Source organism: Corynebacterium sp. ED61, assembly GCF_015233855.1.
Lineage (GTDB): Bacteria > Actinomycetota > Actinomycetes > Mycobacteriales > Mycobacteriaceae > Corynebacterium > Corynebacterium dentalis.
This window is the reverse complement of sequence record NZ_JADGIT010000003.1, coordinates 115,344-346,029: the sequence shown is the minus strand read 5'-3', so window position 1 is coordinate 346,029 and position 230,686 is coordinate 115,344. Positions and strand designations below refer to the sequence as shown.

Here is a 230,686-nt window from a genome sequence, read left to right as displayed (position 1 = left end):
GACAGCGATGGCGGAACAAGCGGTGAACCTGAACGATCTATGGCGTGTCCCGGCGGAACTGTAAGGTCTAGATCGTGGCTTTATACCGGAAGTATCGTCCTGCCAGTTTCGCTGAAGTGGTGGGCCAGGAGCATGTGACGGAGCCGCTGTCGACGGCGTTGGATAGCGGCCAGATCAATCACGCGTACCTGTTTTCCGGCCCGCGCGGCTGTGGCAAGACGTCCTCCGCGCGCATCCTCGCCCGCTCCCTGAACTGTGTGGAAGGTCCCACATCCACGCCGTGTGGGAAGTGCGATTCGTGCATTGCCCTGGCGCCCGGCGGCTCCGGCACGCTGGACGTCACCGAGCTGGACGCTGCCACGCATAACGGCGTGGATGACATGCGTGAGCTGCGCGATCGCGCTTTCTACGCCCCGGCGGATTCCCGCTACCGCGTCTTCATCATCGATGAGGCGCACATGATCTCCAAGGAGGGCTTCAATGCTCTGCTGAAGATCGTGGAGGAGCCGCCGGAGCACCTGATCTTCATCTTCGCGACCACCGAGCCGGAAAAGATGCTGGCCACCATCCGCTCGCGTACGCACAATTATCCGTTCCGCCTGCTCACCCCACCGGCGATGCGCGGCCTGTTGGAGCGCGTTGTTGCTGGTGAGGGTAAGAATATCGAGGATGCTGTCTATCCTCTCGTGGTGCGCGCGGGCGGTGGTTCGCCGCGTGATTCGTTGTCCCTGATGGATCAGCTGCTGGCCGGTTCCGGACCCGAGGGCGTGACCTATCAGCGCGCGTTGGCGCTGCTGGGTGTGACGGACTCTGCCTTGATCGACAAGGCGGTGGATGCGCTGGCGAATCAGGATCAGGCGTCCTTGTTCGGTGTGGTTGATGATGTTGTCGACGCAGGCTACGAGCCGCGCCGCTTCGCCACCGATCTGTTGGATAGGTTCCGTGACCTGCTCATTCTCAAGGCTGTCCCCGATGCTTTCGAGCGCGGTCTGGTGGATGCTCCCGCGGGGGCGCAGGAGGTATTGATCGAAGAGGCACAGGCTCTCGGCCAGGCCACCATCACCCGCTGTGCAGCACTAGTCAATGAGGGGCTGTCCCAAATGCGTGGCGCGACTGCCCCACGCCTGCTTCTGGAGATCCTGTGTGCGCGCATGGCGCTGCCAGCCGCGGGCATGACGGTGGAGGCTTTGGCGCAGCGCGTGGAGGCCCTGGAGAAGGGCCGCGGCAATGCGCCTGCAGTGACGAACTCCGCGGAAGAGACGGCTCCGGTTCTTTCCTCTGGCCGCCGCTACGAGCGTCCTTCCAAGGCCAAGCGCGAAGAGCCTGCCCAGCCAGCCGTCGAGGAGGATCCGGTTATCACCGAGGCCCGCCGCGCTCGCGAGATCATGGACCGCAACCGAGCGCAGACTGAACCAGAGTCAGAACCAGTGCCAGTCGCAGTGCCCGAGCCCGAGCCGCAGCCCAACTCGCCGCGCAACGCGGCCGAGGAGTGGACGCAGATCCTGGCGCTGGTCAAGGAATCTAACCTCAGCGCTTGGATCGCCGCCCGTGATGCAGTGGCCGCCGACGAGCAGACTGAAGCCGACGAGCTCCTGGTTCGTCACCACACCGGAGCGCTCGCGAAATTCGTGAACTCCGAGGCCAACCGCAAGATCTACGCCGAAGCTGCAGAAAAAGCGCTCGGCTCACCTCTGACCGTCATCGCGGTGGTGGGAGATAGGCAGAAGGAGCCGTCGCAGCCGGGAAAAGCAGAGGCCGCTCCGAGCGGCATCATCCCGCAGGAAACTGGCCTTGACCCAGCTGAGCTGAAGAGCAACTCCAACAGCGCTCTCGAGCGCGCCCGAGCCATGGCGGAGGCCTATCAAAAGCCCGCGTCAACCCAGCCGCAGCCCTCCGCGAACACCTCCACCCCTGCCAGCACGGACAAGCCCGAGCCGCGCTGGAAAGCCCGCGCTCAGAAGTATCGCTCCGAGCACCAGCACAACGTGGACAACGGATTCAACGGAGTGCCTCTGCCTCCGGAACCCCCGGAAGAGGAATGGGACTCCGTTCCACCGGAGCCCGCCGACCCGTCCCCGCGGGCGCCGGTACCGGAAAAGCCAGAGTTGGCGTCGAAAAAAGAACAAGACGATGAGTTCCTCGACCAGATCGCCGAAGGACCTGGCGAGGCTGACCATCGGAAACCGCTGGATATTGCCGGTGAACTTGTGGAGAAACACCTAGGTGGGCAGCGATTACGCTAGTCGGACGGGTAGAGTGGCTCGCGTACCCAACGAAAGGAACCGCGTCATGACCCAGCCAGATATGAACCAGCTCATGCAGCAGGCCCAGCAGATGCAGGCGCAGTTGCAGGAAGCCCAGAAGGAAATCGTCGCTTCTGTGGTCACCGGTGAAGCAGGCAACGGCCTGGTCACCATGGAAATGGCTGGTTCCGGCGAGGTTAAGTCCCTCAGCATCGATCCAAAGATCGTGGATCCTGAGGACATCGAAACCCTGCAGGACCTGGTTCTCGGTGCGTTTACCGATGCGAACAACAAGCTGCAGAACCTGGCCCAGGAGAAGATGGGTCCACTGTCTCAGGGCATGAACGGAATGGGTTTCTAGAACTTGTTCGAAGGTCCATTACAGGACGTCATCGACGAGTTCTCCCGGCTCCCCGGCATTGGGCCGAAGAGCGCTCAGCGGATTGCGCTGCATCTCCTCGACGAAGATCCAGAGGATGTGCAGCGCTTTCAAACTGCTCTGGGAAGACTGCAGGATGGCGTGACGTTCTGCCGCATTTGTCACAACATCTCCCAAGAGGAGGTGTGCCGCGTGTGTGCTGATTCCTCGCGCGATAAGTCCTTGGTGTGCGTGGTCGAGGAGACCAAGGACATCCAGGTCATCGAGCGCACGGGTGAGTATCGCGGCCGCTACCACGTGCTTGGTGGTGCGCTGGATCCCCTCGGCGGGATCGGTCCCAAGGAGCTCAATATCACGGCGTTGGTGCAGCGTGTCGGTGGTGCGCTGCCGGATGTTCCGACCAATGAAGTCGACGCAAACAACGAGCCGATTCTGGAACCTGGCCCCGAGGTCAACGAGGTAATCATCGCCACGGATCCGAACACGGAAGGCGAGGCCACCGCGGCGTATCTGGCGCGTCTGCTGCGAGATTTTCCAGGTTTGTCCGTGAGCCGATTGGCCTCTGGAATTCCGATGGGTGGGGACTTGGAGTTCGTGGATGAGCTGACTTTGTCTCGCGCTTTTGCTGGGCGCACTAGGCTGTAGGCATGAAGAAGCAGAATGGTGACGCTATCCGACGGGCGATTTGGGCAGGAGTGTTCGGTTTTGCTGGGGTGATGCACTTTGCTCAGCCGAAGCCTTTCGACACCTTGGTTCCGCCTGAGTTGCCTGGTGGCAGGCGCGTGTGGACGTATGGTTCCGGCGCTGTGGAGTTGGCCTTGGGGGCTGCGATCGCTGGGTCTTTGACGGGCCGGATGTCGCGTTCCTATGAGGCCGCCGTGTCCACCACCGCGACCGCGTTCCTGGCGGGCGTGTGGCCGGGCAACATCAAGATGGCATGGGATTGGCGGAACAAGGGCTTGACCGAGCGTTCCATTGCTTTTGTGCGCGTGCCTTTGCAGCTGCCGATGATGTACTCCACGTGGAAGTTGGGGCACTAGGTTCTGGGTTTTTTTGGGGGGCTGGCTGCTTGTGGGATTGACTGCGGGGCGAGTTAACCGGAACAAAAATATTTCGAGAAAGTGTTCGATAAGTGTGGACGGGTGTCCCGTAGGCGTGTATTATTAGGGTATAACTTCAAACGTTTGTTCTACTACTTAAGGTGTTAGCGCTGGTGGGGATTGCCGGTGGACCTTGAGTTGATGGGGCAGGGGGAACCATGAACGTCACCGAACCACTCTTCGAATCGGACACAGATACACCTACGGATAGCGAGCCGCACCTACACGCGCCAGAGCCGTCGTGGCGCATTCTGGACGATGCGGATCCGTTGAGCCGAGCTGCAGTCCTAACTAACCAGCACCACCTCGCGATCGCCCGCATGTGTGTGCCTGACGTGCAGGAATGCGTTGCCGATGTCTCTTCGCGTCTGGGCGTGCGCCTCGGTGTGGCCGAGCACCGCGCTTTGAGTTACGTCTGCATCGGCTTCATGCTGCTCAACTTCCCGCGCCTGGCAGCCAACTTGGGCCAGGGGCATCTTTCCTTCGATCATGTTCGACGCCTAGCTGATTCCCTAGAGTGCCTCCCTCCAGAGTTTCACGAGGTGGTCGAATCAGATCTCCTACAGGCTTTGTCTCCGCGCAGGCCATTGCAGGCCACGCCGTCTGTGAAGCGAGTGGGCAAGCTGATTCGGGACATTATCTACCAGCATCATCCGCCCGCCCGGCCGAAAGATCCAGATGAGAAAGTACGCCAGGAGGACAAGGGAAAGCCGCACCAGCCGGAGCTGGGTTGGGATGAGCGGGGCGCCGAAGTCACTGATTTCTTCCTCACCATGAACAAGGGTGATTCGGAGGAGTTCATCCAGATGATCAAGAGTGTATGTCGGCAGGAAAAGTGCTCCCGAGGAGCTGCATTGATGCTTCTCCTGCGCGGGCAGTGCACCACCGAGGTCACATTGAACATCTACCGGCCTGCGACAGTCTCTGAATCCGAGGCCGAGCCTGGTCGCGTATGGATCGCAGGAGACTGGCTGGAACAGGAAGCGAGCGCGGAGTGGATGCAGCGGGTCACGCACGTCGCATCCCCTGGGTGGGCACGATGCGCGGGGTACCAGCCCACGCCGACAATTCGCGCCAGCGTGATCGGCAGAGACGGACACTGCCGCTTCCCGGGCTGCGATGTCATCGCCGAGCGCTGCGACCTAGACCACGTCAACCGTTGGGACCATAGCCAACCATTGGGCGGAAGCGCTGAAACTTCAACGTCGAATCTTCACTGCCTGTGCCGCAAGCACCACAAGCTGAAGACCGCAGGGCAGTGGGACGTATCCCTATTCCCCGATGGCACCGAGGTGTGGACCTCCCACGGGGACGGGCACACGGTAGTCACCGAGCCAGGTGGAGTACTGGGGCGGGAAACCTTTGAGCGACGAGCCAGCAGGCGCGCCCGAGTTCTCGCCGAGCACAACCGCATCCGCACCGAAGCAGATGATGACGAAGCAGCCGAGAATATCCCGTTCTAGCGGATCCCTAGCGCAGACGTTCCTTACGCAATTGCTGCACTTCCCCATTCAGCTGATCAGCGAACTGGCCCGTGACCTCGGGAAGCTCGCTCATGTCTACGCCCATCGCGCGGGCCAGGATCAGATCTGCCAATTGCGGATTACGGGCCAAGGCTGGGCCATGCATGTACGTGGCGATGACAGACCCCTGAACCGCGCCCTCGTAGGACACCTGCTCACCCTCATCAGTGTTGCCGGTGCCCTTCGTCAGCGTGCCCAGAGGAGAGGCATCGGAACCCAGAACGGTGGAACCCATGTGGTTGGCAAAACCCGTCAAGGTCTCGGTGAGCCCTTCCAGCTGAGGGGTCGAAGTGATCTCACCGATCATGCGCTTAGACAAGACATCCGTGGTGGCGTCGATAAGACCCAGCCCCTCAACCACAGAATCAGAAGCCGTGAAGGTGCGGCCGAGGACCTGCAACCCGGCACAGATCGACAGAATCGGGCGTCCAGCATTCGCCGCGCGGGTCAGACCACCATCGGCGAGGAGGTGCTCGGTGGCCAAGCGCTGCGCCACGTCCTCGCCGCCGCCGAGGGTGTACATGTCCAGCGTCTCGGGAATTGCGGCGCCCAGCGTGATGCGGTGAATCTCCGCGTCCAAGCCACGCATGCGGGCGCGCTGGCGCAGGACCAGAGCGTTTCCGTCATCGCCGTAGGTGCCCAGAACGTCGGGAAGGACCAGGCCAATAGTCAGTGTGCTCATCGCTGCTCCTCATTGTTGCGGTCCAAAACGCGCCTCAAATCACGGAACGCCGTGTAGTTCGCCAACACCTCAACGCGCCCCGGAGGGCACGAACGAATGGCCTCCACTGTGTCCTTGACCAGCGTGTGCTCCACGCCCGCGTAGCCCAAGCGCACGGCAAGATCCGTACCGCGTTCGCCTGCGGAGACCACCTTGAGATCCTCGAAGTTCTCAAAGCGCACATCCCATAGCCAAGACAGATCCTGCCCGTCGGCAACCTGGCCGTTGACTGAGATGACCAGAGAATCGGCGTCCCGATCCACCATGGACAGCGCCTCTTGCCAACCGGCGGGATTCTTGGCCAGCATCAGCCGCACGTCGCGCCCCTCGAAAGGCACCACGGAGTAGCGGCCGGCCACGTTGTCCACCTGCTCGGCGGCGGAGATCGCGGCGCTGATGTCCACGCCCAAAGTCTTAGCTGCGGCCACGGCCTGGGTAGCGTTGCCGCGGTTCGCATTGCCAGGAAGGCGCAGGTTGAGAGGGTGCAGGGAACCGGAGGCATCCACGATGCCCTCATCAGTGATGCGCCACTGCGGCTCCGGCCGACGGAACTCGGAGCCGTCGGGCAGCTTCTTCACCGCGAACCAGTCCATGATCCCGTCCGCGCGCTCCTGATGCACGATCGCGCCACCGGTGCGAGGACAGCTAGTGGAATCGCCCGCCCAGCCAAAGCCAGCGGACACCCACACCACGTTCGGGGAGTCCCACGCCACGGAGGTCACGCCCACGTCATCGCAGTTAGCGATCACCGTCATGTCCGGCCGCGCGTCCACACACGCGCGCAAGGTGCGCTCGATCTTGTTGATCTCACCCACGCGGTCCAGCTGGTCACGGCTCAGATTGAGCAGCACCAACACGGAGGCGTCCAGTTTCTCGGCGATGTTGGGCACGTGCAGCTCGTCGACTTCCAGCACTACGATCTCCGCGTCGCGCCCCGCCAGCAGGGCGGAGATCACGCCGGCGTCCATGTTGTCGCCGCCCTCGTTGGTGGCCACGGTTCCCGCGGACTGGAGGGCGCCCGCGAGCATGCGCGTGGTGGTGGATTTGCCGTTGGTGCCCGTCACCAGCGCAACCGGCCGGCCCTTAGCCAGCGAGTTCATCAGGTGCGGATCGATGGCACCCGCGATGAGGCCGCCGATCATGCCGCCGGAGCCACGGCCCGTCTTGCGGCTGGCCCACGTAGCGAGATCCGCCGCGCTGATGGCGGCAGCACTCCGGGCGCGTTGCAGGATGTTGCTTCTGCTGTCCTTAGAGTTCACTTGCCCCAGACTAGTCGAGTCCGCTTCCGGCTCCAGCTACCGACGCTTGCGGGAGCGCCGATTTCCGCCGCGCGTAGGAGGAATGCCCTGCGTGGCGGGTCGCACGCCCGCTTGCGGACTGGTGGGCGACGGCGCGCGCTTGCCCTTGTCCACATCGTCCAGCAGCTCCAGGAACGTCTCATCGCTGACGAGCGGAATGTTCTTCCGATCCGCGTGCATCGCCTTGCCGCGCAGCTCGTGGTTCGTGTTGCACACCACCAGTGAGCTGCGGCGATTCAGCTTCTCTGAGTACACCAGGCCCGCGGCCACGCCCTTGCCGATGATCTCGTCCGGATCGCTCATGACATCCGGGCTGACCACAAACTCCATGCCCTCGACCAGCTTCATACCCGGGGCCCATTGCCCGGGATTCTCGTGTGGACGGGGTGCATTGGCCGCATCGACGCGAATCTTCGAACGCTGGATTCCAAACTGATCCGCCACCAGGTCCGCTGGCTGTAGCTTCTCGATCAGCCCCGCGCCGGCACCAGCCGCGCGCAGCTGGGCGAGGTGGAGATGCATGGTCAGGTGAGCGTCCGCCTCCAGGAGGGCATCTGGGTCGATGTTTCCCCTTTCGGTCGACGCCACCGCCCCCACCTCAGGCATAGCTTCCTCTGGGGCATCCACGCCGTAAGGGCCCTGGTTATAACACTCCACGATGGCCCGCAGACGGAAGTCATAACACTCGGTGGACTGTCGCCGTGCGGTGCCGAGCGTGTCGATGATCTCCACGGGAGTAGGAACCGGAACCTTCCGCGCACCGCGCCCGCGGCCTCGGCCGCGACGACCGCGGTTCGCGGAACGCTTGGTGCGGCGGAACTCATTGGCCAGGAAACCCCAGGTGTAGCCCACCTGATGCATGACCAAGGTGCGGCCATCAAGGGCCTCGTGGATGAGTTCGGCGGAGCTGGCAAAGCCCAGAGCCTGCGCGAGATCCGCAGGCTGGTACCCGTGCAAATGCCACGGCCCTGCATCCTCACCAGGGTTCAAGTGCCTAGTCCACGCCTCGACTGGCTCCATAGCGGGGGAATAAAAAGCCACGGACAGTGCCACCAGACGAGACGTCGTGGGGTGAATTCCCGAAGTGACGATGCTGACGGCCGCGTACGGCGCCTGCTCAGGGGAGGGGAACGTGGCAGGACGTGGGGCGCGCTGGGGGGACTCGGGGTTGGCGTCGGAAATAGGAGAAGGCGGAGCCGCACGGCGATGAACGGTGCGACGGGGGCGCCTTCTGCTATCAGTCATGAAAGGAGATGTTACTAGAGAGGTCCACGAGCTAAGCGCCCTGTGGCACTCCCGCATCCTGAACGCGGTTGACGGCCGAGGTGATGGCCTTCAAGGAAGCGTAAGTGATGGAGGAAGCGATGCCCACGCCCCAGACCTTTGTGCCATTGACGGAGACCAGGGCGTACGCGGCGGCTTCGGCGTCGTCACCAGAGGTGCGCGCGTGCTGCGAGTACTCCTGAACTTCCACGTCCATGCCCAGGGAATCCAGAGCGTTGCAGTAGGCGGCGATCGGACCGTTGCCGTGACCCTTGATGGTCTGCGCCTCGCCACGGTACTCGATCTGAGCGGTGACCTTGGCTTCTTCGCCCTCAGCCTGGCCGCCATCGACAGTCACAGAGATAGCCTCGATGGGAGCCACGCGATCCAAGTACTCGCCAGCGAAGATATCCCACATGGCCTTCGGGTTGACCTCGCCACCCTCGGCATCCGTGACTGCCTGCACCACGGAAGAGAACTCCACCTGCATGGGGCGCGGCAGATCCAGGTTGTGATCCGTCTTCATGATGTAGGCCACGCCGCCCTTTCCGGACTGCGAATTCACGCGGATCACGGCCTCGTAGGTACGGCCGATGTCCTTCGGATCGATGGGCAGGTATGGAACCTCCCACGTGGCCTCGCGGATATCGCCCGTGCGGTCTTGCATGGCGTTCAGGCCCTTGTTGATGGCGTCCTGGTGGGAACCGGAGAACGCGGTGAAGACCAAGTCGCCGCCATAAGGGTGGCGCTCAGGCACGCGCAGCTGATTGCAGTACTCCACCGTGCGGCGGATCTGATCGATATCGGAGAAATCAATCTGCGGATCCACACCCTGGGTCAGCAAGTTCAGGCCCAAGGTGACCAGGCAGACGTTGCCGGTGCGCTCGCCGTTGCCGAACAGGCAGCCCTCGATGCGGTCTGCGCCGGCCATGTAGCCCAGCTCAGCTGCGGCAACGCCCTCGCCGCGGTCGTTGTGGGGGTGCAGGGACAGGATGATGGAATCGCGGTTGTTCAGGTTGCGGTGCATCCACTCGATGGAATCCGCGTAGACGTTCGGAGTGATCATCTCCACCGTCGACGGCAGGTTCAGAATCATCGGGTTTTCTGGAGTTGGTTCCATGATGGCAACCACTGCGTCGCAGACTTCCTTGGCGTAGTCCACCTCGGTGCCCGTGAAGGATTCGGGGGAGTACTCCCAGCGCCAGTTGGTGTCTGGGTAATCCACGGCGATGGTCTTGATCAGCTCAGCGGCATCCGTAGCCAGCTTCTTGATGGCCTCGCGATCCTTGCGGAAAACCACGCGGCGCTGCAGCTCGGAGGTGGAATTGTAGAAGTGCACGATGACGTTCTTCGCGCCCTCACACGCCTCGAACGTGCGGCGGATCAGGTGCTCGCGTGCCTGGACCAGAACCTGGATGGTCACGTCCTCGGGGATGCGGCCACCCTCGATGATCTCGCGGACGAAATCGAAATCCGTCTGGGACGCGGAGGGGAAGCCCACCTCGATTTCCTTGTAGCCCATCTGCACCAGCAGATCGAACATCCGGCGCTTGCGCTCAGGGCTCATGGGATCAATCAAGGCCTGGTTGCCATCGCGCAGATCCACGGCACACCACTGGGGAGCGCGGTCGATGACCTTATCTGGCCAGGTGCGATCAGGCAGGGTGATGTGATCGACTTCTTCGAAGAATGGCAGGTAGCGGGCATCGCGCATCTGCGAATTGTGCTGCTTGTTCCAAGCGGGCTGGCCATCGGGGATGTTGCCGTCTGGAGTGTTGATGGCAGCGGGGGCGGAGATGAATGTGTCGTTCATGAGAAAAGAGGCTCCTGGAAAGTCTGTGGTGTTTCAAGATTTCCGACCGGCAGCACTTACTCCGCGACGGGGTGCCGGTCGGAAAGAAGATTTAGACCTGAGCCCCGCCGCGGCGCAGAAGGAGAGCGCTGACGCGGAATGAGAACATGCAGATCACTATAGCGCGCATCACAGTGGCTGTGGCGAAAAGGGGGTATTTCCATGGGAGAGCGCGTCTCACTGAGTGAGATGGGGGAATTGCTGATGATTGTCTCCGCGGTGGTTACACTGGGCAAGACAACTTCATAACTCGCACATCTCCGCGGGAGCGTACACCTCAAGGCACTTAGCCGTGAACCAGTGCGCTGAGAGGGTCCTAGGACATAAGGGCCGACCGCTTGAACCTGACCGGGTAATGCCGGCGAAGGAAGGAAAACCCATCATGGGCACACGTCTGACTGCGAAATCTGCACCTCCAGAGGAAGGCCAGGTCACTACCGGCCCGATCTACCGCAGCCGCAAGGTCTACAACACCGTCACTCACACCAACACGGACGGCTCCACCACGGAACTGCGCATCCCCGCCCGCGCCATCGAGCTGACCACCGGCGAGGACTTCGAGGTCTACGACACCTCCGGCATCTACACCGAAGAAAACCCGCAGCTGGACCTCAAGACCGGCCTGGCCAAGACCCGCGACGAGTGGGAGAAGCCAGAAGCCGCACCCGCCAGCGACGAGCACCCCGAACTCAAGGTCAAGACCCAGCTGGCCTGGGCACGCGCCGGAATCATCACCCCGGAAATGACATTCATCGCTCACCGCGAGGGCTTCGAGCCGGAGTTCGTCCGCCGCGAAGTCGCCTCCGGCCGCGCGGTGATCACCGCCAACCACAAGCACCCAGAGATCGAGCCGATGATCATCGGTCGCAACTTCGCGGTGAAGATCAACGCCAACATGGGTAACTCCGCCGTGACCAGCTCCATCGCGGAAGAGGTGGAAAAGATGGTGTGGGCCGCGCGCTGGGGTGCGGACACGATCATGGACTTGTCCACCGGCAATGACATCCACGAGACCCGTGAGTGGATCCTGCGTAACTCCCCTGTTCCCGTGGGCACCGTGCCCATCTACCAAGCACTGGAGAAGGTCAACGGCGACCCAACGAAGCTGACGTGGGAGATCTACCGCGACACCGTCATCGAGCAGTGCGAGCAGGGCGTGGACTACATGACCATCCACGCTGGCGTGCTGCTGCGCTACGTTCCGCTAACCACCGAGCGCGTCACCGGCATCGTCTCCCGTGGCGGTTCCATCATGGCGGCGTGGTGCTTGGATGGTCACCGCGAGTCCTTCCTGTACACGCACTTCGAGGAACTGTGCGACATCTTGGCGAGCTATGATGTCACCTTCTCCCTCGGCGATGGCCTGCGTCCCGGTTCTATTGCCGACGCCAACGATGAGGCTCAATTGTCAGAGCTCAAGACCCTGGGTGAGCTGACCCGCATTGCGAAGTCGCGCGGCGCCCAGGTGATGATCGAAGGCCCCGGACACATTCCGATGCACAAGATCCCCATCAACGTGGAGTGGGAAGAAAACTGGTGTGACGGTGCGCCGTTCTACACGCTGGGCCCACTGGCCACGGACATCGCGCCGGGCTATGACCACATCACTTCCGCCATCGGTGCGGCGATCATCGGCCAGGCCGGCACGGCGATGCTCTGCTATGTCACGCCGAAGGAGCACCTGGGACTGCCGAACCGCGATGACGTGAAGGTGGGCGTGATCACCTACAAGATCGCCGCTCACGCTGCTGACCTGGGCAAGAGTCACCCACGCGCGCAGGAGCGCGACGATGCGCTGTCCAAGGCTCGTTTCGAGTTCCGCTGGCATGACCAGTTCGCGCTGGCGCTGGATCCAGATACCGCGCTGGAGTACCACGATGAAACCCTGCCCGCGGAGCCGGCCAAGACCGCGCACTTCTGCTCGATGTGTGGCCCGAAGTTCTGCTCCATGCGCATCTCCCAGGACATCCGCGATACCTACCCTGCACAGCTGGGCATGCCCGGCGGCCCGAACCGCGCGGTGGATGCGGATGTTCAGGCTGCGGTGGAAGAAGGTATGAAGGAGATGTCAGAGAAGTTCCGCGAGCACGGCGGACAGCTTTACCTCGACGAAGCCGAGGTGGAAGAAGAAATTCAGCAGGCAGAAGGAGAAAATGCCTCGATCAACTGAGCTTGACCTCCGCTGCTACTTCGTGACCGGCAGCGGGGAGCCACAGCAGATTGTGGACACCGCCCGCGCTGCCGCGATGGGCGGAGCGGGGATGATCCAGGTCCGCTCCAAGCCGATTTCCGCGCGCGGACTCTATGAGCTCACCGCTCGCGTGGCCGCGGAGGTGCACGCTGTGGCGCCGGAGACGAAGGTGCTGGTGGACGACCGTGTTGATGTAGCGGCTGCCTTAATCAACGAAGGCCACCACGTCCACGGCGTGCACATTGGGCAGGACGATCTGCCTGTCCCGTCCGCCCGAGCGCTGCTGGGACCGGATGCGGTGATCGGCCTAACCACCGGCACCTTGGAGTTGATCGAGGCGGCCAACGAGCACGCCGAGATCCTGGACTACGTGGGGTGCGGCCCGTTCCGCGCCACGCCGACCAAGGATTCCGGGCGCACGCCGTTGGGTCTGCAGGGTTTCGCGCCGATCGTTGCGGAATCTGCGGTTCCTGTAGTGGCAATTGGCGACGTCACCAGCGACGATGCCGCTGATCTCGCAGCCGTGGGAGTGGATGGCCTGGCGATTGTGCGAGGCATTATGCACGCTCAAGATCCCGAAGAATACGTGCGCGGTGTGATCGCGGGCTTCGAGGCGGGGCGAGCCCGATGAAGGTGACTGTCATTGGAGCGGGGACCATCGGCCTGTCCACGGCGGTGACGCTCGCGGCTGGCGGTCATGAGGTGACCGTGATTGACCCCGCTCCCGCTTCTGGCTCCACGTATCACGCCGGCGGCATGCTCGCGCCTGCCGCAGAGGTGGTCTACCAGCAGGATCCGCTGTTTCCGCTGATGCAGGCGGCGGGGCAGTGGTACCCAGAGCTGGTGGAACTGGTGGCGCAGCACACGGACGTCCCCACGGGGCATCAGGCTCACGGCACGCTCGTGGTGGCCGCTGATAGGGCCGATGCCCAGCACTTGGGCGAGCTGATGGACTACCAAGTGGCCCACGGGATGACCGTGGAGCGGATCACCACTCGGCAGGCGCGTACACAAGAGCCCGCACTGAGCCCACGGCTGGCCGGAGCGGTGAGTATTCCGGGGGATCACCAGGTGTTTCCGCGTCAGTTTGCGGCGGCGATGCAGGACGCGGCGGGGAACCTGGGAGTGCGTTTCATCACGGAGACGGCCGAAGAGATTGCGGGAGCCTCGGTGGTTTTAGGCTCCGGCGAGACCGTAGATGCCGAGCAGATCGTGCTGGCTAATGGGCTGGGCGCAGCGTCCGTGCGTGGCTGGTACGAAGATCGCATGCCGCTGCAGCTACGCCCGGTGTACGGCGATATCTTGCGGCTGAGCGTGCCGAAGCCACTGCAGCCGCTGGTGACCAAGGTCATCCGCGGGTTCGTGGAAGACCGGCCCATCTACGTGATCCCGCGCGAGGACGGGACCGTGGCCATCGGCGCAACCTCCCGTGAGGACGGGCGCGCCGAGCCCCGAGTGAGCGGAGTGCACGAATTGCTGCGGGATGCCATTCGCGTGGTGCCCGGGGTGGAAGAGTGCGACCTTGTGGAAGCTAGCGCCGGAGCCCGCCCGGGCACCCCAGACGACCTGCCTTACCTGGGAAGAGTCAACGAACACGTGGTGGTATCCACCGGTTACTTCCGCCACGGAATCCTGCTGACAGCGCTAGCTGCGAAGGTCACGCGGGAGATCATCGAAGGCGTTCAGCCTAGTGTGGATATTGCAGCGTGCTCGCCAGAACGCCACACGAGAGAAGGAATAAACCATGAACGTGATCGTTAACGAGGAAAAGACCGAACTTGCCGACGGAGCAACCGTCGCGGACCTCGTGGAGCACCTCACCGGCGAAGTAGCAGAAGCCGGAGTGGCCGTGGCCGTGGAAGGTCGCGTAGTTTTCCGTTCCGCATGGCAAGAAACCACCCTCGAGGACGGTGCCCGTGTGGACGTCCTCACCGCAGTCCAAGGGGGCTAACACAGTTGCTGAACATCGCGGACAAGCAGTTCGAATCTCACCTCATCATGGGCACGGGCGGAGCCACTTCGCAGTCCATGCTGGAGCAGGCATTGGTGGCTTCTGGAACGCAGCTGACCACCGTGGCCATGCGCCGGTTCCGCGCCGCTGCCAAGGGGGAGGGTGAAAGCGTTTTTGACCTGCTGAAACGCCTGAATATCGCCCCGCTGCCCAACACAGCGGGATGTCGCACTGCGCGAGATGCCGTGATCACCGCCCGGCTAGCCCAGGAGGCCTTAGGCACCAACTGGGTCAAAGTGGAAGTCATCCACGACGATCGCACTCTCTTGCCGGATGTGGTGGAGACCATCGACGCCACCGAGCAGCTGGTCAACGAAGGCTTCACCGTCATGGCCTACACCTCCGACGACCCGATCGCCGCCAAGCGACTTGAGGACGCGGGAGCATCGGCCGTGATGCCGCTGGGCTCGCCCATCGGCACGGGCCTGGGCATTCTGAACCCGCACAATATTGAGCTGATCTGCGCAAACACAGATATTCCCATCTTGATTGACGCGGGCGTGGGTACTGCATCAGACGCCGCGCTGGCCATGGAACTGGGCTGTTCCGGCGTACTGCTGGCCAGCGCCGTCAACCGCTGTCAGGATCCCGTGGCGATGGCTGAAGCAATGCGGCATGCCGTGGAAGCCGGGCGCCTTGCGCGCGGCGCTGGCCGGATCCCCACACGCACCCATGCGCAGGCATCGTCCACGTTTGAGGGCCTCGCGAACTGGGCCGACGAGGTTCTGTGATGAGCGCGGATACAGAACTGACGCGCGAGGAGCTGCGCCGCACAGCGCGGCATCTGAACCTGCCCGGGTTCGGGATCGAACAGCAGCGCAGGCTGCGCGCCGCGCACGTCCTGGTGGTGGGGGCCGGTGGGCTGGGCTGTCCGGCGTTGCAGCAACTGGCGGCGGTTGGCGTCGGAAAAATAACAATCATCGACGATGACACCGTTGACCTCACCAACATCCACCGCCAGATCCTGTTCACCGCAGACGACGTAGGCAAGCCCAAAGTGGAGGTGGCTGCCGCGCGGATCCGTGGCTTGCAACCGGGGATCGAGGTCTGCGAGCTGCGGCGACGTCTCGATTCCGCGAACGCCGTGGCGATCGTGGGCGGGGTGGACCTGGTGTTGGATGGTTCGGATTCGTTTGGGACCAAGTACCTTGTTGCCGACGCCGCGGAGATCACCTCCACGCCTCTCGTATGGGGAACGGTGCTGCAATACCGGGGCGACGTGGCGCTGTGGCACTCCGGGACCGAGACCGAGGACGGGCGCGGAGTAGGGCTGCGTGACATCTTCCCGGTCCAGCCCGGTGGCGATTTCGTGCCCGATTGCGCGACCGCGGGTGTGTTGGGCGTGACCACCTCAGTGGTGGCGGGCCTGATGGTGACCCAGGTAGTAGCGCATCTCGCGCAGCTGCCGGGTGCGGGCAATCCGGGGCGCCTGACTAGCTACGAGGCGCTCAGCGCACGCATGCGCACGCTGGAGGTGCAGGCAGATCCGGGGCGTGAGTTGGTTTCTGAGCTGGAGCAGAGCTACGACGTGGGCTGCGCGATGCCCGGCGAGGCCGCGGCAGAAGAAGCCGAGCGGCAGCGACTGCTGGGGCTGGTTCGTGACGGGCGGGCCGTTGCAGTGGACATCCGCGAGCCGCACGAAGTGCTCCTCAAGCCGTGGCCCGATGCCGAACCCGTGCTGCTGCCAGGAAGCGAGGTCAGCAGTATCGATGACCTGCCGGAGTTCGACAAAAACCTGGTGGTGGCCTGTGCGGCCGGTGTGCGCAGTGCACGCTTCGTGGAAAACTACGGCGAGCAACTATCCCGCCGAGGCATCCAGGCACAGAGTCTGCCCGGGGGCGTTAATTCACTTTCTCCGTCACGCTCATCCGGCTAAGCGCAACAGTCGCGCCAACCATGACAGTAAGAGCCACGCACATCGAGAACCAGCCGACGCTCGTGGTGACCTGGAAACGCTCGCCCAACACCGCATAGCCCAGCGAGAACGCCACCAGAGGCTCCACAATGGTCATCGCGGGCAGAGAGTTCTTCAACGCTCCCGCATTAAAGCTCAGCTGTTGCACGGCAGTTCCGATCCCAGCCAGCGCCAACAGAGCGTAGAGCTCCCATCCGGTGACCAGACCTTCCATGCCGCGCAGTCGGAAAGTATCCACCACGGCCTTGGACATCAGCGCCAAATAACCCATGATCGAGCCAGTCATCGCGCCATAAAGCAGCGCCTGCATCTCCTTGCCCCGATTCGCGGCGAACAGCAGAATCGCGCCAATCACCACCACCCCGATGCCCAAGACGAGCAGCCATATTTTCAGAGGCGGATGCGAATCTCCTGACGTCGGACGACCAAGAACTACCAGCACCGCCACCGCAACGGTCAACAGCAAAGCCCACGTGGTTTCCGACTTGGATATGCGGCGACCATCCATGCGTGCGCTGAGTGGCAACGTGAACATCAAACTCAGCACCAAAATCGGCTGCACGATCAGCAACGTGCCAAAATTCAGCGCCACAATCTGCAAGCCATAGCCCGCCATCGCGCCGAGCAAACCACCCCACCACCAGGGAGAACGCACTGCATTGAGCAGCGGGACGTCATTGTCCTCAGAGGTAGATGCAACCCGATGGCGGATCACCGTGCCCCACGCGATCGTCAGCGCGGAGAGCAGGGCAAAGAAGATCGCCAGCAGATTGTTTTCATTCATCGATCCCAAACTCTAGCCCACGACAATGCGCGAAACTGCACCGAGCGGTTCAACAGACCAGCACGCTGGGGTAGAATCTGGACGTTAAGACTCACGAACAAGCGCGTCTGATGAATCGGCGTGCACGAAAGGGTGAACGCCACGTGGCACTCATCGTCCAGAAATACGGCGGATCGTCGTTGGAAAGCGCCGAACGCATCCGGCGCGTGGCTGAGCGCATCGTGGAAACTAAGAAGCAGGGCAACGACGTTGTCGTGGTCTGCTCCGCCATGGGAGACACCACCGATGAGCTGCTCGACCTCGCCGAGCAAGTCAACCCAGTTCCCCCAGCCCGTGAGATGGACATGTTGCTCACCGCAGGCGAGCGCATCTCCAATGCCCTAGTGGCCATGGCCATCGAATCCCTCGGAGCCGAAGCACAGTCCTTCACAGGCTCCCAAGCCGGCGTGCTCACCACCGAGCGCCACGGCAACGCACGTATCGTGGGCGTGACCCCCGGTCGTGTGCAGGAAGCGCTGGACGGCGGCAAGATCTGCTTGGTCGCTGGCTTCCAGGGGGTCAACCGTGAAACCCGGGACGTCACCACGCTGGGTCGTGGTGGATCCGACGCCACCGCCGTAGCCCTCGCCGCTGCCCTGCAGGCCGACGTCTGCGAGATCTACTCGGACGTCGACGGCGTGTACACCGCTGACCCACGCATCGTGAAGAACGCACGCAAGCTTGACAAAATCAGCTTCGAAGAAATGCTGGAAATGGCGGCCGTGGGTGCCAAGGTGCTCATGCTCCGCAGCGTGGAATATGCCCGCGCATTCAACGTTCCCCTGCGCGTGCGCTCCTCGTACAGCAGCGATATTGGCACCCTAGTTTCCGGATCAATGGAGGATATTCCCGTGGAAGAGGCAGTACTCACCGGCGTGGCACACGACCGCTCCGAAGCAAAGATCACCGTCCTGGGCATCCCAGACACCCCAGGGGAGGCCGCGAAGGTGTTCCGCGCCATCGCAGATGCCGAGATCAACCTGGACATGGTTCTGCAGAACGTCTCCAAGCTGGACAACAACCGGACGGACATCACGTTCACCTGCCCGCGCGAAGACGGACGCCGCGCCGTGCAGATGCTGAAGTCCATGAAGGAAGCCGCCGAGTGGCAGGACGTCCTCTATGACGATCAGATCGGCAAGGTCTCCCTGGTGGGAGCCGGCATGAAGTCCCACCCCGGAGTGACCGCAGACTTCTGCGAGGCTCTGCGCGATGCAGGAGTCAATATCGAACTGATCTCCACCTCCGAGATCCGCATCTCCGTGCTGGTTCGCGAGTCTGAACTGGATAAGGCTGTCGTCGCACTGCACGATCGCTTCCAATTGGGCGGCGAAGAAGAGGTCACCGTGTACGCGGGGACTGGCCGCTAAACCTTTTTCAACTTTCCCCTCGAAAGGACACTGATTTCTCATGACCACCATCGCCGTCGTGGGCGCTACCGGCCAGGTTGGTCGCGTGATGCGCTCTATCCTGCAGGAACGCAACTTCCCAGCAGATACCGTCCGCTTCTTCGCCTCCTCCCGCTCCGCCGGAACTGAGCTGGAGTTTGGGGACAACAAGATCGTCGTGGAAGACGTGGCAGCCACCTCCACCGAGGACCTCCGCGGCATCGATATCGCGCTGTTCTCCGCTGGTGGCGGTACCTCCCGCGAGCACGCCCCACGCTTCGCCGAGGCAGGTGCCGTGGTGGTGGACAACTCTTCCGCATGGCGCAAGGATGAGAATGTTCCCCTCGTGGTTTCCGAGGTCAACCCCGGCGACGCCAAGAACACCACCAAGGGCATCATCGCCAACCCGAACTGCACCACCATGGCAGCTATGCCCGTGCTGGGTCCACTGCATGCGGAAGCCGGCTTGCAGCGCCTGCGCGTCAGTTCCTACCAGGCAGTATCTGGTTCCGGCCTGTCCGGCGTGTCCGCGCTAATCGATCAGACGCGTGCCAACGCTGACAACCTGGAGGAGTTGGTGCACGATGGTTCCGCGCTGAACGTGGACAGCACCGATCCTTACGTGGCTCCCATCGCGTTCAACGCACTGCCGATGGCCGGCAACCTCGTGGACGACGGCTCCGAGGAGACCGACGAAGAACAGAAGCTGCGCAACGAGTCCCGCAAGATCTTGGGTATCCCTAACTTGCTGGTGGCGGGCACCTGCGTGCGCGTGCCTGTGCTGACCGGCCACACCATGACGGTGCACGCACAGTTCGACAAGTCCATCACCCCGGAGCGGGCGCGCGAGATTCTCGCCGATGCTCCCGGTGTGGAGGTCGTGGACGTCCCCACGCCATTGGAGGCAGCAGGCAAGGACAACTCACTGGTGGGACGCATTCGCCAGGATCAGTCCGTCGACGGCGGCCGCGGACTGGTGCTGGTGGTCAGTGGCGACAACCTGCGCAAGGGTGCCGCGCTGAACACCATCCAGATCGCAGAACTGCTGGTCTAGCTCCTTTTAAGAGCCGCAGCAGCCAGGGGCGCAGAAGTTTCCGTTCTTGGTGTGGCCGAAGTTCGGCACCGTGCCGAACTTCTCCGCGATCTGCTTTGCGGCTTGCTGCTCCTCAGTCAACGGCTGGGGATCCTCGGCGATCATGTCCACCACCATCGCGGCGAAGGACTTGCTGAGCCCCGGAGTGGCGGAGCGCACGAAGGAAATGCCTGCCTCGTCTGCAGCATCCTTGGCCTCGGTGTCCAGATCCCACTTGACCTCAATGTGATCGGTGATGAAGCCGATGGGGCACAGCACGATGGGGCGCGTATTGCCATGCTCGGCGCGCGACTCGATGTGATCACAGACATCTGGCTCCAGCCACGGCGTGTGAGGAGAACCAGAGCGGGACTGCCACACGAGCTCAACGTCGTATTCCGTACCTACACCGAGATCCACGCCCACGGATTCACCCGTGTTGGCGGGTCCATCGCCGCGCCCACCCACTGGCTCGTGCTCTGCCAGGCGGCCCGTCCACGCATAGCTGGCCCCCGTTCCGGGTTGGCCGGCAAAGGAGCTGGCTTGCTGGACTAAGCGAGCCGAGTCCAAGACCTGCTGGGAGTAGAGATTGCCGCCGAAGCTGTGCGGTCCGGCCTGGTCGTCGGCAACATTCGGCACCGAGTGGGCGGTGAAGATGAGCTCGGCATTTTTCTGATCCTCGTCGGACAGCTGCGCGCGAGCTGCGTCCACGCCCGCAGCGAACTCCGCGATGAAGGCGGGGTTGTCGTGGAAGTGAGGGAGGCGTTCCATCGTCGGTGCCTTCACCCCGGCCTTTTCGCAGGCAGCGATGGCTCGCTGGATGTCCTCTTGGTACTGCGAGCAGCCTGAATAGCCACCCCAAGCGCTGGTGACGAACACATAAGCGTGGGTAATGCCGTCCTTGGCCATCTGGACGGTGGCCTCTTCCACGAACGGCTCCCAGTTACGGTTGCCGAAGTAGACGGGCAGATCGATGCCACGCTCGGTGAGCTCCGCCTCAATGTTCGCGATGACCTGGAGGTTTTGCTCGTTGATCGGGGACTTTCCGCCCAACGTGAAATAGTGCTCGCCAACCTGTTCCAAACGCTCGCGCGGGATGCCTCGCCCGCGGGTGACGTTCTCCAAAAAAGGAACGACATCCTCGGACTTATTCGGTCCGCCGAAGGATAGGAGCAGCAGTGCCTGTGGGGAGCTAGTCATAGTTTCAACCTTAGTAGTCAGTTGCCGGTTCACCCATTGACGGGCTGTTCTTTCCCAGCTCGTGGAGCAGCGCATCCCGCACATGTGGGTAGCGGAAGGGGTGCTCCAGCCGGTTTAGCGCGCCGGGCACCACGTTTTGGTCGGCCAATGCCAATTCCTCCGCGCCGCGTTCGCCCAGAAGTGCTTTGGGACCCAACTCCGGCACGGGAATCTTGAGCTTGGACAGTGGGGAACCGCCGACGTCCGCAAGAACCTCCGTGAACTCCGCATTCGTGACAATGTTCGGCGCCACGGCGTTGACCGGGCCCTGCATCAGAGGGTCGATCAGCGCGCGGTGATAGATGCTTACCAAGTCCTGCAGGCTGATCCATGCAAAGTGCTGCGAACCATCGCCTAGCGGGCCGCCGCCCACCCTCACCGAGGCAGTCAGCATGTCCAGCATCGGCGAGCCGCCCGCGAGCACCAGCCCGGTGCGCACGTTGGTGACACGAAGTCCGGCATCTCGGGCTGGTTGGGTGGCATCCTCCCATTGTTTTACGACGCCACCAATCACTCCCTCGCGCCCGTATTCTGCCTGCTCATCGACTGCTTCCGGGCGATCATGACCGTAGAATCCCACCGCAGAAGCACACACGAAGGTATGCACGCTTTCAGTGCGCGCAGCCAGTTCCGCGAGCTTCTTCGTAGGGCCTACGCGCGAATCGCGAACCTTTTCGATGTGCTCATCCGTAAAGCGCCCGGCGATGGGATGGCCTGCCAGGTGCACCACGGCATCCACCCCGTCCAAGAGGTTTTCCGGAGGATACTGCGGATCCCATTGCCGCTGGTCATCCTCAGTGGCGGAACGGGTAATACGAATAACCTTGTGCCCCGCCACCCGCAACAGTGCGCACAGCTGGGTGCCCACCAGCCCGGAGGCTCCCGTAACAGCCACAGTCATGGACTGGGTAGTGCTGCCCGCCCACAGACGAGCGTGAGCCAAGTGGTTGAGATCCTGTTTCAGCTGCTCCTGGCGGAATCCCCACACGCCGGACAACGCCTTGGCGGAGAAGATATGTGGGGCGTTCGTGGTGATTTCATCCCGCAGGACACTCTGGTTAGGCTCCGCGCCCTCTTCGAACTTGTGTATGTGGCGCCAGCCCATCGCTTTGCCTAGGCCGCGGGTGGTGCAGTAATCGGAGAACTGCGCCGAGCCCGCTGTGCCGAGGGGCACAAAGTAGTCAGGATCATGCTGCCCTTCCCAAACGATCCCGCCGGGAAACTTCATGCGGGTCTTGCCGCTCTTGAGATTATCCGCCTCTTGCAAGATAGAAATACGGCTAAAGCCCGGGGTCAGCCGAGTGACCGCGCCAGGTGAGGCGTGATAGTTCCAAAGGTCGCTTAAGGGGTGGGTGAGTGTCTGGGAAAATGCTGTGGTGCTCATGGTGCATACTGTAGCCATGCCCGAGACAGGATGAGTTTCTATCCGAAACGATGTGCCTGATCGGGGGAGGTTTGGCGTCGACCTTGCATGTCCACCAGATCCGCACGTGCACGGGCGACTCGCGAACGAATAGTTCCCACGCGCACACCCGCGATCCCGGCGGCCTCGGCGTAGGTATAACCGAGCATCTGCGTGAGGATCAACGCCTCGCGCCGCTCCGGCTCCAACCTGTCGATCAGAGCGCGAGTGTCCACCCACTCCGCCCAGGTCTGGCCGCCGGTGGTCTCCGTGGCGGGAGTGCCATTGGCTTGCTCGTCCCAATCGCCAGCTGTTTTGCGCGGGCGGGCCATATCGTGGCGGACGGAATCCACCCATACGCGACGAGCCAAGGACAAAATCCAGGTGCGAGCCGTAGACCTAGCCGCGAAACGAGGAAGCGCGCCCAGCACGCGCAGGTAGGTCTCCTGGGTGAGGTCATCGGCGCGATCGGCATCCGCCAAGTGCGCCAGCAGACGCCACACGTCATCGTGGGTCTCCGCGATGAACTTCGTCAAAGCCGCCCGATCCCCCCGGGCGGCGCGGAGAGCCAGATCCGTTACGGACGCGTCGCGAGCAGATACCGCGTTTTCGCTGTGCGTGCCTCGGTCAGGCGGGGATTTCATGAAGGTAGCTTAACACATCCCCCAAATGGGGTTAGTAAATACGGTGTGCGAAAAAATCTAAAAATCTTGCTGGCAAGCTCGAGAGGGAGACCACAAGGAGGTATCACCTATGTTTACTCAAGACCAGCAACACACTTCCAAGGACATCGCCGAGCGAGGCGTCTGCCCTTACTCCGGCCCATCCACCAACGTCAACGGTGCACCCGTTCACACCGAAGAGCACTCCGCAACCGTTGGCGAGCAGGGCCCCCTCCTACTCAGCGACGTTCACCTCACTGAGAAGCACGCGCATTTCAATCGCGAGCGCATCCCCGAGCGCAACGTCCACGCCAAGGGCTCCGGCGCCTTCGGTGAACTGACCGTCACCGAGGACGTATCCAAGTACACCAAGGCAGATCTGTTCCAGCCGGGTCGCGTGACCCCAATGCTAGCGCGTTTCTCTACCGTTGCCGGCGAGCAGGGCTTCCCTGATGCCGTGCGCGACGTTCGCGGATTCTCGCTGAAGTTCTACACCCAAGAGGGCAACTACGACATCGTCGGCAACAACACTCCAGTGTTCTTCCTGCGCGATGGTGTGAAGTTCCCAGACTTTATCCGCTCTCAGAAGCGTCTGGCTGATACCGGCTTGCACTCTGCAGATATGCAGTGGGATTTCTGGACCCGCTCCCCGGAGTCTGCTCACCAGGTGACTTACTTGATGGGAGACCGCGGCATCCCTAAGAGCTTCCGCAACATGGACGGATTCAGCTCCCACACCTACCAGTGGATCAACGAAAACAACGAGCGTTTTTGGGTCAAGTACCACTTCAAGACCCGCCAGGGCTGGGAAACTCTGACTGACGATGAAGCTGCACAGGTTGTGGCTTCTGGCGATTTCGATTCCAGCCGTCGCGACCTCTACGAAGCAATCGAGCGCGGCGACTACCCAACGTGGGACGTCAAGGTGCAGATCATGCCCATCGATGAAGCCGAGGGCTACAGATGGAACCCATTCGATCTGACCAAGACCTGGTCGCAGAAGGATTACCCACTCATCCCAGTGGGTCACTTCACTCTGAACCAGAACCCACAGAACTTCTTCGCACAGATCGAGACGGCAGCATTCGCGCCGTCCAACATCGTGCCTGGTGTGGGCTTTTCCCCAGACAAGATGCTGCTGGCCCGCGCGTTCGCGTACGCGGATACCCAGCGCTACCGCCTCGGAGTGAATCACCACCAGCTGCCTTCTAACCGTTCCGTGGTCAAGGACAAGAACTACTACACCGCCAAGGATGGCGCTGGTAACCAAGAGTTCCCACCAGCTGGCACTCCGGTCTACTCCCCGAACCGCTTCGAACGCGGCGAGGGCACGGACGATGTGTCTGACGGATCTGGCGCCGTGCAAAAGGGTGTGGAGCCAGGTCAGTCCCAGTACGGCTTCGGCCGCGGCCAAGAATCTGGCACGGGCATTGCCTACGATCTGGGTCTCTTCGATGACCTGCATGGTCGCGACCTGACCCGCGGAGCGTACATCCGCCACGAGGATGACGATGACTTCATGCAGGCAGGCATCCTCGTCCGCGAGGTGTTGGACGATGCAGCTCGCGAGCGCCTAGCAAACAACATCGCCGGCGCCATGGACGGTGTCTCTGACCAGGTTGCCGAACAGTGCTGGGTCTACTGGGGTAACGTGGACGAAAACCTGCGCGACCGCGTGAAGGAAATCTTCACCGAAGCACAGTCCAAGTAACGGCCATCACGCAACAGAGTTAAGGAGAACTAAGAGATGAGCGATGCTCTTTACACAGCAAAGTCCCTGTCCACCGGCGGAGGTCGCGATGGACACGTGGCCACCCACGATCGGACCCTGGATCTCGACGTTCGCCCACCCAAGGAACTGGGCGGCAGCGGCGAAGGCACCAACCCAGAGCAGCTGGTGGCTTCCGGTTGGGCAGCCTGCTTTAACGGCGCATTGCAGCTGATGATGAAGCAGGACGGCGTGAACTCTGATCAGACCCCTGAGGTTGAGGTCACCATGACTCTCAACAAGGGCGATGACGGCATGTTCCTGACCGCCACCATCAACGCCACCGTCTTTGATGTGGATCAAGACAAGGCCACCGAGCTGGTCAACAAGGCGCACGAATTCTGCCCTTACTCCAAGGCAATGCGCGGCAATGTGGACGCCAAGGTCACGGCTAACGCAGCCTAATTACGACCTTCCCCGAAGGGGCCAAGGCGCTGAAGATTACTTCGGCTCTTTGGCCCTTTCGCCGCCCGAAAGCGGAACAGTGTGGTCCCAGTGGGTAGCGTGCAACGCACGGCCCATGATGTAGGAGCCCACGGCCTGGATCACCAGCAGGGTGAAGATAGCCGCGATGGCGCGTAGGAATACGCCGAAGTCAAACCCGATTTCTCCCCAAGAATACACCAGGTTGGACAGAATCAGCAGTGGCAAACCCACGCCCGCAGCGGGGCCGATCATGTTGATCTGGGATATGGCATCTGGTGCTAAGTACATGGCGCGGGCGGAGACGAATACGTACACCGCACCCGCGAGTGCCAGAGCACCAGCGAGGATCGCGATGGGCCAGGTGGGCTCGTGGAATTCGATGAGCTCGCCGGCCCCGGCAGCAACAAAAGTGAGGTTCATGATGCTTAGCGCCTCCCTCGAGAAATGATCCGCGCGTACGCTGCCGTGCTGAGAGCGCCGAAGAACCCGGCGTAGACGGCCACTTCAAACGTCACGGCGGAACGATCGTAAATGCCGTAACACATGAACAGTGCCGCCATGCAGAGGAAGATGGCATCGGAAAGCACCGCGCGCCGCGCATCGTTGTGGGTGGTCACGGCACGCCACAGCACCATCAGTAGCGCCGCCACTACGATGACCGTGACGATGATCATGATGATGTTGAGAAATTCCTGCGGGGTCATCAGCGCTTCCTCCTGTTCTTCCGGTTGAGATTTTCCTTGGGGTATAGCGGATCGTACATAGTCTCTTCTGGTTTCGTCTCGCCAGTCTGATCTGGATCTTCTCGCTGCTGCATGTGGCCGGTCTTAGGCGACTGGTCATTCCGTGTGCGAGCGCGCTCTGCGTTTCGGCGAGCTACTTCATAGCGCTCCTGCCGGTTCATGTTGGGTAGGTCCTCGGGATTGCGCTCCTCGTCATCTTGGGCGAGGATCGCCGCCACGAACGCTGCGGCGTGCGGGGTGGAGTCCAGCTTCTCTGCGTCAAAGACCGTTTCGTTGTTCTGACGTCCACCGCGGCTGCCGCGGAATCCGCGAGGCCCCGGGCGTCCGCGCTCTACCAGCAGTTTGACGTCCACAGTGATCTCCTGGGACTTCACGCTCGGCACCAGCTTTTCTTCCATGTGCTCGAGTGATTCCAAAAGTTCCTGGGGGTCGGAGCCATACATTGCGTGAACCGCGAGGAAGCGTTGCACGTTGGAGAGACCGTGGGTCTTGAACTCGTTTTCCCCGACCGCGGACGTATCCTTCCGGCTCCATTTGCCGCTGGCGACGTCTCGGTCTACCTCCTTGGGCCCCGTTATTCCGAGTGCCAGAGTGCCCGGGGTCATCGTGATCGACGCAATGAACGCCGCGATGTCCCGCTCCTTGGTGACGCGCAGCGGGTAGTACAGCACCACAGGGGCGATCTTGCGGCCCGTGCCCAGGGTGTCTACCGCCATGACCGTGGATTCTTTAATGATCTGCCCGGTCAGCCACACGCCGTAGCCCAGGGAATGAAAGAACATGCGAAGGTATTTCATCAGTGCTTCTCCTCTGGTGCTGGTTGAGGATCTTCGTGTGAGCGCAGCGCATCCTCATTGCGAGCTTCTTCCTGGATGGAATTCAATGCGCCGTCCGGAACATGTTCCAGGCCGGACGGTCCAGCATCCAGAACTCGACCGATCGTGTTGTTCGAGTCACCCAGCACGCTATCGACGTACGCAGTAGTATCCGTCAGGTTTTTCGCAGCAGACTCTGTGATGGCAAACATCGGCCCGGCCAGCAGGAACATAGCGACGGACAGGCCAATCATGGTGGCGGATGGAAGTACGAAGCGCGGACGGATCCGCAGCTTCGGATCGCACTCGTTGTCATTCATATCGCGGCCCAAGAACACCTCACGCCACACATAAAGCATGGTCAGCAAGGTGCCGTAGGCGGCCACGATGACCGCGCCAATAGCCACCCAGGACAGCCAAGAGCCATCGGTGGCCATGCCCATGACCAGCCCCAGCTTGCCCATCACGCCAGAAAATGGAGGGAAGCCGATGATCGCCAGTGAACCCATGGCAAAGACAATCGCCACAAACGGATCGCGTCGCAGCAGGCCGGACAGCGGGCGGATGCGCCCGGTGCGGTAGGTCTCTTCAATTGCTCCGGAGGCCATGATCAGCGAAGAAACTACGACCATATGGTGCAGCATGTAGTACAGCGCTGCGGAGAGCATGAGTATGGCGTCGTCCTGCAAAAAAGCGAGTGCGATCAAGAAGAACGGAATACCATTGACCATCTGGTAGGCCAACGCGCCACGCACAGTGGGCTCGGAGAGTCCGGTGTAGGCACCGATCACCATGCCCGCGACCATGAATCCGACCACTCCCCAGGCATATGCAGGGTCGCCCTCGAAGATGGTGAGGAAGACACGGAAGATGGCGTACACGCCGATCTTGGTGTGGATGCCAGAGAACAGAGCCATCACCGCCGCGGAGGTGGAAGGGTAGGCGCGCGGCAGCCAAGTGTGTACCGGCGCTAGACCAGCCTTGATGCACAGGGCGATCAGCACCATGCCCAGTGCCGCTATTAACTGCCATTGGTTGCCACCCACGCCCTCGGCGAACTCGGTGCCGCGAGGTCCGGCAGCGCCTGCCAGCGCGGCGATGTTCGTGGTGCCGATGACGCCGTAGGTGGTGGCCACGCCCGCGAGCAGCATCAGCGAGGTCACTAGGTTCACCACGATGAACATGCGGGCCGCAGACAGGCGGGCCCACGTGCCCGTCATGGCCAGCAGGCCGAAGGACGGCATGAGCATGACCTCGATGAACACGAACAGGTTGAACAGGTCTGCCGTGAGCAGTGCGCCCCACGTGCCGGCCTGCACGAGGATCGCCAGCGAGGGGAAGAAACGAGTGGTGGATTCACCCACGATGTCCGCGAACCAGCTGGCGGTCAGCGCGACCACGGAGGTGGCGAGGACCATCATCGCTGCCAGTGAATCAGCGACCAGTGGGATGGAAATGCCGCCCACAAAGCCGCCGACGTTATCCGCGACCACTCCAGGGTCGCTACCTGCGCCGATGGTCAGGTAGTAGAGCAGGTACGCGGAGCCGATGACGCCTGCCAACGGCACGGCGAGCATGAGGAAGCGTCGCACGAGGAGGGACGGAACCACCGCAGCGACTGCGGAGGATAGGAGGGGAACCAGCAGGAAGAGGGAAAGGGAAGCGCCAATGGTCATGAGTTGGTAGCTCCCTTCTTCTCATCTGCGGGGTTAGTGGGTGTGGTGGGCGCCGGAGTACGTTCCGGCTGCTCTACGGTTTTGGTCGCTTTGCCCAGTGTCTCCAGGGAACGCAGCTTGCGTGCGGTGCGTTCGGGGGACTCGACGGTGCGGGTGTCATCGTCTCGGCCGAGCGCTGCCAGCGTGAGCATCACCGCCGTGGAGGCCATGGAGATCACGATGGCGGTCAGCACAAAAGCCTGCGGTAGTGGATCCGCCGCGACATCCGGAGTAGCGCGGTCCATGAGGGGTTCTTGGCGCCATGTGCCGATTCCCGCCGCCAGGATCAAGAGGTTGACTCCGTGGCTGAGCAGGGTGATGCCAACGATGATGCGCACCATGCCGCGCTGTAGCACCATGTAGACACCTCCGCCGATGAGAATGGCGACGATCGCTGCAATGATCATGATCTATGCCTTCCCGTCTTGTGTGTTGGTATCTTGTTGTTTCGTACCCTGCTTGTCCGGAGTCGGCCGGTGTTTACGAGCGGCTTCGCGTTCCTGTTTGTGCAGCTCTGCAGTACGTTTGCGTTCGGCATCGACTTCCGAGGGGTTGAGCACGATGGTGGATCCGCCTGCATGCACGGCCACATCGTTGTCCGCCGCACTCTTCTTGGTGGGAACTTCCACGGGTGCGGGGTGCCGGGTTGGTTGTTCCAGAACGCGGCGCAGTGTGTCCGTGCCCTTTTTCTTTTTCGACGCCACCCCGGATTCTCCCAGCATCTTTTCCTCGGTCTTGCGGGATGGCGGTTCAGCTCCAGGGCGGTCGCGACCGCCGAGCTCGTTGACGCACACCACGATCAGCCCGATCACCGCTAAGTACACGCCGAGGTCGAACAGCAGCGAAGTGGTCAGGTGCTGGCCGAGGAACTCGCCATGGATGGGAGCCAGGAAGCTGCCCTTGAGCAGCAGGCCGACCAGGCCTGTGAGCAGGGCGGTTGCCATGCCGCCCGCGATGAACCAGTAGCCCAGTTCTCCCTTGCCGATCTTGCGGGCAAAAGGTTGGCCGACGTACCACAGGAGAATGCCACCGGCGGCGATCAGCGCGGCGATGAAAGCGCCGCCCGGAGCCTGGTGGCCGCGCCAGAAGGTCACGGCGGACAGGGTGCCGATCATCGGCAGCACATACGGCAGTGCCTGGCGGCTGAGGATGGAGTTGAGGTACGTGGAACGCAGGTACTTCGAGTAGAACGGTGCCAGCTCGGGGACCTTATGTACGTCCGGGAAGCGGGTGGATCCTTCCGCGCGGAACAGCTCTGAGGTGGAGCCGGGACCGTAGCCGGGCAGTGGGGAGCGGGGGATCGACTGGATGACGGCGGCGATGACGATGCCCGCCATGCCCAACACGATCAGCTCTCCCAAAGTATCGAAAGCACGGAATTCCACGAGGATGGAGGCAACCACGTTATTGCCGCCGGTGATCTCTGGGGTGTTTTCCAGGTACCACTGGGCGATCCGTGGCTTATCGTGACGGCCAAGCAAGAAGTACACACCGAAGAAAGTGATGAGGCCGATGATCACGGAAATTGCCGTGGCTCCCTTGGCCCGGTGCTCACCTTCGCGCAGGTACAGGCGCGGTTGGTGGCGCAGCACCAGCATCATGAGCACCACAACCAAGAACTCCACTAGCAGGTTGGTGGTGGCCACATCGGGTGCGCCCAAGGTCAGCATCAGCCAGGACACACCCACACCGACGATGCCCAGCAAGACTACCGAGGCCATGCGGGAGCGCGTGGAGATGATACCGATGACAGGCAGTGCTATCAGTGCCAGGGCGATCAAATCCGTGGGGCGATCGATGTTGAGCATGCGCGGAGGCACACTGGTCAGACCGCTCGATGTGCCCGGCAACGCGAACGATGCCACGGCCAAACCGACGATCAACAGCAGAATCCATGCCACGTGACGGTCCGGGGACTGCGAGTTGGCCATGGTCGCCATGCGGCGCGCAATATTGGTGGCGCGCTCGTTGGAACCGCTCAGGAATTCCGCGCCGGAGCGCGGTGCGAGCCTGCGGCCTTCCAGCAGCGCAGAGATACGTGCACGGAACGCTACGCCGATAGCACCCACGATCAGCACCGCAATGGAAATGTATAGAGGCACAGTCAGGCCGTGCCAGAGAGCCAAGTGGGAATGAGAGTGACCTGCCCCGGTGGCGGCAACCATGGCGTCGAGCGGCTCATCGAAGGCGCTAAGGAACAGGACGACAGGCAAGGAAAGGACACCTGGGAAAATGGCTGGCAGCCACATCAGGGGTTCTGCTTCCTTGACCTCGGAGACATCGCGCGGGCCGTCAATGAACGCGCCGGTGATGTAGCGCGCAGAGTACAGCAGGGTGAACACAGCGCCGATGCCCGCGATTGTGAGCAGGACGATGATGCCCCACTCGGGCAAAGGCGATTCGGTGAAGGCATCCAGCATGCCCTCCTTGGAGACGAAGCCGAACGTGGGTGGGACGGCAGCCATCGAGGCCGCCGCGATCACGGCACCACCGAACGTGAAAGGCATCCGACGCCACAATGGGCCGAGGCGCTTGATGTCTCGGCTGCCCGCCTGGTGATCAACCACGCCAGCGATCATGAACAGCGAGGATTTGAACAGCGCGTGCGAGGCGGTATGAACTAGGGCCATTGCAAGGGCAAATGGGGTGCCCACGCCGATGGTGGCTACAATCCAACCCAGCTGAGACACGGTGGAGTAGGCGGTCAGCTTCTTCAGATCCGTTTTCTGGAGTGCGAACACGGCACCCATCACGGCGGTGCCCATGCCCACGACGATCAGCGTGAGGTGCCATGCCATGACGGACTCAAACAGTCCGGAGAAGCGCATCAGCAGGTAAACACCGGCCTTGACCACGGCTGCAGCGTGCAGGAATGCAGAGACGGGAGTGTCTGCGGCCATGGCCTCCGGAAGCCAGAAGTGAAAGGGGAACTGCGCGGCTTTGGAGAACCCGGCGAGTGCGACCAGCACGGCGACGATGGCCAAGCGCGTGCTATCGCCGTCCCACGCAGGTGAAGCGATGATTTCCGAAACGCGGGTGGTGCCGGTGGTGGCGACCATAACTCCGATGGCGGCGAGCAAGAACTGTCCACCGACGAAGGTGACCGTCAACGTACGGAAGGAACCAGCCTCACCGCTGGAACCGCTGCGTGCGATGAGGAAGAAGGAGGCAAGAGTGACCAGCTCCCAGCCGACGAACAAGAGCATCACGTCATCGGCAAGTACCAGCAAAAGTACCGCCAGCATGAACGCCGTCATCAGCACATAAAAGCTCATGACCTGCACACGGTGGTGCAGATAGCGCGTGGAATAGATAAACACCACCGCGCCGATGGTCAGCGCGAGGAGGGTGAAAAATAAGGACAGCGCGTCCATGCGCAACGCCAAATCTACGTTGCCCTCAGTGCCGTCAGGTCGCGCGAGTAAACCGCGTATCCACGGGACGAACCACGTGAAAACCTCGCCCTCGATGAGGGGGCGGGCATGCTGAATGATGTATCCAGCAAGACCTATGAACGTAAGGGCAAGTGGCCACCCTGCATTACGGTCAAAAATCTTGACCAGCAACGGAGTCAGAAGTAGAGCCACGGCCACGATGAGGGGGACGGCTACAATTGCCACGCTTTCACAACACCCGATCTTCATGGTCGAAACGTAATGCGACGTTGCTCATTCTATCAGTCGGCAAGACCACCATTTCGGGGGGGTATGTTCGCGGTCGTGCAAAACTGGGGTAGTGAAACCGCAGGCAACAAGAGAGGATTTACCTATGCGCTTATGGTCTCTCGATCCCGCCTTGCTGGATAGACGCGGATTGGTTGCCTGCTGGAGGGAAGCGCTTCTGGCTCAGAAAGTTTTGCAAGGTCTGACTGTGGGATATAAGAATCATCCTCAGCTGGATCGCTTTCGCGATCAAGACGATCCGGTGGCTTCCGTCGGGGCGTATCTCGCAGGCCTCGCGAATGAAGCAGATTCCCGCGGATACTCCTTCAACCGTTCTCTCATTGTTGAAAGTGTAGGCAGTCCCCAAAAAATTGCCGTGACCCAAGGCCAGTTAACTCTTGAGGCAGCCGTGCTGCTTGAGAAGGTTAAGGATCGCGACGCTGACTGGTATCAGGATCTCACTTCGCTGCGCGCTGCAGTGAAAGGCGGGAGTTCTGAAGATATCGAAGCTCATCCGCTATTTGATGTCGTCGTCGGCGATGTCGAACCATGGGAAAAGGCAACCGCACCACCATCGACCACCTGACCGTGCACGCACGTCGGTGAAAGGGAAATGGTCGGGGTAACAGGATTTGAACCTGCGACCTCTTCGTCCCGAACGAAGCGCGCTACCAACCTGCGCCATACCCCGTTGTGCCCGGAAGCATCGGGCGATGGTGTTCGACTATAGTACCCGGCCTCCCACGCGTTAAAACTGGTGGTAGTCCTCCGTGTTTCCGCGCTCGACCACGTGGATCAACGTCGCCGAAGGGCGGCAGAACGTGCGGAACGGAACGAATTTGGAGTTGCCCAGACCGTTGCTGACGTGCAGCCACATTCGTTCCGTCCACCGCGATAGCCCCTTGGCCCGTGCCCGATCGATGCCACAGTTAGTGACGATCGTGCGGCTCCCCGGCAAGCACAATTGCCCGCCGTGCGTATGCCCAGCCAGCACCAACTGGTAGCCCTCGGCGGCAAACTTATCCAGAATGTATGGCTCGGGTGAGTGCGTCAGGCCAATCGCGAGGTCGGCATCGGGGTGAGGTCCGCCCGCGATGGCGTTGAAATCATCGAGATCGTGGTGAGGATCGTCGACGCCAGCAATCGACACATTGAACTTCTCACTGCGCTCCCACATCCCGTCCGGCCGGGGCGGGATCGAGAACTCCACGTGCTGGTGGGTGGCATCGTTCCATCCATGTTCGATAAACGCGGCGCGCATGCCCTCCCACGGCAGTTTCTCTCCGCTGGGCTTGCGCTTTTTGCCCTGCAGGTAAATCAACGGGTTGACCGGCTTGGGGCCGAAGTAATCGTTGGAGCCGAATACGAACACCCCGGGGTGGTTCAGCAGCGGATCCAAAGCATGCAATACGCCGGGCACGCCACGGGCTTCGCCGAGGTTATCGCCAGTGTTGATCACTAGATCGAAGTCCAGATTGTTTAGCGCCGCGACCCACTTCTGCTTGAGCTTTTGGCTGTCCAGCATGTGGAGGTCGGAGACGTGCAAGATATGGAAGGAATCCTGCGGATCGGCAAACGTGCCGGGGTCCAAAACAGGAGCGGTGACCTGCTTCAGCTCGAACTGACGAATCTCCCGGTTGGCCATCACGAGGGTGGCGATTCCGGTGGCCGCGGTAGCTGCCGCGGCGCCAATCAGGGTCTTCAAGACGTTAGTGCTCACGGTGACTCAGTCTACCGACGGTCAAGACAGCACCGGGCACCGCGGTTCACCGGTTCTAGCTGGGCGATTTACCTCGCACGTTGGAGCGCGCCGTTGAGTTCATTGAAGAATGATTCGGCGTCTCGTTGTAACTGGTTGAGGTCAGGCACGTTCGGTGCCGCTGGCTGCGTTGGTGAGCGCGGGGTAGAAGGTGCCTGGTTGCTCTGTGTCGGTGCGCTGTTCGCGGCGGGGGCAGCGCTAGGCGGTGGGTTGGTTCCGCGGTTGTACTTCTGGTTATAAGGAGGGAGCCCTGGTCCGCCGTAGTTGCCGATCACCGCGTTGCTTGCGGTAAAGAACGTTTGCGCTGGTTCATTGCCGCCGTACAGGTTGCCCTCGCCACATTGGCGGACCGGAGCGGTACAGAGGTTGGCTGGGGTGCCGCCGTCGTTGAAGATGTAGCTGGAGCCCGCCCAGCCTGGGGTGAATCCCAGGAACGCGGAGGAGAAGCTGGTCTCGGTGGTACCGGTCTTTGCGGCGATGGGGCCGGACCATCCCGTGGAAGCAGCAGCATTGGCTGCGGTTCCTCCGGTGGAATCGCCACCCATGCCGTTGGCCAGAGCGTGCGCAATTTCTGGGTCCAAGGCCTGCTCACATGCGGAAGGCTTGATATCCAACTTCTTTCCGTCGCGATCCTTCACGTAGAGTACCGGCCGCGGCTCACACCAGCGCCCGTTGTCCGCCAGGGATGCCGCAACGTTGGACAGCTCCAGTGGGTTCACCGGGGTGGGGCCCAGAACGAAGGAACCCAGGTTGGCTTCCTTGACGTAGTCCGCGATGGAGTTATCCGCATCTTGGGTGCCCTCATCTTCGTAGCTGCGCAGCCCCAGCTTCACAGCCAAGTCCATGGTCCGTTTCACGCCGACGTCTTCCAGCATGGAAATGAACGGAGTGTTTGGCGAGGTAGACAGTGCTTCCCGCAGGGTCATGGTGGGCTTGTAATCGGCGGAGTTTTCCACGCAGTACTTGCCGGGAGGGCAATCATCCGCGCCGCCATCGCCCAGGCCGTCGACCTCAACACGATTAGGAACGTCCAGCACGGTATCCAGTCCCATGCCGTCTTCAATGGCCAGCGCTGCCGGGAAGAGCTTGAAAATGGAGCCCGCACCGTGGCCCTGCAGGGAATGAGTGACCGGGTTGACGGTCTCCATCTTGTCCGAGTCCAGTCCATAGGTACGCGAGGAAGCCATGGCGACGACTTCGTGGGACTTATCTCGCGGCGCGATGAAGTTGATCGCTTGGGAAACTCCTGCAGCCTGAGGATCGACGTACTGCGTTGCCGCGTTGTGGGCTGCTTCCTGTGCCTGCGGGTCTAGCGTGGTCTTGATGGTGTAACCGCCACCGGCGATGTCATCCATCGACATGCCCTTGCCCTGCAGCCACTCCAGGACGTAGTCGCAGAAAAAGCCCGCGTTTCCAGCGCCGATACATCCGTTGGCCTCACCGTGTGGTGATTTTCCGACGCCAAGAGGCTCCGCTGCCGCCGCATCAGCCTGTGCCTGGGTGAGTGTGCCAGCGGTGACGCGAGACTGCAGCACCGTATCGCGCCGGGCCTTTGCAGCTTCCGGGTTGGTGTAAGGATCCAATGTGGTGGTGGACTGCACTACTCCGGCCAGAAAAGCGGATTGCGCCGCATTGAGCTTGGAGGCGTGCGTATTGAAGTAGGTGCGTGCCGCAGCTTCGATGCCGTATGCGCCGTGTCCATAGGACACGAGGTTGAGGTAGCGGGTGAGGATCTCATCCTTGGACAGCTGATCGTTGAGGTCGCTGGCCATCCGCATTTCACGCAGCTTGCGGGGAATGGAGGTCTCGATGGCAGCCTGGCGCTCATCGGGTGAGTCCGCCTCGATGAGGTAAAGGTAGTTCTTGACGTACTGCTGATTGAGGGTGGATGCGCCTTCTGCTACCCCACCGCTGGTGAGGTTCGATACTGCGGCGCGTGCCGTGCCTCGCAGGTCCACGCCATTGTGCTCGTAGAACCGACGGTCCTCGATGGCGACGATCGAGTCCTTCATCTCTTGGGAGATCTCATCCGAGGTGACTTCATAACGACGTTGGTCGTATATATATGCCAAAGGCTTGCCGTTACGATCGGTGATCGTGGTGGTGAGGGGAAGCTTTTGGTTCTCCGACATGTCCTCCAAGTTGGAGTTCATGGTTTCCGCGCTGGAATTGACCAGCCAGCCGCCAGCCAGGGCGATGGGGGAAAGGGCGAGAGCGCACAGGATTCCGCCCACGATGAGTGTGGCCAGCAAGCGGCTGAGCGTCGGAAGGGTCGAGGTGCTCGGGGAATTCACCCGTCTCACATTAGCTGACCACGCAGACAGTGAATAGACCGTTGCATGTAGTGGGATAAGGATGGCGGCGAAGATGCGCTTGTGCATCTGACCGCAAAAAGTTTGCACGGGGGTATGTAGTTTGTGCTGTCTACATAATTACTTCCGACGGGAAGTGAGTTAATTTGCCGAACTAATCAACGAGATCTCCGTAGGATAATCGCCCCTCTATGTCGCCGTCGCAAAATGGGTAAACCTGTGTGTGACCTGCGTCATGTTGTGACGGCTAATGGAAAATCCGCAGGTAAATACCCCTTCTAATTAGATATCAATAGTGAATTATCAGCCAACTCTAAGGAAGTGGGCAGCGTATTGGTGGCGCAGCCGTCACTCACCCCCACAGTGTGATCCATTCGACACTTCTAAAATCGTGTGAATAAAATTACGGCCATCGTGACAGTGACGTTCGACCCAACGGCCTGCTTAAAGGCCCAATTCGGAGGATTTAACCGATGACCGCATCTCTTGCTCGCCCAACCGCTTCCGCACATACCGTGTGCCAGCCATCTGAGCAGGTAACGAGCCGTGAGTCCTTCAATAACCGTGGCGATTGGGTCACTCAGGCACACTGCCGGGACATCGACCCAGAAGAACTGTTCGTCAAGGGCGCTGCACAGCGCAAGGCTGTGGCCATCTGCCGCCACTGCCCAGTGGTTCTGCAGTGCCGCGCCGATGCCCTCGATAACCGCGTGGAATTCGGCGTATGGGGCGGAATGACCGAGCGTCAGCGTCGCGCCTTGCTGCGCAAGCACCCAGAAATCGATAGCTGGGCAGATTTTTTCGCCGGGCAGCTGGCAACCGCCTCTGAGAGCTAGTCTCTCTCCTTATAGTCTTTGCGTTCGATACACTGTGACCCATGACCAAATGGGAATATGTCACCGTGCCACTGCTCACCCACGCCACCAAGCAGATCCTCGATAACTGGGGTGAAGATGGCTGGGAACTCGTCTCCGTGCTCCCCGGGCCAACCGGCGAACAGCACGTCGCGTACATGAAGCGGGAAGCGTAATGCACAGCCAGCGTCTTTCTGAGCTGGGCATTGAACTGCCGCCCGTGGCTGCTCCAGTTGCCGCGTACGTCCCCGCCGTTCGTTCTGGCGATCATGTCTACACCTCTGGCCAGCTGCCCTTTGTTGACGGACAATTGCCGGCCACAGGCAAGGTCGGGGCGGACGTGGATCCGGATCAAGCAACTGAGCTGGCCCGAATCGCCGCCCTTAATGCCGTTGCCGCTGCGGCCGATCTGGTGGGATTGGACAACATCGAACAGGTGGTAAAGGTCAACGGTTTCGTTGCCTCTGCCCAGGATTTCGGTGGTCAGCCCGGCGTAATCAATGGTGCGTCCACGGTGTTGCAGGAAATTTTCGCCGACGCAGGCGTCCACGCTCGTGCCGCCGTTGGCGTGGCTGAGCTACCTCTGAATTCACCAGTTGAGGTAGATATCGTCGTTCGGGTGCGCGACTAGCCTTTCGCCCCAGTGCCGACCAGCACGAATTTGGGGTTAATGTTTGCTCATTAGGGGCGCGATAACCGGTTTGTCCGACGTACACTATGGGCATGGAGCATCCCGCCTACAGCCAACTTCGTCCTGTTACCGACAATGCCGGTGTGGTCTTGGCACCGAACCCCAGCTACTCCTCCTTGGAGGGCACTAACTCGTGGGTTATCCGCGGCGAAAATGATCGCGTGTGTGTGATCGTTGATCCCGGACCGGAAGATGAGGGACACCTCAACGTCCTGAACACCAAGGCCACGGGCACCGCCGAAGCGCCGGTGGAGATCGCCTTGGTGTTGCTTACACATCGCCACGGCGATCACGCTGGGGGCGCGCTGCGCTTCCGTCAGATCACTGGAGCTCCAGTGCGCGCAGTGGATTCTCACTACTGCTACGGCGCGGAGCCACTCCAGCCGGGCGAGGTCATCCGTATCGAGGGCTTGACTCCCACCATCGAGGTTGTGGGAACCCCGGGTCACACCGCTGATTCCGTCTGCTTCTTCATTCACTCTCAAGGCGGAGAGGACCATTCTGACGTCGAGGCAATCATCACCGGCGATACCATCGCCGGCCGCCACACCACCATGATCTCCGAAACGGACGGCGATCTGGGTGCTTACCTAGACACGCTGGCGATGCTGCGAGACCGGGGAGAAAATGTCCCCATGCTGCCGGGCCACGGCCCTAACTTGGAGAGCACTGCGGAGTTCGCCAACAAGTACATTGACCGTCGCGAGCTGCGCCTCAAGCAGGTGCGTGAAGCTCTCGACGAGCTGGGCGAGGACGCATCGGTCAATGACATCGTCAATCACGTCTACACCGATGTGGATCCTGTGCTCCGCGATGCTGCAGAGCAGTCCACGCGCGTGACCCTGCGCTACCTGCAAGACCAGAGCAGCTAGCGCTCTCCCCTTTTCGGGGAGCGGCTTAACGGGCGCGCTTGGCCAGGCGCTCGGTATCGGAGATCAGCACGGACTTGCCCTCCAAGCGGATCCAACCGCGATGCGCGAATTCCGCCAGCGCCTTGTTCACCGTCTCGCGGGATGCGCCCACCAGCTGGGCGATCTCTTCCTGCGTGAGATCGTGGTGCACGCGCAGCGCGCCACTTTCTTGGGTGCCGAAACGGTTCGCCAGCTGCAGCAACGCCTTGGCCACGCGGCCGGGGACATCCGTGAAAATCAGGTCGGCGAGTGAATTATTGGTGCGGCGGAGACGTCGGGCCAAAACACGGAGCAACTGCTGCGGGATCTCCGGGTGCTCCGTGATCCACTGCTGCAGCATTCCGGAATCCATCGTTGCCGCGGTGACCTCGGTGACGCAGATCGCTGAAGAGGTGCGCGGTCCGGGATCGAAGATGGACAGCTCGCCAAACATGTCCGAAGGACCCATGACGGTCAGCAGGTTCTCGCGGCCGTCCACAGAGTGGCGAGCCAGCTTCACCTTGCCGGAAATGATGATGTACAAGCGGTCGCCGGGCTCACCCTCGTCAAAGATGGTGGTCCCTCGCGGGAAGGTCACGCTGTCTAGCTGCTCGATGAGGAAGCGCACTGCACTGGGGTCCACGCCCTGGAAAATTCCAGCTCGGGACAGAATCTCAGTTACTTCAGACATCGTTATAGTTTCTCTTCCACTTGTGTGTTGTTTCAGGTGGCTCGCGGTTGAACGAGATCGCAACGGATCTCGTTGCTGCACATTCGAGGTACTTTAACTTCTAACCGTACAACGCCACAGTGCCGTGAGACACACAGCATTCATTCTAACGCCGAATTCCCAGCAACTTATGCGGTTTTAACGCCCAATTCTTCGGGGGCCTGTCTCGCCCGCCAGTTAGAGTGTTCACCATGTCCGCTCACACCAGTGCTTCCCTTCCTCGCCCCGGCTCTCATATCGCTGCCCGGGGGAAAGAAACTGAGCTCGGTACCACCCGCCGGGCGCGGAAGATCAACCGGATGCTGGCAGAGGCCTACCCGGCTGCACACGCGGAGCTGGACTTTTCAAACGCGCTGGAATTACTGGTGGCCACCGTGCTTTCTGCACAAACCACGGATGTGCGCGTCAATTCCGTCACTCCTGATTTGTTTGCTCGCTACCCATCGGCTGCCGAGTATGCAGCAGCCGACATGGAGGAGCTGGAAAGCATCATCAAGCCAACCGGTTTCTACCACTCCAAGGCCAAATCTTTGGTGGGGCTAGGAAAGAAGATCTCCGAGGACTTCGGCGGAGAAGTACCAGGAACTCTGGAGGAGCTCACCTCGCTGCCCGGGGTGGGGCGCAAAACCGCCAACGTGGTCCTGGGCAATGCGTTCGACGTTCCCGGCATCACCGTGGACACCCATCTGGGTCGTCTCGCCCGCCGGTGGAAGCTCACAGAGCAGGAGGATGCCGTCAAGGTAGAAAAGGACCTCATGGAGCTGATTCCGCGCAAAGAATGGACCATGTTCTCGCACCGGAGCATCTTCCACGGCCACCGCGTGTGTCACTCCCGCAAGGCTGCGTGTGGGGCCTGCTTGTTGGCACGCCAGTGCCCTAGCTTTGGCCTGGCAGGCCCAGCTGATCCAGAAGAAGCAGCTCGATTGATCGCCTCGGAGGATCGCGGGCACCTGCTGCAGTTGGCTGGTTTTGAGGTTCCTGAAGCAGGCGGCGATGCCTTTGTTTCCGCGGATGAGACAAGGTAACAATGAGGGACATGCCTGAAAAGCCGGATCGCGCGCGCCTCCTGTTGCTGCTGCTCGCAGTGGTGGTGGGGCTCGCCGTGGCATCTATTCCCCTCATGGCGTCGATTTTCTCTGAGCCCAGCACGCCGCCAGCTGCAGCGCCCAGCCCTACTGGTGCAGAACCAGCGGATGATTCTGCAACCGATGATCAGAATGCACCTGCGGATACCCGCGTGACCGTGGACAACGTGGTGCCTTGCGTGGAGCCGAAGGGGGAGGAATTGGCGTCGGAAAAACAAAACACCGCACTTGCTGACGGCGCCGAACTCGCCGACGTACACCTGCCCTGCCTGACCGATGGCGGAGAACAAAGCAGCCAGAGTCTGGCGGAACAATTCGCCGGAACGCCCACCGTGGTCAACGTGTGGGCCTGGTGGTGCGGGCCGTGCCGCAAGGAGCTGCCCGTGATGCAGCAGGTGGCGGACAGCAACCCGCAGTGGAACGTCGTGGGCGTGCACCTGGACGCGCGTGGACAGGCCGGAGTGGATTTCCTTGAGGAACTGGGCGTGGACAATCTGCCCAGCTACCAGGACGCCAACCACACTTTCGATACCGCCACCAGCATCCCCAAGGTGGTGCCCGTGACGCTGGTCTACCGGGCTGACGGTATACGCGCGGCAACCTTTGTGCGGACGTTCGACGACAGCGCCGAGATGCAACAGGAAATCAACGAAGCCCTCGCGGGATAGGCTCACACAGTGCACGAAAGGCGCGATATGACCGAGTATTCCCAACAACAGTGGTTGGACAAGGCCGCCGAGCAACCAGAGCTGCCCAGCGAACTACCCGCATGGCTGCGCGATTTCACTACGATCGCTCGGACGGGGCGGATTCAAGACGCAATCGGCGACGAATCCCGCGCCGTTCCAGACCGGGATGCCAAGGGCAACCCGCCACGGTACTCGGCGGTGTTGGTGCTGGTGAAAGGCGAATCCACGTTCGTGGCGAAGGAAGATCTGCCGTACCCCAAGGATGCGGCGATGCTGCTGACGCACCGCGCGCCGAGCATGCGGCAGCACTCCGGACAGATCGCCTTCCCCGGCGGTCAGCGCGAGCCGCAAGACAGCGGACCCGTGATGACCGCGCTGCGCGAAGCTCAGGAGGAGACCGGGTTGAATCCGGACCACGTGCAGCCGCTGGCGGTGATGGAGCCGATCTACATTGACCGCTCGAACTTTGCCGTGGTGCCAGTGCTGGCCTACTTGGCTGAACCCAGCACGGTGTATCCCGCCAGCTCGGAAAATGACTGGGTGGCGATGGTTCCGATCGAGCAGCTGACAGACCCAGCGCTGCGCTACTGGCTGACGTTTAGCCAGTGGAAAGGCCCCGCATTCGATGTGCACGGCATGGTGCTGTGGGGCTTTACCGGCGCAGTAGTCACAGCCCTGCTGGACATCGCCGGATGGTCGCGTCCGTGGGGCGAAGATTCGGAGCCCGTCGAACTATTCGAGGCGCTGAAGAACTCAGCAAATAAGGAAGCCATGGGAACTCTCAAAGAGAGTTTCCGCCAAGCAGGAGATAGCGGAGGAGCGCCATGAGCGGATCACTACTAGTCGATATTGTGCTGGTGATCGTCGCCCTGAGCGCGATGGCCTCGGGATGGCGCCAGGGCGGACTTTCCGCAGTGCTGAGCTTGGGTGGCGTGCTGCTCGGCGGATACCTAGCCATTCTGGCCATTCCTACCGTGCTGGACTTCGCCGCCTCGCAAGGGCACGAGTCCCAAGGGATCCGCTTTGTGGTCTCGCTGGTGCTCATCACGGTGGGCGTGCTGCTGGGATACACCGTGGGCACCAGCATCGGCATGCGCCTGCGGGATAATATCCGCAGCCGGCAGGTGCTCAAGGCGGAATCAGCCGTGGGCGCAATCGTGCAGGTCATCACCACGTTGACCGTGGTGTGGCTAATCCTGGTCCCACTGGTGGGCACGAAAAACAACGAGTTTGCCCGCTCCGTGAAGGATTCCGCGGTACTCAATGCAGTGGAATCTGCCGCTCCGGAATTCCTGCAAAAGTTCCCCACCCGCGTGGCGACATTCATCAGCGATACTGGCTTCCCCGTCATTACCGACCCACTGGACAGCCTGCCGCAGCAGGAAATCGCCGCCCCCAACCCGGAGCTGCAGAACTCCTCCGTGGTGCAGTCCACCCGCGATTCCATCGTGCGCGTGGTGGGCGAAGCTGAACAGTGCAGTCGGCTCATCCAGGGCTCTGGTTTTGCCGTGACCCCAGACACCATCATGACCAATGCGCACGTGGTGGCCGGAACGGACCGCGTGAAGCTAGACACCACGCAGGGCATGGTGAATGCCACCGTGACGTACTACAACCCCACCCACGATGTGGCGTTGTTGAAGGTGGAAGAAAGAGTGACCCTGCCTGCGCTGCAGTGGGCGGAGCAAAACGGCGCTCCGGGCGATGACTCCATCGTCATGGGCTTCCCCCAAGGCGGCCCTTTCCAAGCCACACCAGCTCGCATTAGGCAGCTGTTTACCGTCAGCGGCCCGGACATCTACGCCGATACCCGCGTGGACCGCCAGGCTTATGCCGTGCGCGGAACCGTGGTGCAGGGCAACTCCGGTGGTCCGCTGCTCAACGAGCGAGGCGAAGTGCTGGGGCTGATATTCGGAGCAGACGTCAACCAGACCGATACCGGCTACGCGCTGTCCCGCGAAGAAGTGATGAACCAGATCCAGGATGCGGAAGACTGGGTTGATCCCGTGGCTACAGGAGCCTGCGTGCTGCACTAAACGCGCGGGGCAATCAGCTCCGCAATAGCCGGAGGATCCTCGATGTGCGGATAGTGCCCCACCCCGTAGAGCAGCACGGACTCGGAATCAGCGTGCGCGGTGCGGCGCAGGGACTTCTCCGCCGCCCGGGCGCTATAGCTCGGATCCATGCTGCCGTTGATCTGTAGCACCGGAATGTTGATCCGTGCGGGGAATGAGCGGTCAAAAATGAAACCCTCGGGGCGTAGGCGCATGCGGAACAGCCAACGCTGATGCTCGCTGCTCAAGTGCGCTACCTTATCCGCCAGCATGGCATCCCGGCGCTTGCGAGCCATCGCGCGGTACGGCGCGGTATCGCGGAAACCAGGGGACACACCACCGCGGAAGATGGATTCGGCCAGGGCGGCGTCGTCCTTAACCAAACGAGACTCCGGCAAACGAGGAACCTGCGCGCCTAACACCCGCCCCGCACGGCCCCAATCGCTCCACAGATTGCTGGAAAGCCGAGAGGTCTGCACCACCGGGTGCGCAGATGCCAAGGTGACTAGCCCACGCACGCGATCGGGCTCGTGCGCGGCCAAAGTCCACGCCACCAAACCGCCATACCCATGGCCCACCACCAGCGCGTCCTTATAGCCAAGTCCGCGGATGACACCCGCCATATCTGAGGCGGCGGTGGTGAGATCATAGCCACGGGGAGTCTTATCCGAACGGCCATAGCCGCGCAAATCTACCGTGGCGATGCGCAAGGAGTGGGTAGAAAGCTCCTGCATGACGCTATAAAAATCAAAACAACCGCCACCAAAACCGTGCACAAACAGCACTAACGGCGCGTTACGCGGGCCTTGTACCTCGACATGAATACGCACGCCCCGCGAGTGGATATACACCGGCTCGGGGGCGTGCGAAGAATTATCTGCTGTCACTGTAAGGAGAAAATCCTAGGTGTACAGACCTGGATCCTGCGTGTTGGCAGAGGTGCGGTTGTTAGAACCGGACGGGATGACCGTCTTCAGGTCATTAACCGAAGCGATGGTCTTCTCGGGCTTCTTCACGCCCTTGATCTGCTTGAGGCCAACCAGAGCCAGAACGCCAACCAGAACCAGCATGAACAGGAAGACGATCAGGAATGCCAGCCAGCGAGGCAGGAAGGTATCCAGAGCCTCGGCGATGGTGAAGAACAGGAAGAAGGAGCTGTAGGCCAAGATGACCGCAGCTGCGGCGAACAGGCCGCCGCCGATGCCGGCCTTCTTAGCGGAGGTTGCAACTTCAGTCTTGGCTAGTTCGATCTCCGAGCGAACCAAGGAAGAGATCTGCGCGGAGGCATCCTTGACCAGATCGCCGATGCTGCCTTCGCCCTTTGCGCGGGCGTCTGCATCAGACAGTGGGATTGCGTTCACCTGGGGGTTGAACGAATCGCGGTCGGTGTAGAGACCTTCACCTTGCTTGTTACTCACGGGAAAACTCCAAGAATTTATAAGTTGTTCAGCAGATTGACTCTCCCTAGTTTGCCAGACCGGGGAGAAGATTGCGCGAAAGGGTGAATTTTACGTTGAACGGGAGGGTCTGGTCCGGGATGTGGGAGACGTGGGTTTATGCGTCCTCGTCGCGCGAGCGAAACCACAACGCCAGGCCTGTGGCGACGGCTCCGAGGAGGGCAAGGGTGGCCCCCGCGCCGGCCAGGACGGCACCTTGAGGGAACAGCGGTTCGGGTTTGACGAAGCGGTTGATGGGCCAATCATTTTCCGTGGCGTACTTCCGCAGCGGTCGGTCCGGGTTGACCGCGTGGGGGTTGCCGACCAACTGCAGCATGGGCAGGTCGGTGAAGGAATCCGAGTAGGCGAAGGATCCGTCCAGGTCATAGCCGTGTTCATCGGCCAGCTGTTGGATCTTGTCTACCTTGGCCTGACCCTTGTTGAAGTGCGTGACTTGGCCGGTGAACAGGCCGTCTTTGACTTCGAGTTCTGTGGCGATGAGCAGGTCTGCGCCCAGCTCCTTGACGATCGGTTCCACGATCACCGAAGGCGAGGCTGTCACGATGGCCACGTGGTGGCCCTGCTCGCGATGCTTGATGATCAGTTCGCGCGCCTCGGCATAGATATATGGGGTGATGACTTCCTGCAACGCATCTTGGGCGACATCCCGCAGGGCCGATTCTTCGCGGTCGCGGATCATGCCCAGCAGGGCATCTTTGGTGGCGTTCATGTTCTGCTCGGTGTGCGTGGTGAGCATGTAGTTGCCGAGCAGGGCCATCATGCGCAGGACTTCGGGCGTGCCGATCAGGCCGCGTTCGGCCATGGGGCGCCCGTAAGCCATCGAGGCGCTGGTATCGATGATGGTCTTATCGAGGTCGAATATGGCCAGTATTGGACCTTGACCATTCTCATTGGTCACATCAGTCACCTTACGCCCATGTTTCACAATGTCACCGTGTTTTTGCGAGGTTGCGGGAAGTTGTCCACAGACATTCGATCGTTTTTCGACGCCAACTCGCTACTTATCCACAGTTGACCAACGACCTCTACTTTTCTCTTTACCGCCTTGGCACAGTGAACGCATGGGAAAACACGGGGGATTACAGCTGGGGATGGCTGGTCGGCGCTCTCACGAGACGCGGCAGACGCGGGATTTCGTGCACGCGCGTCCCATCGCCATCGATATCGACGATCCACGGTGGGCGGAAGAAGCCAAGCTGGTCGCCGCCGCCACGGGGCGGAAACACGTGGTGTTGACGGCTGATGACGAGGAATGGCGGAAGGACCCGCGGTGGGGGCGCAACGGCGTGATAGTGCTGACGGACAAGGAGCTGCCGGAGGTGGAGAGTGATCCGCTGTTCCGGGTACTGCGCGTGGATCACTACCTGCGGGACTTTGGGGGTCAAGCCACCTTGGAGCTGGTGGAGCGGATTGGCACGTTTGATCCGCTACGCATTGCCGTGGTGGGCGCGCACGGGGGAGCCGGAACCTCGATATTCGCGGCAGGGCTGGCAGCAGCGATGGAGAAGGTACGGGGAGAAGATGCGCTGCTGGTGGACAGGGATCCGCATTCCCAAGGTTTGGCCACTGTCGTGGGGATCGAGAACCAGCCCGGATGGGTCTCCACGGATCCTTCCTTGGCTACCGAGGAACGGGAGCTGTTACAAAACTGTGCGCATCTGGGGGAGGTGAGCGTCCTGGGGAGGGTGTCGCGGGCTCGTTGCTTCGGGGATGCCTGTGCGGAGGAGTTGAATATTCAGCAGTTGGACCAATTGCTGCGGCGCACACACCTAGTTGTGGACTGTGGGCGAATGATCCCCGGAAGTATTCAGTGGGAACAGCAGTGGAATGGGTGCGCACCGGACTGCGTGCTGGTGGTTTCTACCCAGTGCGTATCTGGGCTGGTTGCCATGAAGGATTTGGCGGAATGCTGCCTTGATCAGCGAATGCCGGATGTTTTGCGCGTGGTTCGCCGGATGCCAGACGGCGGATGTAGCAGTGGGATGGCGGTGGCTCTGCTGGGGGAGAAGCCGGATGTGACCTGGGACTACGATCCTGATCTCGCTAACAGCTTGGATCGGGGAATGCTGGACGTGGACGGTTCCAAGTTGGCCAAAGCCGCGCGAACAATCGTGGTGGAGATGATCACCAGGCTGATGGATGGCTCGTCTGGCCTAGGCGAGGGATCCCGGACATGAAGAGCGTGATGAAGGCCGGAATTCTGTCTCGGTTCGGTAGGAAATCGGCCGTTGATCGTGCCGCATGTGGCGGGGAATCTAAGGCCCAAGATCCCACCACGCGGGTGCGATGGGAGCTGGCGAAACAAGGTGTGACCAGCCCAGAAATGAGCGGCATCGTTGATGTGCTCACGAGCCTTCCGGATTATGACACCGCAACGTTGGTCGATGATGCCAGGCGCATCGACCGGGAACTATCCGGGGTGGGCAGGCTCACCGAGGCACTCATGGATCCGCGAGTCACCGACCTGGTGGTTAACCCCACCGGAGACGTGTGGTGCGATCGCGGAGACGGTATGGAGCTATACGCCTACCGCGAGTTTTCTGTAGCTGAAGTGCGGGACCTCGCAGTGGGGCTGGCCGATCGGTGCGGAACCAGGTTGGACGATGCCCGTCCGTTCGCGGACGGGATGCTGAGCGCCCTGCCGCGCGGTGTGGCGGCAGATGGGCTGCGGATCCACGCAGTGCTCTCCCCACCCGCTGTAGGTGGGACCAGCATCAGCGTGCGTGCACTCCGGCAGAGCGCATGGTCCTTGGACGAGCTGGCGACGGCGGGTTTGTGTCCGGGGCAGGTGGCGGAATTTCTGCGGGCTTGCGTCGGAAAAAGAAAGAACGTGCTGGTCACAGGCGGAACGGGAACCGGAAAGACCACGCTGCTGGCCAGCCTGATGGATCTGGTGGACCCGGCGCAACGGATTGTGGTGGTGGAGGACACACCCGAGCTCATGCTCGCGCACCGCAACCTGGTGAAACTGGTGACGCGGAAGGACAACGCCGACGGCCGCGGCGGGGTGGACATGCAGCAGCTGGTGAAGCAGTGCCTGCGCATGCGGCCGGACAGGATCGTGGTGGGAGAGGTGCGAGGAGCGGAGATTGCTGACCTCCTGGTGGCGTTCAACACCGGGCATGCAGGCAGTGCGGGAACACTGCACGCCAACAGCGCGCAGGCTGTAGCAGGACGGTTGATGGCGCTCGGGGCGATGGCGGGGATGTCCGCGGAGACTATCGCGCAGCAAGTTAGCGATGGTGTGGACTACGTGTTGCACCTGGAGAGAGCTGATGGTGTGCGGTGGCTGGCGCAGATCGGGCGTTTATGCAGTTCAGGCGGACAATTGGCCGTCGAGATGGTGTGGGATTGCGGGCCGGCACTGCACTGGGCGCAGTGTTGTGAAGAGCTGGGGCTTGCAGTGGTGGGGGATTGCGCATGAATCCGCTGACGTGTGGCGTCTGGGTAGCAGTGAGTGTGTTGACGGGGTTTACCGTCCGCTTGGTGGTGCAGCGGATCATGGCGGCGAATCGGGAATTAGCCACGTTGAACAGCGTCAAAGAGTTCGTGGACGCGATGAATCGGGAGGTCTACGCGGGCGCGCGAGAGCTCGAGGCGGCCGAGCAGGCACTGACTGTGGTGGAGCGCGCCGGGATGCGCGAGGATTTGAAGCTCGCGGTGGCTGGCATCCGGCTGGGCGTTTCGGTGGAACACGCCACTCCAGGAGATCCCGCATTGAGCAGGCTGTTTCTTGTGTGGTCTCTGGCTCACAATTACGGGCTGGCTTTCGGGAAGTTGTCCGACACGGTGCTGGAGGACCTGGAGACTCGCTTGGCCCAGCGCTCCACTGCGTACAGTGCCATGGCCGGTGCTCGGTTGACCGTGATCGTGCTGTTGATTTTGCCTGCCGCAGCGGTTGTCATGGGTGAATCCATGGGCATAGGCAGCGCATACTTCCTGCTATTCAATCCCGTGGGATCGCTGCTGTTGCTGGTGGGAGCGCTCATGGCCTGCGCGGGCGTGTGGTGGACAGAGGCCTTGTCCGTCAAGGCGCTCGGCGGAGTGGGCGGCAGGGCTGGTCCCAGGGGAGAAGATCCGCTGGAGGTCGCGTGTCTCCTCGATGTGTTTTCTGCTGGTCTTGCGGCTGGATTTCCTACGTCTCACGCGTGGGCGATCGCCAGCGCACACGGGCCAGCCGAAGCAGTGCTTGTCGCCGCGCTCCTCCAGCTGGGGGCGGGGAGACAGGCATGGGAGACGCTAGAAAAGCATGAGCTTTTCGGTCCTGTCGCGCGCCAAGCAGCACAGCAAACCAGGGCGGGGTCGGAACTGGTGCGGGGGATCAACAGGCAAGCCAAGCGGCTGCGCCAAACCGTCAAGGACAACGCGGTTGCCAACGCGGAAAAGATCCTGGTCACCATCGCTGCGCCGTTGACGCTGTGCTTCCTACCGGCCTTCATCGTGGTCGGCCTCATTCCGCTGGTCATCGGACTCGCGGGTTTCTAACAACAACCGAGCAAACTGCTCAATCCAATCCACTCCATCCAATCCAGTAGGGGGAAAAATCATGTCCACACCAATTACCGAACAGAACACCGCCACCATTAGCCCAATCAGTCACGCCAACGTGATGATCCACCACTCGCAGTCCGCGCTGCAGCGCGTGGCCAACCGCATCGTGGAGCTGCTCGGCGAGCACTATCGCGACGAGCGCGGCATGAGCACCGTTGAGTACGCCCTCGGCACAGTCGCGGCCGCTGCCTTCGGTGCGCTGCTGTACACCATCGTGACCTCGGACGCGGTGGAACAAGCGCTGACCGGCATCTTCACCCGAGCTCTCAACCAGTAGGAAGCCGTGAATACCGTCGAGGGAGCCATGGTGTTTACCTCGCTGGCTGTCACCGTGGGACTGTTGCTGGCCGGCTTCAGCACCGTGGCCTCCCGCTCGGCGGCTGAATCTTTAGCCCGAGACGCCGCACGCGTGGAAGCGCTGGGAGGAAACGGCGCAGGTTTCGTTGCAGCCAAGCATCCCGGTGCTCAGGTGGACGTGCAGCGGACGTCCATTGGTGGACAAGACGCGGTTACCGTGTCCGTTCACGTGCCCGCGCGCCTTTTCGACGTCACAGGCCAGGCAAGCATCGCCGTTGAGCCCAGCGATTACTGAAGGACTTCTATGAGCACTGCATTAGGCGTTTCGTGCATCCTGTCCGTGATCGTGACCGCGGGGGTTGTCTCCGTGGGTACGCAGGCTCTACTGCTGCAACAGCAGACGCAGAGCGCGGCCGATCTCGCCGCGCTCTCCGCAGCTGCGGCACAGGCCAGTGGGAATGGGGAGGCCTGTGCGGTGGCAGAAGCTTTCGCACGAGCGAACCGGGTCACCGTGTCGAGCTGCGTCAATGATGGGGAGATGGTGAGGGTTGGCGTCGAAAAATTAGGGAGAACAGCAACCGCGACCGCCGGCCCCACCGACGCCGCGGGAGGGTAGGGGCGGGGAGCGCATGGAGAACTTAAACAAACAAGGAACGCATGAAAGGGGTGGAATCGACGGTCGAGCGCATCACGGTACCGCCGTGATCCGTGGGGTACCAGTGGACTTCCACGCGGTTGTTGCGGTTACCGCCAACAAACTGGTTGAGCCACATTTCCGAGTTGAGGATGATGCCGATGGGGCTAGGAACATCGATGTCCGTGATGCCGTGACCGAGGAAAACCGGGCGGTCGTAGCCGCGGGTGGGGGTTTGCATGTAGTCGCGTAGCGCCTGCTCGAGACCCGGCAAACTGCGCAGCGGCTTGTTGAATGCGCGAGCCAGGTTCACCCCATCCATAGACTGCGCGAGCTGCCCGTAGCAGGACTGCTCTGCGGTGGCGACCATCTGTTTGCCCTCGTCCGTCAGCACAGAATCGATGTCAATATCCGGGCGGGCTTCCCGGAATGCGCCCAGGATGTAGAGCGCGTACACGGTGAGCCCCTCGGGCAGAGGAACCGGTGGGAACGTGGGGCCGCCTGCGAGCACGATCTCCTCGATGTAGGCGGGAGCGCCCGTGGCGACGGTTCCGCGGAAGTCTAGACCGGCCGCTTGGCTGCGTTCGGTGGCCTGCAGGGCAACGTGCAGCGCGGCACCGCCACCCTGGGATTGGCCGATGACCGACCACTGCCTGGACAGCTGGGTACCGTCGGGCAGGTTCTGCGCGGCGATCACTGAATCGATGACATTGGCGCCCGTGACCTTGCCGTTGAGGTAGCTGTGCAGGCCGGGGGAGCCCAGCCCTGCATAGTCCGAGGCGACGATCGCATAGCCCTGATTCAACCAATGGCTCAAGTACTGCGAATCTCGCTCTGAGCGCGGGTTAATGCTCGGCGCGCACTGGGTGCCCAGGCCGGTGGTTCCGTGCGCCCACGCCAGCACGGGAAAGCCGCCCTCGGGGGCTGGTCCCTCAGGTAGGAAAATGGCGGCAGTGGAGGTGGCGGCCTGGCCGTGCTGGTCGATTGTCGTATACGCAAAGCGCTGCTGGGTAGCGGCTGCGGGCAGACCAACTGAAGGATCCAGAGGAACCTCCGCGTGGACAGTGCCGGGAGTCAGTTGATCTGCGGTAGGTGCGGCAACTGGCAGGCCACTATCAACGGTGGAATTGGCGTGTGGAGGCAGCGGCTTCGGCGATGTTCCCAACTGCACCGCAGATTCCGGAGTGATATCCGCAATCGAGCCAAACACCTGCGAAGATTGCGCCGTAGCGACCGGGGTGCCGATGGCCGTGATTCCAGCTGCTAGCAGCGAGGAAGCGCACAGTGAAGCGGCCACTCGGCGACGAAGCGTGCGGGCAGGAGCGTGATAAGCAGGGCGAGCGGACGAGAGCATGGGACCTCCAAAAAGTTTCCTTAAGGAAAGTTTATGGAGGAAGGCTGCGACGTGTCAGCGAAACGAGAATTTTGAGCCCTGGCGAATCAACCCGGCGAAACCGTCTAGCGAAACCGCCTGGCCAGCTCAGCATTCAATCAACGCGAAGCCTCAGCCAACGCCTGCAGAATTGCAATCGCGCCCTGCTTGAACAGAGGATCGTTGCCATTGCCACACTTCGGTGACTGAATGCAGCTGGGACAACCGGCCTCGCACTCGCACTGTTCCACCGTCTCCGCAGTGGCCTCCATCCATCGTCCAAAGTTCAGAAAACCCTGCTCGGCAAAGCCCGCGCCACCCATGTAACCGTCGTAGACAAACACCGTGGGCAGTCCCGTATCCCCATGCAGCACCGTGGATACACCACCGATATCCCACCGGTCACAGGTGGCAAGCAGCGGTAACAGTCCAATCGCCGCGTGCTCCGCAGCGTGCAGCGCGCCGGGCCACGTCGGCTCCGGCAACCCCAGATCCAGCAGCACATCCGGTTCCATCGTGTAGGCCACCGCGCGCGTGCGCAGCTGCTCAGGTGGGTAATCCAACGGGACGGTTTCCAACACTTCGCCGCCCGGCAGGCGCTTGGTATACGAATGCACCGTGTGGGACACCTCCACGTCCACATCCGCCAGCCACACGCCGTCCATGACCTCGTGTGTGCCTCGCGTCCGTCGCACCTCGATGTCCGTATCGCGGCGCACCCGAGTGGTGTACGGCGGCATCTCGGGGTGCACCCAGGCAACGGATTCGCCCAGGTCCAGCTCGTCCACCACATACGTCTCGCCCTGATGCACGTATACGGCCCCGGTGTGGACTTCGCTGATTGCTCGCGAGGAGTCCACGGTTCCAAGCAAGCGTCCGTCGTCCTTATCCACGATCGCCACGTGAGAGGCGGCCCCGCCTCGGATGCTCACCCGGGAATGCACCTGCTGGGCCACGCCCAAATCAGCGAAGATGCCCCGTGGACGCTGCTTCAGCGACCCACGGCGCAGCAAGTACTCGGCCACGGAACGCCCGCTCCAGGCATCAATCTCGGCACTGGACAGTGGCTTTTCCGCCGCCGCACACACCAAATGATCAGCCAAGATATATGGATTCGCGGGATCGAACACCGTGTTTTCCACCGGCTTGTCCAGCAGCGCCTCCGGGTGGCGAATCAAGTAGGTATCCATGGGATCATCGGCCCCCACCATCACCACCAGTGCGCCCTGACCTCGGCGGCCAGCGCGCCCTGCCTGCTGACGGAAGCTTGCGATAGTGCCCGGGAATCCGCTGACCACCACGGCATCCAATCCGCCTACGTCGATGCCCAGCTCCAGAGCGTTGGTGCTGGCCATCCCCAGCAATGCGCCGTCGTCCAGCCGCTTTTCCAACGCTCGGCGGTCCTCCGGGGTATAGCCGGCCCGGTATGCCGCGATCCGCTGCGCATCGTGCGGCCTGCCCATCACGCTGAGCTGCTCGGCCGCGCCCATCGCGATGGTTTCCGCGCCGCGTCGCGTCCGCGCAAACGTCAGGGTGCGCGCGCCCGTGGCGATAATCCGCCCCATCACCTCGGAGGCTTCGGTGGTGGCGGCCCTCCGCACGGGCGCGCCGTGCTCGCCGGTGACGTCGGGCAAGAAGCCTGGTTCCCATAGGGCGATGGTCCGCTGTCCCATGGGCGAGCCGTCTTCCGTCACAGCGCGCACGCTTTTCCTCCCCGTCAATCGCTGAGCATGCGCGGCGGGATCCACACTGGTCGCGGAGGCCAGAATCACCACAGGCGGCTCCGCAGCTAGGCGCAGTAGCCGCCGCAACACCATGGACACGTGCGCGCCAAAAACCCCGCGGTAAACGTGGCACTCGTCAATCACCACGTACTTCAGCGTCCGCAGCAGCCGCGTCCACGAGCCGGAGTTGCCCAGGATTGACGCGTGCACCATATCCGGGTTCGTCACCACGATTCGCGCTTGTTCGCGGATGACCCTCCGCGCTTCAGCGGGGGTATCACCGTCATAGGTTGCGACCATGACATCTTTCAGCGCGTCTACCCCCGCGCACATCTGCGCGATCGCGGTGCGCTGGTCTTGCGCGAGCGCCTTCGTAGGCGAGAGGTACAGGGCGGTGGCCGTGTTCCCACCGTGGGCCAGTTCGCTGAGGATGGGTAGCTGGTAACCCAGGCTCTTTCCCGACGCCGTGCCTGTCGAAACGATCACATCTTCGCCCGCATGCGCATGCTCCGCGGTGCGCGCTTGATGTGCCCACAGGCTGGTCAGGCCTTGTTCCGCTAGGTGGCTGACCAGCTCCGGATGTGCCCAGTCCGGCCAGGGAGTGGTGACCGAATGCCGGGGTGGTTCGTGCCGAATATGGGTCACGCTGCTGCGCGGCATGGTGGCCGCGAGCTCTGTGATGAGCTCTTCACCCAGGCTGACACGCCGCCCAGAGCCTGGCGCGGGGGAGGGCGCAGAGCTAGCGGCAGGCGAGCCGTCTTCGGGGAGGTCAGCAGCGGAAGTCATCGCAAGTATTGGAGCATACTCGGGCGAAAGACAGCCCCCAATCGTGTTCGGCGGGGTGGGCTATTTTTGGGTATCTCTCGTCATTTGGGGTTGGTTCGTGGCACACTGGTGACTGGTCGCAATTTCCAACGTGCGTTTCCAGTCGGGCCCACTTGCTTCATTTTTTTAGCTGGTGGAGGCTTCGCCATTACGGGGACCTCTTTTGAAATACACCAGTAGTGTGGTGAAAAAGTCGCTGCACGAACCAAGATTTAAGGAAGTAAGAATATGGCACAGGGAACTGTGAAGTGGTTCAACGCTGAAAAGGGCTTTGGTTTCATCGCTCCAGACGACGGATCCAACGATGTCTTCGTTCACTACTCTGAGATCAAGGGCAACGGTTTCCGTTCCCTCGAGGAGAACCAGAAGGTTGAGTTCGAGATCGGCGAGTCCGATAAGGGCCTGCAGGCTCAGAACGTCATCGCTATCTAAGAGTGCTGACTAGAAGGCGGTGAATTCACCGCCTCGCACGCTTTAAAAAACCACCGCGAAAGCGCCCTTCAACAGGTACTTCCCGGTGGTTTTTGCATGTGCGGCACACGGTGCGAGGTTGGCGTCGAAACAAAACAACAGATCGAGGGCAACGAGGGGCCTTACGGTGCCCCCAACTCTCCGTTTAACGCAGCCGGTCTGTAGGAATTATGTAGAGTCTCCACACATTGGTGATATAAACCAGATTGTCGAGAAAAGGTCGCACAAGCGCGCCTGCGGTACACCGCAACTATGACTGACAAGAATCAAGGAAGAGTGATCAACTCCGATGGCAAAAAGCGACGTCAAGCGTTTGGTGATCGTGGAGTCCGCGACCAAAGCGCGAAAGATCGCTCCTTATTTGGGCCCCAACTACATTGTTGAGGCTTCTGTCGGACATATCCGCGACCTTCCTCGAGGCGCCGCAGACGTGCCAGCTAAGTACAAGAAAGAGCCATGGGCGCGCCTCGGCGTGAACGTGGACGAGGACTTCGCGCCGCTGTACGTGGTCAGCCCGGACAAGAAAAAGAAGGTCTCTGACCTCAAGTCCAAGCTCAAGGAAGTCGACGAGCTCTACTTGGCAACAGACCCCGACCGCGAAGGTGAGGCCATTGCCTGGCACCTGCTCGAGGTGCTCAAGCCCAAGGTTCCCGTGCGCCGCATGGTCTTCCACGAGATCACCAAGCCCGCCATCCTGGCCGCAGCGGAGGACACCCGCGAGTTGGACCAGGACCTGGTGGATGCGCAGGAAGCCCGTCGCGTGCTGGACCGCCTGTACGGCTACGAGGTTTCGCCCGTACTGTGGAAGAAGGTCATGCCACGCCTGTCCGCCGGACGTGTGCAGTCCGTGGCCACCCGCGTGATCGTGGAGCGCGAGCGCGAGCGCATGGCGTTCGTCTCCGCCGAATACTGGGATCTAGCTGCGGAGATGTACGCGCCGGATAGCCAGCCGGACAAGTTCTCTACGAAGTTGGCTGCCATCGACGGCAAGAAGGTCGCGCAAGGTCGCGATTTCTCTGACGCCGGCGAGCTGGTGGGCTCGGCGATCGTGCTGGACAAGCAGCGCGCCGAGCACTTGGCCGACGGTCTGATCGGCACCAGCATGAAGGTCACCGGGGTTGAGGAAAAGCCGTACACGCGCCGCCCTTACCCGCCGTTTATGACCTCCACGCTGCAGCAGGAAGCCGGCCGCAAGCTGCGCTTTACCTCTGAGCGCACCATGCGCATCGCGCAGCGTTTGTACGAAAACGGCCACATTACTTATATGCGTACGGACTCCACGACCTTGTCCGACGCAGGCATCAAGGCCGCCCGCGCTCAAGCCAAGGAGCTCTACGGAGCGCAGTTCGTGGCGGATGCGCCACGTCAGTACACCCGCAAGGTGAAGAACTCCCAGGAGGCCCACGAGGCCATCCGCCCTGCTGGAGAGCAATTCTCCACCCCAGGACAGCTGTCCAACCAGCTGGACGCTGAGGAGTTCAAGCTCTACGAGCTGATCTGGCAGCGCACGGTGGCCTCCCAGATGGCTGATGCTCGCGGAACGTCCATGAAGCTGACCGTCACGGGAATGGCCTCCAGCGGCGAGACCTGTGATTTCACCGCCACCGGCCGCACCGTGACCTTCCAGGGCTTCCTGAAGGCCTACGTGGAGGTCTCTGCCACCGCCGATGGCAAGAATGTTGCAGATAACGCGGAAAAGCGCCTGCCAGTGCTGACAGAGGGCGACGAGCTCTCTGCCGTGGACGTCACCGCGGACGGCCACACCACCAACCCACCGGCCCGCTTCAACGAGGCCAGCCTGGTCAAGCGCATGGAGGAGCTGGGTATTGGCCGCCCGTCTACCTACGCCTCGATCATCCGCACCATCCAGGACCGCGGCTACGTCTACGCCCGCGGCAACGCGCTGGTTCCTTCGTGGGTGGCCTTCGCGGTGGTTGGTCTGCTGGAGCAGAACTTCGGCTCGCTGGTGGACTATGACTTCACCTCCGCCATGGAAGATGAGCTGGACCGCATCGCTGCGGGCGAGGAAAGCCGTGGCCAGTGGCTCAAGGGCTTCTACTTCGGCGATGACCTGCCAGGTTCTGCGGAAAAGTCCAACGATGGCAAGCAGGTCCACCGCCTGGGTGGCCTGAGGAACATCGTCGGCCAGAATCTGGAGCAGATCGACGCGCGCCGCGTGAACTCCCTGCACCTGTTCGACGACGAAAACGGCGTGCCGATTGTGGTCCGGGTGGGTCGTTATGGCCCGTATCTGGAGCGCATTCTTCCTCTTCCTTCCGACGCCAAGCCCGATGCCGAGCCTGAAGTTCAGCGTGCCAACCTGCCCGAGTCTATGACGCCCGACGAGCTCAACCTGGAGGTTGCGGAGAAGCTGTTCGCTACTCCTCAATCCGGCCGCGAACTGGGCGTTAATCCCGATTCCGGGCGCACCATCGTGGCCCGCGAGGGACGCTTTGGCCCGTACGTCACCGAGCAGCTGGGTGAGGACGAGGAAGCCAAGGCCGCGGCGAAGGCCGAGGCCGTGTGGGAGGCCGAGCGCGACGAGCAGGACGCGGAGCGTGCCAAGGAAGGCAAGAAGCCGCTGAGCCGGGAGACCAAGACGGCACAGAACCAGAAGGCCAAGCGGGTCAAGGAGATCGTCGATGAGACGCTCAAGCCAAAGACCGCCAGCCTGTTTGCGTCCATGGAGCCCGCCTCGGTGACCCTCGAGGAAGCACTGAAGCTGATGAGCTTGCCGCGCGAAGTGGGCGAGGACCCTTCCGACGGAGAGATGATCACGGCGCAGAATGGCCGCTATGGTCCGTACCTGAAGAAGGGCAGCGACTCTCGTTCCCTGAACAGCGAAGAGCAGATCTTCGATATCACCTTGGACGAGGCGCGCCGTATTTACGCGGAGCCGAAGCGCCGTGGACGGGCGGCTGCCAAGCCGCCACTGAAGCAGTTGGGTGATAACGACGTTTCCGGCAAGCCGATGAGCGTCAAGGACGGTCGCTTTGGTCCATACGTCACGGACGGCACCACCAATGCGTCGTTGCGCAAGGGCGATACCCCGGAGACCTTGACGGATTCGCGCGCCAACGAGCTGCTGTCTGAGCGGCGGGCGAAGGAAGCGGCAGACGGTGACGGTGCGGCGAAGTCTAACCGGAAGGCGTCGAAGAAGACCACGAAGTCCACCGCGAAGAAGACCACGAAGAAGGCTTCTAAGAAGGCCTCGAAAAAGGCCAGCAACCGCAACCTGACCAAGCGCACGGTGAAGGCGACGAAGCGCTCCTAGGAGCTGTGAGGCATCAGCTCGGGTTGGCTTCCGAAGTGATCGCGGAGATCGTCGATGATGGGGAAGGAAGCCAACACCAGCAGGACCGTGGCCGCGGGGATCACGGTGTAATAGCCGATCAATAGTGCTGCGGCCATGCCACAGATCCCGCCGAAGAAAAAGGCTAGGACAATCAAGGTGTGCAGCCGCATCTGCGGCTTGTTGTGCACCACCGGATCAGGGTCGCCGGGCTTGTTGCGGTAGAAGAACTTGCCAATTTCAATGCCGAGATCTGTGACCATGCCAGTGACGTGCGTGGTGCGGATCTGGGAGCCGGTGATCTTGGTGATCACGGCGTTTTGCAAGCCCATGGTCCAGCACAGCACCGCCAGCACGGACCAGCCGAGACCCTAGTCCCTGATTTTCTCCGCCATAAAGCCCACCAGCAGCATGGCTAGGGCCTCGATGACCAGGATGATGGCGAAGCGACTCGGCAGATTGCGGCGGCGCCCCCAGTTGAAGATGATCGAGCACATGGCTGCGCCCGTCATGAAGGAAAAGATTCCCATCGCCGCCAAGAATACGATTGTGAACTCGCCGAGTGCCAGCTGATCGGCCAGGGTGGCGGTCAGTCCCGTCATGTGCGAGGAGTACATCGCCACGGCCAAAAAGCCCACAGAGTTGAGGATGCCGGCGATGAATGCCAAACCTGCGGCCAGGCTGGTGTTGTTTTCTCGCGTGCGCTCAGGGCCGGCGATATGACGCAGGTGGGTAAAGGCTCTGTGGCGGAGAGTGGACATGCAGATACCGTAGCAATGCCGCCGGAGAGCCGCTGAAGGGGTGAAACTTCTTCCGGTAAAGCGGTTAAATAGGGCTAGGAGCCCTCAGCCTCCGCGAGAGTCTTGCGCACGGGGCGGGCGATCTGGGTCATCTGGCGGCGTCCACGCAACTCCACGGACTTCAGCATGGCCCAACGGGCTTGCTCGGCCTCGTTGGCCTGCTTCACGGTCGCAGCACTGGTGAGCACGCGGCCCGGGGTCTTTTTGGCCAAGTCGGTCAGGCGCGCTGCCTGGTTTACCGCGTCCCCGATCACCGTGTATTCAAAGCGGTCGCGGGCGCCGATGTGACCGGCCACCACAGAGCCAGCTGCCACGCCAATGCCCGCCTCGAACTCCAGGTCCTTGAGCTCCTCGTGCAATTCGCGCGCTGCGGCAAGGGCGTGCCCGGCAACGTCATCCAAGGGCAGCGGAGCGCCAAACACAGCCAGCGCTGCATCGCCCTCAAACTTGTTGATGATGCCCTTGTTCCGGTGCACACCCTCCACCACGCGGTCGAAGAACTCATTGAGCGCCTTGACCACGTACTCAGGATCGCGCTCCGTGGCGAAGCCGGTGGAACCAATCACGTCCACAAACAGCACCGCCACATAGCGGGACTCGCCACCTAGCTCGGGCTTTTCCTCCAGCGCCCGCTGCGCCACCTCCGTGCCCACGTAGCGGCCGAACAGGTCAGAGACGCGCTGGCGCTCCCGCAGCCCGCGCATCATCTCGTTGAAACCGGCCTGCAGAACGCCGATCTCGGAGGAGTCATAGATCCGCACGGTCGTATCGTTCTCGCCACGGCGCACCCGATTGATGGCGTATTGCAGCTCGCGGATGGGATCCACCACCGCCATGGAAAACAGCCGCGTGCCCGCATACCCGGTCAGCAACATCGTTAGAGCCAGGGCGGTCAGCGCGGGAATTAAGGAGTTGGCGTCGCCAGGAAAAAAATCCACAGACTCCGCAAACAGCAACAACAAAATACCCACAACAGGCACCGCAGAGGTCAGGATCCACGTCACTAGCAGGCGGCGGGACATGGGTGTCAGATGCGAATGCCCCGGCGCCCCACGCTGCAGGGCGCGCGCAGCCACAGGACGCACCAGGCGCTCGGCCTCCATGTACGTCATCAGGCACACCAGCAGGCCGCCCATCAGCGCAGTCACGCCCACAGCCACCGCCCACCGGGTGGAATCCTGCAGCGCGACCAGCGTAAAGACCACCACACCGATGCTCCACAACACGGCGCCGGTCACCGTCTGCAACGCAGGAATGCGCAGCACCAGATCCCGCACCATGTTGGGGTCATAGGCTTTCGGCGAGCGCTGCCATCGCAGCACCGGCGCGAAGAAAATGAGTGTGGCGGTGATGCCCGCGATGATCGCGAACAAGAAGTAGCCCAAATACAGAGCTGCCGTGATGGTGTCCGGGTTGGTCAGCGCCTGCGCTTCGTCGAGAGGAATCAAAAAGCGCAAGAACGTGGCCACGCCCAGCGCACCGATCACGTTGGTGGTCAGAACCGACGCTGCGTACAAGGGCCAAGCGGTCTTGCCGGCCCATGCGAGGTAGCGGAGGAACTGAGTCATGCATAACAGCCTAACTGAGCGCTGTCTGCGGGGTATATAGACTGATGAGTTGTGAATGAAACAGCGCCTCGTACTCCGAAGGTCCTCCGGCAGGTCACCGCAGAATCGGTGCGTGCCGCGTTGCTTGCCGCGGTGGAAGACCCCACGGCTATGACTCATTCGTGGCTGTTTACCGGGCCTCCTGGGTCTGGGCGTTCCGTGGCAGCCAAGGCGTTTGCCACCGCTTTGATGTGCCCAAACGGAGGTTGTGGGGAGTGTGAGCAGTGTCGGAGCGCTGCAGCCGGTTCCCATCCGGACATTTTGTGGGTCTCCACCACGGGATCGGTGATTCCGGTGCACGAGGTCCGCGAGGTGGTGCTGGAGGCGGCTAAGTTGCCGGGCGTGGCGCAGTGGCGTGTGGTGGTCATCGAGGATGCGGATCGCCTCAACGAGTCTGGTGCGAACGCCCTGTTGAAGTCCGTGGAGGAGCCGCCGCGGCACACCGTGTTTCTGCTGTGTACCCCGTCCACGGATCCTTCCGATATCGCGATTACTTTGCGGTCTCGTTGCCGTCATATCTACGTGCCCACGCCCTCCCGGCAAGAGGTGGAGCGGGTTCTTCTTTCCGACGCCACCCTGGGCCTATCCGCCGAACAAGCTTCCTGGGCTGCTGGCGTGTCCGGCGGGCATATTGGGCGGGCGCGCCGGTTAGCGCAAGACGAGACCTCGCGGTCGAAGCGCGCCACGGCGCTGAAGCTTCCGCAGATGGTTTACGAGCCTGGTGCTGTGTACCGCTTTACTGCGGAGCTGGTGGCGCAGGCTACCGCCGAGGCAGCATCCTCGATGACCGAGCGGGACGAGCGCGAACTGGCGGAGCTGGAGGCATCCCTGGGCATGGGGTCGAAGGGCCGGGGAGTGGCGAAGGCGCAGCGCGGAGCGGCCGGGCAGGTCAAGGCCTTGGAGAAAGAGCAGGATGCGCGACGCAAGCGCATGATGCGGGACAGCCTGGACTTGGCGTTGATCGACGTAGCGGGGCTGTATCGGGACGCGATGATGATCTCTGCCGGGGCTGTGGATGGTGACGGTGTGCCCATCGGCGGATTCCAGCACCCGGACATGGCCGCGACCTCACGCGAGTTAGCGCGGAGGAACTCGGGCGAGGCCATGGTGCGCTGCATTGATGCGGTGACGGAGTGCCGGGAGACATTGAAGCTGAACGTGCGGCCGGAAGTGGCGCTGGATGCCATGGCAGGACGGCTGCGGGAGTGTTGCGGAGTGGTGTGAGCGGCTGGTTATTCGCTGCGCTCGGTGCGTTCGGTGCGCTCATCGGTCTGAATGAGCTCCTTGCCGATCACGCCTTCTAGAAGTTCCGGCTCCATGGGAGTGCCTTCACGGATGACGGAGAGGTTTCCCGTGGGCTCCAGAATCACGCATTTGGCCTGGCTGAGCCGGGCGAGGCCCGCCCTGCGCGCCGCGGTGATGATCTCTACGCGGGTGATGTGCGCTTTGTGCATGGCATTGGGAATGAGCTCGCCGTGGGCAACTAACACGATGGGATAGCCCGTGAGCGTGTGTCGCAGCATGCGGAGATGTTGAACGGAACCGAATGCAGCTTCCATACACATCAGTGTGAATAGACCGATCGCTCCAGCGGCCAGCGTAGGAGGGTGGCCGATGATCACACGGCCCGCCACGGCGCCGAACATGATGATGACCACCGCATCGAAGCTGGCCAATTTCCCCAAGATGCGCGGGCCGAAGAAGCGGACGAACACCAGGAAAGCCAGGTAGATGCCCATGGCGGAAAGGATGACGATGGGGATTCGCCAGAGCTCTATCCCCAAAGCCTCAGTGAGGGCATGCGCCCAACCTTCCGGCGGGGTCCAGGCTGAGCGTGCAAACATGACTACCAGTATCCGTGCCCAGTGGCCCTTTAGTCCAATGCAGGTAAGGGCCTGTTTTGTGAGTGGACGGGCGGGTCGAGTAACATAGCCGCTTGTATCTCGGGTACCCGTGATGCGCGCCGCTTTAGCTCAGTCGGCAGAGCGTTTCACTCGTAATGAAAAGGTCGCGAGTTCGATTCTCGCAAGCGGCTCCGTGTGGCGTTTAATTCGCAGAAAAGAAGTTCACCTCCATCCGGATGTAATCGGGTGGAGGTTTTTCCTTTGGGCGTAATGTTTTATCTGTTCCTTGCGCGGACACCTGTACGCGCGCAGTGTGAGGAGATGAACGCCGGTGCTGTGGCGTGGTAAAACAACGTGGCTTGTGGCTCTCAGTGCCGTATTGATGTGGCTGTTTCAGGTGGAAAGTTACGCCCCGAACAACCGCGTGTGGGGAGCGCGCCCGCCACTAGATTTCGACATTTATTACCAGGCTGGGCAGGAAATTATCGCAGGTCGGGAGCTCTACGATGCTCCCTTTATCGGTAATCTCCCCTTCACATACCCACCATTTTCTGCTGCGGTATTTTCCTTCCTCACGCGCTGGCCGCTGGTGACTGCCGCAACCGTGTGGCAGCTTTTGAGCGTGCTGGCTCTGCTTGCCGTGGTCTTTGCCGTTTTCGCCGAGCGGAAGGTGGAATTTTCTGTTCCAGTGGTGGCGATTGGAACGGGCATCGCGTTTGCGTCGATCACACTCGATCCCATCAAGGGGACCTTCTATTACGGTCAGATCAACCTCTTCCTGATGCTGTTGGTGACCCTCGACCTGCTCCCCGCCAAGCACCGTGGGCGGGTGTGGGTGTGGGTGTGGCAGCTGGACTGAAGCTCACACCGGCGTTTTTCGGTCTGAATTTCCTGTTGGAGCGCAATTGGCGCGCATTGATCGTGAGCGTGTTGACGTTCATCGGCACGGTGATTGTGGGGTTTATCTATGTGCCCGACGCCAAGAGATTCTGGACCGACTCTGTCTTTCATTCCGAGCGCATTGGCGCGGAAAGCAATCCGGGAGATCAGTCCATCAAGGCTGTGTTGTTCAGGGAACTCGGCGGTGGCTCGAATGGGCTGTGGCTGTGTGCTGTTGGGATTGTTGTTTTCTTTTGCGTGGTGGGAGTGCGGCGCAGTCTGCAACAGGGGAACAAGTCCTTTGCCATGGCTTTGTCCGGACTCACGGCAGTGCTAATTTCCCCGTTTTCGTGGTTCCACCATTGGGTGTGGCTGGTTCCACTGTGCGTGTGCGTTGCATGTTTCATCAACGAGAAATGGGAGAAGCTGCGGGTCAAGCAGGGCTGGGACGGCGTGGGGGGATGGCTGTTTTCACAGTTGGGAGCGCTGCTGGCGGTGGGTTTCATCGGAGTAACGATGATCCCGTTCTACAGCAAATACGTAATGGCCTCGTTTGGTTGGGCACATCCTAATCGCTCGGACATCTTCCTGTGGAGGCAGAGCTTCATCTTGGAGGGGGTGGCAATTGTTGTGGGGTACGGGCTGTTTGCTCTCGTGATGATGATCGTTTCTTGGCATAGGAAAGAACAACGGGATGAAACAGAAGACCGCGAGTTTTCAACCGCGAAGTGAGCAACTTTTGAACGATCTTCCAAGTACAGAAGTGAACTTTAGGTGAATTTAATCTGGCAGTTTCCTGTCATTTGTATCCGGAATTAGCTGCAAAGCTGCAAAGAAAGCATAAAAACGCAGGGTTGCAATCGGAGAAAAATGTAGGTGGAGCGCATTTTGTGAGATTAGGCACCTAAGGGGGTAACTGCCAACGAATGGGTAAATAATGCCCATTTCATTTACTGAATTTGTGACTTGAGCAGGGAGGATTCGTAGGCTCGAGATCACCGCGTTGTTGAGATGCAGGGCTTGAATTAAAGCGCAACTCTCAGGTGACGACGGCCAACAAACGACTCTCCCGCAGAAAGGGGATTTAGCATGACTACTCAGAACAACATTCGCGACCTCTTCAACACCACCGCTTTTGACAGCAACGGTGAGAAGCTGGGCGACGTTCGAGAAGTTTTCGTCGATGACCACTCCGGTCAGCCAACCTTCGTAGAGGTCAAGCACGGCCTCTTCGGAATGTCCTCCAGCCTGGTTCCTCTGAAGGGACACCGTCTTCAGGGCGAAGACCTGCAGCTGGCGTTCTCGAAGGACCGTATCAAGGATGCTCCGGACGTCAATGCTGACGAGGGCCTGACTCCTGAAGAGCAGAATCGCATCTTCGAGCACTACGGTATCGCCGGTGCTCAGGACCAGAACGAGTACGTCGCTGACGACCGTCGCGATGAGCGTCACGCTGGAACCACTGAGGCTGCGGGCGTGGCTGGTACCACCGCCGCTGCCGATCGCGACCGTGCAGACCTGGACCGCGATCGCGTTGAGACTGACCGCGACCGCGCCGACCTGGATCGTGACCGCGTAGAGACGGACCGCGCTGCAGATGACAACTCCATCGTGCGTTCCGAAGAGCAGCTCGACGTAGAGAAGGAGCAGGTTCAGACCGGCAAGGCTCGTCTGCGCAAGTACGTCGTCGAGGACAAGGAGACCGTCGAGGTTCCTGTCACTCGCGAAGAGGTCCGCGTGGAGCGCACCCCTATCTCTGAAGCAGATGCAGAGAACTTCCGCGGCGAAATCGGCGAGGACGAGGCATCCGTCGTTCTGAACGAAGAGCGCGTGGACGTCAACAAGCGCACCGTTCCAGTGGAGAAGGTTTCCCTCGAGAAGGACCAGGTCACCGAGACCGAGCGCCACACCGAGACCCTTGCCAAGGAGCAGATCGAGACCGACGCAGACATCGATAGCGATCGTCGCTAGATCTCGAAGATCTTTAGGAATTCGCTAGGCACAGTAAAAGCCACTGACCAGAAGTTTGGTCGGTGGCTTTTCGCTGTGTGAACCCCGCAGGATCCGCTAGGTTTTAGCGCGTGGGGTAGAGACCAGTTGGATCTTCCGTGTAGGCCACAGCGTTCACACCGTTGGGGTAAGTGACCTTGGCGATGACTATCACGTTAGGTGAGCTGGCTCCTCGGTATGCGTCGCCGGTCTTGAGGAAGCTGCAGTTTCCGATCGTCTCGCTGTAGCGCAACGTGCCAAGCTCAAAATATGCCTTGCCTGGTTATTGGGTGTAGCACTCCTGTTCGGTGTAACGACCGTGGAATGCGCCCGCCCCTGCGGTGCCAGCTCCGGCAACGGACAGGGAGACGGCGGTCAGTGCGGCAGCCCCGAAAGCTTCTGCGCGCTTAAGGTTTCGCGACAATCTGCCACTAGATGTCTCAACAACCGATATTCTGGTTCACATGGTTGACTACCCGCATCTGCTCGAGCCGCTAGATCTCGGCTTCACCACTCTGAAAAACCGCGTGATCATGGGATCCATGCACACCGGGTTGGAAGATAGCCTGCACTATGTGGAAGATCAGGCAGCATTCTTTGCCGCCCGAGCTTCTGCTGGCCTGATGATTACGGGTGGTTATTCACCTTCGTTCAGCGGTGTCGTGAAGCCTTTTGGTTCAACGATGACCAACAAGCGCCAGGCACGCGCCCACCGCGTCATCACTGATGCAGTGCACGAAAAGGGCGGAAAGATCGCTCTCCAGTTGCTGCACACTGGTCGTTACGCATACGCACCGTGGAACGTCGCGCCTTCGGCTATCCAGGCCCCCATCAACCCATTCAAGCCACGCGAGCTGTCCGAAAAGGCCATTGAGCGGGAGATTTCCAAGTACGCCAAATCTGCCAAGCTGGCTCAAGAGGCTGGCTATGACGGAGTGGAGATCATGGGCTCCGAGGGCTACCTGATCAATCAGTTCCTCGCACCGCGCACCAACAAGCGCACTGACAAGTGGGGCGGCACCCCGGAAAACCGCCGCCGTTTCGCCCGCGAGGTGGTCAAGGCCGTCCGTGATGCTGTGGGCGAAAACTTCATCATCGTGTTCCGTCTGTCCATGATCGACCTCGTTCCCGAAGGCCAGACTCCGGAGGAAATCCTGGCTCTCGCCGGTGAAGTGCAGGACGCTGGCGCCACCATCATCAACACCGGAATCGGCTGGCATGAGGCTCGCGTTCCCACTATCGTTACCAGCGTTCCCCGCGCAGCTTTCGCGGAATTCACCGCCGAAGTGCGCAAGAGCGTGAATATCCCCGTGGTGGCGTCGAACCGAATCAACGACCCGCAGACGGGCGAGGACTTGATCGCCAACGACAAGGCCGACCTCATTTCGATGGCGCGTCCGTTCCTTGCAGACCCGGACTTCGTCACAAAGGCCGTCGAAGGGCGCGCGGATGCTATCAATACCTGCATCGCCTGCAACCAGGCATGTCTGGATCACACGTTTGAAAACAAGCGAGCGTCCTGTTTGGTCAACCCGCGTGCGTGCCATGAGCGTTCGTTGGTGTTGTTGCCTTCTCCTTCCCGACGCCGCGTCGCCGTAGTAGGAGCTGGTCCCGCAGGCCTAGCCGCTGCTGTCTCTGCAGGTGAGCGCAACTTCGACGTGACGTTGTTTGAGTCCCAAGATCACATTGGTGGACAGTTTGCGTTGGCCATGGAGATCCCCGGCAAGGAGGAATTCCGCCAGACCATCCGCTACTTCAAGACCCGCATCGAAGAGCTCGGCATCAAGCTGGAGCTCAATACCCGAGCCGACGTGGATGCGCTGCGCGGGTTTGAGGAGGTCATCATTGCCACGGGCGTGGCACCACGTGTGCCAGGCATCGAGGGCATTGAGCATGACAAGGTGGTGACCTACGCGCAGCTGCTCAGCGGAGAAAAGACTGCCGGTGACAAGGTGGCGGTGATCGGCGCGGGCGGAATTGGTGTGGACGTTTCGGAGTTCCTGGCCTACGACAAGTCGCCCACGCTGGACCTTGAAGAATGGCAGCGGGAATGGGGCGTGGACGGTGACAAGCGCGGTGGCGTGACCAAGCCTGAGGTGGATAAGGCTCGCCGGGAGATTCACCTGATGCAGCGCAAGACCTCCCACATTGGCCGCGGCCTGAACAAGACCACCGGCTGGGTGCACCGCGCGTCCATCAAGGCCAAGGGCGTGAATCAGTGGACGGGCGTGACCTACGACAAGATCGACGATGCCGGCCTGCACATCACTCACCAGGGCGAAAGCAAGGTGCTGGACGTGGACACCATCGTGCTGTGCACGGGTCAGGAATCTGTTCGTACCTTGTTCGACCAGGTCCAGGCCGCAGGTATTGAAGCCCGCATTGTGGGCGGTGCCGATGTGGCCGCAGAGCTCGACGCCAAGCGCGCCATCCGCCAAGCTACTGAAGCCGTTGCTGCGCTAGAGCCACAGGACGGGGCTCCCACGCCGGAGTCACTGCCGTGGCACCTGAAGTTGCAGAAGGAGCTCACGGCCCGGGCGATGGGCTAGGCGCCTCACCTGCCCTGGCCGAGTTCCTTTTAGGCGCGTGGGATGGCAATCCACGCGACGATGTAGAAAATGAACTGAGGCCCGGGCAGCAAGCAGGAAAGCACAAACAGCAGACGCATCATGTTGGGGGACAGGCCGGTGAAATCTGCCAAGCCGGAGCAGACTCCGGCGATCCACCGGTTGTGGGTGTTGCGGCGGAGCTTTCCGCGCGGGGCGGGGGACTGGGAAGCGTAGTAGTTGGTCATGGGGTGTCTCCTTCTCGTTGGGGAGGTTTCTGCGTTGAGTGCTGCGATACTTCCTCAACGCTAGGCCGATTGAGGCAAAGAAGAACCCTGAAAAGCAACATTCAGGGTGCTTTTCAGGGTTCTTCCTATTTAGAGAAGCGGAGGCCTAGGCCTTAAGCGGAACCTGCTGGCCGACGCTCGCACAGAGGAACCATCTCGTCGTAGTCCTCCAGCAGCATCGTGTCGCGCATCAGGGAAGGAACGCCGAAGGCATCCACCAGCGTCTGCGACCATGGACCCAGAGAATCCACGAGGTCGTTCAGCGCTGCGCGGGCTGCCTTGGTGCGGGTGCCCGTGAGCATGTTCTGCTCCAGGTACCAGGAGGCGTTCTCCAGCAGGGTGGACAGGAAGTACACGTCGCGGATCTGCTCGAAGACCTTCGCGCCCTGCTTGGTGCGCAGGTGAGATTCGCCGTCCAGGATGGCCTCGAAGACGATGCGATCCACGTGCGCCTCGGCAACAGCCAGCAGGTGATCCTGGGCTTGATCCACAACCTTGGCAGCTTCTTCCACGGACAGATCACGGGCCTGGCGCAGGCGACGAGCTAGGGACATCATGAGGTTGTCCTCGCGCTCAGAGAGCAGCTTGACCTGGTATGCGGGGTCGAACAGGGAAGTCTCTTCGGAGTTGGTGAAGGTGTCCTGCAGGTTCTGGATGAGCTTGTCCGCAGCGGTACGGCGGCGCAGCAGGGAGCTGAAGCTGTCCAGACCGAACATCACCATTTCCATTGGCTTGAGGCCGCCGAGCTCACGGGCGAAGCCCGTCATGAGCTCCTTGGCAGCCAGCTGCATCATGACGATGTTGTCACCCTCGAAGGTGGTGAAGACGTCAGAGTCGCCCTTGAGCGTGGTCAAGTAGTTCTCTGCCATGTAGCCGGCGCCACCGCAGGCCTCGCGCATGTCCTGGATAGTGTCCGTGGCATGGCGGGTGTTTGCGGCCTTCAGAGCAGCGGCGTGAGCCTCGAGCTCGCGCTGGTCAGCCTGCTCCTTGTCACTCATGTTGGTTGGGTCGATACCCAACTGATCCAGCTCGTGAACGCGAGAGATCAGCTTGTTCGTCGCCAGCTGCAAACCGTAGGACTTCGCGATTGCTGGGATCAAGCGCAGGCGGTGCTTGCGGTGTTCGATGAGCTTATTTTCTGGTAAAGAATCGTCAGACGCGAACTGGCGACGCAGGTTGGCGTAGGTCGTGGCGATGTCCAGTGCGGTGCGAGCGGCGGATCCGGCAGCAGCACCCACGGTCACGCGACCACGAACCAGTGCGCCCAGCATGGTGAAGAAGCGACGGTTCGAGTTCTCGATAGGAGAGGAGTAGTTGCCCTCTTCATCCACATCGGCGAAGCGGTTCAGCAGAGCCTCGTGAGGCACGCGGTAGTTATCGAACATCATGGTGCCGTTATCCACACCGGCCAGGCCACCCTTGAAGCCGTGGTCGCCAATGCGCACGCCCTCTACGGGGGATCCGTCGTCTTCTCGGATACGGGCCAGGATGCAGTGCACGCCCTTAGATTCCTCGGAATCCTTGGTGTAGAGCTGGCAGAACACGGCTGCCCAACGGCCATCGCGAGCAGCGTTGCCGATGTAGAACTTCTCAGAGGAGGCCGTAGGGGAGTTCAGGATGAACTCCTTGGTCTCTGGGTCGTAATGAGCGGTGGTCTCCAAAGACTGCACGTCGGAGCCGTGTCCGCGCTCGGTCATGGCGAAACAGCCGAGGGCATCCAAGTTCATCAGGTCGGTCACCATCTGCTGGTGACGCTCGGTGCCGAGGTTGCCCACGGCGCCACCGAACAGTCCCCACTGCACGCCGGCCTTGACCATCAGGGAGAGGTCAACGTGACCCAGCATCTCGATGGAGGTCAGGGAAGGGCCGGTTTCTCCGGTGCCACCCTGCTCTTCCTTAAAGACTCCGCGAGGCAGGCCGGACTCCATGACTTGTTGGAGCTTGCCGGTGATGTTGGCGCGAGACTCTTCCAGAGACAAGCCGAAGGAGGGGAGCATCTCCTCGACGTTGAGCATCTCGCGAATCTTGTCGCGAGTCTCGGGGAATTCGCCGTCGAGAACGAACTGGAAGTCACGGGCAACTTCCTTAGCCAGATCAGGATCTGGAGTGTTCGACAGCGTTTCTGGAGCAGGCGTTCCCTTGGAAGTTTCAGCAGTAGTCTGCGTTACATCAGAGTTTTCTTGTGACATATACCCCATGTTATCCACATGTGCACCCTAAAGCACGGAAGCTATAGAAACTTAATACTGTCTAGATTGCATGTCGTGGCAAAGGTCTACTATGTCCCTCATGCCTAGAGTGGACAATTCCTGGAAGCTAGTTGCCTTTGCCGTGGTGGCCGTTGCCTGGGGCGGCAACGAGTTCACTCCCATGATGGTGTTCTACCGTGGAGAGTCCACGTTCTCTCCGGTGTTCGTCGATTCGTTGTTGGCTTCCTACGCCGTGGGCATCGCGGTATCCCTGCTGCTGGCCGGTCCGCTCTCGGACCGTTATGGGCGCAAGGTGGTCATGCTGCCCGCGCCCATCGTGGGTTTGCTGGCTAGCGTGCTGATCGCCCTGGGTGAGGCCAGCGAGCCGTTGATTTTCGCGGGTCGCGTGCTTTCAGGCATTTCTATCGGCATGGCCATGACTGCTGGTGGCTCCTGGATCAAGGAGTTGTCCACGCCGGCTTTTGATTCTTCTGTCCAGGAAGGTTCAGGTGCCAAGCGTTCCACCATGTCCATGACTGGCGGTTTTGCTCTAGGCGCGCTGATCGCCGGGTTGCTGGCAGAATGGGGTCCTCATCCTGGCCAGATTCCTTATGTGGTGCACGCACTGGTTTCGGTGGCGGCGGTGATTGGCATGCTGACCGTGCCGGAGACTCGCCAGTCCGCGCATCTGCGGGTCAAGGGCTCTTTCTGGAGCGATCTGCGCATCCCGAGCGTGAAGAATCCGCGTTTCCTGTTGGCAGTGATTCCTGCCGCGCCGTGGGTCTTCGGTTGTGCGGGAGTGTCTTACGCCATCATGCCGAGCTTGGTGCAGGACGATGTCAGCTTCCCCATTGCGTTTTCCGCGATCGTCACGGCCGTGGCCCTCATGCTGGGCTTTACGATCCAGCAGTTCAATCATCTGCTGGACAATGCGTACAGCGCCAAGGGCCAACAGGTGGGCTTGGTTCTGACCATCGTGGGCATGACGTTGGCCACGTGGACCGCCACCGATGTGGTCATGTGGAAGGTCGTGCTGAGCTCGCTGATTCTGGGCCTGGGCTTTGGTATGTGCATGGTTTCTTGTCTCGGCGAGGTGCAGCACATTGCCGGTCCCAATGACCTCGGTGGACTAACCGCCGTCTACTACGCGGTGACCTACATCGGCTTTTTCTTTCCGATGATTCTCACTCGCCTCAACGAGTGGTTCACGTACCCGATGATGTTGGGATTCGGCGCGGTGATGGCCGTGATTTCTTTGGTGGTGGTCACGGTGTTTTCTCGCCGTTTCCTGCCGGCTCCCAGCGCCTAGATGTGGTTTTCTTTCCGACGCCCACTCGCCCACAACACGCTCATCTGCACCGCCACACCGATCAAGGGTCCAATACCCAAGCCCAGTGCTGAGCGCACCTCTGGTGAACCATTCACGGTCAACAGAGCCACGGTGGCGCACGTGGCCACGATCCAGCCCATGACGTAAAGCGTGTGCTTGTCCGAGGACAGAGCCGCCGAACCGCTGATCATTAGCAGGGCAGTAGAGCCTGATGCCACAGTCAGAATCGCCAGGGCCCCAGGGGATACCACCAGATCTGCGGGGAAGAACAGGTTCATCAGAGGCTGGCCCACCAGGTATGCGGCCACGCCACCAATAAGCGCGATAGCCACCACAGCCAACATCGGAAGCGTAGCTGCACGAACCACTCGATCGCGGTTCTTCGTGAAGTGCACAATCAGTGCTGGTTGGAAGCGTTGCATCGGCACTAGGATCGGTGCACGAGTCAGCGTGACCGCAGTGATGGTTGCGGCCAAAGCCCCAGCGGCGATGTCCGCGCCCGCAGTGAACTTCAGCAACACCGGGAAACCGGTGATGATCATCGCGTTGGCCCCGCTGGCGATCATGGCCTTGAGGCTGCGATTAATAAAAGAGCCAGCAGTGACGTCGGCACGATCAGAAAGCAAAGAACGGGTGGCGGGCGAGACGAAAAGAATGGCCAGCCACGTGAGCGCGCCGATCACCGTAACGATGAGAAACGACAGCAGTTCCCATCCCACCATCCATGCCCAGACGGCCAGAGCCAGGCGGATCACCGAGTCAATGGTGATCAGCCACGCGAACGTGGACCACTTGTGCGCGGCGGAAATCAGCCCACACACGGTGGCCTGGAAGGCATAGGCCACCAGCCCCAACACAAACAGGACAGCGCCCCATACCTCTAAGTCCGGGCTGACCACAGGAGCCCACCACGGTGCGGAAGCAGCGGCGAGCAGGCCGGTGACGAGTGCAAAAACGGACGTCAGACGAAAAGGAATCGCGTGAATCCGCTTATGGCTTGTGGGGTTCGTCCGTTGCGCCGTGACGGCTCGCGCGGTTTCTTGAAGCAAGCCGTCCAGCAGCCCCGTTACCGCGAAGAACAGACCCCAATAGACCATGAACGCTTCATAGTCAGAGGCTGAGAGCCCCCGAGCCGCCACCAAAATCACCGCATAGCCCGCGAGGGCAACGGCGATCGTGGCAAAGGTCAAAGAGCGCATGGCAAAAGTGGTGTACTACGAGGTGCTACTCGTCATCCACGCTGGTACCCGCGGGGAGAGCGGCAAAGTCAGCGTCGGTGAGATTCAGAGGCGCAGCTTCGGCAGAACCGTTGGTCTGCACGTCGGGGGAAGGCAGCGGGAAATCGGGGAGTTCATAGGCCCGGAGCCAGGCGTCGAAGAAAGCACTCGTACGCTCCGAGGCCTCCTCGGCGGAGGCACACAAACGATGCTCCACCAGCACGCTGGCCACCAGATTCTCCAGATCGCGCGTTTCCACCAAGCCCATCTTGTGCTCGGTGGTCCAGCGCTCGACCAGAGGGAAGAAGGCCTTATCGCCCAGCATCATGCGCAACGCATGCACCGTCAACGCGCCGCGCTTGTACACGCGGTCATCGAACATATCCGCAGTGCCAGGGTCCGCGAGCAGGAGATCCTGCGGCTTCTGCAGCAGCTTGCGATAGTGCACCCACGCGTGATGAGCCGCCGGGATCTGCTGCGAATGCTCAAACCAGAGCCACTCCGCATAACAAGCAAAGCCTTCGTTGAGCCAAATATCGCGCCATTCCACCAGGCCCACAGAGTTGCCGAACCACTGGTGGGACAACTCGTGGGCGATCAATCGCTCCCACGTGCCGTTGCCATCCGCGTGGTTGCAACCGAACATACTCATGGCCTGGGCCTCCAGAGGGATTTCCATCTCCTCGGAGGTCACCACCACCTCGTAGGCGGGGAAGGGATAGGCGCCGAACATCTGGCTATACGCCTCGACCATCTCCGACTGCGCGCGGAAATCATGGTGGAAACGCTCGCGAACCTGCTTTGCCTCCGGGGTTCCCGAAGGCAACCAAGCGCCCACCGGAACCTCCTTACGACCCACGGTGGCGGGGCGGAGATCCTCGTGCGTAAAAGGGCCGATGTAGACCGCTGCCAGATAAGTGGACATGGGGTAGTCCACCACGAACTCGCGTGTGATCTTGACACCTGACGCCTTTTCGCTGACTAGATCGCCCGTGGCCACGGCGGTGACATCACGATGCGTGGTGATGCGGGTGCGGTAACGAGCCTTTTCATCCGGAGTGTCATCGCAGGGGAACCAGCTGGGAGCGCCATTGGGTTGGCCAGCGACGAGGGCGCCTTCGTCCGTTTCTTCCCATCCCACTTCGCCCCATGGGGAGCGCAGAGGACGGGGATTGCCGGAGTACTTCACGGTCAGATCGAAGACTAGATCCGCAGGAAGCTCGTTGACGAAGGTCACGTGCAGCTTGTTGCCACTGTGGCGGTAGCGGCGGATTTCCAGCAGTTCGGGCTGGGTGGAGGCTTGTCCGTGCCCGGTCAGGGTCACGCGAGATACGCGCAGGCTGCTGGCCAGATCCACGGTCAGAGTCTTTAGCTCGCGGTAGTTCTCAATGGCTAGCACGGCGGTGGCATTGAGGTGGTTGGGACCGGCGTTGTAATCCAGATCCAAGTCATACGAGTGGATATGGAATCCCAAGTTGTAGTCCACGCCCGTGTACGGGTCGCGAGCTCCATCGATCGGGGTACTGCGCAACGGCCTTGATTTACTCACACATGCACCCTACTAGCTGGGCATACGCAAAGGGGAATAACCTGCCAATTGGCGGTTATTCCCCTTTGTGATGGAACGTGTTGAGCTAGTTGCTCAGCTTCTAGTTGCTGTGCGTTTAGTTGCTCAGCGGAGCGAAGTCAGGCAGATCTGCGGAAGAGCCGGAGCCGCCGTTGACGTAGTGGTACGGATCATTAGCGCTGTCCGGCTGCACTGCGCCGGTGCCCAGGCCGGTGACCAGGTCATTCCAGAAGTCGCGGGTGTCATCCTGCCAGTAGCCCCACTGGTGGGTGCCCTGTGGGCGGAAGTTGTAGTTGATGGTGTTGATACCCAACTGGTTGGTGCGGTTAGCCAAGTTGTGGGTACATGCGTTGGTAGCGCCCTCGATGATGCCGCCTTCCACGATGACCTGGCCGGAAGCGGACAGGTTGCCGTTGACGCGAGGGGAGCTTGGCAGGTCATGGCGACCGGCCAGTCCGGTGCCGTTGGATACGTAGACGTTCTGCTGTCCGCGCAGCTTCTCTGCGTTCAGCAGCGCATCGTTGTAGCGAGCGGTGTCCATGTTCAGGCCACCCCACATCTGATCGATGTTCGCGCCGCCGCGGTTGAGCGTGACATTGACGAAGGTGGAGCCCATTGGGCTGATGGTCTCTGCACAGCCGGAGAAAGAGCCCACAGCGTTGTACATGTCAGGGTTGTGCTCTGCGTAGAGCAGAGAGGTGGTGCCGGTCATGGACATGCCGGCAACTGCCTTGACACCGCTAGCGATGGTGGCGCCATCCTGCTGGAAGCCCTCCATTGCAGCAGGCAGTTCCTTGGTCATGAAGGTTTCCCACTTCTGAGGACCCTGTCCGTCACCCTGCAGTGCAGGAACTTCGCTGTTCCAGTCCGTGTAGTAGGAGAATGCGCCAGCCATAGGAATGACGATGTTGGCGCCGATGCCTGGGGAGGTCAGTGGGCCGTTGGGGTTGTTGCGAGACTTCTTCTGGTCCGGGCGCTTGCCCTCGTTGCCGCCCCAGAACTCGATAACGTCCGTCTGTGCCAACCAGTTTGCGCGGCCTTCGCCGCCGTCAGCGCCGTTCATGAGGTACAAGGTAGGAGCGTTCGTGCGCTTCTCCTTGGCCAGAGGCTGGATCAGAACCAGAGGAATGTTGCGCTGCATGGCCTCAGACCATGCCCACACCTCGCGCACGTTGTCATAGCCAGCGCGGTTGTAATCCTGGATGATGGAGCGCCACTGAGTCTTGGTGGCTGGCTGGTTCGGCGTAGCACCGGTGTAATCCGTGTACGTGACATCCTCACCCGCACCGTTCTGGTAGGTGACGGGAGTTGCCTTGACCTCTAGAGGTGCGGCGGCATCCGCGGCCTGCGCGGCTGGAGCGACAAGAGTAGTGGCGGTCACGGGTGCCAGTACCGCCATGGCTGCGGCAGTGGCGCGGAAGATGGTGCGCTTCATTTCAGAACCTTTGGAAAGTTGTAAACCGAATCAACACGCGTGGTGCATCTTCGATGGAAAGTAAACGGCCACTCTCGCCAAAACGGAGCTTTCAACCGAAGGCGGCTGCCCCTTGTTTCAAGCTGCTGGCGGGAATAAGGCCATAACAAAATGGGACATTACAGTGTCCGTAGGGAAAAAGTAAGGCAAGTTGGCAAGAAACTGTCAGCTCGCTCAACGTCACCTGCAAAACCTGGTTGCGGTGGGAAAATTCCTTATGTGTTGGAGGTGCGCAACACAGGAAAGTCTGCCAAAATATGAGCGATTGTTGCTTTTCTATCAGTTTTCTTTGTTTGTTTGTTCAGCTGATCGAGAAAGCATTCTCACTTTCTTCTCTGTTCATTCGCCCTTCACTGGAGAAAACCATGACCTCACTGATCAACAGCCTGCCTGAGTCCTTCCTTAATGAAGAGTTCCTCATCTCAACCGATTCCCTCTCTAGCCTCACCAGGGATTTTAAGACCTTCGGAAGCGGAATCTTCGTCGATACTCTGACGCTGATTCAGCCCTTCTTGGGGTAGTCCCCAAGCTGCTCTCCAGGGTTGATGCCCTAGGAGAGCGCCACCTTAACTATGTAGTTCCCCTGTCTCCCTACCTACTTGTTTATGGGTGGGGAGACAGTCATGTTTTAGGCGCGTATCCTTGGGCATCGTGGCTGAACATTATGATCTAGTAGTACTCGGAGCAGGACCCGGCGGATATGTGGCGGCAATTCGTGCCTCCCAGCTGGGCCTGAAAACCGCCGTTATCGAGAAGCAATACTGGGGTGGTGTGTGCCTCAACGTTGGTTGTATCCCCTCTAAGGCACTGATTCGTAACGCGGAGCTGTCTCACACCATCACTCGTGAGGCTAAGACCTATGGCATCACGGGTGAAAACATCTCCATGGACTTTGGGGTGGCTCACCAGCGTTCCCGCAAGGTTTCGGACGGCATCGTCAAGGGCGTCCACTACCTGATGAAGAAGAACAAGATTCAGGAGATCAACGGCAAGGGATCCTTCAAGGATGCCAAGACCATTGAGGTTTCCGATGGTGATGATGCTGGCAAGACCATCACCTTTGACAACTGCATCATCGCTACCGGTTCCGTGGTCCGCTCCATTCCTGGTGTGGAATTGGGCGGAAACATCGTGTCTTACGAAGAGCAGATCCTGAATGCCGACAAGCCAGATTCCATGGTGATCATTGGTGCCGGCGCCATCGGCATGGAGTTTGCCTACGTGCTGGCTAACTTCGGCGTAGATATCACCATCGTCGAGTTCATGGATCGCGTTCTGCCTAACGAGGACAAGGACGTCTCCAAGGAGATCGCCAAGCAGTACAAGAAGCTGGGCGTGAAGCTCAAGACCGGTTACAAGACCACCGAGGTTCGTGACAACGGCGAGGGCAAGGGCGTCGAGGTAGACATCGAGTCTGCAGACGGCAAGAAGTCCGAAACCCTCAAGGCTGACCGCGTGATGGTGTCCATCGGCTTTGCCCCTCGTGTGGAGGGCTTTGGCCTGGAGAACACGGGCGTGAAGCTCACCGAGCGAGGCGCCATCGATATCGATGACCACATGCGCACCAACGTTGATGGCATCTACGCCATCGGCGATGTCACCGCCAAGTTGCAGCTGGCCCACGTGGCCGAGGCGCAGGGCGTGGTTGCTGCCGAGGTCATGGCTGGTGCGGAAACTCAGCTGTTGGGCGATTACATGAACATGCCTCGCGCAACGTTCTGCTCCCCGCAGGTGGCATCCTTCGGTTATACCGAGGAGCAGGCCAAGAAGAAGGCAGAGGAGGAAGGCCGCAAGATCAAGGTCTCTTCCTTCCCATTCTCCGCCAACGGCAAGGCTGCTGGCTTGGGTCACGGCGTAGGCTTCGTGAAGCTCATCGCGGATGCCGAGTACGGCGAGCTCATCGGTGGACACCTCGTGGGACCTGATGTCTCCGAGTTGCTCCCAGAGCTGACTCTCGCGCAGCGTTTCGACCTCACCGCCGGTGAGATCGGCCGCAACGTGCACACGCACCCAACGCTGTCCGAGGCGATGAAGGAAGCTGCCGAGGGCATCGAAGGTCACATGATCAACCTGTAACCTTCGCGGTGCTAGGCCGGGTCTATCTGCTTATCGTGGCAGGTGGGCCCGGTTTCTTTTTCTTTTCGACGCCAATCTCTGTGCGGACTAGTAAGGCGACACCGTTGAGCTATGCGCATCCACAGTGATGGGGCGGTGGATCGGCGGGAATGCTCGCTGGGGGCAGTTGTCTCTGGGGCACATGCGACAACCGGAGCCGATTGGGGTGGCGGCGTTGGGATCTGCGAGGTCGAGGCCATCTGCGTAGACGGTGCGGGAGGCGTGCTTGAGCTCGCAGCCCAGTCCGATGGCGAACATCTTGCCGGGCTGGCCCCACGCGGAGCGGTGGTGGTTGACGGTGCGCGCGATCCAGAGATAGCTGCGGCCATCTGGCATCTGCGCCATCTGCCGCATGATCTTGCCGGGGTAGGAGAAGGTCTCGTAGACGTTCCACAGCGGGCACGTACCGCCGGAGTGGGACAGGTGCAGACCGGAGGCGGATTGCCGCTTGGACATGTTGCCTGCGCGGTCCACGCGCACGAATGTCCAGGGAATGCCGCGCAGGCTGGGGCGCTGGAGGGTGGACAGGCGGTGGCAGACCGTTTCGTAGCCCACGCCGTAGTCGCGCATGAGGAATTCTAGGTCATAGCGGGATTCTTCTGCTGAGGCGTGGAACATACCGTAGGGCAGCAGCAGTGCTGCGGCCCAGTAGGTGGCGAGACCGCGGGAAGCTAGTGCCTGCGAGCTCTCTGACGTGAAGTGGCCAAGTTCTACGAGCGAGGAGATGGTGTCCCCGGCTTCGAGGTAGGCCAGTTCCGTGGCGAGGCGGAATGCGATCTGACCGGGGCGCATCTTCGAGGACACGTAGATCTTGCGCGTCTGCTGGTCGAAGGTGTGCTGAGTATCGCCCAAATTAGGAGAGTAAACCACGGGGATGCTGTGTTCGCTTTGCAGGCGGTTGGCGAGGATGTCCTCCGTGTGACGGATCTGATGATTGCCCAGCTGGAGGGTGTGTGAGAGTTTCTCGGCCTGCACGTCTAGGACGTCGACGTAATTCTGGCGCGAATAGAAATAATCGCGGACCTCCTCGTGCGGCATGCTGAATACCTCGGGGCCAGAGGCTCGGCCGAACAGCTCGCCACGCGGGGTAATGGACATCACTGCAGAACCCTGGATGCGTTCCTCTGTAGCCAGCGTGAGTTTGTCCGAGACGTTGCGGTAGCGCGAGTGCATGTCCACCATGGCGCGAGCGACTGACGGGTGGTTGCGCACCAAGGATGCCAGCTCCACCACGTCGAGCGGGGCGGGACAGATTTCTCGGTCCATGACCACGTCTTGCAGCTCCGCGAGCAGGCGAGTGGAGTCTTCTGCGGCGAAGAAGGTGGCGTCTACGCCGAAAGCCTCGGTGATGCGCTCCAAGACTTTGACGGTCAGGGGTCGCACGTCGTGCTCGATCTGATTGACGTAGCTGGCCGAAAGGTGCAGGGTCTGAGCGAGCTGCGCCTGGGAGATATCCCGTTCCTTTCGCAGCTGTCGTAGACGAGACCCCACGAAGGTGCGGTCAGTGTCAGGATGCTCGGAGCTCATGAAGCTAACAGTATCTTTAGGTGGGGCACTTGCGTAACCGAATCTCTGTGAGAGAATTTGCCAGGTATTTCGGGCACCTAGAGTGGGATGTATTTCGCCGAAGCAAGATTGGGAATCCGCGTACAGAGGAGAGTTGCTATGACCGTTTCATCGATCAAGTCGCCTCGGTGGGTCGCACTTGTGCTTGTTGTCTTGGCTGGCTTGGCCATGGGCATCGGCGCAATGGAACAGCCGCAATCGTCAACTACCAGCCTTCCGGATGGAACGGACTCCAAGTTTGTTGCGGAAGTCCTTGAGCAACGTTCCGGAGACGATGCCCAGACTGCCATTGCACTGTTGGATTCCGCGACGGGCAAGGTGCTTGATCTGGGGAAATTGCAGGGGTTAGCTATGGATCTAGGTGGGCCGCTTATTCCCAACGATGATTCCACTGCCGCCATCATTCCTTTTGAAGTCCCAGATGAAGGTGCACAAGAGGGGGCACAAAGAGTTTTCGATGTGCGGACTGAGCTCGCTGCGAATGCGCCGGAGGGGGTGGAGACGTTTGTAACTGGGCCTGCGGCAGTTTCTGCAGATCTGGTGGACGTTTTCTCCGGGGCGAACTTTCTCCTGCTGAGTGTGACAGCCGCGATCATCGCGGTGCTTCTGATTGTTACGTACCGCTCTCCCATCTTGTGGGTCGTTCCTCTGGTGGTTATCGCGATCGCGGATCGTCTGGCCCAAATCGTGTTCACCTGGGTGCTCTCTGCAGTTGGAGTGCCGTGGAATGAGTCAGTTTCCGGAATTCTCTCGGTATTGGTATTCGGAGCGGGAACCAATTACGCGCTTTTGCTGATTTCGCGATACCGCGACGAGTTGCATCGTCACACATCTTGCTTCGAGGCTATGGCCGCTGCATGGACTCCCACTGCAAAAGCAGTGACGATGTCTGCGGTTACGGTACTTGTCGGCGTCTCATGCCTCCTGCTCTCCGCCGTGCCCACCACCCGCGGATTGGGCTTGGCATCTGTGGTGGGCATCATCATTGCGCTGGTGTTTGGTGCGCTAGTACTCCCCGGTTTTTTGGTGCTGTGCGGCCGATGGATTTTCTGGCCGAAGAAGCCGACGGTGGGTGAAGCAACAGATCACCGCATGTGGGATTCGGTGGGGAAGTTCGTTAAAAAGCGCCCTGTGGCTGTAGTAGTGGTTGCCATGATCATTTTGGGAACTGCGTGTGCGGGAGCCATGGGCATCTCAACCGGGCTAACCCAATCTGATCAATTCATCGATACGCCAGAATCGATATCTGCCGCAGATCGCCTGGCGGAAAAGTTTCCTGGACAAGATGCCACGCCGGCCAAGGTGATTACCCATGATTCCGAAGGGTTAACGGCGGCTCTTGGAGCAAAGGGAGCTGTGGTTCAAGCAGCGGATCCGGTCGGAGAGTGGGAAGTTCTCAATGTTTCTGGCTTTGGTACCGCTGAACTGAGAGAACTCATCGCCGAATCGAATTATTCGGAAGCTCGCGTGGGTGGCCAAGATGCGCAGCTGCATGATCAAGAGCAATCCTCTGCCGACGACCGTCTGTTGATCTTCCCCACAGTGCTTCTCTTGGTTTTCATCGCTTTGGTGATTGTTCTACGCAGCTTCCTCGCACCACTGATCATGGTTGCCACTGTGTTGTTGACCAACGTGGCAGCATTGGGCCTGGGCTGGTGGATTTCCACCTACATCTTTTGCTTTGAGGCTTTCGCTGATACCACGCCACTCTATGCCTTTGTCTTTCTTGTGGCCTTGGGAATTGATTACACGATCTTCCTCATCACTCGAACCAGAGAAGAAGCCACGCAGCACGGCACGAGGAACGGAGTTCTCAACGCACTATCGGCCACAGGAGGTGTCATTACCTCGGCAGGAATACTTCTCGCCGCAGTTTTTGCAGCGTTGGGAGTACTTCCACTGGTGGTTCTGGCTCAGGTCGGGATCGTTATCTTCATCGGCGTGCTACTGGACACTTTGATCGTGCGCACCTTGCTGATACCGGCAGTGGTGCAGTTGCTGGGAGAAAAATTCTGGTGGCCATCCGAGATCAATGGCCACTCTACTTAGCCGTGGATTGTGTTAGCGCAGGGAGGAGCTACTGCCAGCTTCAGGCAGATCGGGGCGCGCTTCTGGTGACGGATTCTTCCGCGCCTTGATGATTCCATTGGGCAGGCGAGGTGCGGGAAGCCAGCTCATGCCATCGGCGTTCTGGTCCGGCCCACCGTGGCCCACATAGCCTTCGACCTGCCCAAAGCGCTCCGTGCGTTGCTGCCACTGCTCGCGGTATTCAGCGATTTCCTCACTGGACCGGCCCACGAAGTTCCACCAGATCACGATGTCCTCCGCGAAAGGTTCGCCGCCGAGCAGAATGGCTCGCGCAGGATCATCGGAATCATTGCGGATGTGCAGCGTGTGCGCGCCCACGCCCGTGTAGCCGATTCCAGCCTGAGGGATAGAGATTCCTTCGAGGGTGACGCTGCCTGCGTCGACAAGAAGACCGTGCTCGAAGGACTCCTGCACATTCACAGTGATTTCTGCATGCGGATCGATGCGGAGCTCGGCGCCGAGCAGTGGGGTGAAGGTCTCCACCGGGCTGTGGCTACCAGCAAGATCGCCGAGGAACACCACGGCCGATCCGCCGTCGAGGTCAGTGACGGGCGGGGTGTAGTGCTCGAATGCGCGGGGAGCAGTGGAACGCGCGCTCTCCGGCAGCGCGACCCAGAGCTGGACTCCGTGCATGGTGGAGACGTCCTTCGTGGAAGTCTCGGAGTGGCAGATGCCCGCTCCCGCGGTCATGAGATTGACCTCGCCGGGTAGAACCGTGCCGGAATTTCCACCCGAATCGATATGGGCGATGGAACCTTCGAACAGCCAGCTGACCGTCTGCAAGCCAGTGTGCGGGTGCGGGGCAACATCCATCCCGCCGGTGCGTGAGACATCATCCGGGCCGTAGTGATCAGCGAAGCACCAGGCGCCGATGAGGGATCGCTTGCGCTGGGGCAGCGTGCGGCGGACGTTCATCGCGCGCGGACCACCGAGTGGAACGTCCCGAGCGGTGATGATTTCCACGGGAACGTAGCCAGCTGCAGTACTGGTCGCATCTGCGCAGCCACCTCCGCGGCACAGTATCTCCGAAGGGTGGGCATCCGTATTGCTCATGCGGCAATCATAGCCGTGAGCGTCAGTGGCATGTCACCTACAGATATGAAAAGGCAGGACGGGCTAGAAAGCCCGTCCTGCCTCGTGTGCACAGTTCGCTATGAACCTGCTGCTATCTGGCGTGTTTCCTCAGTGAAGAGAATCAACCGAGATAATCAGCGGTTTAGTGGAACTGGCCCTCCTCGGTGGAGCCCTTCAGAGCAGTGGTGGAGGAGTTTGGATCCACGGTGGTAGCAACGCGGTCGAAGTAGCCAGCGCCAACCTCGCGCTGGTGCTTCACAGCGGTGAAGCCGCGCTCTTCGGCAGCCTTGAACTCGCGGTTCTGCAGGTCCACGAATGCGGACATCTGGTTGCGGGCGTAGCCGTGAGCCAGATCGAACATGGAGTAGTTCAGGGTGTGGAAGCCAGCCAGGGTGATGAACTGGAACTTGAAGCCCATTGCGCCCAACTCGTTCTGGAACTTGGCGATGGTGTCATCGTCCAGGTGTGCAGACCAGTTGAAGGAAGGGGAGCAGTTGTAGGCCAGCATCTGGTCTGGGAACTCGGAGCGAACAGACTCAGCGAACTTCTTAGCCAGCTCCAGGTCAGGAGTACCGGTCTCCATCCAGATCAGGTCAGCGTAAGGAGCGTAAGCCTTCGCACGTGCGATACAAGGCTCGATGCCGTTCTGCACGTTGTAGAAGCCCTCAGCGGTACGGCCGCCGGTCAGGAATGGCTTGTCGCGATCGTCAACGTCGGAGGTCAGCAGGGTAGCAGCCTCGGCATCGGTACGAGCGATAACCAGGGTTGGGGTGTTAGCAACGTCTGCTGCCAGGCGAGCAGAGTTCAGGGTGCGGATGTGCTGCTGGGTAGGGATCAGCACCTTGCCACCAAGGTGTCCACACTTCTTCTCAGAAGCGAGCTGGTCCTCCCAGTGAGAACCTGCAACGCCGGCCTTGATCATGGCCTTCTGCAGCTCGTAAACGTTCAGCGCGCCGCCGAAGCCAGCTTCGCCGTCGGCAACGATTGGCACGAGCCAGTTGTCAACAGAGGTGTCGCCCTCAACGTGAGCGATCTCATCAGCACGCATCAGAGCGTTGTTGATGCGCTGAACCACGGAAGGAACGGAGTTAGCTGGGTACAGGGACTGGTCTGGGTAGGTGTGACCGGAGAGGTTTGCATCACCTGCAACCTGCCAACCGGACAGGTAAACAGCCTTCAGGCCAGCGCGGACCTGCTGAACAGCCTGGTTACCGGTGAGGGCGCCCAGGGAGTTGATGTAGTAATCGCCGCCCTTGGTGACCTCGTCCCAGAGGATCTCAGCGCCACGACGTGCGAGGGTGTGCTCCTCGACGACGGTGCCCTGAAGGTCTTCAACCTGCTGTGCGGTGTAATCGCGCGTGATGTTAGCCCAGCGTGGGTTCTCGTCCCAATCCTTCTGGATCTCTGCTGCGGTACGTGGCTTGCCAGTGTTAGTCATCTGGTAGTTCACTTCCTTAAAGTGGAAATTGTGCTTGGTGTTCCAGTGCGTAGCTGCTCTGAACGTGCACGACCTGCGGCAACCGTGACTCCCGAGTGTTCGCTCTCATCCAACTGTGTGCGAAACCGCTAAGGATTTCGCGGACAGTGGCGGCGCATCGGTGAAAGGTGTGCCCATGTCGCTAATCCCCAAGATACCAAGGTAAAAATCCACGTCAATGCTGCATACGGTTCAAATTATGTGTGGGGGTGCCTACCCAATTTGCAAAGTTTGCGAAGTTTTAAACATTGCATTCCGGTGCTGTTCAAGTCTTACTATCCACCCGTTGCGTGCCAAGCTGGGGATTTTGCGAAAGCTGAAGGGGTGGTGTTTGGCGTCGAAAATAGAAAGACATAGAGGTAACCGCACCGCAACATTTCCGAAACTTCCCCGAGGCGGGGGTGCCAAGAGTGGGGCAGGGGGAAGAATTATCCCAACCGTGACAGCCGTCACCTAGGGTGGAGACATAAGTACTCATCCGAAAGATAGAGGTGTAGTAATGACTGAACCCCAAGCAACGCAACGCGTACAGGCCGGCAACCTGCAGGTTTCCGAGGTTCTGTACAACTTCGTCAATAGCGAAGTGCTCTCCCGTATTGGTAAGGAAAGCGAAGAGCAGCAGAAGGCTTTCTGGGACGGCTTCGGCAAGATCGTCGAGGAATTTACCCCCCGCAACCGCGAACTGCTGAACAAGCGCGATGAACTCCAGTCCAAGCTGGACGAGTGGTACAGCTCCCACAAGGGTGAGCAGAACGCCGAGGAGTACACCAGCTTCCTGAAGGAAATTGGCTACCTCGCAGAAGAGCCCGGCGATTTCGAGATCTCTACTGAGAACATTGACACCGAGATCTCCCGCACCGCTGGCCCACAGCTCGTGGTGCCCATCCTGAATGCACGTTTTGCTCTGAACGCTGCTAACGCACGTTGGGGTTCCCTCTACGATGCCCTCTACGGCACCAACGCCATCTCCGAGGAGAACGGCCAGGAAAAGGGCAAGGGTTACAACAAGGTCCGCGGCGACAAGGTCATCGAGTGGAGCCGTGAGTTCCTGGACCGCGCCGTGCCACTCGAGTCCGGCTCCCACAAGGACGTCACCGAATACTCCATCGCATCCGGCCAGTTCACCGCCACGATCGATGGCAACGAAGTCCGCCTGCAGGAGCCAGACGTTTACGTTGGTTACGCCGGTGACAAGGAAAACCCAACCAGCATCCTGCTGCGCAACAACGGCCTGTACCTGGACATTCAGATTGATCCAGAGTCCCCAGTTGGCAGCACCGATAAGGCTGGCGTGAAGGACATCGTGGTGGAAGCAGCAGTTTCCTCCATCATGGACTTCGAGGATTCCGTGGCAGCCGTGGATGCCACCGACAAGACCCTGGGCTACCGCAACTGGCTGGGCCTGAACACCGGCGAGTTGTCCGAGAAGATCGAAAAGGGCGACAAGTCCTTCACTCGTACCCTCAACCCAGACCGCACCTACGCCGGTCGCGATGGCTCCGAGCTGCGCCTGCACGGCCGCTCCCTGCTGTTCGTCCGCAATGTGGGTCACCTGATGCAGAACCCAGCGATCCTGGACAAGGATGGCGAAGAGGTCTTCGAGGGAATCATGGACGGTGTCATCACCGCTGCATGTGCCATCCCTGGCATCGATAAGGACAATGACCTGCGCAACTCCCGCCAGGGCTCCATCTACATCGTGAAGCCAAAGCAGCACGGCCCAGAAGAGGTGGCGTACACCAACGATCTGTTCGCCGCTATCGAGGACCTGCTGGATCTGCCTCGCTACACCCTGAAGGTGGGTGTGATGGACGAGGAGCGCCGTACCTCCGCCAACCTGGATGCCTGCATCGCCCAGGTGAAGGATCGCCTGGCGTTCATTAACACCGGCTTCTTGGACCGCACTGGCGACGAGATCCACACCTCCATGGTTGCGGGCCCAATGATCCGCAAGGGCGAGATGAAGCAGTCCGAGTGGATGCTCGCCTACGAGGACAACAACGTGGATGCCGGCCTGGCACACGGCCTGCCTGGCAAGGCGCAGATCGGTAAGGGCATGTGGGCCATGACCGAGCTGATGGCTGAGATGCTGGAGCAGAAGATCGGCCAGCCTAAGCAGGGCGCATCCACCGCGTGGGTTCCTTCCCCAACCGGTGCTGCGCTGCACGCTACTCACTACCACGAGGTGGACGTCTTTGCGGTGCAGGAGAAGCTGCGCACCGAGGGTCGTCGTGACACCTTGGGCAAGATCCTCACCCTGCCAGTTGCAGGTCCTGCCAACGGCGAGGGCAATGCCACCTGGTCTGCGGAAGAGATCAAGGAAGAGCTGGACAACAACTGCCAGTCCATCCTGGGCTACGTGGTCCGCTGGGTGGAGCAGGGCGTGGGTTGCTCCAAGGTTCCTGATATCCATGACATCGACCTGATGGAAGACCGCGCTACCCTGCGCATTTCTTCCCAGCTGCTGAGCAACTGGCTCAAGCACGGTGTGGTGACAGAGGAGCAAATCCTCGAGTCCCTGCAGCGCATGGCTGCCAAGGTGGACGGTCAGAACGAGGGCGACGCTGCCTACCGCAACATGGCTCCAAACTTCGACGAGTCCGTTGCTTTCCAGGCCGCTAAGGACCTTATCCTCAAGGGTCAGGAGCAGCCTTCCGGTTACACCGAGCCGATCCTGCACGCTCGCCGTCGCGAGTTCAAGGAAAAGCACGGCATCGCCTAAACGGTTGCTGTTCCGGTGAGGGCCTGAATGGTCCTCGGTGGGTTAGTGTGGTTTCTTTTCCGACGCCAACCTCCTGATTATCAACGCGCAAGCTTTCCTCCTGCAGTGTGACTGCGGGCGCTGAGAGCTTGCGCGTTTTCTTGCGCGCAGCCGAATGTCTTATGGCCCGTTAGTATGGGACGCAGTTGTTTTTGCACTTTCGAATGTCTACTCGCGAACGTTCATTCGCGAACGTTCTGGGGAAGGAACCTGATCGCTGTGCCACAACTCGACAAGCCACTGTTTAGCTACGGGGCGCTGCTGTTTGATCTTGACGGAGTTATTACTCCGACCGCCGCGCTGCACCGTGAGGCGTGGAGCAGGATGTTTAGTGCTTTCTTGGCGCAGCGGGGTGCGGAGCCGTATACCGAGCAGGATTACTTTGATTACCTGGATGGTCGGCGTCGGGATGAAGGGGTGGCCGCGCTGCTGGAAAGCCGCAACATCACCGTGGACGAAGGCACCGCGGAGGATGCTGCGGACAAGGACACGATCCATGGCTTGGGGGCACGGAAGAACGAGGACTTCCTGAAGCTGGTCTCTGAGGGTGTCGAGGCGTATCCCGGCTCGGTGGCGCTACTGGACGAGTGGCGGGCGCGCAAGGATGCGGGCGAGGACGTGCCGCGCATGGCTATTGTGAGTTCCTCGAAGAACGCGCGCCCAGTGCTGGAGGCGGCCGGTTTGGTGGACCGCTTTGAGCTGATTGTGGACGGCATCGTGGCTAATGACCGGGAGCTGCCGGGCAAGCCTGCGCCGGATACCTATGCTTATGCAGCTGAGCAGCTGGGCGTGGGTGTGGAAGATGCGGTGGTTCTGGAAGATGCCACCAGCGGTGTTGCCAGCGGACGAGCGGGTGACTTTGGGCTGGTCATCGGCGTGGATCGGGGCGCGGGGGAGCAGGCGCTGCTGGATGCGGGCGCGGACGTGGTGGTCCGAGATCTTGGGGATTTGCTGCAGAGTTAAAGCCTGACCGAGCGCGTGGGCTGTGGCTTGCGCGCTTTACTGTTTACTTTTCACGTCGGTATGAAGGAGTGCGTCCATGTCCCTGAGCAACACCAATCACTCGCAGCTGGAGAAGTTTCTGAAGCAGCGCAGAGAGAACGATTTCGACGGTCCGGATCGTCCTATTGATGGGGAAAACTTGGCGGAGCTGAATTTCCGGGTGGATCAGAAGCACCACCACGTGAATCCTTTTGAGGAGATGGACTGGGAGAACAACCCCATTGACGAGTGGGCGTTTATCGAGACCAAGCCTAACCGGATGGACCTGGGCGTTTCGGAGACGCTCTTCGCGTTGTCCAATGGCTACCTGGGGATGCGCGGCAATCCGGAGGAAGGCCGGGATTCTTCCAAGCACGGCACGTTTATTAACGGTGTCCACGAGACGTGGAACATTCAGCACGCCGAGGATGCCTACGGCCTGGCCCGTGCTGGTCAGGGCATCGTGAGCGTGCCAGACGGCAAGCCGATGCGCCTCTACATTGACGATGAGCCTCTGCGCTTGGGCAATGCCGAGGTCACGGACTACCGGCGCAGCTTGGATTTCCGCGAGGGTATTCTGCGCCGCGAGATGGTTTGGCGCACGCCCAGCGGCAAGCATGTGCGGGTGACGTCTGAGCGCATGGTCAGCTTCCAGGAGCGCCACTTGGCGATCATGAGCTTGGAAGTGGAGCTGCTGGACGATGATGCTGCCGTGGTCATCAGCTCGCAGCTGCTCAACCGCGAGGATGGTGAGGGCGAGTTCCCGGATAACAACGCTCGCGAGGCTGCGGAGGAAGGCTTCGATCCACGCCGTGGCGAGGAGTTCGTGGAGCGGGTGTTCATCCCGAAGTACCAGTCGCAGCCGGAGCCGGAGCGCGCAACCTTAGGTTTTCAGATCAACCACTCTGGCATGACCGTGGCCGCGTCCATGGATCACGTTCTGGATATGTCTAATCCGGAATCTGCGGAGGATTCCGGCGTGGAGGTCAGTACCCGCGTGGAGGAGGACGTGGCTAGCGTGGCGTACCACGTCAACGGCAAGAAGGGTCTCAAGTTGCGGCTGGAGAAGTTCGTTAGCTACCACTCTTCGCGTCACGTGGCCCCGCAGGAGCTGGGTTTCCGCTGCGCCCGCACCATCAACCGAGCCAAGTCCGTAGGCTTCCGCAACCTGGCCATCAATCAGGCGGAGTGGCTGGCGCGTTTCTGGGAGCGTTCCGACGTCAAGATTGGCGGTAAGCCCGCTGTTCAGCAAGCTGTCCGCTGGAATCTGTTCCAGCTGATCCAGGCCTCCGCTCGCGCGGAGACCAGCGGAATTCCGGCCAAGGGAATGACGGGTGCCGGCTACGGTGGCCATTACTTCTGGGACACGGAAGTGTATATGCTGCCGTTCCTGAGCTACACCAACCCGGTGTTTGCTCGTAACGCGCTGCGCTTCCGCTATGACATGTTGCCGGCGGCGAAGCAGCGCGCGCTAGAGCTGGCGCACGATGGCGTGCTGTTCCCGTGGCGCACGATTAATGGGCAAGAGTCCAGTGCGTATTACGCGGCGGGCACGGCGCAGTATCACATTGATGCCGATATCGCGTTTGCGCTGATGAAGTACGTGCATGCCACGGGCGATACGGACTTCCTGCTGGAGCAGGGCATCCATATTTTGGTGGGAACTGCACGCTTCTGGATGTCCTTGGGCTTCTTCACTGCGGCGGGGGATCGCTTTGAGATCCACTCCGTGACCGGCCCGGATGAGTACACCACCGTGGTGAACAACAACCTGTACACCAACGTGATGGCGCAATATAACCTGCGCGTTGCCGCGCAGGTGTTGCACCAGATGAAGGTGAGCCGTCCTGATGCCTACCGCGATCTGCTGAAGCAGACGGAGCTGACGGAAAAGGAACTGGAGCTGTGGGGCAAGGCCGCCAAGTGCATGGCCATCCCTTTCAATGAGCAGCTGGGGATGAATCCGCAGGATGATCAGTTCTTGCAGCGCGAGGTGTGGGATCTGGATGATCCCGAGGTGGGGCCACAGCGTCCAATGCTTCTGCATTATCACCCGCTGACCATCTACCGGTACCAGGTGGTCAAGCAAGCAGACGTGGTGCTTGCGCTGTTCCTGCAGGGACAGGCCTTCAGTACAGAGCACAAGCGCGCGGACTATGACTACTACGATCGCCTGACCACGGGAGATTCCACCCTGTCTGCAGTGGTGCAGTCCATCATGGCGGCAGAGCTGGGCTACCGGGAGAAGGCCGTGAACTTCTTCTACCGTGGCCTGTTTGTGGATTTGGCTAACCTGCACGGCAACGCGAAGGACGGCACACACATCGCATCGTGCGGTGGCGTGTGGTCCGCTCTGACGTACGGCTTTGGTGGATTCCGTGATTTCAACGGGCAGTTCTCCATCAGTCCTCGGTTGCCAGAGGGTTGGGAATCCTTGGAGTACAACCTGACCTTGCGCGGCAATCGCTTGAACGTGACGGTGACTCCAGAAGGTGTGGAGCTCAAGGTTTCGGACGGCGAGGGCACCGTGGGGCCGATCTGGGTGATGGGCCAGGACGTTACCGTGGGCAGCGAGCCGGTCTTTGTTCAGGGAGATACCGTGCTGACTGATGATTCTGCCGATTCGACGCGGGCGCACGATCGCGCACTGGCGGAGGATGCGCGTGCATACTCGGCGCTGTTTGAAGAGGACTGAGGTTGGCGTCGAACCAGTAATCGACGAAGAAGATATATACCCATATAAAAGGTATGAAAAGACGCCCTTCGGGGCGTCTTTTTCGCAACGTGACTATTGCGTAAATGCCGTTTGTCAAGTGACCTGGTTCACACTTTGGTGACGAGGCCGGAAAATTCCCCCTTAACGGGGTGTATGTGCCCATTGTTAACTTCAGTGAACTAGTGAGCCATGCCCTCCAACACTTAAAGTAGCGATGACACTGGAGGTGCCATGACTGTTAAATATGACGACCGTGAGGCAATTTCTCACGGAAAGATTAGTACTAAGCCGCTGCGCAAGAAGCCCGGCTTCCCTACCTGGGCAATGAAGCTGACGATGGCCGTGACTGGCATCATCTTCGGCCTGTTTGTCCTCGTTCACATGCTCGGCAATCTGAAGATCTATGCCGGCGCTGAATCATTCAACGCGTACGCTGATTTCCTCCGCGAATTCGGCTACCCACTTTTGCCACACGAGTCCCTGTTGTGGATTGCTCGAATTGTCCTGCTGCTGAGCCTCGTGCTCCACGTCTGGTGCGCATTCGCGCTGGTGGGACGCTCTCACCAGTCCCGCGGTCGCTTCAAGCGCAAGAACATGGTCGGTGGTTGGAACACCTTTACCGCACGCACCATGCCGGTCACCGGCATCGTGCTGCTGCTGTTCATCATCTTTCACATCTTGGATCTGACTCTGGGAGTCTCTCCAGCTGCTGCTGGCGAGTTCCAGGGTGCAGTGGATGGCCAGCACGCCGCCTACCAGAACCTCGTGGAGTCCTTCTCCCGTCCAGGCGTGGCGATCTTCTACATCCTCGCGATGGTGATCCTGTTCATGCACCTGTCCCACGGTATTTGGACCGCCTCCTCTGACCTTGGCGTGACGGGCCACCGTACCCGTCAGGTCATCCTCTGGATCTCCTACCTGTTGCCTGCGATCATCATGGTCGGCAACATCTCCATCCCTCTCGCAGTGATGTTTGGTTGGGTTGATCAGGTTCCATTCGTTCCTGGCGCAAGCCACTAAACCGCGAGTCTGAAGGAGATAAAGATATGAGCGCTATTACCAATCATCCGCACAACCAGACTGCGGACTTCAACTACGATGATGCAGTGGCTGCTTTCAGCGCACCGGAATCTGCCGTGCCCGGCGTGGCAATCGGCTCCGTGCTGAAGGACAATGCTCCACACGCTGTATCCCAGGATCAGCAGTGGCAGTACGCCAAGGAGCACTTCGGAATGGTGTCTCCACTGAACCGTTCCAAGTTCACCATCCTCATCGTGGGTACCGGCCTGGCCGGCGGTGCTGCAGCTGCGGCTCTCGGTGAGTTGGGTTACGACGTCAAGGTCTTCACCTACCACGATTCCCCTCGTCGTGCGCACTCGATTGCTGCCCAGGGTGGCGTGAACTCCTCCCGCGGCAAGAAGCTGGATAATGACTCCACCTACCTGCACGCGAAGGACACCGTCAAGGGTGGCGATTACCGCTGCCGCGAAAACGACTGCTGGCGCTTGGCCATGGAATCTTCCAAGGTCATCGACCACATGAACGCTGTGGGCGCACCGTTCTCTCGCGAGTACGGCGGCACCTTGGCTACCCGTTCCTTCGGTGGTGTGCAGGTCTCCCGTACCTACTACACCCGTGGACAAACCGGTCAGCAGCTGCAGCTGGCCACCACCTCTGCTCTGTACCGTCAGATCGGTGCAGGCAACGTGGAAATCTTCACCCACTCTGATCTGGTTGATCTGATCGTGGACAAGGGTGTGTGCCAGGGCATTATCACCCGCAACCTGATCACCGGCGAGCTCACCGCTCACACCGGCCACGCCACTGTGCTGGCCACCGGCGGTTACGGCAACGTGTACCACATGTCCACGCTGGCCAAGAACTCCAATGCATCCGCTCTCATGCGTGCATACGAGCTGGGCGCTTTCATGGCATCCCCATCGTTCGTGCAGTTCCACCCAACCGGCCTTCCCGTGAACTCCACGTGGCAGTCCAAGACGATCCTGATGTCTGAGTCGCTGCGTAACGATGGCCGCATCTGGACCCCAAAGAAGAAGGATGACGATCGCGACCCGAACTCCATTCCGGAGGACGAGCGCGACTACTTCCTGGAGCGTCGCTACCCAGCCTTCGGTAACTTGGTGCCTCGCGATATTGCTTCCCGTGCAAACGCGCAGCAGATCAACGCTGGCTACGGCGTGGGTCCAATGAAGAACTCCGTGTACCTGGACCTGGGAGACGCCATCGAGCGCCTGGGCAAGGACACCATCCGTGAGCGCTACTCCAACCTCATTCAGATGTACGAAGAGGCCATTGGTGAGTCTGCTTACGAGACCCCAATGCGTATCGCCCCTACCTGCCACTACACCATGGGTGGCCTGTGGACGGACTTCAACGAGATGACCTCCATCCAGGGTCTGTTCTGCTCCGGCGAAGCTTCCTGGATGTACCACGGCGCAAACCGCCTGGGTGCAAACTCGCTGCTGTCCTCGTCTGTGGAAGGCTGGTTCACCCTGCCGTTCACGATCCCGAACTACCTGGCACCACGCCTAGGCGAGTCCATCCCTGAGGCTGACTCCCCAGTGGCTCAGGAAGCACTGCAGCGCGCACGTGCTCGCTTCGACAAGATCATGAACATCAAGGGCGATAACCCACACGGACCTGAGTACTACCACCGCCAGCTCGGCGAGATCCTGTACTTCTCCTGTGGTGTGTCTCGTAACGTCGAGGACATGAAGGACGGCATCGAGAAGATCCGCGCCCTGCGCGAGGACTTCTGGGCCAACGTTCACATCCCAGGCGATGTGGACTACATGAACCAGACCCTAGAGTACGCAACCCGCGTTGCGGACTACCTGGACCTGGGCGAGCTCATGTGCGTGGACGCCCTGGACCGCGACGAGTCCTGTGGTGCCCACTACCGTGACGATCACCTCTCCGAAGAGGGCGAGGCAGAGCGTGACGATGACAACTGGTGCTTCGTCTCCGCATGGCAGCCAGATGGACCAAACAAGTTCATCCGCCACGCTGAGCCGCTGTACTTCGACAAGATCCCGCTCATGACAAGGAATTACAAGTAATGAAACTGCATCTTGAAATCTGGCGTCAGGCGGGCCCACACGCCGAAGGCCACTTCGAATCCATCAATGTTGACGATGCTGAACCGCAGATGTCCATCCTGGAGCTGTTGGATCACGTCAACAACAACCTCGTTGAGGACGGCAAGGAAGCATTCGCTTTCGCATCCGACTGTCGCGAAGGCATCTGTGGCACCTGTGGCCTGATGGTCAATGACCGTCCCCACGGCCCAGACAAGAACAAGCCTGCGTGTCAGCAGCGCCTGCTGTCCTTCAAGGATGGCGACACCATCAAGCTGGAGCCACTGCGCTCCGCTGCGTACCCAGTGATCAAGGACATGGTCGTGGACCGTTCCGCACTGGATCGCGTGATGGAAAAGGGTGGCTTCATCACCGTTGCGGCTGGTACCGCACCGGATGCTGATTCCCTGCTGGTTAACCACTCCGATGCAGAGCGCGCTCTGGATCACGCTGCATGTATCGGCTGCGGCGCATGTGTGGCAGCCTGCCCTAACGGCGCTTCTCATCTGTTCACCGGTGCAAAGCTGGTTCATCTCACGCTGTCCCCACTGGGCCGCGAGGAGCGTGGACGCCGCGCCCGCAAGATGGTCGACGAGGCAGAGCAGACCTTCGGCTCCTGCTCCCTGTACGGCGAGTGTGCGGATGTCTGCCCTGCCGGCATCCCCCTGACCGCTGTGGCAGCCATCACTAAGGAACGCACCCGTGCCGCTTTCCGTGGCAAAGATGACTAGAATTTAGTCATACTGTTTAGAAAGTAGGAGAAACGTCATGTCTCTTCCCCAAGAACTCCAGATTGGTCGCCTCTACAAGGAGGGCTACGTGCCGTCCAGCTTGGATGCGCCGCACTCCTCCCTTCAGCGATCCCTCACGTGGCTCGGCATGGGCTTCATCTTGGCGTCCATGGCTGGACTCGGCACCATGATGTGGGGTCTGTCCTCGATGTTCAATGACTACCGCACCGATGGGCAAGTTTTTGCCATCGCCGGGGCAGTTATGGGCTTTGGACTCCTGTTCCTCGGTTTCATCTTGGTTCACGTCGGACGCAAGAACTACCGCGAGTACAAGGAACGTACCGGCCGCATCATGTGATACCCGCGCTCTCCTGGGCGCGCACGCACCTCCATTAACGCGCGAGAGCCATCGTCAACTAACTTCTGTTGGTTGACGATGGCTCTTTTTATTCGAGTTTCTTTCCCCTTTTCACGTATCACTTGCGAAGTCAGAAAGTGCCCCGCATGACAAAAAGGCCACAAACCCAGCCCACGGACAATGGCAACAATGCCATCCGCTTCACGCGCTACCTAGACTGCGGACGTCCCGTGGAAACTGCAGGCGGCCCAGATTCGCAAGAGGACCTTCGCTTTGTTCAAGGCGCGGACAACCGCATCGTCGTCAATGTCTATCCCCGCCCCACGACGATGGATATCTTCGAACTAGGGGACACCTGGAAACTGCACCCGCTGCTTATCGAAGACCTTCTGCAGGGCGAACAGCGCCCCAAGCTAGAGATTTACGATGACGTGCTGTTCCTCGTCGTGCGGTCCACCCGGTATATCGATGAGTCAGAGGAAGTCGACTTTTCCGAGTTTCACCTCGTGGTGACCCCGCAGTCCGTGAACATCCTGTGCCAAGACAATCGTTGGATTGACGGCCGTGATGGCGTCGACAAAGAAGGGCAACTGGTCAACCCACAAGAATGGGAACGTGAGCTGTTGGGGAAGGAAGACGACCTCGACCTGCGCCCGGAGGTCATTGTGTACCGATTTCTGGACGCCATCGTCGACGGCTTCCTACCCGTGTTGCGAGGCATTGCGGTGGACAAGGAACAGATTGAACGACAAGTCTTCTCCGGCGATCAGACCGTTGCCGAGCGTATTTACCACCTGAGCCAAGAAATTATCGATATGCAGCACGCCACCACGCCGCTGATGGAAGTAATGCAGGGGTTGCGGCGAGAGATGGAAAAGCGAGGGATGTCCAAGCAGCTCAAAGCCTACCTGGATGATGCGACCGATCACCTGACCTTCGCGAACAACCAGGTGCTGGAGTACCGGGCAGCGATGCAGCAGATCCTCGACGTGAACGCGACGCTTGTCTCGGAGCGACAAAACGACGCGATGAAAAAGATTTCGGGATGGGCGGCAATCCTTTTTGCCCCGACGCTGGTGGCAGCCATTTATGGCATGAATTTTGATGACATGCCCGAGCTGCACTGGGCGTTTGGTTATCCAATGGCGCTGGGCATCATGGTCATTTTCGCCGTGGGACTGTGGTTGTTGTTCAAGAAAAACAATTGGATGTGAGCGCGGGGCAGCACTAGTGGAGCCTCGCCAGAACGGGGAGTACAACGGAAAAAACAACCCCAAGAGAGGTAGACAGCCTTGAAGATCGCAGTTATTGGAGCAACAGGTACCGCCGAGCGGCCGGTGGTCGAAGAGCTAGAAAAGGCAGGCCACCAGGTGGTGGGGCTATCTAGGCCGGCTGGCGTAGATCTGACCACAGGTGAAGGACTCGAAGAAGGCCTGCGCGGAGCAGATGTGTGCGTGGATGTCTCCATGCCGATGCATGCCGAAGGGGAGGACTTGGTCGAGGGGCTAGGAGGATGAAGACCGCGGCAACCACCGCGGTGACGATGAGGGTGACAAGGAGGGTGCCATCGAAGGCCGCGAGGCCGAGCGAGCCGAGGAGCCAGAACATCACCGAACGGCTGGCCTCGGCGGAATCGGAGGCGAAGATGAGGAAACTGGTGGCGGCGGACAGGGCGTAGCCGCTGGCCACTCCTGTCAGCAGGACGCGCAGGGAGGACAGGCGGTCGGTGGACATCGCTACCCCGAAGACAATCGCGGTGGCTGTGAGCGCGCCGAGAAATGCCGAGCCCTGGAGGGCGTATTCGCCGACTTGCGCGCCGATGCCCAACACGATTGCGGCTGCGGCACCGCAGCTGGCGTGGGAATGAATGCCGAGAATATAGGGGTCTGCCAGCAAGTTTCTCACCACCGCCTGTAACACCATGCCCGTGACAGCTAGGGCCGCGCCCACGGCGGTGGCCAGCATCACGCGGGGAGTGCGCAGCTGCCAGACGATGGAATCTGCGGTGCTATCCGTGGGCCAGGGTGTGGTGTGTGCTGGTGCGGTGCTGGAGAGGACTTGGGGGAGGTGATGCCCGAGCGCGCCGAGAGCTTGGGAAATGGTGACGTTGGTGGGACCCAGACAGATACCCGCGATGATGCTGGCGGCCGCTGCGAGCAGCAGCACGACGAGTCAGGCGAGGGCACGGGTTGGGCGTGTGGGCATGGGGTGAGTGTAACGACATTCTAATAATCGTTAAAATGTTTTCCTTTTTTGGGGGAAGCGGGGTTGTCTCGGAGCAGTGACATAATGGCAGGGTGAGTAACCAAGAATCCGCCCGCGGCGTCACCACCGCTCGCGCACACACTTCTCCGGCCGCGGTGAACCTCGCCGCCATGCCCGGCCCTGATCCACAGACTGAAGCGCAGCGTCGCGCGGACCTGCGCAAGCACCAACGAATCGCTGGCCTCATGCTGGTGGTCGCCCTCGTGATGTACGTCAGCATGCGGTGGCTGGAATACCAAGGCAACCCCGGCGCGTGGATCGGCTACGTCCGCGCATTCTCCGAGGCAGGCATGGTCGGCGGACTGGCGGACTGGTTCGCCGTCACCGCCCTGTTCCGTCACCCGCTACGCATACCGATTCCACACACGGCAATCATCAAGCGGAAAAAGGACGAAGTGGGCCACCAGCTCTCCGAGTTTGTGGGGGAGAACTTTCTCAACGCGCCGCTGATCGCGGAAAAGCTACGCAACGCGCACATTCCGCAGCGTGCAGCGGACTGGGCAGTGGCCGAAGGCGGCGCCGAGCGCGTATCCCAAGAAACCGGGCGCCTGCTGGATCTGGTGGTCAACGGCATCAATGCCTCCGAAGCTGAGCAGATCCTGGACGCCTTGGTGCTGGACAAACTCCAAGAGCCCACGTGGGGACCGCCGCTGGGCCGTGGGCTGGAACAGCTCATCGAGGAAGGACGAACCGAACCGGCGATCGAAGCCGTGGTGGTGTGGCTGGATGACAAGGCTCAGAACAGCGAGGAGATCGTCACCCACCTCATCGACGAGCGCACACCCACCTGGGCGCCCAGCTTCATTCGCGAACTAGTGGGATCCAGGGTCTACACCGAGCTGATCAAGTTCACCTCCGATGTCCGTTACAACCCGGAACACGATGCGCGCCGGGAACTGCGTAAATTCCTCGACCAGCTGGCATGCGACCTGCAGCATGACGAGGTGATGATCGCCCGGGTGGAGAAATTCAAGGAAGACATCATGACCTCCACCCCGGTGCGCGCCATCCCCGGCGCACTGTGGGAGTCCGCGCGCAGCACCCTCAGCGCTATGGCCCGCGATCCGGAATCCATGCTGCGCCAGCGCATCACGGAATGGGTGCGCGAGTTCGGTCGCCGCGTTCAGGACGAACCCGAGCTGCAGGAAAAGCTGGAAGATCGAGTGGTCGCTGCGGCCAGCTACCTCGCGGATAATTATGCGGGAGAGATCACCAGCATCATCGGAGAGACCGTTGAGCGATGGGACGCGCAAGAGGCGTCGGAAAAAATCGAACTTATGGTGGGCAAGGACCTGCAGTTCATCCGGATGAACGGAACCATCGTCGGCGGCGTGGCCGGCCTGGTGATCTATGCGGTGACGGAGCTGCTGTTCGCGGTAGCATGATCCCATGGACTCTGTATTTTCGACCTTGCCGTGGGTGTACTACGGCGTGAACCTATTCGCCACCATTGCGGTGCTGGGATTGGCAGTGTTTGGGCTGGTCACAGTAGCAATGACGCGCGATGACGCGTTCCTGGTGATCGACAGGCAGAAGCAGAACTGGCTGATGCTCACCGGCGGCGCCGCCGTAGCCGCCGGGCTGAGCTTGTTGATGCCGACCGTGATGATGCTGTGGGTCATCGCCGCGGTGATCGTGGGTATTTACTGGCAGGACGTGCGCCCCGCCATCCGCGACGTGTTGGATAACTCCAGCGGAAGCTGGTGATCGACGTGACTGACAACAACTCCCAAACGCTGACCCGTGAGCAGGTCGCCTCCATCATGGATGCCACCCTGCTCAAGCCGGAAGCCACCCGCGAGGACGTGGACGCGCTAATCGCCGAAGCACGCGAGTTGGGATGTGGCGCGGTGTGCGTCTCGCCGTCCATGATTCCGGCCGCGCCAGCTGATTCTTCTGATTCCGACGCCACCGCGGGCGCCCCAGTCATAGCGACCGTCGCGGGTTTCCCCAGTGGAAAACACGCCACACTCGTCAAGGCCACCGAGGCCCGCTTCGCCGTGGAGCTCGGCGCGGACGAAGTAGATGTGGTGGTAGACGTGGCCCGCGCTATCGCCGGAGACACCAACGCGCTGATCAGCGAACTGATGACCATCCGCGAGGCTGTGCCACAGCCGGTGATCCTCAAGGTCATCCTGGAAACCGCACTGCTCAGCGAGGAAGCCATCCGTGCGTGCGTGCGTGCCTGCGTGGCAGTGGGGGCGGACTACGTAAAAACCTCCACCGGGTTCCACCCTGCGGGCGGAGCCTCGATGGAGGCAGTGGAGATCATGGCCGATGAGCTGCGCAAAGCCAACAAGTTGGCCTCGTTCGGTATGGGGGAGGACCTGCGACGCAACCTCGGTGCGTTGGGGATCAAGGCCTCCGGCGGCATCCGCACGTGGGATGCCGCCGTGGCAATGATCGACGCTGGTGCCATGCGCCTCGGGGTGTCTTCCCCGCGGGCAATCCTAGAGGGCGCTAACTAGGCGTGAACTAGGCGGCCATTCCGCTGGTGGACGAGCCGATGGCATCGCCTTCGCGCTGCTGCTCTTCGTTGAGCGCGCCGCTGGTGGAGCTATCGCTGGAGCCGGAAGATCCGGAGCCGCCAGCAGCACCATCGGTGCCAGGAGTCTCTTCCACGCTCTGCGACAGCTCGTTCATATCAACGTTGGTGCCGTGCATTTCCACGGCCAATCCCTCGTCCGTGACGGTGGCGTTTTCGAACTTCAGGCCACCGGGACCGGATTCGGACGTGCTGGAGTTCAGTGAATCCTGAATGGAATCCACGAACTGCTGCGGCAGGCTCAGTCCAAAGATCTCTCCACCTTCGGCCTGCATCTTCAGCTCGCCGTTTTCCACCACGGGCTTCATCTTCAGCGTGGCCAGGCCGTGGGAGATTTCCATCTCCAAGACCTGCTCGTCAGGTACGGGCTTGACGCCGGTCAGTGTAATAGCTTGCTGCAAGAAGCCGCCGCCCCCACCGGAGTGCTGCTCCTGGGTGCCCTTGACGGCTTGGGCCAGGAGGTATTCAGAAGGTACGGCAGTGTTCATGGTCAGATCGCCGATGATCACATCCTGACCCTGGTTCTGAATCTTGATGTGCTTGCCATGGAACTTCACCTCGGGGTTGCCGGTCACCACAGGTTTAGATTCATCGCCATCTTCGTGGGAGATATTCAGCGTGGAGGGAACCGTCATATCCAGCTGTTGCAAGTTCTGGGTTGCCATTCCCATCAACACGGGGGAAAGACCAAAGGAGACCGAAGGGTCCTCTTTCAGCTGCAAGTTATCCGCACTTGCCTGCTTTTCTAGGCCCTGGACAATCTGATCTTTCATGTACCACCGCGCGGCAAACTCTGCGGCGACTACCAGCAGCACCAGGACCAGCAGAATAATCAGCAAAACCTTGCCCACGCTGCTCTTCTTCTTCGGCGCGCGGGCGGACGAGCCGTGCTGCTGTCCCCATCCCTGCTGCTGCGCGAATTGCCCGCCGTTGTTCTGGCCACCGTGGTTCGGCGGGAAGTTGTACTCAGACGTTTGATTATTCGGGTTACTCACCCAACCAAGTGTCCCCGAAACGCTGGCAACACGCTAGTGGGAGTCGCCAGTTGGCAGAAAACTCCCAGCAGCATAATCGTCATCAACCGCGGACCACGGCAGCGTCAGTGAGCTATCAGAGTGCCGCCTCCGGGACGTCATCCGCCTAATCCCCGTGGCCGTATGAAAGTGCTCCACAGCAGCCCGCCAACGCACCCGCGGACCGAACACCGCCAGCGGAGCAGCCAGGTTCCACGCGGCATCCATCTCTCGCAGCACGTCGTAAATCGCGTGCCCCGGCGTATTCCGGTGGATCAAAACCTTGGGCAAGCGCTCAGCGATATCGGACGGCCGTTCCAAGCATCCCGGGGTCCAGGCCATCGTCAAGCTCTGCGGCCCGTGTTGATCCAGCAGCACCCACGCAGACCGCCGCCCCACCTCGCAGCACGTGCCCTCAATGATCACGCCGCCTGGCCGCAGGCCTGCTTGCATCGTCGCCCACGCATCGCGCACCTGTGAGGCGTCATATTGCCGAAGCACATTAAACGCTCGCACCACGTCCGCGCGCATCCCCGACAGCTCAAACCCACCCAGAGCAAAAGTCACGCCATCTCGCGGAGGCAGCACCCGGCTCGGCTCAATCTCCAACCCTGTGACCTGCACGCTCGGCGCCACAGAGCGTAGAAACCGCGCCCACTCCACAGTCGTGGTGTGCGAGGCCCCATATCCCACGTCGATGGCCACCGGCTCCCGCCCAGATAATTCCGCACTCCGCAGCAACGCCTGCACCCGCAGTTGCGCCACCAACCACCGGTCTGCCTTCCGCAGGCGGTTATAGCCAGTGGTGCCGCGGGTGGGTACACCAACGGGCCCGTCCGTATTCCACGAACGGGCCCGAAGATTGTGGGCGTGATCAGCCACGCTTACTGCAGGTTGTCAGAGATGTACTTCTCAATCATGGAAGCCTCACGGGTCAGGAAGTCCTGCACCCAATCAGCAACCTTTGGCTCCAGCACGGCACCCATCATTGGGATTGCAACCTCTACGGCGATGTCTGCGAACAGGTCGGTGGCATCTCCCTTGCCGGTGAGCTTGGCGTCGGCGTTGAAACGAACCGGCGCGCCCTTGACCTCGGCGGTGACGGTGCCGGTCGCCTCGTCGCCAGCAACTGGGCCGAACTCCACCACGCGCTTGAGCTTCAGATCCTGGGAGACCATGCCGCGCACAGCCTCAGGAAGCGCAGCCTTGGGGAGCAGCTCGAACAGAACAACGTTGATGGGGTCAGCGGAGAAGGAATCGACCTCGCCTGGCTCATCGTTGATGTTCTGGACTTCGTAGTTCCAGTACTCGTTGGAAGAGAGGGCCTCGTAGACCTTTTCGATCGGGAAGTTGATGGTTGCGGTGTTCTCGCTGTGTGTAGTCATGCTTACAGACTACCGTTAGTGGTGTGACTGATTCGTTATCTACTGAATTAAGCCTGCCCGAGATCCTCGAGAAGCTGTGCACGCCCGGATTCTTGCCCGGCGCGCGGATGGTTCAGCGTTCCTTCGCGGACCTGACCACGCTGCGCATCGGTGGCACACCGGCTGCGGTGGTGGCGTGTTCTCGGCCGTCTGCGCTGGCTGGCGTGGTTTCTCTGCTCGACGCCAACTCCGTTCCTCTTTTAGTCGTCGGCGGTGGATCCAACTTGGTCATCGGTGAGGGCGATGACGTGCGAAAGACTGTGGTGGTGTGGGTTACCACGGAGCAGGTTGCTGTTGATGCGGGCGCGGAGGAGTCGGCGGCTGGGCTGGATAGTTCTGGGCTGGATGCGTCTGGAGAAGCGGAACTTTTCGCCGCCGATGGGGATGCCCGGGGCGGCATCACCATCGATGCGGAGTCCGGGCTGGTTCGTGCCTTTGCTGGCGTGAACTTCGATAGCCTCGTGCAGCGCACGGTGGAGGCAGGTTTGTCTGGCTTGGAATGCCTCAGTGGCATCCCCGGCTCCGTGGGGGCCACGCCGGTGCAGAACGTGGGCGCGTATGGCGCAGAAGTTTCCCAGGTGCTCAGCCGCGTGCAGCTGTTCGATCGCGGCGCGGAAGACCTGGCTGCGGGTGCAGATGGCGCGGAGTTGGCGTCGGAAAAAGAAAACGACCTGTACTGGGTGGGGCCGGAAGATTTGGACCTGTCCTACCGCTACTCGAATCTGAAGTTCACCAACTGCGCGGTGGTGACGGCCGTGGAGTTCCAGTTGGGGACCGACGGGCTGTCTCAACCGCTGCGTTTTGGCGAGCTGGCGCGGAAGCTGGACGTGCAGGAAGCCGATGCGAAAGCCGGTGCCGAGAGCGCGCGCAGGCCCGTGGCGGACGTGCGGGCGACTGTGCTGGAGCTGCGCGCGGGCAAGGGCATGGTGCTGAATCAAGCGGATCACGACACGTGGTCAGCGGGATCCTTCTTCACTAATCCGGTGGTGGAAGGCGCGGCTGCTCGCGACGCGGTGATTGCTGCTGTGCGAGAGAAGTGTGGCGAGGAAAAGGCCAGCTCAATGCCGGTGTATTCCGCTGGGCGTGGCGGAGCTGCTGAGGATGGTGCGGTGAAGCCGGGTGCTGGTGCTGCTGGGGCTGATGCTGGTGGAGATGCGGCTGGCGATGGTGCGGTTGGTGCTGCGACTGGCGATGCTTCAGACACGGAGCGCTTCAAGTTCTCCGCGGCGTGGCTGATCGACCACGCCGGCTTCGGCAAGGGATTCAGTGTTGAGGGGCACGAGGCGGCGTCGCTGTCCACGAAGCACACCCTGGCGCTGACCAACCGTGGCTCCGCCACCAGCGCAGACATCATCGCACTGGCCAGCGCCGTGCGCGCCGGGGTGTACGAGGCCTTTGGCGTGACTCTGGAGCCAGAACCAGTGTGGGTTGGTGCTCAGCTGGACTAGTTTAGGCCCAAATATTCAGGTCAAATGTCGAAAATATGTGCCTCTGTGAGCGCGGCTTTTCATTTCCCCAGGTAAATGTGGCGGGAGTGATTATGTGCTGAACAGAGGCACATATTTTTGACAACTAAGCTCGGCACAGTGCCTGCCCAGCACAAAGCCCGCCCTGCGCCAAGTCCGATGACTCGCGCCGGGCGGGCTTTCTCTCTGCGGGGTAGTCAGAGCAGAAAGTGGCTAGGTCGAGGCCTAGTCACTACGGCCAGGGGCAGCTACTTCTTGTCCTCGATCATGGACTCCACCAAGTCCTTGACCTCGCGACGGCGGATCTTGCCGATCATGTCTGCAGGCAGTTCATCCACCACGAAGAACTGGCGAGGAACCTTGTAACGGGTCAGGGCTTCGCGGGACCATTCACGCGCTTCCTCGGCGTCGAAATCAGACTCAGAAACACCCTCTTCCAGAACCACGGCAGCAACGACCTCTTCCGAGCCGTCCTCCTGCTCCAAACCAACCACGCCGGCCGTAGAGATCTGTGGGTGATCCGTGAGGACCTCTTCCACCTCAGCGGGGTAGACATTGAATCCGCCGGTGATGATCATTTCCTTGGTGCGGGAGACGATCTTGATGAAGCCGTCCTCTTCCATGACAGCCATATCGCCGGTGTCGAACCAGTCTTCGTGGAAAGGCTGCTCGTCATCCTCGACGTTGATGTAGCCCTGGAATACCTGTGGGCCGCGAACCAGCAGCTCGCCGGCTTCGCCGTCTGGCATGGTGCGGGAGAAGTCATCGGGATCCGCCACACGCAGCTCGGTGTCTGGGAATGGGATGCCGATGTAACCCGCGCGGCGGTCCGGGGTGATGGGGTTGGCCACGATGATCGGGGCGGTCTCGGTCAGGCCGTAGCCCTCCACGATTTTGCCGCCGGTCTTCTTCTCCCACTCTTCGGTGGTCTTGGTGGGCAGTGGTGCCGCGCCGGATAGGGCGTTGCTGATGCCGGACAGATCGAGGTTGTTTTCCTCGGCTGCCTCAAGAATCTTGGTGTACAGCGTGGGCACACCCGGCATGTAGGTAGGTAGTTCCTTCTTCAACTGATCAACGATCAGTGGAATTTCCGGCTTCGGCAGCAGCGCCAGCTTTCCGCCCGTGGTCACGCCAAGCGCAGCGGTCAGAGTCAGACCGTAGACGTGGAACAGTGGCAGTGCAGCGAGGTACTTTTCCTGCTTGCCCTCGCCCAGATCCTTGACCCACGCCAGACCCTGGATCACGTTGGCCATGATGTTGCCGTGGGTCAGTTGCGCGCCCTTTGGCTTGCCGGTGGTGCCGGAGGTGAACAGGATCACGGCTGGGTCTGTGCTATCTAGATCCGCGGGGGTCTTGAGGTTCTTGCCGTCGCCACCGAATTTCTTGGTCAGCAACTTGGAGAAAGGCACGCTACCTGGGGCATCGCCGTGCAGCTGGTCGCGCTTTTCCTTCAAAGAAGGGATAGGAAGCTTCAAAGCCAAGCGCTTAACCAGTGGCATGGCCTCGATCATGTTGACGGAGACGATGGTTTCCAGCTGCGTAGTCTGCTGCAGCTTTTGGCAGACGTCGTAGACGTTGTCCCACGCGATGACGATCTTCGCCTCGTGGTCCTTGAATGGGCCTTCGAGTTCACGTGCGGTGTACAGCGGATTGTGTTCGACGACGACAGCACCGAGCTTGAGTACCGCGAAGAAGGCGATGAGGTGCTGCGGGCAGTTCGGCATGATCAATGCCACGCGCTCGCCACGCTTGACTCCCATGTGCTGCAAGCCGGCTGCTACCGAGTTCACCTGCTCAGCGAAGTCTGGGTAGCTGGTGGTCTGACCGAAGAAGTCGAGGATGTCCCGCTTGGAGTTTTCCGCCACGGACTTTTCCAGCATGGAGACGAGGTTGGATTCGGTGGGGTAGTCCAGAGACTCGGGGGTCCACTCTGCGTAGTACTTCAGGTAAGGCTTGTCCTTCCAAGCGGTACCTTCCGGCTTGGAGCCGGAGTCGGTGGCGGACGCATCTGGATTGTTGACGCTCGTCATCGTGTGGTCTTTCCTCTTGTTCTACGTTGCGTGAATCCCGTGCTCGGGACGGTTTGGCTCGCTCTAAGAGCGAGTTTGTTTGAGGATAGCGCGGAAAAGGTGGTCTGTAGGCGGAAACTAACAAAAAAGAGAAATGCTGCATCGGCGATTACACTTCACTTTCATGAGAGTCGCCATCATCTCCTTCCACACTTCACCTTTGGAACAGCCCGGTTCGGGAGACGCGGGAGGGATGAACGTCTACATCAAAAACACCGCGTTGCAGTTGGCTCGGCAGGGCGTGGAGGTGGACATTTTCACCCGCGCTACGCGTCCGTTGCAGGGCGAGGTGGTGCATGTGGCGCCGGGTCTGCGGGTGATTAATTGTGTGGCTGGTCCGTATGAGGGCCTGCCGAAGGAAGAGCTGCCCACGCAGTTGGCCGCATTTACAGGCAGCGTTTTGGCGTTCCAGCGCAAGAGTCAACAGTGCGCCACTGAGGATGCCGAGGGTACGCAAAATGAATGCGCGGACGTGGGCTATGACCTGATCCACTCGCATTACTGGCTATCTGGCCAGGTGGCGTGGTTGTTGCGCGATCTGTGGCATATCCCCTGGGTGCACACCGCTCATACGCTGGCTGCGGTGAAGAATTCTCTGCTCGCCGCGGGGGATTCGCCGGAGCCTGCCAGTCGCCGGATCTGTGAGCAGCAGATCGCGGACAACGCGGACTTGTTGATCGTGAATACTGGGGCTGAGGTTCGGGATTTGGTGGAGGGCTACGACGCCGAGGATTGCCTGATTCGGGTGGTCTATCCCGGTGCGGATGTGGAGCACTTCACTCCTGGTTCGGATCGCGCCACGGAACGTACGCGCCGCGAGCTGGGCATCCCTTTCCTGGCCAAGGTGGTGGGTTTTGTGGGCCGGTTGCAGAGGTTGAAGGCACCGGATGTGTTGTTGCGGGCTGCGGCCATTTTGGTTCGACGCCACCCTGACCTGCTTTTGTCTGTGGTCATTTGCGGTGGTCCGTCCGGCTCCGGCAAGAACAGCTTGGAGGAGCTGCAGGATTTGGCCAAGGAATTGGGCATCGCGCATATCGTGCGCTTCCTGAGTCCGCGCCCGGCAGAGGAGCTGGTCTCGATTTACCAAGCGGCGGACTTGATCGCGGTGCCAAGCTACAACGAGAGTTTCGGCCTGGTGGCTGTCGAAGCCCAGGCCAGCGGCACTCCTGTGGTGGCTGCCGACGTGGGCGGTTTGTCCATCGCGGTGGACAATGGCAAGTCCGGATTGCTGGTGGAAGGGCATGAGCCCGAAGTGTGGGCCGATGCTCTTGGCGAGCTGTTGATAGATGATGAGCGCAGGATCGAGATGTCCGAGTACGCGCCGATCCACGCCAGCCGGTTCTCCTGGGAAAAGGCGGCAGAGAGTTTGCGCGCGATCTACGCGGAATTGCCGAAGAGCGTGCGGAACGCTACGCGTAATCCTGCTGGGTGAACATGGCGTGGAAAGGAAAGAAACAACTTCACCGCATTGAGGAACGAGCACTGAGCGGGTGGCTGGTGTCCAGTGCGCGTGTAGGCTGAAAAACATGGATCGCGCGGCTATTTGCACCCTGTTAGATGACGCTGAGGTTGAGTACACCGAGGCTGGCGGCAACCTCGTCGTGGTACTCCCTGGCGAGAAGAAGTTGAAGACGAATTGCCTGCTCATCCCGCAAGAGGGGATGTTCCGCATCGAGGCGTTTGTGTGCCGGCATGTGGAGGAGGCTCAAGAAGAGGTCTACAAGCTGCTGCTGCACGAGAACCGTCGGAACTTCGGCGTGCACTACACGCTGGATAGCAACGATGACATCTACCTGGTGGGTCAGTTCCCAGACTCCACCACGGCCGAGGATTTGCAGCGCGTGTTGGGGCAGATCCTGGAACGCGCTGACCAGGATTTCAACCGCATTCTGGAGCGTGGATTTGCGTCCTCGATCCGCCACGAATGGGCGTGGCGTCTGTCTCGCGGCGAGCCGACGATGAACCTGGGTGCGTTCACCCGGCTGCGTCCGTCCGATGACGAGGTGGCCACTCTCGCGCCACCACCGGGATCCGACCTCGCGGAGGACGTGCACACGCCGGAATCCGTGGTCTCCCAGGAAGAGCCAAACAACCAGCCTGAGACGGGCGCTGAGTCCGACAACTCATAGTTCTGCGATGCTGGTAGTCGACTGCGAATTTGGCTTTGACCACAGCATTGGAACGATGAGCTCGGCCTTTGAGCCGGGCAAGATCTATGGGCTCTGCGGGCCGAATGGCTCAGGAAAGACAACGCTCGCGCGCACAGTGGCTGGGGAAATCCATCCCTACTCGGGAAGCGTCACCTTAGATGGCCAACCCACGAGTGATGGGAACATGGTGGGGCGACTTGCCTACATTTCCCGGCCGGAGTTCTATCCCGATCTGTCGGTAGGCGAGCACATCAAGCTGCTCGAAAAGTATTCCAAGCAGGATTTCTCCGCTGCTATTGAGCAGTGGGCGCTGGCAGAATTGCTCGATTCTCCTCCTTCAAGGTTGTCCAGCGGACAGCAGCAGCGGGTGTATCTGGGCACCCAATTGTTGATGCACAGGGACGTGACCATCGTCGACGAGCCCGAGCGTCACCTCGATCAGGATTGGGTCGAGGTGTGTTGTGCTCAGTTGAGAGACATTGCTGATCAAGGATCTGTGGTGCTGGTCGCGACTCATTCACCGGTGGTTCGCAACAGTTGCGATGACATCCTCAGCATCGGCGCATGATGAAGGCAGTGCGCTCGGAATTGTTCGTGGTCTATCTGTTCTGCGCTGCGTTCGCGGCGTGGGCAGCATTCGACGTGGTCAGTTGGTTGCAGGCAGAGCAGGCTATCGTTGCCTCGCGATTGCCGGAACCTGTGGGGCTCGGCGCTGCGATAGCGGGGATTGCGGCGCTCATGATGCTGGCAGATTGGTTCTTTCCCCTGGTCAACGCGACCCTGGAGGATTGGCAGTACAAGGTCCGAGCCGGAGGAAAGCTGCGCTGGTTCGGTGCCCTGCAGTTCATACAGCTGTTGGTGTGCGGCTTTCTCGGTGCTTCTGTGGGAGCGGCGCAAGGTTTCTGGTGGCAGGGCTTACTGCTGGCACTGATCCTCCGAGTGGCCCTGCACGCGATTCATCGGCGCGACATCCCGACTTATCTTCGTGGTGTCATGCGCAACGTGTTGGCGCGCGCTTCTTTTTCTATTCTCGACGCCAACCTCGTCTCCGAACTGCTTGCCTCTTCTCATCTGAGAATGCGAGCTAACAGTGCAACGGCTAATTTCTGGGTGCTGATGTGGCGCAGATTTTGGAGGCGCCCGTATATTCCAGTGGCCTTTGTGGCGGCTATCGCCATTTCTGTGGCAATAGCCGACGTCTTTGGTGACTATGGAATATTCGTTTTCTTCATGGTGTGGTCAATGCTGGGAACTGCGTTGATGAGGTGCGCGGACTTTTCCAAGCTCGGGTTAGTTTTCCGCGAGCGCTTCGTTGTGCTGGGAGTTCATGCGCTGTTGGGAGCGCTTCTATTGATTGCGCTCTTCCCGTTTGGCCAGCCATTGGTGGCAGCAGCTCTGTTCATTCCAGCGATTCTGTGGGCTGGCATAAAGCGTTCACAGTCACGAGTCGTGGAGAAAATCACGTTTGTGGATAGCGGAATCGGTGGGTTGGTCTCGCCGGAGATACTGGAGTACTACAGCGGAGGGCTGAAGCTAGCGGCGTTCTTGGGATTCATGGCTACAAGAATCTGACTTGTGCGTGACTCTTTGACTCGGCAGAGAGCAGGACAGCCTTCGGTGAGCTAGCCCAGCTTCCCGGACAGCCTTCGCAAGCGGTTCTCGCTGGCCTCATCCAGGCCGATGATCTGCGCTGTCTTTCCCTTGTCCGCGTACTTCTGAATCACAGCATCCAGCGTGGCCACCGTGGAGGCATCCCAGATCACGGCTTGGCTCATGTCCACCACCACTAGTTCCGGGTCATTCGCGTAGTCGAACTGGTAGACCAAGTCATTCGAAGATGCGAAGAACAACTGGCCTGTCACTAGGTAAATGCGGGAGTTTGAACCATCGTTTTTGATGGCGTTCGGGGCAGGGGATTCTGCGATGTTTTCCGCACCATCACGCACTGCGTCGACCACTTCCTCCTGATCTCCCGCAGGGAGATCTCCCAGCGAGACCGGAGTGATGGTCACCATGTGGGCCACACGGCGAGCGAAAAGCACCATGGCCGTGAGTACGCCGAATGCCACGCCAACCGCCAGGTTGTGAGTCAGCAACGTGGCGATGACAGTCACTAGCATCACCAGAGTTTCGCTTAACGGCATAGCCCGCAGTGTGGATGGCTTGACGGAGTGCCAGTCAAAGGAGCTGACAGCCACCATGATCATGATGCCGGTCAGAGCGGCCATCGGGATTAAGCCAACAATGTCTCCCAAGCTGACCAGCAGAACCAGCAGGAAAACTCCGGCGAGCAGTGTGGATAGGCGCGTGCGCGCCCCGGCGCTGCGGGTATTGATCAGCGTCTGCCCGATCATCGCGCAACCGCCCATTCCGCCGAACATGCCCGTGACGATGTTCGCGATACCCTGCCCCCAGCTCTCACGTGTCTTGTCAGAGTGCACATCAGTGATGTCGTCCACCAGCTTCGCGGTTAACAAGGATTCCAACAGGCCAACCAGCGCCATGCCCAAGGCGTACGGCGCGATGATCTGGAATGTCTCCAAAGTCAGCGGAACATCTGGGAAGAAGAACTCCGGCAAGCTGGTGGGCAGCTCACCCTGATCGGAGACGTTCGGCACGTTCCAACCCGTAGCAATAACAAACGGGGTGAGCACCAAAATCGCAATCAGCGGAGCTGGAATTGCGCTGGTTAGGCGTGGGAAGAACACAACAATCGCGATGCTCACCGCCACCAACGGATACACCAGCCACGGAACGCCCAGGAGATGCGGAATCTGCCCACTGAACACGATGATCGCCAGTGAGTTAATAAAGCCCACCATCACCGATCGAGGAATAAACCGCATGAGCTTCGCCACGCCCACAGCCGCCAGCAGCAGCTGGAAAATTCCAGCCAGAATCACACACGCCAACAGATAGTTCAGCCCGTGGCTGGCCACCAGAGGAGAGATCACCACGGCCACCGCGCCCGTGGCCGCGGAGATCATCGCTGGGCGCCCGCCGGTGAAAGCGATGGTGATGGCCATCGTCACCGAAGCGAACAATCCCACCCGCGGATCCACGCCAGCCAGCACGGAAAAGCTGATGGCCTCCGGAATCAGCGCCAGCGCGACCACCAAGCCACCCAGCACCTCAGTCCTGAAGCGGGACAGGGAGGAGAACGCATAGCGGAAGCTAGGGATCACCCCAGTGGGAGCGGGAAGGACAAGGTGTAGAGAAGTTTCGGCTGTGTGCACAGGAACTAAAGTCTCACAGGAAACTTATGTTTGTAGATTCAGGGGTGGCGTCGGAAATAAAAAATTACACCTTAATGACCACAAACCGGGGGAGTCGGTGGGAAACAGCAACCACCACCCACAGGAAATACCCCCAAACATGGCACTATAGAAACCATGAGCGACAACGAACAGAACCACGGAACACTCATCCTCCTGCGCCACGGACAGAGCGAATGGAACGCCTCCAACCAGTTCACCGGCTGGGTGGACGTTCGCCTGACCAATCAGGGCCGCGAAGAGGCCAAGCGCGGCGGCCAGATGATCAAAGATGCAGGGCTCAAGCCCAGCGTTTTGTACACCTCGCTGCTGCGCCGCGCCATCACCACCGCCAACATTGCGCTGGATGAAGCGGACCTGCACTGGATTCCTGTGATCCGCGATTGGCGGCTCAACGAGCGTCACTACGGCGCACTGCAGGGCCTGAACAAGACAGAGACCAAGGAGAAGTACGGCAACGATCAGTTCATGGAGTGGCGCCGTTCTTACGACACCCCGCCACCAGAGATCGACGTGGACAACGAGTACGCACAGACCAACGAGGCTCGCTACGCCAACCTTTCCGAGGTCCCCCGCACCGAGTGCCTGCTCGACGTCGTCAAGCGCTTTGTTCCTTACTACGAGGAGGAGATCGCCCCACGCATCGCACGTGGCGAGACCGTCCTGGTGGCCGCGCACGGTAACTCCCTGCGCGCGTTGGTGAAGTACTTGGACAACATTTCCGACGAAGACATCGCCGGACTGAACATCCCTACCGGCATCCCGCTGGTGTACCGCGTGGGTACGGACGGCACCGTCCTGAACCCCGGCGGTGACTACCTGGATCCAGAAGCTGCAGCTGCGGGTGCAGCGGCAGTGGCTGCTCAGGGCGAAGCTAAGTAATACCCCTGTTGATGGACCTGCTGATCGGGTTGCTCCTCGGGCTCCTACTGGGAGCCCTCTTTGGGGTGCTCGGGTACAAGTTCTACCGGGTGCAGATCAAAGCCAAGCGCAACCTGCGAACCCGGGCGGAGCTGCAAGGAAACCGGGTGTCCACCGTGGCGCAGGTGCTGCACTTTGCCATCCAGTCCGCACCCAGCGCCGTGGTGGTGGTGGACAAGCGCCGCAACGTGGTGATGTCCAACCCGCGTGCGCACGAGCTGTCCTTGGTGCATGAGCGCACGGTCAACGAAACTGTGTGGAAGGCTGTGCAGCGGGTGTTCATGGATCACGAGCCGCGCGAGATTCACTTCTCACCGCCGCATCGCCGGGGCAGCCGTCCCGTGATTTCCGTTGCTGGTCAGGTGCAGTTGTTGACTCTGCAGGACAACCGCTATGCCGTTGTTTACGCCACGGATGATTCCGAGCACGTGCGCATGGAATCCGCGCGCCGGGACTTTGTGGCTAACGTCTCGCACGAGCTCAAGACCCCGGTCGGCGCGATTTCCTTGCTGGTGGAGACGTTGATGGAGGTCCGCGAGGACCCCGAGTCCGTGGAGTACTTCGGTGGCAAGTTGGTGGGGGAGACCCGACGCATGGGTCAGATGATCTCTGAGCTGATCTCCTTGTCCAAGCTGCAGGGTGCTGAGTCCTTGCCGGATCCACAGGTAATCAGCTTGGATTCTGTGGTGGAAGAGGCGTTTGACCGCTGCCACTTGGCCGCAGAGACCGCCAACATTGAATTGGTGAAGGATCAGCGCTGTGGGGCGCTCGTCATGGGTGACAAGTCCTTGTTGGTGACGTCTGTGTCCAACCTGGTGACCAACGCGATCTACTACTCGCCGGCGGGCACTCCCGTGTCTTTGTCCCGCGAGGTCCGCGATGACGTGGTCCGGGTGCGAGTGACTGACCGCGGCATCGGCATTGCGCCGGAGGATCAGAAGCGCCTGTTTGAGCGCTTCTTCCGCGTGGACAAAGCACGCTCCCGCAATACAGGAGGTACGGGCCTTGGGTTAGCCATCGTGAAACATGTGATGGTTAACCACGGAGGACGGGTCTCCGTGTGGTCTCGCCCGGGTACCGGTTCCACTTTCACGCTGGAGTTGCCTCGTTTCACCCAAAGCGAAACCACCCTGCCTGAGGGCGAGAGTCCCGTGGTGCCGAGCCAGACGTCCTTGGCGGATAGCAATGACGTGATCACCGGAATCTTCACCAGCGATGATCGAGATGGCCAAGATCGGGATGATCCTGATGATGAAGACAGGCGGATCGGGTAACTCCGGTTGCGGGTTTGTGAACAGAAACGGACAATAAGGTAACACCGGGATAACCGCCATCGTGCGGTGACCGAACTACAGAGAGGGGCGAGAGCCACCGTGACTAGCGTTCTTATCGTCGAAGACGAAGAATCTTTGGCTGAGCCACTGGCTTTTCTTCTGAAAAAAGAGGGCTTTGAAGTAGCCCTCGCCGGGGATGGCCCCACCGCTCTCGAGATCTTTGCCTCGGAACAGATCGACATCGTCCTACTGGACCTGATGCTCCCAGGAATGTCCGGTACCGAAGTGTGCCGCCAATTGCGCCAAACTTCCTCCGTGCCCGTGATCATGGTGACGGCTCGCGATAGTGAGATCGATAAGGTCGTGGGACTAGAGCTCGGCGCGGATGATTACGTGACCAAGCCGTACTTCGCCCGCGAGCTCATCGCCCGCATTCGCGCCGTCCTGCGTCGCGGTGGGGATAACACTCCGCAGAGCGAGGAGCTGGCAGACGATGGCATGGTGCTGCGCGAAAATCGTGTGATGATGGACGTGGAACGCCACATCGTCACCGTGGATGGGCACAAGGTTCCCATGCCGCTCAAGGAGTTTGACCTGCTGGAATATCTGATGCGCAACTCCGGCCGCGTGCTCACCCGTGGTCAGCTCATCGACCGCGTGTGGGGTGCGGATTACGTGGGCGATACCAAGACCTTGGACGTGCACATCAAGCGCCTGCGCTCCAAGATCGAGCGCAACCCATCCCGCCCGGAGATCCTGGTGACGGTTCGTGGCCTGGGCTACAAGTTCGAAAGCTAGGTCCCGGCCTGAGGCCGTTTAAATCCCGCGCTCCCGAGCTTGCGCCGTCGCAGGGTGGATAGACAGCAGCGGGAATCCGCTCGGGGATACCGCAGCCATTTTCTCCCGTTGTTCGCAGTGCTCCGCGATCACTCGGTATGCATCGCTGCCCACCAGCTCCGTGAGCTCTTCCTCTTGCGTGCGCCACAGCGGATTCGTCCCTGCATGGCACGTGGAATCTGTGGTGCAGTACCAATCGAAGTCCTCACCGCCGTTTCCCCACCCGCGCCGGGTGTACTCCGTGATGGTCGTGCGCAGCTGCTCCGCGCCGTCTGACCGCGTCTCCCATTCCTCCAGCCGGCGCAGTGGCAACTGCCAGCACACCTCGGGCTTGGACTGCAGAACGTTCTCGCCGTGCTTGAGCGCCCATGAGTGCAACGCGCATCCTCGCCCGGCCGGAAAACCCTCCCGATTGGCGAAAATGCACGCGCCGCCCACCGTCACGGTCTTCAGCGCGGGCTCCAGTTCACCCTCGTCATTTTCCAGCTCATCCCATTCGAGCCACGGCTCCAGCTGCCCCACCGTGGTGCCGTACCCGTTGTTTTCTTCGTCCTCGTTGTCGGTGGTTTCTGTGCCCTCTTTTTCCGACGCCACCTGCGCCTCTTGCCACTGCTCCACCTCATCTGCGGGTCGGTTCTGCCACTCCGCATCAGTGAGCTGTGCTGCAACGCGGGCGAGTTGGCGTCGATCCTCCACATCGGTGAGAAACGCACCGTGACCACAACAACCCACGTCGGGATTGGAGGCATCGATCCCTAAACACGCCTCCGTGCCAAAACGGCAACGGTAGGTGGACAACAGCCACGTCAGATCGGCCTGGATGATGTGCTCGGAATCCGCAGGATCCACAAACTCGAGCCATTCCCGTGCGTAGTCTGCGGGCAGTTCCTGGCCGGATTTCACGGACTGATCAGCTGCAGTGCCGGCCGGATACCCGGAGGCGCGAGGGGAAGACTGGGACGTTTGGTTCACAGCATTCACCGTAGACGGGTTAGGCTGGTCCCCGTGCGATTAGGTGTCCTTGACGTAGGAAGTAACACTGTTCATTTAGTGGTGGTTGATGCTCAGCGGGGCGGACCGCCTACTCCAATGAGCAATTGGAAAACCCCCATGCGCTTGGTGGAGTACCTGGACAGCAAGGGTGCCATCAACAAAAAGGGCCAGGAACGGCTCTTCAACGGCGTAGCGCTGGCCAAGGAAATGTCTGAGCAGTTCCGCTGCGATGAGATGCTTCCGTTTGCTACCTCGGCCATCCGTTCGGCAACGAACTCTGAGGACGTGCTGGCCAAGCTCCGGAAGGAAACCGGGGTCAATCTGCAGATTCTCTCCGGCGAAGAAGAAGCTCGGCTGACATTCCTGGCCGTGCGGCGCTGGTATGGATGGTCTGCTGGCCGCATCTGCGATCTGGATATTGGTGGCGGTTCGCTGGAGATGTCCATTGGTACCAACGAGAACCCCGACGTGGCGTGTTCTGTGAACTTGGGCGCGGCGCGACTGACTCGAGAGTGGTTTGAGACCGATCCGCCGGATAAAAAGGTAATTGCTGATCTGCGGGACTATATTGATTCCACTTTGGAAGATCCCGTGGCCCAACTATTGGACTCCGGTCCACTGGATTTGGCCGTGGGAACGTCCAAAACGTTCCGCATGTTGGCGCGTTTGACTGGTGCGGCCCCAAGTTCTGCAGGACCTCGGGTCAAGCGCACGTTGACCCAGGCAGGTTTGCGCCAATTAATTGCGTTTATCTCTCGCATGACGGCAGCGGATCGCGCGGAATTGGAAGGCGTGAGCTCGGATCGTTCACACCAAGTGGTCGCGGGCGCTTTGGTAGCTGAAGCTACGATGCGTAAATTGGGCATCGAAACCCTTCATATGTGCCCATGGGCACTACGAGAAGGGGTAATTTTCAGGCAAACTGATCAGGTTTTGCTGGAGTAATGGAGTTTTAACCTTGTGGTGATGCGTGAATGCGCATGTCTGACTGTAAGGTAAAGGTCTAAGTAAAATGGATCAGAGCGCGTTGGATCTTGATGGGAACGATTGATGAGTGAGAAGCTGACAGTCGCTGAGCTGCTAGCCCGGAACGGGCGCGGTTCATCTGAAAGCTCTACCGAGCGCCCCCGGCGGAGGCGCCGCAACCTAGAAACCGGTGGAGTCTCCGTTGCGGAGCTGACCGGTTCCATACCTGTCGTTACTCAGGATGACGTTGACGAGCACAAGGCCTCCAAGTCTGCCAAGGCTGCAGGCTCTACCGAAACAGCTAATAGAACAGCTGCCAAGGATGCTGCTGGTGAGAAGATCACCCGCAAGGCGGAAAAGCCTGGCGAAACCACCAACCAGATGGCAGCCGTCCCGGATTCTGAGACGAAGCGCCCATCCTCGGTTGACACCAAGCTTGAAACCAAGGTTGAGGCTAAGGATCAAACCAAGGCTGATGAGCACAAGTCTCCAGTAAAGCAGCCATCTGCTGCGCAGCCGGTGGCGGGCAAGAAGCCGACTGAGAAGGCCGCGGACAGGAAGCCTGTAGACGCAAAGCCAGCCGACAAGGCCGATTCTGCCAAGGAACAGAAGCCAGCACAGACAGAGTCTCGTAAGCGAGAAAAGGCTGCCACCCCGGTATCTGGCAAGGAAGCCCGCGCTGCTGAGTCCGCTCTGATCGGTGGAGGTGCTGCCGCTGCTGGTACCGACGCTGCTTCTACTGCATCCGCATCCGCTTCCTCTGCTTCTGCTGAAGATAAGACAAAAGCTGAAGCGAAGGAGGTGGCGTCGGACAAAAACAACGATAAGAACAACGACGCGCAACCATCCACCCGCGAGCGCAAACCGCTGCCAAAGAAGAAGGACCGCAAGCCAGACGAGTTTGCGGCTCTGGAAGCCAGCCTGGATGAAGACGAAGTCATCGACTACGAAGATGACACGATCTCCTGGCCAGCGATGCTGCTACAGGCAGTGGTTGCGATTGCCGCGGGCGTGGGCATCTTCTTTGGCTTCAGCCTGATGTGGTCCAACCTGCCATCCATCGTGGTGCTGGTGCTGGCCTTGGCCGTCACTTTGGTGCTGGTTGGCTTGGTACACGCGCTGCTGCGCCACAATGACAAGCTGCTCATGATCTTGGCCCTGGTGGTGGGGCTGATCCTGACATTCGGACCGCGGTTCGTCATAGGAATCTAGCGCCTCACGCGGTACACACCCTCCGGTAATCTCCGGAGGGTTTTTCTTGCGCACGGATTCGGTCCATTAGGCCATGACAACACCACGCTAAGGGGAGTGCTCGTGGCAGGATTGGCAAAACGCTGGCACAGTGAATGGCATGACTCGAATTGGAATTATTGGTGGAGGAAACATCGGCGAGGCATTGCTCTCAGGAATTCTGGGAGACGGTGCTGACCCGAAGAGCATTATCGTTGCTGACCCAACGACCGAGCGCCTTGAGCAACTCAAGGACCAGTACGGCGTGGTGACCACTGAGGACAGCGCTGAGGCTGCAGACGGCTCGGACTTCGTGTTTATCGCGGTCAAGCCGGACATCGTGCCCATCGCGCTGCAGGACATTACGGACACGGTGGATTCGAACGGCGACGAGACCGTGGTGGTCTCCCTTGCCGCTGGCGTGACCAACAAGGCTATGGAAAGCGTTCTGCCTGCCGGAACCCCTGTGGTTCGCGTGATGCCGAACACCCCCATGCTCGTGGGCAAGGGCGCCTCTGCGCTGGCTGGTGGTCGCTTCGCAGAGAAGAACCACGTGGAAGCCGTGCAGGACCTGATGTCCGCCACGGGCACCGTGGTGATCGTTAAGGAGAAGGACATTGACGCAGTCACGGCGATCTCCGGCTCTGGCCCTGCGTACTACTTCATGGTCACCGAGGCCATGATCGACGCAGGCGTGAACCTAGGTCTGCCACGCGTACTGGCTGAGCAGCTGGCTGTGGCCACTGCTGAGGGCGCGGCCACGATGATGGCCAAGGGGCAGTCCGAAGACGGTGGGGATGATCCCGTCACGCTGCGCACCAAGGTGTCCTCCCCGGGAGGCACCACCTCGGCTGCTACCCGCACCCTGGACGAGGAAGGCCTCCGCACGGCTTTCTACCGAGCTATGCAAGCATGTAAGGACCGCTCCATCGAGCTGGGCAAGTCTGACTAGTCATTGACTCCCGCTGCGATTAGCGGGCTTAGCGCAAGCATGTGTGGCAAAGACCTCCGGGATGGCCGGAGGTCTTTTTTCCGGAAGCGGCACGTACCAAAAGTGCACGGGGGTGCCAGGTGGGGGAGAAGGTAACTCGAGTGACTCGGTGGGCACTCCAGCGTATTTTTATAACTTTTGCCACGCCAGAATAGTTAAGACCCTATCGATGCTTTCCGTCACACCAATTAACAACGGATAACAATCGTTGCAATCTCCCCCGTGTTATACATCTACCCCACTCTTCACGTTATGATGGCACACAGCGATTCTTGTGTGACGTCCTGCAGGAGGGGAAGCCTGCATCATGCAAGAAAGCCTAGAAAGTGATGATTGATGGCAAGCAATGAGAATGGAATCTACCTCACCGTTGCTGAGGTGGCAGAGCTGATGCGCGTCTCGAAGATGACGGTTTATCGCTTGGTTCACTCCGGTGAACTGCCAGCAGTACAGGTAGGACGCTCCTTCCGAGTTCACGAGAAGGCAGTGGAGGATTACCTCGGCTCCAGCGTGTACAAATCCACCAATCAGGCTGGTTAAGCATCTGACCTAGGTCTGGCTGCGGGTGTTATACGCTCTCAGCCCACTTGGACCACGAAGCCCCCGTTTCTTATTCGCCTTAAGCTTCCGGGCTTTACGGCGATGGGAGATGAGGGGCTTTTTGTTTAAGCCGCCGGTGAAACGGTAGACTATGCACCATTCGTGTCGGCCGCCCCGGCACAGTTTCCGCCCGCTACGGCGAAACGGCTCGAAGATCAGCTGAAACTGAACTTCCATACCCTGCGCATTACGTGCAGAGCATAGGCCGATCGTCACGGTTAGGCGGGCTGATAACTGTACAAGATCGACCAATTAGAAGTGAGGTTCCCGCTATGGGCTCTGTGATCAAGAAGCGCCGCAAGCGTATGTCCAAGAAGAAGCACCGCAAGATGCTCCGCCGTACCCGCGTTCAGCGACGGAAGTTGGGCAAGTAAGCCGAAACGATCCGTGGGGATTCTTTCGCGCTCGCGAATGTAGTTCTGCTGCTCCGCCAACCGAGGTGCCACCGCACCACGGTTGGCGGAGTTTCGCGTTTCTAGAGAGATCTTCTATGACTTCTTGGATCCGCCGCGGCTGATCCAGTACCCGCCAGCTGCAGCAGCCCCCGCCGCCGCTGCTGTACCGCCCACACGGGCGATCTTCCTACTTCGCCGGTAGTCGCGGATCTCCCAGCCGTTGCGCTGCGCTGTGCGCCGCAACCGCGTATCTGGGTTGACTGCCACGGCCGTGCCCACCATGGACAACATCGGTACGTCGTTGATGGAATCCGAGTACGCCGTGCATCGGGTCAGGTCGAGGTCTTCGTAGGCTGCCAGCGCCACCACTGCATGCTTCTTGCCTGGCCCGTGCAGCATGTCACCCACCATGCGGCCGGTGAACACGCCGTCCTGAACCTCAGCGACCGTTCCTAGAGCGCCGGTGAAACCCAGCTCCCGGGCGATGATCTGTGCCAGCTGAACAGGTGCCGCGGTCACGAGCCATACTTGGTGGCCGGCTTCCAAGTGCATGTCCGCCAGTTCCTTAGTGCCAGGGAAGATGCGCTCGGAGATGCTGGCAGCCCAAATCTCCTCGGCCATCTCCGTCAAATCAGCAACCTTGTGCCCCTTGACCAGCGCCAAAGCTTGTTCGCGTCCTTGGTCGATGTCGCCTTGGTTTTCGCCGGACATGCGGAATTTGAGTTGCTTCCAAATAAACCCGAGCACTTCGCCCACGCCGAAGAAGCGCCTGCGCACCAGGCCCCGCGCGAACAGCAGAATCGAGGCGCCCTTGATCAGGGTGTTGTCTACGTCGAAGAACGCGGCCGCGCCTGCATCCTGCGGAATCGTGGGGTCTGGGGTGTTGAGAATGTTCGCGCCACCTGCGGCTTCTGCTGCGCCGTGGAGGTTGCGCAGGCCGTCTCGCAGAGCATCGTCAGGAACGTCGAGTTCTTGTGCCAGCTTGTTGATCGCGTCCTTGTTGGTGTCTCCGGGCGCATCTGGGTTGAGTGCCTGCCATCGGGCTGTGGTGGGTGTGCTTTTTGTTTCCGACGCCAACTCCGCATCTTCCGCCTCAGCCTGTGGGCCGGATAGAGCGGTCAGGGCGTGTTGCACGGAGGCCTCGCCGGCTTCCTGCTGAGCTTTTTCGCCGCGGCTGGGGAATACGTGGCGGGCTAGGAAATCGCGTACCGTGCTGCGGAAGTTGCTGGCCACACCGGATGCGGAATCCTCGAGTGCATCGAACGCGGCGGATACGCCGGTCTCCCGCGGTTCGGGATGCGCATCCTCTGCATTGCCGGGCTTGTTGATCACGTACACCAAACTACTCGGTTGCTTAAGGCGGGGGGAAACCTTTGGAAGTCTTATCTACTGGGCACGCTGGGTTAGCCTTGTAGATGTGATTGATGGTGAATTCTCTGCGTCCGCTTCCCCTAAGGCCGCTCATGTGGTGAGCCTGTTGGTGCGTTCTACCTGTGGTTCCTGCGCGCGGGTACACGAACAGATTCTGCCCGTGGTGCAGGCAGCGGGCGCTCGGTTTGAAGTGATCCAGCTGGACGGGCCGCATGGCGATGCGGAGCTGGCGCAAGAATTCGGGGACCGCGTTCCTGTGGTGCTGGTGGATAACGAAGAGTTTGCCTGTTGGGAAGTTGACAACGCGGAGTTGGCTGCTGAACTGGATCGCCCTCTATAACACCCAGCCCCATCGTTTTGTCATTGGGGTGGGTTAAGGGATAGCGTAGGAGTCCGTAAATACCCGAGGGCTTCCTTGCAGAAAAAGGCAGCCACGCGCGAATTTAAATACACGCGGCCTACCCGGGGTGACACGCATGCAGGAGGCCTGGTTTAGGTATGGACGTTAGCGCAGCTACTGGCACCGCAGCGGTGTTGCTGGTGGGACTGTCTTTTCGCTCCGCACCCGTCCCAGTTCTGGAGAAGGTCTCCTTAGCGGACACGGAACTGCCAAAGCTTCAGCTGGCAATGCTGGAGACAGATGCGATCTCCGAATCTCTGGTGCTCTCCACCTGTAACCGCATGGAGTTCTACACGGTGGCCAATGCTTTCCACTCTGGCCTAGACCACGTTGTGGATACCATCGCTGACTTCTCGGGGCTTCCCATGGAAGAGCTGGAACCGCACTTGTACGTTCACTACGCGGATTCCGCCGCAGAGCACATGCTCAATGTGGCCTCCGGTCTGGACTCGATGGTGGTAGGCGAACAGCAGATCATCGGGCAGCTGCGCGAGGCATATCAGCAAGCCAATGAGATCGGCACAGTCGGCCGCACCCTGCATGACCTCACACAGCGCGCTCTGCACACGGGCAAGCGTGTGCACTCCGAGACCAACATCGACACAGCTGGTGCGTCCATGGTCTCGTTCTCGGTGGACAAGGCGCTGGACCGCCTTGGCGTCGACAAAAATGACCAGGCCCCGATGAACAACCACCGCGCGTTGGTCATCGGCGCTGGCGCCATGGCATCGCTGGCCTCGACCTACCTCGGCCGGTTGGGAATCGACCACGTGACGGTCGCCAACCGCACGCTCAGCCGAGCGGAAAACTTGGCTTCACACGCACGGCAGGCGGGAGTCAGCGCCACCGCCGTTCCACTGACGGACATGCCACCCGTGCTGGGAGAGGTGGACATAGTTGTGTCGGCAACGGGAGCTGCCGGACACGTGGTTTTGGCGGAGCGCGTCGCCGCAGCGCGCGAGCAAAAGGGCACTCAAGACAAGCCGCTTGCGCTAGTGGATCTGTCCATGCCTCGCGACATCGAGCAAGCCGCCGCAGAACTGCCCCAGGTGCACCTGCTCAACATCGAAGAGCTCACCACCATGGCGGGCGAGAGCGTGGAAGATGAAGATCCTGCTCGCTCGATCGTCAAGGAAGAGCTTGAATCCTTCCTCGAGCAGCAGCGCGCCCAAGCCGTGATTCCGACCGTTAAGGCGCTGCGCAAGAAGGCTGTGGACCTGATGGCGGACGAACTGCTCGTGCTCGAGCGCAGTACGCCGGAGATGTCTGCGGAGGACCGGCAGCTGGTGGAACGCAGCATGCGGAGGTTCGTAGACAAGCTGTTGCACACGCCCACCGTGCAGGCCAAGCGCCTGTCCGCTGGCGGTGCGCACGTCAGTTACCCGGACGCACTGGCTGCTCTTTTTCAACTGCCGACAGGCGCGGTGCAATCCGTGACCGAGCCCGACAGTGCCACAGCTTCCGTCGCGCGAGCGGGCAACTTAGGCAGCGCCATCCGCGTGCTTAACAACAACGCGCAAGGTAATCCGGTGCAAATCAATCAGGCTCAAGACAACCAGGGGGAGAACTCATGACCGAACAACGAACGTTCCTCATCGGTACCCGTGGCTCTCTGCTGGCCACCACCCAGTCCGGACACGTCCGCGAGGGCATTTCCGAGCAAGGGGCACAGGCAGAACTGCACATCGTGCATACCCCCGGGGATGCCTCCCAAGCTGCGCAGACACCCGTTGCCAAGATCGGCATTGGCGTGTTCACTGAAACCCTCCGCAAGGCGCTCAGTGAGAAGGAGTGCGATATCGCCGTGCACTCCTTCAAGGATCTGCCCACCGCACCCGATCCCCGCTTCCGGACGGTGGTCCCACCCCGCGTCGATCCACGCGAAGTTCTTATCAGCGTGGATAAAAAGCCGTTGATGGAACTGCCGCACGGCGCGACCGTGGGAACCGGCGCACCGCGGCGAGTCTCGCAGATTCTGGCTGCGCGCCCAGATCTGCAGCTGATGCCGCTGCGCGGAAACATCACCACGCGAATGGGTCGCGTTGGTGAGGACCTGGATGCCGTGGTGCTGGCGCGCGCAGGCCTGGAACGCGTGGGAATGCTGGATAATGCAGCAGAATCCATCGATCCTTTCCTGGTGATGCCAGCTCCCGCCCAAGGCGCGCTGAGCATCGAGGTGCGTGCCGATGATGACGCTGCCTTCGCGGCCGTTGCTCCACTGGATGATTCTTTAAGCCACGCCCAGGCGATCGCGGAGCGGGCAGTGCTTTCCACTTTGGAAGCGGGATGTTCCGCTCCCGTCGCGGCGTATTCCACCATCGAGGTCAGCGAAGACGGACACTCCGCGCACCTGGTTGTCCACGGCGGTGCCTATGCCATGGATGGAACCGAGACAATAGTGCGTCAGGCGGAAACCACTATCCCGCTGGGCGAAACGCGGACATTACTGGATCCCACCTGGAAACAGTCCGCAGAAGCGGCCCGCGACGTGGGTAAACACGTAGGCCAGGAGTTACTTGCTGCAGGTGCAGACAGACTCATGGCGGCCAGCCGCTGACCACGTACCGCGTACGTCAGCAGCTGATCGCCCTGGATGCGGCGAAGGCATGCGGATCAATCACCTTCCGCTGACTTCTGCTCGCATCCGCACACTTTCATAGTTCACACTCTTCTCCCCCCTCATTAGGAGTAGCGCCTTAGCACGGTGCCGCTCTAGGGCTCATCGCCCCGGTTACGGCCGGGAACAACGGTGGGGCTGTACGAGGAACAACGCACATGGAAAGCCAACACATGAATGATTCCGGAAACGCCACGATGGCCACCGGTCGGATCCTCTTTGTAGGAGCTGGACCGGGTAACCCGGATCTCCTGACCGTCCGCGCTCGCGACGTGCTGGAAAACACCGCATACGCGTGGGTCGATCCCGCAGTGACTGTGGGCATACGTCGGCTCATCGCGCAGCAGGTCGAGGTGCCAATCCACAAGGTAGAGGCCGCCGAAGCGGAGTGGGAAAGCAAGGTCAAGGCAGCCAAGGAAGCTGGCGCCCGCCGCAAGCCACCCAAGCCGGAACCACCTAGCGCTGCGGAGATCGTGCTCGCAGAACCGGATACCGAAGACGATCAGCATCGCACGACAGCGCAAGAGATGATCGATCGCGCGCTCCACGGCGATGACGTGATTCGTTTGGTAGCAGGTAACCCCCTGAGCAATGAGGCTGTTATGGCCGAGCTGCAGGAGGTTGCTGCGCTCGCCGCACCTGCCAACGTGGAATTCCAGGTCATCCCCGGAATGACTGGGGCAGCTGCTGCTCCAGCGTTTACCGGCATTGGTGTGGGACCAGACGTGACTGTCGCCGACGTCCGCGAAGGAGCGGACTGGGACCAGCTGGCCAGCGCTGGACTGCCCCTGATCCTCACCGCAGCTCCCAGCAACCTGGCGGGAGTGGCCAACGAACTCAAGCATCGCGATATCCCTGGCTCCACCCCGGCCACGGTCACGGTGCATGCCACCACTCGTCGTCAGCGTAGCTATGACGTGACCTTGGATACCCTCAAGTCCATCGCCGCTGCCTCCGGCCCCGCGGCAAAGGATGGCGATCTGCCAGATGAACTGCTGGTCACCATCGGTTCGCAGGCGGATCCCGCGCAGCGCTCCAAGTACTCCTGGTGGGAAAACCGCGCGCTCTACGGTTGGACCGTGCTGGTGCCTCGCGCCAAGAACCAGGCTGGTCCCATGAGCGCGCGCCTGGCTGGCCATGGTGCCATCCCCGTGGAGGTTCCCACCATCGCCGTGGAGCCGCCGCGCAGTCCAGCCCAGATGGAACGCGCCATTAAGGGTCTGGTGGATGGTCGCTACCACTGGATCGTGTTCACCAGCGTCAACGCGGTGAAGGCAACGTGGGACAAGCTCGCCGAGTTTGGGCTGGATGCCCGCGCCCTCGCCGGCGTGCGCGTGGCGGCAGTGGGTCCAAAGACCGCCCAGGCCGTCCGCGACCTGGGAATCACCCCGGAGTTGCTGCCGAGCGCCAACGCGCGCAACGCCTCCGGCTTGGTCGATGTATTCCCCGCCCATGATGAGGACCTGGATCCCGTGGATCGCGTGCTTCTGCCACGCGCGGACATCGCGACGGAAGTGCTGGTGGAAGGCCTCATCGAGCTGGGATGGGAAGTTGACGACGTGGTGGCTTACCGCACCGTCCGCGCCGCGCCACCGAGCCCGGAGATCCGCGACATGATCAAGACCGGCGGATTCGATGCGGTGTGCTTCACCTCCTCGTCCACCGTGAAGAACCTCGTGGGCATCGCGGGCAAGCCGCACACGCGCACCATCATCGCCTGCATTGGCCCGATGGCAGCTCAGACCGCCAAGGAACACGGCCTGCGCGTGGATGTCATGCCGGAGCACGCGGGTGTGGAAGACCTCGTAGATGCGCTGGCTGAACACGTAGCGGAGCTGCGCGCTGCGGGACAGTTGCCACCGCCGCGGAAGAGGCGGCGTCGTCGGAAAAACGGCGTGAGCAACCCCGCAACCGTGACGGAAAATGCGGCCTCCGGCGCTGCCACCCCTGTCTGATTCTCCAGACCGCCGGCGGGACTAGCATGGAAAGCATTATGACTAGCTCCGATGCTTTCACTCCGTTCCGCCGTCCCCGCCGGCTGCGCACCAACCCCGTGATGCGCAATTTCACCGCGGAGACGGACCTCAACCCCAACCGTTTTGTGCTGCCCATGTTCGTGGCAGATCGCGCAGAATCCGATGGCCCCAAGCCCATCTCAAGCTTGCCGGGCGTGGTGCAGCACACCGAGAAGTCCCTGCTGCACGCAATCGAGGAAGCCCTGGAAGCGGGAGTAGGCGCGGTGGATCTGTTCGGCGTGCCGAAGGAAGAGGACAAGGATCCCAGCGGCAGCGCCGGAATCGCTGAAGATGGCGTGCTCAACCGCGCTCTGAGGTCCGTCCGCAAGCAGTTTGGTAACGACATCCTGGTGATGGCGGACACCTGCTTGGACGAGTTCACCGACCATGGTCACTGTGGTGTGTTGGGTACCGATTCTTTCGGTGAGACGATTATTGATAACGACGCCACACTCGATGCCTACGCCGATTTGGCTGTGGCCCAGGCCAATGCTGGTGCCCACATCGTCAGCCCCTCCGGCATGATGGACGGCCAGGTTCGCCGTATCCGCGAAGCCCTTGACGAGGCCGGTCATGAAAACGTGTCCATCATGGCCTACTCCGCAAAGTACGCGTCCAGCTTCTACGGCCCATTCCGCGAGGCAGTGGGATCCTCTTTGGAAGGCGACCGCAAGCAGTACCAACAGGATGCCCGCAACGTTCGAGAGTCCTTGTTGGAGACCCAACTGGATATTGACGAAGGCGCGGACATGGTCATGGTCAAGCCCGCGATGCCTTACCTGGATGTGCTGCGGGAAGTGGCGGACATGTCTCCTGTGCCTGTGGCTGCCTATCAGATCAGCGGCGAGTACGCGATGATCAGCGCTGCTGCGGAAAGGGGATGGATCGACTTGGATGCGGCGATCATGGAATCCATCACGGGTATCCGCCGCGCAGGTGCGGACATCGTGCTGACCTACTGGGCAACCAAGGCAGCGCAGATGCTGCGCAAGGGCTAGCGGTCCGCACAATCAGCGGGCTGGGCATGTTCCCAGCTACTGCAGCCCCAACTGCATGCCGGTGGCGCTGAACACCGGCTCTAGCAGTGCAAAATCCGTGATGTAGTCATTGGTTCCGCCATCGTCGCTGATCGGGGAACCAGACAGAATTCCCAAAGCAGCCACCCGGTTTCCGCCCAGCTTGATGTACAGCGGCGAACCGGAATCTCCGGTGAGGCTGAACAAGTTTGTCCGCACCATCGACCCGTTCCAGGAAATGATCGGCCCACAGGTTTCCTTGGTGCGGAATCCCATCTTGCACACCATCATTCCCGCGTGCAGATCCGCCGGCCCCGCCAAGGTGGTGACGTCATAGCGCCCACCAATGCGCGCGTCCGTACCGATGCCCTCCTCAAGGGACAGCGCGGAATAGTCCGTTTCTCGGTCTTCTGCGATCGGCGCGGGCTCCGGGACGTGCTCGGTGCCGTAGCGCTGGCTATCTTCCCCGATTTCCACATCCCAGCTGCCCAGCGGCTGCATGGAATCCCACTGTCCGAGAGGACGAACGGGATAGCCAGACGCATCGGTGGACCACTCCACGTAGCCGTCATCGTCGGCCTCCATGCAATGGCCTGCGGACAAAGCGGCAGGCTGGGAGGAGCCGATGTAATGCCCCAGGAAGGAAAGGGTGCAGACTGATTCGCCATCGATGTCTATGGACATGCCTGGCGTCGGGACGGAAAAATCACCCCACGCATCATCTGGGTAGGCACGGGGCGCACCGGAAAAATGAGTGAAGCGCTGCACCGCATCGTTTTCTTGCGCCTGGAAGTCCGGGTCGAGCGAATCGAGCAGGTAGGTATCCGTGCCGCGGTTGTCGTCTTGGTAGGGGAAAGGCGCGTCGTACAAACCCCGGGAGTTGAGTGCGGCGATGGTCTCCGCCGCCGAAGACGCGGGCTGACCCACGCGAGGGGCAGCCGCCTGAGAACCAAAGAAACCGCCGACAAACATGCAGCTCGCCACGATAAAAACACCCAGCGCTGCAGAAGCGGCCACGGTCCATACAGGGTGGTTTCTGGTCCACCCCACAAACGTGGTCCGCGGGCGCTGCGGCACAGGAGGCATCGGAGGAAAGCTGGTCACCACAGAAAGGTTAATCCGTGCAGCGGGAATCCGGGCATTCGAAGGGGCAACTTGTCCGCACTACAAGTAGGCTAGACACTCGTATGAGCAGCAAAATGGACAAAGAAGAGCTGAAGCCGCCGAAGGTTGGGCGGAAAGACGGGCTCGCCAAAAACCTCAAGGGTGCGCCGGAAGATGTGCGCCTGGGCGTGATGATGTGGTGGAGCGTCGCCGGAATGCAGGTGGTCTACGCGCTGGTGCAGTTCCTGGCCAACATCGTGGATCCACGAGCGCTGAAGACTCAGCTGCAGGAACAAGGAGACGGCCTCGGCAGCATGAACGGCGTGCTGGGCGAGGGAGATGTCACCGATCACGTCATGGCCATGAACGTATCCATGCTGATATGGATGCTCGCCGCCGCGGCACTGTGCGCGTGGCTGACCTACCGCGCCGGGCGTGGAGGTCCGTACTCCCGCTTGTTCCTCAACGTTGGATCCGTGTACTTGGCCCTGCAGGCTGTGCTGTTGCTCTTCGGTAGCTCGCCAAACACCATGCCGGTGGCGTTCGTTCTGCTGCTGGGCATCCTCGCCATCCTGTCCGGCGTGGCCGCGATGCTGGGCGTGTGGTTCATGTCCCGCCCGGACAACAGTGAATGGCTCGGCATTCCTGATTCCGCAGAAGTGGAAAAGTATGCGGAAGCTGTGGAGCGGCGTCGAAAAGAAGAACGCGATGCCAAAAAGGCCCGCAAGGAAGCCAAGGAACGCGAAGACAACAACCATCCGCACAATCACAGCGGCTCTCGCCCTCGCGATCGCCGCTAAACCTGGAGAACCGCACCCATGCCTTCCATGTTTCCGTCGATGGCCCCCAGCGCCGATGACCGCAACCGCAGAACCACAGCCTGGCAGCCAGGAGATCCCACCCCACGCATCGTGCTGATCGCCTCGGTGCTGTTCGTGGTGGTGGGCGTGCTCATGATCCTCAGCGGGTACCTGAACTTGACCGTGGAGTGGAGCCGGGAGCCGACTAACGCTGAGGAAGCCGAGCGCATGGAATTTGTGCGCCGTAACGTGCAGATCTTGGGTGGCATCAACGCGGTGCTTGGATTGTTGGTCACCTGGCTGAGCTTCAGCTTGCGGCTGGGTTACCGCGGGCGCCGTCGCATCTTGCTGTGGGTTTCTTGCCTGGCCATCATCTTCATGTTGCTGGGGTGGGTCTTCGGATTCACCGGTCCCGGGCAGGCTGTCCTTGCCCTGGTATTGGCGATTGCGTGCCTGATGGCTTTTCGTCCGGCTGCGGATCCTTTCTTCGACGCCGGACACCGCCTCGAAGCACCCGTGGAAGGTGACGGCACTCTTCCCGGAGACATCGTGCGGGACTAATCCCCGCAACATAGATTGCTGTGGAGATACTGCCCTTAGAATAAGAGGCACTTTCATGTAAAGTGCAGCGGATAGTTTCGCTGCGGCGATCCATGAATTGCAGTGAAGAAAGGCAAGTAGCCAGTGGCTGAGTACGGTGCAGGGCACGCAGGTGTGCGGGGGATTCCCGAGGCCGCGTTCGATGGAACCTCAGCCGCGGATTCGCACGGCCGAGAAGGCACCGTGGAATCCGTTGAGCGCGCCATCCAAGATGCGAGAACCGCGGCCAAGGTTGCGGGCTTTGACATGGACAAGGCCGCGGATATGGCCTCCGAGGAGCGCGAGAAGTTCCGTAGGAGTAAGGGCTTGTCCAGCTTCGCGTTTCGCCTGGAAGGCCTGGAATCTGCGGTAGATGCTACCTCGCTGGAGGTGGATCTCAATGCGATGCCTGGCGTGGAAGCGGTGGTGGTGTACGCCTCCAAGATGGCGTGGGTTTCCGCTGAGGAGTACGTGCACCCCTCCGAGCTCCTGGAGCACATGCGCGCGATGGGCGTGGAGGGCTGGATGACAGCCTCCACGCTGCGCCGCCGTTCGGAGCGCTTGGACCTGCAAGAGAGCCGGCGCCGGATGCGTAAGCATTCGCATGCCAAGGACCCGTCCCGTCTGTTGGCGAGTACGCGCACGCGTGGTGCGGAGCCTTCGCTGGTGGGGCACCGGGTGCGCAATCCTTTTGATAGCACTGAGGTTTTGCACACGGCGCGTGACCTGATCACCAATCTTCGTTTGCTTGTTGCCGTGTTGTTTGGCCTGCCGGTGGTGGCCTTGGATGTGGTGCTGGATTGGCAGTTCGACGGCTGGCAGTGGGTGTCTCTGGCTCTTGCTACCCCGGTGGTGACGTGGTGTGCGTGGCCTTTCCACCGCGCGATGCTCGGCGGTTTGCGCCGTGGGCTTTCGGCTTTGGATGGTGCGAGTTCCACGGCGATCGTGCTGGCGTATCTCTACTCGCTGTACGCGCTGATTTTTACCGAGGCCGGGGACATTGGATGGCATTCTCACCTGGTCTTTATGACCCGCGAGTGGGCCGCCGATGACGTGAGCGATTCGATGTTCCTGGACGTGGCCTGCGGCGTCACGGTGTTCTTGCTGTTCGGTCGCCTTCTTTCCCGACGCAACCAACTGCGTTCCAAGGCCATTCTCCACGTGCCCACTAACGCCTTTGAGGCGGATGTGTTGGTGGTGCGCAAATCTAAGAAGGGTGAGGTCACCAAGTCCATGGTGGCTCCCACGGAGCTGCGGCGTGGCGAGGACATCATTATTCCCCGTGGGGGGTGGGTGCCCAGCGATTGCGAGGTAGTTTCTGGCAAATCGATGGTGGATATGGGGCCCGTGGGTGGCGCGCATCGTCGCACCGAAGTTTCCGTGGGGGACCGGGTTTACGCGGGTGCACGGAATGCGGGGGCCACCCTGAAACTGCGCGTGCAGCAGACCGGTTCCAAGACCCGCTTGGCGGCGATGGAACGTTGGCTGCGCAACGCTATTCAGGACGAGAACCGCTTCACGCAGTTGGCGAACCGCTCCGCCAGTTTGTTGGTGCCGTGGGCGATGGCGATTGCCATCGTGAACTTCTTGGGCTGGCTGGCTATTTTTGGATCGCTGGATGCGGCCGTGGCTAGTTCTTTGTCCATCATGGTGGCGGTGGCTCCCGTGGCCTTGGCCTTGTCTGCGCCACTTGCGCTGCGCCTAGGCCTAGCTCGTGCGGCATCCCAGGGTGTCCTGATGCGGGAAACTGGGACGATTCACCAGTTGGCGCTCGTGAACTCGATCGTGTTTAACCGAGTGGGCACGCTGACTACCGGGCCGATGCAGGTGATTGGGGTGACTCCTGCTGCTGGGGAAAACTCAGACTTGGTGTTGCGTGTTGCTGCTGCGTTGACCATGGAATCCGAGCATGCGGTCTCTCGCGCGATTGTCCGCGCGGATCGCGAGGCTCGCGATGCCAATGCAGGTGGCGACGAGATTCCGCACTGGCTAGAAGCTGGTGAGGTGACCGTGAGCAACGACGGTTCTTTTGAGGGTGTCGTGGATATCCCGGTGGCGGGAGAGATGCGCCACGTTCAGGCTTCACTGTGGCGCCCTCGGGACATGGGCGAGATCAAGGATCACCGCTTGGCGTCGGCCGCGCTCTCCGGTGGCACTCCGGTGTTCGTGCGATGGAAGGGAAAGGATCGCGGAGTTATCCTTATTGGTGACTCTTTCCGGGACGATGCTCCGGATGCCATTGACCGCCTGGAAGAGATGGACATTGAAACGTTCATGCTCTCCCGCGACATGTACCGCGTGGCACGTCGCATAGCTAACTCCCTGGGCATTTCCACGGTGTTGGCAGGCATCGCCCCGAACCGCAAGGAAGCCACCGTCCGCAGCCTGCACGCCCGGGGAAATCACGTGGCGATGGTCGGCGATCGAGACAGCACCCTCGCGCTGCGCGCCGCTGATGTGGGCATCCTCATGGCCGGCCACTCCAACCTGGATACTGTCTCCGTCAGCACCGCAGACGTGGTGGTCATGCGCGATGATGTCAAGGCTCTGCCAGAGGTCATCAACTTGACCCGCCACGTGCGCAATACCGTGGACTGGAACATCTGGTTGACGTGGGGATACAACGCACTGGCCATCGCCCTGGGAATGTTCGGTGTCCTGAATCCGCTACTGGCTCCGGTGGCGATGCTGGCCAGCTCCGCATTGATCGAGTGGCGTTGCGCGCGTGTGGTGCGCAGGAACTTCGATGATTCCCTGCTGAGCCACACACACTCCTGGCAGGGTCAGCTGCAGCGCATGCGGGCGCTGCGTCAGCTGAAGAAGCGCCAGGAGCTGCGCGCTCAAGCACGAAATTATGCGCGTGAAGAGACCCACGATCCGCATATGGATCAACCCGCCACCATAGCGGCAGCTGAGGCAGCCAGCGTCAAGGCGTCGGACTAAGGGAGCTACCCTCGCGAACCGAAATCAAAGGGAAACTACACTGGGGAACAAACGGCCCCCAACTTTCCTAAGGAGTAGGACTCTTCGTGTCTGACTCAACCGGTTCGAACTTTGACCACAGTGCCAGCGCCCACTCGATGCAGCGCGCGCAGGCCTTGATCCCCGGCGGCGTGAATTCGCCGGTCCGCGCATTCGGTTCCGTCGGTGGAACCGCGCCGTTTATTACCAGCGCCGAGGGCTCTCGCCTCCACGACGAGGACGGAAACTCTTACGTTGACCTGTTCTGCTCCTGGGGTCCGATGATCCACGGCCACGCACACCCGCAGATCGTGGAGGCCGTGCAACAGGCAGCGGCCAAGGGTCTGAGCTTCGGCGCTGCGACCACTGCCGAGGTTGACCTCGCACAGGAGATCGTGGACCGCACGTCCGTGGAGAAGGTGCGTCTGGTCAACTCCGGCACTGAAGCCACCATGTCCGCGACTCGTCTAGCCCGCGGCTTTACTGGGCGCGACAAGATCCTGAAGTTCGAAGGCTGCTACCACGGACACGTTGATTCCCTACTGGTAGCGGCTGGTTCTGGCGTGGCTACTTTCGGACTCCCAGACTCCCCGGGCATCACCAAGGGAGCTGCCGCAGACACCATCGTGGCCCCCTACTGGGACATTGATGCCGTGAAGAACGCCTTCGCCGAGCACCCCGGTGAGATCGCCGCCATCATCGTGGAGGGCACTCCCGGAAACATGGGCACCGTCTCCTCCGTGGACGCGGACGGAAACTCGTTCAACGCTCAGCTCAAGGAAATCGCCCACGCCGACGGCGCGCTGCTCATCGTGGATGAAGTGATGACCGGATTCCGCGTCAGCCGCCAGGGTTGGTTTGGAAAGGACCAGGTGGCGGGAGATCTGACCACCTTCGGCAAGGTCGTCTCTGGCGGCTTGCCGGCCGCAGCCTTCGGTGGCCGCGCAGACATCATGGACCACCTGGCGCCCGTGGGCTCCGTCTACCAAGCCGGAACGTTGTCCGGAAACCCGGTGGCGGTGGCTTCTGGTTTGACCTCTTTGCAGCTGGCCACGGAAGAGACCTACCGCACGCTGGATAAGAACGCGGACACCGTGGCCACGCTGGTTTCGGATGCACTGAGCAAGGAATCCGTGGCCCACCACGTGCAGCGCGCGGGCAACATGTTCTCCTTCCGCTTCGGCCCAGAAGAAGGCAAGAACTTCGCTGATATGCAGGCAGCGGATACTTTCCGCTTCCCGGCGTTCTTCCACGCCATGCTGGATCACGGAGTCTTTGTTCCACCAAGTGTGTTTGAGACCTGGTTCGTCTCCACCGCGCTGACGGACGAGGATTTCACAGCTATTGAGAACGCAGCCGCACACGCCGCGAAGGCCGCTGCACAGGCGAGCGCTACTTAGGTTCTAGGCGTAGCGAGGGGGTAGGGTCGATACTCATGACCACGATTGTTCACCTCGTTCGACACGGCGAGGTCCATAATCCAGCGAAGATCCTCTACGGCCGTCTCGAGGGCTACCAGCTCTCCGAGCGCGGACGGAACATGGCACACGCAACGGCCACTGACCTGGCCGATCACGATGTGACCTTCCTAGGAGTCTCGCCGATGCAGCGCGCGCAGGAGACCGCCCAGCCATTTGCTGAGAAGCTCGGGTTGGACATCACCACGGATGAGCGTCTCATCGAGGCCGGCAACATGCTGGAAGGCCTGCACATCAAGGGAGCCCGCAGCGCGCTGTGGAACCCCAAGTATTGGCCGCTGCTCAAGGATCCATCCCTGCCCAGCTGGGGTGAGCACTACACCGACATCTGCGAGCGCATGTGGGATGTCATCGACGATGCCCGGGATAAGGCACGCGGACATGAGGCCGTGCTGATCTCTCACCAACTGCCGATCGTGATGATCCAGCGTGACGTTCAAGGCCTGTCCTTGGCCCACAATCCAGCCGCCCGACAGTGCGAGCTGGCCTCGGTGACCTCCTTGGTCTTCGGCGGAGCTGACCTGACAGACCTTTACTACAGCGAGCCCGCGCAGAAGATCTAAGCGCCTGATAAAACCTTTGATGCACCTCGGAAAAAGAGTATCTACCAGGAAGTATGCATGTTTGAGATCAAGAAGTTCATCGCGGTGCTGACCCTCGTGGCCACGGCCGGAACCCTCGTGGCTTGTGGTGAGGAAAACACCGCTGGAGGCAACGCCGTGGCCATCGGCGGCACATTTGAATTCGTCTCTCCAGGTGGCCAGACGTCCATTTCCTATCCCCCAGAGGATCGCGAAAAGATTGGCAACATCAACGGCGTGAACCTCATCACGGATGAGGAGATGTCCCTCGATGAATTCGACGGCCAAGTGGTGGTGTTGAATTCTTGGGGTCAGTGGTGCGGTCCGTGCCGCAGCGAGTCCGATGATCTGCAGCGCGTGCACGAGCGCATGCAGCAGACCGGCAAGGGCACCCTGCTGGGCATCAACGTGAAGGACTTTTCCCGTGCGAAGGCGCAGAACTTCGTCAAGGACAACGGCATCACCTACCCCTCCCTGTACGACCCGCCGTTCAAGTCTGCACTCGCCTTGGGTGGCGTGCCTACCTCGGTGATTCCCACCACCATCGTGCTGGATAAGCAGCATCGCCCGGCGCACATCTTCCTGCAGGAAGTCACCGAGGATCAGTTGTGGGACGTGGTGGAACCCATCCTGAATGAGGATGCGTAGATCACGGTGGATAGCTACGTGGATTCCTTTGTGATGGCCCAGGACATCGGCCAAACCTTTGCAGAAACCGTCTCCGCTGGCCCCATTCTCCTGGCGTTGCTGGCGGCCGCTGCCGCAGGATTGGTTTCTTTCGCCTCTCCTTGCGTGATCCCGCTGGTGCCGGGCTATGTCTCCTACTTGGCTGGCGTGGTGGGCGCGGACACGGATTACACCGCTGAAGGAACCAAGGTCAAGGACAAACGAGCACAAGTCGCCAGCGCGGCGCTGCTGTTCGTCTTGGGCTTTACCGTGGTGTTTGTGCTGGCCACGGTCACCGTCTTCGGAGTGATCAGCACGCTGATGATCAACCAGGAAATGTTGATGCGCGCCGGTGGCGTGGTGACCATCGCCATGGGCGTGATCTTCATGGGCTTTATCCGCCCACTGCAGCGGGACACCCGCATGGCGCCCAAGCGGTGGACCACTCTAGCCGGTGCGCCGCTGCTGGGAGGCGTCTTCGCGCTGGGTTGGACCCCGTGTCTTGGCCCCACTCTGGCCTCGATCATCTCTGTCTCCGCTGGCACGGAAGGGGCCACCGCCGCCCGCGGGGTGGCGCTGATCATCGCGTACTGCCTCGGACTGGGCATTCCCTTCATCCTCGTAGCGTTCGGCTCCTCCCGGGCACTGCGCGGCGTGGACTGGCTGCGCCGCCACTCGCGGATTATCCAAAGGATCGGCGGAGCGCTGCTCATCATCGTGGGAATTTTGCTTCTCACAGGACAGTGGGCGACGATCGTGGAATGGATTCGCGTCGCTTTCATTTCTGACACGACATTGCCGGTCTAAGCGGCGTCGGAAAAGGACAACAACATGATGAAAAAGATCCTGCGCTTGCCGAAGGCCGGCTGGCAATGGCTTACCAAGATGAGGACCGCTTTGGTGCTCATGGTGCTGTTGGCGCTGGCCGCAGTGCCTGGTGCACTGTTGCCGCAGCGCTCCCTGAACAAGGATAAGGTGGCGGAGTACATTTCCGCCAACGGCAAGACCGCGGAGATTTTCGACAAGCTGCAGCTGTTTGATGTCTTCAGCTCCACCTGGTTCGCGGCCATTTACGTGCTGCTGTTCGTGTCTTTGATCGGCTGTATCCTTCCGCGCTCGTGGGATCACTACAAGGCACTGCGCACGGCGCCACCACGGGCGCCGAAGGTACTGAGCCGTTTGCCAAACCACGTGGTGGGCGAGGTGGCGCAGCCAGAGGACAAGGTCAAGGACTCGCTGCGCACGGAGTTCAAGAGCTGGACCTTCCATGAGACAGAAGCCAAGGATGACCGTGCCGGTGCGTGGTCGCTGTCCGCAGAGAAGGGCTACTTGCGTGAGTTCGCCAACCTGGTATTCCACCTAGCGTTGGTGGGCATTTTGGTTACGGTGGCCGCGGGACGTCTGCTGTACTACGAAGGCCAGGTCATCGTGGTGGCGGGCAGCCAGAACTCTCAGTTCTGCAACTCGGCCGTGTCCAACTTTGATTCCTTCCGCTACGGTCCGATGTTCGACGGTACCGGCCTGACCCCGTTCTGCGTGAACATCAAGGACTTCAACGCGGAGTACTTGGACAACGGCCAGGCCGTGCACTTTGAGTCCAACATCGATTACGCCGATGCCGAGACGGCGATGCTGCCTACCGATCAGTGGGAGCACGACGAACTGCGGGTGAACCATCCGCTGCGCATTCTGGGCGATCGCGTCTACCTCCAGGGTCACGGTTACGCGCCGACGTTCACCATCACGTGGCCGAACGGGGAGAAGGTCACCGAGACCACCCAGTTCCGCCCTGATGACTTGACCTATTTCTTGTCTTCGGGTGCGATGCGCTGGGATCCTCCGGCGGACATGTACCCCGATCTTTTGGATCGACGCCAAAACCAAATCTCTATTCAGGGTCTATTCGCCCCCACCGCGGAGTTCACCGGCGATAATGGCGCACTGCTGAGCTCTAGCTTTCCGGCGATGAATGACCCTGCGGTGGCGATTGACGTTTATCGCGGCGATACCGGGTTGGATGCAGGGCGCAGCCAGAGCATCTTCTCGCTGGATTCGGCGCAGCTGCACAACGGTTCCATGCAGAAGCTGGATCGCGTGAACCTGCGTGAGGGCGAGGACGTGGAACTGGACGATGGTACAAAGATCCGCTTCGATGGCGCCCAGGAGTTTGTGAACCTGCAGGTCTCCCGCGATCCGACGGTGCTGTGGGTGCTGGGCTTTGCGCTGTTGATGCTGGTGAGCCTGGTGGGCTCGCTGCGGATCAAGCGTCGTCGTTTCTGGGTGCGCCTGACTCCGACAGAAGAGGGCAACACCCGCGTGGAGATCGCGGGACTGTCTCGCACGGATTCCGCCGGCTGGGGCACTGAGTTCAACCGCAAGGCGGAGAAGATTCTGGGTCTGGATGATGAAGAGCTGGACGAGGAATTTGATGCCGATGCGATGGATTGGGACGATTCCTACGACGATGGTCTGGATGAGGCGATCAGCTGGGCCCGCGGCGAGCAGGATTAGCAGGCCGGGCAGAGTGAGTCCAGCAGGGTAGGGGCTTGTTCGCTCCACACTTCAGGGCTAATTTTATGAGAGACACAAAGACAACCGGTTGGCTACCTGCGCGGATGCGTAGGGCCTGGCCGGTGAGAATGTAAGGATCATGGGAAACAACATCATCGACCAAGACCTCGCGGCTCTTTCGGACAATGCGTTCCGTGCCGCGGTGATCGTCTACCTGCTGGCTCTTGCGGTCTCGCTGGTCCACTACGCCATGGTGCACTTGGCGGCGGAGAGCCGTCGGGAACGTGCCCGCGCGCTGAACTCCGCTGGAGTGGGTGCGTCTACGCGCAGCAAGGTCTCCGTGGGGGCCGGTTCCGGTGCCGGGGATAATTCCGATTCGACCAACCATATTGATCTGGCTACGCGGGACGATTCGGATTTGCCGAAGAATCTGCAGGCTGATTACATCGTGGCTCGCGTGCGCCGGGCGGATAAGTTCGGTGGCGTGGCGCAAGCACTGGTCTGGTTGGCCATCGCTGTGCACGCGGCGCAGGTGGTGCTGCGCGGTTTGGCTGCGGGCCGTTTTCCGTGGGGCAACCTGTTTGAGTACGTGACTGTGGTGACGTTGTTTGCCATGGTGATTTCCGCTGCCGTGGTGCAGCGAAAGTCCGTGCGCGTGATGTGGCCGTGGCTGTTGACCCCTGTGGTGGCGCTGCTGTTCTACGCGGGCACCAATCTGTATGCGGAGACCGCACCAGTGGTTCCGTCCTTGCAGTCCGGTTGGTTCCCGATCCACGTCTCCACCGTGTCCATCGGTGCGGGCATCGGCATGTTGTCCGGTATTTCCTCCCTGATGTACCTGCTGCGTACGTGGCAGCCCAAGGGCAAGGAACAGGGATTCTTTGGCGTGATCGCCTCGCCGTTGCCGGATGCGCAAAAGCTGGATTCGCTGGCGTACCGCACTGCTGTGTGGGCGCTCCCCGTGTTCGGTTTGGGCGTGGTGTTCGGCGCGATCTGGGCGGATGCCGCATGGGGCCGTTTCTGGGGTTGGGATCCTAAGGAGACCGTGTCTCTGATGACGTGGATGCTCTACGCCGTGTACCTGCACGCGCGCGCCACCCCGGGTTGGCGTGGTCGCAAGGCTGCGTGGATTAACGTCATCGCTTTTGCCACCATGGTCTTCAACCTGTTCTTCATCAACATGGTGGTCTCTGGACTGCACTCCTACGCGGGTCTGAACTAGCGAGATGACGGAGCCGATGAGTCCACAGCCGCGCCCCGCGGCCACCGCGCCTCGTGCATTCGCCCATTTGTTGGTGACTGGTGGCGCGGGATTCATCGGCTCTAATTTTGTGCATCGCACGTTGCAGACGCGGCCCGAGGTGCACGTTCATGTGCTCGATGCGATGACGTATGCGGCGCAGCCGGCGAATTTTCTTTCCGACGCCACACTCCCCCTGGAGCAAGCTTTTCCCGGTCGTTTCCACTTCACCCGCGGTGACATTGCGGACGCTGACGTGGTGGATCAGGCCGTGGCCAGCCTGGCACGTGCCGCGGCCGATGGTGCTGCCGCGATCGTGCACTTTGCCGCGGAGAGCCATAACGATAACTCCCTGTTGGATCCGGGAATCTTTGCGCGCACCAATGTGGAGGGCACGGTCAATCTGGCCACTTCGGCGGTCAAGCACGATGTGCACTTGCACCATGTGTCCACGGACGAGGTCTTCGGAGACTTAGCTCTGGACGATCCGCAGCGCTTCACGCGGGAGACTCCTTACGCTCCGTCTTCGCCCTATTCCGCTTCGAAGGCCAGCGCGGATCACTTCATCCGCGCGTTCGTGCGCTCCCTCGGATTGCGTGCCACCATCTCCAACTGCTCCAACAATTACGGGCCACGCCAGCACCCAGAGAAGTTCATCCCCCGGCAGATCACCGGCCTCATTGATGGGCACAAGCCACGCCTGTACGGTGCTGGCCACAACGTGCGGGACTGGATTCATGTGGATGACCACAACGATGCTGTGTGGGCGATCCTCGAGCGGGGAGAGCAGGGGCAAACGTATTTGATCGGCGCTGATGGCGAGCGCAGTAACCTCCAGGTGGTGACCGACCTCCTGCGGATTTTCGATCGCCCTGCGGATGATTTCATCCACGTCACGGACCGTCCGGGGCATGACCGGCGTTACGCCATTGACCCGTCCAGTATTCAAGAGCTGGGGTGGGCTCCTGCCTATACAGACTTTGCTGCGGGACTCGCGGCCACGGTGCAGTGGTATCGGGATAATCGGCAGTGGTGGGAAGAGGCGAAGGTGGCGTCGGAAGAAAAATACCGCGCCACCGAACGGCCGCTATAAAACACGAAGGCCCGGCGACCAGTGCATAGCGCACCGGTGCCGGGCTTTCGTACACTGCGTTGAACTTAGAGTTCTCGCTTGTGGAGATCGCTTGGCGTGACCGCCAGGGCGATTAAGGAGATGGCACACAGGGCCATCAAGTAGATGCCAATGGCCCACGTGCCGCCGTAGCTCTCCAGCAGCAGCTCGGCGATCATGGGGGCGAATGCGCCGCCGATGATCGCGCCGAGCGCATAACCCACGGAGACGCCGGAGAAGCGCACGGAACGGGGGAACATTTCGGCATACATCGCGGACTGCGGGCCGTAACTCAGCGCCAGGCCAGGGACGAAGAGCAGCAGGGCCAGGCCGAACATCCAGATGTTGGCGCGATCGATGAGCATCCAGACAGGGATGGTCAGGACGAATAGCAGGATGTAGCCGATGGCGAAGGTCTGGGTGCGGCCGATCTTGTCTGACAGGGAGCCGGACCAGAAGGTCAGTATTGCCCAGAGAATGGCCGCGATGATCACCGCGAGGAAGACCTCAGTTTGTGGCAGACCCAACTTCTTGGCTGCGTAGGAGCCCATGAAAGCGATGATCATGTAACCACAGGCGTTATTGGCGGCGAAGATGAACGCGGCCTTCAGTACCGTGCCGGTGTGAGTGCGCAGGAGGTCGCGCAGAGGTGCGGAGGACTCATCGGCGCGCTCCTGGATCTCCTGGAAGATCGGGGATTCGGAGACGCGCGAGCGGACGATGGCACCCACGATGACCAAGATCACGGAGAACAGGAACGGGATGCGCCACGCCCAGTCGATGTAGGCTTCCTTGCCGAACAAAGCCGTGAGTAGCAGCAATACTGCGGTGGCCGCGCCCAAGCCCAAGGGCACGCCGATCTGCGGGTAAGAGCCGTAGAGGCCGCGCTTGCCATTCGGAGCGTGCTCGACGGCCAGCAGGGCAGCGCCGCCCCACTCGCCACCGGCGGAGAATCCCTGGATGATGCGCAGGATAATCAGCAGAATTGGGGCGGCCATGCCGATGGCGGCATGGGTTGGCAAAAGTCCGATCAAGGCGGTGGCAAGACCCATGAGCACAAGGGTCAGAGCCAAAATTCGCTTGCGTCCGTAGCGATCGCCCAGGTGGCCAGCGATGGCTGCGCCTAGCGGGCGGAACAGGAAGCTGATGCCCAAGGTGGCCCAGGAGATGATCTGGGCGAGGGCCTCGTTATCGGAGGTGGCAGGTGCGAAGAACTGCGCGCCGAAGACAAGACCGGCAGCCTGGGCGTAGATGAAGAAGTCGTACCACTCGATCGTGGTTCCTACCAGCGTGGCTCCCAGAATCTTGCGTTCTTCGCGTTTGCGAGCGGGCGCAGAAAGTGGGGCGGATGCCGAGTGCGAGTCGGAGTGCGAGGCCGAAGGCGCGTTGGGTGATGCAGACATGACTAGTGAATTTATCAGGGCTATATCAAGTTGTTATAAAAATGGAAAAATTGCGACGGGCAGGAAAAGCCCAGCATATGGTGAGGATTTCCTAAGTTAGTATTGCCTATGTAAAGTTAGTTCATACTTACTTGTCGAGAGGCGAGTAAAGATCAACCGATGATCACCTGACGTTTCCAGTCATTAGGTTCACTTTCAAAGGATTTAACAACTCACCATGGCACACAAGCGCTTCACACTTGTCGCAACCATTCTGGCCTCCAGCCTGGCTTTGGCCGGGTGCTCGTCTGCAGGGCAGGACTCCGCAGATGGCAGCAACTCCGCTGATTCCGCAGGGCAGACCATTGAAGTTCAAGACAACCATGGAACGCAGACGGTACCTGTCTCGCCAGCTGCTGTTGTGGCGACGGATAACCGCAGCTTTGAAATCCTTGACCAGTGGGGTGTGGACCTCGTAGCTGCGCCTAAGCCGATCGTTCCGCGAACCGTTGATAACTACAAAAACAACGAGGACATCGTGGATATCGGCAATCACCGCGAACCGGACCTCGAGGCCCTGGTTGCTACCCAGCCGGATCTCATCGTCAACGGCCAGCGCTTCGCACAGCACTATGAAGACATCCGCACGCTGAACCCCGATGCGGCCATCGTGGAATTGGAGCCACGGGACGGCGAGCCCATGGATCAAGAGCTCATCCGCCACACCACTGCGCTGGGAGAGATCTTCGGCAAGCAAGACGAAGCACAGCAGCTGGTCGATGACTTCCAAGATGCTCTGGAACGTGCCAAGCAGGCATACGACGGACAGTCTTCCGTGATGGGTCTGAACGTCTCCGGTGGAGAAATCGGCTATGTGGCTCCATCGAAGGGCCGCTTCTGGGGACCAATCTTTGACTGGCTGGAGCTCAAGCCAGCACTAGAGGTGGACGATGCTTCCACCAGCCACACAGGAGATGACATTTCCGTGGAAGCGATTGCGGAGGCTAACCCAGCGTGGATGCTGGTCATGGATCGTGACGGCGCCATCAGCGAGGCTGACAAGCCCGAGTACATGCCCGCACAGGATGTCATCAAGAACAACGATGCCCTGCGTGACGTCCAGGCCGTCAAGGATCAGCAGACCCTGTTCGCACCGGTTGATACCTACACCAACGAAAACATCATCACCTACACCGAAGTTCTCAACAATCTGGCGGACGCCTTCGAAAAGCACAGCGCTTAACGGAGTTCGCTGACCTTCCCCGCCCTCGTTCTTTTTCGGATTCTCCATGTATTCAGCCCGCCCAGCTAGCAGCACTGCAAGCAGCGTCAACCAGCCCAGCACTACTCCCCGCACCACCCGCGCAGCCCAGCTGTTCGATAAGAACCTGCTGATCGGCATCGTCGTGGTGCTGGGGCTGCTGGCTGTGTCTTTGACGGTCGGCGAGTACAGCATCCTGGAAGGCGAACGGGGATGGGAGATGTTCGGCATCACCCGCGTGCCGCGCACCATCGCGCTGGTGCTGGCGGGTGCGGCCATGGCGATGTCCGGGCTGGTGATGCAGATGCTGACGCAGAACCGCTTTGTATCTCCCACCACCACGGGCACTACGGAATGGGCTGGTCTGGGGTTGCTAACCGTGATGGTGCTGTTCCCAGGAGCCTCGATTCTGGCCCGCATGGGCGGCGCGGTGGCGGCGGCCTTCGTGGGAGCGATGGTGTTCTTCCTCATTCTCCGCCGCATCTCTTTGCGCTCGTCGCTGGTGGTGCCGATCGTCGGCATCATGTTGGGTGCCGTGGTCAGTGCCGTATCCACCTTCTTCGCCTTGCAGACGGACATGCTGCAATCGCTGACCATCTGGTTTGCAGGCAGCTTTACCTCTGTCTACAAGGGACAATACGAATTCCTGTGGATCGTCCTGCTGGTCGTTGTGGCCGTGTTCTTCCTTGCTGATCGCCTGACCATCGCCGGCCTTGGCGAGGATGTGGCGACCAACGTGGGGCTGAACTACCAGCGCGTGGTGTTCGTGGGCACCGGGCTGATCGCCATTGCGACGGGCGTGGTGACTGTGGTGGTGGGGAACTTGCCGTTCCTCGGCCTCATCGTTCCCAACGTGGTCTCGATGCTGCGCGGGGATGATCTGCGCTCCAACTTGCCGTGGGTGGGTCTGGCAGGCATCGCGATTGTTACCGCCTGCGATATCCTCGCGCGCTTGGTCATCTCGCCGTTTGAAATCCCCGTGTCCGTGGTGCTGGGCATTGTGGGCGCGGTTGTCTTTGTTGTCTTGATTGTTAAGCAGGTCAACCGTGGCTAATTTGCTCGACGTCACCTCCGCTCCCTCCACGTCTCGCCGCACGCAGGGGCGCTCTGGCGCTTTCCACTCGTCTCGCGTGCGCAACCGTTACTGGGCTTTGTTGATTGTCTTACTGATTGCTGCCGTGGGGTGCGGCGGTGGGCTGCTGGCCTACGGCAACCCCATGCCCGTGGGAACACCACAGTTCTGGCTTCTGGCTGAGCGCCGATTGAATTCCGTGATCGCCATCGCCGTAGTGGCGGTGTGTCATGCGCTGGCCACTATTGGTTTCCAGACGGTGACCAACAATCGGATTATCACGCCCTCCATCATGGGATTCGAAGCGCTGTACGTGGCCATTCACACCACCACCGTCTTCATTGGTGGTGCCACGGGACTGATCGCTGCGCGCACACTGGGCACGTTCGTATTCCAGATTGTGCTGATGGTGGGCCTGGCACTGTTGCTGTACGGATGGATGTTGACCGGCAAGAACTCCAACATGCACGCGATGTTGCTGATCGGAGTGGTTATCGGCGGAGGTCTTGGTTCCCTATCGACCTTCATGCAGCGCGTGCTCACTCCCAGCGAGTTTGATCTGCTCACCGCCCGCTTGTTCGGCTCCGTCAATAACGCAGATCCGGATTTCTATCCCATCGTCATTCCTGTGGTGCTGTGCGCCGGTGCGCTGCTCATAGCCACGTCCTACAAGCTCAACGTGCTTGCGTTGGGGCGGCATGCCGCGGTGAATCTGGGGCTGCGCCACCAAGCGCTTTCCATCTATGTCTTGGTGTTGGTCACGGTGCTGATCGCCGTATCCACGGCTCTGGTGGGGCCCATGAGCTTCCTCGGATTTTTGGTGGCCACCCTGACGTATCAGCTCGCGGGCACGTCGGATCACCGCTACCTGTTCCCGCTGTCCGTAGTCATTGGTTTCGTGGTGCTTGCAGGGGCATATTTCCTGATGAATAACGTCTTTTCTGCTCAAGGCGCGGTATCTATCATCATCGAATTGGTGGGTGGAGCACTGTTCTTAGTGGTACTTCTGCGAAAGGGGTCACTGTGATTTCTCTAGACAAGGTCTACAAGCAGTACGGCGAGGAAACCGGCATCGGTCCGGTGAGCCTGGACATCCCCGCGGGTGGCATCACGGCATTCATTGGACCCAACGGTGCCGGAAAGTCCACCCTGCTCACCATGATCGGTCGCCTCCTGGACATCGATGAGGGGGTCATTGATGTGGCGGGGTTTGACGTCGCTAATTCAAAATCGAAAGACCTGGCCAAGGTGCTGTCCATCCTGCGGCAGGAAAACCACTTCATCACCAAGCTCACGGTTCGCCAGCTGGTCGGCTTCGGGCGGTTCCCGTATTCACAGGGTCGGCTGACGAAGAGAGACGAAGAAATCATCTCGCAGTACATCGATTTCTTGGGTCTCACCGCGCTGGAAAATCGATACCTGGATCAGCTCTCTGGCGGCCAGCGGCAACGCGCCTACGTGGCCATGGTGCTGTGCCAAGAAACGGACTATGTGCTGCTGGATGAACCGCTGAACAATCTGGACATCGCCCACTCTGTCCAGATGATGCAGCACTTGGCGAGTGCGGCGCGGGAGTTCGGTCGCACCATCTTGGTGGTGTTGCACGATATCAACTTCGCTGCCCGCTACGCAGACCACATTTGTGCCGTCAAGGATGGCAAAATCGTGGAGTTCGCGGAGGTGAGCACCATCATGAATGAAGAGACGCTGACGCGAATTTTCGATACGCCCGTGAGCATCCTCGATGGCCCTCACGGCCCGATTGCCTGCTACCACTAGCGTGTGCGCGGATCGTTGTCCCGGGCAGTCGATAGAGTAGGGGGCATGACTTCCAGCGAGAATGCCTTGGACTTTTCCGCCGCGGACATCGAGCCCGGCAGCATCACCCCTTTGCCCATCAAGGGCGCGTGGCTGTACACGCCACGAGTGGTTGGGGATGACCGCGGCAGCTTCCACGAGTGGTTCCGCACCGAGCAATTCACTGAGCACTTGGGATACCCCTTTGACGTGGCCCAGGCGAACCTTTCGCGTTCGCAGAAGAACGTGGTTCGCGGAATTCACCTGGCTGAGGTCCCCCCTGGCCAGGCCAAGTTCGTGACCTGCGTGGCAGGATCCGTGCGTGACGTCCTGGTCGACGTGCGCAAGGGCTCGCCAACCTATGGCAAGCACGTGGTTATTGAGTTGAATGCGGAGAATAACGCGGGTGTGTTCGTGCCCCTTGGCGTCGGGCATGGATTCACGGCAACCTCCGACGAGGCCACCGTGAGTTACCTGGTCACTGAGGCCTACAACCCGGAGCGTGAGTTCGAGATCAATCCTTTCGACGCCACACTCGCCATCGACTGGGGCATCGCGCAGGACCAGGCTGTGCTCTCTGAAAAGGATGCGGCAGCGCCAGAACTGTCTGCGGTCACTGACCGTTTGGCCACGTGGAACGACGTGCGCGGATGGGAAAAGGAATTGCGTGACGCCTGGCAGGAGGCGCTGCACGCCGCCGATGAGTGGGAAGAAGCTGCGGACGAGTGAAAGGCATCATCCTGGCCGGTGGGACGGGTTCCCGCCTATGGCCCATCACCGAAACGCTGTCGAAGCAGCTAGTTCCTGTCTACGACAAGCCCATGATTTACTACCCGCTGACCACCCTGATGTTGGCGGGAATTCGCGAGATCTTGGTGATCACGCGCGCGGAAGACGCGGAGCAGTTCCAGCGCTTGCTGGGTGACGGCTCCCAGTTTGGCGTGAGCATCACCTACGCGGTGCAGGATGCGCCGAACGGGCTGGCGGAAGCGTTCATCGTGGGCGAAGACTTTATCGGCGAGGATTCCGTGGCGTTGGTGTTGGGAGACAACATCTTCTACGGCGCTGGTCTAGGCACACAGTTGCGCCGCTTCGCTGAGCCAGATGGCGGCACCATCTTTGCCTATTGGGTGGCAGAGCCACAGGCTTATGGAGTGGTGGACTTTGATGAGCAGGGCAAGGCCTTGAGCATTGAGGAAAAGCCCGAGGAGCCCAAGTCTCAATTCGCTGTGCCTGGCTTGTACTTCTATTCCAATGACGTGGTGGACATCGCTAAATCGCTGGTGCCGAGTGCGCGGGGCGAGCTGGAAATTACCGATGTGAACCGCCGCTATTTGGAAGAAAACCGGCTACACGTGGAGGTTTTGCCACGTGGCACGGCATGGCTGGATACGGGCACGGTGGATGATCTGGCGGCGGCCGGAGACTTCGTGCGTGCCATCGAAAAGCGGCAGGGTCTGAAGGTCAGCTGTCCTGAGGAAGTCGCTTGGCGGATGGACTACATCTCGGATGACGATTTGGCAGCGGCCGCCGCGCGTTTGGCGAAGAGTGGCTATGGCCGCTACTTGGAAGACTTGTTGAAGCGAGGTAAGCGCTAGAACATGACCAGTCAACATCAGCCTGAAGTGGGATCGCACGGTCTGCACGTCCACCCAGATACGCTTGCGGATCTTGTCAGCCGGACCTGGCGTGACCTCACGTGGGAATCCGTGAGCGTGCCGGATCAGGGTATGGATCACGCCGTGGTGAAACTGCATGGGGTGAGTTCGCACGAGGGCGAGCTGGCGGACATGATCCCCGAGACGGTGGTCATCCGCGTGCCCTATGCCGAGGACTACCGCGTGCAGGCTCCGCTGGAATCCGCTGTGGTGGCGCAGCTGTCCAAGCTGCGCTTTGCCGCAGTCCGGGCGGTGAATTCTGCGGCGGATGCCCTGGGCGATGGGCAGCGTGGCAGCGGCGGACTCGGTCATGGGCAGGAGGGGGATCCGCACAAGCTCAACGCTGTGCGCGTTCCGGGAACTGTTCGCCAGTCCTACGTGCGCGGCACGTTCGGAACGGATCAGCCGCTGATGTTGACCATGCAGACCAACGTGCACGGCGAGCCCATGACACGGCAGGTATGGGATGAAATGTCAGCTGAGGATCGAGCGTGGGCTGCTACTCAGTTGGGAAGCATGTTGGCGGGTCTGCGCAGCCTAGATCCGGACTTAGTGCCGGTGCGCAACGTGGAATCGTGGTGGACTGATGGGGAAAAGACGTCGCAGCTCAACACGTCCGCTCGCTCACTTCCCGGCAAGCTTGCGCTGATGAAGCGGCGCGCCCCTGTCTATCTGGAGCCCAATCTGAGTGCTTCAGAGATGGCGACCGTACGGGAGATTTTTGCCGAGGTAGAAAGCCTGATTCGTCGCCCGTACCAGCAGCGTTGCCTCACCCACGGCGAGTTGATTCCGGATCACGTGCTGTGGAGCCCCACCGACGGCGTGGGCGTGATCGACTTTTCTGATATGACCATCGGTGACCCTGCTCTGGACTACGCACACTTGGCGGACATCGCGCCGGAATTCCCCGGCATGGTCTACGAGGAAGCTCTCAAGGCTGGGGCGCCTCACCACGAGGCAGAGCCGCCGCTGTTGGAGCGTGCCCAGGCTTTCAAGCGCTGGGACAACGTGTTTCTACTGATAGATCACTACCGCACTGGGCACTCGCCGCGGGTAGAGCTGGAGTAGTTGGGGTTACTCTTCGACATCAGGGCTTTCTTGAGTGAGCTCGTGCTCGTAACAGTACGGGGGAGTGCTCAGACCACTACACCCCAATAGGGCAGTTTTAGAATTTCTGTCGCTCTTGCGTGGTCGACCCCCCTGCGGCAGCGACTTTTCACAACTTCATGGGCGGTTCAGTTGATGCCGGTGAGGAAACCTAGAGAGGCCCTAGGAGGCACGGGGGGATGAGCTTATTAAAGGCCGAAGGCGCCGCCGCTGACGAGGATGAAGATACCCAGGCCGATCAAAACAATCGGGAACAGCACATGCTCCCAGCGTTCGAGAACCTCCGCGATCGGTGGACGGGTGGCCACGAACTTCGCCAACAGGACCAGGCCCGCCACCAGGAGCAGAAAGACGACGCAGTAGATGATAACGGTGGCGGTATCCACGTTGAGAAAAACCGGGACATAGACGCCGATATTGTCGCCACCGTTGGCAAAGGTCACCCCGGCGACGATCAAGGCGCTTAAGTTCTTTCCGCTGACTTTCGCGTCATCGTCGTCGTTATCGTCTCCCTGCCAGGCTTGCCAGGCCGCCCACAGCCCCAGGGCCAGGGGGATCAGCCCGAAGTAGGGGATCGCCTCGGTGGGCAGGAAGGCATCCGCCCCTAGGGTGACCAGGATCGTGGCTGCGAGGATGCCCGCGAAACCAAGGTACTGCCCGGCCAGGATCCGAAGTGTGGTCCCTGCTTGGCCGGCTCCGCGGGCGAAGAACAGCGAGAGCACGATGATGTCGTCGATATTGGTGGCGGTAAACAGACCAACCGCCCCCAGGAGACCAGTTACCACTTACCTGCTCCCCTCTCCGGTGGCACACCCGGGCACGTCACATGCCGAGTCAATACACGGGGCATTCTCGTCGGCAGCCAGAGTGGTATCCAGCAGTGAGTTCAACGCCTGGACAAGATGGGCGTCGACGATCTCGTAGCGGGTCTTCCGTCCCTGCGGTTCGGCGACCACAATTCCGCAGTCCCGTAGGCAAGTGAGGTGGTTCGACACATTTGACCGCGTCAGTTCCAGCTCCCGTGCGAGATCGGCCGGGTAGGCCGGGCCGTCCAGCAGGGCCAGGAGAATACGGGATCGGGAGGGATCGGACATCGCCCGGCCCAATCGGTTCATCACGTCCAAGCGTGTAGCAATAGTCAGCATGCACTGAACTATACAGCTGTTGCTGAACTGTCGCAACGAGGGGCGAACGTCGGCCCGACGGTGTTGTGTTTCTGAGCCTGTTTCCGCGCGGCTTTAGTGTCTTCCCTTTTTGTGTTTGTGTGGTTGTTGAATCTGTGCCTGTGGCGCAACCTGCTTGTCCCCTACTTTTTACAAACCGTCGTGAACTTTAGTTCGCGACGGAGCTTTTAATGACCCCAGTTCGTGCCCATCTAAGTGGGGCACACCTCAAAAGAACAGTTTTAGAATTGCTGTCAGAGTCAGAAGGCGTTGGCACAGATGGACCCCAGTGACCAGGGTTGTGACGACGGCTTCGGAACACCATCCGGTCAGTACTCGTGTGCACTAGGCTGAAAATGTCAGAACTCCCGGGCACAAGGAGACAGGGACGGACAGCAGCCACACGGACATTGCTGCGACATCACACCTGACTATGCCTGAAGCTGAGTGGGAACAGGCCTGAGCACAGGAACGGGTAATCGCTAGGTTGGCTGAGCACGAGAAAAGTCGGAGTAAGCACTGCTGATGCGGTCGCCGAAGAGCTGGGATGTCCCGGCGATAGATATACCGACTTCTTACACGCCACCGCGAGGGGTCAGGGGTAGTAACTGATCTGCTCGCGGATTTTCCCGCGCGGTGCGCAGCTTGTCCCCGCTGAGCAGTGGTGGCCGGCTTCCCGTGCGGCCACGAGCCCAGGCAGCCTCCAGACCGGCGTGTCTCCGCTCCCGGATCAGATCACATTCAAACTCCGCCGGGCAGGAAGATGTGGAACACTCCTCGGCCCCCGAAGGATGAGGTGCCGGTGTTTTCCTGCAGCGGTCGAAACTCCACTCCTCTCGTTGTGCTGACGACAGAATGTCCCTCGGGGTTGCCGGCCAGGCGGGGATTACTTGACGGTCATGCCGAATGAGTCCGCGATGGCCCGGGCGGTCTGCTTGGCGTAGCGGCCTACCCCGGAGAGCGTGGCGGATCCGGGGCCGGTCCAGTCGCCGTAACCGACCAGGTGCAGGCTCGGGTATTTCGGGGTCGTGCCGTCCAGGAGCCGGCGCACCGGCCCGAGGGACGGCCGAAACCCGGTACACCAGATCAGATGATCGGCCCGTACTTCGTTGAGGGAGTTAAACATCGGCGTCGCCGCCAACCATCCGGCGTCGCGGGCAGCGCGCACCTCAGGCAGCACGACAATGTCGCCGAGCTCCGAGTCGGCCCCCGGATCGGTCTCGCCGCGCTGGACGGCCAGGGCGCGTTGCCGGTTCCGGCGAAACAGCACCCGCCCGTCGACCTCATCGGGCATCCACCGGGGTGGATGGCGGGTATACCAGGTGACTTCGGCAACACCGGTGAGTTCGGCGGCGATCTGCGCGGCGGAGTTCGCCGCCCCCACCACCGCCACGGACGACCCCCGGAAGGGGCCCACCCCGGGATAGTTCGCCGAATGCCACTGCGTGCCGGTAAACAATCCCGGGTAGGCCGGGACGAAGGGAGTAGACCAGGTACCGGTGGCGGCTACGACATGGGGGGTCGACCACGATCGATCACCGGCGTGGAGGCGGTAGCCTCCATCCTCCCGCTCGACGTGGTCCACGTGCACGGGGCGCTCGACGGGGATCCGGTAGCGCTGCTCATAGTCGGCAAGGTAGTCGATGACATGGTCCGACGGTGGGAACCCCTCGTAGGCTGGCATGGGCTTGCCCGGCAGGCTGGAAAACTCCGCGGTGGAAAACAACGTCATCGATGGCCACACATGCCGCCACGCCCCACCGGCATCCTCCTGATCATCGAGGACCAGGGTGTCCACGCCTGCTCGCAGCAGGTAGTAGGCGGTGGCCAGGCCCGCCTGGCCACCGCCAATAATGATCGCCTCGAAGTGTTTGCTGGTCACGTGTGTGATCGTCTCCTGCTCGTCGGTGGTGGGTCAGTCCATCTGCAACACGGTGCGCAGCTCCGCGAACAGCTCTGGGCGCACCTGATGGGTCACCGTCCGGCCGACCCGGACTTTGTCCAATAACCCGGCCTCGGTCAACCGCTTCAGGTGATGCGACACGGTCGGCTGACTCAACCCCGACGTCTCTGTCAGCTCCCCGACGCTGACCGGGCCGCAGCCTTCGGCCGACAACTGCGATAACAAACGCAGGCGGGCGGGATCGGCCAACACCTTGAACAACGTGGCGTAGCGCTCGGCCTCACCACTGGTCAAGGGGCCAGCACCCAGTGAGCAACAGGCGGACAAGTCCGCCAGCGGGAGAGTCTGCGAGAGTGTCATACCAACCATCCTATATTGACAAGCATCGATATCAAGGCTACTTTTTTGTATTGATGCTTGTCAATACTGTGAAAGGCTCGTATGAATTCTGACCACCGCCCACGCATGACCTTTTTAGATCGCTTCCTGCCGGTCTGGATCATTCTCGCCATGGCCACTGGCCTGCTCATCGGCCGGGTCGTCCCCGGTATCGGTGACGACCTGGGCGCTTTAGAGGTCGGTGGGATTTCCCTGCCGATAGCACTTGGCCTGCTGGTGATGATGTATCCGCCGCTGGCGAAGGTTCGCTACGACAAGGCCGGCGAGATCGCCGCCGATAAACGCCTGATGACGGTGTCCTTAGTGCTCAACTGGCTGGTCGGTCCGGCTTTCATGTTCGCCTTGGCCTGGATCTTCCTGCCAGATCAGCCGGAACTGCGCACCGGGTTGATCATCGTCGGCCTGGCTCGGTGTATTGCGATGGTGCTCGTCTGGAGTGATCTGTCATGTGGTGACCGGGAGGCCACGGCCGTGCTGGTGGCGATCAACTCGGTGTTCCAAGTCATCATGTTCGGCGTACTCGGCTGGTTCTACCTCCAGGTCCTGCCAGCCTGGCTGGGCCTAGCGACTACCTCGGCGGAATTTTCCTTCTGGTCGATCGTGGTTTCCGTGCTCGTATTCCTCGGCATCCCGCTGGCCGCCGGCGTGGCCTCCCGAATCATCGGTGAAAAAACCAAGGGCCGTGCCTGGTACGAAAACACCTACCTGCCGAAGATCTCCCCGCTGGCACTGATCGGCCTGCTCTATACCATCGTGCTGCTGTTTTCCCTGCAGGGCGAGCAGATTACCTCCCAACCGTGGACCGTGGCCCGCCTGGCTGTGCCGCTGCTGGCCTACTTCGTCGGCATGTTCGCCATCGCACTGATTGCCGCGAAGGCGTCAGGTATGAATTACGCTCAGTCAGCGTCGGTGTCGTTTACGGCCGCGGGCAATAACTTCGAGCTGGCCATCGCCGTGGCCATCGGCACCTTCGGGGCGACCTCCGCACAGGCGCTAGCCGGCACGATCGGCCCGTTGATCGAAATCCCAGTGCTTGTCGGCCTGGTCTACACCATGCTGTGGCTGGGACCGAAACTCTTCCCCCAGGATCCGACCCTACCCGTATCCTCGACACCGTCCTCGCAGACTGCTGTATCCGAGAAGGAGAACTTCACCTCATGAGCACCCACCCAACAGTCCTGTTCGTCTGCGTCGGCAACGGCGGCAAGTCCCAGATGGCCGCAGCCCTAGCCGCTAAGCACGCCGGTGACCGGATCGAGATCCACTCCGCCGGCACGACACCCGGCACGAAGCTCAACCCCCAGTCCGTCGAGGTCATCGCAGAGGCCGGTGCCGACATGTCCGCAGGCCACCCTAAGGGTGTAGATCCACAACTGTTGCGCGAGGTCGACCGCGTGATCATCCTGGGAGGTGATGCCCAGCTGGAGCTACCCGACGGTGCCCGCGGTACGTGCGAGCGGTGGGTGACTGACGAGCCGTCCCAGCGTGGCATCGAGGGGATCGAGCGCATGCGTCTGGTCCGTGACGACATCGACACCCGGGTACGCCGGCTCATTGCCGAGCTGCTCGAGAACTGACCACCCCACCTGACACCACCAACGACCCCGCGCAGAAATCGCGCGGGGTCGTTGGTGTCTGCGCCGGCTGTCAGCTCCTCGTCCGGGAGCCAGACACGCTGGTAGAGACCGGGATGTGTCGGGTTAGGACGTAGCCTGCGGGTGCTGCTCCTCCAGGTCACTGGTGGTCTCAGTGGTGTCGGTGTCGTCGTCGGCGACGATCTCGACCCCGCAGCAGTCGGAGGTGGAGTTTTTCTTGGTAAACAGGTCCTTGAAACCCATGAGAGTGTGTCCTTTCGGTAGGGGTACGTGGTTTAGAGGATGATCGTCATCGCGTAGCCGGCCAGCATGGCCGCCAGCAGAATGGTGATCACGAAGGTCGCCAACAGTTTCGGCTTGAACACCGCCGCCAACATGGAGACCTCCGGCGGAGAGGCCCCCGCCCCGCCGATCATCATCGCGAAGATCGGGCCGATGGCCACCCCGGCACCCGATAAAGCCAGGGCGACCGGCAGCATCGTCTCCAGTCGGACATACAGCGGGATACCGAGCACCGCAGCCAGTGGAATCAGCCACCAGACGTTTCCACCGGCCATAAATCCCAGGCCGTCTTCGGGCACGACCCCGTAGATGAATGCACCGATGGCCACGCCGATGATCATCGGAAGGAGCATGGGGCGAAGATCGTCCCATGCCTGACGGATCGCTGCCGGGGTTTCTTGTTTGATTCCACGCCACGGGGTCCCGTCCAGCTGGCGCCCGCCCTTGACCTTGACCTTGCGCAGCTGGTCTTCCATGCCCAGCGCGGTCCAGGCCCAGGGTGCTCCCAGCGACAGCAGCACCATGATCACCGCGTAGCTGATCGCGACCTGCCAGGTAAAGATCAGCCAGATCCCGCCGACGATAACCGGGTTGAGCAGCGGCGAAGCGATCAGGTAGGTCACGGTGGTACGAAAGGCCACCCCGGCTTTGAGCATGCTGACAAACATCGGGGGTGCTGTTGCAAAGTTGGGGGGAGAGCAGCGAAGACCTAGTTCCTCATTCTCTGATGGCCGCTGCGTGTGGGCGTTCTCAGGCAGTCTCGAAGACCCGGTTGACGATCACCGCGTCCGGGTTCGGTTGCCCGTAGGCAAACATCGTGCCTTGCCCTTTCCGCAATGAGTGCATCGCCTCCATCCCTTTCAACGTCCGATATGCAGATGTCCGGTTCTTAAACGCGCCTTTCGGCCCGAGGATCCGCTTCAGCCGACCATGGTCGCCTTCCAGGATGTTGTTGAGGTATTTCACCTGCCGGTGTTCCACTGTTGGCGGGCAGATTCCCTCTGACTTCAACTCGGCGATTGCTCTGGCTAGGGAGGGTGCTTTATCGGTGTTGATCACTCTGGGATACCCGGCTGACGCATTGGATCTGAGGGATTTGGCCAGGAAACGCTTCGCTGCGGCCACGTTCCGCTTCGGAGAGAGGTAAAAGTCCAGGGTCTGGCCACCGGCGGTGATCGCCCGATAGAGGTAGCACCACCTGCCGCCGACCCGGATATAGGTCTCATCCACCCGCCAGGAACTGGTCTGCCAGTCAGGTACCTGCCGGTACCACCGTGTTTGCTTGTCCAGCTCAGGGGCGTATTTCTAGACCCAGCGGTAGATCGTGGTGTGATCGACCGGCACGCCCCGCTGAAGTCATCATTTCCTCCAGATCGCGGTAGCTCACCCCGTAGCGACAGTACCACCGCACTGCCCACAGAATGATGTCACGGGGGAAATGACGACCGGAGAAGATACCCATGGCTGTGATTATTTCACGTCGCTCTTCCTACTGCCCCAACTTTGCAACAGCACCCTTCCGGTTCGTTGACGACCATCGAGACCTCTACGAGGTCAAGCGGTTATGCCAGGTCCTGAAAATCAATCGGTCCTCTTACTACGCCTGGAAATCAGCTGCCCCTGCCCGCCGGCAACGCCTCGTCGATGACGCGGTGCTGGGAGCGCAGATCAAGACCACCTTCAACGCCGAGAACGGCTGCTACGGCGCGAAACGAGTGACTGCGGCGATCAACTCCGATCCCGTCAACGACCGGGGCAAGGGCGGCCGTCTCAATCACAAGCGCACCGCCCGGCTGATGCGGCAGATGGGCCTTTTTGGTTTCACCAGGAAACGCCGGGTGAAAACGACGACGTCGAGTAAACGGGCCCCGAGGTTTCCGGATCTGCTGCAACGCCGGTTCACTGCGGACAGGCCGAACGCGGTCTACGTCGGCGACATCACGTACCTGCCGATCGCGGACGGGTCGAATATGTACCTGGCCACGGTTATCGACTGCTATTCGCGGCAGTTGACGGGGTTTGCGATCGCTGATCACATGCGCACCGAATTGGTTGAAGAAGCCCTGACGATGGCCCGGAAGGTTCGCGGGAGCCTAGACGGGGCGATCTTCTACTCGGATCACGGCAGTGTTTATACCTCTGATCAATACCGGAGACTATGCGTGCGCTTCGGTGTCACCCAGTCGATGGGCGCGATCAGGACGAGTGCGGACAACTCGTTGGCGGAGTCGTTCAACGCCTCGTTGAAGCGGGAAGTCCTGCAGGAAGAGTCTGTTTTCACTAGTCAGTTGGCCTGCCGCCAGGATGTGTTTCGGTGGTGCACGCGGTACAACACCAAACGATTCCATTCATGGTGCGGTTACCGCTCACCGAACGCCTTCGAAGACGCCGGGTTAGCCACACTTACTATCGCATCGTGATTAAATCCCCGTGTCCACTTTCCGGGGTTCGGGCCCACCCTCAGGTGGGAGGAATAGCGGCAGACCCGTACAACGTTGTTACTGATGTTCAGGAGCAGTGGCCCAGCCCACCAAGTGGGTCTGAGGTCGTGCCGAGAGCACAACGATTAAGGAGCAGCATGATGATCACAGCTAAGCAATGGGTTCTCGCCTCTCGCCCGGATGGGCCGCCTACCGCGGGGAACTTCCGTTTCGAGGAGGTAGAGCTGCCAGAGCTGTCTGACGGCCAGATCCTCGTCGAGAGCACTTTTGCCAGCGTCGACCCATATATGCGCGGGCGGATGAACGACGTGAAGTCGTATATCGAGCCGTTTCAGATTGATGAGCCATTGACCGGCACCGCGGTGGGAGTTGTCGCCGAGTCCCGCTCGAACAAGTTCAAGGTGGGCGATACGGTCAGGCATTTTGCGGGGTGGCGCACCCACGCTGTGCTGAATGAGGACCAGGTGGAGCAGATTGACACCAACCTGGCTCCAGCCGAGGCGTATTTGGGCATTCTTGGCCAAACAGGTTTGACGGCTTACGTCGGGCTCACCGCCGTCGGCGAGATGAGGGAGGGCGATGTCGTGTTCATCTCGGGCGCGGCAGGTGCTGTGGGTTCAGCAGCAGGGCAAATAGCTAAGCATCTCGGAGCGGCTAAGGTAATCGGGTCCGCCGGCTCCCCCGAAAAGGTCGACTACCTCACCGGAATTGGCTTCGACGAGGCGTTCAATTACAAAGACGGTGACGTGAACGGCCAGCTCGCCAAAGCGGCGCCGGACGGCATCGACGTCTACTTCGATAACGTCGGCGGAGACCACCTCGAGGCGGCAATCCAGAACGCAAATACATTCGGCCGCATCGCCATGTGCGGAGCGATCGCCCAATACAACGACACTGAGCCGGCACCCGGGCCGAGAAATCTGGGTCTTTCCATCGGCAAATGCCTCACCCTTCGCGGGTTCGTCGTAGGCCAATACACTCACTTGGCCAAGGAATTTCAGGAAAAGATTGCACCGCTCATCGTCGATGAATCAATCAAATATGCATCGACTGTGCGCGAGGGCATCGAAAACATGCCGAACGCATTCCTCGAGCTTTTCGAGGGCGGCAACACCGGCAAGATGATCGTTAAATTTTAGGAGGACACCATGATCAAGGTACTTATGGTTGTTTCGGCGGCCGACCACTGGACGCTTAACGACGGCACACACCACCCCACCGGCTTCTGGGCCGAAGAGCTGGTGACCCCCTATTCGATATTCACCGACGCTGGCTGGAACGTGGATGTGGCAACACCGGGCGGGATTGCACCCACCGTTGACCAGGCGAGCCTCGATGAGGGAGCAGGCGACGCAGATACCCTCCAAGAGGTGAAGGCGAAACTCGAGGAGCTGCAGCCCGTTCTGGCTAAGCCGCTTAGCCTCGATAACGTCAAAGCTGCAGACTACGACCTTGTCTTCTACCCCGGTGGGCACGGCCCGATGGAAGACCTCGCGGTCAACGAGGTGTCCGGGCGCATCCTCATCGAGCGCATGGCAAACAACGCACCTGTGGCCCTTCTCTGCCACGCCCCGGCCGCTGTACTCGCGACTGAGAATGCGCCCGGCGGCTCCCCGTTTGCCGGACGGTCAATGACTGGTTTCTCCAACGACGAGGAGCGCGCCGCGGGTCTCGCAGACAAGGCGCTATGGTTGCTTGAGGATCGGCTCGTCGACCTCGGCGTTCAGTACGACAAAGCACCGGAGCCGTGGGCGTCCTACGTCACCGTCGACGGCAACCTCTACACCGGACAGAACCCCTCCTCGTCGCGAGAGCTCGCTGAACGCCTCGTGAAGGACCTTGTCTAAAACGAAGTAGAGGGGTCAACGCCGTGGCCGGCCGGCGGCCCTCGCCACCTCCCAGCGCACGACCTCGGCTATCGTCGCCACGGGCTGTTGGGGGACCTCGAGTGGCTTATGAGGCGGCGGGATGTGCTCATCCTCGTCCAGGCAGCGATTGTCCACGCACACTCTGAGACGATTCACCCGCTTGCGGATGGCAACGGGCGAACGGATCGCGCCCTCGTGCACGTGTTGCTTCGTGGGCGAGGCTTGACGACCATAACCGCGTTACCGACCTCCCCTGGGGGGATATCGAAGCCTATTTTCGAGAGTTGGAGGCTTACAGGAGCGGGCTCGCGGAGCGGATTATAGGGCTCTTCGCAAAAGCGGCGCTCGATTCGGTGACGCGGGGCAGTGGCTGGCAGCTGAGCTGGACTCTGTGCGTGACGAGTGGGATCAGATGTTGCCGGCGCGTTGGGATGCAGTAGCTTTCAGATTCTATTTCCCCGCGGTCACTGGGTAATAAGTTCCGGTAGGAGATCTAGAGCCTTTGAGTTTTCAATCATCGCGAGGAAAACTCCGCCCTCATTCAGTATGTCGTCAGTGGTGCTTTCTGGCGGTAAGTATTGATTCAACAAATGTAACGGGCTAGGACTATTTGATTCCCCTGGAAGTGGTGTGAGGCGGTCGTTTGAAGTAATCCACCATTTCAATTGATGACAACCCAGCAGGTCAGTTTCACGGACCATGCCTGTGAGACGTTCAACAAGCTCCTGATTGATATCGCCAACTTGGTTGATGAGCACCCCGTCGCGGAATTGGAATGTTGGATAGTACTTATCGCTACCTAATCTCAACTCAATTACAACAGCGTTGCTCCGATAGCTTTTTAGCATCTTCTGGCGGTTAACAGGGCTTTTCACTCTTTCACCTACGACGGGACCTGACCCCTTGTTGGTGGACATAGGCTAGCCGGTGCTGTTGCAAAGTTGGGTGGAGAACCGCGAACACTCCTTTCTTCGTCGCCTGGCCAGCATTATGGCCCAGCCTGCTTAGATATTCTGGAAGACCCGGTTGACGATCACCGCGTCCGGGTTCGGGTGCCCGTAGGCAAAAATCGTGCCTTGCCCTTTCCGCAATGAGTGCATCGCTTCCATCCCTTTCAACGTCCGGTAGGCGGAAATTCGGTTTTTGAACGCTCCCTTCGGCCCCAGGATTCTTTTAAGTCGGCCATGATCTCCCTCGATAACGTTGTTCAGGTATTTCACCTGCCGGTGCTCCACCGTCTGAGGGCAGATTCCCTCCGCCTTCAGTTCGGATATTGCCTTGGCCAGAGCTGGTGCCTTGTCGGTGTTGATGACCCGCGGGGACCCGGCTGCCGTATTCGATCGCAGCGTCTTGGCCAGGAAACGCTTGGCCGCCGCGACATTGCGCTTCGGAGAGAGATAAAAGTCCAGGGTCTGCCCACCGGCGGTAATAGCCCGGTAGAGATAGCACCACGTGCCGCCGACCCGGATATAGGTCTCATCCACCCGCCAGGAACTGGCCTGCCAGTCGGGTACCTGCCGGTACCAGCGAGTCTGCTTATCCAGCTCAGGGGCGTGTTTCTGCACCCAGCGGTAGATCGTGGTGTGATCGACTGGCACGCCCCGCTCGGTCATCATTTCTTCGAGATCGCGGTAGCTCACCCCGTAGCGGCAGTACCACCGCACTGCCCACAGAATGATGTCACGGGGGAAATGACGACCGGAGAAGATACCCATGGCTGTGATTATTTCACGTCGCTCTTCCTACTGCCCCAACTTTGCAACAGCACCCAACAAGTTTGTCGGCACCGAAACAGGAAGAATCGGCAGGTTATACAGGAATATTCCGAACACAAGCAGTCCATCAGTGAAGCCGGCATGATCACACCACCTGCCCTCCTCAAGGTCCGCATCGTTCAGAAGATACCGCCTCGGCTTGCCCCAAGCTGACAGCGAGGTCACTCAACCGGCCTGGGAGGCGGAGAACTCGGTGGTTCCCTCAGCTTTCATCATGCAGTGACCCGATAGTAAAAAAGGTAATCCCCCCTGCTCCAGGGTGTCATTCGATATTGCACCATCCTTTACGGTAGTGTAAGAAACAACAAGGCCGCCCCCCTTCTCCAAGAGAGAAGGGGGGCGTGTTTTATTCTCTATTCTGTAAGATTTTCTTCCATGGGATCTAAGAATCGTCGACGCAGGCGCGAGCAGAACCACCCAAAGCCAGCTAACGTCACCCGCACATCCTACAAGAAAGATTTTCTTACTTTTGATGAGCAAATTGATTTGCTCCGGTTCCGGAAGATGGACATACCCGAGGAAGATGTCTCTTACGCCCGCAATCTACTCAGACGTATCGGGTATTACAGGCTGAGTGGCTATTGGTATGTCTATCGACAAGGTGAGGGCCAGTCTCCTACCCCAGAAGAAGACTTTACTCCTGGCGTTTCCCTGCATGATGTCGAAAAGCTTTACGATTTTGACCGAAATCTCCGCGTTCTCGTCTTTAACGCGATCGAGAGCATCGAGGTAGCGTTACGTGCATTGATCGGTCACACTCTCGGCTCCCATGGAAGCATGGCGCATACCGACCCCTCCTTGTTCCGCGACTCATTTACGAAAGCCGACCCAGACACTGGAAAATCGGGGACGCGGTATACCGCCGAGCGGTATAACTGGATGCACTCAGAACACTATAAATGGATAAAGTCAGCGGGGCGAAAAACAGAGCGATCAAAAGCCGACTTTGTCCGCCACTTTAAGGATAAGTATGGGATGCCCCTTCCCGTCTGGGTAGTTACTGAAGTTATAGATTTCAGTGACCTATCTCGAATCTATGAAGGGATGGTGGAGGAAGATCGTTCCGCCGTAGCTGTTGGACTAGGGGTCACAGACGAAGAGGGAAAGCCGCTGACCGAGTCTTTGCGCTCTTGGTTACGCGCTCTAACATTTGTGCGCAATACGTGCGCCCACCATTCCAGGTTATGGAATGTCAACATGGTCGAGCAAGTGGCACCTTCCCAACCGTTCCCCACCCCACTTCAGCACCTGGCGGATCTGTCCTCCGGGAAGCATGCCCGCATCTACCCCACTCTCGCGATAATTTCCTTTTTAACAGCGCAAATTAATCCCGGGATGGAGTGGAAGGAGCCTATCGGCAATCTAATTAAGGATGCTCCTCCGGTTCCCGACTATTTGGATCGGATGGGCTTTCCATTAGATTGGGATCAGCTTTCTGTCTGGGGGGCAGGGCCTAGACCATTGTCTGCAGGGTCACCTCCGGGGTGTAATAACACTCTGGATGGCAGATCTTCGGGATAGATCAGCCCCAGCCGCTAGACCCTGCCGACAGTGCCCGTCTCCTTCGAGTTACCAAGCACCGCCATCTGCCTGTGGCCACTGCCCCGGGCGGAAGCGGACCCCATATTTCCCGCCCTCCAGGAGGGAAATCTCCATCTCCACACAGGTTTCCCCTGTTGAATCCGAAAGGTAGAAGGGCTGGTCGGGTTCATAGAACCAAGTTTCAGGGCCGCCGGTGATGCAATTACCAAGCGCCCGAGCATATTCGTCATCAGCTGTCATAGCGGTAAAGTATGTCCGGCCAGCGTCCCCCACATTGTCCCGCCGAGGATTTACTCGCCCGAAACCTTCCAGGGGAATCCATCCGGTTCCTTCAATGCGCTTCCAGTCGTCAGACATTGTCACTCCTCAGTTCAAGTGGGCTTCTAGTCGAGGATATCTAATGTCGATTTCCTTAGCTATGGTATGAAATTGCGTCTCTCGGGTACACCCCAGACGAACACTTTGTGAATGACAAGACTTCCTGTTCGCTAGGGTTGATTCCATGACTAACGGAACAGAACCGTCACTACCTCTAGAGATCACTGAACAGTCGGGTGTGATCTCGGGGCAGAAGGTGGGTTATGCGCGAGTGAGTTCGAAAGATCAGAATCTTGATCGCCAGATCGAACAACTCAAAGCGGAGAAGGTCTTCACCTATTACACAGATAAGGCTAGCGGTGGGTCGAGAGAGCGCCCGGGTCTTGATGAGGCGATGCGGTATGTCCGCGCAGGGGATCAGCTTGTGGTCACTTCGATGGATCGGTGCGCACGTTCACTGACGGATCTGTATGCCATTGTTGACGAGTTGGTCAGCAAAGGGGTGTCGGTGAAGTTCCTCAAAGAGGGGCAGATCTACTCGAAGGATTCCACTCCGATCGCCAAGCTGATGCTAGGGCTATTGGGTTCGGTGGCAGAGTTTGAGCGCTCCATTATTAGGGAGCGTCAGGCAGAAGGGATCGCTCGAGCGAAGGAACGCGGTGTGTATAAGGGGCGCGCTCGTGCGCTCACCGATGAGCAAGTAGCTCAGGCACGTACATGGATCAGCGCTGGCGTGCCGAAAGCAGAAGTTGCTCGGCGTCTTGGGGTGGGAAGGACGACTTTGTATGGCTATCTGGGGGCGTTAGAGCAGAAGCCAGATTTACTCTAACAAGAAGTGACCCTTTCCGCGATGGAACCATCTGCAATTTGAGTGTCGGTGACTACTGAAGGGCGACAGCTTCCTCGCGAAAGCCATCTTTGCCCCAGTAATCTTCATCCCACCAAGTAATGGACTTATCAAGTTCGATCAGCACGAAATGATCTGGTAAAACGACTCCATCGAATTGAGCGATAGCCGGAATGCCGAGCGCGTGTAGCTTTTCGGCAAATTGTTCTTTCGCGCTGAATTCTCTATATAGGTCTATGCCTAGGAACGTATCCGAAATCGGTAGTTCTCTATATCTCATTGTCACTGTGACACAGCGCTCATTCTCGATGCGACAAAAGATCTTTCTCCCTTCGTCACCGGGCTCTGGTGCTTCGATATCAATATACCCTTCGAGTTCTCCGAACTCGTTTATACCAGATTGATAGCACTGTGAAGATACTTCTTTCACGGGCCCGCCTAAGGTGACTGGGAGGGAAAATTCGGGTGTGAAGTCCATGGGATCTACTCCTAAAACGAATGCAGAGAAGTCAAGTTGCGGAAATTTTAGTAATCATTTCCAGCAAATAGACGCAAGTTTCCCTCCTTCTATAAAGAAACTGACAGGATGGTCCTCAAGGTCAATCCCATCTATGTCAATCGCGGACTTGATGCCTGCTTGTGCCAGTAGTTTTTGGAATTTCTTTGGTCTTTGGCTCATTGAAATGCCGACAAAGGTGTCGGTTTCTGATATTTCGCAAATTTCAATCTCTGTAACGATGCCCCCGTCTAGCGAGAATTTTACCAACCTCGGCTCACCATCGATTGTGATCTTTCCATGTAAAGAAGGCCATTGAGAATCGGGTTTATATTTATAGTTGTCGAGAACGTTCCTGTAATACTCTGCGGGAACATTTCTCCGAAGAGGTTCGAGAGGTTCGGTTGTGAAATTCATGGTGCTCCTTACGTGCTAGGAATTGTGGCGTTTACTTGGACTTTATTGCTGATGGATCCACCCTGTTGTGCATACTAAACCATTCCCTTCAGGGCTCCGTCGTGCTTATCTCCAATTTGCTCTGTATAAATTCTACCTTCTTGTTAAATAGCTCGTCCATTTTTTTGTCACGGATCAGTTGCGCTTGTTCTTGCCGGTATCTTTCTGCCTCTTTGCTGCTGTTCTTGCGCAAAGCGCAAGAAGCCTTCTGCGGAGCGGACATGTTCACCTGCTTGTTGCGCAGAGACTTAGGCTTTACCTGCCCAGGATGCTGCCTCAGTGGCGTATTGGTTCGCCTTGACCGCATCGCCTCGTGCGGCGAAATAGGATTGCTGAGCCTTGGCCGCTGATTGTGCTGCCGAGAAGGCTTTCTGCAACAACCCGTTGTTATAACCATCGTGGGTCGCGCGCTGCGCATCGGCGGCAGCACGGCGAGAAGACTCAATGGTGACGAACTCGTTGAGCCCTGCCCTGTCACCGCGCACAGCAGCTTCGGCAGCGGCTTTAACCTCTGGGGTGCCGGTGCGGGTCAAATCGTAGGCAAAACGCAACTGATCTTCGTAGCGTGCCTTGTTGAAACCTCCACCATTGACGAAGCCATCGAGAGCATCAAAGGTGTCTGCTTGCAAAGCTGCATCTGCAGCGGCTTGCACGCTGGCTCCACCTGAGCCTCGGATCTGCCAAACCTGTTGTACGAGGGTTGGCTTGCGGATTTCTTCGACATCGTCGGTAGCGAACCAATGAACCAGCGATTAGTCCTAAGACGCTGCCGAAGATCCACAACAGACCAAACAGTGGGACCCAAGCGATCAGCACCAACTCCCACGGGTCTCGCCAAACAGCGGGCGTGCCGCTAGTAGTACCTACAGGGTGATTAAAACCAACTCCGACCCAACGCAGCCCCTCCCAGAAGCCGGCTCAGTTCTCTGTCTCCGGATCAGTGCCGTTATCCGGGCGCTGATCCTTCGGGTCTAGCTGAGTTTCGTCCTTGGGTTTCTGGTTATTCTGCGCGTTTTCCTCGCGCGCCTTGTCTTCCAGCTCTTGCCTGCGTCGGGCACGTTGAATGCGCAGTTCCTCCTCGCGTTCGGCCTCACGACGCCGCTTGAAACGTTCCTTCTGGATGTTCCATAGAAAGTCCGGATCGTCATCGGGACCGGCCGGGGTGGAGCCCACCTGCTTTTGACCTCGTCCCCGCAATCCCGGCCACTGTCCCGCACCTCGGTCGGAGCCGCGTCGCACACCGGAACCAGGACCGAAAGCCTTCCACAGCACAACGATCGTCACGATGATGAGGAGCAAAATGACCAAACGGCCCACGGGTTCAGTGTCCTTTCCGACGCACAAACTACTTCATTCCATCGTAAGTGATCCCCACAACCTCATGGGGTGAGCTGCAGAGATTGTTGGATGGCTTTGCCCACGGGGAGATTCGCCAGAACAGCCGCACCGAAACTACGCTGTAGAGCGTGAGTAAAGATGATCAACATGCTGAAGTGAACGCCGCTGCGGAAGAGCCACGGGAGGATTCGGCTGCCGGTACGCAGGTCGGCAGTGCTCAGGCTGAGCCCATCGGCAAGCCGAAGCTGAGCGGAAAGGCCGTGCGAGACATCGCGCTCTACGGCCTGTGGCGCATCGTATTGTTCCTGGCGCTGACGTTCCTGATCCACTCCATCGTGATCCTGCTGGGCATGGCCAGCTTCTTCCCACTACTGATCAGCGCGATGCTCGCGCTACTGCTGGCACTTCCATTATCGATGGTTCTATTCAAGAACCTGCGAGTGCGTGCTACCAAGCACATCTCAGACTGGGATGCTGGCCGGCGAGCCCACAAGCTGCAGATGCGCAAGCAATTGGAAGAGCGCTTGGGTTAAGAGTCCTTGGAGGCGGGGAGCTTTCGACGACGGGGAGCGTGGCGTCGGAAAGAAAAGGGCTACACGAAAGAAACCACAGCGACGATCAGCGCCCACACCAGCATTCCGCGGCCGGTGATGCCGAGCACGGGGATCAGGCCGCGGCCTTGGACTTCCGCACGGATGATGCGCGTCGCGTTGAACCAGAAAATGCCCGCGACCAGGGCGATCAGCATGAGGGGATGAACCACACCTACCGCAATCGTGAGCACCACAGCAGTTGCGACGAGTGCTTGCCACAGCAGACGCGTTCGGCGATCCCCGAGGCGGACTGCCAAGGTGATCTTGCCGGTCTCGCTATCGGTGGGGATGTCTCGCAAATTATTCGCGAGATTCACGGAACTGGACAGGGCGCCGATGGTCACAGCCAACGCGAGGCCCACCCAGGAGACACGTCCAGCCTGCGTGAACTCCGTGCCCAGAACCGCGACCAGGCCGAAGAAAATAAACACCGCGACCTCGCCCAAACCGCGGTAGCCATAAGGGTTCTTTCCGCCGGTATAAAACCACGCACCGAGAATGCATAGCGCGCCGATGAGGATGAACCACCACGCGCTTAGCAGGCTCAGGACAATGCCCGCGATACCCGCGACAGCGAAGCTAGCGAACGCCGCGTACTTCACCTTGGACGGCTCCACCAAGCCGCTGCCCGTCAGTCGCAGTGGACCCGAGCGATCCTCATCAGTGCCGCGAATTCCGTCGGAGTAATCGTTGGCGTAATTCACACCGATGATTAGCGCCAAAGAGACCACCAGGGCCAGGAACGCGTGGAAGAAGTTGGCGCCCCCGGCTAGTTGCGCGGCGGCCGTACCAGCAAGAACAGGGGAGATGGCATTAGCCCACGTGTGCGGGCGTGCGCCCTCCAACCACTGTGCGGCGGAAGCGCCGGGATGAGAAGTGTGTGTCATCGTGGAATCGATCTCTCTGCTAGAAACGAGCGGGCCCGGCGTGGGGCTGGTAATACTCCTACTTTAGCCCGGGGGTGTTGCGCTCAATAAGCAGGTCAGCGATAGCGCGGCGATCCACCTTGCCGGGGCCGATCAGCGGCAGTTCCGGCAGGGCAATCGCCATGGTGGGGATGAGGTAGCGAGGGATGGGTGCTTGGCTTTCGTCTTGTGGTGCGCCGCGGAGCTGGTCGCGCACGTCATCGGTGATGTCCGTGGGCGCGGGGGCCTCATGTGACTCGATGGCAATACCAATGGCCTGGCCAAACTCCGGATGAGGGATGCCCACCGCGCACACCGCGCCGCTGAATGTCAGCTGCTGTGGGTGGCCGGTAGCGGAAGTGCATGTGGCGGAGCGGAGATAGGAGGAGATGAGGCGCTCCACCTCCTCGGGCAGAATCTTGTACCCGCCGGAGTTGACCGCGCCATCCGCGCGGCCGAGGACTTCCAGCGTGCCGTTGTTTAATGTCCCGAGGTCAGAGGTGACAAACGTGCCGGGAGAGGGGAAGGCTTCTGCGGAATCCACGTTGCGGTAGCCCGCGGCCACCACGGGTCCGCGAATATGAATCCGGCCGGGTTGATTGGGGAGCGTGGCGTCGACAACAAGACGAACACCCGGTAGCGCGCGGCCGTCATATACCGCACCACCGGCGGTCTCGCTGGAGCCATACGTGGTGACCAAGCGAGCGCCAGCTTCGCGCAGTTCCGCGAGCAGATCCCCGCGCGCTGCCGCTCCGCCCACCAGTACTGCTGAGTAGCCAATGAGAGCGTTGACAGCCTGTGGATTTGCAGCGATGCGTTCCAGTTGGGCAGGAACCAAAGAGGTGTAAAGGCAGGCCTCCGGGTAGGTGGCGCGCAGTTGCTCCGTGTCCGCGATGAACCCGGCCGCAGAGAAGCTCGCCTCGTCTTGGAGATGGCGCGCGACCAGCGGCTCAAAACCCGCAGCGAGACTCCGCAAGATCACCTGCAAACCAGCAATGTGGTGCGGCGGCACGGTCAGCAGCCACGCTCCGGGCACGGTCTGCGGGCCAAACTTATCCGCGAGTAACTCCGCCGTGGCATCGGCAGATGCGCGCAGGTTGTCCGCGGTCAACATCGCACCTTTGGGCGTGCCCGTGGACCCGGACGTGCACGCGATCAATGTCCCCGCTGTGATGGGTTCGTCCACGCGCATAGCCTCGCTGAGCTGGGTGTTTGCGTGCTGTTGTGCTGGGGAGTGGGCCGGAGGTAGCGGCAGGATCGACGCCAAGCCCCTCATCATTTCGCGCAAAACCGCCACAAACGGGTACAAGTTCCGGGGATCCGCTGTGGCGGTGTCTAACGCGATGCTCATGCTTGCAGAGTCTAGTGGGTGCCTGAGACGGGCTATTCCCTGAGGTAGAGGCCAAAATCATCGAGCTGATCGCGCATGGTTTCCAACTCGATGGGGCCGGGCACGCGCTTGTGGATGGCGACGAAAGCTTCCTGGATATCCATGCTGGTCGCAGGCGTGCGGCCGGTATCGATGAGGTAGCTCACGATGTCCAGGTAGGACGGGCTGCGGCGATCCAAGGCATTCAGCGATGGGGTGGCGAGGTCCGCCTCTGCCTTGAAGTAGCGGGCGAGCTCGTGCTCGTTGGCGGGCAGCCAGGTTCCATCCGGCAGTTCAATGCGGGAGGCTGCGGCGGTCAGCGAAGGCTGACGATTGATCACGCGACGGTTGGAGGGTTCGTGGAAGCGGACTGGCGCCTCCGGAACATTGCGCTTCAATACGTGTCCAACAAGTCGGTTCATGAGTGCGAACATGGGTTGAGCTCCCTCCCGTGGTGTAGGTAATTGCGGGTTTTGATCGTCCCTAGAATCGCGAGCAGATTTAATATTTTCTGCCAACTATCTATCTGGCATGATCTAGTGGGGAGTCTAGCAAATTAGTGGGAGTTTTCAAGTATTGGTGTTGGGCAAGCATTGAAATTTCAAATTACTAAGTATCCGGGAAGTTTTGCAGACCTGCAAATGGGAGTGGAACTACCAGCGTGTGGCGTGAATCCGCGAGGGGGTCTTCTAGTTCCGTTCTGGATGCTGCCTTCGGGATCCGTTGCGAGGGTGGGGAATAGGGAGTAAGCAAGAGGTATGTCCACTTTTAACGTTCAAAACCCAAACAACGGAAAAACCGAAGAAGAGTTCAACCGAATCAATGATTCTGATCGTGATGCGATCTTGGACCGCGCGAAGGAAGCCTTCGCCAGTTGGCGCCAGGCTCCCATCGAGCAGCGCGCAAAGGTTCTAAGCAAGACGGCTCAGTTGTACCGTGATCGCCAGGACGAGTTGGCCGAATACATTGGACGCGAAATGGGTAAGCCCACTGCCCAAGCCAAGGACGAGCTACAGACCACCTGGGAAATTTACGAATGGTATGCCGAGCATGCCCATGAGCTCCTCGCAGACAAGCCCCTCGCCGCTCAAGGAGCGCTGCAAACTTACGTGCGCAAGGATCCCCTAGGCGTACTCCTCGGGGTTATGCCATGGAATTTTCCGTACTACCAGGTAGCTCGTTGGGCAGCGCCGAACCTGCTGTTGGGCAATACCTTGGTTCTCAAGCACGCGTCGATTTGCCCGCTGTCCTCGCAGGCCTGCCAGGACCTCTTGGAGGAGGCTGGCTTACCGCAGGGTGTTTTCCAGAACATCTACGCCTCCGGATCTCAGATGGATGCCTTCGTTGCAGACCCTCGCGTGTCCGGCGTGTCCCTCACGGGTTCGGAAGAAGCTGGAGCTGCAGTAGCGAAGACCGCAGGCGAGCACTACAAGAAGTCACTGTTGGAGCTTGGTGGCAACGATCCATTCATCGTACTCGATGACGAGAATCTGGATTGGGTATTGGATCAGTATGTAGCTCTGCGCATGTTTAACGCTGGCCAGTCATGCAACGCTCCCAAGCGCTTGATTGTCATGGAAGACTTCTATGACAAGGCCGTGGAATCCCTCACTGAAAAGATCCAGGCAGTTAAGCCGGGTCCCTTCGATGATGATTCTGCTGATATGGGCCCACTTTCCTCGATTGGTGCTCGCGATGACGTGGTGGAGCGCATCGCCGAGGGCGTTAAGAAGGGCTGGGCTCGTGTCGCCGTAGGCGGTTCTGCTGTGGATCGAGCCGGTGCGTACATGGAGGCTACGCTCCTCACTGATGTGGATCCCGAGTCTGACTTGGGCTGCAACGAGATCTTTGGTCCAGTAGCCTGCCTCTACAAGGCGTCAGATGTGGAGCATGCGCTCGAAATCGCCAATAACTCAGACTATGGGCTGTCTGGTTCTGTATGGGGAGCTGACCTCGATAAGGCTCATGAGGTCGCAGCCCGCCTAGAGGTCGGTATGTCCTTCGTCAACTCACATGCTGAAACCGCTGCCGGCCTACCGTTCGGTGGTGTGGGACGCTCCGGTTATGGTCGAGAGCTGGCCGAATGGGGTGTTGGCGAATTTGTCAACGATCACCTCATTCGGGTTAACGCCCAGGGTTAGAATCCCTTCCGCGTGCACCCCAGCTCCGAGGGTGCACCCGGATTTTTTGGCTAACCATCGAAAAGGCTAAAGCTTCCGCTACCCACTGCACCACTTCCCCCTGCTGATCTCCCTTGCAGAGGGTCTCCTAACTCAGTAGTAGTATGGGATGCTATCCCATTCCGGTGCGCGCTTTTCAAGGAAGGCGGCCTTGCCCTCAGCTGCCTCATCGGTCATGTAGGCTAGACGTGTCGCCTCACCAGCGAAGACCTGCTGACCCATCAACCCATCATCAGTCATGTTGAACGCAAACTTCAGCATCCGCTGCGCGGTAGGGGACTTCGTATTGATCTTACGCGCCCACTCGATGGCCACATTCTCCAGCTCCGCGTGATCCACCGCGCGGTTGACGGCTCCCATCTGGTGCATCGTCTCAGCATCGTAGGTATCGCCCAAGAAGAAGATCTCGCGCGCGAACTTCTGTCCCACCTGCTTGGCTAAGTATGCAGAGCCATAGCCTGCGTCGAAGGAGCCCACGTCTGCGTCGGTCTGCTTGAACTTGCCGTGTTCGCGGCTGGCCAGGGTCAAGTCGCACACCGCATGCAGCGAGTGTCCGCCTCCTGCTGCCCATCCGTTGACCAGGCAAATAACCACCTTCGGCATGGTGCGGATGAGGCGCTGCACTTCGAGAATGTGCAAGCGGCCGCCTTCGGCCTTCGCGCGCGTCTCGTCCACGGTCTCTGCGCCCGAGCCGGTCACGTCGTCGTTGTGTTCGGTGGCGTACTGGTAGCCAGAGCGTCCGCGAATGCGCTGGTCGCCACCGGAGCAGAACGCCCACCCGCCGTCCTTCGGGCTCGGGCCGTTGCCGGTCAGCAGGATAGTGCCCACATCTGGGGTGCGCCGAGCGTGATCCAGCGCACGATACAGCTCGTCCACGGTGTGCGGGCGGAAAGCATTGCGCACTTCGGGGCGGTCGAACGCAATGCGAACGATGCCATCAGCCCGCGTCTTACCGACGTGCCGGTGGTACGTGATGTCCGTGAAGTTGAATCCGGGAACGTCGCGCCATTGGGTGGGATCAAAGGGATTGATAGTCATGTATGGCAGTTTAGTTGTCATGATCTCTTTGTCTGAGCTCCAGGATCGCGCTCACCCCGTTGCCTTGCCGTTGCAGGTGCCGTTTCGTGGGGTGCAGGTGCGTGAGGCCCTCCTATTCGACGCCACTTCTCGCTGGTCAGAATGGTCCCCCTTCCTCGAGTACGAGGCGGACGAGGCTGCGCGGTGGCTGCGCCACGCGGTGGATTTCGGTTTCGGGGGGGTCCAAGCCAGCCCGGTGCGGGATTCTGTGGAGGTGAATGCCACTATTCCTGCCGTCGACATGCGCAAGGACGGCACTGACGTGATTGATGCGCTGATGCGCCGCTACCCGGGCTGTTCAACCGTAAAGGTCAAGGTGGCGCAACAAGGCCAGGAATTGGCTGATGATGTGGCGCGCGTTGCTGCCGTGCGCGCGTGGTTTGCGGAGCAGAGGCACGGCGGCAATGGGGGCGAGCGCCCCATGATCCGCGTGGATGCCAATGGCGGGTGGACAGTGACCGAAGCAGTGGAGGCCATCGAGGCACTGCTGGCTGGAGGGCCGCTGGACTACGTAGAGCAGCCGTGCGCGAGCGTCAGCGAATTGGCGGAGGTGCGTAAAAACGTCCAACGACGTGGGCTCTTCGTTCGGATCGCCGCCGATGAGGCCATCCGCAAGTCCGCGGACCCGCACGCAGCTGTGCGCGAGGTAGTGGATGCAGGAGCTTGCGACGTGGCGGTTCTCAAGGTTCCGCCGCTGCAAGGAGTGGACAACGTGCTGAGCATCGCGCGCGAGGTGGCTGAGCTGGGAGTGGCAGTGACCATCAGCTCCGCACTGGATACTGCGGTGGGCATGGGTGCTGGCATGTATGCGGCAGCGTGCCTTCCGCAGTTGCACGACGATGATGGCATGGCGGTGGCCATCCAGCCCGCAGGGTTGGCGACGGGCGGATTGTTCGCTGTTGACGTCGGGCAAAGAAACATCGTGGACGGACACATGAAGGTGAAAGACTTGGTCCCCGACGCGGCGGTGATGGAAGAATACGCGCTGGTGGGGGAGCGGAAAGACTGGTGGATGAACCGATTGGCTAACAGCTACGCGCTGCTCTAAGCGGGTGCGGTGTGATGTTCCGGGAGGAGTTGTCTCGGGCCTGAAGTAGATTGGGGAGCGTGATGGAGCAAGACCTAAACGCAGCAGAGACCAACAGCCCGCAATCGCTCGAAATCGGGCGGATGAGCCCCGCCGTGACCACCGCCGTGGTGACGGTGGATCAGCTGATTCGCGACGGCGTGCGTGAAGTGGTGGTGTGCCCGGGATCCCGCTCGGCGGCGCTGGCGCTGGCGTGTGCGGAGGCGGAACGCGCTGGTCGGCTGCGCATGCACGTGCGGACAGACGAGCGCACCGGCGCCTTTTTGGCGCTGGGATTGGCCAAGGCCACGCGCCGGGCAGTGCCGATTATCACTACTTCGGGCACTGCGGTGGCCAACTGTCTGCCCGCGATGGTGGAGGCCACGCTGAGCCACGTTCCGCTGCTGGTGATCTCTGCGAACCGTCCGCTGCGGATGATTGGTACGGGTGCGAACCAGACCATTGAGCAGGTGGGGATTTTCGGGGCTCACGCGGTGGCAGTACTGAGCACGGGCGATCCCGATGCGGTGGAGGCTGCAGGCGCTGCAACTGCGGATCCCGAGGAGGCCGAGAATGCGCTGACGAACCGCGTGCGCGAGGCTGCCGCAGCCGCAGTACAGGCAGCAACCGATCCCGTGACTGGCGGTGGCGTGCAGCTGGACGTGCCTTTGCAGGAGCCGCTGGTGCCGGAGTCCGCGGATGCGCTGAGTCTGTTCGCACAGCAGGTCGCGGGGCAGGAAGCTGCTGGTCAGGAAGCGGCAGTGCCGGAAGCAACAGTGTCGGACGCGAACGTGCAATCTTCTGCCCGTCCGCTTCCGCACGGCAAGACCACAGTGGATATCAGCAAGCGCACGCTGGTGATCACCGGCAGCATTACCGACGAAGTGTGGGCACGCGAAGTAATGGAGCAACTCGCGCACGTGCCCACCATCGCCGAGCCCACGGCACCCGCCCCCGGATTCCCTGTGCACTGCGCAGCTGCCGCGATGTTCTCCGCGAGCGAGGTCAGCCAGGGCGAATACTCAGCCATGACCCAGCCGGAGCAGGTCGTGGTGATCGGCCGACCCACGCTGCACCGCCCAGTCCTGGGGCTGTTGAAGTCCACGGACGCGCAGGTCATCGTGCTTTCTGAGACGGACAGCGTGTTCACCCTCGCCAGCAATATCACCGCCGTGGCCAGCGGAATCAGTGTCACCGGCGAGCATCCCACGGGATGGACGAAAGTCTGTCAGGCCATCAGCGACATGGGTGCGGATGCGGTGCGTGACGTGCTTGGTGCTTCCGTGGAAGAGCACTTCACCGGGATGCACGCCGCGGCCGTGGTAGCAGATAGCTTGCGCGACGGCGACGCCTTCGTGGTCGGCGCCTCCTCCGCGATCCGCGATGTCTCCCGCGCCGGGCTGCCCTTCGACGGCGTGCGAACCCTCGCCAGCCGTGGTGCCGCGGGGATCGACGGCACGTTGTCCACCGCCATCGGCGTGGCCATGGCCCATGCCTCCGCTGACCCGACGGCCGTGCGCGCCCCACGCACGGTGGCATTGGTCGGCGACCTCACGTTCTTGCATGACGCCGGCGCGTTGAACATCGGTCAGATGGAACGGCGCCCGGAAAACCTCCTGATCGTGGTAGTTAACGACGCCGGAGGTGCCATCTTCGAAGGCCTCGAGCCCGGCCAAGAAAACCTGCGCACCTTCGGCGACGGCACCTCCGCCTTCGAGCGCGTATTCGCCACTCCAGTCTCTGTGGACATCCGCTCCCTGTGCGATGCCTACGATACCGACTACCAGCAGACCTCGACAGCCATGGAACTGCTCGAAGCCATCCAGTCTCACGCCGAGCAACCACCCGTGGGCATTACGGTGGTGGAAGCGAGGGTGGACAGAGGTTGGCGTCGAGAAATGGAAGAAAAGATCAACCACGTGGTGGCGCCATCATGACCCCCACGCCGGCGCAGCAACGGCGGCCATTCCGGCGAGCGAAACAGCTGGTCATCGGGTTGACCGCGTTCATGATTCTGGTGTGCGCCGGAATGGTGGTTACGGCGGTGATTGATGACATGTCCATCGCCAAGGACCGACGGACTGCAGTGGCGGAAGTTATCGACGTGGGAAAGCTGCGCACAGCCGTTCGCTTCCGCGAGGAAGACGGAACGTATCACCAGCCTGCGACAGGACTGAAGTATCCGACGGGCTTGGAAGTGGGGGAGAGCGTGCGCGTGGAATACAGCGCCAGTGATCCCGCCAACGTGAAGGTTGCAGGGCGCTCGTGGACGCTGTCTGTGATTCCGGCACTGTCCTCGCTGCTGGTGGCGCTGTTGCTCTCCGCCGTATTGATGGGCGCGATTCTGGCGCTGGAAAAGAGAAAAGTTACCTTGAGTTCAGAATCAGTTGACTGATACTTAATATTCCAGCAACCAGCAGGAGAGATTGGGAGGAGATACTTACACGCATGCGAGTTGCCATCGTTGCTGAAAGCTTCCTCCCCAACGTCAACGGAGTGGTGAACTCCGTCCTGCGCGTACTGGAATATCTGCGCAGGGAGGGGCACGAGGCCATCGTCATCGCGCCGGGAGCGCGAGACCATCAAGAAGAGATCTTCACCTACGAAGGTTTCCGCATCGTGCGTGTGCCCACCGTGGAAGTGCCTGGCATTAACTCACTGCCCATCGGCGTTCCACTTCCCGTGGTGCTCACCGAGCTCAGCCGCTTCCGTCCCGATGTGGTGCACCTGGCCAGCCCCTTCGTGCTGGGTGGCGCGGGAGCCTTCGCCGCTAAGACTCTGAACATCCCGTGCGTGGCGATCTTCCAGACGGACGTGGCGGGCTTTGCGAACAACTACAAGCTCAAGGCCATGGCCAACGTGGCGTGGCAGTGGACCCGTACCCTGCACAACCAGTGCGCGCTGACCCTCGCGCCGAGCTCGCAGACCCTCGCCGAGCTGGAAGAACACGGCATCCGCAACATTCACCACTGGGGACGTGGCGTGGATACCGAGCGATTCCACCCCTCCAACCGCAGCGAGAAGCTGCGCGAAACTTGGCTACGTGAAGGAGAGCGTCTGCGTCGCGAGCACGGACAGACATCCAACATTCCCGTGATGGAGCGTCGCGTGGTTGGTTTTGTGGGGCGCTTGGCCGCAGAAAAGTCTGTAATCCGCATGGCTGCGCTCAATGACCGCGACGATGTGCAACTGGTCATCGTGGGCGACGGTCCAGAAATGGCAGAGCTCAAGGAAGCGATGCCTACCGCAATCTTCACCGGCGGCCAGTACGGCAGTGACCTGCCCAAGGCATTCGCCAGCCTGGATGTGTTCGTACACACCGGACAGTTTGAAACCTTCTGCCAAGCAGTACAGGAGGCGCACGCGTCTGGTGTTCCGGCCATCGCTCCTGCTGCAGGCGGTCCCGTGGACCTGATTACCCCAGGATTCAACGGCTACCTGCTTGAAGTGGACAGCTTTGAGCGCGATCTGCCCGGAGCCATCGATTCCATCCTCGAGGTAGGCCTGGCCACCATGAAGGCACAGTCTTTCAACACAGTCCAAGGTAAGTCCTGGAACGGCTTGTGCGAGCAGCTGATGGACTACTACCTGTCTGCGATGGGGAGCACACAGCGCCGAATGCTTTCCAGCAAGAAGCTGGCAGACCGCCAAGCCCAGCGCGCGGAGCTTTCCCGCTCCGCTCAGAACCGCCAGCGCACCGCGGTATCCCACAGCCAGCGTGCACCACAGAGCTCCGCGGAACAACACAGCACCTCGCAGCGCCTGGCCACCCGTTAAGCAGCACCTGCCCCGAGTTTTTCAACGGCGCTTAAGGCATTGCAGTTGGTGGGGCACTAGAGTGGACAACTGTGTCACGGGCCAGTCTGGAAAAGAAACCGCACGATGTTGCGAGGATGTTCGACCAAGTAGGGAAGAACTACGACATCACCAATACCGTCTTGAGCTTTGGCCAAGACAGGTACTGGCGCAAGCGCACCCGGCGCCGCTTGGATCTCAAGCCCGGCGATAAGGTCCTAGACCTCGCCGCGGGCACGGGCGTGTCCACCGAGGAATTCACCAAGTCCGGCGCATACTGCGTGGCCTGCGACTTTTCGCGAGGCATGCTGCACGCGGGACTCAGCCGCGGCCTACCGATGGTCTGCGGTGATGGCACTCAATTGCCCTTCGCAGACAACACCTTCGATGCCGTCACCATCAACTACGGCCTGCGCAACATCGTGGACTACAAGGCTGGCCTGCGCGAAATGGCTCGCGTCACCAAGCCCGGCGGCACCCTCGTCATCGGTGAGTTCTCCACACCCGTGGTGCCGCTGTTCTCCACGATCTACAAGGAATACTTGATGCGCGCCCTGCCACAGGTTGCCCGCGTAGTCAGCTCAAACCCGGAGGCCTACATCTACCTCGCGGAATCCATCCGCGCCTGGCCAGACCAGGAAGAACTTGCCGCCCAGATCAACGCCAACGGCTGGGAAAATGCCGGATGGCAAAACCTCACCGGAGGCATCGTGGCGCTGCACGCGGCCACCAAGCCTGTCGAGGCCTAGCGGGTCGGCTGTCCAAACAGCGGGCGGGAATCAGCGGCCAACAGCCGGTCTGCACCGCGAGACAATCCGCCCGCAGCGCGCCACGCGCGAGCCGTCAGGTCCGAATCCTCCGGCGAGACAAGGTTGCCCATCAACCGCGCCGCCGCGTCCATCATCTGATTGGCCACGGGTCCGCGCATCCCCAGCGGCCCCACAGCGCTCAACAGCCCTGGCATGGTCAACACGATCGCCAAGCGGCGCGCCAAACTAAACGCCGTGCCATAGTGCTCACGCAGCACGTTCGGCCACACATAGCGCAGACCGTCCGGATTCCGCGCGGCATCGGGGAGAAGCTGCACCACCAACCGGGCAGCCTCCAACGCGTAATCGATTCCCTCGCCATTGAGAGGGTTGACCAGTGCAGCTGAATCGCCGATCGTGGCCCAATTGACTCCAGAGACTCGTGAAACTGCCCCTCCCATGGGCAGCAAAGCACTCTTGACCAGCTCTGGCTCGCCGCACTGCCACTCGCCGCGAATCTGCGTGGCGTACTGCTCCAACAGCTTCTTCGTGTTCACCTTCGCTGGACGCGCACTGGTGGCTAGCGCGCCACAGCCCAGGTTCGCGCGATCCGCGCCCAGCGGGAAGACCCATCCATAACCGGGCTGAGCCACCCCCTGATCGTCGCGCAGCTCCAGATGAGAATGGATCCACGGCTCATCGCCCCGCGGAGTGCTCACATAACTGCGGGCAGCCACCCCGTGGACCAACTCTCGTAGCCACTGCACGCCCACCTGCCGGGCGATGCCGTTGCGCACCCCCTCGGCCAGCAAGAAGTGCCTTCCGCGCACCACCACGGATTCACCGGAAGATCTCGTCCCGGAAAGCTCGCGGATGCTGTGGGGCGTATCGAGTGTGGCGTCGGACAACTTCAACCCACCCACAAAACGAGCGCCCGCACGCACAGCATGCTGAAGAAGTGCCAAGTCCAGCTCTGAACGCGGAATCGCCGAACCACGCGTGGGGAACGCCCCAGTAGCCGGCCATGCTGCCGTGATCGACCCACCGAAACCGTGCAGCTTCAGGCCCCGAATCTCGGGGTGGCCATCCAAAAGATGCCCAGCATCCATCTCCTGCAGTGCCTTGACCGCCCGCGGAGTCAGCCCATCGCCACACGTTTTGTCGCGCCCCTGGCCTGGCAGCTCCGCCGACCCCAGGACAACATCCGCCATGTCCACAATCAGCGCATCCAACCCCGCACGGGCACACCAAAAACCCGCAGCGGAACCGGCGGGGCCAGCGCCCACGATGATGACGTCGGCACAAAGAACAGAAGAGGAATTCATCGCTGACCATTGTCGCATGCCCAACGCGCGTTACCCGCACGCACGGGTTCGCCACCTGCCGTTGGTCGCCGATAGTTATTCCCAGATGCACACCTGACGCACCGTCTCGGCTAAGGTATCCGTTGATGAGGTGTGATGTCTGCACACGTGAGTAGAACCCCAAAACTGGGACCCTGGCACCACCCAGACAACGCGCCACCATCGCCCCGACCACGGCAAACGCCACGACGAAAACGATTGTGACCGTAGAAGATTGTGACAAAGCTGACCACTGATATGGCAAGCATCCACAGCGCAGAAGCGAAAGCTCCGGTGGCTCCCGATCTGAGCAACCCAGAGCTCAATGCAGCTCTGACTGAGGGCATGCAGCGCGCGGAAACTCTTCTGCTCGGAGAGCTCAAGCAGGGCGAAACGTTCCTCACGGACAAAATCAGCCATCTTGCCGAGGCAGGCGGGAAGCGTTTCCGTGTGGTGTTTGCACTGCTCGCAAGCCAGTTTGGCCCGCGCGCGATGTCCGAGGAAGTGGTTCAGGCGGCGGTGGTGGTGGAGCTGACGCACCTGGCCACGCTCTATCACGATGACGTGATGGATGAGGCGGACCGCCGCCGCGGTGCGCAATCAGCCAACGCGCGGTGGAACAATTCCATCGCCATTTTGGCGGGCGATTACCTGTTCGCCGTGGCATCCAAGATCATGGCGCACCTGGGAACGGAAACTACCGCGCACTTCGCGGAGGCTTTCCAGGAGCTGGTGACGGGGCAGATGCGCGAGACCGTGGGGGCGGCCGAGGGTGAGGATGCCATCGATCACTACATGACCGTGATTCAGGAAAAGACCGGCGTGCTGATCGCCTCCTCTGGCTACCTGGGCTCATTGCACGCGGGAGCCTCCAGGGACGATGTGCTGGCCCTGCAGCGCTTCGGTCGCAACATGGGTCAGGTGTTCCAGATCGTGGATGACATCATCGATATCTGGTCTGACCCGGAGGAGTCCGGCAAGACCCCGGGTACGGATCTGCGCGAGGGCGTGTTCACACTGCCTGTGTTGTACGCGATGCAGCAGGACGATGCGGTAGGCCAGCGTCTGCGGGAGATCCTCACCGGCCCTGTCACCGATGATGCGCTCGTGGAGGAGTCTTTGGACTTGATCCGCCAGTCCAGTGGCCGGCAGCGGGCGTTGGAGGACGTGGAGCGCTACCGTGCCCTCGCGGAGGAGGAGTTGGATCGTCTTCCTCAGATCGACGCAAACTCCGCCCTGCGCGAGCTCATCAATTACTCCCTGCAGCGGCTGGGATAAGCAGGGCGTTCGCGCACTGTTGCGGTGTGAGGTTGGCCTGGTGAACCGGGAGTTGATCTGCTGATTTGCCTAAACATATGGTGCTCGTAGTAGAGTTACCTCCGCACCAGAGATGGTGCACGCCAGATTGCCCGAGCGGCCAAAGGGAGCGGATTGTAAATCCGTCGGCTATGCCTACGTTGGTTCGAATCCATCATCTGGCACAGCACAAAACCCCAAGGACTTTTTTAGCCCTTGGGGTTTTGTGCTGTCTGGGGGAGGAGCGGGCCGAGTTTGCACAACGATCCCCCGGGACTGCCACGCACACCCCGGGATTTCCCCCGCTGACGTGCCGATTTGTGTATTGCACGCAAGACTGGTTAATCTACTGCAGGCTTCAGGCACGCGACACACTTGTGTTGCGAAATACTGTAACCACGCCCCCTTAGCTCAGTCGGCAGAGCGTTTCCATGGTAAGGAAAAGGTCGACGGTTCGATTCCGTCAGGGGGCTCAGTCATTTTCTAGGCCGTCACGTCATGTGGAAACCGCAGACCGCTGGCTGGTCCGTGGGAGATGGCAGACCGTGGCGGTGTAGCTCAGCTGGTTAGAGCGCACGACTCATAATCGTGAGGTCGGGGGATCGAGTCCCCCCACCGCTACCAAGTTAAAGCCCGCTTCCTCGTTTCTACGGAAGCGGGTTTTTTGCGTGGTGAACCGCACGTTTGTGCAACACATACCAACACTGCTAGCATTCCCGATGTTGCACAACGCTCCGGCACTGTCAGCTTCGGTCAGAAAAACTGATCAAAGAAGCAGCTAGAGGTTGCGCGCAAAGGGGCGTGGCTCAATTGGCAGAGCAGCGGTCTCCAAAACCGCAGGTTGCAGGTTCAAGTCCTGTCGCCCCTGCAGTACACTTATTGCGCTAACGTTTATTCCAGCAACGTCTTGAGGGATAAACTTCCTCGGGAACGTGCATTAGTGACTTCCACCCTTTGTTAGGAGTTTCCCAGTGAGCGATGAGAGCTCAAAGACCCCCGCAGCCTCCAAGGCAAGCGATGGGACCGCTCCTCGTCCAGCAGGCAAGCGCCAGGTAGCAGGAACTGCCACCTCCGCCCGCGCCACCAGCACCTCCCGAGCTCCAGAGGTAGTCAAGACCCGCCGCAACCCATTCGTGGCGATCATCGACTTCTTCCGCGGCGTGTTCAACGAACTGAGCAAGGTCATCTGGCCTACTGCCCGCGAACTCGTGACCTACACGTTCATCGTGCTGATCTTCCTGATCCTCGTCACCGCCCTCGTGGCTGGCGTGGACTGGGTTACCACCCTGGGAGTGCGCGCCGCCTTCGGCCTCTAGCCACTCCCGTGCTACACTTGCACTAGAAAACAACCGCCTCACCACATACGGTGCAGGCGGATTTTTAATGGAGTGGAGGACAGATCCCATGAGTGATCAGACCGAGAACACGGACAACGTCAACGAGGAAGTAGTCAGCGCAGAGTCCCTGGCCGCTACCGCGCAGGAAGATGTCCAGAAGGCAGCCGCTGAGGCGCACGCCGAGGCGGCTGGCGCGGAAGATGCAGAGGCTGGCGTCGAAAATAACGACGGCGCAACCGAAGGCGCAGAAGGCACCGAGGAAGCACCGGAAGATGCCGCCATGGCCGCCTACAAGGCCCGCCTGCGCACCTTCATGCGCGAGCTGAAGAAGCTGCCCGGCAACTGGTACATCATCCAGTGCTACTCGGGCTACGAGAACAAGGTGAAGACCAACCTCGAGATGCGCGCGCAGACCCTCGGCGTGGATGACGAAATCCACGAGGTCGTTGTGCCGATCGAAGAGGTCACCGAGCTGCGCGACGGCAAGCGCAAGAACGTCAAGCGCAAGCTGCTGCCGGGCTACGTGCTGGTGCGCATGGACCTGGAAGACGCGTCCTGGTCTGTCGTCCGCGATACCCCGGGCGTGACCAGCTTCGTGGGCAACGAGGGCAAGCCCACCCCAGTCAAGATCCGCGAAGTGGCTAAGTTCCTGCTGCCTCCAGAGACCGCCACCCCGGCGGCCGAGGGCGAGGAGCAGGGCGAGGGCGTTGCTACCGGCGTGGACGTATCCGCAACCGGTGTGGCCACCCCACCAAAGCCAGCTTCCGAGTCCGTCGAGGTGGACTACGAGGTCGGCGAGTCCGTGACCATCCTGTCCGGACCGTTCGCTTCCGTGTCCGCCACCATCTCCGAGATCGATGCCGCCTCCAACCGCCTCAAGGCCATGGTCTCCATCTTCGGCCGTGAGACCCCGGTTGAGCTGGAATTTGATCAGGTGGAGAAGCTCAACTAAAGTTGTTCTGTCCTGCAAAGACTGCAGGACACATTTATGCGTCACAAACACTTCCGGTGGCCGGTGAGATTCCGGCATCCGGTAGGGCGCGGCCACTGTGCGCTTGATTGCCATGGCGCGGCTGCGTTCCGATAACTGAAAGTAGGTAGAAACATGGCTCCGAAAAAGAAGAAGAAGGTCACAGGCCTGATCAAGCTGCAGATCCAGGCTGGTGCTGCAACTCCTGCACCTCCAGTTGGTCCTGCACTGGGTGCTCACGGTGTGAACATCGTTGAGTTCACCAAGGCATACAACGCTGCGACTGAATCCCAGCGCGGCAACATCGTTCCTGTGGAGATCACGGTCTACGAAGACCGCACCTTCGATTTCAAGCTGAAGACCCCTCCAGCTGCCAAGCTGCTGCTGAAGGCTGCTGGCCTGCAGAAGGGCTCCGGCGTTCCTCACACCGACAAGGTCGGTTCTGTGACTTGGGATCAGTGCAAGGAGATCGCTGAGACCAAGAAGGAAGACCTCAACGCTAACGACATCGAGAACGGCGCCCGCATCATCGCTGGTACCGCTCGTTCCATGGGCATCGTCGTCAAGGACGAGCCTGCCAAGTAGGCGTTTCATTTCCTGTTTTTCTTTGTTCGACGCCAACCTCGGCGCCGAACAAGGGTGTGGCAGAGTCCCTTGCTGACTCGACCTGACCACAACTTCCAAACTAAATTTTTCAAGGATTGGTAGATACCATGAGCAAGACTTCTAAGGCTTACCGCGCTGCTGCGGAAAAGATCGACGAGTCCAAGTCCTACAGCCCGCTGGAGGCAGCGAAGCTGGTTAAGGAAACCTCTTCTAAGAACTTCGACGCCACCGTGGATGTTGCATTCCGCCTGGGCGTGGACCCACGCAAGGCTGACCAGCTGGTTCGCGGCACCGTCTCCCTGCCTAACGGCACCGGCAAGACCGTGCGCGTGATAGTGTTCGCCGAGGGCCCAAATGCCACCGCCGCTGAAGAAGCTGGCGCTGATGCAGTGGGCACCGCTGAACTGGTCGAGAAGATCCAGGGCGGCTGGACCGACTTCGATGCAGCTATCGCAACCCCTGACCAGATGGCCAAGGTTGGCCGTGTGGCTCGCGTCCTGGGCCCACGTGGCCTGATGCCAAACCCTAAGACCGGCACCGTGACCACCGATGTGGCCAAGGCTGTGACCGAGATCAAGGGCGGCAAGATTTCCTTCCGCGTGGACAAGGCTTCCAACCTGCACGCCATCATCGGCAAGGCTTCCTTCGACGAGAAGACCCTGGCTGAGAACTACGGCGCACTGGTGGATGAGCTGCTGCGCCTGAAGCCTGCTTCTTCCAAGGGCAAGTACCTGAAGAAGGCTACTCTGTCTTCCACCAACGGTCCTTCCGTGATGGTTGACGAGAACGTGCAGAAGAACTACACCGAGGCTTAAGGCTCTCGCAGGTTCGTTCCTGTAACTACTTTGGCTCCCTCACCATGGCGGTGGGGGAGCCTTTGTGTATCTGCAGTACGTGTCTGCAGGTTGTGGCGTTAGCCGCGTGGCCTACGGCGGGGTCGCTGTGCCTGACCGAAGCCCGGCACCACCCAGCCGCCGGTGATACGTGGGTGAGTTTCGCGATAGTCGTCCTCGCCGCTGTAGAGGGCTTCGAGGACCATGTCGATCACGCGCGGCGAGTACAAAATCGCCAGGTGATCCGAGTAGTCCTTGATATTTCCCGTCTGTACCAGCAGGTTTTTCACCGTGGCGCTCTCGCCAGCGCGGAGCTTCTGGGTCTGCCACGGGGTGACGATCTGATCGAAGCGGGAGCAGATCATGGTGTAGGCCACGCCGGGTTCGGTATCGCCGCGACGGTTCAGATGCTTGACTGCGTCTGAACCGACCCGCTGGTCCAGCGCGGCCTTGCCCAAAATGCGCGCCGTTACGCCGTCCGCCCGTCCCTTTTTGTCCAACCGTTGCGAAAGAGAGCCGACGCCACTCAGCGTGGTTCCATGGTTGCTTCCCCCAATGCCGATTATCCGCCTGACCTTATTCTTTGCGGGATCATCTGGGTTGGCTCCTCCCGAGTCCGTGAGATACAGGCGTGCCTGGGCAACTCCCTGGGAGTGACCCACCAGGTCCACTTGGCTGGCGCCGGTGCGCTCGAGCACGGCGTCGATAAAAGAAGCGACCTCGCGCTGTGCCACCAACATGGACGCGGTGCCGAACACGCCGGAGGGGCGGCCGGTGAAGCTGGAGGAATCACGGCCGTAATTCTGAGTGAATACCGCATGCCCTGCATCGTTGAGGGCCGGAGCGATCATCCCGAACGTGTTGTAGACGTTGAGCCACGTGCCGTGGATCAGCACCACGGGCACGCGGCCGTCGAGAGGCTCATCCCACTTGTTCACACCTTCAGGCAACCAATCGGGGTGGCGCAGCGAACGGAAGAAGGCGGGCAAAAAGGAGGCGGGGTTGGCATCGACTTTCATGGCTACCGAGCTTAGTGCAGGCCAGCGTGCTGCAAAATGAGTTTGATCAGCGCGCCCATGCGGAACCTCTCGGGGACCAGGGGAGTAAACCCAGCGTCCAGGAGCGGTTGGGCGGTGACAGGGCCAACTGCGGCGATCAGCAGCTTGGAAGCATTCGGCGCGGCGAGTGCACGAATGTCATCGAGACAGTGCAATTCGCGGGCGATGTCCAGCCACCTGCTCGCGGCAGGAGCTGAGGTAAAGGCGATGATGTCGAAGTACTCCTTGGATACGTGGAGGATCGAATCCCGGACGCGTTGCGGATCCTCCGGGTCATCCCAGAGGTATGTGGTGAGCCCAGTGACGCGAGCACCGGCCTGGCGGAGAGCGTGCTCGAAGGACTCGTCTCCGGCGCCGTGGTGCTGCACCACAACGTGCGTGCCACGAAGATCTTGGGAGAGGAGATGGCTGAGCATCTCGGCGGACGTTTCTGATTCTGCGGTCCATGCAGGAGTCAAACCTGCTTGGAGCACTGCGCCCTTGGGCTTGGGGCCGCGGGCGATAATGGCGGAACGGTCCAATTGGGTGCGCAGCTGCGTACCCCACTCAGTGCGGTGTTCCTGTTGGTCGGCCAAAGTCATCAGGGCGCGAAAGCCAGCTCCAGTAGTGACCACGGTGTAGTCAATTGTTTCGCTTGCCAGCTGCCGGCACTGGTTGTACAGGCTGGGATCGTCTGTCACGGCAGTGATACGCATCGGCGCGGCGATAGTGACTGTAGCGCCGTGACGTTCTAAAGACTCCGCCATCTCCTCGGACTTCCGATCAATGGGAAGTAGAACGCGCTTGCCAGCAAGGGTTTCGCTGAGCTGGGAAGATGAAGAGTTCACGAGGGGATCTTTCTAACTTGAAGACCGGTGGAGACAGGATTGTGAGACAGTACCAATATCCCACAGCGACGGAGAGTGATTGTGCAGACGGCTGGTGTAACGGAGGCGGTTTGGGTTTTCGAATGACGGCAGGTAAAGTGCTCCGAGGAAGTTTGAATACGTTCAAAGTTTCACCGAAGACCGTCGGTCATCGAAAGCCGGTGAGTTCCTGCAAAGGGGCACGCCGGTGGAAGATTGAAGGTTCATCACGTAATGGATGACGGCCCACGCAGGTAACACGAGACGTTGACGTTCCAATCCTTTTACAGCCCAGTGCTGCAAAGAGTTGATGGAACGCGACAGCGCCCTGTGCCCCTGCGGGCACAGGGCGCTGTTGTTTGTGAAGTGTTGCCTTTACATCAAAGAACATGACTGTCGGTGCACGTACACCTTGTACACCGCAAGACATTTTGGAAGGAGGCGAGAGTATGGCAAACCCGAAGAACACCGCTTCGCTGGCAGAGCTGAAGGCTCGTTTCGAGCAGGCTGACTCAACGATACTTACCGAGTACCGTGGTCTGACTGTTTCCGAGACGACCACGCTGCGCCGCGCACTGGGTGCGGATGTCACTTACTCCGTCGCCAAGAACACCATGATCAAGCTGGCTGCTCAAGAAGCCGGCGTGGAGTTCGAAGATTCCCTGCTGACCGGTCCAACTGCAATTGCATTCATCCAGGGCGAAGCCGTGGATGCTGCGAAGGCAATGAAGGACTTCGGCAAGGATCACCAGAACTTCGTGATCAAGGGTGGCTACATGGACGGTGGCGCGCTGTCTGCTGCTCAGGTCGAGGCAATCGCTGAGCTGGACAACCGCGAAACCACTCTGGCCAAGCTGGCCGGTGCCATGCAGGGTTCCTTGGCAAAGGCTGCTGGTCTCTTCAACGCTCCCGCATCTCAGGTTGCTCGTTTGGCAGCCGCACTGCAGGAGAAGAAGGACTAGTTCCTCACCGCTGGGCCACAAGACGGGGTCGAGCACGCATATTCACAATAAAAAGTTTTCCGCTTGTCACCGGCTAATTCAAAAACAATCTCGCCGGTTGCAAGCACACAATGAACGGAAAGGTTGCCACCATGGCTAAGTTCACCAATGACGAACTCCTCGAGGCTTTCAAGGAGATGACCCTGATCGAGCTCTCCGAGTTCGTGAAGCTGTTCGAAGAGACCTTCGACGTCACCGCTGCTGCTCCAGTTGCTGCTGCTGCCGCTCCAGGCGCTGCTGCTCCTGCTGAGGAAGAGAAGGACGAGTTCGACGTCGTTCTCGAGGACGCTGGCGCTAAGAAGATCGGCGTGATCAAGGTTGTCCGCGAGATCGTTTCCGGCCTGGGCCTGAAGGAAGCTAAGGAGCTGGTTGAGGCTGCTCCTAAGGCTCTGCTCGAGGGCGCATCCAAGGATGACGCTGAGGCTGCAAAGACCAAGCTGGAAGAGGCTGGCGCAAAGGTTTCCCTCAAGTAAAAGGATTCCGCTGCGAGTTGGCTCCGGCCAACTCAGGCTACTGAACACCCGTTACGGGCTCCTGTGTATGCAGGATGCGCGTGACGGGTGTTCTTCATTTGTTGGTCTTTACAGCTGTTGTCCCAGGGCGGTTTATAGTGAATGGCATGCTATCTAAACTTCGCGTTCCTGCGCTGCTCGCACTCATCGTGGGGGTAGCCCTCATCGTCGTCGGCATCCTACTGCCGAAGATGGTGTCCAGCGATCGCCCGGTACCTCTTGAGCTGGAAAGCAGCACGTTCATGCTCGTGGATCCGAACGCGACTGTGGGGGCGAACTACCAAGGGCTGGACGAGACAGAATCCGTGCAAGCCCCGGTTGCGCGGCAATTCAAGATTTCTTTGGATCAGCCCGCCGATGAGAACGAAGCGAGCGCTCGGGTGGGCGTGACGACGTATCGACAGGACGTCAAAGATGACCTCGAAGCCCTCCTCGATGCTCAGGTGTTCAGCTATCGTGTGGATCGCTTCACCGGCGAAGCGGTAGGGGGAGCAGGCAAGGTGGCGGATACTCCCGTGGTGCCTTCTAACGCAGTGCCGATGGAAGGCTATTGGGCAAAGTTCCCCACAAGCACGGAAAAGCGGACCTATGACTACTTTGACGTGACATTGCGCGATGCGCTGCCAGCGCACTTCGATAGGGAAGAGACTCGCACCACTAATGATGGTCATGACGTACCGGTCTATGTTTTCCGTCAAGAGATTGAACCTTCCAGCGTCAAAGAACAGTACGAAGGCATCCGGAATGAGATCACCGACCCAGAGTCGGGGGAAAAGGCACAGCTGTTCCACGGTGGTTGGCGGGAAATCACGGTCGAACCTAAAAGCGGGCTGATCGTTGGCGTCGAAGAGGACGTCAAGGATGTGTACCAGATAGACGGCAAGGAAGTGGATACCCTACTGCAGTTCCATGGACGTACGGACGGACACGAGAACCAGCGGATGCTGGAGCAGGCCCGAACCATCGGGCATCAGCGGGACATCCCCAAGTGGCGAGTTGCGCTGATCGTCGCCGGTGCTATTGTTGCTGCGGTTTCACTCTTTGTCGTGCTCCGCTCAGGAAAGCGCAAAGTTGCAGCCCCCAAGGGGCGTGACGAATAAGACGCGTTCCGCGCCGCCACGAGGCGATTGAGTGAGCATTCGCGCCACTAACGATGGGATTAGCATGAGTGCTTTTGATGCAGCTGACGAGGCGAAACAGTCGGCGCCAGACACTCCCACTCCTGCGACAAGAGCGCCGGCTGAGGATTCTAACCATTCGGGCGAAAACGGATCCACAACCTGTGGCTGATCTTCGCGGGCTTAGCCCTGGCCATGTTGCTGTGGCTCGCCAGGCAGGCCAGTACTGCCTGGCGGAGGCGATTGCCGCCGAGCTTTCGGCCTGGCGCCTGCCTGCCGAACGCTGGTACTAGCGCCTGCCCGCCAGCTCCGCCCGCAGCGAGTCCACGAACTCCGGCATGAACTCCCGGGTGAAGTGTGTATCCGGGTAGCACATGCGCAGCTGGATCCCGGTTTCCGTCCGGGAGAACCACATCTGCACGGAGTCCACTGGCCCGCGCGAGGAGATGTAGCTCGCGCCGGGCACCGCACCACCCCGCTTGGTGAAGTCCACAAAGGACGCAGAGAAGATCGTCGCGCTGGGAAACTCCGCCTGATAGTGAGCCAGAACCTTTTCAATGCTCAACCCCTGACCCGCAACCGCCCTGCGCAGCCACATCTTGGCCGTGTCCGGGGATTCCTCGGGTTCGGCCACAACGGGTGCATTCCCCACCAGCCAGCCCACGGTGGAGTGCGCTGCCGAGCCGTTCTTGCCGCGCGTGTGCATGGGGATCAGCATGGGCACGCGCCGTCCGAGCACCCGCGCCACCGCGGTCAGCAGTTCGGGGAAGGGTTGCGCATCCACCTTCGAGTTCATCTGCTCTGCGCTCAGCAATGTGGTTACTACAAACGCAGCGGGATGCGTGGTGCCGTGCGCGCCGAGGTCCACCGGAAAGCCCGGCACCGTGCCCGAGGTCTCCGCGAAGAATTCGCCCCACACCTCATCGGCCAGCTGCTCGCTCCATGTGTGGTCCTCCACCTCCGCACGTTGCTCCAGCACCGTGGAGTAGGACGGTGTGTTTTCTTTTTCCGACGCCAACTCCTCGCCCCGCAGCGCCACATAGAGTTCCCGCGCGAGTAAATCCATGCTGATCATGTCCACGTGGAAGTGGTCGAAGCTGACCAGTACGGTGTCCCCGCTTCGGCCGAAAAACGCTCCGGGTGAGCTGATGGGACTGCAGGCGTGTGAGATGAGAGCAGTTAGGTCCGCGGGAGACTCCGCAGGCAGAGCTTCTACAGATAGGTCGCTGGGATGCAGGCAATGAACGGAAAAGGGTGGCGTCGAAGAAGAAAAAAACGGTGAGGAAAACGAAGAGGAATCGGCGGGGAACACGGCCCAACGAAGCGCATCGTGGCTGGAAAGTAGGTCAGAAAAAACCTGCCCAAGCTCGGCCGAGGGGAGATCGCGGGCGCCGGGGACATTCAGCGCGATGCCAAGCCATGTCGAACGGCCCTGAGTGAACAGCGCGTTGAGGTGATTGCGGTGATTGAATGTCGGTACAATTTCGGGGCGTTCGGCGAGATCGGAAGCGGAGTGCAGCCGAAACTCCTCCACGGGTGCATCGAGATCCAGCAAGTCCACATACGTAATATCCACAGCTTTAAAGTTTAGAGATGTGCAGCCCCTCGCGCGGGATGAGGAATGGGTATGCGAGTAGGGGAGCAGAGGATTTTCGGAGAATTTCCGTCTATCTAATACAGACAAAACCCGTTGTGCGTTGTACCCTGTGGGTGATGGTCGGCGAGACGGGATGGGGATCCCGGGCGCGGGGGGTTGACAAGCCCATATTGAGTATGGGAGTGGGCTAGACAACGGGGCCTGCAGCATATAAGGTAGTTCGTTGCGCTGGAATTAATTCCACCCGACATCGCAGCAGGTAAGCAAAATGATGGGAAACCATTGTTACCACGGACCTTGGCAATGATCGCGAAAACGTGATTTGACGAGGTCACTTCGGCATTTTCGCTCGAAGTTTGGCCTGCAAGCTGTTGATGATGGGGAGAATTATTTCCAAACAAAGTAGACCATCACAAGACCGTACGCTCAAACAAATGCGCTAACTATCTGCAGCTCCACCACGCAGATAGAGGTGCATGAGGTGCTGGAAGGACCCATCTTGGCAGTCTCCCGCCAGACAAGTTCAGTGGCCGGAATCCCCGGAGCTTCGCAGCGATACTCTTTCGCTAAGATCGACGCTCCCATCGAGGTTCCTGGCCTTCTTGACCTTCAACGAGAGTCCTTCGCTTGGCTCGTTGGCTCGCCACAGTGGCGCGCCAACGCACAAGCAGAGGCTGGGGAAGGCGTCCGCATTACCAGCGGACTCGAGGACATCCTCGACGAGCTTTCCCCGATTGAGGACTACTCGGAGAACATGTCGCTGACACTCTCCGAGCCACGCTTCGACGAAGTGAAGTCCACTATCGACGAGGCCAAGGACAAGGACATCAACTACGCGGCGCCACTGTATGTGACCGCGGAATTCACCAACTCTATGTCCGGTGAAATCAAGTCCCAGACCGTATTCATCGGTGATTTCCCGATGATGACGGACAAGGGCACTTTCATCATCAACGGCACCGAGCGTGTCGTTGTTTCCCAGCTCGTGCGCTCCCCAGGCGTGTACTTCGACGCATCCATGGATGCGTCTACCGAGCGCACCCTGCACTCCGTGAAGGTCATTCCTTCCCGTGGTGCATGGTTGGAGTTTGACGTCGATAAGCGCGACACCGTCGGTGTCCGCATCGACCGCAAGCGTCGCCAGCCAGTAACCGTGCTGCTCAAGGCCCTCGGTCTGACCACCGAAGAGATCACTGAGCGCTTCGGCTTCTCCGAGATCATGATGTCCACGCTGGAAAAGGACGGCGTGGCCAACACGGATGAGGCCCTGCTGGAGATCTACCGCAAGCAGCGTCCAGGCGAGTCTCCTACACGCGACTCCGCTCAGGCCCTGCTGGAGAACTCTTTCTTCAAGGCCAAGCGCTACGACCTGGCAAAGGTGGGCCGCTACAAGGTCAACCGCAAGCTGGGCTTGGGTGGCGACAACGATGGCACGATGACCCTCACCGAAGAGGACATCCTCACCACCATCGAGTACTTGGTGCGCCTGCACGCTGGCGAGAAGTCCATGACTTCCCCAGAGGGCATCGAGATCCCAATCGGTACCGACGATATCGACCACTTCGGTAACCGTCGCCTGCGTACCGTCGGCGAGTTGATCCAGAACCAGGTTCGCGTGGGTCTGTCCCGCATGGAGCGCGTGGTTCGCGAGCGCATGACCACTCAGGACGCGGAGTCCATCACTCCTACCTCCCTGATCAACGTGCGTCCAGTGTCTGCAGCGATCCGCGAGTTCTTCGGAACCTCCCAGCTGTCCCAGTTCTTGGACCAGAACAACTCCCTGTCGGGCTTGACGCACAAGCGTCGTCTGTCCGCGCTGGGTCCAGGCGGTCTGACCCGTGACCGCGCTGGTCTGGAAGTGCGAGACGTGCACCCTTCTCACTACGGCCGCATGTGCCCAATTGAGACTCCCGAGGGTCCAAACATTGGTCTGATCGGATCGCTGTCTTCCTTCGCACGCGTGAACCCATTCGGCTTCATCGAGACGCCGTACCGCCGAGTGATCGATGGTCAGATCACCGACGAAGTTCACTACTTCACTGCGGACGAGGAAGATCGCCACGTCATCGCACAGGCCAACACGCCTTTCGATGAGAACCACCGCTTTGTTGAGGATCGCATTGAGGTGCGCCTCCGCGGCGGCGACGTGGAGGTCGTCCCCGTGGCCGAGGTGGATTACATGGACGTGTCGCCACGACAGATGGTTTCCGTGGCAACCGCTATGATTCCGTTCCTCGAGCACGACGATGCTAACCGTGCGCTGATGGGCGCCAACATGCAGCGTCAGGCTGTTCCACTGCTGCGCGCCGAGGCGCCATTCGTGGGTACCGGTATGGAGCTGCGCGCTGCATACGATGCCGGCGATATGATCATCGCTCCAAAGGCTGGTGTGGTGGAGTTCGTCTCCGCTGATTACATCACCATCATGGACGATGAAGGCATCCGCGATACCTTCATGCTCCGCAAGTTCGAGCGCACCAACCAGGGCACCTCCTACAACCAGAAGCCTCTGGTTGACGAGGGTGAGCGCGTTGAGGCTGGCCAGGTCATCGCTGATGGTCCGGGCACGGACAACGGAGAAATGGCTCTGGGCAAGAACCTGCTAGTTGCCTTCATGCCATGGGAAGGTCACAACTACGAGGACGCCATCATCCTGAACCAGCGCATGGTTGAGGATGACGTTCTGACCTCCATCCACATCGAAGAGCACGAGATCGATGCTCGCGATACCAAGCTGGGCCCAGAGGAAATCACGCGCGAAATTCCTAACGTGGGCGAGGACGTTCTGGCGGATCTCGATGAACGCGGCATCGTGCGCATCGGCGCCGACGTTCGCGACGGCGACATCCTCGTCGGCAAGGTCACCCCGAAGGGTGAGACTGAGCTGACCCCAGAGGAGCGCTTGCTGCGCGCCATCTTCGGCGAAAAGGCTCGCGAGGTTCGAGATACCTCCATGAAGGTTCCTCACGGCGAGACCGGCAAGGTCATTGGCGTGCGTGTGTTCTCTCGTGAGGACGACGACGACCTCGCCCCAGGCGTTAACGAGATGGTTCGCGTCTACGTGGCACAGAAGCGCAAAATCCAGGACGGCGACAAGCTCGCCGGCCGCCACGGCAACAAGGGTGTTGTGGGCAAGATCTTGCCTCAGGAAGACATGCCGTTCCTGCCGGACGGCACCCCGATTGACATCATCCTGAACACCCACGGTGTGCCACGTCGTATGAACATCGGTCAGGTTCTGGAAGTTCACTTGGGCTGGCTGGCTAAGGCCGGCTGGACCGTGGACACCGAGTCTGAGGATCCAAAGATCCAGAAGATGCTGGAGACCCTGCCTTCTGATCTGTACGAGGTTCCTGCAGATTCCTTGACGGCCACCCCCGTGTTCGACGGTGCGTCCAACGCTGAGCTGTCCGGTCTGCTGCGGTCTTCTAACACCAACCGCGATGGCATCAAGCTGGTGGATGACTTCGGCAAGGCAGCACTGATGGACGGCCGCTCCGGTGAGCCTTACCCATACCCAGTGTCTGTCGGCTACATGTACATGCTGAAGCTGCACCACTTGGTCGATGAGAAGATTCACGCCCGTTCCACTGGTCCTTACTCCATGATTACCCAGCAGCCACTGGGTGGTAAGGCACAGTTCGGTGGACAGCGCTTTGGTGAGATGGAGGTGTGGGCAATGCAGGCGTACGGCGCTGCCTACACCCTGCAGGAGCTCCTGACCATCAAGTCCGATGACGTGGTCGGCCGCGTGAAGGTTTACGAAGCGATCGTGAAGGGCGAGAACATCCCGGATCCGGGTATTCCCGAGTCCTTCAAGGTGCTCCTCAAGGAGCTGCAGTCCCTCTGCCTCAACGTGGAAGTACTGGCCGCAGACGGCACCCCAATGGAGTTGGCGTCCGACGACGATGACGAGCTGGAGAACGCTAACGCAGCCCTCGGCATCAACCTGTCGCGTGACGAGCGCCCAGACGCTGACCTCGACGTCAGCTAGCGCGCTCCCTTAACCCAAACCTGACCTTTAGATCACCACCAAGGCCCTCCGCTTCAGGAGGGGAAAGGAAGTTCACGTGCTAGACGTTAACTTCTTCGACGAGCTTCGCATTGGGCTAGCTACTGCCGACGACATCCGTCGTTGGTCTCGTGGCGAAGTCAAGAAGCCGGAGACGATCAACTACCGCACCCTCAAGCCTGAGAAGGACGGTCTATTCTGCGAGCGTATTTTCGGTCCTACCCGTGACTGGGAATGTGCCTGTGGCAAGTACAAGCGTGTCCGCTACAAGGGCATCATCTGCGAGCGCTGTGGTGTGGAAGTCACCAAGTCCAAGGTGCGTCGTGAGCGTATGGGCCACATTGAGCTCGCCGCTCCCGTAACCCACATCTGGTACTTCAAGGGCGTTCCATCCCGCTTGGGCTACCTGCTGGACCTGGCTCCGAAGGATCTGGAAAAGATCATCTACTTCGCAGCCAACATCATCACCTCCGTGGATGAGGAAGGTCGTCACAACGATCAGTCCACCCTCGAGGCAGAAATGATGCTCGAGAAGAAGGAAGTGGAGGTTGACCGCGATAGCGAGTTGGCCGACCGCGCCAAGAAGCTCGAGGATGACCTGGCAGAGCTGGAAGCTGCCGGCGCAAAGAACGATGCCAAGAAGAAGGTGCAGACTGCGGCTGAGCGCGAAATGCGCCACATCCGTGAGCGCGCCGAGCGCGAAGTGGACCGGCTGGACGAGATCTGGACCACGTTCGTCAAGCTGGCTCCAAAGCAGATGATTGTGGATGAGAACATCTACAACGAGCTGATGGACCGCTACGAGGATTACTTCACTGGCGGAATGGGTGCAGAGGCTATTCAGACTCTGATCCGTAACTTCGACCTCGAAGCAGAAGCGGAAATCCTGCGCGACGTCATCCGTGACGGCAAGGGACAGAAGAAGTTGCGTGCTCTCAAGCGTCTGAAGGTTGTCGCTGCGTTCCTGCGCTCCGGCAACGATCCCGCAGCGATGATCCTGGATTGCGTCCCCGTGATCCCACCAGAGCTGCGCCCAATGGTGCAGCTGGACGGTGGACGCTTCGCAACCTCCGACCTTAACGACCTCTACCGTCGTGTGATCAACCGCAATAACCGCCTCAAGCGCATGCTGGATCTGGGTGCTCCCGAGATCATCGTGAACAACGAGAAGCGCATGCTGCAGGAGTCCGTTGACGCGCTATTCGACAACGGTCGTCGTGGTCGCCCAGTCACCGGACCGGGCAACCGCCCGCTGAAGTCTCTGTCTGACCTGCTCAAGGGCAAGCAAGGCCGCTTCCGCCAGAACCTGCTGGGTAAGCGCGTGGACTACTCCGGTCGTTCCGTGATCATCGTTGGTCCTCAGCTGAAGCTGCACCAGTGTGGTCTGCCGAAGCTGATGGCGCTGGAGCTGTTCAAGCCATTCGTGATGAAGCGTCTGGTGGAGAAGAGCTACGCGCAGAACATCAAGTCCGCTAAGCGCATGGTGGAGCGTCAGCGTCCCGAGGTGTGGGACGTGCTGGAAGAGGCTATTTCCGAGCACCCAGTGATGCTCAACCGTGCACCAACCCTGCACCGCTTGGGTATCCAGGCGTTCGAGCCGATCCTGGTGGAGGGCAAGGCTATTCAGCTGCACCCTCTGGCATGTGAAGCGTTCAACGCCGACTTCGACGGTGACCAGATGGCAGTGCACTTGCCACTGTCCGCAGAGGCTCAGGCCGAGGCTCGCATCCTGATGCTGGCTTCCAACAACATTCTGTCCCCAGCGTCCGGTAAGCCACTGGCTATGCCACGTCTGGACATGGTGACCGGCCTGTACTACCTGACCCTGGAAAAGGGCGAGGACGAGTTCGGCGGACAGGGTGCTTACGAGCCAGCGACGGATACCAGCCCAGAAAAGGGCGTGTACTCCTCCTTGGCCGAGGCCATCATGGCGTACGACCGTGGTGTGCTGGGTCTGCAGGCGCCAATCAAGGTGCGCATCAGCCACCTGCGCCCAACCGCCGAGATTGAAGCCGACCGCTTCCCTGATGGTTGGCAGCGTGGCCAGACCTGGTTGGCGGAGACCACTCTGGGGCGCGTACTGTTCAACGAGCTCCTTCCATGGAACTACGCCTACGTTGAAGGTGTCATGGCGAAGAAGCCTCAGGCCGTTGTTATTAACGACCTCGCGGCGAAGTACCCAATGATTACCGTGGCGCAGACGGTGGACAAGCTCAAGGACGCTGGCTTCTACTGGGCAACCCGCTCTGGAGTGACTATCACCATGCACGACGTGCTGGTTCTGCCGAACAAGCAGGAAGTTCTGGATAACTACGAGGCCAAGGCCCAAGTTATCGAGAAGAAGCTGGCTCGCGGCAAGATCAACGAAGCCGAGCGCTACCAGTCCCTGGTTGACCTGTGGAAGGAAGCTACCGACTTCGTTGGTGAGTCCGTCGAGGCACTCTACCCAGATGACAACCCAATTCCGATGATCGTGAAGTCCGGTGCAGCCGGTAACATGCGTCAGATTTGGACCCTGGCCGGCATGAAGGGCATGGTTACCAACTCCCGCGGTGAGTACATCACTCGCCCAGTGAAGACCTCCTTCCGTGAAGGCCTGTCCGTGTTGGAGTACTTCAACAACTCCCACGGTTCCCGTAAGGGCCTGGCCGATACCGCACTGCGTACCGCAGACTCCGGTTACCTGACCCGTCGTCTCGTCGACGTGTCCCAGGACGTCATCGTTCGCGAAGACGACTGTGGCACCAAGCAGGGCGTCAACCTCGAGGTTGCTGTTCCAGTGCTCGACGGAAAGGGCAACAAGACCGGAGAGTTCGGTCGCGCGGACTTCCTTGAGACCTCCATCGTGGGCCGTTACCTGGCTGCGGATGCTGAAGATTCTGAGGGCAACGTCATCCTGGCTAAGGGAGAAGTTGTCAACGAGTCTGACGTGGACCGCCTGGTCAACGCTGGCGTTGAGTTCATCAAGGTACGCTCCGTGATGACCTGTGCCACCGCAACCGGCCTGTGCTCCACCTGCTACGGACGCTCCATGGCGACCGGCAAGAAGGTGGAAATTGGCGAGGCCGTGGGCATCGTGGCTGCACAGTCGATTGGTGAGCCGGGTACCCAGCTGACCATGCGTACCTTCCACCTCGGTGGTGTGGGTGGCGACATTACGGGTGGTCTGCCGCGTGTGCAGGAGCTCTTCGAAGCTCGCGTGCCGAAGGCTAAGTCCCCAATCGCTTCTGTCGACGGCAAGCTCAAGATCGAGGACGACGAGACCTTCTATACGGTCACGATCGTTCCAAATGATGGCTCCGAAGACGTTGTCTACGAGAAGCTGTCTAAGCGTCAGGGTCTCGCAACCCTGGGTACCGGCGGAGTGGAGCGCCCACTGCGCGATGGTGACCACGTCAAGATGGGTCAGCAGCTGCTTAAGGGCGCGACCGATCCACACGAGGTTCTACGTGTGCTCGGCCGCCGTGGTGTGCAGAAGCACCTGATCAACGAAGTGCAGAAGGTCTACCGTGACCAGGGCGTGGCTATCCACGACAAGCACATCGAGATCATCGTGCGTCAGATGCTGCGCCGCGTGACCGTGATTGATTCTGGTTCTACCGAGTTCCTGCCAGGTTCCCTGGTGGAGCACGCGGACGCAGTTGCTGCATCCAAGGAAGCAGTCAAGACCGGAGGCCGTCCTGCAGAGGTTCGCGCAGAGATCATGGGTATCACCAAGGCTTCCTTGGCTACCGAGTCTTGGCTCTCCGCGGCTTCCTTCCAGGAGACCACTCGCGTGCTTACCGATGCTGCTATCAATAAGCGCTCCGACAAGCTGATCGGCCTGAAGGAGAACGTGATTATTGGTAAGTTGATCCCGGCTGGTACGGGTATTGCTCGTTACCGCAACATCTCTGTGGAGCCGACAGAGGAAGCGCGCGCTGCTGCTTACTCCATTCCGTCCTCCTTTGGTGATGGTTTCTACGGCGACGATAGCTACGGTGAATTCACCGGTGCTGCCGTGCCACTGGATGACATGGGGATCTAACACCTCTAATTTGTGGAAATGCTTCGAACGCCCCGCTGGGAAATACTCCCTGCGGGGCGTTTGCCGGACCTCGAGTGGTTTACCTACTTTGTCTGAAAAATCTGCGGAGCAGACCAAGCGCAGTGTTAGTATGTGCTTAGCAATTATTAGGAAAAGCTGGGGCGCAATGAAGCTGTGCCTGTTTCCTCCAAGGCAAGGTAGTTTAGAAGATTAAGACGGACCCAGTAAGACTGCCGCTTGCGGTTGAACGCTGCCGATCTATATCGGTTGTGATTCCATGTCTGAACGACGGTGATTTGCTCGCCCACTGTCTCACATCATTGCAGAACCAGATAGTGCCTGCTGAAGAAGTCATCGTTGTTGATAATGGTTCTGTCGATGACTCAGCAGACATCGCGGAGCGTTATGGCGCGCGGGTGGTTTCAGAACCCCGGCGGGGAATCACTTGGGCCATGCAAACTGGTTTTCGCGCAGCCACAGGCGATGTCCTCTTTCGTATCGACGCTGACGTGGTGGTTCCTGAAGACACGATCATCCGCCTGCATCAAATTTGGGATCGTGCAGATGAATACACCGGAAACTCAGTTGTAGGCCTGTCCGGAGGTGCAGAATTCGTTACTCCCGGATCGTATGGGAGGATCATGAGCTCTCTTTACATGGGTGCTTATTGGACCACTACGCGCTGGGCGCTAGGACATTACCCGCTTTTCGGGACAAATTGCTGCATTCGTTCATCGTGGTGGAAAGAAATCGATGAATCAGTAGACTTTTCTGACACCTTGGTGCATGAGGATTTGCACTTATCATTCGCAGTCCGTCCAGAAGAGACGATTTGGTTACAAAAAGACCTCGTCCTGCCGACGGATCCCCGCCCCTTGAAGGGTACCCGGCAGATGTTGTGTCGTTTTTACCGCGGTTTCCATACGATCTGGGTGAATTGGAAGGAACAACTTCCGCAGGAACGCCTCAGTGCTAGAGGTAAACTTCCGGATTTCATCGATACTTTGGTGCAGCGATGAATCACACTGCGAACGCGATGCGGGATACTCAGCTGCTGTTGGAACGATACTTCCAAGATTTAGTGCCGATCAGTGCTCAGGCCACACCGGTTCTCAAACATTCCTACTCAGAATTGAGCAGAATAACCTTGGCGGGTAAGCACATCCGTAGCAGGTTGGTTCATATCGCAGCCGGCCGAGTTAAGGGTTCACAGTACGACGCGGCGGTTGCATTCGGCGCTGCTGTGAACCTGCTTCACGGAGCGTTCTTGGTGCATGATGACTTCATCGATGCAGACTGCACACGGCGTGGTGAAATGTCTTTTCATAACAGCTTGGGCCAGGTAGCTCAGGATGTACACATTGGAGACTCGCTCGCGGTGCTGGCCGGTGACATGGCCATAGCGGGAGCTATTGACTTGGCGTGTCACGAGCTTGTGCCGGTGGAGTTGCAGGCACCGGCCGTGCGAATCCTTGTGGATGCCATGACGGAATCCATCCATGGTGAACTCAGCGACGTCGCTCATCGCGTGCCTCAGAGTACTCACACCCTCAATGACGTCCGTTTGAGCAATCACATGAAAACCAGTGCCTATACATTCCGTGCCCCACTAATGCTGGGAGCGTTAGCGGCCGGACGCGACTTGTCAGTAATGGTTCCCATTGCGAATTCGTTCGGGTTCGCGTTCCAAGCAGCCGATGACGTGACTGGCCATCAAGGGGATATCGAAAAACAAAGAGTCACCATGGTGACTGCTCGCCTAAACTCTGAGGGAGACAGCGATCTCGCGGCAGTTCTCAAAGCGGTAGCTGCAGAAGCCCGAGCCGCATTGGAGGATGCGTGTGACCTTGCCCAGAGCCTGGAATTGCCATCCGATGTGAAGGAAGGACTGATGGGAATTGCTGCCCTCATGGATGAAAACCTCCACAAGCTGGGTGTCTAAGGCACCGGCTCCTGCTGTGCTCACCCGTTATGATGCGATGGCTGACAGATCTGCACACCAGGTCATCAGTACGTACTCCACGAGCTTTTCAGTCGCCACAAACGTTCTTGCGCCCCGTATGCGCGCGGACATCCGCAACCTCTACGCAATGGTGCGCATTGCAGACGAAATTGTTGACGGAACGGCTGAGCACGCTGGCCTACCACATGATGAGATCGTCGAAATGCTCGACGGTTATGAGCGAGCTGTGCTGGCAGCGCCGCACTACCGGTTCCATGTGGACCCTGTCCTGCATGCCTATGCCGGCACAGCGCGACGGTGTCACTTCGATCCTGAAAACGTCCGGGCATTTTTTCGTTCGATGCGCATGGACTTGTCTAAGGCCACACATAACGCTGAAAGTCTGAGTGAGTACATCTACGGTTCTGCCGAAGTGATAGGCCTGATGTGCTTATCCGTATTCCTTCAAGACCGTGATGATATCCAACAAGAAACAAGAGAAACACTGGTATTAGGTGCTCGCGCACTGGGCGCAGCATTCCAGAAGATCAACTTCTTGAGGGATTACGCAGAAGATACCGGAGACCTCGGTCGGATTTATTTCCCCGAAATCCTTGACCAAGGACTCAACGACAAAAGCAAAGCATTGATAGTGGCTGACATCCGCGGTGATCTCCTGAACGCGCGGAAAACAGTTCCCCTGCTGCCGTTAGGCGCCCGTGCAGGAGTACTCGCGGCAACAGGGCTCTTCCAGGCTCTCACCGAAAAAATTTCCCGTGCTTCGGCAGATGAAGTTCGCAGCGGGCGCATCAGTATTAGGGATTCCCACAAAATTCTTATCGCTGTGCTCTCTATCGGACGAGCGTTAATTATGGCCATCAGCGCTCGGCCTACCACCTTGCCCTCAACAACTAAGGACCCCGCTCAATGAAACCTTCCACCCCTCGTTCGGAAGGCCGTGTTGTCATCATCGGTGCTGGAATCGCCGGTTTGGCTACTGCAGTTCTATTAGCTGAAGAGGGTTCCAGTGTCACCATCGTGGAGAAAAATAGCACCGTGGGCGGCCGCGCAGGTTCATTTGAAGATCCTGCTACACCCGGTTTTCGCTGGGACACCGGCCCATCCTGGTACCTGATGCCAGAAGCCTATGACAACTTCTACGCGCTGGCTGGAACCAGCACCGAGGATCAGCTCGAACTGGTGAATCTAGAGCCCGGATACCGAGTGTTCCCAGAGGGTGCAGCTCATTTCGATGTCAGTTCAGACCCGGCCACGCTGGCTGAGCTCTTCGAAAACATTGAGCCCGGTGCCGGGAAGAAACTGGAAGCGTACCTAGCGAAGGCCGGTGAGATTTACGCGGTCTCGGTAGAGAACTTCCTCTACACCACGTTTAGCAACCTGAGGCCATTTCTTGGTTTAGGATCCATCGGTGCCGGGATCGACTTGCTGAAGAACTTGCTTGCCTCCCTTTCCCAGCACGTTTCCAGCCAATTCACGGACGTTCGCTTGCGGCAAATTCTTACTTATCCAGCGGTGTTTCTATCCTCGCGCCCAGAAGATACCCCCGCTCTCTACCAGCTCATGAGTTACACCGACTTGGTTCAAGGGGTGAAGTATCCGCTGGGTGGTTTCACAGCAGTAGTGGAATCCCTGCACAAACTTGCTAAGCAGCGGGGCGTGGAGATCCTTTTTGAGACTCCTTGTGTTGCGATCCACACCCAAGATGGCGCCGGCCGGACTCAGGCGACAGGCATCCATGTGGAATCGAATGGCCAGCGGGAGATGATTCCAGCTGACGTGGTGGTGAGCACTGCGGACATGCATTTTACGGAAACTGAGCTCCTCCCCAGGGAGCTGCAGTCCTATCCGGAGAAGTGGTGGACACATCGAAATCCAGGCATCAGCACGGTATTAGTCATGATCGGGGTGAAAGGAGAGCTACCTCAACTGTCCCACCACAATTTGATGTTTAGCCACGACTGGACACCGGATTTTGACGCAGTTTTTGAGCCGTCTGTGCGTTCTACGAATCCAGGTAACGCAAGTACTGGACATGCAAACACTGGCCACGCAGGTACCGGACACGCAAGTACCACCAACATCAATCGTTCGACTTCAATATATATTTCGAAGCCCTCGGAATCTGATCCCACCGTGGCCCCCGAAGGCCATTCAAACCTGTTTGTCCTGGTCCCCGTCGCCGCTGACCCGGCCCTGGGACATGGAAACATCTACGCGGAGACCGCGTCTGACCCCGTTCAAGCAATTGCTGATGCTGCAATCACACAGATCGCCGAGTGGGCCGGTATCGATGATCTTCACCAGCGCATCATTGCCTGCCACACCATAGGCCCAGCGGATTTTGAAGATCGCTACCACTCCTGGCTGGGTGGGGCGCTGGGGCCTGCTCATACCCTGTGGCAGTCCGCATTCCTACGTGGCAAGAATCGCTCTGCGAAGGTGAACAACCTCCTTTACGCAGGTGGGACGACCGTTCCTGGTGTGGGCGTGCCCATGTGTCTGATTTCGGCGGAGAACGTGCTCAAGCGAATGCGCGGTGACGGTTCTACCAGCGCTTTAGGAACACAGTGATGCGCTCATGACTATCATTTATCTTGCGTTTCTGTTGTTAACCCTGGTTTGCATGGTGATCTGCGATCATCGGTGGAAACTCGCCTTCTTTCTCGACGCCACCAGGGCCAGTCTCATCTCGATCGTCACCGTGGGGTTGTTGCTCGTGTGGGATGCACTGGGCATCCTCAACGGGGTATTTTATCGCGGGGATTCTCCGTACATGTTGGGCATCGAACTGGCACCGGAGATGCCCCTAGAGGAACCAGTATTCCTTTTCTTTCTCACCTATCTCACGCTCAACCTGACGTCGGGTTCGAGGATCTTGCTTGACCACGTGAGGCAGAAACGAATACTTGAGTCCGGAGGCGAATTGTGATCTACCTGTACATCAGCCTGCCCTTCCTGGTGGTTGCGATAGTTATGGCTTCGTGCTCCGTAGTGAAGGAACACAAACGCGGTGGGGCAGAAGCGAAGCGTAGGCAACTGTGGATTCTTGGCACGGTGACGGTTAGCGTTCTGATTCTCACAATTTTTTTCGACAACCTGATGATTTGGGCTGGTCTCGTGGGGTATGACGATGACAAGCGAATGGGATGGCAACTTGGGCAGGTGCCGGTGGAGGATTTGTTCTATGCGATATTCGTGACGCTGTTGGTGCCTGCGTTGTGGAAAGGGCATAGCAAATGACTAATCGGACTTCGCAAGGCTCGCGCCCAACCCTAATGCAGAGGATCACAGCCGTCTTTAGCTCCTCGCGACCAATCAGCTGGGTGAACACGGCCTTCCCCTACGGAGCCGCATACCTGCTGCTCGGGGGGAGTGTGGACTGGGTATTCATTGTGGGCGTGCTGTTCTTCCTGATCCCTTACAACATCGCGATGTACGGAATAAACGATGTCTTCGACTATGAATCTGACATTAGGAATCCGCGCAAGGGCGGCGTGGAGGGCGCAGTCCTAGCGAAGTCACTGCACCCCACCGTGTTATGGGCAGCCCCTATTTCCGCAGTGCCCTTTGCGGTAGCGCTCTATGTAGCAGGAACGTGGCAATCCGCAGGATGGCTGACCCTGAGTTTGGCCGCAGTCTATGCGTATTCCGGGCCGAAACTGCGGTTCAAAGAACGGCCAGGGATCGATTCAATAACCTCATCCACACACTTTGTGTCTCCCGCGTTGGTGGGTGGCACGATGCAGAATGACCAGCTGCCTGCGCAGTTTTGGATCATCATCGTGGCGTTCTTCTTATGGGGTGCGGCTTCTCATGCCCTAGGGGCAGTACAGGATGTTAAGGCAGACCGTGAAGGCGGTTTGCGTTCCATCGCCACGGAATTGGGTGGCCGCACAACGGTGCGTTTGGCGGTGTGTGCCTACGTAATCGCCAGTGCGCTCCTCCTAACCTTAGGGATCCCTGGGCTAATAGTGGCGGTCGCCAACCTCTTGTACGTAATCAATGCGGCTCGATTCTGGAACATCAGCGAAGAACAAGCCTTCGACGTGCATAAGGCGTGGAAGGTATTTCTGTGGGCTAATTACCTAGTGGGGGCGGTGGTATCCATGACGCTCATCTGGGTGTTTATAAATGGATAGGCGGCTGGATGGGGTGAGCGTGGCGTCGGAAAAGAACATCAAGGAATACAACGAGGAGAAGAAAGAAACCATGACTACCAAGTCGACCAACGAGGAACTTGTCATTCTCCTCGATGATCAAGGCAACCCCACCGGGCACGCGCTTAAGTCAGAGGTGCACACTAAAAACACACCTCTGCACCTGGCGTTTTCCTGCTATATCCTCAATGACCGCGGTGAGGTGCTCATCACTCGGCGAGCGTTGACTAAGAAGGCATGGCCAGGTGTGTGGACGAATTCAGTATGTGGTCACCCAGGGCCAGGGGAATCGCACGAGGAAGCCGTGTTACGCCGAGCCGTTGAAGAATTGGGGTTGAAGGTTGATGACTTGTCTGCGGTAATCCCCGATTTCGAGTATCGCGCTGTGGATGCGAGTGGGATTGTGGAGTGGGAGGTATGTCCCGTCTTCGTGTCCCGTGCGGTGGGGGAGATGGCGCCTAATCTGGCTGAGGTGTGTGATCATCGCTGGGTGGCACCGGTGGACCTCTTTTCCTCGATCGACGCCACCCCGTTCGCCTTTAGCCCATGGATGGTCGAGCAGCTCAGTGACTCGCGGTTGCGGGAGGTGCTGCGTGAAGGGTGTAGTTAATAAGTGAAGTGATTTTGGAATCCGGCTGGGGGAGCGGTAGCATGCAACATAGTCCCCCGTCTCGTGCGGTGGGAGCTCGGCTTGCTTGTTGTGAATTATTGAAACTAGGAGCTTGATTCCGTTTCAGTAACTACTCTGACGAGCCAGAGCTAGACATCTGGTAGGGCCCCAAAAAAGAGCCCCTATTTTTTCATGTCTAGCCCGTATTTCCCCCACTCATGTGGACAAAGACCGTTGATACCGTCCGCTGCACAGGAAAGTGCAGAGCCGGATATTGAAGATCAGACCTAAAGAAAGTCGGTTCATGCCAACTATTCAGCAGCTGGTCCGTAAGGGCCGCCACGATAAGACCACGAAGGTAGCTACCGCCGCGCTGAAGGGCTCCCCTCAGCGTCGTGGCGTGTGCACCCGCGTGTACACCACCACTCCTAAGAAGCCTAACTCTGCACTGCGTAAGGTCGCCCGTGTGCGCCTGACCTCCGGCATTGAGGTTTCCGCGTACATCCCAGGTGAGGGCCACAACCTGCAGGAGCACTCCATGGTGCTCGTGCGCGGCGGTCGTGTGAAGGACCTCCCAGGTGTTCGCTACAAGATCGTCCGTGGCTCCCTCGATACGCAGGGTGTTAAGGATCGTAAGCAGGCTCGTTCCCGCTACGGCGCCAAGAAGGAGAAGTAGAACATGCCACGTAAAGGTCCAGCACCAGCACGTCCACTCCCAAAGGATCCAGTATACGGCGACGTAATCGTCTCCCAGTTGGTCAACAAAGTCTTGCTCGACGGTAAGAAGTCCACCGCCGAGCGCATCGTCTACGGTGCACTCGAGCAGTGCCGCGACAAGACCGGAACCGACCCAGTACTGACCCTCAAGAAGGCTCTCGACAACGTCAAGCCAGCCCTCGAGGTGCGCTCCCGCCGTGTCGGTGGCGCTACCTACCAGGTGCCTGTTGAGGTTCGCCCAGGTCGCTCCACCACCCTGGCTTTGCGCTGGTTGGTGACTTTCACCCGTCAGCGTCGTGAGAACACCATGACTGAGCGTCTCGCTAACGAGATCCTGGATGCTTCCAACGGTCTCGGCGCTTCCGTGAAGCGTCGTGAGGATACTCACAAGATGGCAGAGGCCAACCGCGCCTTCGCCCACTACCGCTGGTAGTCACACTTTTAAAGCCCCTCCGCATCATGCGGCTGGGGCTTTAGCCCGGTAAAGACCCGATCACTTTTACCGGTGCAGCGGGCTAGTGAGACGTCTGCGTCGAAAGATGCAGCGCAAACTGGCACAATAGATCGAGTAACTATACAGCCCGCGACTCGCGAAGCCTCGAGGTTCCCCACAACTATGCGTGATGATTCTCAAGGCACCGGGTCGCTCTCAACCAAGATAAGAGCGGGGTTACCCAGTGGCACTTGAAGCGTTGACTGACCTGAAGAAGGTCCGCAACATCGGCATCATGGCGCACATCGATGCCGGTAAGACCACCACCACCGAGCGCATTCTCTACTACACCGGCATTAACCGTAAGGTCGGTGAGACTCACGATGGTGCGTCCACGATGGACTGGATGGAGCAGGAGAAGGAGCGAGGTATCACCATTACCTCCGCTGCGACCACCTGTTTCTGGAAAGGCAACCAGATCAACATCATCGACACGCCTGGTCACGTGGACTTCACCGTTGAGGTGGAGCGTTCCCTTCGTGTCCTCGATGGCGCTGTCGCCGTGTTCGACGCCAAGGAAGGCGTGGAGCCACAGTCCGAGCAGGTTTGGCGTCAGGCTGACAAGTACGACGTGCCTCGTATCTGCTTCGTGAACAAGATGGACAAGCTCGGTGCGGACTTCTACTTCACCGTGGACACCATCGTCGATCGTTTGGGTGCCAAGCCATTGGTGATGGAGCTGCCAATCGGCGCAGAGGATGACTTCGATGGCGTGGTTGACCTTCTGCAGATGAAGGCTTTGACCTGGCGCGGCGTCACCGAGATCGGTACCGAGGCCACCATCGAAGAGATCCCTGAGGATCTCAAGGAAAAGGCTGAAGAGTACCGCGAGAAGCTCATCGAGACCGTTGCTGAGTCCGATGAAGAGCTCATGGACCGCTACTTCGCTGGTGAGGAAATCACCGAGGACGAGCTCAAGGCTCAGATCCGCAAGCTCACCGTGAACTCCGAGATCTACCCGGTTTACTGTGGCTCTGCCTACAAGAACAAGGGTGTGCAGCCAATGCTGGACGCCGTTATCGAATTCCTGCCTAACCCAATGGACGTCGGTTCCATCAAGGGCCTGGACGTTAATGACCCAGAGAAGGCGCTGACCCGTCAGCCTTCCGCTGACGAGCCATTCTCCGCTCTGGCCTTCAAGGTTGCGACCCACCCATTCTTCGGTCGTTTGATCTACATCCGCGTGTACTCCGGCTCCGTGGAGTCCGGCGCGCAGGTGTACAACACCGTGAAGGGCAAGAAGGAGCGCATCGGCAAGATGTTCCAGATGCACTCCAACAAGGAGCAGCCAGTGGAGAAGGCTTCCGCTGGTCACATCTACGCGTTCATCGGACTGAAGGACACCACTACCGGTGACACCCTGTGCGACATGAACAACCAGATCGTGCTCGAGTCCATGGACTTCCCGGATCCAGTGATCAAGGTGTCCATCGAGCCCAAGACTAAGTCTGACCAGGAGAAGCTGGGTACGGCTATTCAGAAGCTCACGGAAGAGGACCCAACCTTCACCGTGGAGCTGGACGAAGAGACTGGCCAGACCGTTATCGGCGGCATGGGCGAGCTGCACTTGGACGTGTTCGTGGACCGCATGAAGCGCGAGTTCAAGGTGGAAGCAAATGTTGGTGAGCCACAGGTGGCTTACCGCGAGACCATCCGCAAGCCAGTGGAGAAGCTCGAGTACACCCACAAGAAGCAGACCGGTGGTTCCGGTCAGTTCGCACGCGTCATCGTCGGCATCGAGCCTTACAACCCAGAAGAGGGCTCCGAGGAGAACTACCTGTTCGAGAATGCCGTCACCGGTGGACGTATTCCTAAGGAGTACATCCCATCCGTGGACGCAGGTATCCAGGATGCCATGCAGTACGGTTACCTCGCCGGCTACCCGCTGGTGAACATCAAGGCCACCCTGCTTGACGGTGCCTACCACGATGTGGACTCCTCCGAAATGGCCTTCAAGCTCGCTGGTTCCCAGGTGCTGAAGGAAGCTGTTGCGAAGGCAAAGCCAGTTCTGCTGGAGCCACTCATGGCAGTTGAGGTCATCACCCCTGAGGACTACATGGGCGACGTGATCGGCGACCTGAACTCCCGTCGTGGACAGATCTCCTCCATGGATGATCGTTCCGGCGCAAAAGTTGTCACCGCGAAGGTGCCACTGTCCCAGATGTTCGGCTACATCGGTGACCTACGTTCCCGCACCGCGGGCCGCGCAAACTTCACCATGATCTTCGATTCCTACGCTGAGGTTCCATCCAACGTGGCTCAGGAAATCATCGAAGAGCGCACCGGTGGTTCCAACTCCTAGTAGTTGGTAGCCCAACACCACCAAAGGGATCTGGCGCGCACGTGGCCAGATCCCTGACCCTTGGGTAGGGGTCAGCACTCCGTATAATCCGAAAACTTCCCTAAATTCCCCTCTGGGGAACACTAGGTTTTTCAACATCGGGTCATATCGCGTACTATGCGGTGTGCTGGCCGTTGCCCCATTAACGGACACAGCATTTGTCCTCAACAAATCTGCTGAACGGGCAGCGAGGGCACTATGCACGTTAGTGACAATGGCAAGATAGACGCCGACTGCTCCAGAACTTGCACCACCAGGTGGCAGGCGGAGGACGTCGGAAACGAAGATAAGTATGTGGCTGCGAGAGTCGTAGCCACCGAGAAGTCCAGGAGGACACACAGTGGCGAAGGCTAAGTTCGAGCGTACGAAGCCGCACGTTAACATCGGCACCATCGGTCACGTCGACCACGGCAAGACCACCACCACCGCTGCAATCACCAAGGTGCTGGCAGATGCGTACCCGGAGATCAACAAGTCCTTCGCTTTCGACGCCATCGATAAGGCGCCGGAGGAGAAGGAGCGTGGCATCACGATCAACATCTCCCACGTGGAGTACGAGACTGAGAAGCGCCACTACGCACACGTGGATGCTCCAGGTCACGCCGACTACATCAAGAACATGATCACCGGTGCTGCCCAGATGGACGGCGCTATCCTGGTTGTGGCTGCTACCGACGGCCCAATGCCACAGACCCGCGAGCACGTTCTGCTGGCTCGCCAGGTTGGTGTTCCTTACATCCTCGTTGCACTGAACAAGTGCGACATGGTTGATGACGAGGAGCTCCTCGAGCTCGTCGAGATGGAAGTTCGTGAGCTGCTGGGCGAGCAGGAGTTCGACGAAGAGGCTCCAGTTGTTCACATCTCCGCACTGAAGGCTCTTGAGGGCGACGCAGAGTGGACTGAGAAGATCATCGAGCTCATGCAGGCTTGCGATGATTCCATCCCAGACCCAGAGCGCGAGACCGACAAGCCATTCCTGATGCCAGTTGAGGACATCTTCACCATCACCGGCCGCGGTACCGTGGTTACCGGTCGTGTGGAGCGCGGCATCCTGAACCTCAACGACGAGGTCGAGATCCTGGGTATTCGTGAGAAGTCCCAGAAGACCACCGTTACCTCCATCGAGATGTTCAACAAGCTGCTGGACACCGCAGAGGCAGGCGACAACGCCGCACTGCTGCTGCGTGGCCTGAAGCGCGAAGATGTTGAGCGTGGACAGATTGTTGCTAAGCCAGGCGCTTACACCCCTCACACCGAGTTCGAGGGCTCTGTCTACATCCTGTCCAAGGACGAGGGTGGCCGCCACACCCCATTCTTCGACAACTACCGTCCTCAGTTCTACTTCCGCACCACCGACGTTACCGGTGTTGTGAAGCTGCCAGAGGGCACCGACATGGTTATGCCTGGTGACAACGTTGATATGTCCGTCACCCTGATCCAGCCTGTCGCAATGGACGAGGGCCTGCGCTTCGCTATCCGCGAGGGTGGCCGCACCGTTGGCGCTGGTCGCGTTACCAAGATCACCAAGTAGTATCGCTGGGTTCCACTGTGTGGAACCAGCCCACTTGGGCATCTAAAAACTCCCGCGAGGTATTTCCTTACCTCGCGGGAGTTTTTCGTCTCTTGGGGGGGGACAGCAGCTCGTAGCCTAAGGATCCTGGGAGAGGGCCAAGCTATCGCCGGCGCTTATCGAACTCCTCTCCGATCCTTTTGCGAACGGTTCCGACGGTACGGCCCAGGCGTCGAGAAAAATCACCGTTACCCGGACGGCCGTCATCAAAACGACGACGCATTTGATCCGCACCGTCGCGGACACGCCCTGCCCAACGATCCGCCTGATCAAATGCTTGCATGGCAACGTCCTCGGGAATAAACGAAGGAAGGTTGTCGCGGATTTCCTTACGGAGACGGAGCTTGCGGTCCCATTGCTCATCCAACTGTTGCAAGGCATGAATCAGCGCTTGATCAGAGCCACCACGATCCGGGTGGTGCTCCCGGATAATGCGACGACGCTCGGCAACGTATTCGGGGTCATTACGGGGTACATTCACGCTCTCTACACTAATGGTCGAAGAATGTACCGGGTAGCTGCGCCGAGATTGCAAAAACTTTTTTGATCTTGTCCAACATCTATGGTTAACTATCAAACGTTGCTTTAACACGGTGCATGAGAACCACACGGTTCAGGTAAGCCCACAAGGAACTGCCTGGCGAGAAGTTTCAAGAAGGCACCGATGGTGAAGTGAGCATGATCCATCGTCAGTAAAGACCGTCATCTACCAGAGATGATGGAAGCTTTGCTGTGCGGTAAACGCTGTCAACGTGGACGACACGCCCGACAGCGGGTGCCGGAGTGGGGCATGGTAAATGAACAGCGGCAGTAAGCGAAGGCTTGCGGACATCCACGCCACGAATCATCGTGGGGGTGCTCGTCCCTTCCAAGCGTGAAATTGAATATGTGGCATGTGTTGGCGGCAATGGCCGTCGCAGATAGCTCAAAAACAATTTCTCGTGGATTTACACCTTGCGCGTTAAGGGCAATCCCGTTCATTTGCGGTGCAACCACAATAACGGCACGTGAAGGTAGTAAATACACAAGCGAAACTGGCGACTGGACCAGGCCACACGGCCGGACAGCGTTGAGACAAGATAAGAGGCATGAAGCGAAGCAGGGTAGTAACCCTGCAGGCGTGAATGCTGAGGAAGAGGACAAGCGTGGCGGGACAAAAGATCCGCATCAGGCTCAAGGCCTATGATCACGAGGCCATCGACGCTTCTGCCAAGAAGATTGTCGAGCGGGTAACCAGCACTGGCGCTCGTGTAGTAGGACCTGTGCCATTGCCAACCGAGAAGAACGTGTACTGCGTCATCCGTTCGCCGCATAAGTACAAGGATTCTCGCGAGCACTTCGAGATGCGCACCCACAAGCGTCTGATCGACATTCTCGACCCAACCCCGAAGACCGTTGACGCTCTCATGCGCATCGATCTTCCGGCCAGCGTCGACGTCAACATTCAGTAATCCGGGACCATCTAGTTCCTCGAGAGATAACTGAACTTTAGGCAGCGGAGAAAATTAATGAGTGAAATCGAGATCAAGGGCATCCTGGGCAAGAAGCTCGGCATGACTCAGATCTTCGACGAGGAAAACCGGGTTGTTCCGGTAACCGTCGTTGAAGCTGGGCCGTGCGTCGTTACCCAGGTTCGCACCAAGGAAACCGACGGCTACGAAGCCGTCCAGATCGCCTTCGGCGAAATCGACCCACGCAAGGCCAACAAGCCTGAAGCAGGTCACTTCAAGAAGGCTGGCGTGACCCCACGTCGCCACGTCGCTGAGATCCGCGTCGAAGACGCATCCAGCTACGAAGTCGGCCAGGACATCACCGTTGAACTGTTCAACGACGTGAAGTTCGTCGACGTCACCGGCACCTCCAAGGGTAAGGGCTACGCCGGCGGCATGAAGCGCCATGGCTTCAAGGGCCAGGGCGCTGCACACGGTAACCAGGCGGCACACCGCCGCGTTGGTTCCATCGGTCAGGCCGCGACCCCAGGTCGCGTCTTCAAGGGCAAGCGTATGGCTGGCCGCATGGGTAACGATCGCGTGACCATGCAGAACTTGAAGGTCGCCAAGGTCGATACCGAGTCCAACCTGCTGCTCATCAAGGGCGCAGTACCGGGTATCAACGGCGGATTCGTCGTTGTGAAGACCGCAGTGAAGGGCGGTGCACACGCATGAGCAATCTAAAGCTTGATGTACACACCGCTGAGGGTAAGACCAACGGCACTGTTGAGCTGCCTGCCTCCATCTTCGATGCTGAGGCTAGCGTCGCTCTGATGCACCAGGTTGTTACCGCTCAGCTGGCAGCTAAGCGTCAAGGCACTCACGCCACCAAGACCCGCGGCGCTGTTCGCGGTGGTGGACGTAAGCCTTTCCGCCAGAAGGGCACCGGTCGTGCTCGTCAGGGTTCCATCCGCGCTCCACACTTCACCGGTGGTGGCACGGTTCACGGACCTCAGCCTCGCGACTACTCCCAGCGCACCCCAAAGAAGATGAAGGCTGCCGCACTGCGCGGTGCCCTCACCGACCGCGTGCGTCACGATCGCATCCACGTTGTGGAAGAGCTGGTTCCTGGTCAGACTCCGTCTACCAAGTCCGCTCTGAACTTCCTGCAGCGCCTGTCTGGTCGTAAGTCCGTACTCCTCGTACTGACCCGCGAAGACGTCACCGCTCAGAAGTCTGCACGTAACTTGCCAGGCGTTCACATCCTGATCAACGATCAGCTGAACACCTACGACGTTCTGAACTCCGATGACGTGGTGTTCTCCGTCGAGGCCCTGAACGCATTCATCGATGCTGCTACGCCAGCTCAGACGACGAAGGAGGAGGCTAAGTAATGAGCACTATTGCCGATCCTCGCGATATCATCATCGCTCCAGTCGTATCTGAGAAGTCCTACGCACTGATGGAGCAGAACGTCTACACGTTCCTGGTGAATCCAGATTCCAACAAGACCCAAATCAAGATTGCCGTCGAGCAGATCTTCGGCGTGAAGGTGTCTAGCGTCAATACCGCTAACCGTGAGGGCAAGCGCAAGCGCACCCGCACCGGTTACGGCCAGCGTAAGGCCACCAAGCGCGCCATGGTGACCCTGGTCGCCGGCAGCGATCCGATCGACATCTTCGGTGGTCAGGCTTAAGGCCTGAAGGACCCGAAAGGTAAAGAGGAAGCAAAAGTATGGCTATTCGCAAGTACAAGCCGACTACGCCGGGTCGCCGCCAGAGCTCCGTCTCCCAGTTCGAGGAAATCACTCGTTCCACTCCGGAGAAGAGCCTGCTGCGCCCGCTGTCGAAGACCGGCGGCCGTAACGTTCACGGCCACATCACCACTCGTCACAAGGGTGGCGGCCACAAGCGCCGCTACCGCGTTATCGACTTCCGTCGTAACGATAAGGACGGCGTGCTGGCAAAGGTTGCTCACATCGAGTACGACCCGAACCGCACCGCCAACATTGCCCTGCTGCACTACCGGGACGGCGAGAAGCGATACATCATCGCTCCACGCAACCTGAAGCAGGGTGCGCTGCTGGAGTCCGGCCCAACCGCCGACATCAAGGTTGGCAACAACCTGCCACTGCGCAACATCCCAACCGGTACCACCATCCACGCTGTTGAGTTGAAGCCAGGTGGCGGAGCCAAGATGGCCCGTTCCGCTGGTTCTTCCATCCAGCTGCTGGGTAAGGAAGGCAAGTACGCAATCCTGCGTATGCCATCTTCCGAAATCCGTCGCGTCGACATCCGTTGCCGCGCAACCGTTGGTGAGGTCGGCAACGCTGACCAGATCAACATCCGCTGGGGTAAGGCCGGCCGTATGCGGTGGAAGGGCGTTCGCCCAACCGTCCGTGGTGTGGTTATGAACCCTGTGGATCACCCACACGGTGGTGGTGAAGGTAAGACTTCCGGTGGTCGTCACCCAGTGAGCCCATGGGGCCAGCCTGAGGGACGTACCCGCAAGCCGAACCGTCCGAGCGATAAGTTGATCGTTCGCCGTCGTCGTTCCAACAAGAACAAGAAGCGCTAAGAGGAGGTAGTAGAGAATGCCACGCAGCCTGAAGAAGGGCCCATTCGTCGACGAACACCTCCTAGCGAAGGTGGACGTTCAGAACGAAAAGGGCGGCAAGCAGGTCATCAAGACCTGGTCGCGTCGTTCCACCATCTTGCCCGATTTCATTGGTCACACCTTTGCAGTCCACGATGGTCGCAAGCACGTGCCAGTGTTCGTCGATGACTCGATGGTTGGACACAAGCTGGGCGAGTTCGCCCCGACGAAGACCTTTAAGGGTCACGTCAAGGACGACAAGAAGGGTCGTCGATAGTTATGACTGAGACCGTGAATTCCGCACGCGCAACCGCGCGATTCGTGCGCGTTACTCCAATGAAGGCACGCCGTGTGATCGACACGATCCGTGGCAAGTCCGTGGAGGACGCCCTGGCTTTGCTGAAGTTCGCCCCACAGGCAGCTTCCGAGCCAGTTGCAAAGGTTGTCGCGTCCGCGGCAGCTAACGCAGAGAACAACTTTGGCTTGGATCCACGCTCCCTGGTCATCTCCGAGGCATTCGCCGACGAGGGACCAACCATGCGTCGATTCCGTCCACGCGCCCAGGGTCGTGCATTCCACGTCCGCAAGCGCACAAGCCACATCACTGTGGTTGTCGAGAGTCAGAAGGGAAGTGCTCAGTAGTGGGCCAGAAGATCCAACCGCACGGCCTCCGGCTGGGTATCACTTCCGAGTGGCGCTCTCGCTGGTACGCCGACAAGCAGTACGCTGATTACCTCGCAGAAGACATCAAGATCCGCGAGTTCCTGTCCAAGGGCCTCGATCGTGCCGGCATCGCCGACGTTGTTATCGAGCGCACCCACGACCGTGTCCGCGTGGACATTCACACCGCCCGTCCGGGCATCGTGATTGGTCGTCGTGGTTCCGAGGCTGACCGCATTCGCGGCCAGCTGGAGAAGCTCACGGGCAAGCAGGTTCAGCTCAACATCCTCGAAGTCAAGAACATCGATGCCAACGCACAGCTGGTGGCACAGTCCATCGCTGAGCAGTTGACCAACCGTGTGGCATTCCGTCGCGCAATGCGCAAGGCAATCCAGGGCGCTATGCGCCAGCCACAGGTCAAGGGCATCAAGGTCGTTTGCTCCGGTCGCCTGGGCGGCGCGGAAATGGGACGCACCGAGCGCTACCACGAGGGTCGCGTTCCACTGCACACCCTCCGCGCTGAGATCGACTACGGAACCTACGAGGCTCACACCACTTTCGGACGCATCGGCGTCAAGGTGTGGATCTACAAGGGTGACGTGGTTGGCGGCCGTCGCGAGAGCCTGATGAACGCTCGTGAAGAGCGACCATCCCGTGGCGCTCGCCGTGAGCGTCCACGTCGCGGTGGCGCACGTCGTCAGCGCGCAGAGCAGAAGCAGGAGGGCTAAGAAACATGCTTATCCCGAAGCGCGTTAAGTACCGCCGTCAGCACCGCCCACACCGTACCGGTGTATCCAAGGGTGGTAACCGGATCACGTTCGGTGACTACGGACTCCAGGCTCTGGAGCCTACCTACATCACCAACCGTCAGATCGAATCCTCCCGTATCGCCATCAACCGCCACCTCAAGCGCGGCGGCAAGGTGTGGATCAACATTTTCCCTGACCGTCCGTTGACCCAGAAGCCGCTCGGCGTGCGTATGGGTTCCGGTAAGGGTCCAGTGGAAAAGTGGGTGGCTAACATCAAGCCAGGTCGCATCCTGTTCGAGGTTTCTTACCCGAACGAGGAAATGGCTCTGGAAGCCCTGCGTCGTGCAGGTAACAAGCTCCCATGCAAGGTTCGCATCGTTAAGAAGGAGGATCAGTTCTAATGGCTACCGGAACCCCGGCCCACGAGCTCCGTGAGCTCAACAACGAAGAGCTGACCACCCGTCTGACCGAGGCGAAGGAAGAGCTGTTTAACCTTCGTTTTCAGATGGCTACCGGCCAGCTGTCCAACAACCGTCGTCTGGGCGTCGTCAAGCGCGACATCGCCCGCATCTACACCGTCCTGCGCGAGCGTGAGCTCGGTCTGTCTACCAACCCTGGTGGTGACGCCGCATGAGTGAGGCAAACGTGACTAACACTGAAAAGGGCGCACGTAAGGTTCGCTCCGGAATTGTCGTGTCCGACAAGATGAGCAAGACCATCGTTGTCGAGCTCGAAGACCGCAAGCAGCACGCACTGTACGGCAAGATCATGCGCCGTAACTCTCGCGTGAAGGCTCACGATGAGGAAGGCCTCGCCGGTGTCGGCGACCGCGTCCGCATCGAGGAGACCCGCCCGCTGTCCAAGGACAAGCACTTCCGTCTGCTGGACATCGTGGAGAAGGCTCGCTAACCCGTTCCTTCACACGCACTTCAAGCCCCTGCCTCCAGCAATGGTGTCGGGGGCTTTTTGCGTGCCATGTTGATTGCCCTCGTTGCCGGCCCACGCAGTATGTCCTAGCCAGCAGCAGGTCTACACTCACCGTTCATGGGTCTCATTGGCGTGTTTTTCGCGGCCATTGGCTTCGGAATTGCCACCATCGCGCAGGCGATCGGAGTGCAGCCCGAATTTGCTGTCGATCAGAAGGTAGTGCGCAAAGCGCTGTCCGGGTGAGCTTTCGGTCTTTGATTGACGTTCGACGGCACGGGGGTACATCCGCCTCCTTCGTCGCATTGCGGGAGCTGCCGTCGTTTCTCGTGGAGTCGGCGATGGCCTCTTCGGTCGCCGTGACTGCCGTGCTTGCGTTGCCTCTGGGCGCTCCTCGGAAGCTCTGGCTCTTGCTGCCGGGTTGGGATTTGCTCTAGTGGGGCTAGCATCGCGACTTTTGAAAATTCCGGCTTTTCACGTGTGACAGGCGGTGGTGGATTCGATGGCGTGGGCGTTCGTCGCCGGGGGGATGGTCGGCGTGGCCGGATGCGCGATGGCCGTGGATCGCGGGATGTATGACATTGTCTGCCCGCGCCGAAGTGACGGCATGGCAGGAAAATGTCCGCAGTTCTCAGGGATTTGTATAGTTAGGCTAGCCTCGCTATTATTAGGGCAACCTTAATTAATTAGTGACTTAGTCACCTCCACACACACTCCAAAGGAGTCGGATGTCCTCCCGGATTTTTTCTCGCCGTGCAGCACTGAAAGTTGCGGCAGTTGTCACAGCATCATCCCTCGTACTGACGGGTTGCTCCCGCGGTGACAACGAAGATTCAGCCAACACCGGTGAGAACACCGATGCTCGCATTGCATCCGTGGGTCTCGGTGACGCTGATACCTTGCTCGCTTTGGGAATCACCCCTTCCCTCGTTGCGCCGTGGGGCACCGAGGGAACCGTGCCAGAAAACGGCGTGGGCCCATGGTCTCAGGATTTGATCGGTGACGCTAAGCCCGATGTGGTTTACAACACTTCGTCCGGTTTTACCGCTGACATTCTGGAGCAGATCAGCGCATCTGACCCCACCCAGATCATCGCCGTCAACCAGGCTGTCGATACCCAGGCGAAGAAAGCCTTGGAGAATATTGCCCCCACCACTGTAAAGCCAGAAGGAGCCGAGGACTGGCAGATTCCTTGGCGTGATCAGGTAGCTACCATCGCCAAGGCCGTTGACAAGGAAGATAAGGGCCAGCAACTAATCGAGGAAACTGAAGAGTCTTTCGAGAAGTTCATTGATTCGCACCCAGAGCTAAAGGGCAAGCGTGCCGCCATTGTCATGCCTTACGACGGCAAGATCGGCCTCTACACCTCCGGCGACGGACGCGGCCAGTTCATCGAGAGTCTCGGCTTCGAGATCCCGCAGTCCCTGGAAGGCGAAGGCGGTGAGTTCTACCGCGACATCGCTCCAGAGAACTACAGCGACCTCAACGATGTGGACTACCTGTTCGTTCTGGATTACCAGGGCGCTGCAGTCACTCTGAAGAAAGACCCAACCTTCAGCAACTTGGACATCGTTCGCCAGGACAAGGTCGTGTGGCTGAACGAGGAAGTCGGTAACGCCATGAGCATGCCGAACCCTGTCACCATCCCTTGGGCCGCCAACAAGTTCGGCGAAGCCCTCAAGTAGGCATCTGTCACCCCGTCGCTCGGGGTGACATGTAGTGCATCTCATAGAGTTACTGTGACCGCAGATCTAGGAATTCAAAGCAGGCCGGCTGTCAGCGAAAGTCTGTCTCGTCGCCAGCCGGTGGCATTCATCGCCGTGGCGACTTTCCTGTTGGTGGGGTTGGCCATCGCCTCCATATTCCTTGGATCCCGGTCGCTTTCTGTTTCCGACGTCATATCCATCCTTGCACTCGGTCCCAATGCAGACCGCGTTGTGCTGCCTGAAGGACTGAGTTCCGATGATTATGGAATTGTCTGGAACCTGCGCCTGCCGCGCACGCTGCTGGCGATGGGCGTTGGGGCCTCGATCTCCATCGCTGGCGCGATCGCCCAGGTGTGGACGCGCAATCCACTCGCTGACCCGGGCTTGATCGGCATCAATGCCGGCGCCGGGTTCGCCGTGGCATTGGCCCTGACCGCGGGGTGGGCGCCCACCATTGGTCAGCGCGCGCTGTTCGGCTTGGTCGGAGCGGCGTGCTCGATGGCGGTGGTGCTGCTGGTCTCGCGGGTGTCCCGAGATCCGCTCACGCTGGTGCTCGTCGGCGTCGGAGTGACGTTTGGTCTCCAGGCGGCGGCTAACCTGATGAGCCTGTATTCCTCGGACACGCTGGAAGGATTGCGTCGCTGGTCGGTGGGATCCACTGCAGGACGGGGCCTCGATGACGCCACCATCGCTGCAACCGGCCTGGTGCTCGGAACGCTGGTCGCCCTCTTCGTAGCTAAGCCGCTGGACTTGCTCGCCATGGGTGAGGAAGCAGCTTCGGCGCTGGGCGTGTCTCCGCAGAACGTGCGGTGGGCAGCAGGCCTGGCGATCGTCGTACTGGCTGGTTCAGCCACGGCAACGGTCGGCCTAGTCACGTTTCTCGGCTTCGCGGCCCCGCACGTGATCCGTCGGTTCACCGGACCCGCTCTCACTAGACTTCTTATCCCGACTGCCTTGACGGGTGCTGCCGCGCTGCTCGCAGCGGATATCGGTGGCCGTTTCATCATGCAGCCCAACGAAGTGGAGATGTCCATCCTCGTGGCCATCGTGGGTGCGCCAATCATGATCGCCACGGTGCGTGAGCGCTTGCCCCGCATGAGATGGCGTCGAAATAAGAAGAACTACGAGGCGGTCACACGATGAGTCAGACTGCCCACAATAAAACTTATAACGATGCGCATAAGGAAACCCACGACACGAACCCATTGCGCGAGCTCGCGGCACACAAGCGCGCTCGTAAGCAGCGTTCCGCAGCCAGCGTCGTCTTTTTCCTGCTGATCACTGCGTTCTGCTACTGCGTGATGCTGGGGCAAGGTTCTTTGCAGCTGAGCCCTCTCGAGGTCGTCGAGGTGCTGTTCGGCGGAGGAACCCGACAGGCCATCAGTGTGGTGTGGGACCTTCGATTGCCGGTGGCGATTGCCACGGTCATCGTCGGGGCTGTGCTGGGCATGGCCGGCTCCTGGACGCAAACAATGGCGCGAAACCCACTGGCCAGCCCGGACTTCTTGGGTGTTTCGGGCGGTGCCACGGTGATGGTTGTCGCTGGCACCGTCTTGACCCGCCCAGTGTGGAGCGAGGCTGTTCCGACCTACTGGTGGCGCGCACTGCTGGCCCTGGTGGGCGCGACCATCATCGTGATCGTGCTGCTGATTCTGGGAGGATTGGGATCCTCGCAGCAGGTCATCATCGTCGGCCTGGCGCTGTCCTTCCTCACCCAGGCGTTGGTTTACTTCTTCATGCAGAATGCCCAGCTGGCACGCGCCGCGGAGGCGCAAACCTGGATGGCGGGATCGACCGGCTTCGTCCGCACGGAGGCGCTGCTGCCCATGGTGTTGGGCCTGTTGCCGTTTGTTCTGCTGGGCCTGACGGTGGCGCGTCAGATCCCGTTGCTGGCGCACGACGACGCCACCATCGCCACCCTCGGAGTGGAAGTCCAGCGGGTGCGGACCACCATCCTCATCTCTGCGACGGGTCTGGTGGCCGTGGTGGTCTCCTTCGTCGGACCCATTGGATTCATCGCATTGGTGGCACCGCAGGTGGCAAAACTGGTGGCCAAGTCTCCCGTCCCGCCGGCTATCGGCGCGTCCGCAGCAGGAGCTGCCATTCTCATGGGATGCTCCGTCATTGCGGGTTGGCTGCCGTTTGCTGCACCGGTGGGGCTGGTTACGGCCGTCATCGGTGGTCCCGCGCTGGTCTGGCTGGTGTGGAGTTATTCACGTGCACAGGGTGTAGGGAGAGGACAATAATCATGAAGATCTCAGCGGATAATGTGAGCGTCGCCTACGGCGAAGGCCCCATGATCGTTCACGACATGAGCTTGAATGCCCAGCCTGGCGAGGTCACCACGTTCCTCGGCCCCAACGGGTGCGGCAAGTCGACCTTCCTCAAGGCGCTATCCCGCCTGCTGACCCCCACCAAGGGAAGCGTGGAAATCGACGGACAGCCGCTGCATCAGCTCAGCGCACGCGAGGCAGCCACTCGAGTGGCGCTGCTGCCGCAGCACCCCGTGTGTCCTGAGGGACTCACCGTCGGCGAGCTGGTGGAGAGGGGTCGGCACCCACACCGGAAGTATTGGTGGTCGGCGGGCTCGGCGTCGGATAATGAGACCATCGGTAAGGCTCTCGAGCGCACCGATACCGCACACCTGGCCAGACGAAAGGTCGCGGAACTGTCCGGTGGACAGCGCCAGCGCGTGTGGATGGCCATGGTGCTCGCACAGAACACCCCGGTGGTGCTGCTCGACGAACCCACGACGTTCCTCGACCCGGCTCACGCCATCGAGATTCTCGAACTCGCGCGCGGTCTGGCGGCTGATGGCAAGACTGTCATCACTGTGTTGCACGATCTCATGCTGGCTGGGCAGTACTCGGATCGGCTCGTGGTGATGAAGGGCGGGCGGCAGATTGTGACGGGCTCGCCTACGGAGGCACTGACCTCGTCGGTGCTGCAGGAGGCCTATGGTCTCAACGCCGAGGTATGGGAAGATCCGCGGGGCAATTCTCCCGTGATCGTTCCCCGCGGCACGCTGTCGCAGTCCTAGGGCCTTGGGGTGAGTGCAGCCTTGGGCGGTAGACCTCCAAGTTAGGTTATGCTAAGTTTAGCCTTGTTTGCTGCACTTGTGCCCATGCTTCGCTCAAGTCAGTACGGAAATTCAGTACTTCTGCATCATGAGACAAGGAGCGCGTGTTGTCTAGCAACCCGTTTGATGACGAACAGGGCAGCTTCTTCGCCCTTATCAACGACGAGGGACAGTACTCGTTGTGGCCTACGTTCGCCGCTGTGCCAGACGGATGGACTGTGGCACTGGGAGATCCTTCCCGTGGCTTAGACGGTGGGGTATCGCGGGACGAGGCGATGGAGTTCATCGACCTCGAGTGGACCACCTTGCAACCGGCAGGAAGGTCTCACGCTTAAGTGAGTGCCGTTCTTCCCACTGCTTCGCCTGGTGAGTCGGCTGCGGAGATTGGCCGCCTGCTCCGTCGCACGGCAACTCCAGCAATTAGTGCGGTGCTGTTCACTTTCGTCGGTGCCTTGCTCTCTCTGGTACCCATTTATCTGCTGGCCAGCGTCATCGATGCGGTAGCCGCTGGTGACGGCAGGTCTGGCGTGCTGAAGGTGATTGTCTGGGCTGCCGCGGCGTGTGTTGGTACTGCCGTTGTCGCTGGCCTTGCCGAGGCTCTGACGGGTGTGACGATTGCGCAGGTAGTTGCGAAGTTGCGTGAGCGCGCCGTCGCTGCGGTGCTGAATCTGCCTCCCACCACGGTGGAGTCCCTGGGCCGGGGAGAGGTGCTGGGCCGAGTTGGTGCGGATGTCGCCGCGCTGGTGAGCAGTGCCCGCAAGTCGGTTCCATCGACCCTCAGCGCGCTGGTGATGGTCGTGGTGGCCAGCGCTGGAATCGCGGGGTTGGATTGGCGCCTCGCGTTGGCGGGGCTGTGCGGGATTCCGTTCTATGCGCTGGGGTTGCGGTGGTATCTTCCTCGTTCTGCCCCTTTGTATCGACGCCAACGCGAATTAGAAGCCGGTGTCATCGGTTCCTTGCAAGGTTCTATGGAGGGCATTCGTTCGGTTCGTTCGCATCGGCTGGTGGATAGTCGCCAGGGCCTTACCAGGCGCTACGCGCAGGCTTCGCGGGACGAATCGATCGCTGCGTTTCGTGTGTTTTCTGGGCTGGTGGCGCGGGAGAACTTCGCGGAGTTCATGGGGTTGTCAGCCCTGTCTGTCGTTGGCTGGTTGCTCTTCCGCGAGGATGCGGTGACGGTGGGCGAGATCTCGGCAGCGTTGATTCTGTTCCACCGTCAGTTCGTGCCGATCGGCACGATTCTGTTCATCTTTGATGAACTGCAGCGCAGCGGGGCGGCCTTGGGGCGCATCGTGGGACTCATTCGCTCCGCGGGTGCGGATACGCCACAGCCGATTGATGACTACTCCTCGCATCGGCCGAGTCCAGCTGTAGAGGTCAAGGGCCTGAATTATCGGTACGAGGATGGCCCAGAGATCTTGCATGACGCGGCGTTCCACATCCCTGCGGGGTGCACGGTATGCGTGGTCGGCGGATCGGGAGCTGGCAAGTCCACGGTTGCGGGAATTGTCTCTGGAACCCTCGAGATGGCAGAGCCGGGTGTGATCACCGTTGGGGGGCGCGACGTAGTGGAGATGAGTGCGCAAGAAAGAAGCTCGATCTTTTGCGTTGCCTCCCAGGAAAACTACGTCTTCGCGATGAGTTTGCGCGATAACCTCCTGCTGGCAGCCGAAGGAGCCAGCGATGCAGAAATATGGGATGCGCTGCGCCGAACCGGTGCGGAAGATTGGTGCAAATCCTTGTCCCATGGCGACAAGCAGGGCTTAGACACAATGCTGGGCGAAGGAGGCCTGCACGTTGATGCGGTGGCGGCACAGCGTCTGGCGCTGGCCAGGGTGGCATTGTCACGGGCTGGCGTCGTCATTCTTGACGAATCAACGGCCGAAGATGACGGTGACCTCGAGGAAACACAGCAACCACACGAGGCCTTTTCGATGTCCTTGGAGGATGCGGCCCGCGCGGCGATCCGCGGACGGACGGCGATGGTGATTGCGCACCGGCTCAGTCAAGCAACCTCCGCCGATAGCGTGGTGGTGATGGAGCGCGGGCGCGTGGTGGAAACAGGTACGCACGAGGAGATGGCAGCAAACGGCGGAACGTACGCCGACATGTGGTCCGCCTGGAATGAGCAGGGGAGGCAGGCGCGTGTCTGACAACAAGGTGGTGACGCTGCGCGGGCTGGTCAGAAAAAATTCTCGCGCGATGGCCCTGAGTGGCTTGTTGCTGAGCATCTACCACGTGGCAGAAGCCATGATTGCGGTGTTGCTGGGATGGTTGGCGCACAGTCTTATCGCCAGCGACAACGTGTGGCATCTGGTGGGCGGAATCGCAGCCTTAGGCGCCACGCTGGCTACGGTGTCAGTGAGCTGGCAGACCGGATTCCGGATGCTGCAGGCTACGTCGGCTCGGAACGTATGTGAACTGCGGGCAGGTATCACCTCGCAGGTGGTGAGCCATGGTGGGCATCCCGACGATTCAAACAGTCTGCCTCGCCAGGAATTGCCCACGGTGGTGGGCGAAGACGTGGTGCAGGCGGTGGACATCATCGAAGTGGTCCCGGTGGGGGTCAGCGCGCTGGTGGGAGCTATTTTCTGCACGATTGTTCTGGCGCTGATTGATTTGCCACTGGGAGTGGTGGTGTTGGTGCTCAGCGCAGTGGTGCTGATGGTTTTGCACCGGCTGTCTCAGATCATTGAACAGCGCGCGGAGAAGCAACAAACTCTGCTCGCGCGAGTGACCGCGAGCATGACGGATATTCTTCAGGGGCTGCCGGTGATCTCCGGAGTGGCTGGTGCGCATCCGGCCTACCGCGGATATGCGCGCAAATCGGAACAGGCGTGTGTGGACGCTCGGAAGCTCGCGTGGGTCAGCGGAGGTTATGAAGCCGTGGCGATGGGCAGCAATGTGCTGTTACTGAGCGCGGTGGGACTGTACGCGGGCTATCGGACCATGTCTAGCGACGTGACTCTGGGGGAGTTGGTCACCGTGGTGGCTCTGTCGCAATTCATCGCGGAGCCGATGCGGCAGTGCAGTAGAATGCCGCGCTTTATAGGACTGGCGAGGGCTTCCGTCCGCAGGTTGCAGCGCGTGGCGGAAGCCCAGCCGCTCCGGAAGGGGCAGGGTGTGCCGCTTGCTCAGGTAGGGAAACCGGCGATTGTTGTGCGCGGTGGGGACGGTGAGGTCGAGGGATCAGAGCAGGCTTGCGTGGCGTTCGCCGAGGGACGGCTGACGGTGGTGCACTGTTCAGCCGCATGGGCGGATGCTCTGGTGGACGCGTTGGTCGCGGGGGAGTCGATGGAGCTTGGTCCCCTAACCGATTCGCAGCCTCAATCTCTCCGAATCCGTGGGCGCGATATTCGCGAGATCTCGGTGGACGAGGTGCGTTCCGCCGTGCTTGCCGAACCTCGAAAGCCGGCATTGTTCGGGGATACCGTGGGGCAGGCTATGCTGCGGAGCTCCGGAGAAGGCCGGGTGGAAGATGCGATAGGCATTCTCAATGCTTTGGGGCTCGATGAACTTGCGCCGGGGGCTGCTCATTCTGCCGGGGTAGTGGATCACGAGCTTACCGAAGGTGCGCGCAATCTTTCCGGTGGTCAGCGGCAACGACTGGGACTAGCGCGAGCGCTACTGGCAGAGCCGGAGATGTTGGTGATGGTTGATCCGGTCTCGTCAGTGGATTCAATGACGGGCATGAAAGTGGCGCGTGCGGTGCGAGACATTCGTCGCGGGCGTACCACGGTGGTCCTGTGTGTGGGAAGAGCCTTCCAGTCAGTGGCCGAGGAAGTAGTTGTTGTGAAAACTCTAGCTGGAAGTTTGCGGACGAGGGGTGAGTAATTCCCGACTGGGGGTTGTCGAGCAATGAAAGATAGGTTAGCCTACCCTTTGCATTGCCTATCCTAAGAAGTTGGTTGGCGCATCCTACAGAGAGGCCATAGTGACCATCATCGATCGTCAAGCTCAGACATCCGCAGAGCGCAGTATCCACGAAAATTCCGTCCGCGACATCGTCGGGATCGGCATCGGCCCCGGAAACCTCGGGCTCGCGGTAGCTATCGAGGAGCAAGCCCCAGAACTCGATGCACTCTTTGTGGAAGCCCGCCCGGAATTCAACTGGCATCCAGGCATGCTCCTCGATGGATCCAACATGCAGATCAGCTTCCTTAAAGACTTGGTCACGGTGCGCAATCCGCAGAGCCGCTTCAGCTTCATCAACTACTTGCATCACAGTGACCGCTTGATTGATTTCATTAACCGCCAAACCTTCACCCCGGAACGCGTGGAATTTGCCGATTACCTCCGTTGGATCGCGGATCACATCACCGTGGACACGCAGTACAACACCACCGTGACGTCCATCGAGACGCTCCCGGAACCGGCCACAGACGGAGCTCGTTTTGTGGTGCACGTCCGCAGGAAGTTAGGAAGCGGTGAGTCCGAAGGGCAGCGAGCTCAGCAGTCGGAGTCCATTCGCTGCCGCAACGTGGTGGTTGCCCGCGGTCTGGAAGCCAAGATGCCTGCGTGGGCCGAGGACAGCTCCTTGGACACCTCGCGCATCTTCCACAACATCGATTTGCTCCCGAGCACCAAGAAGCTGCTGAACAGTGGGTGGAATATCCGCCGAGCTTTGGTGATCGGCGCGGGCCAGTCCGCAGCCGAGGCCATCCGGTACTTCCACGATTGCCCGCATATCGATACCGTCACGGGCAGCTTGAACAGCTACGGCTTCATCCCCGCCGACGACAGCCCCTTCGCCAATAGAGTGTTCGACCCGGAGGCCGTTGATGACTTCTTCCACGCGCCCGATGCGATCCGCGACGAGCTGTTGATCCGCCACCGCTACACCAATTACGCCTGCGTGGAATCTGAGCTTCTCGATGAGCTCCACGACCGCCAGTATCGGGAAAGCGTCACCGGGCGTCAGCGGCTCGATATTCGCCGGACCACGGAGGTGCTCGGTGCGCGTAATTGTTCCGACGGCAGCGTTGACGTGGACATTCGCCACCGAGTAACCGGAGACGTGGTGACAGAAAACTTTGACGTGGTGGTGTGCGCCACGGGCTTCCGGTCTCGCGGTCTTGTGGGGATTCACGCTGATAGTCACGGCAGTGAAGAATTCACCGTCACTAGGGATTATGGCGCCGTGCTCAATGGCGAGCGCGTGCCAGGACTCTTCGTGCAGGGAGCAACTGAGGCCACGCATGGACTCGGTTCCACGTTGCTCTCCAACATCGCGACCCGCTCCGGGGAACTGGTGGAGGCCATCACGGGTCAGCAACGCACGCATCGTGCGCCGGCGGATAAAGATCTCCGCTCCGAGCATCATCAGGATTCTTCGCACCTGATCGCAGGCTGATTTTTCCCGAACCGTGCTCCGCTTGAGATTGGCTGACACACAACGCGACGTTGGCTGACACCTAGCCCGACGTCCGCCATCCGCATTTGATTCCCTGTTTCCCCATCCAGCGAAAGGCTCTTTGTGCCAACCCGATCGTCTGCTCACACTCCGTTTTCCTCTGGCGATACGCTTGCTTCTCGAGATGACGGCTCCGTCATCGGTCATGGCCGCAGTGAACAGGATCGGATCGCCCAGCAGAGCATATGGAATGACACGGATCAGGATCGCGATCGCCCGGACCTGATCAGCCTGCTCCTGCAGCATGCGCAGGAGACACCGCATGCGCCCGCAGTGGTGGATGACCGGCACAGGCTGACCTATGCGCAACTCGTCGCCCACGCCACAGCCGTGGCGCGCAGTCTGCGGAAACACGGTATTGACGCTGGTCAAAGTGTGGGAATCTCGCTGCCGCGCAGCGCGGAGATGGTGGTGGGTATCGTCGCCACGTTGCTCGCCGGTGGCAGTTTTGTCCCGTTGGACCCCTCGTGGCCGCAGGCGCGCCGAGAATCCGTCACCCACGATGCCAGCCTGAGCTTCGTGCTCATGCAGGACAACTGCGCGCTCACCGAAGACGCGCTATTCGACCTCGATGCCACCCGCGAGCTGTTCACCCCGCCGTCCACGGACAGCGTTGCGTACGTCATCTTTACCTCGGGCAGCACCGGCCGTCCCAAGGGCGCGATGATCCGCCACGGCGCGATCGTGGAGCGCTTGCTCTGGCAGCGCGATCAGATCCTGTTCTTCGGCCGCGATGATGCCTCCCTGTTCAAGGCGCCGCTGGCCTTTGATATCTCCATCAACGAGATCTTCCTGCCACTGGTTTGCGGGGGCCGCGTGGTGGTGGCCGCGCCGGGCGTGGAGCAAGACCCCCAACGCTTGGCCCGCCTCATCCATCGCGAGGGCGTGACGTTTGCGTATCTGGTTTCGAGTGTTCTCGACGTCATGCTCAAACAGGCCGAAGGCACGAATCTGTTAGACAGCTTGCGGCATGTCTGGTGTGGCGGAGAGATGCTCACCCAGGCGCTGTTTCGTCGTTTTCGCCAGCAACTGGCCATCCCGCTGTACCACGGGTACGGGCCAGCGGAAGCCACCATCGGTGTCTCCCACGTCATCTACCGTGACGACGAGGATCGCCTCAACACGAGCATCGGTGTGGCCAATCCCAACTGTCGGCTCTACGTGCTCGATGAGCACCTGCGGGTGGTTCCAGGCCAGGAAACTGGCGAACTCTATGTGGCTGGATTCCTGCTGGCCAAGGGGTATATCAATGCTCCAGGACTCACGGCCAGCCGCTTTGTCGCGGACGTGTTTGCGTCGGACGGAACCAGGATGTACCGCACAGGAGACCTGGTGCGCCGGCACAACGACGGCTCGCTGGAATTCGTGGGGCGGGCCGATAATCAAGTGAAAATCCGTGGCATGCGACTGGAGTTGGAGGACGTGGAATCCGCATTGGTGGGACACCCAGATGTGGAGGCGGCGAGCGTGATTGCTCGGCAGGGACGACTGCTGGGCTATGTGACGGTGACTGCCGGTCTCGATGGTGCTGCGATCCGCAGTTGGTGCGCCGAGGTACTGCCCGAATACATGGTGCCCGCGATTATCACCGTCATGGATGAGTTGCCGCGGACGGCCAACGGAAAAGTGGATCGGAAGGCGCTGCCGGAGCCGGATTGGAGCTCGCTCACCGATGCTCCGGCCGATGCTGAACGAGACGGGGAAACCGTCGCCCTGATCGCGGAGGCGATGGCTGAAGCGTTGGGGGTCAGCGCGCTGGGGGCGGAGACGGACTTCTTCGATATCGGTGGCGATAGCCTGCGGGCCATCACTCTGATCTCGGCGCTGGGGCGGCGCGGGGTGGAGGTGAGAGTGGGTGATATTTTCTCTGCGCGCACTCCACAGCAACTGGCTCGGTGCGCCGAAGAACGCTGGACTTTCGAACACGATCCGGATGATGAGCCAACCGGTGAGGTGCACTCGCTGCCGATTCTGCGCTGGTTTGATTCCATCACCGAACACGTGGACGGCTTTATTCAGTCCGTGGAATTTTCCGTTCCAGAAGATGTGGATGCCCAGCTGGCCGGGCGGATGGTGGCTGACGTGTTGCAGGCGCACCCTGCGCTGCGGGCGCGTCTGCAGCGGAACCCGTTGCGCTTGGAACTCCCGGAGAAACCTGCCGAAAGAGCAGTGGCTATCCATCCCACCACGGACATCGATGCGCTTTCCTCGCTGCTGGATCCAGCAGACGGAGTGGTGGTCTCAGCAGGGCTGGTGCCCGGCAGGTTGCGCCTGGTGGTGCATCACCTGGTGGTCGATGGCGTGTCATGGAACATTATCGGCGAGGACCTCGCCACGGCGTATCGCGGGGAACAGCTCGCGCCGGAGCGGACGTCCCTGCGCCGATGGACGCAGCTGCTGCAGCTGGCCGTTGATACTGGCGAGTATGCCGAGGACGCCAATCGCTCCCTGCCCCCATTGCCGAGCGTGGATGAACCTCTGCGGGACCCGCAGGTGCCCGCACTTGCTGATGATCCCGAGAATGCGCCCACAGTCCGTGAGGAGCGCAGCCTGGTACATGAGGCATCAGTGCAGATCACGGACGAATTACTGGGGGCGGTGCCCCACGCCTTCCGCACGGGGGCGAATTCCGTATTGCTTACGGCATTGAGCGTGGCGTTGGCGCGTTGGCGTCGAAACAAACAAACATGGACCCTGGTGGAGATGGAGGGGCACGGCCGCGAAACCCGATTCGTGCCCGGGCCGCAGGGCAGGGAAGCGGACCTTTCACGCACGGTGGGCTGGTTCACCTGCCTATATCCCCTTCTGATCGACCCCACCCGGGCGGCACTGCAGGAGGATTCCGCGGCGGCCAAGGGCCATATCGCCCCGTTAGCGCTGGCCCTCAACACAGTAAAAGACCAGCTCGCGGCCATCCCTGGAAACGGCGTTCCCTACCAGGCCCACACGTGGTTGCATCAGTCCGCGAAGACCCCTCCGCAGGCACAGGTGCTGTTCAACTACTTGGGGCGAGTCGCCGCAGGCGCACAAGACTTCGCTCCCACAGGCTCCACCGGACAACTCGGCGAGCAACGCGACCCGGACCAGCCGTTGGTCCGCGAGCTGGAGTTCAACGCGATCGCTGAAGACACAGGTGAGGGGTACGTTCTGCGCACCACGATCTCCTGGGCACGCGGCAGGATCTCCCCCGAGCGGATCGAAGAGCTCGTCAGGCACTGGGATGAGGCATTGCGCGAGGTGGCAGCGCTGGCCGATCACGGCGTGTTGTCCGTGGGCGACGTTGCCCCCGCGCCCGTGAACTCTGCGGATCTGGCGCGAATCACCGCGCTGAGCTCCGCTGAATTGCAGGACGTGCTGCCGCTGACCGCGCTGCAGCACGGCATGTACTTCCATTCGCTGTTCGAGGAATCGGCCAGCTCGTATGTGGAGCAGCAGGTCTTGCGGATGGAGTGCAGCGAACCGTTTGACCGGGAGCGATTCGCCCGCGCTGCGCGTTTATTGATTCGACGCCACCCTGCACTGAGCACGCGCCCCTGGGAAACCGACGGCGGCGATGTGGTTGCCGTGATTGATCCGGGGATTGCCGAGCATCTACGGGTGGACTTCCGGGAGGTGACGGTGCCTGCGGAGTTGGCCGGCTCTGAGTTGGCTGGGCCCGAGCTGGCCGGTACTGGATTGGAGGGGTGGCTCACGCGGCGTCCGGAAGAGATTGCGGCTGATGACCTCTCGCGGGGAATCTCCTTGCAGCCGCTCGGTGATGCCGCGCCAGAGCCGCTCATGCGATGGACCGTTGTGATTACGACCAGCGCCGATGGCGCGGTGTGTGGCCAGGACATCGCCGTGATCCAGACGGTGCATCACCTCATCGCCGACGGGTGGTCTGTGCCTATCATGCTGCGGGACCTCCTGGAGATCTACCGGGATGACGACGCCCATATCCCGCGCTACAACCCGCAAGGCGGAATGGCCGGCAGTGTGCGATGGGTGGCACGCAGAGATGCGGAAGCCGATCTGTCCGTGTGGCGCGAGCAAATGCGCGAGGTGCGCCCCACGGTGCTGTGCCCGAATCCTTCGAGTTCACTCGAGCGCCGGGAATTGCTGGTAGACGATCCGCGGACTGCTGATGTGCTCGAGCGTGCTCGGGCAGCAGGTGTGGGCCTGCCGGATGTGGTGCACACGGCGTGGGGGCTGGTCCTTCGCGCCTTGATGGGCTGCGAACCGGGGGCTGACGTGGTGTTTGCTACGTCCGTCTCTGGCCGTGACATTCCTGTTTCTGGCGTAGCCGAAGCCGTGGGCATGCAGCTCAACACCATCCCGGTGGTCGCGCCGGGACAATCTGATCCCACCTTGCCGGTGACCAGCATGCTGCGTGGCATGGTCCATCACAACAATCAGGTCCGCGATGTGCAGCACGTCAGCCTGGCCGATATTGCCCGCGACCTGGGAACCAACGCCAGCGAACTGCTGGATACGTTGATGGTGGTGGAAGTACCGCTATCTCCACAGGACTTGCGCTGCCCCGGCTCGCCACTGCAGGTCTCCGACGTGCGCAACAATGGCGCGCCACACTTTCCCCTGTCCATCGTGGTCAACCCTTCCGCCGAGCACCCTCTGCGCCTGATCTACGATCCGCAGCGAATCACCGAGGTACGTGCCCATCGCATCGCCCAGATGCTTGCGGTGAGTTTGGATTCTTTGCTGTCCGAATCCGGTGCAGTGGCGACCGTGGGTGAGGTTGCAGAGGCGTTGGGTGCGGTATCTGGTGTGGAGTCCGGAGCGACGTCTCGCGCGGGGTCCGCGGTGGACACGCTTCCTTCATTGTGGCGACGCAACGTCGAGCACTTCAGCGACCGGCCTGCCCTGACCAGTATCGGAGAAGATGGTGCCACGGAGCACTGGACCTACGAAGAACTAGACGATGCCGCGCAGCGCATATGTGCTGTGCTGGACCAGAAGGTTGCCGCCCACACGCCACGCGTGGCCCTGCTCATGGAGCGCGATGCGTGGCAGGTTGCGGCCATCTTGGCCACCACGATGTCCGCCGGCACTTACGTTCCCGTGGATCCGCTGTCGCCGCAGGCGCGCGTGGAATTGATCCTGGAGGATTGCCAACCCGATGCTGTGCTGGTGTCTCCTGGCGCGGAAAAAATGGTCTCTGAGCTGGTGGATTGTCCCGTCCTGGTGATCAGTGAACAGACGATGTGTGGGGAAACGAAGCCACCTGCGGGTCGGTCGGCAAGCGTGGCTCGTGGCAATGACATCGCCTACGTGATCTACACCTCCGGCTCCACAGGGCGGCCGAAGGGCGTGGCCGTCACACACACCAACGTGACCGCGATGCTGGGCAATGCTCGCAGCCACGTGGAGTTTTCGCAGGAGGACGTGTGGTCGATCAGCCACAGCTTCGCCTTCGACTTTTCGGTGTGGGAGATGTGGGCAGCGCTGAGCTCCGGCGGGCGTGCCGTGGTGATGCCGTATGCGCTGATGCGCTCGCCGGAGGATGCCGCAGAGGTGTTGCGTGCCGAAGCCATCACGGTGCTGAGCCAGACCCCCACCGCCTTTGCCGCGTTGGAGCCGCACCTCGGGCAGGACTCTGCGGTGCGCACGGTGATCTTCGGCGGCGAGGCCTTGGAGGCCCGCGCGGAGGCTGCCTACTGCAGTGCTCATCCGAATGTTCGGTTTATCAACATGTATGGCATCACGGAGACGACAGTGCATGTCACAGCACACGAATGCTCCGAGAATGCAGGGGAGGCCCGCAGCCCGATCGGCCGCCCGATGGACGGGTTGCGTACCTATGTCCTGGACGCGCAATTACAGCCGGTGCAGCCTGG

General features: G+C 60.2%; 211 protein-coding genes, 6 tRNA genes, 4 pseudogenes and 1 riboswitch (2 of these 222 only partly in view). Of the genes and pseudogenes, 151 read left to right on the top strand and 70 right to left on the bottom strand.

Going from position 1 to position 230,686, the window contains the following annotated elements; all coding sequences use genetic code 11:
- The 6 genes from IM764_RS05365 to IM764_RS05340 all read left to right on the top strand — a co-directional run.
- Nucleotides 1-64: the final stretch of a hypothetical protein gene (locus IM764_RS05365; protein WP_194187156.1), read on the top strand. Its footprint begins 587 nt before the window's first position; the window shows 64 of its 651 coding nt (coding positions 588-651); its start codon lies off the left edge, out of view; the stop codon is at nt 62-64.
- Between the two features lie 10 nt (nt 65-74).
- Nucleotides 75-2,243, top strand: a complete 2,169-nt coding sequence (locus tag IM764_RS05360) for a DNA polymerase III subunit gamma and tau (RefSeq protein WP_194187155.1) — start codon at nt 75-77, stop codon at nt 2,241-2,243.
- 46 nt (nt 2,244-2,289) lie between these two features.
- Nucleotides 2,290-2,604: a YbaB/EbfC family nucleoid-associated protein gene (locus tag IM764_RS05355; protein WP_099298455.1), complete on the top strand. Its 315-nt coding sequence runs from the start codon at nt 2,290-2,292 to the stop codon at nt 2,602-2,604.
- A gap of 3 nt (nt 2,605-2,607) precedes the next feature.
- On the top strand, nt 2,608-3,267 hold the full coding sequence (gene recR, locus IM764_RS05350; RefSeq protein ID WP_099298454.1) for a recombination mediator RecR: 660 nt from the start codon (nt 2,608-2,610) through the stop codon (nt 3,265-3,267).
- A gap of 2 nt (nt 3,268-3,269) precedes the next feature.
- Complete coding sequence (locus tag IM764_RS05345; protein ID WP_099298453.1) at nt 3,270-3,662, top strand: hypothetical protein; 393 nt, start codon at nt 3,270-3,272, stop codon at nt 3,660-3,662.
- 218 nt (nt 3,663-3,880) lie between these two features.
- A complete protein-coding gene (locus IM764_RS05340; RefSeq protein WP_099298452.1) occupies nt 3,881-5,185 on the top strand; it encodes an HNH endonuclease signature motif containing protein in 1,305 nt (434 codons plus the stop codon).
- A 7-nt stretch (nt 5,186-5,192) separates the two neighbouring features.
- On the opposite strand, the gene IM764_RS05335 is transcribed toward IM764_RS05340, so the two are convergent.
- From IM764_RS05335 to leuA, 4 genes are read right to left on the bottom strand one after another with little or no spacing between them, the layout of a single operon-like run.
- Entirely contained in the window at nt 5,193-5,927 is a 735-nt protein-coding gene (locus IM764_RS05335; protein ID WP_099298451.1) for a type 1 glutamine amidotransferase, read from the bottom strand.
- Nucleotides 5,924-7,225 (bottom strand): MurT ligase domain-containing protein, encoded by a 1,302-nt coding sequence (locus IM764_RS05330; protein WP_370551549.1) that lies wholly within the window; start codon nt 7,223-7,225, stop codon nt 5,924-5,926. Before IM764_RS05330 ends, IM764_RS05335 begins: the two co-directional genes overlap by 4 nt.
- Nucleotides 7,226-7,261: 36 nt before the next feature.
- Nucleotides 7,262-8,509 (bottom strand): DNA polymerase III subunit epsilon, encoded by a 1,248-nt coding sequence (locus IM764_RS05325; protein ID WP_194187154.1) that lies wholly within the window; start codon nt 8,507-8,509, stop codon nt 7,262-7,264.
- A 31-nt stretch (nt 8,510-8,540) separates the two neighbouring features.
- Nucleotides 8,541-10,340: a 2-isopropylmalate synthase gene (leuA, locus tag IM764_RS05320; protein WP_194187153.1), complete on the bottom strand. Its 1,800-nt coding sequence runs from the start codon at nt 10,338-10,340 to the stop codon at nt 8,541-8,543.
- A 291-nt stretch (nt 10,341-10,631) separates the two neighbouring features.
- Nucleotides 10,632-10,766, top strand: a riboswitch (TPP riboswitch).
- Here leuA and thiC point away from each other — a divergent pair.
- The 6 genes from thiC (at nt 10,762) to IM764_RS05290 (ending at nt 16,457) form a co-directional block, all read left to right on the top strand.
- Nucleotides 10,762-12,549 (top strand): phosphomethylpyrimidine synthase ThiC, encoded by a 1,788-nt coding sequence (thiC, locus tag IM764_RS05315; protein ID WP_194187152.1) that lies wholly within the window; start codon nt 10,762-10,764, stop codon nt 12,547-12,549. Its footprint overlaps the riboswitch before it by 5 nt.
- Entirely contained in the window at nt 12,533-13,201 is a 669-nt protein-coding gene (locus IM764_RS05310) for a thiamine phosphate synthase (RefSeq protein ID WP_194187151.1), read from the top strand. Before thiC ends, IM764_RS05310 begins: the two co-directional genes overlap by 17 nt.
- Nucleotides 13,198-14,331 carry a glycine oxidase ThiO gene (gene thiO, locus IM764_RS05305; protein ID WP_194187150.1) on the top strand — a complete coding sequence of 378 codons (1,134 nt, stop codon included), beginning with the start codon at nt 13,198-13,200 and terminating at the stop codon, nt 14,329-14,331. Before IM764_RS05310 ends, thiO begins: the two co-directional genes overlap by 4 nt.
- The gene (gene thiS, locus IM764_RS05300; RefSeq protein ID WP_099298444.1) at nt 14,315-14,521 is read left to right on the top strand and encodes a sulfur carrier protein ThiS; all 207 of its coding nucleotides are present in this window, start codon (nt 14,315-14,317) and stop codon (nt 14,519-14,521) included. Before thiO ends, thiS begins: the two co-directional genes overlap by 17 nt.
- 5 nt (nt 14,522-14,526) lie before the next feature.
- Nucleotides 14,527-15,312 carry a thiazole synthase gene (locus tag IM764_RS05295; RefSeq protein WP_194187149.1) on the top strand — a complete coding sequence of 262 codons (786 nt, stop codon included), beginning with the start codon at nt 14,527-14,529 and terminating at the stop codon, nt 15,310-15,312.
- Complete coding sequence (locus IM764_RS05290) at nt 15,312-16,457, top strand: ThiF family adenylyltransferase (RefSeq protein ID WP_194187148.1); 1,146 nt, start codon at nt 15,312-15,314, stop codon at nt 16,455-16,457. The genes IM764_RS05295 and IM764_RS05290 overlap by 1 nt, the downstream gene beginning before the upstream one ends.
- On the opposite strand, the gene IM764_RS05285 is transcribed toward IM764_RS05290, so the two are convergent.
- Nucleotides 16,423-17,280, bottom strand: coding sequence for a DMT family transporter (locus IM764_RS05285; RefSeq protein WP_194187147.1), 858 nt, complete (start codon nt 17,278-17,280; stop codon nt 16,423-16,425). The two genes, IM764_RS05290 and IM764_RS05285, sit on opposite strands and share 35 nt — an antisense overlap.
- A gap of 143 nt (nt 17,281-17,423) precedes the next feature.
- Here IM764_RS05285 and IM764_RS05280 point away from each other — a divergent pair, with 143 nt between their 5' ends.
- Both IM764_RS05280 and IM764_RS05275 read left to right on the top strand, forming a co-directional pair.
- Entirely contained in the window at nt 17,424-18,689 is a 1,266-nt protein-coding gene (locus IM764_RS05280) for an aspartate kinase (protein WP_194187146.1), read from the top strand.
- 40 nt (nt 18,690-18,729) lie between these two features.
- On the top strand, nt 18,730-19,761 hold the full coding sequence (locus IM764_RS05275; protein ID WP_194187145.1) for an aspartate-semialdehyde dehydrogenase: 1,032 nt from the start codon (nt 18,730-18,732) through the stop codon (nt 19,759-19,761).
- 6 nt (nt 19,762-19,767) lie between these two features.
- Here IM764_RS05275 and IM764_RS05270 read toward each other — a convergent pair whose 3' ends face one another.
- Genes IM764_RS05270 through IM764_RS05260 form a run of 3 tightly spaced genes read right to left on the bottom strand, consistent with a single transcriptional unit; the run spans nt 19,768 to nt 23,064 of the window.
- A complete protein-coding gene (locus IM764_RS05270; RefSeq protein WP_194187144.1) occupies nt 19,768-20,979 on the bottom strand; it encodes a ferrochelatase in 1,212 nt (403 codons plus the stop codon).
- 10 nt (nt 20,980-20,989) lie between these two features.
- The gene (locus IM764_RS05265; protein WP_194187143.1) at nt 20,990-22,402 is read right to left on the bottom strand and encodes a TIGR01777 family oxidoreductase; all 1,413 of its coding nucleotides are present in this window, start codon (nt 22,400-22,402) and stop codon (nt 20,990-20,992) included.
- 38 nt (nt 22,403-22,440) lie between these two features.
- Nucleotides 22,441-23,064 carry an RNA polymerase sigma factor gene (locus IM764_RS05260; RefSeq protein ID WP_099298437.1) on the bottom strand — a complete coding sequence of 208 codons (624 nt, stop codon included), beginning with the start codon at nt 23,062-23,064 and terminating at the stop codon, nt 22,441-22,443.
- 109 nt (nt 23,065-23,173) lie between these two features.
- Here IM764_RS05260 and IM764_RS05255 point away from each other — a divergent pair, with 109 nt between their 5' ends.
- Together IM764_RS05255 and IM764_RS05250 are read left to right on the top strand one after the other, a co-directional pair.
- Entirely contained in the window at nt 23,174-24,793 is a 1,620-nt protein-coding gene (locus IM764_RS05255) for a catalase (protein WP_099298436.1), read from the top strand.
- Between the two features lie 36 nt (nt 24,794-24,829).
- On the top strand, nt 24,830-25,255 hold the full coding sequence (locus IM764_RS05250) for an organic hydroperoxide resistance protein (RefSeq protein WP_099298435.1): 426 nt from the start codon (nt 24,830-24,832) through the stop codon (nt 25,253-25,255).
- Between the two features lie 36 nt (nt 25,256-25,291).
- Here IM764_RS05250 and IM764_RS05245 read toward each other — a convergent pair whose 3' ends face one another.
- Genes IM764_RS05245 through IM764_RS05220 form a run of 6 tightly spaced genes read right to left on the bottom strand, consistent with a single transcriptional unit; the run spans nt 25,292 to nt 32,193 of the window.
- Nucleotides 25,292-25,696, bottom strand: a complete 405-nt coding sequence (locus IM764_RS05245; RefSeq protein ID WP_099298434.1) for a Na+/H+ antiporter subunit G — start codon at nt 25,694-25,696, stop codon at nt 25,292-25,294.
- A gap of 5 nt (nt 25,697-25,701) precedes the next feature.
- Nucleotides 25,702-25,980 (bottom strand): monovalent cation/H+ antiporter complex subunit F, encoded by a 279-nt coding sequence (locus IM764_RS05240; RefSeq protein WP_099298433.1) that lies wholly within the window; start codon nt 25,978-25,980, stop codon nt 25,702-25,704.
- Nucleotides 25,980-26,816 (bottom strand): Na+/H+ antiporter subunit E, encoded by an 837-nt coding sequence (locus IM764_RS05235; protein WP_099298432.1) that lies wholly within the window; start codon nt 26,814-26,816, stop codon nt 25,980-25,982. Before IM764_RS05235 ends, IM764_RS05240 begins: the two co-directional genes overlap by 1 nt.
- Nucleotides 26,816-28,510: a monovalent cation/H+ antiporter subunit D family protein gene (locus IM764_RS05230; protein WP_099298431.1), complete on the bottom strand. Its 1,695-nt coding sequence runs from the start codon at nt 28,508-28,510 to the stop codon at nt 26,816-26,818. Before IM764_RS05230 ends, IM764_RS05235 begins: the two co-directional genes overlap by 1 nt.
- Complete coding sequence (locus tag IM764_RS05225; RefSeq protein WP_099298430.1) at nt 28,507-28,956, bottom strand: cation:proton antiporter subunit C; 450 nt, start codon at nt 28,954-28,956, stop codon at nt 28,507-28,509. The genes IM764_RS05230 and IM764_RS05225 overlap by 4 nt, the downstream gene beginning before the upstream one ends.
- 3 nt (nt 28,957-28,959) lie before the next feature.
- Nucleotides 28,960-32,193 (bottom strand): DUF4040 family protein, encoded by a 3,234-nt coding sequence (locus tag IM764_RS05220; protein WP_370551548.1) that lies wholly within the window; start codon nt 32,191-32,193, stop codon nt 28,960-28,962.
- 124 nt (nt 32,194-32,317) lie between these two features.
- Between IM764_RS05220 and IM764_RS05215 the strand changes: the two genes are divergently transcribed.
- Nucleotides 32,318-32,797 carry a pyrimidine dimer DNA glycosylase/endonuclease V gene (locus tag IM764_RS05215; RefSeq protein ID WP_194187201.1) on the top strand — a complete coding sequence of 160 codons (480 nt, stop codon included), beginning with the start codon at nt 32,318-32,320 and terminating at the stop codon, nt 32,795-32,797.
- A 28-nt stretch (nt 32,798-32,825) separates the two neighbouring features.
- Here IM764_RS05215 and IM764_RS05210 read toward each other — a convergent pair.
- The 3 genes from IM764_RS05210 to IM764_RS05200 form a co-directional block, all read right to left on the bottom strand.
- Nucleotides 32,826-32,902: transfer RNA gene (locus IM764_RS05210), tRNA-Pro, on the bottom strand.
- Between the two features lie 57 nt (nt 32,903-32,959).
- Nucleotides 32,960-33,931, bottom strand: coding sequence for a metallophosphoesterase (locus IM764_RS05205; protein WP_370551547.1), 972 nt, complete (start codon nt 33,929-33,931; stop codon nt 32,960-32,962).
- Between the two features lie 68 nt (nt 33,932-33,999).
- A complete protein-coding gene (locus IM764_RS05200; RefSeq protein ID WP_370551552.1) occupies nt 34,000-36,273 on the bottom strand; it encodes a transglycosylase domain-containing protein in 2,274 nt (757 codons plus the stop codon).
- A gap of 482 nt (nt 36,274-36,755) precedes the next feature.
- Here IM764_RS05200 and IM764_RS05195 point away from each other — a divergent pair, with 482 nt between their 5' ends.
- From IM764_RS05195 to IM764_RS05180, 4 genes are all read left to right on the top strand, one after another.
- Nucleotides 36,756-37,118 (top strand): WhiB family transcriptional regulator, encoded by a 363-nt coding sequence (locus tag IM764_RS05195; RefSeq protein ID WP_099298427.1) that lies wholly within the window; start codon nt 36,756-36,758, stop codon nt 37,116-37,118.
- A gap of 41 nt (nt 37,119-37,159) precedes the next feature.
- A complete protein-coding gene (locus IM764_RS05190; protein WP_099298426.1) occupies nt 37,160-37,312 on the top strand; it encodes a DUF4177 domain-containing protein in 153 nt (50 codons plus the stop codon).
- A complete protein-coding gene (locus IM764_RS05185) occupies nt 37,312-37,767 on the top strand; it encodes a RidA family protein (protein ID WP_099298425.1) in 456 nt (151 codons plus the stop codon). Before IM764_RS05190 ends, IM764_RS05185 begins: the two co-directional genes overlap by 1 nt.
- Before the next feature lie 92 nt (nt 37,768-37,859).
- Nucleotides 37,860-38,699, top strand: coding sequence for an MBL fold metallo-hydrolase (locus IM764_RS05180; RefSeq protein WP_194187140.1), 840 nt, complete (start codon nt 37,860-37,862; stop codon nt 38,697-38,699).
- 25 nt (nt 38,700-38,724) lie between these two features.
- Here IM764_RS05180 and glxR read toward each other — a convergent pair whose 3' ends face one another.
- Nucleotides 38,725-39,408 carry a CRP-like cAMP-activated global transcriptional regulator GlxR gene (gene glxR / locus IM764_RS05175; protein ID WP_099298424.1) on the bottom strand — a complete coding sequence of 228 codons (684 nt, stop codon included), beginning with the start codon at nt 39,406-39,408 and terminating at the stop codon, nt 38,725-38,727.
- 230 nt (nt 39,409-39,638) lie between these two features.
- Between glxR and nth the strand changes: the two genes are divergently transcribed.
- The 4 genes from nth to IM764_RS05155 are packed head-to-tail and all read left to right on the top strand — an operon-like array spanning nt 39,639 to nt 43,257.
- Complete coding sequence (nth, locus tag IM764_RS05170; RefSeq protein WP_194187139.1) at nt 39,639-40,472, top strand: endonuclease III; 834 nt, start codon at nt 39,639-39,641, stop codon at nt 40,470-40,472.
- A gap of 11 nt (nt 40,473-40,483) precedes the next feature.
- Nucleotides 40,484-41,200: a TlpA disulfide reductase family protein gene (locus tag IM764_RS05165; protein ID WP_228073342.1), complete on the top strand. Its 717-nt coding sequence runs from the start codon at nt 40,484-40,486 to the stop codon at nt 41,198-41,200.
- A gap of 27 nt (nt 41,201-41,227) precedes the next feature.
- Nucleotides 41,228-42,049, top strand: a complete 822-nt coding sequence (locus IM764_RS05160) for a CoA pyrophosphatase (protein WP_194187137.1) — start codon at nt 41,228-41,230, stop codon at nt 42,047-42,049.
- Entirely contained in the window at nt 42,046-43,257 is a 1,212-nt protein-coding gene (locus IM764_RS05155; protein WP_194187136.1) for a MarP family serine protease, read from the top strand. Before IM764_RS05160 ends, IM764_RS05155 begins: the two co-directional genes overlap by 4 nt.
- Here IM764_RS05155 and IM764_RS05150 read toward each other — a convergent pair.
- The 3 genes from IM764_RS05150 to IM764_RS05140 form a co-directional block, all read right to left on the bottom strand.
- The gene (locus IM764_RS05150) at nt 43,254-44,162 is read right to left on the bottom strand and encodes an alpha/beta fold hydrolase (protein ID WP_370551546.1); all 909 of its coding nucleotides are present in this window, start codon (nt 44,160-44,162) and stop codon (nt 43,254-43,256) included. The genes IM764_RS05155 and IM764_RS05150 overlap by 4 nt on opposite strands.
- Before the next feature lie 15 nt (nt 44,163-44,177).
- Nucleotides 44,178-44,693: a phage holin family protein gene (locus IM764_RS05145; protein ID WP_194187135.1), complete on the bottom strand. Its 516-nt coding sequence runs from the start codon at nt 44,691-44,693 to the stop codon at nt 44,178-44,180.
- A gap of 136 nt (nt 44,694-44,829) precedes the next feature.
- Nucleotides 44,830-45,630: an HAD family hydrolase gene (locus tag IM764_RS05140; protein ID WP_370551545.1), complete on the bottom strand. Its 801-nt coding sequence runs from the start codon at nt 45,628-45,630 to the stop codon at nt 44,830-44,832.
- Between the two features lie 163 nt (nt 45,631-45,793).
- Between IM764_RS05140 and IM764_RS05135 the strand changes: the two genes are divergently transcribed.
- The 6 genes from IM764_RS05135 to IM764_RS05110 all read left to right on the top strand — a co-directional run bounded on the left by IM764_RS05135 (nt 45,794) and on the right by IM764_RS05110 (nt 50,196).
- Complete coding sequence (locus tag IM764_RS05135; RefSeq protein WP_194187133.1) at nt 45,794-46,909, top strand: hypothetical protein; 1,116 nt, start codon at nt 45,794-45,796, stop codon at nt 46,907-46,909.
- A complete protein-coding gene (locus IM764_RS05130) occupies nt 46,906-48,156 on the top strand; it encodes a TadA family conjugal transfer-associated ATPase (RefSeq protein WP_194187132.1) in 1,251 nt (416 codons plus the stop codon). Before IM764_RS05135 ends, IM764_RS05130 begins: the two co-directional genes overlap by 4 nt.
- The gene (locus IM764_RS05125) at nt 48,153-49,217 is read left to right on the top strand and encodes a type II secretion system F family protein (protein WP_228073341.1); all 1,065 of its coding nucleotides are present in this window, start codon (nt 48,153-48,155) and stop codon (nt 49,215-49,217) included. Before IM764_RS05130 ends, IM764_RS05125 begins: the two co-directional genes overlap by 4 nt.
- 124 nt (nt 49,218-49,341) lie before the next feature.
- Nucleotides 49,342-49,560: a DUF4244 domain-containing protein gene (locus IM764_RS05120; RefSeq protein ID WP_099298573.1), complete on the top strand. Its 219-nt coding sequence runs from the start codon at nt 49,342-49,344 to the stop codon at nt 49,558-49,560.
- Between the two features lie 6 nt (nt 49,561-49,566).
- Complete coding sequence (locus IM764_RS05115; protein WP_099298415.1) at nt 49,567-49,875, top strand: hypothetical protein; 309 nt, start codon at nt 49,567-49,569, stop codon at nt 49,873-49,875.
- A gap of 9 nt (nt 49,876-49,884) precedes the next feature.
- Entirely contained in the window at nt 49,885-50,196 is a 312-nt protein-coding gene (locus IM764_RS05110; protein WP_194187131.1) for an Rv3654c family TadE-like protein, read from the top strand.
- A 22-nt stretch (nt 50,197-50,218) separates the two neighbouring features.
- Here the strand turns inward: IM764_RS05110 and IM764_RS05105 are convergent, their stop codons facing one another.
- Nucleotides 50,219-51,568, bottom strand: a complete 1,350-nt coding sequence (locus tag IM764_RS05105) for a lipase family protein (RefSeq protein WP_194187130.1) — start codon at nt 51,566-51,568, stop codon at nt 50,219-50,221.
- Nucleotides 51,569-51,705: 137 nt separating this feature from the next.
- The gene (locus IM764_RS05100) at nt 51,706-54,096 is read right to left on the bottom strand and encodes a DEAD/DEAH box helicase (RefSeq protein ID WP_228073340.1); all 2,391 of its coding nucleotides are present in this window, start codon (nt 54,094-54,096) and stop codon (nt 51,706-51,708) included.
- 267 nt (nt 54,097-54,363) lie between these two features.
- Here IM764_RS05100 and IM764_RS05095 point away from each other — a divergent pair, with 267 nt between their 5' ends.
- Nucleotides 54,364-54,567, top strand: a complete 204-nt coding sequence (locus IM764_RS05095; protein ID WP_099298411.1) for a cold-shock protein — start codon at nt 54,364-54,366, stop codon at nt 54,565-54,567.
- A gap of 328 nt (nt 54,568-54,895) precedes the next feature.
- Nucleotides 54,896-57,880, top strand: coding sequence for a type I DNA topoisomerase (gene topA, locus IM764_RS05090; protein ID WP_194187129.1), 2,985 nt, complete (start codon nt 54,896-54,898; stop codon nt 57,878-57,880).
- Here the strand turns inward: topA and IM764_RS10350 are convergent.
- Nucleotides 57,877-58,659: pseudogene (locus IM764_RS10350) on the bottom strand (YoaK family protein). The gene topA and the pseudogene IM764_RS10350 overlap by 4 nt on opposite strands.
- Before the next feature lie 74 nt (nt 58,660-58,733).
- On the bottom strand, nt 58,734-60,266 hold the full coding sequence (locus IM764_RS05075; RefSeq protein WP_194187126.1) for an adenylate/guanylate cyclase domain-containing protein: 1,533 nt from the start codon (nt 60,264-60,266) through the stop codon (nt 58,734-58,736).
- 51 nt (nt 60,267-60,317) lie between these two features.
- Here IM764_RS05075 and IM764_RS05070 point away from each other — a divergent pair, with 51 nt between their 5' ends.
- Nucleotides 60,318-61,529: a DNA polymerase III subunit delta' gene (locus IM764_RS05070; protein WP_234990822.1), complete on the top strand. Its 1,212-nt coding sequence runs from the start codon at nt 60,318-60,320 to the stop codon at nt 61,527-61,529.
- An 8-nt stretch (nt 61,530-61,537) separates the two neighbouring features.
- Here the strand turns inward: IM764_RS05070 and IM764_RS05065 are convergent, their stop codons facing one another.
- Nucleotides 61,538-62,149, bottom strand: a complete 612-nt coding sequence (locus IM764_RS05065; protein ID WP_194187125.1) for a DUF421 domain-containing protein — start codon at nt 62,147-62,149, stop codon at nt 61,538-61,540.
- Between the two features lie 118 nt (nt 62,150-62,267).
- On the opposite strand from IM764_RS05065, the gene IM764_RS05060 reads away from it, so the two are divergent.
- The 3 genes and pseudogenes from IM764_RS05060 to IM764_RS05045 all read left to right on the top strand — a co-directional run bounded on the left by IM764_RS05060 (nt 62,268) and on the right by IM764_RS05045 (nt 64,999).
- A tRNA-Thr gene (locus IM764_RS05060) sits at nt 62,268-62,340 on the top strand.
- A gap of 191 nt (nt 62,341-62,531) precedes the next feature.
- Nucleotides 62,532-63,760 (top strand): annotated as a pseudogene (locus IM764_RS10540) (glycosyltransferase 87 family protein).
- 357 nt (nt 63,761-64,117) lie between these two features.
- Nucleotides 64,118-64,999: a PRC and DUF2382 domain-containing protein gene (locus tag IM764_RS05045; protein ID WP_194187122.1), complete on the top strand. Its 882-nt coding sequence runs from the start codon at nt 64,118-64,120 to the stop codon at nt 64,997-64,999.
- A 103-nt stretch (nt 65,000-65,102) separates the two neighbouring features.
- Here IM764_RS05045 and IM764_RS05040 read toward each other — a convergent pair whose 3' ends face one another.
- The gene (locus IM764_RS05040; protein WP_194187121.1) at nt 65,103-65,270 is read right to left on the bottom strand and encodes a hypothetical protein; all 168 of its coding nucleotides are present in this window, start codon (nt 65,268-65,270) and stop codon (nt 65,103-65,105) included.
- A gap of 30 nt (nt 65,271-65,300) precedes the next feature.
- The gene (locus tag IM764_RS05035) at nt 65,301-65,441 is read right to left on the bottom strand and encodes a hypothetical protein (protein ID WP_194187120.1); all 141 of its coding nucleotides are present in this window, start codon (nt 65,439-65,441) and stop codon (nt 65,301-65,303) included.
- A 40-nt stretch (nt 65,442-65,481) separates the two neighbouring features.
- Between IM764_RS05035 and IM764_RS05030 the strand changes: the two genes are divergently transcribed.
- The gene (locus tag IM764_RS05030) at nt 65,482-67,566 is read left to right on the top strand and encodes an NADPH-dependent 2,4-dienoyl-CoA reductase (protein ID WP_194187119.1); all 2,085 of its coding nucleotides are present in this window, start codon (nt 65,482-65,484) and stop codon (nt 67,564-67,566) included.
- A gap of 29 nt (nt 67,567-67,595) precedes the next feature.
- Here the strand turns inward: IM764_RS05030 and IM764_RS05025 are convergent, their stop codons facing one another.
- The gene (locus tag IM764_RS05025; protein WP_099298384.1) at nt 67,596-67,811 is read right to left on the bottom strand and encodes a PspC domain-containing protein; all 216 of its coding nucleotides are present in this window, start codon (nt 67,809-67,811) and stop codon (nt 67,596-67,598) included.
- Nucleotides 67,812-67,963: 152 nt separating this feature from the next.
- On the bottom strand, nt 67,964-70,039 hold the full coding sequence (locus IM764_RS05020; protein WP_099298383.1) for an acyl-CoA dehydrogenase family protein: 2,076 nt from the start codon (nt 70,037-70,039) through the stop codon (nt 67,964-67,966).
- A gap of 100 nt (nt 70,040-70,139) precedes the next feature.
- On the opposite strand from IM764_RS05020, the gene IM764_RS05015 reads away from it, so the two are divergent.
- Nucleotides 70,140-71,348, top strand: coding sequence for an MFS transporter (locus IM764_RS05015; RefSeq protein ID WP_228073339.1), 1,209 nt, complete (start codon nt 70,140-70,142; stop codon nt 71,346-71,348).
- Here the strand turns inward: IM764_RS05015 and IM764_RS05010 are convergent.
- The 3 genes from IM764_RS05010 to IM764_RS05000 form a co-directional block, all read right to left on the bottom strand.
- Nucleotides 71,345-72,568 carry a hypothetical protein gene (locus IM764_RS05010; protein ID WP_194187117.1) on the bottom strand — a complete coding sequence of 408 codons (1,224 nt, stop codon included), beginning with the start codon at nt 72,566-72,568 and terminating at the stop codon, nt 71,345-71,347. The genes IM764_RS05015 and IM764_RS05010 overlap by 4 nt on opposite strands.
- A 25-nt stretch (nt 72,569-72,593) precedes the next feature.
- A complete protein-coding gene (locus IM764_RS05005) occupies nt 72,594-74,135 on the bottom strand; it encodes a M1 family metallopeptidase (protein ID WP_194187116.1) in 1,542 nt (513 codons plus the stop codon).
- A gap of 115 nt (nt 74,136-74,250) precedes the next feature.
- Nucleotides 74,251-75,588 carry an alpha/beta hydrolase family protein gene (locus IM764_RS05000; RefSeq protein ID WP_194187115.1) on the bottom strand — a complete coding sequence of 446 codons (1,338 nt, stop codon included), beginning with the start codon at nt 75,586-75,588 and terminating at the stop codon, nt 74,251-74,253.
- Nucleotides 75,589-75,992: 404 nt separating this feature from the next.
- Between IM764_RS05000 and IM764_RS04995 the strand changes: the two genes are divergently transcribed.
- Both IM764_RS04995 and lpdA read left to right on the top strand, forming a co-directional pair.
- Nucleotides 75,993-76,148 (top strand): hypothetical protein, encoded by a 156-nt coding sequence (locus tag IM764_RS04995; protein WP_194187114.1) that lies wholly within the window; start codon nt 75,993-75,995, stop codon nt 76,146-76,148.
- A 130-nt stretch (nt 76,149-76,278) separates the two neighbouring features.
- Entirely contained in the window at nt 76,279-77,703 is a 1,425-nt protein-coding gene (lpdA, locus tag IM764_RS04990; RefSeq protein ID WP_194187113.1) for a dihydrolipoyl dehydrogenase, read from the top strand.
- Between the two features lie 87 nt (nt 77,704-77,790).
- Here lpdA and ramB read toward each other — a convergent pair whose 3' ends face one another.
- Complete coding sequence (gene ramB / locus IM764_RS04985; protein WP_194187112.1) at nt 77,791-79,269, bottom strand: acetate metabolism transcriptional regulator RamB; 1,479 nt, start codon at nt 79,267-79,269, stop codon at nt 77,791-77,793.
- 138 nt (nt 79,270-79,407) lie between these two features.
- Between ramB and IM764_RS04980 the strand changes: the two genes are divergently transcribed.
- The gene (locus IM764_RS04980) at nt 79,408-81,357 is read left to right on the top strand and encodes an MMPL family transporter (protein ID WP_194187111.1); all 1,950 of its coding nucleotides are present in this window, start codon (nt 79,408-79,410) and stop codon (nt 81,355-81,357) included.
- 12 nt (nt 81,358-81,369) lie between these two features.
- Here the strand turns inward: IM764_RS04980 and IM764_RS04975 are convergent, their stop codons facing one another.
- Nucleotides 81,370-82,449: a pirin family protein gene (locus IM764_RS04975; protein ID WP_194187110.1), complete on the bottom strand. Its 1,080-nt coding sequence runs from the start codon at nt 82,447-82,449 to the stop codon at nt 81,370-81,372.
- A gap of 163 nt (nt 82,450-82,612) precedes the next feature.
- A complete protein-coding gene (gene aceA / locus IM764_RS04970; protein WP_099298374.1) occupies nt 82,613-83,908 on the bottom strand; it encodes an isocitrate lyase in 1,296 nt (431 codons plus the stop codon).
- A gap of 538 nt (nt 83,909-84,446) precedes the next feature.
- On the opposite strand from aceA, the gene IM764_RS04965 reads away from it, so the two are divergent.
- The 8 genes from IM764_RS04965 to IM764_RS04930 all read left to right on the top strand — a co-directional run bounded on the left by IM764_RS04965 (nt 84,447) and on the right by IM764_RS04930 (nt 95,806).
- The gene (locus tag IM764_RS04965) at nt 84,447-86,669 is read left to right on the top strand and encodes a malate synthase G (protein WP_099298373.1); all 2,223 of its coding nucleotides are present in this window, start codon (nt 84,447-84,449) and stop codon (nt 86,667-86,669) included.
- 258 nt (nt 86,670-86,927) lie between these two features.
- A complete protein-coding gene (locus IM764_RS04960) occupies nt 86,928-87,671 on the top strand; it encodes an HAD family phosphatase (RefSeq protein ID WP_234990821.1) in 744 nt (247 codons plus the stop codon).
- A gap of 76 nt (nt 87,672-87,747) precedes the next feature.
- On the top strand, nt 87,748-90,384 hold the full coding sequence (locus tag IM764_RS04955; RefSeq protein ID WP_194187109.1) for a glycoside hydrolase family 65 protein: 2,637 nt from the start codon (nt 87,748-87,750) through the stop codon (nt 90,382-90,384).
- Between the two features lie 252 nt (nt 90,385-90,636).
- The gene (locus tag IM764_RS04950; RefSeq protein WP_099298370.1) at nt 90,637-91,425 is read left to right on the top strand and encodes a succinate dehydrogenase cytochrome b subunit; all 789 of its coding nucleotides are present in this window, start codon (nt 90,637-90,639) and stop codon (nt 91,423-91,425) included.
- Nucleotides 91,426-91,451: 26 nt separating this feature from the next.
- Entirely contained in the window at nt 91,452-93,485 is a 2,034-nt protein-coding gene (locus tag IM764_RS04945) for a fumarate reductase/succinate dehydrogenase flavoprotein subunit (RefSeq protein ID WP_099298369.1), read from the top strand.
- A complete protein-coding gene (locus IM764_RS04940; RefSeq protein WP_099298368.1) occupies nt 93,485-94,234 on the top strand; it encodes a succinate dehydrogenase/fumarate reductase iron-sulfur subunit in 750 nt (249 codons plus the stop codon). The genes IM764_RS04945 and IM764_RS04940 overlap by 1 nt, the downstream gene beginning before the upstream one ends.
- 37 nt (nt 94,235-94,271) lie before the next feature.
- Complete coding sequence (locus tag IM764_RS04935; RefSeq protein ID WP_194187108.1) at nt 94,272-94,592, top strand: hypothetical protein; 321 nt, start codon at nt 94,272-94,274, stop codon at nt 94,590-94,592.
- Nucleotides 94,593-94,738: 146 nt separating this feature from the next.
- Nucleotides 94,739-95,806: a magnesium and cobalt transport protein CorA gene (locus tag IM764_RS04930; RefSeq protein ID WP_194187107.1), complete on the top strand. Its 1,068-nt coding sequence runs from the start codon at nt 94,739-94,741 to the stop codon at nt 95,804-95,806.
- 169 nt (nt 95,807-95,975) lie between these two features.
- On the opposite strand, the gene IM764_RS04925 is transcribed toward IM764_RS04930, so the two are convergent.
- Complete coding sequence (locus IM764_RS04925; RefSeq protein ID WP_194187106.1) at nt 95,976-96,758, bottom strand: iron chelate uptake ABC transporter family permease subunit; 783 nt, start codon at nt 96,756-96,758, stop codon at nt 95,976-95,978.
- A 209-nt stretch (nt 96,759-96,967) separates the two neighbouring features.
- Here IM764_RS04925 and IM764_RS04920 point away from each other — a divergent pair, with 209 nt between their 5' ends.
- From IM764_RS04920 to deoC, 3 genes are read left to right on the top strand one after another with little or no spacing between them, the layout of a single operon-like run.
- Nucleotides 96,968-98,242: a DUF445 domain-containing protein gene (locus tag IM764_RS04920; RefSeq protein ID WP_194187196.1), complete on the top strand. Its 1,275-nt coding sequence runs from the start codon at nt 96,968-96,970 to the stop codon at nt 98,240-98,242.
- Nucleotides 98,243-98,246: 4 nt separating this feature from the next.
- The gene (locus IM764_RS04915) at nt 98,247-98,564 is read left to right on the top strand and encodes a DUF2516 family protein (protein WP_099298354.1); all 318 of its coding nucleotides are present in this window, start codon (nt 98,247-98,249) and stop codon (nt 98,562-98,564) included.
- 56 nt (nt 98,565-98,620) lie between these two features.
- On the top strand, nt 98,621-99,325 hold the full coding sequence (gene deoC / locus IM764_RS04910; RefSeq protein ID WP_228073388.1) for a deoxyribose-phosphate aldolase: 705 nt from the start codon (nt 98,621-98,623) through the stop codon (nt 99,323-99,325).
- A gap of 7 nt (nt 99,326-99,332) precedes the next feature.
- Here deoC and IM764_RS04905 read toward each other — a convergent pair whose 3' ends face one another.
- Genes IM764_RS04905 through IM764_RS04895 form a run of 3 tightly spaced genes read right to left on the bottom strand, consistent with a single transcriptional unit; the run spans nt 99,333 to nt 101,800 of the window.
- The gene (locus IM764_RS04905; RefSeq protein WP_194187105.1) at nt 99,333-100,397 is read right to left on the bottom strand and encodes a DUF2993 domain-containing protein; all 1,065 of its coding nucleotides are present in this window, start codon (nt 100,395-100,397) and stop codon (nt 99,333-99,335) included.
- Nucleotides 100,398-100,430: 33 nt separating this feature from the next.
- The gene (locus tag IM764_RS04900) at nt 100,431-101,297 is read right to left on the bottom strand and encodes a class I SAM-dependent methyltransferase (RefSeq protein WP_194187104.1); all 867 of its coding nucleotides are present in this window, start codon (nt 101,295-101,297) and stop codon (nt 100,431-100,433) included.
- Nucleotides 101,298-101,299: 2 nt separating this feature from the next.
- Entirely contained in the window at nt 101,300-101,800 is a 501-nt protein-coding gene (locus IM764_RS04895; protein ID WP_099298351.1) for a DUF2505 domain-containing protein, read from the bottom strand.
- A 23-nt stretch (nt 101,801-101,823) separates the two neighbouring features.
- Between IM764_RS04895 and IM764_RS04890 the strand changes: the two genes are divergently transcribed.
- Nucleotides 101,824-103,287: a UDP-N-acetylmuramate dehydrogenase gene (locus IM764_RS04890; protein ID WP_370551544.1), complete on the top strand. Its 1,464-nt coding sequence runs from the start codon at nt 101,824-101,826 to the stop codon at nt 103,285-103,287.
- A gap of 266 nt (nt 103,288-103,553) precedes the next feature.
- Here the strand turns inward: IM764_RS04890 and IM764_RS04885 are convergent, their stop codons facing one another.
- Nucleotides 103,554-105,335, bottom strand: coding sequence for a long-chain-fatty-acid--CoA ligase (locus IM764_RS04885; RefSeq protein WP_194187103.1), 1,782 nt, complete (start codon nt 105,333-105,335; stop codon nt 103,554-103,556).
- Nucleotides 105,336-105,498: 163 nt separating this feature from the next.
- On the opposite strand from IM764_RS04885, the gene mshA reads away from it, so the two are divergent.
- The 4 genes from mshA to IM764_RS04865 all read left to right on the top strand — a co-directional run bounded on the left by mshA (nt 105,499) and on the right by IM764_RS04865 (nt 109,096).
- A complete protein-coding gene (mshA, locus tag IM764_RS04880; RefSeq protein WP_194187102.1) occupies nt 105,499-106,806 on the top strand; it encodes a D-inositol-3-phosphate glycosyltransferase in 1,308 nt (435 codons plus the stop codon).
- A gap of 94 nt (nt 106,807-106,900) precedes the next feature.
- Complete coding sequence (locus IM764_RS04875) at nt 106,901-107,503, top strand: YbjN domain-containing protein (RefSeq protein WP_099298347.1); 603 nt, start codon at nt 106,901-106,903, stop codon at nt 107,501-107,503.
- A gap of 7 nt (nt 107,504-107,510) precedes the next feature.
- Nucleotides 107,511-108,092 carry an ATP-binding cassette domain-containing protein gene (locus IM764_RS04870; protein WP_194187101.1) on the top strand — a complete coding sequence of 194 codons (582 nt, stop codon included), beginning with the start codon at nt 107,511-107,513 and terminating at the stop codon, nt 108,090-108,092.
- The gene (locus tag IM764_RS04865) at nt 108,089-109,096 is read left to right on the top strand and encodes a hypothetical protein (protein ID WP_194187100.1); all 1,008 of its coding nucleotides are present in this window, start codon (nt 108,089-108,091) and stop codon (nt 109,094-109,096) included. The genes IM764_RS04870 and IM764_RS04865 overlap by 4 nt, the downstream gene beginning before the upstream one ends.
- A 50-nt stretch (nt 109,097-109,146) precedes the next feature.
- Here the strand turns inward: IM764_RS04865 and IM764_RS04860 are convergent, their stop codons facing one another.
- Nucleotides 109,147-110,760 carry a SulP family inorganic anion transporter gene (locus IM764_RS04860; protein ID WP_194187099.1) on the bottom strand — a complete coding sequence of 538 codons (1,614 nt, stop codon included), beginning with the start codon at nt 110,758-110,760 and terminating at the stop codon, nt 109,147-109,149.
- A gap of 156 nt (nt 110,761-110,916) precedes the next feature.
- Between IM764_RS04860 and IM764_RS04855 the strand changes: the two genes are divergently transcribed.
- The 3 genes from IM764_RS04855 to IM764_RS04845 all read left to right on the top strand — a co-directional run bounded on the left by IM764_RS04855 (nt 110,917) and on the right by IM764_RS04845 (nt 113,792).
- Nucleotides 110,917-111,681 (top strand): phosphoglyceromutase, encoded by a 765-nt coding sequence (locus tag IM764_RS04855; protein ID WP_194187098.1) that lies wholly within the window; start codon nt 110,917-110,919, stop codon nt 111,679-111,681.
- An 11-nt stretch (nt 111,682-111,692) separates the two neighbouring features.
- On the top strand, nt 111,693-112,994 hold the full coding sequence (locus IM764_RS04850) for a cell wall metabolism sensor histidine kinase WalK (RefSeq protein ID WP_099298342.1): 1,302 nt from the start codon (nt 111,693-111,695) through the stop codon (nt 112,992-112,994).
- A 99-nt stretch (nt 112,995-113,093) separates the two neighbouring features.
- A complete protein-coding gene (locus tag IM764_RS04845) occupies nt 113,094-113,792 on the top strand; it encodes a response regulator transcription factor (RefSeq protein ID WP_099298341.1) in 699 nt (232 codons plus the stop codon).
- 18 nt (nt 113,793-113,810) lie between these two features.
- On the opposite strand, the gene IM764_RS04840 is transcribed toward IM764_RS04845, so the two are convergent.
- Nucleotides 113,811-114,812: a hypothetical protein gene (locus tag IM764_RS04840; RefSeq protein ID WP_099298340.1), complete on the bottom strand. Its 1,002-nt coding sequence runs from the start codon at nt 114,810-114,812 to the stop codon at nt 113,811-113,813.
- A gap of 24 nt (nt 114,813-114,836) precedes the next feature.
- Between IM764_RS04840 and IM764_RS04835 the strand changes: the two genes are divergently transcribed.
- The 5 genes from IM764_RS04835 to IM764_RS04815 all read left to right on the top strand — a co-directional run bounded on the left by IM764_RS04835 (nt 114,837) and on the right by IM764_RS04815 (nt 118,985).
- Entirely contained in the window at nt 114,837-115,769 is a 933-nt protein-coding gene (locus IM764_RS04835) for a Ppx/GppA phosphatase family protein (protein WP_099298339.1), read from the top strand.
- Between the two features lie 105 nt (nt 115,770-115,874).
- Nucleotides 115,875-117,002 (top strand): hypothetical protein, encoded by a 1,128-nt coding sequence (locus tag IM764_RS04830; protein WP_194187096.1) that lies wholly within the window; start codon nt 115,875-115,877, stop codon nt 117,000-117,002.
- Nucleotides 117,003-117,141: 139 nt separating this feature from the next.
- Nucleotides 117,142-117,972 (top strand): pyrroline-5-carboxylate reductase, encoded by an 831-nt coding sequence (gene proC / locus IM764_RS04825; protein WP_099298337.1) that lies wholly within the window; start codon nt 117,142-117,144, stop codon nt 117,970-117,972.
- 375 nt (nt 117,973-118,347) lie between these two features.
- Nucleotides 118,348-118,551: a helix-turn-helix domain-containing protein gene (locus IM764_RS04820; RefSeq protein WP_099298336.1), complete on the top strand. Its 204-nt coding sequence runs from the start codon at nt 118,348-118,350 to the stop codon at nt 118,549-118,551.
- A 332-nt stretch (nt 118,552-118,883) separates the two neighbouring features.
- Nucleotides 118,884-118,985 (top strand): 30S ribosomal protein bS22, encoded by a 102-nt coding sequence (locus IM764_RS04815; RefSeq protein WP_003855542.1) that lies wholly within the window; start codon nt 118,884-118,886, stop codon nt 118,983-118,985.
- A 114-nt stretch (nt 118,986-119,099) separates the two neighbouring features.
- Here IM764_RS04815 and IM764_RS04810 read toward each other — a convergent pair whose 3' ends face one another.
- A complete protein-coding gene (locus tag IM764_RS04810) occupies nt 119,100-120,338 on the bottom strand; it encodes an HAD family phosphatase (RefSeq protein WP_288801925.1) in 1,239 nt (412 codons plus the stop codon).
- An 85-nt stretch (nt 120,339-120,423) separates the two neighbouring features.
- Between IM764_RS04810 and IM764_RS04805 the strand changes: the two genes are divergently transcribed.
- The 5 genes from IM764_RS04805 to hemB all read left to right on the top strand — a co-directional run bounded on the left by IM764_RS04805 (nt 120,424) and on the right by hemB (nt 126,407).
- Nucleotides 120,424-120,717 (top strand): glutaredoxin family protein, encoded by a 294-nt coding sequence (locus IM764_RS04805; RefSeq protein ID WP_288801924.1) that lies wholly within the window; start codon nt 120,424-120,426, stop codon nt 120,715-120,717.
- 158 nt (nt 120,718-120,875) lie between these two features.
- Nucleotides 120,876-122,351 carry a glutamyl-tRNA reductase gene (locus IM764_RS04800; RefSeq protein ID WP_194187095.1) on the top strand — a complete coding sequence of 492 codons (1,476 nt, stop codon included), beginning with the start codon at nt 120,876-120,878 and terminating at the stop codon, nt 122,349-122,351.
- Nucleotides 122,348-123,334: a hydroxymethylbilane synthase gene (gene hemC / locus IM764_RS04795; RefSeq protein ID WP_194187094.1), complete on the top strand. Its 987-nt coding sequence runs from the start codon at nt 122,348-122,350 to the stop codon at nt 123,332-123,334. The genes IM764_RS04800 and hemC overlap by 4 nt, the downstream gene beginning before the upstream one ends.
- A gap of 233 nt (nt 123,335-123,567) precedes the next feature.
- Nucleotides 123,568-125,349, top strand: a complete 1,782-nt coding sequence (locus IM764_RS04790) for a uroporphyrinogen-III synthase (protein ID WP_194187191.1) — start codon at nt 123,568-123,570, stop codon at nt 125,347-125,349.
- Between the two features lie 38 nt (nt 125,350-125,387).
- Nucleotides 125,388-126,407, top strand: a complete 1,020-nt coding sequence (hemB, locus tag IM764_RS04785; protein WP_194187093.1) for a porphobilinogen synthase — start codon at nt 125,388-125,390, stop codon at nt 126,405-126,407.
- A 36-nt stretch (nt 126,408-126,443) separates the two neighbouring features.
- Here hemB and IM764_RS04780 read toward each other — a convergent pair whose 3' ends face one another.
- The gene (locus IM764_RS04780) at nt 126,444-127,529 is read right to left on the bottom strand and encodes a hypothetical protein (protein ID WP_194187092.1); all 1,086 of its coding nucleotides are present in this window, start codon (nt 127,527-127,529) and stop codon (nt 126,444-126,446) included.
- A gap of 83 nt (nt 127,530-127,612) precedes the next feature.
- Between IM764_RS04780 and IM764_RS04775 the strand changes: the two genes are divergently transcribed.
- From IM764_RS04775 to rfbB, 10 genes are all read left to right on the top strand, one after another.
- The gene (locus IM764_RS04775) at nt 127,613-128,329 is read left to right on the top strand and encodes a hypothetical protein (protein WP_194187091.1); all 717 of its coding nucleotides are present in this window, start codon (nt 127,613-127,615) and stop codon (nt 128,327-128,329) included.
- 18 nt (nt 128,330-128,347) lie between these two features.
- Complete coding sequence (locus IM764_RS04770; RefSeq protein WP_194187090.1) at nt 128,348-128,890, top strand: hypothetical protein; 543 nt, start codon at nt 128,348-128,350, stop codon at nt 128,888-128,890.
- Nucleotides 128,891-129,013: 123 nt separating this feature from the next.
- Nucleotides 129,014-131,851, top strand: a complete 2,838-nt coding sequence (locus IM764_RS04765; protein WP_288801923.1) for a cation-translocating P-type ATPase — start codon at nt 129,014-129,016, stop codon at nt 131,849-131,851.
- Nucleotides 131,852-131,937: 86 nt separating this feature from the next.
- Nucleotides 131,938-133,269: a glutamate-1-semialdehyde 2,1-aminomutase gene (gene hemL / locus IM764_RS04760; RefSeq protein WP_288801922.1), complete on the top strand. Its 1,332-nt coding sequence runs from the start codon at nt 131,938-131,940 to the stop codon at nt 133,267-133,269.
- Nucleotides 133,270-133,304: 35 nt separating this feature from the next.
- Nucleotides 133,305-133,910 carry a histidine phosphatase family protein gene (locus tag IM764_RS04755; RefSeq protein WP_194187089.1) on the top strand — a complete coding sequence of 202 codons (606 nt, stop codon included), beginning with the start codon at nt 133,305-133,307 and terminating at the stop codon, nt 133,908-133,910.
- Nucleotides 133,911-133,967: 57 nt separating this feature from the next.
- Nucleotides 133,968-134,576 carry a TlpA disulfide reductase family protein gene (locus tag IM764_RS04750; RefSeq protein WP_228073337.1) on the top strand — a complete coding sequence of 203 codons (609 nt, stop codon included), beginning with the start codon at nt 133,968-133,970 and terminating at the stop codon, nt 134,574-134,576.
- Between the two features lie 33 nt (nt 134,577-134,609).
- Complete coding sequence (locus IM764_RS04745; RefSeq protein WP_099298566.1) at nt 134,610-135,401, top strand: cytochrome c biogenesis CcdA family protein; 792 nt, start codon at nt 134,610-134,612, stop codon at nt 135,399-135,401.
- Between the two features lie 24 nt (nt 135,402-135,425).
- Nucleotides 135,426-137,105: a cytochrome c biogenesis protein ResB gene (locus tag IM764_RS04740; RefSeq protein ID WP_194187088.1), complete on the top strand. Its 1,680-nt coding sequence runs from the start codon at nt 135,426-135,428 to the stop codon at nt 137,103-137,105.
- A 139-nt stretch (nt 137,106-137,244) separates the two neighbouring features.
- Nucleotides 137,245-138,327: a c-type cytochrome biogenesis protein CcsB gene (gene ccsB / locus IM764_RS04735; RefSeq protein ID WP_194187087.1), complete on the top strand. Its 1,083-nt coding sequence runs from the start codon at nt 137,245-137,247 to the stop codon at nt 138,325-138,327.
- A 16-nt stretch (nt 138,328-138,343) separates the two neighbouring features.
- Nucleotides 138,344-139,438, top strand: coding sequence for a dTDP-glucose 4,6-dehydratase (gene rfbB, locus IM764_RS04730; RefSeq protein WP_194187086.1), 1,095 nt, complete (start codon nt 138,344-138,346; stop codon nt 139,436-139,438).
- Between the two features lie 65 nt (nt 139,439-139,503).
- On the opposite strand, the gene IM764_RS04725 is transcribed toward rfbB, so the two are convergent.
- On the bottom strand, nt 139,504-140,859 hold the full coding sequence (locus tag IM764_RS04725; RefSeq protein ID WP_194187085.1) for an MFS transporter: 1,356 nt from the start codon (nt 140,857-140,859) through the stop codon (nt 139,504-139,506).
- 217 nt (nt 140,860-141,076) lie between these two features.
- Between IM764_RS04725 and IM764_RS04720 the strand changes: the two genes are divergently transcribed.
- The 7 genes from IM764_RS04720 to IM764_RS04690 are packed head-to-tail and all read left to right on the top strand — an operon-like array spanning nt 141,077 to nt 147,694.
- Complete coding sequence (locus IM764_RS04720) at nt 141,077-142,081, top strand: siderophore ABC transporter substrate-binding protein (protein ID WP_194187084.1); 1,005 nt, start codon at nt 141,077-141,079, stop codon at nt 142,079-142,081.
- A 46-nt stretch (nt 142,082-142,127) separates the two neighbouring features.
- Nucleotides 142,128-143,153 (top strand): ABC transporter permease, encoded by a 1,026-nt coding sequence (locus IM764_RS04715; RefSeq protein ID WP_194187083.1) that lies wholly within the window; start codon nt 142,128-142,130, stop codon nt 143,151-143,153.
- Between the two features lies 1 nt (nt 143,154).
- Entirely contained in the window at nt 143,155-144,198 is a 1,044-nt protein-coding gene (locus IM764_RS04710) for an iron chelate uptake ABC transporter family permease subunit (RefSeq protein ID WP_228073372.1), read from the top strand.
- Nucleotides 144,195-144,950, top strand: a complete 756-nt coding sequence (locus tag IM764_RS04705) for an ABC transporter ATP-binding protein (RefSeq protein WP_099298316.1) — start codon at nt 144,195-144,197, stop codon at nt 144,948-144,950. Before IM764_RS04710 ends, IM764_RS04705 begins: the two co-directional genes overlap by 4 nt.
- Nucleotides 144,951-144,995: 45 nt before the next feature.
- Nucleotides 144,996-145,697 (top strand): dTDP-4-dehydrorhamnose 3,5-epimerase, encoded by a 702-nt coding sequence (gene rfbC, locus IM764_RS04700; RefSeq protein ID WP_194187081.1) that lies wholly within the window; start codon nt 144,996-144,998, stop codon nt 145,695-145,697.
- Complete coding sequence (gene rfbA, locus IM764_RS04695) at nt 145,694-146,566, top strand: glucose-1-phosphate thymidylyltransferase RfbA (protein ID WP_194187080.1); 873 nt, start codon at nt 145,694-145,696, stop codon at nt 146,564-146,566. The genes rfbC and rfbA overlap by 4 nt, the downstream gene beginning before the upstream one ends.
- Nucleotides 146,567-146,569: 3 nt before the next feature.
- A complete protein-coding gene (locus IM764_RS04690) occupies nt 146,570-147,694 on the top strand; it encodes an aminoglycoside phosphotransferase family protein (RefSeq protein WP_228073336.1) in 1,125 nt (374 codons plus the stop codon).
- Between the two features lie 227 nt (nt 147,695-147,921).
- On the opposite strand, the gene IM764_RS04685 is transcribed toward IM764_RS04690, so the two are convergent.
- The 4 genes from IM764_RS04685 to IM764_RS04670 all read right to left on the bottom strand — a co-directional run bounded on the left by IM764_RS04685 (nt 147,922) and on the right by IM764_RS04670 (nt 151,159).
- Nucleotides 147,922-148,518 (bottom strand): cadmium resistance transporter, encoded by a 597-nt coding sequence (locus IM764_RS04685; RefSeq protein ID WP_194187079.1) that lies wholly within the window; start codon nt 148,516-148,518, stop codon nt 147,922-147,924.
- Nucleotides 148,519-148,878 carry a helix-turn-helix transcriptional regulator gene (locus IM764_RS04680; protein ID WP_194187078.1) on the bottom strand — a complete coding sequence of 120 codons (360 nt, stop codon included), beginning with the start codon at nt 148,876-148,878 and terminating at the stop codon, nt 148,519-148,521.
- A 904-nt stretch (nt 148,879-149,782) separates the two neighbouring features.
- Nucleotides 149,783-150,778 carry an ArsO family NAD(P)H-dependent flavin-containing monooxygenase gene (locus IM764_RS04675; RefSeq protein ID WP_194187077.1) on the bottom strand — a complete coding sequence of 332 codons (996 nt, stop codon included), beginning with the start codon at nt 150,776-150,778 and terminating at the stop codon, nt 149,783-149,785.
- A gap of 33 nt (nt 150,779-150,811) precedes the next feature.
- Nucleotides 150,812-151,159 (bottom strand): metalloregulator ArsR/SmtB family transcription factor, encoded by a 348-nt coding sequence (locus IM764_RS04670; protein ID WP_191372870.1) that lies wholly within the window; start codon nt 151,157-151,159, stop codon nt 150,812-150,814.
- Nucleotides 151,160-151,240: 81 nt separating this feature from the next.
- Between IM764_RS04670 and arsB the strand changes: the two genes are divergently transcribed.
- Both arsB and IM764_RS04660 read left to right on the top strand, forming a co-directional pair.
- Entirely contained in the window at nt 151,241-152,359 is a 1,119-nt protein-coding gene (gene arsB / locus IM764_RS04665; RefSeq protein ID WP_194187076.1) for an ACR3 family arsenite efflux transporter, read from the top strand.
- On the top strand, nt 152,356-152,775 hold the full coding sequence (locus tag IM764_RS04660; protein WP_194187075.1) for a low molecular weight phosphatase family protein: 420 nt from the start codon (nt 152,356-152,358) through the stop codon (nt 152,773-152,775). The genes arsB and IM764_RS04660 overlap by 4 nt, the downstream gene beginning before the upstream one ends.
- 123 nt (nt 152,776-152,898) lie before the next feature.
- On the opposite strand, the gene IM764_RS04655 is transcribed toward IM764_RS04660, so the two are convergent.
- The 3 genes and pseudogenes from IM764_RS04655 to IM764_RS04645 form a co-directional block, all read right to left on the bottom strand.
- A complete protein-coding gene (locus IM764_RS04655; RefSeq protein WP_194187074.1) occupies nt 152,899-153,036 on the bottom strand; it encodes a hypothetical protein in 138 nt (45 codons plus the stop codon).
- 32 nt (nt 153,037-153,068) lie between these two features.
- Nucleotides 153,069-153,743: a permease gene (locus IM764_RS04650; RefSeq protein ID WP_228073335.1), complete on the bottom strand. Its 675-nt coding sequence runs from the start codon at nt 153,741-153,743 to the stop codon at nt 153,069-153,071.
- 82 nt (nt 153,744-153,825) lie between these two features.
- Nucleotides 153,826-154,537: pseudogene (locus IM764_RS04645) on the bottom strand (IS6 family transposase).
- 55 nt (nt 154,538-154,592) lie between these two features.
- Between IM764_RS04645 and IM764_RS04640 the strand changes: the two are divergent.
- The 4 genes and pseudogenes from IM764_RS04640 to IM764_RS04625 form a co-directional block, all read left to right on the top strand.
- Nucleotides 154,593-155,495, top strand: a pseudogene (locus IM764_RS04640) (IS3 family transposase); the annotation flags it as partial.
- Between the two features lie 161 nt (nt 155,496-155,656).
- A complete protein-coding gene (locus IM764_RS04635) occupies nt 155,657-156,655 on the top strand; it encodes an NADP-dependent oxidoreductase (protein ID WP_194187185.1) in 999 nt (332 codons plus the stop codon).
- Between the two features lie 9 nt (nt 156,656-156,664).
- The gene (locus tag IM764_RS04630) at nt 156,665-157,363 is read left to right on the top strand and encodes a type 1 glutamine amidotransferase domain-containing protein (RefSeq protein ID WP_194187072.1); all 699 of its coding nucleotides are present in this window, start codon (nt 156,665-156,667) and stop codon (nt 157,361-157,363) included.
- Nucleotides 157,364-157,471: 108 nt separating this feature from the next.
- Complete coding sequence (locus tag IM764_RS04625; RefSeq protein WP_194187184.1) at nt 157,472-157,708, top strand: Fic family protein; 237 nt, start codon at nt 157,472-157,474, stop codon at nt 157,706-157,708.
- Between the two features lie 140 nt (nt 157,709-157,848).
- On the opposite strand, the gene IM764_RS04620 is transcribed toward IM764_RS04625, so the two are convergent.
- Both IM764_RS04620 and IM764_RS04615 read right to left on the bottom strand, forming a co-directional pair.
- Nucleotides 157,849-158,301 carry a hypothetical protein gene (locus tag IM764_RS04620; RefSeq protein WP_194187071.1) on the bottom strand — a complete coding sequence of 151 codons (453 nt, stop codon included), beginning with the start codon at nt 158,299-158,301 and terminating at the stop codon, nt 157,849-157,851.
- 87 nt (nt 158,302-158,388) lie between these two features.
- On the bottom strand, nt 158,389-159,099 hold the full coding sequence (locus IM764_RS04615) for an IS6 family transposase (protein WP_194187070.1): 711 nt from the start codon (nt 159,097-159,099) through the stop codon (nt 158,389-158,391).
- 435 nt (nt 159,100-159,534) lie between these two features.
- Between IM764_RS04615 and IM764_RS04610 the strand changes: the two genes are divergently transcribed.
- Nucleotides 159,535-160,680, top strand: coding sequence for an Abi family protein (locus IM764_RS04610; RefSeq protein WP_194187069.1), 1,146 nt, complete (start codon nt 159,535-159,537; stop codon nt 160,678-160,680).
- Nucleotides 160,681-160,728: 48 nt separating this feature from the next.
- Here the strand turns inward: IM764_RS04610 and IM764_RS04605 are convergent, their stop codons facing one another.
- Nucleotides 160,729-161,058: a hypothetical protein gene (locus IM764_RS04605; protein WP_194187068.1), complete on the bottom strand. Its 330-nt coding sequence runs from the start codon at nt 161,056-161,058 to the stop codon at nt 160,729-160,731.
- A gap of 202 nt (nt 161,059-161,260) precedes the next feature.
- On the opposite strand from IM764_RS04605, the gene IM764_RS04600 reads away from it, so the two are divergent.
- The gene (locus tag IM764_RS04600; protein ID WP_288802356.1) at nt 161,261-161,848 is read left to right on the top strand and encodes a recombinase family protein; all 588 of its coding nucleotides are present in this window, start codon (nt 161,261-161,263) and stop codon (nt 161,846-161,848) included.
- A gap of 52 nt (nt 161,849-161,900) precedes the next feature.
- On the opposite strand, the gene IM764_RS04595 is transcribed toward IM764_RS04600, so the two are convergent.
- The 5 genes from IM764_RS04595 to IM764_RS04580 all read right to left on the bottom strand — a co-directional run bounded on the left by IM764_RS04595 (nt 161,901) and on the right by IM764_RS04580 (nt 164,135).
- Nucleotides 161,901-162,344 (bottom strand): hypothetical protein, encoded by a 444-nt coding sequence (locus tag IM764_RS04595; RefSeq protein WP_194187066.1) that lies wholly within the window; start codon nt 162,342-162,344, stop codon nt 161,901-161,903.
- Nucleotides 162,345-162,398: 54 nt separating this feature from the next.
- Nucleotides 162,399-162,779, bottom strand: a complete 381-nt coding sequence (locus IM764_RS04590; RefSeq protein WP_194187065.1) for a hypothetical protein — start codon at nt 162,777-162,779, stop codon at nt 162,399-162,401.
- A gap of 88 nt (nt 162,780-162,867) precedes the next feature.
- Nucleotides 162,868-163,041 carry a hypothetical protein gene (locus IM764_RS10340; protein WP_228073334.1) on the bottom strand — a complete coding sequence of 58 codons (174 nt, stop codon included), beginning with the start codon at nt 163,039-163,041 and terminating at the stop codon, nt 162,868-162,870.
- Between the two features lie 25 nt (nt 163,042-163,066).
- Entirely contained in the window at nt 163,067-163,471 is a 405-nt protein-coding gene (locus IM764_RS04585; protein WP_194187064.1) for a hypothetical protein, read from the bottom strand.
- A gap of 265 nt (nt 163,472-163,736) precedes the next feature.
- On the bottom strand, nt 163,737-164,135 hold the full coding sequence (locus tag IM764_RS04580; protein WP_288802305.1) for a hypothetical protein: 399 nt from the start codon (nt 164,133-164,135) through the stop codon (nt 163,737-163,739).
- A gap of 149 nt (nt 164,136-164,284) precedes the next feature.
- Here IM764_RS04580 and IM764_RS04575 point away from each other — a divergent pair, with 149 nt between their 5' ends.
- The gene (locus tag IM764_RS04575) at nt 164,285-164,689 is read left to right on the top strand and encodes a DUF4229 domain-containing protein (protein ID WP_288802306.1); all 405 of its coding nucleotides are present in this window, start codon (nt 164,285-164,287) and stop codon (nt 164,687-164,689) included.
- A gap of 59 nt (nt 164,690-164,748) precedes the next feature.
- Here IM764_RS04575 and IM764_RS04570 read toward each other — a convergent pair whose 3' ends face one another.
- The 3 genes from IM764_RS04570 to IM764_RS04560 are packed head-to-tail and all read right to left on the bottom strand — an operon-like array spanning nt 164,749 to nt 167,457.
- Nucleotides 164,749-165,636, bottom strand: a complete 888-nt coding sequence (locus IM764_RS04570) for a 1,4-dihydroxy-2-naphthoate polyprenyltransferase (RefSeq protein WP_194187063.1) — start codon at nt 165,634-165,636, stop codon at nt 164,749-164,751.
- 58 nt (nt 165,637-165,694) lie between these two features.
- Nucleotides 165,695-167,005, bottom strand: a complete 1,311-nt coding sequence (locus tag IM764_RS04565) for an AMP-binding protein (RefSeq protein WP_194187062.1) — start codon at nt 167,003-167,005, stop codon at nt 165,695-165,697.
- 32 nt (nt 167,006-167,037) lie between these two features.
- Complete coding sequence (locus IM764_RS04560; protein WP_194187061.1) at nt 167,038-167,457, bottom strand: hypothetical protein; 420 nt, start codon at nt 167,455-167,457, stop codon at nt 167,038-167,040.
- A 324-nt stretch (nt 167,458-167,781) separates the two neighbouring features.
- Between IM764_RS04560 and IM764_RS04555 the strand changes: the two genes are divergently transcribed.
- The gene (locus IM764_RS04555; protein ID WP_194187060.1) at nt 167,782-169,164 is read left to right on the top strand and encodes an NAD-dependent succinate-semialdehyde dehydrogenase; all 1,383 of its coding nucleotides are present in this window, start codon (nt 167,782-167,784) and stop codon (nt 169,162-169,164) included.
- 132 nt (nt 169,165-169,296) lie between these two features.
- Here IM764_RS04555 and IM764_RS04550 read toward each other — a convergent pair whose 3' ends face one another.
- Nucleotides 169,297-170,241: a 1,4-dihydroxy-2-naphthoyl-CoA synthase gene (locus IM764_RS04550; protein ID WP_194187059.1), complete on the bottom strand. Its 945-nt coding sequence runs from the start codon at nt 170,239-170,241 to the stop codon at nt 169,297-169,299.
- Between the two features lie 19 nt (nt 170,242-170,260).
- Here IM764_RS04550 and IM764_RS04545 point away from each other — a divergent pair, with 19 nt between their 5' ends.
- From IM764_RS04545 to IM764_RS04525, 5 genes are all read left to right on the top strand, one after another.
- Nucleotides 170,261-171,328 carry an o-succinylbenzoate synthase gene (locus tag IM764_RS04545; RefSeq protein WP_228073333.1) on the top strand — a complete coding sequence of 356 codons (1,068 nt, stop codon included), beginning with the start codon at nt 170,261-170,263 and terminating at the stop codon, nt 171,326-171,328.
- Nucleotides 171,329-171,390: 62 nt separating this feature from the next.
- Nucleotides 171,391-173,283 carry a 2-succinyl-5-enolpyruvyl-6-hydroxy-3-cyclohexene-1-carboxylic-acid synthase gene (gene menD, locus IM764_RS04540; protein ID WP_228073364.1) on the top strand — a complete coding sequence of 631 codons (1,893 nt, stop codon included), beginning with the start codon at nt 171,391-171,393 and terminating at the stop codon, nt 173,281-173,283.
- Entirely contained in the window at nt 173,280-173,741 is a 462-nt protein-coding gene (locus IM764_RS04535; protein WP_099298012.1) for a DUF3592 domain-containing protein, read from the top strand. The genes menD and IM764_RS04535 overlap by 4 nt, the downstream gene beginning before the upstream one ends.
- Nucleotides 173,742-173,794: 53 nt before the next feature.
- A complete protein-coding gene (locus IM764_RS04530) occupies nt 173,795-175,123 on the top strand; it encodes a glycosyltransferase family 1 protein (RefSeq protein ID WP_194187057.1) in 1,329 nt (442 codons plus the stop codon).
- Between the two features lie 71 nt (nt 175,124-175,194).
- Nucleotides 175,195-175,890 (top strand): demethylmenaquinone methyltransferase, encoded by a 696-nt coding sequence (locus IM764_RS04525; protein WP_099298010.1) that lies wholly within the window; start codon nt 175,195-175,197, stop codon nt 175,888-175,890.
- On the opposite strand, the gene IM764_RS04520 is transcribed toward IM764_RS04525, so the two are convergent.
- Nucleotides 175,887-177,215: a geranylgeranyl reductase family protein gene (locus tag IM764_RS04520; protein ID WP_228073332.1), complete on the bottom strand. Its 1,329-nt coding sequence runs from the start codon at nt 177,213-177,215 to the stop codon at nt 175,887-175,889. The genes IM764_RS04525 and IM764_RS04520 overlap by 4 nt on opposite strands.
- A gap of 276 nt (nt 177,216-177,491) precedes the next feature.
- On the opposite strand from IM764_RS04520, the gene IM764_RS04515 reads away from it, so the two are divergent.
- The 9 genes from IM764_RS04515 (at nt 177,492) to rplA (ending at nt 182,257) form a co-directional block, all read left to right on the top strand.
- A complete protein-coding gene (locus IM764_RS04515) occupies nt 177,492-178,511 on the top strand; it encodes a polyprenyl synthetase family protein (protein WP_194187055.1) in 1,020 nt (339 codons plus the stop codon).
- A 121-nt stretch (nt 178,512-178,632) separates the two neighbouring features.
- Nucleotides 178,633-178,714 (top strand) — tRNA-Tyr (locus tag IM764_RS04510).
- A gap of 215 nt (nt 178,715-178,929) precedes the next feature.
- Nucleotides 178,930-179,002: transfer RNA gene (locus tag IM764_RS04505), tRNA-Thr, on the top strand.
- Between the two features lie 74 nt (nt 179,003-179,076).
- Nucleotides 179,077-179,153, top strand: a tRNA-Met gene (locus IM764_RS04500).
- A 171-nt stretch (nt 179,154-179,324) separates the two neighbouring features.
- Nucleotides 179,325-179,397, top strand: a tRNA-Trp gene (locus IM764_RS04495).
- A gap of 103 nt (nt 179,398-179,500) precedes the next feature.
- Nucleotides 179,501-179,845 (top strand): preprotein translocase subunit SecE, encoded by a 345-nt coding sequence (gene secE / locus IM764_RS04490; protein ID WP_099298008.1) that lies wholly within the window; start codon nt 179,501-179,503, stop codon nt 179,843-179,845.
- 88 nt (nt 179,846-179,933) lie between these two features.
- A complete protein-coding gene (nusG, locus tag IM764_RS04485) occupies nt 179,934-180,818 on the top strand; it encodes a transcription termination/antitermination protein NusG (RefSeq protein ID WP_099298007.1) in 885 nt (294 codons plus the stop codon).
- Nucleotides 180,819-180,971: 153 nt separating this feature from the next.
- The gene (gene rplK, locus IM764_RS04480) at nt 180,972-181,421 is read left to right on the top strand and encodes a 50S ribosomal protein L11 (RefSeq protein WP_099298006.1); all 450 of its coding nucleotides are present in this window, start codon (nt 180,972-180,974) and stop codon (nt 181,419-181,421) included.
- Nucleotides 181,422-181,549: 128 nt separating this feature from the next.
- Nucleotides 181,550-182,257 carry a 50S ribosomal protein L1 gene (rplA, locus tag IM764_RS04475; protein ID WP_099298005.1) on the top strand — a complete coding sequence of 236 codons (708 nt, stop codon included), beginning with the start codon at nt 181,550-181,552 and terminating at the stop codon, nt 182,255-182,257.
- Between the two features lie 98 nt (nt 182,258-182,355).
- Here the strand turns inward: rplA and IM764_RS04470 are convergent, their stop codons facing one another.
- Both IM764_RS04470 and IM764_RS04465 read right to left on the bottom strand, forming a co-directional pair.
- Nucleotides 182,356-183,294, bottom strand: coding sequence for a triacylglycerol lipase (locus IM764_RS04470; RefSeq protein ID WP_194187054.1), 939 nt, complete (start codon nt 183,292-183,294; stop codon nt 182,356-182,358).
- An 11-nt stretch (nt 183,295-183,305) separates the two neighbouring features.
- On the bottom strand, nt 183,306-184,160 hold the full coding sequence (locus IM764_RS04465) for a uroporphyrinogen-III synthase (RefSeq protein WP_194187053.1): 855 nt from the start codon (nt 184,158-184,160) through the stop codon (nt 183,306-183,308).
- Between the two features lie 467 nt (nt 184,161-184,627).
- Here IM764_RS04465 and rplJ point away from each other — a divergent pair, with 467 nt between their 5' ends.
- From rplJ to IM764_RS10455, 4 genes are all read left to right on the top strand, one after another.
- On the top strand, nt 184,628-185,140 hold the full coding sequence (gene rplJ, locus IM764_RS04460; protein ID WP_099298002.1) for a 50S ribosomal protein L10: 513 nt from the start codon (nt 184,628-184,630) through the stop codon (nt 185,138-185,140).
- A 131-nt stretch (nt 185,141-185,271) separates the two neighbouring features.
- Nucleotides 185,272-185,652 (top strand): 50S ribosomal protein L7/L12, encoded by a 381-nt coding sequence (gene rplL / locus IM764_RS04455; protein WP_099298044.1) that lies wholly within the window; start codon nt 185,272-185,274, stop codon nt 185,650-185,652.
- 146 nt (nt 185,653-185,798) lie between these two features.
- On the top strand, nt 185,799-186,791 hold the full coding sequence (locus IM764_RS04450; RefSeq protein WP_099298001.1) for a DUF3068 domain-containing protein: 993 nt from the start codon (nt 185,799-185,801) through the stop codon (nt 186,789-186,791).
- A 182-nt stretch (nt 186,792-186,973) separates the two neighbouring features.
- Nucleotides 186,974-187,102 carry a hypothetical protein gene (locus IM764_RS10455; protein WP_255510448.1) on the top strand — a complete coding sequence of 43 codons (129 nt, stop codon included), beginning with the start codon at nt 186,974-186,976 and terminating at the stop codon, nt 187,100-187,102.
- Here the strand turns inward: IM764_RS10455 and IM764_RS04445 are convergent.
- Nucleotides 187,099-188,385, bottom strand: coding sequence for a hypothetical protein (locus tag IM764_RS04445; protein WP_194187052.1), 1,287 nt, complete (start codon nt 188,383-188,385; stop codon nt 187,099-187,101). The genes IM764_RS10455 and IM764_RS04445 overlap by 4 nt on opposite strands.
- 502 nt (nt 188,386-188,887) lie before the next feature.
- Here IM764_RS04445 and IM764_RS04440 point away from each other — a divergent pair.
- The 14 genes from IM764_RS04440 to tuf all read left to right on the top strand — a co-directional run bounded on the left by IM764_RS04440 (nt 188,888) and on the right by tuf (nt 208,257).
- The gene (locus IM764_RS04440; protein WP_099297998.1) at nt 188,888-192,400 is read left to right on the top strand and encodes a DNA-directed RNA polymerase subunit beta; all 3,513 of its coding nucleotides are present in this window, start codon (nt 188,888-188,890) and stop codon (nt 192,398-192,400) included.
- A 76-nt stretch (nt 192,401-192,476) separates the two neighbouring features.
- Complete coding sequence (locus IM764_RS04435) at nt 192,477-196,445, top strand: DNA-directed RNA polymerase subunit beta' (protein WP_194187051.1); 3,969 nt, start codon at nt 192,477-192,479, stop codon at nt 196,443-196,445.
- A 269-nt stretch (nt 196,446-196,714) separates the two neighbouring features.
- A complete protein-coding gene (locus IM764_RS04430) occupies nt 196,715-197,464 on the top strand; it encodes a glycosyltransferase (protein WP_234990773.1) in 750 nt (249 codons plus the stop codon).
- Nucleotides 197,461-198,387, top strand: a complete 927-nt coding sequence (locus IM764_RS04425; protein WP_099297995.1) for a polyprenyl synthetase family protein — start codon at nt 197,461-197,463, stop codon at nt 198,385-198,387. The genes IM764_RS04430 and IM764_RS04425 overlap by 4 nt, the downstream gene beginning before the upstream one ends.
- Nucleotides 198,359-199,318, top strand: coding sequence for a phytoene/squalene synthase family protein (locus tag IM764_RS04420; RefSeq protein ID WP_194187181.1), 960 nt, complete (start codon nt 198,359-198,361; stop codon nt 199,316-199,318). The genes IM764_RS04425 and IM764_RS04420 overlap by 29 nt, the downstream gene beginning before the upstream one ends.
- On the top strand, nt 199,315-200,979 hold the full coding sequence (gene crtI / locus IM764_RS04415) for a phytoene desaturase family protein (RefSeq protein ID WP_194187050.1): 1,665 nt from the start codon (nt 199,315-199,317) through the stop codon (nt 200,977-200,979). The genes IM764_RS04420 and crtI overlap by 4 nt, the downstream gene beginning before the upstream one ends.
- 7 nt (nt 200,980-200,986) lie before the next feature.
- On the top strand, nt 200,987-201,337 hold the full coding sequence (locus tag IM764_RS04410) for a lycopene cyclase domain-containing protein (protein WP_099297992.1): 351 nt from the start codon (nt 200,987-200,989) through the stop codon (nt 201,335-201,337).
- Nucleotides 201,334-201,648, top strand: a complete 315-nt coding sequence (locus IM764_RS04405; protein ID WP_194187049.1) for a lycopene cyclase domain-containing protein — start codon at nt 201,334-201,336, stop codon at nt 201,646-201,648. Before IM764_RS04410 ends, IM764_RS04405 begins: the two co-directional genes overlap by 4 nt.
- Before the next feature lie 35 nt (nt 201,649-201,683).
- Nucleotides 201,684-202,547, top strand: coding sequence for a prenyltransferase (locus IM764_RS04400; RefSeq protein WP_194187048.1), 864 nt, complete (start codon nt 201,684-201,686; stop codon nt 202,545-202,547).
- A 70-nt stretch (nt 202,548-202,617) separates the two neighbouring features.
- Nucleotides 202,618-203,175: an isopentenyl-diphosphate Delta-isomerase gene (gene idi, locus IM764_RS04395; protein WP_194187180.1), complete on the top strand. Its 558-nt coding sequence runs from the start codon at nt 202,618-202,620 to the stop codon at nt 203,173-203,175.
- Between the two features lie 304 nt (nt 203,176-203,479).
- On the top strand, nt 203,480-203,851 hold the full coding sequence (rpsL, locus tag IM764_RS04390; RefSeq protein WP_099297990.1) for a 30S ribosomal protein S12: 372 nt from the start codon (nt 203,480-203,482) through the stop codon (nt 203,849-203,851).
- Nucleotides 203,852-203,854: 3 nt separating this feature from the next.
- Nucleotides 203,855-204,325, top strand: coding sequence for a 30S ribosomal protein S7 (gene rpsG, locus IM764_RS04385; RefSeq protein WP_099297989.1), 471 nt, complete (start codon nt 203,855-203,857; stop codon nt 204,323-204,325).
- A 244-nt stretch (nt 204,326-204,569) separates the two neighbouring features.
- Complete coding sequence (gene fusA / locus IM764_RS04380; protein WP_099297988.1) at nt 204,570-206,687, top strand: elongation factor G; 2,118 nt, start codon at nt 204,570-204,572, stop codon at nt 206,685-206,687.
- 379 nt (nt 206,688-207,066) lie between these two features.
- A complete protein-coding gene (gene tuf, locus IM764_RS04375) occupies nt 207,067-208,257 on the top strand; it encodes an elongation factor Tu (protein WP_099297987.1) in 1,191 nt (396 codons plus the stop codon).
- A gap of 142 nt (nt 208,258-208,399) precedes the next feature.
- On the opposite strand, the gene IM764_RS04370 is transcribed toward tuf, so the two are convergent.
- A complete protein-coding gene (locus IM764_RS04370; protein ID WP_194187047.1) occupies nt 208,400-208,777 on the bottom strand; it encodes a hypothetical protein in 378 nt (125 codons plus the stop codon).
- Between the two features lie 664 nt (nt 208,778-209,441).
- On the opposite strand from IM764_RS04370, the gene rpsJ reads away from it, so the two are divergent.
- The 21 genes from rpsJ to IM764_RS04270 all read left to right on the top strand — a co-directional run.
- Nucleotides 209,442-209,747: a 30S ribosomal protein S10 gene (rpsJ, locus tag IM764_RS04365; protein WP_099297985.1), complete on the top strand. Its 306-nt coding sequence runs from the start codon at nt 209,442-209,444 to the stop codon at nt 209,745-209,747.
- Between the two features lie 57 nt (nt 209,748-209,804).
- The gene (rplC, locus tag IM764_RS04360; RefSeq protein ID WP_099297984.1) at nt 209,805-210,461 is read left to right on the top strand and encodes a 50S ribosomal protein L3; all 657 of its coding nucleotides are present in this window, start codon (nt 209,805-209,807) and stop codon (nt 210,459-210,461) included.
- Nucleotides 210,458-211,120 (top strand): 50S ribosomal protein L4, encoded by a 663-nt coding sequence (gene rplD, locus IM764_RS04355; RefSeq protein ID WP_194187046.1) that lies wholly within the window; start codon nt 210,458-210,460, stop codon nt 211,118-211,120. Before rplC ends, rplD begins: the two co-directional genes overlap by 4 nt.
- Nucleotides 211,120-211,422, top strand: a complete 303-nt coding sequence (gene rplW / locus IM764_RS04350) for a 50S ribosomal protein L23 (RefSeq protein WP_099297982.1) — start codon at nt 211,120-211,122, stop codon at nt 211,420-211,422. The genes rplD and rplW overlap by 1 nt, the downstream gene beginning before the upstream one ends.
- 38 nt (nt 211,423-211,460) lie before the next feature.
- On the top strand, nt 211,461-212,303 hold the full coding sequence (gene rplB / locus IM764_RS04345) for a 50S ribosomal protein L2 (RefSeq protein ID WP_099297981.1): 843 nt from the start codon (nt 211,461-211,463) through the stop codon (nt 212,301-212,303).
- A gap of 16 nt (nt 212,304-212,319) precedes the next feature.
- The gene (rpsS, locus tag IM764_RS04340) at nt 212,320-212,598 is read left to right on the top strand and encodes a 30S ribosomal protein S19 (protein WP_099297980.1); all 279 of its coding nucleotides are present in this window, start codon (nt 212,320-212,322) and stop codon (nt 212,596-212,598) included.
- Nucleotides 212,599-212,600: 2 nt separating this feature from the next.
- A complete protein-coding gene (rplV, locus tag IM764_RS04335; protein WP_099297979.1) occupies nt 212,601-212,963 on the top strand; it encodes a 50S ribosomal protein L22 in 363 nt (120 codons plus the stop codon).
- Nucleotides 212,963-213,709, top strand: coding sequence for a 30S ribosomal protein S3 (gene rpsC, locus IM764_RS04330; RefSeq protein ID WP_099297978.1), 747 nt, complete (start codon nt 212,963-212,965; stop codon nt 213,707-213,709). Before rplV ends, rpsC begins: the two co-directional genes overlap by 1 nt.
- Before the next feature lie 5 nt (nt 213,710-213,714).
- A complete protein-coding gene (gene rplP, locus IM764_RS04325) occupies nt 213,715-214,131 on the top strand; it encodes a 50S ribosomal protein L16 (RefSeq protein WP_099297977.1) in 417 nt (138 codons plus the stop codon).
- Complete coding sequence (gene rpmC, locus IM764_RS04320) at nt 214,131-214,364, top strand: 50S ribosomal protein L29 (RefSeq protein ID WP_099297976.1); 234 nt, start codon at nt 214,131-214,133, stop codon at nt 214,362-214,364. Before rplP ends, rpmC begins: the two co-directional genes overlap by 1 nt.
- Nucleotides 214,361-214,639: a 30S ribosomal protein S17 gene (rpsQ, locus tag IM764_RS04315; protein ID WP_099297975.1), complete on the top strand. Its 279-nt coding sequence runs from the start codon at nt 214,361-214,363 to the stop codon at nt 214,637-214,639. Before rpmC ends, rpsQ begins: the two co-directional genes overlap by 4 nt.
- Nucleotides 214,640-214,774: 135 nt before the next feature.
- The gene (locus IM764_RS10450) at nt 214,775-214,900 is read left to right on the top strand and encodes a hypothetical protein (protein WP_255510447.1); all 126 of its coding nucleotides are present in this window, start codon (nt 214,775-214,777) and stop codon (nt 214,898-214,900) included.
- Nucleotides 214,901-215,382: 482 nt separating this feature from the next.
- Nucleotides 215,383-216,339, top strand: a complete 957-nt coding sequence (locus tag IM764_RS04310) for an ABC transporter substrate-binding protein (protein WP_194187045.1) — start codon at nt 215,383-215,385, stop codon at nt 216,337-216,339.
- A 102-nt stretch (nt 216,340-216,441) separates the two neighbouring features.
- Nucleotides 216,442-217,503 (top strand): iron ABC transporter permease, encoded by a 1,062-nt coding sequence (locus IM764_RS04305; protein ID WP_228073357.1) that lies wholly within the window; start codon nt 216,442-216,444, stop codon nt 217,501-217,503.
- On the top strand, nt 217,500-218,606 hold the full coding sequence (locus IM764_RS04300) for an iron chelate uptake ABC transporter family permease subunit (RefSeq protein WP_194187044.1): 1,107 nt from the start codon (nt 217,500-217,502) through the stop codon (nt 218,604-218,606). The genes IM764_RS04305 and IM764_RS04300 overlap by 4 nt, the downstream gene beginning before the upstream one ends.
- A gap of 2 nt (nt 218,607-218,608) precedes the next feature.
- Complete coding sequence (locus tag IM764_RS04295) at nt 218,609-219,400, top strand: ABC transporter ATP-binding protein (protein WP_194187043.1); 792 nt, start codon at nt 218,609-218,611, stop codon at nt 219,398-219,400.
- Between the two features lie 146 nt (nt 219,401-219,546).
- Complete coding sequence (locus IM764_RS04290) at nt 219,547-219,774, top strand: MbtH family protein (RefSeq protein ID WP_194187179.1); 228 nt, start codon at nt 219,547-219,549, stop codon at nt 219,772-219,774.
- On the top strand, nt 219,775-221,592 hold the full coding sequence (locus IM764_RS04285; protein ID WP_370551543.1) for an ABC transporter ATP-binding protein: 1,818 nt from the start codon (nt 219,775-219,777) through the stop codon (nt 221,590-221,592).
- Nucleotides 221,585-223,273, top strand: a complete 1,689-nt coding sequence (locus tag IM764_RS04280; protein ID WP_370551542.1) for an ABC transporter transmembrane domain-containing protein — start codon at nt 221,585-221,587, stop codon at nt 223,271-223,273. The genes IM764_RS04285 and IM764_RS04280 overlap by 8 nt, the downstream gene beginning before the upstream one ends.
- A 100-nt stretch (nt 223,274-223,373) precedes the next feature.
- Nucleotides 223,374-224,792 (top strand): SidA/IucD/PvdA family monooxygenase, encoded by a 1,419-nt coding sequence (locus IM764_RS04275; protein WP_194187041.1) that lies wholly within the window; start codon nt 223,374-223,376, stop codon nt 224,790-224,792.
- A 123-nt stretch (nt 224,793-224,915) separates the two neighbouring features.
- Nucleotides 224,916-230,686 carry the 5' portion of a non-ribosomal peptide synthetase gene (locus tag IM764_RS04270; RefSeq protein ID WP_194187040.1) on the top strand. 5,152 nt of this gene lie beyond the right edge of the window, so only the first 5,771 of its 10,923 coding nucleotides appear in the window; the start codon lies at nt 224,916-224,918; the stop codon falls past the right edge of the window.

What these genes read in the sequence shown, in the direction of transcription:
- IM764_RS04450 (WP_099298001.1), top strand. Translation starts at nt 185,799, where the DNA reads ATGCTATCTAAACTTCGCGTTCCTGCGCTGCTCGCACTCATCGTGGGG.
- IM764_RS04830 (WP_194187096.1), top strand. Translation starts at nt 115,875, where the DNA reads ATGAGTGAGAAGCTGACAGTCGCTGAGCTGCTAGCCCGGAACGGGCGC.
- IM764_RS04545 (WP_228073333.1), top strand. Translation starts at nt 170,261, where the DNA reads ATGATCTCTTTGTCTGAGCTCCAGGATCGCGCTCACCCCGTTGCCTTG.
- IM764_RS05100 (WP_228073340.1), bottom strand. Translation starts at nt 54,096, where the DNA reads ATGACTTCCGCTGCTGACCTCCCCGAAGACGGCTCGCCTGCCGCTAGC.
- IM764_RS05180 (WP_194187140.1), top strand. Translation starts at nt 37,860, where the DNA reads ATGGAGCATCCCGCCTACAGCCAACTTCGTCCTGTTACCGACAATGCC.
- rplP (WP_099297977.1), top strand. Translation starts at nt 213,715, where the DNA reads ATGCTTATCCCGAAGCGCGTTAAGTACCGCCGTCAGCACCGCCCACAC.
- rpsS (WP_099297980.1), top strand. Translation starts at nt 212,320, where the DNA reads ATGCCACGCAGCCTGAAGAAGGGCCCATTCGTCGACGAACACCTCCTA.
- IM764_RS04815 (WP_003855542.1), top strand. Translation starts at nt 118,884, where the DNA reads ATGGGCTCTGTGATCAAGAAGCGCCGCAAGCGTATGTCCAAGAAGAAG.
- thiS (WP_099298444.1), top strand. Translation starts at nt 14,315, where the DNA reads ATGAACGTGATCGTTAACGAGGAAAAGACCGAACTTGCCGACGGAGCA.
- IM764_RS04590 (WP_194187065.1), bottom strand. Translation starts at nt 162,779, where the DNA reads ATGAATTTCACAACCGAACCTCTCGAACCTCTTCGGAGAAATGTTCCC.
- nth (WP_194187139.1), top strand. Translation starts at nt 39,639, where the DNA reads ATGTCCGCTCACACCAGTGCTTCCCTTCCTCGCCCCGGCTCTCATATC.
- mshA (WP_194187102.1), top strand. Translation starts at nt 105,499, where the DNA reads ATGAGAGTCGCCATCATCTCCTTCCACACTTCACCTTTGGAACAGCCC.
- IM764_RS04635 (WP_194187185.1), top strand. Translation starts at nt 155,657, where the DNA reads ATGATCACAGCTAAGCAATGGGTTCTCGCCTCTCGCCCGGATGGGCCG.
- IM764_RS05240 (WP_099298433.1), bottom strand. Translation starts at nt 25,980, where the DNA reads ATGACCCCGCAGGAATTTCTCAACATCATCATGATCATCGTCACGGTC.
- IM764_RS04470 (WP_194187054.1), bottom strand. Translation starts at nt 183,294, where the DNA reads ATGAAAGTCGATGCCAACCCCGCCTCCTTTTTGCCCGCCTTCTTCCGT.
- IM764_RS04820 (WP_099298336.1), top strand. Translation starts at nt 118,348, where the DNA reads ATGGCAAGCAATGAGAATGGAATCTACCTCACCGTTGCTGAGGTGGCA.
- IM764_RS04955 (WP_194187109.1), top strand. Translation starts at nt 87,748, where the DNA reads ATGTCCCTGAGCAACACCAATCACTCGCAGCTGGAGAAGTTTCTGAAG.
- IM764_RS04850 (WP_099298342.1), top strand. Translation starts at nt 111,693, where the DNA reads ATGGACCTGCTGATCGGGTTGCTCCTCGGGCTCCTACTGGGAGCCCTC.
- IM764_RS05185 (WP_099298425.1), top strand. Translation starts at nt 37,312, where the DNA reads ATGCACAGCCAGCGTCTTTCTGAGCTGGGCATTGAACTGCCGCCCGTG.
- IM764_RS05195 (WP_099298427.1), top strand. Translation starts at nt 36,756, where the DNA reads ATGACCGCATCTCTTGCTCGCCCAACCGCTTCCGCACATACCGTGTGC.
- IM764_RS04605 (WP_194187068.1), bottom strand. Translation starts at nt 161,058, where the DNA reads ATGTCTGACGACTGGAAGCGCATTGAAGGAACCGGATGGATTCCCCTG.
- rplJ (WP_099298002.1), top strand. Translation starts at nt 184,628, where the DNA reads ATGGCAAACCCGAAGAACACCGCTTCGCTGGCAGAGCTGAAGGCTCGT.
- IM764_RS05275 (WP_194187145.1), top strand. Translation starts at nt 18,730, where the DNA reads ATGACCACCATCGCCGTCGTGGGCGCTACCGGCCAGGTTGGTCGCGTG.
- IM764_RS05230 (WP_099298431.1), bottom strand. Translation starts at nt 28,510, where the DNA reads ATGACCATTGGCGCTTCCCTTTCCCTCTTCCTGCTGGTTCCCCTCCTA.
- hemB (WP_194187093.1), top strand. Translation starts at nt 125,388, where the DNA reads ATGACTAGCTCCGATGCTTTCACTCCGTTCCGCCGTCCCCGCCGGCTG.
- rpsQ (WP_099297975.1), top strand. Translation starts at nt 214,361, where the DNA reads ATGAGTGAGGCAAACGTGACTAACACTGAAAAGGGCGCACGTAAGGTT.
- IM764_RS04670 (WP_191372870.1), bottom strand. Translation starts at nt 151,159, where the DNA reads ATGACACTCTCGCAGACTCTCCCGCTGGCGGACTTGTCCGCCTGTTGC.
- IM764_RS04870 (WP_194187101.1), top strand. Translation starts at nt 107,511, where the DNA reads ATGCTGGTAGTCGACTGCGAATTTGGCTTTGACCACAGCATTGGAACG.
- ramB (WP_194187112.1), bottom strand. Translation starts at nt 79,269, where the DNA reads ATGAGCTCCGAGCATCCTGACACTGACCGCACCTTCGTGGGGTCTCGT.
- IM764_RS04660 (WP_194187075.1), top strand. Translation starts at nt 152,356, where the DNA reads ATGAGCACCCACCCAACAGTCCTGTTCGTCTGCGTCGGCAACGGCGGC.
- IM764_RS05235 (WP_099298432.1), bottom strand. Translation starts at nt 26,816, where the DNA reads ATGAAATACCTTCGCATGTTCTTTCATTCCCTGGGCTACGGCGTGTGG.
- IM764_RS04650 (WP_228073335.1), bottom strand. Translation starts at nt 153,743, where the DNA reads ATGTTTGTCAGCATGCTCAAAGCCGGGGTGGCCTTTCGTACCACCGTG.
- IM764_RS05155 (WP_194187136.1), top strand. Translation starts at nt 42,046, where the DNA reads ATGAGCGGATCACTACTAGTCGATATTGTGCTGGTGATCGTCGCCCTG.
- IM764_RS05010 (WP_194187117.1), bottom strand. Translation starts at nt 72,568, where the DNA reads ATGCGCTCTTTGACCTTTGCCACGATCGCCGTTGCCCTCGCGGGCTAT.
- IM764_RS04945 (WP_099298369.1), top strand. Translation starts at nt 91,452, where the DNA reads ATGAGCGCTATTACCAATCATCCGCACAACCAGACTGCGGACTTCAAC.
- IM764_RS04935 (WP_194187108.1), top strand. Translation starts at nt 94,272, where the DNA reads ATGTCTCTTCCCCAAGAACTCCAGATTGGTCGCCTCTACAAGGAGGGC.
- IM764_RS10340 (WP_228073334.1), bottom strand. Translation starts at nt 163,041, where the DNA reads ATGTCCGCTCCGCAGAAGGCTTCTTGCGCTTTGCGCAAGAACAGCAGC.
- IM764_RS05000 (WP_194187115.1), bottom strand. Translation starts at nt 75,588, where the DNA reads ATGAAGCGCACCATCTTCCGCGCCACTGCCGCAGCCATGGCGGTACTG.
- IM764_RS05245 (WP_099298434.1), bottom strand. Translation starts at nt 25,696, where the DNA reads ATGAACCTCACTTTTGTTGCTGCCGGGGCCGGCGAGCTCATCGAATTC.
- IM764_RS04965 (WP_099298373.1), top strand. Translation starts at nt 84,447, where the DNA reads ATGACTGAACCCCAAGCAACGCAACGCGTACAGGCCGGCAACCTGCAG.
- IM764_RS05290 (WP_194187148.1), top strand. Translation starts at nt 15,312, where the DNA reads ATGAGCGCGGATACAGAACTGACGCGCGAGGAGCTGCGCCGCACAGCG.
- IM764_RS04855 (WP_194187098.1), top strand. Translation starts at nt 110,917, where the DNA reads ATGAGCGACAACGAACAGAACCACGGAACACTCATCCTCCTGCGCCAC.
- IM764_RS04530 (WP_194187057.1), top strand. Translation starts at nt 173,795, where the DNA reads ATGCGAGTTGCCATCGTTGCTGAAAGCTTCCTCCCCAACGTCAACGGA.
- IM764_RS04770 (WP_194187090.1), top strand. Translation starts at nt 128,348, where the DNA reads ATGCCTTCCATGTTTCCGTCGATGGCCCCCAGCGCCGATGACCGCAAC.
- crtI (WP_194187050.1), top strand. Translation starts at nt 199,315, where the DNA reads ATGAAACCTTCCACCCCTCGTTCGGAAGGCCGTGTTGTCATCATCGGT.
- IM764_RS05030 (WP_194187119.1), top strand. Translation starts at nt 65,482, where the DNA reads ATGGTTGACTACCCGCATCTGCTCGAGCCGCTAGATCTCGGCTTCACC.
- IM764_RS04775 (WP_194187091.1), top strand. Translation starts at nt 127,613, where the DNA reads ATGAGCAGCAAAATGGACAAAGAAGAGCTGAAGCCGCCGAAGGTTGGG.
- IM764_RS04680 (WP_194187078.1), bottom strand. Translation starts at nt 148,878, where the DNA reads ATGCTGACTATTGCTACACGCTTGGACGTGATGAACCGATTGGGCCGG.
- IM764_RS05065 (WP_194187125.1), bottom strand. Translation starts at nt 62,149, where the DNA reads ATGTTTGCACGCTCAGCCTGGACCCCGCCGGAAGGTTGGGCGCATGCC.
- IM764_RS04630 (WP_194187072.1), top strand. Translation starts at nt 156,665, where the DNA reads ATGATCAAGGTACTTATGGTTGTTTCGGCGGCCGACCACTGGACGCTT.
- IM764_RS05310 (WP_194187151.1), top strand. Translation starts at nt 12,533, where the DNA reads ATGCCTCGATCAACTGAGCTTGACCTCCGCTGCTACTTCGTGACCGGC.
- IM764_RS05345 (WP_099298453.1), top strand. Translation starts at nt 3,270, where the DNA reads ATGAAGAAGCAGAATGGTGACGCTATCCGACGGGCGATTTGGGCAGGA.
- rfbB (WP_194187086.1), top strand. Translation starts at nt 138,344, where the DNA reads ATGAGTCCACAGCCGCGCCCCGCGGCCACCGCGCCTCGTGCATTCGCC.
- IM764_RS04950 (WP_099298370.1), top strand. Translation starts at nt 90,637, where the DNA reads ATGACTGTTAAATATGACGACCGTGAGGCAATTTCTCACGGAAAGATT.
- IM764_RS04895 (WP_099298351.1), bottom strand. Translation starts at nt 101,800, where the DNA reads ATGACTACACACAGCGAGAACACCGCAACCATCAACTTCCCGATCGAA.
- IM764_RS04725 (WP_194187085.1), bottom strand. Translation starts at nt 140,859, where the DNA reads ATGTCTGCATCACCCAACGCGCCTTCGGCCTCGCACTCCGACTCGCAC.
- IM764_RS05285 (WP_194187147.1), bottom strand. Translation starts at nt 17,280, where the DNA reads ATGAATGAAAACAATCTGCTGGCGATCTTCTTTGCCCTGCTCTCCGCG.
- IM764_RS05135 (WP_194187133.1), top strand. Translation starts at nt 45,794, where the DNA reads ATGGGAAAACACGGGGGATTACAGCTGGGGATGGCTGGTCGGCGCTCT.
- IM764_RS04750 (WP_228073337.1), top strand. Translation starts at nt 133,968, where the DNA reads ATGTTTGAGATCAAGAAGTTCATCGCGGTGCTGACCCTCGTGGCCACG.
- aceA (WP_099298374.1), bottom strand. Translation starts at nt 83,908, where the DNA reads ATGACTAACACTGGCAAGCCACGTACCGCAGCAGAGATCCAGAAGGAT.
- IM764_RS05045 (WP_194187122.1), top strand. Translation starts at nt 64,118, where the DNA reads ATGACTACTCAGAACAACATTCGCGACCTCTTCAACACCACCGCTTTT.
- IM764_RS04790 (WP_194187191.1), top strand. Translation starts at nt 123,568, where the DNA reads ATGAATGATTCCGGAAACGCCACGATGGCCACCGGTCGGATCCTCTTT.
- IM764_RS04915 (WP_099298354.1), top strand. Translation starts at nt 98,247, where the DNA reads ATGGACTCTGTATTTTCGACCTTGCCGTGGGTGTACTACGGCGTGAAC.
- proC (WP_099298337.1), top strand. Translation starts at nt 117,142, where the DNA reads ATGACTCGAATTGGAATTATTGGTGGAGGAAACATCGGCGAGGCATTG.
- menD (WP_228073364.1), top strand. Translation starts at nt 171,391, where the DNA reads ATGGAGCAAGACCTAAACGCAGCAGAGACCAACAGCCCGCAATCGCTC.
- thiO (WP_194187150.1), top strand. Translation starts at nt 13,198, where the DNA reads ATGAAGGTGACTGTCATTGGAGCGGGGACCATCGGCCTGTCCACGGCG.
- IM764_RS04940 (WP_099298368.1), top strand. Translation starts at nt 93,485, where the DNA reads ATGAAACTGCATCTTGAAATCTGGCGTCAGGCGGGCCCACACGCCGAA.
- IM764_RS05340 (WP_099298452.1), top strand. Translation starts at nt 3,881, where the DNA reads ATGAACGTCACCGAACCACTCTTCGAATCGGACACAGATACACCTACG.
- IM764_RS05335 (WP_099298451.1), bottom strand. Translation starts at nt 5,927, where the DNA reads ATGAGCACACTGACTATTGGCCTGGTCCTTCCCGACGTTCTGGGCACC.
- IM764_RS04560 (WP_194187061.1), bottom strand. Translation starts at nt 167,457, where the DNA reads ATGTTCGCACTCATGAACCGACTTGTTGGACACGTATTGAAGCGCAAT.
- IM764_RS04620 (WP_194187071.1), bottom strand. Translation starts at nt 158,301, where the DNA reads ATGTCCACCAACAAGGGGTCAGGTCCCGTCGTAGGTGAAAGAGTGAAA.
- IM764_RS05095 (WP_099298411.1), top strand. Translation starts at nt 54,364, where the DNA reads ATGGCACAGGGAACTGTGAAGTGGTTCAACGCTGAAAAGGGCTTTGGT.
- IM764_RS04745 (WP_099298566.1), top strand. Translation starts at nt 134,610, where the DNA reads ATGGCCCAGGACATCGGCCAAACCTTTGCAGAAACCGTCTCCGCTGGC.
- IM764_RS05215 (WP_194187201.1), top strand. Translation starts at nt 32,318, where the DNA reads ATGCGCTTATGGTCTCTCGATCCCGCCTTGCTGGATAGACGCGGATTG.
- IM764_RS05130 (WP_194187132.1), top strand. Translation starts at nt 46,906, where the DNA reads ATGAAGAGCGTGATGAAGGCCGGAATTCTGTCTCGGTTCGGTAGGAAA.
- rplA (WP_099298005.1), top strand. Translation starts at nt 181,550, where the DNA reads ATGAGCAAGACTTCTAAGGCTTACCGCGCTGCTGCGGAAAAGATCGAC.
- IM764_RS04755 (WP_194187089.1), top strand. Translation starts at nt 133,305, where the DNA reads ATGACCACGATTGTTCACCTCGTTCGACACGGCGAGGTCCATAATCCA.
- IM764_RS05255 (WP_099298436.1), top strand. Translation starts at nt 23,174, where the DNA reads ATGTTTACTCAAGACCAGCAACACACTTCCAAGGACATCGCCGAGCGA.
- IM764_RS04800 (WP_194187095.1), top strand. Translation starts at nt 120,876, where the DNA reads ATGGACGTTAGCGCAGCTACTGGCACCGCAGCGGTGTTGCTGGTGGGA.
- IM764_RS05250 (WP_099298435.1), top strand. Translation starts at nt 24,830, where the DNA reads ATGAGCGATGCTCTTTACACAGCAAAGTCCCTGTCCACCGGCGGAGGT.
- IM764_RS04310 (WP_194187045.1), top strand. Translation starts at nt 215,383, where the DNA reads ATGTCCTCCCGGATTTTTTCTCGCCGTGCAGCACTGAAAGTTGCGGCA.
- IM764_RS05355 (WP_099298455.1), top strand. Translation starts at nt 2,290, where the DNA reads ATGACCCAGCCAGATATGAACCAGCTCATGCAGCAGGCCCAGCAGATG.
- IM764_RS04535 (WP_099298012.1), top strand. Translation starts at nt 173,280, where the DNA reads ATGACCCCCACGCCGGCGCAGCAACGGCGGCCATTCCGGCGAGCGAAA.
- rpsG (WP_099297989.1), top strand. Translation starts at nt 203,855, where the DNA reads ATGCCACGTAAAGGTCCAGCACCAGCACGTCCACTCCCAAAGGATCCA.
- IM764_RS04975 (WP_194187110.1), bottom strand. Translation starts at nt 82,449, where the DNA reads ATGAGCAATACGGATGCCCACCCTTCGGAGATACTGTGCCGCGGAGGT.
- IM764_RS04610 (WP_194187069.1), top strand. Translation starts at nt 159,535, where the DNA reads ATGGGATCTAAGAATCGTCGACGCAGGCGCGAGCAGAACCACCCAAAG.
- glxR (WP_099298424.1), bottom strand. Translation starts at nt 39,408, where the DNA reads ATGTCTGAAGTAACTGAGATTCTGTCCCGAGCTGGAATTTTCCAGGGC.
- deoC (WP_228073388.1), top strand. Translation starts at nt 98,621, where the DNA reads ATGGATGCCACCCTGCTCAAGCCGGAAGCCACCCGCGAGGACGTGGAC.
- topA (WP_194187129.1), top strand. Translation starts at nt 54,896, where the DNA reads ATGGCAAAAAGCGACGTCAAGCGTTTGGTGATCGTGGAGTCCGCGACC.
- IM764_RS05325 (WP_194187154.1), bottom strand. Translation starts at nt 8,509, where the DNA reads ATGACTGATAGCAGAAGGCGCCCCCGTCGCACCGTTCATCGCCGTGCG.
- IM764_RS04715 (WP_194187083.1), top strand. Translation starts at nt 142,128, where the DNA reads ATGTATTCAGCCCGCCCAGCTAGCAGCACTGCAAGCAGCGTCAACCAG.
- rplV (WP_099297979.1), top strand. Translation starts at nt 212,601, where the DNA reads ATGACTGAGACCGTGAATTCCGCACGCGCAACCGCGCGATTCGTGCGC.
- IM764_RS04980 (WP_194187111.1), top strand. Translation starts at nt 79,408, where the DNA reads ATGACCGTTTCATCGATCAAGTCGCCTCGGTGGGTCGCACTTGTGCTT.
- IM764_RS05225 (WP_099298430.1), bottom strand. Translation starts at nt 28,956, where the DNA reads ATGATCATTGCAGCGATCGTCGCCATTCTCATCGGCGGAGGTGTCTAC.
- rplC (WP_099297984.1), top strand. Translation starts at nt 209,805, where the DNA reads ATGAGTGAAATCGAGATCAAGGGCATCCTGGGCAAGAAGCTCGGCATG.
- ccsB (WP_194187087.1), top strand. Translation starts at nt 137,245, where the DNA reads ATGGGAAACAACATCATCGACCAAGACCTCGCGGCTCTTTCGGACAAT.
- IM764_RS04515 (WP_194187055.1), top strand. Translation starts at nt 177,492, where the DNA reads ATGGCAAGCATCCACAGCGCAGAAGCGAAAGCTCCGGTGGCTCCCGAT.
- IM764_RS04930 (WP_194187107.1), top strand. Translation starts at nt 94,739, where the DNA reads ATGACAAAAAGGCCACAAACCCAGCCCACGGACAATGGCAACAATGCC.
- IM764_RS04655 (WP_194187074.1), bottom strand. Translation starts at nt 153,036, where the DNA reads ATGGGTTTCAAGGACCTGTTTACCAAGAAAAACTCCACCTCCGACTGC.
- IM764_RS05075 (WP_194187126.1), bottom strand. Translation starts at nt 60,266, where the DNA reads ATGACTCAGTTCCTCCGCTACCTCGCATGGGCCGGCAAGACCGCTTGG.
- leuA (WP_194187153.1), bottom strand. Translation starts at nt 10,340, where the DNA reads ATGAACGACACATTCATCTCCGCCCCCGCTGCCATCAACACTCCAGAC.
- IM764_RS04720 (WP_194187084.1), top strand. Translation starts at nt 141,077, where the DNA reads ATGGCACACAAGCGCTTCACACTTGTCGCAACCATTCTGGCCTCCAGC.
- IM764_RS04550 (WP_194187059.1), bottom strand. Translation starts at nt 170,241, where the DNA reads ATGACTATCAATCCCTTTGATCCCACCCAATGGCGCGACGTTCCCGGA.
- IM764_RS04740 (WP_194187088.1), top strand. Translation starts at nt 135,426, where the DNA reads ATGATGAAAAAGATCCTGCGCTTGCCGAAGGCCGGCTGGCAATGGCTT.
- IM764_RS04570 (WP_194187063.1), bottom strand. Translation starts at nt 165,636, where the DNA reads ATGACACACACTTCTCATCCCGGCGCTTCCGCCGCACAGTGGTTGGAG.
- IM764_RS04615 (WP_194187070.1), bottom strand. Translation starts at nt 159,099, where the DNA reads ATGGGTATCTTCTCCGGTCGTCATTTCCCCCGTGACATCATTCTGTGG.
- IM764_RS04300 (WP_194187044.1), top strand. Translation starts at nt 217,500, where the DNA reads ATGAGTCAGACTGCCCACAATAAAACTTATAACGATGCGCATAAGGAA.
- rfbC (WP_194187081.1), top strand. Translation starts at nt 144,996, where the DNA reads ATGACTTCCAGCGAGAATGCCTTGGACTTTTCCGCCGCGGACATCGAG.
- IM764_RS05265 (WP_194187143.1), bottom strand. Translation starts at nt 22,402, where the DNA reads ATGAGCACCACAGCATTTTCCCAGACACTCACCCACCCCTTAAGCGAC.
- IM764_RS05260 (WP_099298437.1), bottom strand. Translation starts at nt 23,064, where the DNA reads ATGAAATCCCCGCCTGACCGAGGCACGCACAGCGAAAACGCGGTATCT.
- IM764_RS04295 (WP_194187043.1), top strand. Translation starts at nt 218,609, where the DNA reads ATGAAGATCTCAGCGGATAATGTGAGCGTCGCCTACGGCGAAGGCCCC.
- rpsL (WP_099297990.1), top strand. Translation starts at nt 203,480, where the DNA reads ATGCCAACTATTCAGCAGCTGGTCCGTAAGGGCCGCCACGATAAGACC.
- IM764_RS04920 (WP_194187196.1), top strand. Translation starts at nt 96,968, where the DNA reads ATGCCCGGCCCTGATCCACAGACTGAAGCGCAGCGTCGCGCGGACCTG.
- IM764_RS04690 (WP_228073336.1), top strand. Translation starts at nt 146,570, where the DNA reads ATGACCAGTCAACATCAGCCTGAAGTGGGATCGCACGGTCTGCACGTC.
- IM764_RS04565 (WP_194187062.1), bottom strand. Translation starts at nt 167,005, where the DNA reads ATGAGCATCGCGTTAGACACCGCCACAGCGGATCCCCGGAACTTGTAC.
- rplB (WP_099297981.1), top strand. Translation starts at nt 211,461, where the DNA reads ATGGCTATTCGCAAGTACAAGCCGACTACGCCGGGTCGCCGCCAGAGC.
- IM764_RS04520 (WP_228073332.1), bottom strand. Translation starts at nt 177,215, where the DNA reads ATGAATTCCTCTTCTGTTCTTTGTGCCGACGTCATCATCGTGGGCGCT.
- IM764_RS04555 (WP_194187060.1), top strand. Translation starts at nt 167,782, where the DNA reads ATGTCCACTTTTAACGTTCAAAACCCAAACAACGGAAAAACCGAAGAA.
- rpmC (WP_099297976.1), top strand. Translation starts at nt 214,131, where the DNA reads ATGGCTACCGGAACCCCGGCCCACGAGCTCCGTGAGCTCAACAACGAA.
- arsB (WP_194187076.1), top strand. Translation starts at nt 151,241, where the DNA reads ATGAATTCTGACCACCGCCCACGCATGACCTTTTTAGATCGCTTCCTG.
- IM764_RS05120 (WP_099298573.1), top strand. Translation starts at nt 49,342, where the DNA reads ATGATCCACCACTCGCAGTCCGCGCTGCAGCGCGTGGCCAACCGCATC.
- IM764_RS05025 (WP_099298384.1), bottom strand. Translation starts at nt 67,811, where the DNA reads ATGACCAACTACTACGCTTCCCAGTCCCCCGCCCCGCGCGGAAAGCTC.
- rplK (WP_099298006.1), top strand. Translation starts at nt 180,972, where the DNA reads ATGGCTCCGAAAAAGAAGAAGAAGGTCACAGGCCTGATCAAGCTGCAG.
- thiC (WP_194187152.1), top strand. Translation starts at nt 10,762, where the DNA reads ATGGGCACACGTCTGACTGCGAAATCTGCACCTCCAGAGGAAGGCCAG.
- IM764_RS05220 (WP_370551548.1), bottom strand. Translation starts at nt 32,193, where the DNA reads ATGAAGATCGGGTGTTGTGAAAGCGTGGCAATTGTAGCCGTCCCCCTC.
- IM764_RS04875 (WP_099298347.1), top strand. Translation starts at nt 106,901, where the DNA reads ATGGATCGCGCGGCTATTTGCACCCTGTTAGATGACGCTGAGGTTGAG.
- IM764_RS05165 (WP_228073342.1), top strand. Translation starts at nt 40,484, where the DNA reads ATGCCTGAAAAGCCGGATCGCGCGCGCCTCCTGTTGCTGCTGCTCGCA.
- nusG (WP_099298007.1), top strand. Translation starts at nt 179,934, where the DNA reads ATGAGTGATCAGACCGAGAACACGGACAACGTCAACGAGGAAGTAGTC.
- IM764_RS05110 (WP_194187131.1), top strand. Translation starts at nt 49,885, where the DNA reads ATGAGCACTGCATTAGGCGTTTCGTGCATCCTGTCCGTGATCGTGACC.
- IM764_RS04410 (WP_099297992.1), top strand. Translation starts at nt 200,987, where the DNA reads ATGACTATCATTTATCTTGCGTTTCTGTTGTTAACCCTGGTTTGCATG.
- IM764_RS04995 (WP_194187114.1), top strand. Translation starts at nt 75,993, where the DNA reads ATGACCTCACTGATCAACAGCCTGCCTGAGTCCTTCCTTAATGAAGAG.
- IM764_RS05125 (WP_228073341.1), top strand. Translation starts at nt 48,153, where the DNA reads ATGAATCCGCTGACGTGTGGCGTCTGGGTAGCAGTGAGTGTGTTGACG.
- rplD (WP_194187046.1), top strand. Translation starts at nt 210,458, where the DNA reads ATGAGCAATCTAAAGCTTGATGTACACACCGCTGAGGGTAAGACCAAC.
- IM764_RS05160 (WP_194187137.1), top strand. Translation starts at nt 41,228, where the DNA reads ATGACCGAGTATTCCCAACAACAGTGGTTGGACAAGGCCGCCGAGCAA.
- IM764_RS05020 (WP_099298383.1), bottom strand. Translation starts at nt 70,039, where the DNA reads ATGTCACAAGAAAACTCTGATGTAACGCAGACTACTGCTGAAACTTCC.
- IM764_RS10450 (WP_255510447.1), top strand. Translation starts at nt 214,775, where the DNA reads ATGGGTCTCATTGGCGTGTTTTTCGCGGCCATTGGCTTCGGAATTGCC.
- rplW (WP_099297982.1), top strand. Translation starts at nt 211,120, where the DNA reads ATGAGCACTATTGCCGATCCTCGCGATATCATCATCGCTCCAGTCGTA.
- IM764_RS04420 (WP_194187181.1), top strand. Translation starts at nt 198,359, where the DNA reads ATGAAAACCTCCACAAGCTGGGTGTCTAAGGCACCGGCTCCTGCTGTG.
- IM764_RS05105 (WP_194187130.1), bottom strand. Translation starts at nt 51,568, where the DNA reads ATGCTCTCGTCCGCTCGCCCTGCTTATCACGCTCCTGCCCGCACGCTT.
- IM764_RS04595 (WP_194187066.1), bottom strand. Translation starts at nt 162,344, where the DNA reads ATGGACTTCACACCCGAATTTTCCCTCCCAGTCACCTTAGGCGGGCCC.
- IM764_RS04865 (WP_194187100.1), top strand. Translation starts at nt 108,089, where the DNA reads ATGATGAAGGCAGTGCGCTCGGAATTGTTCGTGGTCTATCTGTTCTGC.
- IM764_RS04885 (WP_194187103.1), bottom strand. Translation starts at nt 105,335, where the DNA reads ATGACGAGCGTCAACAATCCAGATGCGTCCGCCACCGACTCCGGCTCC.
- IM764_RS04425 (WP_099297995.1), top strand. Translation starts at nt 197,461, where the DNA reads ATGAATCACACTGCGAACGCGATGCGGGATACTCAGCTGCTGTTGGAA.
- IM764_RS05190 (WP_099298426.1), top strand. Translation starts at nt 37,160, where the DNA reads ATGACCAAATGGGAATATGTCACCGTGCCACTGCTCACCCACGCCACC.
- hemC (WP_194187094.1), top strand. Translation starts at nt 122,348, where the DNA reads ATGACCGAACAACGAACGTTCCTCATCGGTACCCGTGGCTCTCTGCTG.
- rplL (WP_099298044.1), top strand. Translation starts at nt 185,272, where the DNA reads ATGGCTAAGTTCACCAATGACGAACTCCTCGAGGCTTTCAAGGAGATG.
- IM764_RS05270 (WP_194187144.1), bottom strand. Translation starts at nt 20,979, where the DNA reads ATGACTAGCTCCCCACAGGCACTGCTGCTCCTATCCTTCGGCGGACCG.
- IM764_RS04625 (WP_194187184.1), top strand. Translation starts at nt 157,472, where the DNA reads ATGAGGCGGCGGGATGTGCTCATCCTCGTCCAGGCAGCGATTGTCCAC.
- idi (WP_194187180.1), top strand. Translation starts at nt 202,618, where the DNA reads ATGACTACCAAGTCGACCAACGAGGAACTTGTCATTCTCCTCGATGAT.
- IM764_RS04400 (WP_194187048.1), top strand. Translation starts at nt 201,684, where the DNA reads ATGCAGAGGATCACAGCCGTCTTTAGCTCCTCGCGACCAATCAGCTGG.
- IM764_RS05015 (WP_228073339.1), top strand. Translation starts at nt 70,140, where the DNA reads ATGCCTAGAGTGGACAATTCCTGGAAGCTAGTTGCCTTTGCCGTGGTG.